The organism is Vineibacter terrae (genome assembly GCF_008039615.1).
Lineage (GTDB): Bacteria > Pseudomonadota > Alphaproteobacteria > Reyranellales > Reyranellaceae > Vineibacter > Vineibacter terrae.
Genome location: NZ_VDUZ01000010.1, coordinates 1 through 192,677 on the forward strand (window position 1 = coordinate 1; position 192,677 = coordinate 192,677).

At 67.7% G+C, this 192,677-nt stretch carries 172 protein-coding genes, 4 tRNA genes and 4 pseudogenes; 99 read left to right on the top strand and 81 right to left on the bottom strand.

From position 1 onward, the window contains the following. From FHP25_RS41350 to FHP25_RS10700, 8 genes and pseudogenes are all read right to left on the bottom strand, one after another. Positions 1-187 (bottom strand): annotated as a pseudogene (locus FHP25_RS41350) (IS5/IS1182 family transposase); the annotation flags it as partial. A 232-nt stretch (positions 188-419) separates the two neighbouring features. Then, a complete protein-coding gene (locus tag FHP25_RS10670) occupies positions 420-1,832 on the bottom strand; it encodes an amidase (RefSeq protein WP_147846922.1) in 1,413 nt (470 codons plus the stop codon). A gap of 9 nt (positions 1,833-1,841) precedes the next feature. Next, positions 1,842-3,140, bottom strand: a complete 1,299-nt coding sequence (locus FHP25_RS10675; protein ID WP_218578320.1) for a TRAP transporter large permease — start codon at positions 3,138-3,140, stop codon at positions 1,842-1,844. Continuing rightward, entirely contained in the window at positions 3,140-3,805 is a 666-nt protein-coding gene (locus tag FHP25_RS10680; RefSeq protein ID WP_218578321.1) for a TRAP transporter small permease subunit, read from the bottom strand. The genes FHP25_RS10675 and FHP25_RS10680 overlap by 1 nt, the downstream gene beginning before the upstream one ends. A gap of 31 nt (positions 3,806-3,836) precedes the next feature. After that, complete coding sequence (dctP, locus tag FHP25_RS10685; RefSeq protein WP_147846923.1) at positions 3,837-4,880, bottom strand: TRAP transporter substrate-binding protein DctP; 1,044 nt, start codon at positions 4,878-4,880, stop codon at positions 3,837-3,839. A 105-nt stretch (positions 4,881-4,985) separates the two neighbouring features. Next, positions 4,986-5,291: a putative quinol monooxygenase gene (locus tag FHP25_RS10690; protein WP_147846924.1), complete on the bottom strand. Its 306-nt coding sequence runs from the start codon at positions 5,289-5,291 to the stop codon at positions 4,986-4,988. A 63-nt stretch (positions 5,292-5,354) separates the two neighbouring features. Continuing rightward, a complete protein-coding gene (locus tag FHP25_RS10695) occupies positions 5,355-6,581 on the bottom strand; it encodes a dienelactone hydrolase family protein (protein ID WP_178133450.1) in 1,227 nt (408 codons plus the stop codon). A 76-nt stretch (positions 6,582-6,657) separates the two neighbouring features. Continuing rightward, a complete protein-coding gene (locus tag FHP25_RS10700) occupies positions 6,658-8,343 on the bottom strand; it encodes an N-acyl-D-amino-acid deacylase family protein (RefSeq protein ID WP_178133451.1) in 1,686 nt (561 codons plus the stop codon). Positions 8,344-8,498: 155 nt separating this feature from the next. On the opposite strand from FHP25_RS10700, the gene FHP25_RS10705 reads away from it, so the two are divergent. The 3 genes from FHP25_RS10705 (at position 8,499) to FHP25_RS10715 (ending at position 12,871) form a co-directional block, all read left to right on the top strand. Continuing rightward, positions 8,499-9,566, top strand: a complete 1,068-nt coding sequence (locus tag FHP25_RS10705) for a tartrate dehydrogenase (protein WP_147846927.1) — start codon at positions 8,499-8,501, stop codon at positions 9,564-9,566. A gap of 95 nt (positions 9,567-9,661) precedes the next feature. Continuing rightward, positions 9,662-10,642, top strand: coding sequence for a Bug family tripartite tricarboxylate transporter substrate binding protein (locus tag FHP25_RS10710; RefSeq protein ID WP_218578322.1), 981 nt, complete (start codon positions 9,662-9,664; stop codon positions 10,640-10,642). A gap of 423 nt (positions 10,643-11,065) precedes the next feature. Continuing rightward, positions 11,066-12,871, top strand: a complete 1,806-nt coding sequence (locus FHP25_RS10715; protein ID WP_147846928.1) for an ABC transporter ATP-binding protein — start codon at positions 11,066-11,068, stop codon at positions 12,869-12,871. 39 nt (positions 12,872-12,910) lie between these two features. Here the strand turns inward: FHP25_RS10715 and FHP25_RS10720 are convergent, their stop codons facing one another. Continuing rightward, on the bottom strand, positions 12,911-13,969 hold the full coding sequence (locus tag FHP25_RS10720; protein WP_147846929.1) for an alkaline phosphatase D family protein: 1,059 nt from the start codon (positions 13,967-13,969) through the stop codon (positions 12,911-12,913). A gap of 321 nt (positions 13,970-14,290) precedes the next feature. Between FHP25_RS10720 and FHP25_RS10725 the strand changes: the two genes are divergently transcribed. Continuing rightward, positions 14,291-16,429 (top strand): molybdopterin-containing oxidoreductase family protein, encoded by a 2,139-nt coding sequence (locus FHP25_RS10725; protein WP_147846930.1) that lies wholly within the window; start codon positions 14,291-14,293, stop codon positions 16,427-16,429. A gap of 33 nt (positions 16,430-16,462) precedes the next feature. Here the strand turns inward: FHP25_RS10725 and FHP25_RS42590 are convergent, their stop codons facing one another. The 6 genes from FHP25_RS42590 to FHP25_RS10750 all read right to left on the bottom strand — a co-directional run bounded on the left by FHP25_RS42590 (position 16,463) and on the right by FHP25_RS10750 (position 20,002). Beyond that, positions 16,463-16,657, bottom strand: coding sequence for a DUF5615 family PIN-like protein (locus tag FHP25_RS42590; RefSeq protein ID WP_408068522.1), 195 nt, complete (start codon positions 16,655-16,657; stop codon positions 16,463-16,465). Beyond that, positions 16,585-16,812 (bottom strand): DUF5615 family PIN-like protein, encoded by a 228-nt coding sequence (locus FHP25_RS42595; protein WP_147846931.1) that lies wholly within the window; start codon positions 16,810-16,812, stop codon positions 16,585-16,587. The genes FHP25_RS42590 and FHP25_RS42595 overlap by 73 nt, the downstream gene beginning before the upstream one ends. Beyond that, the gene (locus tag FHP25_RS10735) at positions 16,809-17,036 is read right to left on the bottom strand and encodes a DUF433 domain-containing protein (RefSeq protein ID WP_147846932.1); all 228 of its coding nucleotides are present in this window, start codon (positions 17,034-17,036) and stop codon (positions 16,809-16,811) included. Before FHP25_RS10735 ends, FHP25_RS42595 begins: the two co-directional genes overlap by 4 nt. A 131-nt stretch (positions 17,037-17,167) precedes the next feature. Next, on the bottom strand, positions 17,168-18,577 hold the full coding sequence (gene glnA, locus FHP25_RS10740; protein WP_147846933.1) for a type I glutamate--ammonia ligase: 1,410 nt from the start codon (positions 18,575-18,577) through the stop codon (positions 17,168-17,170). Between the two features lie 96 nt (positions 18,578-18,673). Beyond that, on the bottom strand, positions 18,674-19,012 hold the full coding sequence (locus FHP25_RS10745; protein ID WP_147846934.1) for a P-II family nitrogen regulator: 339 nt from the start codon (positions 19,010-19,012) through the stop codon (positions 18,674-18,676). Between the two features lie 222 nt (positions 19,013-19,234). Further along, complete coding sequence (locus tag FHP25_RS10750) at positions 19,235-20,002, bottom strand: TIGR02466 family protein (protein WP_147846935.1); 768 nt, start codon at positions 20,000-20,002, stop codon at positions 19,235-19,237. A gap of 109 nt (positions 20,003-20,111) precedes the next feature. Between FHP25_RS10750 and FHP25_RS10755 the strand changes: the two genes are divergently transcribed. Then, complete coding sequence (locus tag FHP25_RS10755) at positions 20,112-21,275, top strand: aminotransferase (protein ID WP_147846936.1); 1,164 nt, start codon at positions 20,112-20,114, stop codon at positions 21,273-21,275. Between the two features lie 376 nt (positions 21,276-21,651). Here FHP25_RS10755 and FHP25_RS10760 read toward each other — a convergent pair whose 3' ends face one another. Next, positions 21,652-24,012, bottom strand: a complete 2,361-nt coding sequence (locus tag FHP25_RS10760; RefSeq protein WP_147846937.1) for an Orn/Lys/Arg family decarboxylase — start codon at positions 24,010-24,012, stop codon at positions 21,652-21,654. A gap of 320 nt (positions 24,013-24,332) precedes the next feature. Continuing rightward, complete coding sequence (locus FHP25_RS10765; protein WP_178133452.1) at positions 24,333-25,907, bottom strand: flavin monoamine oxidase family protein; 1,575 nt, start codon at positions 25,905-25,907, stop codon at positions 24,333-24,335. 178 nt (positions 25,908-26,085) lie between these two features. On the opposite strand from FHP25_RS10765, the gene kynU reads away from it, so the two are divergent. Both kynU and kynA read left to right on the top strand, forming a co-directional pair. Continuing rightward, positions 26,086-27,318, top strand: coding sequence for a kynureninase (kynU, locus tag FHP25_RS10770; protein ID WP_147846939.1), 1,233 nt, complete (start codon positions 26,086-26,088; stop codon positions 27,316-27,318). A gap of 32 nt (positions 27,319-27,350) precedes the next feature. Beyond that, the gene (gene kynA, locus FHP25_RS10775; protein ID WP_147847079.1) at positions 27,351-28,130 is read left to right on the top strand and encodes a tryptophan 2,3-dioxygenase; all 780 of its coding nucleotides are present in this window, start codon (positions 27,351-27,353) and stop codon (positions 28,128-28,130) included. 34 nt (positions 28,131-28,164) lie between these two features. On the opposite strand, the gene FHP25_RS10780 is transcribed toward kynA, so the two are convergent. Further along, positions 28,165-28,241: transfer RNA gene (locus FHP25_RS10780), tRNA-His, on the bottom strand. A gap of 369 nt (positions 28,242-28,610) precedes the next feature. Here FHP25_RS10780 and FHP25_RS10785 point away from each other — a divergent pair. The 29 genes from FHP25_RS10785 to FHP25_RS10925 all read left to right on the top strand — a co-directional run bounded on the left by FHP25_RS10785 (position 28,611) and on the right by FHP25_RS10925 (position 57,043). After that, complete coding sequence (locus FHP25_RS10785) at positions 28,611-29,153, top strand: hypothetical protein (protein WP_178133453.1); 543 nt, start codon at positions 28,611-28,613, stop codon at positions 29,151-29,153. 3 nt (positions 29,154-29,156) lie between these two features. Then, the gene (locus FHP25_RS10790) at positions 29,157-30,698 is read left to right on the top strand and encodes an NAD(P)H-hydrate dehydratase (protein WP_147846940.1); all 1,542 of its coding nucleotides are present in this window, start codon (positions 29,157-29,159) and stop codon (positions 30,696-30,698) included. Between the two features lie 140 nt (positions 30,699-30,838). After that, positions 30,839-30,923, top strand: a tRNA-Leu gene (locus FHP25_RS10795). Between the two features lie 57 nt (positions 30,924-30,980). After that, positions 30,981-32,318 (top strand): trigger factor, encoded by a 1,338-nt coding sequence (tig, locus tag FHP25_RS10800; protein WP_147846941.1) that lies wholly within the window; start codon positions 30,981-30,983, stop codon positions 32,316-32,318. Between the two features lie 208 nt (positions 32,319-32,526). Next, positions 32,527-33,177 (top strand): ATP-dependent Clp endopeptidase proteolytic subunit ClpP, encoded by a 651-nt coding sequence (gene clpP, locus FHP25_RS10805; protein ID WP_178133454.1) that lies wholly within the window; start codon positions 32,527-32,529, stop codon positions 33,175-33,177. A 187-nt stretch (positions 33,178-33,364) separates the two neighbouring features. Then, on the top strand, positions 33,365-34,636 hold the full coding sequence (clpX, locus tag FHP25_RS10810) for an ATP-dependent Clp protease ATP-binding subunit ClpX (RefSeq protein WP_147846942.1): 1,272 nt from the start codon (positions 33,365-33,367) through the stop codon (positions 34,634-34,636). Positions 34,637-34,870: 234 nt separating this feature from the next. Next, positions 34,871-37,273 carry an endopeptidase La gene (gene lon / locus FHP25_RS10815; protein WP_147846943.1) on the top strand — a complete coding sequence of 801 codons (2,403 nt, stop codon included), beginning with the start codon at positions 34,871-34,873 and terminating at the stop codon, positions 37,271-37,273. Between the two features lie 193 nt (positions 37,274-37,466). After that, positions 37,467-37,739 carry an HU family DNA-binding protein gene (locus FHP25_RS10820; RefSeq protein ID WP_147846944.1) on the top strand — a complete coding sequence of 91 codons (273 nt, stop codon included), beginning with the start codon at positions 37,467-37,469 and terminating at the stop codon, positions 37,737-37,739. Between the two features lie 201 nt (positions 37,740-37,940). Then, positions 37,941-38,016: transfer RNA gene (locus tag FHP25_RS10825), tRNA-Val, on the top strand. Between the two features lie 186 nt (positions 38,017-38,202). Further along, positions 38,203-38,279 (top strand) — tRNA-Asp (locus tag FHP25_RS10830). A 189-nt stretch (positions 38,280-38,468) separates the two neighbouring features. Beyond that, positions 38,469-38,834: an NADH-quinone oxidoreductase subunit A gene (locus FHP25_RS10835; protein WP_147846945.1), complete on the top strand. Its 366-nt coding sequence runs from the start codon at positions 38,469-38,471 to the stop codon at positions 38,832-38,834. Beyond that, entirely contained in the window at positions 38,825-39,352 is a 528-nt protein-coding gene (locus FHP25_RS10840) for a NuoB/complex I 20 kDa subunit family protein (protein WP_231712280.1), read from the top strand. Before FHP25_RS10835 ends, FHP25_RS10840 begins: the two co-directional genes overlap by 10 nt. A 7-nt stretch (positions 39,353-39,359) precedes the next feature. Then, a complete protein-coding gene (locus FHP25_RS10845) occupies positions 39,360-39,965 on the top strand; it encodes an NADH-quinone oxidoreductase subunit C (RefSeq protein ID WP_147846947.1) in 606 nt (201 codons plus the stop codon). Between the two features lie 10 nt (positions 39,966-39,975). After that, positions 39,976-41,160: an NADH-quinone oxidoreductase subunit D gene (locus tag FHP25_RS10850; RefSeq protein ID WP_147846948.1), complete on the top strand. Its 1,185-nt coding sequence runs from the start codon at positions 39,976-39,978 to the stop codon at positions 41,158-41,160. Between the two features lie 13 nt (positions 41,161-41,173). Beyond that, positions 41,174-41,809, top strand: a complete 636-nt coding sequence (nuoE, locus tag FHP25_RS10855; RefSeq protein ID WP_147846949.1) for an NADH-quinone oxidoreductase subunit NuoE — start codon at positions 41,174-41,176, stop codon at positions 41,807-41,809. Positions 41,810-41,828: 19 nt separating this feature from the next. Further along, positions 41,829-43,115, top strand: coding sequence for an NADH-quinone oxidoreductase subunit NuoF (gene nuoF / locus FHP25_RS10860; RefSeq protein WP_147846950.1), 1,287 nt, complete (start codon positions 41,829-41,831; stop codon positions 43,113-43,115). Between the two features lie 7 nt (positions 43,116-43,122). Beyond that, on the top strand, positions 43,123-45,168 hold the full coding sequence (gene nuoG, locus FHP25_RS10865; protein ID WP_147846951.1) for an NADH-quinone oxidoreductase subunit NuoG: 2,046 nt from the start codon (positions 43,123-43,125) through the stop codon (positions 45,166-45,168). Positions 45,169-45,178: 10 nt separating this feature from the next. Then, on the top strand, positions 45,179-46,189 hold the full coding sequence (gene nuoH / locus FHP25_RS10870) for an NADH-quinone oxidoreductase subunit NuoH (protein ID WP_231712296.1): 1,011 nt from the start codon (positions 45,179-45,181) through the stop codon (positions 46,187-46,189). Between the two features lie 10 nt (positions 46,190-46,199). Then, positions 46,200-46,688, top strand: coding sequence for an NADH-quinone oxidoreductase subunit NuoI (gene nuoI / locus FHP25_RS10875; protein WP_147846952.1), 489 nt, complete (start codon positions 46,200-46,202; stop codon positions 46,686-46,688). A 154-nt stretch (positions 46,689-46,842) separates the two neighbouring features. Next, complete coding sequence (locus tag FHP25_RS10880) at positions 46,843-47,463, top strand: NADH-quinone oxidoreductase subunit J (protein ID WP_147847082.1); 621 nt, start codon at positions 46,843-46,845, stop codon at positions 47,461-47,463. Further along, the gene (nuoK, locus tag FHP25_RS10885) at positions 47,460-47,768 is read left to right on the top strand and encodes an NADH-quinone oxidoreductase subunit NuoK (protein WP_147846953.1); all 309 of its coding nucleotides are present in this window, start codon (positions 47,460-47,462) and stop codon (positions 47,766-47,768) included. Before FHP25_RS10880 ends, nuoK begins: the two co-directional genes overlap by 4 nt. 29 nt (positions 47,769-47,797) lie before the next feature. Continuing rightward, positions 47,798-49,765 (top strand): NADH-quinone oxidoreductase subunit L, encoded by a 1,968-nt coding sequence (gene nuoL / locus FHP25_RS10890; protein ID WP_147846954.1) that lies wholly within the window; start codon positions 47,798-47,800, stop codon positions 49,763-49,765. Positions 49,766-49,768: 3 nt separating this feature from the next. Next, complete coding sequence (locus tag FHP25_RS10895) at positions 49,769-51,286, top strand: NADH-quinone oxidoreductase subunit M (protein ID WP_147846955.1); 1,518 nt, start codon at positions 49,769-49,771, stop codon at positions 51,284-51,286. A 4-nt stretch (positions 51,287-51,290) separates the two neighbouring features. Next, positions 51,291-52,736: an NADH-quinone oxidoreductase subunit NuoN gene (nuoN, locus tag FHP25_RS10900; RefSeq protein WP_147846956.1), complete on the top strand. Its 1,446-nt coding sequence runs from the start codon at positions 51,291-51,293 to the stop codon at positions 52,734-52,736. Positions 52,737-52,854: 118 nt separating this feature from the next. Beyond that, positions 52,855-53,613, top strand: coding sequence for a biotin--[acetyl-CoA-carboxylase] ligase (locus FHP25_RS10905; protein WP_147846957.1), 759 nt, complete (start codon positions 52,855-52,857; stop codon positions 53,611-53,613). A gap of 20 nt (positions 53,614-53,633) precedes the next feature. Continuing rightward, positions 53,634-54,410 (top strand): type III pantothenate kinase, encoded by a 777-nt coding sequence (locus tag FHP25_RS10910; RefSeq protein ID WP_147846958.1) that lies wholly within the window; start codon positions 53,634-53,636, stop codon positions 54,408-54,410. Positions 54,411-54,540: 130 nt separating this feature from the next. Further along, positions 54,541-56,199, top strand: coding sequence for a ribonuclease J (locus FHP25_RS10915; protein WP_147846959.1), 1,659 nt, complete (start codon positions 54,541-54,543; stop codon positions 56,197-56,199). Between the two features lie 44 nt (positions 56,200-56,243). Continuing rightward, positions 56,244-56,648 (top strand): methylmalonyl-CoA epimerase, encoded by a 405-nt coding sequence (gene mce, locus FHP25_RS10920; protein ID WP_147846960.1) that lies wholly within the window; start codon positions 56,244-56,246, stop codon positions 56,646-56,648. A 155-nt stretch (positions 56,649-56,803) separates the two neighbouring features. Further along, a complete protein-coding gene (locus tag FHP25_RS10925) occupies positions 56,804-57,043 on the top strand; it encodes a DUF1467 family protein (RefSeq protein WP_147846961.1) in 240 nt (79 codons plus the stop codon). Between the two features lie 302 nt (positions 57,044-57,345). On the opposite strand, the gene FHP25_RS10930 is transcribed toward FHP25_RS10925, so the two are convergent. Further along, positions 57,346-58,638, bottom strand: a complete 1,293-nt coding sequence (locus tag FHP25_RS10930) for an NCS2 family permease (RefSeq protein ID WP_147846962.1) — start codon at positions 58,636-58,638, stop codon at positions 57,346-57,348. A gap of 443 nt (positions 58,639-59,081) precedes the next feature. Here FHP25_RS10930 and proS point away from each other — a divergent pair, with 443 nt between their 5' ends. The 7 genes from proS (at position 59,082) to FHP25_RS10965 (ending at position 66,693) form a co-directional block, all read left to right on the top strand. After that, entirely contained in the window at positions 59,082-60,401 is a 1,320-nt protein-coding gene (gene proS, locus FHP25_RS10935; RefSeq protein ID WP_147846963.1) for a proline--tRNA ligase, read from the top strand. A 139-nt stretch (positions 60,402-60,540) separates the two neighbouring features. Then, complete coding sequence (locus tag FHP25_RS10940) at positions 60,541-61,872, top strand: FtsX-like permease family protein (RefSeq protein WP_147846964.1); 1,332 nt, start codon at positions 60,541-60,543, stop codon at positions 61,870-61,872. A 183-nt stretch (positions 61,873-62,055) separates the two neighbouring features. After that, positions 62,056-63,315: a lipoprotein-releasing ABC transporter permease subunit gene (locus FHP25_RS10945; protein ID WP_147846965.1), complete on the top strand. Its 1,260-nt coding sequence runs from the start codon at positions 62,056-62,058 to the stop codon at positions 63,313-63,315. Further along, a complete protein-coding gene (locus FHP25_RS10950) occupies positions 63,308-63,994 on the top strand; it encodes an ABC transporter ATP-binding protein (protein WP_147846966.1) in 687 nt (228 codons plus the stop codon). Before FHP25_RS10945 ends, FHP25_RS10950 begins: the two co-directional genes overlap by 8 nt. Positions 63,995-64,261: 267 nt before the next feature. Next, positions 64,262-65,692, top strand: coding sequence for an aldehyde dehydrogenase family protein (locus FHP25_RS10955; protein ID WP_147846967.1), 1,431 nt, complete (start codon positions 64,262-64,264; stop codon positions 65,690-65,692). 354 nt (positions 65,693-66,046) lie between these two features. Further along, positions 66,047-66,298 carry a hypothetical protein gene (locus FHP25_RS10960; protein WP_147846968.1) on the top strand — a complete coding sequence of 84 codons (252 nt, stop codon included), beginning with the start codon at positions 66,047-66,049 and terminating at the stop codon, positions 66,296-66,298. Continuing rightward, positions 66,283-66,693, top strand: coding sequence for a hypothetical protein (locus tag FHP25_RS10965; RefSeq protein WP_178133455.1), 411 nt, complete (start codon positions 66,283-66,285; stop codon positions 66,691-66,693). Before FHP25_RS10960 ends, FHP25_RS10965 begins: the two co-directional genes overlap by 16 nt. Positions 66,694-66,760: 67 nt before the next feature. On the opposite strand, the gene FHP25_RS10970 is transcribed toward FHP25_RS10965, so the two are convergent. Next, on the bottom strand, positions 66,761-67,054 hold the full coding sequence (locus FHP25_RS10970; protein ID WP_147846970.1) for a tetratricopeptide repeat protein: 294 nt from the start codon (positions 67,052-67,054) through the stop codon (positions 66,761-66,763). A 77-nt stretch (positions 67,055-67,131) separates the two neighbouring features. On the opposite strand from FHP25_RS10970, the gene FHP25_RS10975 reads away from it, so the two are divergent. Both FHP25_RS10975 and FHP25_RS10980 read left to right on the top strand, forming a co-directional pair. Then, positions 67,132-67,395 (top strand): type II toxin-antitoxin system Phd/YefM family antitoxin, encoded by a 264-nt coding sequence (locus FHP25_RS10975; RefSeq protein WP_147846971.1) that lies wholly within the window; start codon positions 67,132-67,134, stop codon positions 67,393-67,395. 5 nt (positions 67,396-67,400) lie between these two features. Then, a complete protein-coding gene (locus FHP25_RS10980) occupies positions 67,401-67,778 on the top strand; it encodes a type II toxin-antitoxin system VapC family toxin (protein WP_147846972.1) in 378 nt (125 codons plus the stop codon). 48 nt (positions 67,779-67,826) lie between these two features. On the opposite strand, the gene FHP25_RS10985 is transcribed toward FHP25_RS10980, so the two are convergent. After that, a complete protein-coding gene (locus FHP25_RS10985) occupies positions 67,827-69,116 on the bottom strand; it encodes an acyl-CoA dehydrogenase family protein (protein ID WP_147846973.1) in 1,290 nt (429 codons plus the stop codon). Between the two features lie 203 nt (positions 69,117-69,319). On the opposite strand from FHP25_RS10985, the gene FHP25_RS10990 reads away from it, so the two are divergent. From FHP25_RS10990 to FHP25_RS11000, 3 genes are all read left to right on the top strand, one after another. Next, positions 69,320-70,252, top strand: coding sequence for a LysR family transcriptional regulator (locus FHP25_RS10990; protein WP_178133456.1), 933 nt, complete (start codon positions 69,320-69,322; stop codon positions 70,250-70,252). Positions 70,253-70,661: 409 nt separating this feature from the next. Next, a complete protein-coding gene (gene dnaE, locus FHP25_RS10995) occupies positions 70,662-74,102 on the top strand; it encodes a DNA polymerase III subunit alpha (protein ID WP_147846975.1) in 3,441 nt (1,146 codons plus the stop codon). A 97-nt stretch (positions 74,103-74,199) separates the two neighbouring features. Beyond that, positions 74,200-75,255: a DUF72 domain-containing protein gene (locus tag FHP25_RS11000; RefSeq protein WP_147846976.1), complete on the top strand. Its 1,056-nt coding sequence runs from the start codon at positions 74,200-74,202 to the stop codon at positions 75,253-75,255. On the opposite strand, the gene FHP25_RS11005 is transcribed toward FHP25_RS11000, so the two are convergent. Beyond that, positions 75,206-75,715 carry a hypothetical protein gene (locus FHP25_RS11005; protein WP_147846977.1) on the bottom strand — a complete coding sequence of 170 codons (510 nt, stop codon included), beginning with the start codon at positions 75,713-75,715 and terminating at the stop codon, positions 75,206-75,208. The two genes, FHP25_RS11000 and FHP25_RS11005, sit on opposite strands and share 50 nt — an antisense overlap. 237 nt (positions 75,716-75,952) lie before the next feature. Between FHP25_RS11005 and rpsB the strand changes: the two genes are divergently transcribed. From rpsB to fabZ, 10 genes are all read left to right on the top strand, one after another. Next, a complete protein-coding gene (gene rpsB / locus FHP25_RS11010; RefSeq protein ID WP_147846978.1) occupies positions 75,953-76,747 on the top strand; it encodes a 30S ribosomal protein S2 in 795 nt (264 codons plus the stop codon). Positions 76,748-76,827: 80 nt separating this feature from the next. Further along, positions 76,828-77,763: a translation elongation factor Ts gene (gene tsf, locus FHP25_RS11015; RefSeq protein WP_147846979.1), complete on the top strand. Its 936-nt coding sequence runs from the start codon at positions 76,828-76,830 to the stop codon at positions 77,761-77,763. Positions 77,764-77,898: 135 nt separating this feature from the next. Beyond that, positions 77,899-78,627 (top strand): UMP kinase, encoded by a 729-nt coding sequence (gene pyrH / locus FHP25_RS11020; RefSeq protein ID WP_147846980.1) that lies wholly within the window; start codon positions 77,899-77,901, stop codon positions 78,625-78,627. Next, on the top strand, positions 78,627-79,190 hold the full coding sequence (frr, locus tag FHP25_RS11025; RefSeq protein ID WP_231712283.1) for a ribosome recycling factor: 564 nt from the start codon (positions 78,627-78,629) through the stop codon (positions 79,188-79,190). The genes pyrH and frr overlap by 1 nt, the downstream gene beginning before the upstream one ends. Positions 79,191-79,217: 27 nt before the next feature. After that, positions 79,218-79,964, top strand: a complete 747-nt coding sequence (locus tag FHP25_RS11030; RefSeq protein WP_147846982.1) for an isoprenyl transferase — start codon at positions 79,218-79,220, stop codon at positions 79,962-79,964. Further along, on the top strand, positions 79,945-80,637 hold the full coding sequence (locus FHP25_RS11035) for a phosphatidate cytidylyltransferase (protein WP_147846983.1): 693 nt from the start codon (positions 79,945-79,947) through the stop codon (positions 80,635-80,637). The genes FHP25_RS11030 and FHP25_RS11035 overlap by 20 nt, the downstream gene beginning before the upstream one ends. Beyond that, positions 80,628-81,848 (top strand): 1-deoxy-D-xylulose-5-phosphate reductoisomerase, encoded by a 1,221-nt coding sequence (locus tag FHP25_RS11040; protein ID WP_231712284.1) that lies wholly within the window; start codon positions 80,628-80,630, stop codon positions 81,846-81,848. Before FHP25_RS11035 ends, FHP25_RS11040 begins: the two co-directional genes overlap by 10 nt. 20 nt (positions 81,849-81,868) lie before the next feature. Continuing rightward, complete coding sequence (gene rseP / locus FHP25_RS11045; protein ID WP_147846984.1) at positions 81,869-83,266, top strand: RIP metalloprotease RseP; 1,398 nt, start codon at positions 81,869-81,871, stop codon at positions 83,264-83,266. Positions 83,267-83,370: 104 nt separating this feature from the next. Then, a complete protein-coding gene (gene bamA / locus FHP25_RS11050) occupies positions 83,371-85,641 on the top strand; it encodes an outer membrane protein assembly factor BamA (protein WP_231712285.1) in 2,271 nt (756 codons plus the stop codon). Positions 85,642-85,672: 31 nt separating this feature from the next. Next, the gene (gene fabZ / locus FHP25_RS11055) at positions 85,673-86,152 is read left to right on the top strand and encodes a 3-hydroxyacyl-ACP dehydratase FabZ (RefSeq protein ID WP_147846985.1); all 480 of its coding nucleotides are present in this window, start codon (positions 85,673-85,675) and stop codon (positions 86,150-86,152) included. 9 nt (positions 86,153-86,161) lie between these two features. On the opposite strand, the gene FHP25_RS11060 is transcribed toward fabZ, so the two are convergent. From FHP25_RS11060 to gltX, 3 genes are all read right to left on the bottom strand, one after another. Next, the gene (locus tag FHP25_RS11060) at positions 86,162-86,362 is read right to left on the bottom strand and encodes a hypothetical protein (RefSeq protein ID WP_147846986.1); all 201 of its coding nucleotides are present in this window, start codon (positions 86,360-86,362) and stop codon (positions 86,162-86,164) included. A 29-nt stretch (positions 86,363-86,391) separates the two neighbouring features. Continuing rightward, on the bottom strand, positions 86,392-87,693 hold the full coding sequence (gltA, locus tag FHP25_RS11065; RefSeq protein ID WP_147846987.1) for a citrate synthase: 1,302 nt from the start codon (positions 87,691-87,693) through the stop codon (positions 86,392-86,394). A 167-nt stretch (positions 87,694-87,860) separates the two neighbouring features. Beyond that, positions 87,861-89,258, bottom strand: a complete 1,398-nt coding sequence (gltX, locus tag FHP25_RS11070) for a glutamate--tRNA ligase (protein ID WP_147846988.1) — start codon at positions 89,256-89,258, stop codon at positions 87,861-87,863. 148 nt (positions 89,259-89,406) lie between these two features. Here gltX and FHP25_RS11075 point away from each other — a divergent pair, with 148 nt between their 5' ends. Further along, on the top strand, positions 89,407-91,635 hold the full coding sequence (locus tag FHP25_RS11075) for a ComEC/Rec2 family competence protein (protein ID WP_178133457.1): 2,229 nt from the start codon (positions 89,407-89,409) through the stop codon (positions 91,633-91,635). Here FHP25_RS11075 and FHP25_RS11080 read toward each other — a convergent pair. The 5 genes from FHP25_RS11080 to trpD all read right to left on the bottom strand — a co-directional run bounded on the left by FHP25_RS11080 (position 91,620) and on the right by trpD (position 96,205). Further along, positions 91,620-92,381 carry a LexA family protein gene (locus FHP25_RS11080; RefSeq protein WP_147846990.1) on the bottom strand — a complete coding sequence of 254 codons (762 nt, stop codon included), beginning with the start codon at positions 92,379-92,381 and terminating at the stop codon, positions 91,620-91,622. The genes FHP25_RS11075 and FHP25_RS11080 overlap by 16 nt on opposite strands. A 116-nt stretch (positions 92,382-92,497) precedes the next feature. Beyond that, complete coding sequence (locus FHP25_RS11085; RefSeq protein WP_147846991.1) at positions 92,498-93,715, bottom strand: molybdopterin molybdotransferase MoeA; 1,218 nt, start codon at positions 93,713-93,715, stop codon at positions 92,498-92,500. A gap of 14 nt (positions 93,716-93,729) precedes the next feature. Continuing rightward, a complete protein-coding gene (gene moaC / locus FHP25_RS11090; protein WP_147846992.1) occupies positions 93,730-94,206 on the bottom strand; it encodes a cyclic pyranopterin monophosphate synthase MoaC in 477 nt (158 codons plus the stop codon). Between the two features lie 11 nt (positions 94,207-94,217). After that, positions 94,218-95,060, bottom strand: a complete 843-nt coding sequence (gene trpC / locus FHP25_RS11095; protein WP_147847085.1) for an indole-3-glycerol phosphate synthase TrpC — start codon at positions 95,058-95,060, stop codon at positions 94,218-94,220. A 104-nt stretch (positions 95,061-95,164) separates the two neighbouring features. Next, entirely contained in the window at positions 95,165-96,205 is a 1,041-nt protein-coding gene (gene trpD / locus FHP25_RS11100) for an anthranilate phosphoribosyltransferase (RefSeq protein ID WP_231712297.1), read from the bottom strand. A gap of 303 nt (positions 96,206-96,508) precedes the next feature. Between trpD and FHP25_RS11105 the strand changes: the two genes are divergently transcribed. Continuing rightward, a complete protein-coding gene (locus FHP25_RS11105) occupies positions 96,509-96,742 on the top strand; it encodes a hypothetical protein (RefSeq protein ID WP_147846994.1) in 234 nt (77 codons plus the stop codon). Between the two features lie 94 nt (positions 96,743-96,836). Here FHP25_RS11105 and FHP25_RS11110 read toward each other — a convergent pair whose 3' ends face one another. The 21 genes and pseudogenes from FHP25_RS11110 to FHP25_RS11220 all read right to left on the bottom strand — a co-directional run bounded on the left by FHP25_RS11110 (position 96,837) and on the right by FHP25_RS11220 (position 119,077). Further along, entirely contained in the window at positions 96,837-98,453 is a 1,617-nt protein-coding gene (locus tag FHP25_RS11110; RefSeq protein WP_147846995.1) for a DEAD/DEAH box helicase, read from the bottom strand. A gap of 291 nt (positions 98,454-98,744) precedes the next feature. After that, the gene (locus tag FHP25_RS11115) at positions 98,745-99,749 is read right to left on the bottom strand and encodes a carbohydrate kinase family protein (RefSeq protein WP_147846996.1); all 1,005 of its coding nucleotides are present in this window, start codon (positions 99,747-99,749) and stop codon (positions 98,745-98,747) included. A 12-nt stretch (positions 99,750-99,761) separates the two neighbouring features. After that, positions 99,762-101,429, bottom strand: a complete 1,668-nt coding sequence (locus FHP25_RS11120) for an FGGY-family carbohydrate kinase (protein ID WP_147846997.1) — start codon at positions 101,427-101,429, stop codon at positions 99,762-99,764. A 16-nt stretch (positions 101,430-101,445) separates the two neighbouring features. Then, positions 101,446-102,219 (bottom strand): SDR family NAD(P)-dependent oxidoreductase, encoded by a 774-nt coding sequence (locus tag FHP25_RS11125; protein WP_147846998.1) that lies wholly within the window; start codon positions 102,217-102,219, stop codon positions 101,446-101,448. Between the two features lie 46 nt (positions 102,220-102,265). Further along, a pseudogene (locus tag FHP25_RS41825) lies at positions 102,266-102,526 on the bottom strand (SDR family oxidoreductase); the annotation flags it as partial. A 70-nt stretch (positions 102,527-102,596) separates the two neighbouring features. Then, positions 102,597-103,598, bottom strand: a complete 1,002-nt coding sequence (locus tag FHP25_RS11140) for an ABC transporter ATP-binding protein (protein WP_147846999.1) — start codon at positions 103,596-103,598, stop codon at positions 102,597-102,599. A gap of 7 nt (positions 103,599-103,605) precedes the next feature. Next, complete coding sequence (locus tag FHP25_RS11145) at positions 103,606-104,436, bottom strand: carbohydrate ABC transporter permease (RefSeq protein ID WP_147847000.1); 831 nt, start codon at positions 104,434-104,436, stop codon at positions 103,606-103,608. A gap of 4 nt (positions 104,437-104,440) precedes the next feature. After that, the gene (locus tag FHP25_RS11150) at positions 104,441-105,313 is read right to left on the bottom strand and encodes a carbohydrate ABC transporter permease (protein WP_147847001.1); all 873 of its coding nucleotides are present in this window, start codon (positions 105,311-105,313) and stop codon (positions 104,441-104,443) included. A 107-nt stretch (positions 105,314-105,420) separates the two neighbouring features. Then, a pseudogene (locus FHP25_RS11155) lies at positions 105,421-106,736 on the bottom strand (ABC transporter substrate-binding protein). A 135-nt stretch (positions 106,737-106,871) separates the two neighbouring features. Next, positions 106,872-107,828 carry a sugar-binding transcriptional regulator gene (locus FHP25_RS11160; RefSeq protein ID WP_147847002.1) on the bottom strand — a complete coding sequence of 319 codons (957 nt, stop codon included), beginning with the start codon at positions 107,826-107,828 and terminating at the stop codon, positions 106,872-106,874. 139 nt (positions 107,829-107,967) lie between these two features. After that, complete coding sequence (locus FHP25_RS11165) at positions 107,968-108,756, bottom strand: alpha/beta fold hydrolase (protein ID WP_147847003.1); 789 nt, start codon at positions 108,754-108,756, stop codon at positions 107,968-107,970. A gap of 86 nt (positions 108,757-108,842) precedes the next feature. After that, the gene (locus tag FHP25_RS11170; RefSeq protein ID WP_147847004.1) at positions 108,843-110,075 is read right to left on the bottom strand and encodes an LLM class flavin-dependent oxidoreductase; all 1,233 of its coding nucleotides are present in this window, start codon (positions 110,073-110,075) and stop codon (positions 108,843-108,845) included. 121 nt (positions 110,076-110,196) lie between these two features. Beyond that, entirely contained in the window at positions 110,197-110,517 is a 321-nt protein-coding gene (gene sugE, locus FHP25_RS11175) for a quaternary ammonium compound efflux SMR transporter SugE (RefSeq protein ID WP_147847005.1), read from the bottom strand. A gap of 193 nt (positions 110,518-110,710) precedes the next feature. After that, positions 110,711-111,574, bottom strand: a complete 864-nt coding sequence (locus tag FHP25_RS11180) for an alpha/beta hydrolase (protein ID WP_147847006.1) — start codon at positions 111,572-111,574, stop codon at positions 110,711-110,713. 14 nt (positions 111,575-111,588) lie between these two features. After that, positions 111,589-112,449 (bottom strand): ABC transporter permease, encoded by an 861-nt coding sequence (locus tag FHP25_RS11185; RefSeq protein ID WP_231712287.1) that lies wholly within the window; start codon positions 112,447-112,449, stop codon positions 111,589-111,591. After that, positions 112,449-113,393, bottom strand: coding sequence for an ABC transporter permease (locus FHP25_RS11190; protein ID WP_147847008.1), 945 nt, complete (start codon positions 113,391-113,393; stop codon positions 112,449-112,451). Before FHP25_RS11190 ends, FHP25_RS11185 begins: the two co-directional genes overlap by 1 nt. A gap of 151 nt (positions 113,394-113,544) precedes the next feature. Further along, positions 113,545-115,122: an ABC transporter substrate-binding protein gene (locus tag FHP25_RS11195; protein WP_218578324.1), complete on the bottom strand. Its 1,578-nt coding sequence runs from the start codon at positions 115,120-115,122 to the stop codon at positions 113,545-113,547. 129 nt (positions 115,123-115,251) lie between these two features. Further along, a complete protein-coding gene (locus FHP25_RS11200) occupies positions 115,252-115,710 on the bottom strand; it encodes a RidA family protein (RefSeq protein ID WP_147847010.1) in 459 nt (152 codons plus the stop codon). A 466-nt stretch (positions 115,711-116,176) separates the two neighbouring features. Then, positions 116,177-117,139, bottom strand: coding sequence for an NAD-dependent epimerase/dehydratase family protein (locus tag FHP25_RS11210; RefSeq protein WP_147847012.1), 963 nt, complete (start codon positions 117,137-117,139; stop codon positions 116,177-116,179). Then, complete coding sequence (locus tag FHP25_RS11215) at positions 117,120-118,082, bottom strand: ABC transporter ATP-binding protein (RefSeq protein ID WP_178133458.1); 963 nt, start codon at positions 118,080-118,082, stop codon at positions 117,120-117,122. Before FHP25_RS11215 ends, FHP25_RS11210 begins: the two co-directional genes overlap by 20 nt. Then, positions 118,079-119,077 carry an ABC transporter ATP-binding protein gene (locus tag FHP25_RS11220; RefSeq protein ID WP_147847087.1) on the bottom strand — a complete coding sequence of 333 codons (999 nt, stop codon included), beginning with the start codon at positions 119,075-119,077 and terminating at the stop codon, positions 118,079-118,081. Before FHP25_RS11220 ends, FHP25_RS11215 begins: the two co-directional genes overlap by 4 nt. A gap of 119 nt (positions 119,078-119,196) precedes the next feature. Here FHP25_RS11220 and FHP25_RS11225 point away from each other — a divergent pair, with 119 nt between their 5' ends. Continuing rightward, a complete protein-coding gene (locus FHP25_RS11225) occupies positions 119,197-119,400 on the top strand; it encodes a hypothetical protein (RefSeq protein ID WP_147847013.1) in 204 nt (67 codons plus the stop codon). 119 nt (positions 119,401-119,519) lie between these two features. Here FHP25_RS11225 and FHP25_RS11230 read toward each other — a convergent pair whose 3' ends face one another. From FHP25_RS11230 to FHP25_RS11245, 4 genes are all read right to left on the bottom strand, one after another. Beyond that, a complete protein-coding gene (locus tag FHP25_RS11230; protein WP_178133459.1) occupies positions 119,520-121,613 on the bottom strand; it encodes a mechanosensitive ion channel family protein in 2,094 nt (697 codons plus the stop codon). Positions 121,614-121,740: 127 nt separating this feature from the next. Continuing rightward, positions 121,741-122,298 carry a hypothetical protein gene (locus FHP25_RS11235; RefSeq protein WP_147847015.1) on the bottom strand — a complete coding sequence of 186 codons (558 nt, stop codon included), beginning with the start codon at positions 122,296-122,298 and terminating at the stop codon, positions 121,741-121,743. Positions 122,299-122,322: 24 nt separating this feature from the next. Continuing rightward, on the bottom strand, positions 122,323-123,048 hold the full coding sequence (locus FHP25_RS11240; RefSeq protein ID WP_147847016.1) for a carboxymuconolactone decarboxylase family protein: 726 nt from the start codon (positions 123,046-123,048) through the stop codon (positions 122,323-122,325). Between the two features lie 89 nt (positions 123,049-123,137). Further along, the gene (locus FHP25_RS11245; RefSeq protein ID WP_218578325.1) at positions 123,138-124,292 is read right to left on the bottom strand and encodes a BKACE family enzyme; all 1,155 of its coding nucleotides are present in this window, start codon (positions 124,290-124,292) and stop codon (positions 123,138-123,140) included. Positions 124,293-124,619: 327 nt separating this feature from the next. On the opposite strand from FHP25_RS11245, the gene FHP25_RS11250 reads away from it, so the two are divergent. Next, positions 124,620-125,582 carry an AraC family transcriptional regulator gene (locus FHP25_RS11250; RefSeq protein WP_218578326.1) on the top strand — a complete coding sequence of 321 codons (963 nt, stop codon included), beginning with the start codon at positions 124,620-124,622 and terminating at the stop codon, positions 125,580-125,582. Positions 125,583-125,591: 9 nt separating this feature from the next. Here FHP25_RS11250 and FHP25_RS11255 read toward each other — a convergent pair whose 3' ends face one another. The 4 genes from FHP25_RS11255 to rfbF form a co-directional block, all read right to left on the bottom strand. Next, the gene (locus FHP25_RS11255; RefSeq protein ID WP_147847018.1) at positions 125,592-125,933 is read right to left on the bottom strand and encodes a PRC-barrel domain-containing protein; all 342 of its coding nucleotides are present in this window, start codon (positions 125,931-125,933) and stop codon (positions 125,592-125,594) included. 711 nt (positions 125,934-126,644) lie between these two features. Then, on the bottom strand, positions 126,645-127,184 hold the full coding sequence (gene rfbC / locus FHP25_RS11260; protein ID WP_147847019.1) for a dTDP-4-dehydrorhamnose 3,5-epimerase: 540 nt from the start codon (positions 127,182-127,184) through the stop codon (positions 126,645-126,647). Continuing rightward, a complete protein-coding gene (locus FHP25_RS11265; RefSeq protein WP_231712289.1) occupies positions 127,171-128,274 on the bottom strand; it encodes an NAD-dependent epimerase/dehydratase family protein in 1,104 nt (367 codons plus the stop codon). The genes rfbC and FHP25_RS11265 overlap by 14 nt, the downstream gene beginning before the upstream one ends. After that, entirely contained in the window at positions 128,259-129,032 is a 774-nt protein-coding gene (gene rfbF / locus FHP25_RS11270; protein ID WP_147847020.1) for a glucose-1-phosphate cytidylyltransferase, read from the bottom strand. The genes FHP25_RS11265 and rfbF overlap by 16 nt, the downstream gene beginning before the upstream one ends. A 165-nt stretch (positions 129,033-129,197) precedes the next feature. On the opposite strand from rfbF, the gene FHP25_RS11275 reads away from it, so the two are divergent. Continuing rightward, the gene (locus FHP25_RS11275; protein WP_178133461.1) at positions 129,198-130,700 is read left to right on the top strand and encodes a flippase; all 1,503 of its coding nucleotides are present in this window, start codon (positions 129,198-129,200) and stop codon (positions 130,698-130,700) included. 12 nt (positions 130,701-130,712) lie between these two features. On the opposite strand, the gene FHP25_RS11280 is transcribed toward FHP25_RS11275, so the two are convergent. From FHP25_RS11280 to FHP25_RS11300, 5 genes are all read right to left on the bottom strand, one after another. Then, positions 130,713-131,774 carry a glycosyltransferase gene (locus tag FHP25_RS11280; RefSeq protein ID WP_147847022.1) on the bottom strand — a complete coding sequence of 354 codons (1,062 nt, stop codon included), beginning with the start codon at positions 131,772-131,774 and terminating at the stop codon, positions 130,713-130,715. Positions 131,775-132,047: 273 nt separating this feature from the next. Continuing rightward, a complete protein-coding gene (locus FHP25_RS11285; RefSeq protein WP_147847023.1) occupies positions 132,048-133,361 on the bottom strand; it encodes an NAD(P)H-dependent oxidoreductase in 1,314 nt (437 codons plus the stop codon). Between the two features lie 179 nt (positions 133,362-133,540). Continuing rightward, positions 133,541-134,383 (bottom strand): SDR family NAD(P)-dependent oxidoreductase, encoded by an 843-nt coding sequence (locus FHP25_RS11290; protein ID WP_147847024.1) that lies wholly within the window; start codon positions 134,381-134,383, stop codon positions 133,541-133,543. A gap of 179 nt (positions 134,384-134,562) precedes the next feature. Then, the gene (locus tag FHP25_RS11295) at positions 134,563-135,750 is read right to left on the bottom strand and encodes a trans-sulfuration enzyme family protein (protein WP_147847025.1); all 1,188 of its coding nucleotides are present in this window, start codon (positions 135,748-135,750) and stop codon (positions 134,563-134,565) included. 181 nt (positions 135,751-135,931) lie between these two features. Continuing rightward, positions 135,932-136,534, bottom strand: coding sequence for an anthranilate synthase component II (locus FHP25_RS11300; RefSeq protein WP_147847026.1), 603 nt, complete (start codon positions 136,532-136,534; stop codon positions 135,932-135,934). A 208-nt stretch (positions 136,535-136,742) separates the two neighbouring features. On the opposite strand from FHP25_RS11300, the gene FHP25_RS11305 reads away from it, so the two are divergent. The 5 genes from FHP25_RS11305 (at position 136,743) to FHP25_RS11325 (ending at position 143,192) form a co-directional block, all read left to right on the top strand. Continuing rightward, positions 136,743-137,717 carry an EamA family transporter gene (locus FHP25_RS11305; RefSeq protein WP_231712298.1) on the top strand — a complete coding sequence of 325 codons (975 nt, stop codon included), beginning with the start codon at positions 136,743-136,745 and terminating at the stop codon, positions 137,715-137,717. A gap of 55 nt (positions 137,718-137,772) precedes the next feature. Beyond that, positions 137,773-138,960 carry a divergent polysaccharide deacetylase family protein gene (locus FHP25_RS11310; RefSeq protein WP_147847028.1) on the top strand — a complete coding sequence of 396 codons (1,188 nt, stop codon included), beginning with the start codon at positions 137,773-137,775 and terminating at the stop codon, positions 138,958-138,960. 275 nt (positions 138,961-139,235) lie between these two features. Further along, positions 139,236-139,889, top strand: a complete 654-nt coding sequence (gene trhA, locus FHP25_RS11315) for a PAQR family membrane homeostasis protein TrhA (protein WP_147847029.1) — start codon at positions 139,236-139,238, stop codon at positions 139,887-139,889. Between the two features lie 27 nt (positions 139,890-139,916). Beyond that, entirely contained in the window at positions 139,917-141,371 is a 1,455-nt protein-coding gene (locus FHP25_RS11320; RefSeq protein WP_147847030.1) for an amidase, read from the top strand. A 210-nt stretch (positions 141,372-141,581) separates the two neighbouring features. Continuing rightward, positions 141,582-143,192, top strand: a complete 1,611-nt coding sequence (locus FHP25_RS11325) for an AMP-binding protein (RefSeq protein ID WP_147847031.1) — start codon at positions 141,582-141,584, stop codon at positions 143,190-143,192. A gap of 197 nt (positions 143,193-143,389) precedes the next feature. Here the strand turns inward: FHP25_RS11325 and FHP25_RS11330 are convergent, their stop codons facing one another. Together FHP25_RS11330 and FHP25_RS11340 are read right to left on the bottom strand one after the other, a co-directional pair. Continuing rightward, entirely contained in the window at positions 143,390-144,331 is a 942-nt protein-coding gene (locus tag FHP25_RS11330; protein WP_147847032.1) for an aldolase/citrate lyase family protein, read from the bottom strand. A gap of 348 nt (positions 144,332-144,679) precedes the next feature. Further along, positions 144,680-145,117, bottom strand: a complete 438-nt coding sequence (locus FHP25_RS11340) for a tetratricopeptide repeat protein (protein ID WP_147847033.1) — start codon at positions 145,115-145,117, stop codon at positions 144,680-144,682. 92 nt (positions 145,118-145,209) lie between these two features. On the opposite strand from FHP25_RS11340, the gene FHP25_RS11345 reads away from it, so the two are divergent. The 3 genes from FHP25_RS11345 to FHP25_RS11355 all read left to right on the top strand — a co-directional run bounded on the left by FHP25_RS11345 (position 145,210) and on the right by FHP25_RS11355 (position 148,035). After that, on the top strand, positions 145,210-145,944 hold the full coding sequence (locus FHP25_RS11345; protein ID WP_147847034.1) for an MBL fold metallo-hydrolase: 735 nt from the start codon (positions 145,210-145,212) through the stop codon (positions 145,942-145,944). Positions 145,945-146,084: 140 nt separating this feature from the next. Beyond that, on the top strand, positions 146,085-147,296 hold the full coding sequence (locus tag FHP25_RS11350; protein WP_147847035.1) for an acyl-CoA dehydrogenase family protein: 1,212 nt from the start codon (positions 146,085-146,087) through the stop codon (positions 147,294-147,296). A 49-nt stretch (positions 147,297-147,345) separates the two neighbouring features. Then, complete coding sequence (locus tag FHP25_RS11355) at positions 147,346-148,035, top strand: glutathione S-transferase N-terminal domain-containing protein (RefSeq protein WP_147847036.1); 690 nt, start codon at positions 147,346-147,348, stop codon at positions 148,033-148,035. A 140-nt stretch (positions 148,036-148,175) separates the two neighbouring features. On the opposite strand, the gene FHP25_RS11360 is transcribed toward FHP25_RS11355, so the two are convergent. Beyond that, the gene (locus tag FHP25_RS11360; RefSeq protein ID WP_147847037.1) at positions 148,176-149,045 is read right to left on the bottom strand and encodes a LysR family transcriptional regulator; all 870 of its coding nucleotides are present in this window, start codon (positions 149,043-149,045) and stop codon (positions 148,176-148,178) included. 104 nt (positions 149,046-149,149) lie between these two features. Here FHP25_RS11360 and FHP25_RS11365 point away from each other — a divergent pair, with 104 nt between their 5' ends. Further along, the gene (locus tag FHP25_RS11365; RefSeq protein WP_178133463.1) at positions 149,150-149,830 is read left to right on the top strand and encodes a flavodoxin domain-containing protein; all 681 of its coding nucleotides are present in this window, start codon (positions 149,150-149,152) and stop codon (positions 149,828-149,830) included. A 240-nt stretch (positions 149,831-150,070) separates the two neighbouring features. Here FHP25_RS11365 and FHP25_RS11370 read toward each other — a convergent pair whose 3' ends face one another. The 5 genes from FHP25_RS11370 to FHP25_RS11390 all read right to left on the bottom strand — a co-directional run bounded on the left by FHP25_RS11370 (position 150,071) and on the right by FHP25_RS11390 (position 154,178). Continuing rightward, on the bottom strand, positions 150,071-150,349 hold the full coding sequence (locus FHP25_RS11370) for a DUF1971 domain-containing protein (protein WP_147847039.1): 279 nt from the start codon (positions 150,347-150,349) through the stop codon (positions 150,071-150,073). Further along, positions 150,349-151,965: a cytochrome c oxidase subunit I gene (gene ctaD / locus FHP25_RS11375; protein ID WP_147847040.1), complete on the bottom strand. Its 1,617-nt coding sequence runs from the start codon at positions 151,963-151,965 to the stop codon at positions 150,349-150,351. Before ctaD ends, FHP25_RS11370 begins: the two co-directional genes overlap by 1 nt. Before the next feature lie 12 nt (positions 151,966-151,977). Further along, positions 151,978-152,460, bottom strand: a complete 483-nt coding sequence (locus tag FHP25_RS11380) for a group III truncated hemoglobin (protein ID WP_147847041.1) — start codon at positions 152,458-152,460, stop codon at positions 151,978-151,980. A 118-nt stretch (positions 152,461-152,578) separates the two neighbouring features. Further along, the gene (locus FHP25_RS11385; protein WP_331461678.1) at positions 152,579-153,019 is read right to left on the bottom strand and encodes an RrF2 family transcriptional regulator; all 441 of its coding nucleotides are present in this window, start codon (positions 153,017-153,019) and stop codon (positions 152,579-152,581) included. Between the two features lie 106 nt (positions 153,020-153,125). Then, the gene (locus tag FHP25_RS11390; protein ID WP_178133464.1) at positions 153,126-154,178 is read right to left on the bottom strand and encodes an alcohol dehydrogenase; all 1,053 of its coding nucleotides are present in this window, start codon (positions 154,176-154,178) and stop codon (positions 153,126-153,128) included. A gap of 59 nt (positions 154,179-154,237) precedes the next feature. Here FHP25_RS11390 and FHP25_RS11395 point away from each other — a divergent pair, with 59 nt between their 5' ends. The 6 genes from FHP25_RS11395 (at position 154,238) to FHP25_RS11420 (ending at position 158,722) form a co-directional block, all read left to right on the top strand. Next, the gene (locus tag FHP25_RS11395) at positions 154,238-154,741 is read left to right on the top strand and encodes a MaoC family dehydratase (RefSeq protein ID WP_147847044.1); all 504 of its coding nucleotides are present in this window, start codon (positions 154,238-154,240) and stop codon (positions 154,739-154,741) included. 51 nt (positions 154,742-154,792) lie between these two features. Beyond that, the gene (locus tag FHP25_RS11400) at positions 154,793-155,569 is read left to right on the top strand and encodes an SDR family oxidoreductase (RefSeq protein WP_147847045.1); all 777 of its coding nucleotides are present in this window, start codon (positions 154,793-154,795) and stop codon (positions 155,567-155,569) included. A gap of 22 nt (positions 155,570-155,591) precedes the next feature. Beyond that, positions 155,592-155,876, top strand: coding sequence for a putative quinol monooxygenase (locus FHP25_RS11405; RefSeq protein ID WP_218578327.1), 285 nt, complete (start codon positions 155,592-155,594; stop codon positions 155,874-155,876). Positions 155,877-155,913: 37 nt separating this feature from the next. Then, a complete protein-coding gene (corA, locus tag FHP25_RS11410) occupies positions 155,914-156,981 on the top strand; it encodes a magnesium/cobalt transporter CorA (RefSeq protein ID WP_147847047.1) in 1,068 nt (355 codons plus the stop codon). Positions 156,982-157,175: 194 nt separating this feature from the next. After that, positions 157,176-158,180: a glutathione S-transferase family protein gene (locus FHP25_RS11415; RefSeq protein WP_147847048.1), complete on the top strand. Its 1,005-nt coding sequence runs from the start codon at positions 157,176-157,178 to the stop codon at positions 158,178-158,180. Positions 158,181-158,359: 179 nt separating this feature from the next. Beyond that, entirely contained in the window at positions 158,360-158,722 is a 363-nt protein-coding gene (locus FHP25_RS11420; protein ID WP_147847049.1) for a GIY-YIG nuclease family protein, read from the top strand. A gap of 44 nt (positions 158,723-158,766) precedes the next feature. Here FHP25_RS11420 and FHP25_RS11425 read toward each other — a convergent pair whose 3' ends face one another. Continuing rightward, entirely contained in the window at positions 158,767-159,999 is a 1,233-nt protein-coding gene (locus tag FHP25_RS11425) for a hypothetical protein (RefSeq protein ID WP_147847050.1), read from the bottom strand. A 159-nt stretch (positions 160,000-160,158) separates the two neighbouring features. Next, positions 160,159-161,130, bottom strand: a complete 972-nt coding sequence (locus tag FHP25_RS11430; RefSeq protein WP_147847051.1) for a hypothetical protein — start codon at positions 161,128-161,130, stop codon at positions 160,159-160,161. Positions 161,131-161,293: 163 nt separating this feature from the next. Between FHP25_RS11430 and FHP25_RS11435 the strand changes: the two genes are divergently transcribed. Further along, positions 161,294-162,289 (top strand): AraC family transcriptional regulator, encoded by a 996-nt coding sequence (locus FHP25_RS11435; protein ID WP_147847052.1) that lies wholly within the window; start codon positions 161,294-161,296, stop codon positions 162,287-162,289. A 312-nt stretch (positions 162,290-162,601) separates the two neighbouring features. On the opposite strand, the gene FHP25_RS11440 is transcribed toward FHP25_RS11435, so the two are convergent. Beyond that, positions 162,602-163,840, bottom strand: a complete 1,239-nt coding sequence (locus FHP25_RS11440) for an acyl-CoA dehydrogenase (protein WP_147847053.1) — start codon at positions 163,838-163,840, stop codon at positions 162,602-162,604. 205 nt (positions 163,841-164,045) lie between these two features. Between FHP25_RS11440 and FHP25_RS11445 the strand changes: the two genes are divergently transcribed. The 12 genes and pseudogenes from FHP25_RS11445 (at position 164,046) to FHP25_RS11500 (ending at position 177,058) form a co-directional block, all read left to right on the top strand. Continuing rightward, positions 164,046-164,960, top strand: coding sequence for an ABC transporter permease subunit (locus tag FHP25_RS11445; protein ID WP_147847054.1), 915 nt, complete (start codon positions 164,046-164,048; stop codon positions 164,958-164,960). Between the two features lie 2 nt (positions 164,961-164,962). Then, complete coding sequence (gene livM, locus FHP25_RS11450) at positions 164,963-166,432, top strand: high-affinity branched-chain amino acid ABC transporter permease LivM (RefSeq protein ID WP_231712290.1); 1,470 nt, start codon at positions 164,963-164,965, stop codon at positions 166,430-166,432. A 72-nt stretch (positions 166,433-166,504) separates the two neighbouring features. Continuing rightward, on the top strand, positions 166,505-167,323 hold the full coding sequence (locus FHP25_RS11455; protein WP_147847055.1) for an ABC transporter ATP-binding protein: 819 nt from the start codon (positions 166,505-166,507) through the stop codon (positions 167,321-167,323). Continuing rightward, positions 167,316-168,071, top strand: coding sequence for an ABC transporter ATP-binding protein (locus FHP25_RS11460; RefSeq protein WP_231712291.1), 756 nt, complete (start codon positions 167,316-167,318; stop codon positions 168,069-168,071). Before FHP25_RS11455 ends, FHP25_RS11460 begins: the two co-directional genes overlap by 8 nt. 56 nt (positions 168,072-168,127) lie before the next feature. After that, positions 168,128-168,481 carry a DUF6867 family protein gene (locus FHP25_RS11465; protein ID WP_147847056.1) on the top strand — a complete coding sequence of 118 codons (354 nt, stop codon included), beginning with the start codon at positions 168,128-168,130 and terminating at the stop codon, positions 168,479-168,481. Positions 168,482-168,594: 113 nt separating this feature from the next. Then, positions 168,595-169,716 carry a branched-chain amino acid ABC transporter substrate-binding protein gene (locus FHP25_RS11470; RefSeq protein ID WP_147847057.1) on the top strand — a complete coding sequence of 374 codons (1,122 nt, stop codon included), beginning with the start codon at positions 168,595-168,597 and terminating at the stop codon, positions 169,714-169,716. Positions 169,717-169,989: 273 nt separating this feature from the next. Then, on the top strand, positions 169,990-170,409 hold the full coding sequence (gene rpiB / locus FHP25_RS11475; RefSeq protein WP_231712293.1) for a ribose 5-phosphate isomerase B: 420 nt from the start codon (positions 169,990-169,992) through the stop codon (positions 170,407-170,409). 24 nt (positions 170,410-170,433) lie between these two features. Beyond that, the gene (gene glyA / locus FHP25_RS11480; protein WP_147847059.1) at positions 170,434-171,738 is read left to right on the top strand and encodes a serine hydroxymethyltransferase; all 1,305 of its coding nucleotides are present in this window, start codon (positions 170,434-170,436) and stop codon (positions 171,736-171,738) included. Between the two features lie 54 nt (positions 171,739-171,792). Beyond that, a pseudogene (gene nrdR / locus FHP25_RS11485) lies at positions 171,793-172,349 on the top strand (transcriptional regulator NrdR); the annotation flags it as partial. Positions 172,350-172,834: 485 nt separating this feature from the next. Next, complete coding sequence (locus FHP25_RS11490) at positions 172,835-174,655, top strand: assimilatory sulfite reductase (NADPH) flavoprotein subunit (protein WP_218578328.1); 1,821 nt, start codon at positions 172,835-172,837, stop codon at positions 174,653-174,655. Continuing rightward, a complete protein-coding gene (locus tag FHP25_RS11495; protein ID WP_147847062.1) occupies positions 174,645-176,363 on the top strand; it encodes an NADPH-dependent assimilatory sulfite reductase hemoprotein subunit in 1,719 nt (572 codons plus the stop codon). Before FHP25_RS11490 ends, FHP25_RS11495 begins: the two co-directional genes overlap by 11 nt. Positions 176,364-176,419: 56 nt before the next feature. Then, positions 176,420-177,058: a peroxiredoxin gene (locus FHP25_RS11500; RefSeq protein WP_147847063.1), complete on the top strand. Its 639-nt coding sequence runs from the start codon at positions 176,420-176,422 to the stop codon at positions 177,056-177,058. A gap of 176 nt (positions 177,059-177,234) precedes the next feature. Here the strand turns inward: FHP25_RS11500 and FHP25_RS11505 are convergent, their stop codons facing one another. Next, entirely contained in the window at positions 177,235-178,185 is a 951-nt protein-coding gene (locus tag FHP25_RS11505; RefSeq protein WP_218578329.1) for a class I SAM-dependent methyltransferase, read from the bottom strand. 52 nt (positions 178,186-178,237) lie between these two features. Between FHP25_RS11505 and FHP25_RS11510 the strand changes: the two genes are divergently transcribed. Further along, complete coding sequence (locus FHP25_RS11510) at positions 178,238-179,122, top strand: LysR family transcriptional regulator (protein ID WP_147847064.1); 885 nt, start codon at positions 178,238-178,240, stop codon at positions 179,120-179,122. On the opposite strand, the gene FHP25_RS11515 is transcribed toward FHP25_RS11510, so the two are convergent. After that, positions 179,119-180,918 (bottom strand): flavin-containing monooxygenase, encoded by a 1,800-nt coding sequence (locus FHP25_RS11515; protein WP_147847093.1) that lies wholly within the window; start codon positions 180,916-180,918, stop codon positions 179,119-179,121. The two genes, FHP25_RS11510 and FHP25_RS11515, sit on opposite strands and share 4 nt — an antisense overlap. 287 nt (positions 180,919-181,205) lie before the next feature. On the opposite strand from FHP25_RS11515, the gene FHP25_RS11520 reads away from it, so the two are divergent. The 4 genes from FHP25_RS11520 (at position 181,206) to mhpA (ending at position 184,934) form a co-directional block, all read left to right on the top strand. Next, positions 181,206-182,213: a helix-turn-helix transcriptional regulator gene (locus FHP25_RS11520; protein WP_147847065.1), complete on the top strand. Its 1,008-nt coding sequence runs from the start codon at positions 181,206-181,208 to the stop codon at positions 182,211-182,213. A gap of 116 nt (positions 182,214-182,329) precedes the next feature. Continuing rightward, complete coding sequence (locus tag FHP25_RS11525; protein ID WP_147847066.1) at positions 182,330-183,058, top strand: sulfite exporter TauE/SafE family protein; 729 nt, start codon at positions 182,330-182,332, stop codon at positions 183,056-183,058. A gap of 82 nt (positions 183,059-183,140) precedes the next feature. Beyond that, positions 183,141-183,434 carry a putative quinol monooxygenase gene (locus FHP25_RS11530; RefSeq protein WP_147847067.1) on the top strand — a complete coding sequence of 98 codons (294 nt, stop codon included), beginning with the start codon at positions 183,141-183,143 and terminating at the stop codon, positions 183,432-183,434. Between the two features lie 12 nt (positions 183,435-183,446). Continuing rightward, entirely contained in the window at positions 183,447-184,934 is a 1,488-nt protein-coding gene (gene mhpA / locus FHP25_RS11535) for a bifunctional 3-(3-hydroxy-phenyl)propionate/3-hydroxycinnamic acid hydroxylase MhpA (RefSeq protein WP_147847068.1), read from the top strand. A 216-nt stretch (positions 184,935-185,150) separates the two neighbouring features. Here mhpA and FHP25_RS11540 read toward each other — a convergent pair whose 3' ends face one another. The 4 genes from FHP25_RS11540 to FHP25_RS11555 all read right to left on the bottom strand — a co-directional run bounded on the left by FHP25_RS11540 (position 185,151) and on the right by FHP25_RS11555 (position 190,224). Further along, a complete protein-coding gene (locus tag FHP25_RS11540; protein WP_147847069.1) occupies positions 185,151-185,414 on the bottom strand; it encodes a hypothetical protein in 264 nt (87 codons plus the stop codon). Positions 185,415-185,497: 83 nt separating this feature from the next. Further along, positions 185,498-187,543, bottom strand: coding sequence for a S8 family serine peptidase (locus FHP25_RS11545; RefSeq protein WP_147847070.1), 2,046 nt, complete (start codon positions 187,541-187,543; stop codon positions 185,498-185,500). A 23-nt stretch (positions 187,544-187,566) separates the two neighbouring features. Next, entirely contained in the window at positions 187,567-188,658 is a 1,092-nt protein-coding gene (locus FHP25_RS11550) for a hypothetical protein (protein ID WP_218578331.1), read from the bottom strand. A gap of 12 nt (positions 188,659-188,670) precedes the next feature. Further along, a complete protein-coding gene (locus FHP25_RS11555; RefSeq protein ID WP_218578332.1) occupies positions 188,671-190,224 on the bottom strand; it encodes a hypothetical protein in 1,554 nt (517 codons plus the stop codon). 495 nt (positions 190,225-190,719) lie between these two features. Here FHP25_RS11555 and FHP25_RS11560 point away from each other — a divergent pair, with 495 nt between their 5' ends. Genes FHP25_RS11560 through FHP25_RS11570 form a run of 3 tightly spaced genes read left to right on the top strand, consistent with a single transcriptional unit; the run spans position 190,720 to position 192,518 of the window. Continuing rightward, positions 190,720-191,751, top strand: a complete 1,032-nt coding sequence (locus tag FHP25_RS11560; protein ID WP_147847073.1) for a P1 family peptidase — start codon at positions 190,720-190,722, stop codon at positions 191,749-191,751. 26 nt (positions 191,752-191,777) lie between these two features. Then, positions 191,778-192,065 (top strand): hypothetical protein, encoded by a 288-nt coding sequence (locus FHP25_RS11565; RefSeq protein WP_147847074.1) that lies wholly within the window; start codon positions 191,778-191,780, stop codon positions 192,063-192,065. A 3-nt stretch (positions 192,066-192,068) separates the two neighbouring features. Continuing rightward, on the top strand, positions 192,069-192,518 hold the full coding sequence (locus FHP25_RS11570; RefSeq protein WP_147847075.1) for a PIN domain-containing protein: 450 nt from the start codon (positions 192,069-192,071) through the stop codon (positions 192,516-192,518). Positions 192,519-192,677 lie beyond the last annotated feature (159 nt).

A 192,677-nucleotide genomic window follows, 5' to 3' on the forward strand; every position in this document is an offset into this window, starting at 1 on the left:
CCAGCAGCACGCTCGGATGATACGATGCCGACCCCGAGCCGCGATACGACTTCACCATGCAAGACAGGTCCAGCCGATCAATCACCTCGACCACGAACCGCGCCAGGTGACGCTCCGGAAGCCACTCGTCCACCGACGGCGGCAGCAAAAAATCGGTCTGACGATCAACTTGGCGGAAATTACTCATCACAACCACGCTGGCTCGAGCCAATATCAACCCTCGATAATGAATCTCATTCCAGCTCTCGGCTCAAGTCCGACAGGCTGCTAGGGTGATCGCAGGCGCTGCCGTTCACCCTCGCCCCGCGGCAGCGGGGAGAGGAGACAGCACGGCGGCAGCGCGCGCCGGGCTGGCGGCGGCGCGGCTCGCCCTGGCGATCTGGGTGTCGTGCGACAGCGGACATCCGGGCGCGTAGCGCCTAGAGGCCGATGGCGGCGAGGTCCGGCTTGGCGCTGTGGAAGCTGGTCGCATCCTGGAAGGCCTTGCCCAGCTTGAGCACGGTGGCCTCCTGATACGGCCTGCCGAGGATCTGCACCGACAAGGGCAGGCCGCTCGAGTGGCCGGCGGGCATGGCCAGCCCGCAGAGCCCGAGATAATTGCCGATCCGGGTATAGAGGGGTGGCAGCGGCGCCATCTCGTCGAACTCGGCCAGCACGGCGGCCGGGATCGGCACCGTCGGCATCAGCAGGGCGTCGAGATGCCGGAACTGCTCCTGGTACTGGCGCCGACGCTCGGCCATCAGCCTCAGCTCGGCGGCATAGGCTCCGGGCGCGATGGTGCGGCCATGCTGGACGCGGGCCCGCACGTCTGGCCCGATCGGCAGCTTCATGTCGTCGACGTAGTCCTTGTGCAGGCTGTAGGCCTCCGAGCCGCTGATCGCTGTCGTGCTGGCGATGATGCTGAAGAACCAGTCGGGCAGGCGCACGGTCTCGACCCGAGCGCCCAAGCTCTCGAACGTGCGCGCCGCCGCGCGCCACGCCGCCTTCACGTCGGCATGGGTGGCGGACGGCAGCACGGCCTCGTCGGGCAGCGCGATGCGCATGCCGCGCACGTCGGCCGGGCCACGCACGGCCGCGGTGAAATCCTCCAGCGGCTGGTTCAGGGTCGCCGGATCACGTGGGTCGGGACCGGCGAGGGCATTGAGCAGCAGGGCGCAGTCCTCGACGCAACGCGCCATCGGCCCGATCGAATCGAGCGTCCAGCTCAGCAGCAGCGTGCCGTGCAGGCTGATGCGGCCGTACGTGACCTTCAGCCCCACGATGCCGTTGAAGGCGCTGGGGATGCGCACCGAGCCGCCGGTGTCGCTGCCGATGCCGGCGGGCACCAGGCGTGCCGCCACGGCAACACCGGTGCCGCTCGACGAGCCACCCGGCAGGCGCTGCGTCTTGAGGTCCCAGGGGTTCCAGGGCGTGCCCATCAGCGGGTTGCGGCCGGAGCCGCCATAGGCCCACTCGACCATGTGCAGCTTGCCCATCGGGATCATGCCGGCCGCCAGCAGCCGCTCGGCGGTCGCCGAGGTCTCGGTGGCGACGCGCGCCGCCCAGGCCTTCGAGCCGCCGGTGCCGACACGGCCGGCGATGTCGCACAGATCCTTCAGCGCGATCGGCAGTCCATGCAGGGGGCCCAGCGGCAGGCCGGTGCCACGCGCGGCGTCGGCGGCATCGGCCAGAGTCCGCGCCTCGTCGCGATAGACCTCGACGAAGCTGTGCAGCTTGCCGTCGGCCTTGTCGATCCGTGCCAGGAAGGCATCGACAACCTGGCGGCTGGACAGCTGCCTGCGGCTCAGGCCGGCAGACAGCTCGGCCAGGGTCAGCTCGGCGATCTCGGACATGGTGGCTCCTCAGTCGGCGACGATGAAGGTGACCAGCTGAGGGTAGGCCGTGAGCAGGGCGACGGTCAAAATATCGGCGAGCACGAAAGGCCAGATGCCGCGGAACACATCGCCCAGGGGGATCTCGGGCCGCACGCCGTTCACGACATAGCAGGCCAGGCCCACCGGCGGCGTCAGCAGGCCGATGCCGCACATCTTCACCACCATGATGCCGAACCAGATCGGATCGTAGCCCAGCGCCACCACCACCGGATAGAATACCGGCAGCGTGAGCAGCATCATGCCGATGGCGTCCATGAACATGCCGAGGATGAAGTAGACGAGATAGATCGCGACGATCACCATCACCGGCGGCAGGGCGAGGTCGACGACCCAGCTCGCGAAGGCATCAGGCAGGCGGGCGAACCCCAGGAAGCGCACGAAGATCAGCACGCCCCAGATGATGGTGAAGATCATCACCGTGAGCTTGGCCGCTTCGAGCAGCGCGCCCTTCAGGTCATGCCACTTCATGCCGTACCACAGCGCGAAGCAGAACACCGCGAAGGCGCCCAGCGCGCCGGCTTCGGTGGGCGTCGCCCAGCCCCACAGCATGCTGGTGAAGATCAGGCCGATCACGATCCAGATCGGCGCCGTGCCGGGCAGCGATTCGAAGCGCTGTGCCCAGCTGTAGCCGGTGATGCGCGGGCCGATCGCCGGATTGCGCGTGCAGCGCACCAGCACGATGGCGGAATAGACCAGGGCCGAAATGAAGCCGGGCACGAAGCCGGCGACCAGCAGCTTGCCGATCGAGACCTCCACCAGGATGCCGTAGATCACCAGCAGCGCCGAGGGCGGGATCAGCGAGTCCAGGGTCGATCCCGCCGCCACGACGCCGGCCGCCAGGCGGCGGTCGTACTTCGCCTTCAGCATCTCCGGGATGGCGACGCGTGAAAAGACGGCAGCTGCCGCGGTGCTGGCGCCCGATACGGCGGAGAAGGCGGCCACGGCGAAGATCGTGCCGATCGCCAAGCCGCCCGGCAGCCAGCCGAACCAGCGCCGTGCCGCCTCGAAGCTGGTCTCGGTCATGCGCGCGTAGTAGGCAAGATAGCCGATGAGGATGAACATCGGCAGCACGGAGAGCGTGTACTTGACGGACTTGTCGTAGGGTATCGTGCCGGCGGTCATCAGCCCGGCCAGAGGCGACGGCAGCATGACCATGAGCCCGACCGTGCCGACCAGCGCCGCGGCGAAAGCGATGCGCACGCCCAGCACGGCCAGCGCCACCAGGCAGGCGGCCCCGATGACGCCGATCGTCAGCGGTTCCATCATCAACCCCGGCCCGTCTTCTGGCGTTGCTCGATCTCCAGGGCGCGCATCGCCTCGTCGATCTCCTTGCGCGCCGTCTCGGCCGTGGTCTGCACGATCGGAACCGCGACGGGCGGCAACGTCGGATCACGCAACAGGCGCAGGTAGCCGGCCAGCTGCAGCAGCAGCCGCAGCCACAGCACGGCAAGCGCCACCGGCACGACGAGCTTCGACGGCCAGAGCGGCAGCCTGATGTCCATGCTCGAATCGCCGATGCTCCAGGCGCGCTCGAAATTCTGCCAGGTGCTGTAGACCAGCAAGCCGATGATCACGAGGCCGATCAGCACGGCCAGCGCCTCGAAGAACCACAGCAGCCGGCCGCGCATCTCGCCCAGCAGGATCTCCATGCGAATATGGCCACCCTTGCTCTGGCAATAGGAGATGCCGGCCACCGCGTAGAGGATGGCGAAGAACTCTATCCAGTCGATATAGCCTTCGATCGGGAGATCGAAGACGGTCCGGCCCACAATCTGGAGCATGCCGACGATCATGAGCACGAAGATCGACAACGCTGCCGCCAGGTTGAGGCCTTCCTCCAACCGCCCGTACCAGTGGTCGAGCCGCGCGATCAGCGGCGCATCGGCGGAAGGCCGACCGGCGGCGGGTGGGGGGCCATGAGCGGCAGCCACGGTGCTTTCCGGAGACAGGTGTGTCAGCGACTCAGGTCTTCTTGCCGGCGTCCGTTGCCGTCTTCAGGATCAGGTCGAGCAGCTCCTGGGCCGGGATGCCCTTGGCCGCCATCTCCTTCACCCATTTGTCCCACACCGGCCGTCCGCCCACCTGGCGGAAGGTCTCGAGGTCCTTCTCCGAATAGGTGATGAACTCAAGTCCTTTCTGCTTGAACAGCGGCACGTACTTGGCATCCGATTCGCCGTAGGCCTTGATCAGATTGTCCTTGATCTGCGGCCGCACCTCATCGAACAGAGGTTTGTAGGCATCCGGCAGCTTGGCCCAGGCGTCCTTGTTGATCAGCACCGGGCAGGCCTGCGTGCCGGGCGCCATGTTTACCGTGAACCACTTGCTGATCTCGTAGGTCTTGTAGGATCCGTGCGCGTAGGTGCTGGGGAACGACACGGCATCGACCGCGCCGCGCTCCAGCGAGGTGTAGACCTCGGTCGCGTCGACCGAGGTGGGCACGGCGCCGAGATTGCGCATCGCTTCGCCGATGCCGCCGATGGCGCGCACGCGCATGCCCTTGAAGTCGGCCAGGGTCTTGGGCGGCTTGCCGCGGCCCACGAACTCGTATTGCGGCAGCAGGCTGGACACGTAGAACATCGCGTTCCACTTGCCCATCTCCTGCTGGATGTAGGGGTGCTTGTGATAGGCGTCGTGCACCTTCCATTGGGTCTCGAAGTCGGGCAGCGGCAGGAAGGGCAGGTCGAGTCCGGTGTAGGCCGGCTGCTTGTCGGGATGGTACGACGAGCAGATCATCGTCATGTCCAGGCCGCCGACCGAGAGGATGTCCAGCAGCTCCTTGGGGCCGCCGAAGCTCTCGTAGCCGATGGCGATGGTGAACTTGCCGCCGGTGCGTTCCTTGACGTGGCGGGCCAGGGTCTCGATGCCGGCCGTGACGGCGCGCGGCTTGCCCCAGGTCGCCAGCTTCCAGTTGACCTTGGGACCTTCGACCGTCTGCGCCGCGGCGCTTGAAAGGCTTGCGAAAAGCAGCGCAGCACCGACGGCCGCGACCCGCAACGGATGCGTCATGACGTCCTCCCTCGAACCACGGGCGGCGTTGGCCGCCGCTCCGTGCCGGGCGGATGTTAGACGGTTCGTTTCGCGAGCGCCACTGCCGTCGCGGTGCGGCGACGGCTAGGCCGGCGACAGCACGTGGATGGTGCGGCTGGCGATCATGTCGCGCGTCTTGGCGGCATAGGCGGCCATGTGCGGCGCCGCGGCGTGCGCCTTGAGCGCCTCCATGCTCTCCCACTTCTCGATCACCACGAACGTGTCGGTCCCGAGCTTGGCGCCGGCCGAGAAGCCGTCGGCATCGGTCGCCGGCCCGTACTCGACGCAGCCCTTCTCGGCATGCACGTTGGGCACATTGGCACGGAATTCCTTGAGGACCGCGTCACGCATCCCCGGCTTGGTGGTGATGATGGCGAGCACGTGGATCATGGTTCCTTCCTCCACTGGGCTGAATGGGATGACTATATACGGCGGCGCGTGCGGCGGGTGCCTTCACTTGGCGTCCGTGATCCGCGTGATCATGTCGAGCATGGTGCTCTCCCAGAAATCGGGATGGAACACCAGGTCGTGGCCATTGCGTGGCACGCCGCTGACGATCCGCAGTGTGCCGTCGCCGCCGGCGGCGCGGTAGGCGTCGAACCACGACTGGATGAATGGCGCGCTGTAGTAGCGATCATTGTCGCCGTACAGCCACAAGGTCGGCTTGCGGATCACGGCGCCGGCGCGTGCGAAGCGGTCGCGCGTGTAGCGGCCCTGCAGAAATGTCCGCTCGTCGGCCTCGCTCCAGGCGCCACCGGAGAAGTTGATGGCGCCCAGCGCCGACTCCGGACGCGCCGCGAGATACTCGATCGCGATCAGGCCGCCGCGCGACTGGCCGCCAAGCAGGATGCGATGGGCATCGATCTGCGGCCAGGCACGCACCGCGGCAAGCGCGGCATCGACATCGGCGATGTCAGACGCCATGCGCCGGTCGCCATACTCGGCCGTGAGCGGCCCGTCGCGCCGGATTTCCGGCAGCAGCGTGCCGCCGGAGCCGCCGGCGCCGCGACGCATCAGCTCGAGCACGGCCCAGCCGCGGCTGACGAACAGCCGCGCGAGCTCGCCGTGCCGTTGCACCAGAGACTCGACGCCCGGCGTGACATCGCCGTGGTTCATCAGCAGCAACGGCACCGGGCCGGGCACGACCGGCGGGTAGAATGTCGCCTTGAGCGTGATAGGCCGTCCCGTGCCGGGGTCGGTCATCGGGATATCGACCATGCGCCATGGCCGCGCCTCGGTGTCGGCAGGCGCTGCGGCGCGTGCCTGCGGTTCAGTCGGCAGCCGCTCGAAGATCGCGTAGCGCACCTCGTGCCACGTTCCGCGCCGCTCGAGGCGGGCGAACAGGCGGCCGTCGGGCAGCAGGCGATAGCGCCCGGTGACCACCGGCGACAATGCCGTCACCAGCTCGCCGTTCTCGATGCGGCCGGCGCTGCGAAGGAAGCCGGAGGGGAAGGGGCGCCAATGGTCGCGGTCGAAGCCATTGGTCACGGTCAGTCCGCCTGTGCTGCTGTCGACCTCGACTTCCACCGCCGCCGGCCGCGACTCGCTCCAGGCGTCGCGGCCCCATACGCCGAGGTACCGCTCGCGGCCGTCATGCACCCGCGGCTCGGCGGTCGTGCCGACGTCGCGGGGCAACGGGATCTGGCCGCGCGCGACAGTTGCCGTGGTCGCCGCAAGCATGAGCCACATGACGAGGCAGACGTGCCGGATCGACCGCATGGGCCGACCATAGCACCGTCTGCCGCCCGGCGCGCGCTCAGGCGGCCCGGCCGTGGCGCAGCACCCGTCCGGGCAGCGCAGCGTCTGCCGCGATGGCGTCGCGGCCGCCACGCCGGATCACGCGGCCGTTCACCACCACGGCATCGATGCCGTGCGCGTCGGCGATCAGGCGGTCGGCCCCGGCGGGCAGGTCATAGACCCGCCGCAGCTTGCTGGGCCCGACGGTGGCCGGATCGAAGACCACGATATCGGCCGGCCGCTTGTCGGCCAGCAGGCCACGGTCCGTGATCCCGAACATCTCGGCCGGTCGCTGCGTCAGGTGGTGCACGGCCTGCTCCAGCGTCAGGGTCTTCCTCTCGCGCACCCAGTGGCCCAGCAGATAGGTCGAGTAGCAGGCATCGCACAGCTGGCTGGCATGCGCGCCGGCGTCCGACAGCGCGATCACGGTATGCGGGTCGGTGATCAGGTCGGCGACCTCATCCTCGTCGAAGTTCAGCACCGCCATGCGGAAGCGGGCGCCGAGCTGGTTGTCGAGGCTGAGGTCGAGCGCCAGGTCGACCGGGTCCATGCCGCGCTGACGGGCGGCATGCGCCAACGGCATTTCCTCCAGCTCGCGCGCCGACGGCGCCCAGGCGATGATCGTGCGATCCCACCAGTTGCGCATGACCGGCGTGAGCTCGGCCGTGAAGCGTTGGCGCCAAGCCTTGTCGCGATAGGCGCGGGCACGGGCGCCGGGCGAGCGGGCCTCCTCGGCGGACAGCTCGTTCATCATCTTCATCACCTCGAAGATGAACGGGTCGGCGAAGGTGAACTCGAAGTTCAGCGGCCGGCAGCTCACCTGCGGGATCACGATGGCGCCGCTCTGGCGCTGCTCGGCGGCCAGATCCAGCTGCCGGCGATGGCCGCCGGGGCCGTACATGTAGGACAGCAGCGCCGTCCACGTGACCGGCACGCCGTGCTTGCGGCTGACCTGGGCCATCTCCTTGGTCGAGAACGACTTGCCGATGGTGATCTGCATCAGGCCGCGCTTCAGCTCGCCCATCGCCGACACCAGCGCGTCCATCTCCTCCACGGTCGCCTGCCGGCTGGGCACCGGCTTGCCGCCGAAGCCGTTGTGGGTGATCGACGCCGAGGTGCCGAAGCCGATGGCGCCGGCCTCCATGGCCTCGCGCACCAGCGCCTTCATCCGGTTGACCTCGTCGGGCGTGGCGGCGCGCTCGGTGGCTTCCTCGCCCATCACGTAGAGGCGCAGCGGGGTGTGGCCGAACAAGGCTGCGATGTTGATCGCGCTCCCGCGCGACTCGAGCGCGTCGAGGTACTGCGGGAAGGTCTCGAACGGCCAGTCGTCGCCCAGGCCCGCCTGCAGCGCGTCGAGGCTCATGCCCTCGACCTTCTCCAGGGTCTGCAGGATCAGCTTGCGGTGCGCCGCGCGCGTGGGCGCGACGCCGAAGCCGCAATTGCCGATCACGGTGGTGGTGACGCCATGCCAGGGCGAGATCGAGAGCATGCGATCCCACAGCACCTGCGCGTCGTAGTGCGTATGCACGTCGACGAAGCCCGGCGCCACGACCCGGCCGGTGGCATCGATGGTGGTGCCGGCATCGCCCTCGGCCTTGCCCAGCGCCACGATCCTGCCGTCCTTGACGCCCACATCGCCGGCGAAGCCTGGCTTGCCGCTGCCGTCGATGATGGTGCCGCCGGTGATCTTGAGATCGAATGTCATCGCGCCCTCCTTAGGGCCCGCGCCCGATGTGAACGATTGTTTACCAGCCGGCATTGTGCCGGTGCCGGGCCGGATCGGCAAATGCCTCTGGTGCATGGCTGAGCCGTCGTTAGATGTAGTAGGGTCGCCTGCCGCACTCACAGGGGATCCAGACCATGGCTACGCACAAGATCGCGGTCATTGCCGGTGACGGCATCGGCAAGGAGGTGGTGCCGGCGGGCATCGAGGTGATCGAGGCGGCCGGTCGGCGCTTCGGCATCGACTTCCAGTGGACGGCGTTCGACTGGAGCTGCGAGCGTTTCGCCAAGACCGGCGAGATGATGCCCAAGGACGGGCTGGATCAGCTGCGGCCGTTCGACTCGATCTTCCTGGGCGCCGTGGGCTGGCCCGGTGTTCCCGATCATGTCTCGCTGTGGGGCCTGCTCATTCCCATCCGCCGCGGCTTTGATCAGTACGCCAATGTGCGCCCGGTGCGTCTGTTCGAGGGCGTCCAGTGTCCGCTGGCCGGACGCAAGCCGGGCGAGATCGACTTCTATGTCGTGCGCGAGAACACCGAAGGCGAATATTCCGCCGCCGGCGGCCGCATGTTCGAGGGCACCGACCGCGAGTTCGTGGTGCAGGAGGCGGTCTTCACGCGCCAGGGCGTCGACCGCATCCTCAAATATGCCTTCGACATGGCGCGCACGCGGCAGCGCAAGCACGTCACGTCGGCGACCAAGTCGAACGGCATCATCCACACCATGCCGTTCTGGGACGAGCGCTTCGCGGCGATGAAGGAGCGTTATTCCGACGTCACGACCGACCAGTTCCACATCGACATCCTGACAGCCCATTTCGTGCGCAACCCGCATTGGTTCGACGTGGTCGTGGGCAGCAACCTGTTCGGCGATATCCTGTCCGACCTGGGGCCGGCCGTGGTCGGCTCGATCGGCATCGCCCCCAGCGGCAACATCAACCCCGAACGCGCCCATCCCTCGATGTTCGAGCCGGTGCACGGCTCGGCGCCGGACATCGCCGGCAAGGGCATCGCCAATCCCATCGGCCAGGTGTGGTCGGGCGCCATGATGCTGGAGCATCTCGGCCACAAGGAGGCGGCCGACGCCGTGGTGCGTGCCATCGCGGTCGTGCTCGCCGGCGGGGGCCCCAAGACGCCGGACCTCGGCGGCAATGGCGGCACGCGCGACCTGACTCGCGCCATCGTCGAGGCGGTCAAGGCGGCCTGAGGCTCCGTGCCGGTTCCGTAACCCTGTGGCAAGATGGCGGCTGACTTTCGCGGCCGGGATGCTATGCACCACCGCGAAAGCACAGGGGGTGAATGATGCTCAGACGCTCAATGTCGGCGCTGCTCGGCGCCACCCTCATCAGCCTTGCCGGCACGGCGCAGGCGCAGAACTATCCCAGCAAGCCCATCACCATGATCGTGCCGTTCGCGGCCGGCGGGCCGACCGACGCGCTGGCCCGGGTGATCGCCCAGAAGATGAGCGAGAAGCTCGGCCAGCAGATCGTGGTCGACAATGCCGCCGGCGCCGGCGGCACCATCGGCGTGGCCAAGGCGGCGCGCGCGGCGCCCGACGGCCATACCGTGCTGTTCACCCACATGGGAACGCTGGCGGTCAACATCGCGCTCTACAAGTCGCTGCCCTACGACAGCCAGAAGGATCTCGTGCCGGTCGGCATCGGCGGCACCAATCCCATGGTGCTGGTGACCAAGAAGACCTTGCCGGTGAAGGACTTCAAGGAGTTTGCCGCGTACGTGAAGGCCAACCAGAAGAAGGTGCAGTACGGCATGGCCGGCATCGGCGCCGCGTCGCACCTGGGCGGCCTGATGCTCAACAGCATGATGAAGGTCGAGGTGCTGGAGATCCCCTACAAGGGCACCGGTCCGGCGCTCAACGACCTCGTCGCCGGCCAGTTCGACTACATGGTCGACCAAGCGGTGAACGTGCTGGCGCAGATCCAGAGCGGCAACATCAAGGCCATCGGCGTCAGCACCAAGAAGCGCCTGCCGCAGCTGCCCGACGTGCCCACCATCGATGAGGCCGGCCTGCCGGGCTACGAGGTCACGATCTGGAACGGCCTCTTCGCCCCCAAGGGCACGCCCGAAGCGATCGTCACGAAACTGAACGCGGTGCTGGGCGAGGCCCTGGCCGATGAGGCGGTGCGCAAGCGGCTGATCGACCTGGCCGTCGACCTGCCCACCAAGGAAGAGTCGTCGCCCCAGGCGCTGGGCGCCTTGCTGAAGGCCTCGATCGAGAAGTGGGTGCCCGCCGTCAAGGCCGCCGGCGTGCAACCGGAATAAGACCTCATTCCTGTCATCCCGAGCTTGGGCGAGGGATCTCCCGCGGGTGGCGCACCTCACGCGCCATTCGCGGGGATCCCGCGCGGGCGTTTGGGGAGAAAGCGGACGTCGCTGCAGACAAGCGGCGCGTCGCGACGGTTGCATCGCGGCGCGGTTTGCGATATGAACGCCGCCCTTGGCGATACTCTTTGCGCGGGAGGCGTGCATGTTGATCAACATCAGCTCGTTCGTCTTTCCCGACCTGCCCGGTCTTCGCACCGGCCACTAGGTCGCCCTCGGGTGGATCGGCCAGCGCAGCGGCCATACCCGTCTAGCCTCGTCTTCTAAACGACAGCGACTCGTGCCGGCGCCGTGCTGCGGCGCGCGGGCAGCCTTGTCGCCTGCAAGGACCGGATGGTGCCCGCGCGCCGTCCGTATGCGGTCATGACTCTGCGTTCCTCCGATAGTGCCGGCGATCCGTTCCGGCGCACCCTGCGTTTCGTCTTCTCGCAATGGCGGCGCCAGCCGGCCCTGGCGCTGGCGATCATCGCCTGCGTCGTCGTGCTGACGCTGGTCGAGCTGCTGATCCCGCTGCTCGCGGGCCGGCTGATCGACGTTGTCGCCGACCGGCTTGCCGACCGCCGCACGTCGCTGGACGCGGCGATCGAGATCTTCATCGGGCTCGCCGGCATGGGCGCCGCCATGGTGGCGCTGCGCTTCGGCCTGTTCCGCGGCATCGTGCGCTTCACGCTGCATATGATGAAGCAGGTGGCCGAGGAGGCGTTCTGGCGCGTGCAGCGGTTCTCGACCGACTGGCACGCCAACAACTTCGCCGGCTCGACGGTGCGCAAGGTCAGCCGCGGCATGTGGGCGTTCGACCAGCTCAACGACACGCTGATGCTGGCGCTGCTGCCGGCCGTCTCGGTGCTGGTGCTGGCCACGATCTCGTTCGGCCTGCGCTGGCCTGTCATGGGGCTGGTGATCGGCGTCGGCAGCTCGGCCTATATCGTGTTCGCCTCGCTGATGGCGCTGCGCTACGTGGCGCCGATCGCCCAGCTCTCCAACCGCTGGGACACGCGCCTGGGCGGCACGCTGGCCGACGCCATCACCTGCAATCCGGTGGTGAAGGCGTTCGGCGCCGAGGTCCGCGAGGACCTGCGGCTGGGGCGCGTGCTGAAGCGCTGGCAGTCGCGTACGCGGCTGACCTGGAACCGCGCCGTGCTGAACGGCTCGGTGCAGCAGGCCTTGCTGCTGACGATCCGCCTGTCGGTGACGGGTGGCGTGATCATGTTGTGGTGGCAGGGGCAAGCGACGGCCGGCGACGTGGCCTACGTGCTGACGACATACGGCGTGATCAACGGCTACCTGCACAACATCGGCGATCACGTCACCAACGTGCAGCGCGCGGTGAACGAGCTGGAGGAGCTGGTCGGCTTCCACGACGAGCCGCTGGGCGTGGAGGACCGCGCCGGCGCCGTGCCGCTGCGGGTGACGGAGGGGCGCATCGCCTTCGAGAAGGTGGGCTTCCGCTACCCCGGCCAGGTGCGGCCGGCCTACACCGACTTCTCGCTCGGGATCGCGGCCGGCGAGCGGGTCGGCTTGGTCGGCCACTCCGGCTCGGGCAAGACCACGTTCGTCAAGCTGGTGCAGCGCCTGTACGACCTCGACGCTGGCCGCGTGCTGATCGACGGCCAGGACATCGCCGGCGTGACCCAGACCAGCCTGCGCCGGCAGATCGCGATCGTGCAGCAGGAGCCGGTGCTGTTCCACCGCTCGCTGGCCGAGAACATCGCCTATGCGCGGCCGGATGCCAGCCTGGCGGCGATCCAGGAAGCGGCGAAGCTGGCGCACGCGCATGACTTCATCTCGCGCCTGCCCAAGGGCTACGACACTCTGGTCGGCGAGCGCGGCGTGAAGCTGTCGGGCGGCGAGCGCCAGCGGGTGGCGCTGGCGCGCGCCTTCCTGGCCGACGCGCCGATCCTGATCCTCGACGAGGCGACGTCGAGCCTGGACAGCGAATCGGAGGCGCTGATCCAGCAGGCGATGGAACGGCTGATGCGCGGCCGCACCACCCTGGTCATCGCGCATCGCCTGTCGACGGTGCGCCAGCTCGACCGCATCCTGGTGTTCGACGACGGCCGCATCGTCGAGCAGGGCGACCACGACACCCTGATCGCGCGGCCCGGCGGCCTCTACCGCCGCCTGGTCGAGCGCCAGATGGGCGGATCGTCATCGCTGATGGTGGCGTAGGCATCATCACCTCGCCCCGGAGCGGGGCGAGGCGTCGGCCTACGTCGCCCGCAACAGCTCCATCCGCACCTCGGCGCGGCGCATCACCTGGCCGGCGTCGTCGCGGATCGCGAGCGCGACCTTGCCTTCCCACCAGTCGATGTCGATGGTGCCGAAATTGGGCAGCCCGTAGACGCCGCCCAGGCGGTTGGGGCCGGCCTCGCGCGGGTTGGGGAAGAACTTGTTCAGCCCGCTCGACGTGGCTTCCAGCAGCGGGTAGGGGGTGCCCGTGGCCTCGCGGTAGAGCGCGCCCAGGTGCCGGTCGCCGGAGATCAGCACCACGCCGCTGGCGCCCGCGTCGCGGATCGTGTCGTAGAGCTTCTGGCGTTCGCGCGGGAAGTTGCCCCAGCGCTCCCAGCCATGTCCGTCGGCCACGATCTGGATGCCCGAGCCGATCACCCGCAGGTCGGCGGGCTGCCGCAGCTGCTCGGCCAGCCAGGCCCATTGCGCCTCGCCCAGGATCGTCTTGGCAGCATCGTCATCGGGCAGGTAGCGCTCCTTGCCCGGCGCGTTGCGCTCGTCCGTCGGCCGCCATGGCGACTTGAACCAGCGCACGTCGAGCAGGATGACCTGCACGCGCTGGCCGGCCTGGCCGAAGATGCGCGCATCGTAGAGGCCCTCCCGCCGGCGCCGCGGATCGTTGTCCGGCGCCCGCCAGAAATCGAGGAAGATCTCCTTGGACTGCCCCTTCAGCTTATAGCTGGCGCCGCCGTCGTTCTCGCCGTAGTCGTGGTCGTCCCACACCGCGAGATGCTGCACCTCGCGCCGCAGGCGGGCATAGCCCTCGATCTTCTGGGCCCGGTCGTAGGCCGCGAACAGGCTGGCCGTGTCGGCGGCGGACGTCGCGTAGTCGGCATAGACGTTGTCGCCCAGGAACAGGAACAGGTCTGGCCGGTAGCCGAGCACGGCGTCCCACACCGGCTGCGGCCTGGCCTGGTCGGCGCAGGACCCGAAGGCGACGCGGGTGAGGGGGCGGGGCTGCGCCTGCGCTGGCAACGGCAACGCAAGTCCGGCAACCGAAGCGGCGATCGCCTGGCGACGAAGGAGGGGACGCGGCATGAGCAGCTCGGCCTGACCTGACGGTGGACGGGATGGTGGAGAATACGCCGGGCCGGCAAAAACATGTGACAAAATCGCCCGCGGCCTCAGCTGAGGCGAAAGATGCCGTGCCCGATCGGCGCGACATGCCCCATGCGTTCACGCCGGAGGAAGCGTATGCTCCCCGACGCAGAGCCCGCACCGCGGCGCCACAAGATGTTCACGGTGCCGTCCGGCCGACCAGTCCGCGTCCGCAGACAGCAAGCCTTTGAGAGCCGGGCCGCAAGCCTGCGAAGGCCGCACGATCACTTGAGGCCCGATCACCCACAGGGGAGGCACGAGATGAGCGAGCACAAGATCTTCAGCGCCTGTCCGCATGATTGTCCGGATACCTGCGCCATGATCACCACGGTCCGCGATGGCAAGGCGATCGAGGTGCGCGGCAACCCGGACCATCCGTTCACGCGCGGCGGCCTGTGCGTCAAGGTCAACGACTATCAGAACCGGGTCTACAGCACCGATCGCGTGCTCCATCCCCTGAAGCGCATCGGCCGCAAGGGTGCCGGCCAGTTCCAGCGCATCACCTGGGACGAGGCGCTGGGCGAGATCAAGTCACGGTGGTCGGCGATCATCGACCGTCACGGCCCGGCGGCCATCCTGCCCTACAGCTATCTCGGCACCGAGGGCATCCTCAACGGCCTCAATGCCGGCGATGCCTTCTTCAACAAGCTCGGCGCCACGATCTCGGAGCGGACGTTCTGCGATTCGGGCGCGATCACCGCGTTCTTCATGTCCTGCGGCCCGACCGCGGCGGTCGACCCGGAGAGCTTCGTCCATTCGAAGTACATCGTGCTGTGGGCCATCAACACCATCAGCAACAACCTGCACCACTGGCCGTTCATCGCCGAGGCGCAGGCACGCGGCGCCAAGGTGGTGGTGGTCGACCCGGTCGCGACCCGCACGGCGAAGAAGGCCGATTGGCACATCCGGATCCGGCCCGGCACCGATGCGGCGCTGGCGCTGGGCATGATGAACGTGATCATCGCCGAGGGCCTCGTCGACCGCGACTATGTCGAGAAGCACACCGTCGGCTTCGACGAGCTGGAGGAGCGCGCCGCCCAGTTTCCGCCCGACAAGGTCGCCGCCATCACCGGCGTCGCGGCCGACGACGTGCGCAGGCTCGCGCGCGAATTCGCCACGACGCAGCCGTCGGTGATCCGCATGGGGGTCGCCATCGAGCGCAGCGCCGGCGGCGGCAACACCGTGCGGGCGCTGTCCTGCCTGCCGGCGCTGGTTGGCTCCTGGCGCCACTGCGGCGGCGGCATCCTGCACATGCCGATCTGGGCCTTTCCGGTCAACTGGGACGCCGTCAGCCGGCCCGACTGGATCAGGCCCGGCACGCCCGTCGTCAACCAGTGGCGCCTGGGGCAGGCGCTGATGGGCGAGCTGCCGCTGACGACACCGATCCAGTCGCTGTTCGTCTTCAACTCCAACCCGATGGTCGTCATTGCCGAACAGGAGAAGCTGGAGCGTGGCCTGGCGCGGGAGGACCTGTTCACCGTCGTGAGCGAGCAGTTCCTGACCGACACCGCGCTCTATGCCGACATCGTGCTGCCGGCCACGACCCAGCTCGAGCAGTTCGATCTCATGTTCTCCTGGGGCCATCTCTATCTGACGCTCAACGAGCCGGCCATCGCGCCGCTGGGCGAGGCGGTGTCGAACACCGAGCTGTTCCGGCGGCTCGCCCGCACCATGGGCTTCAACGACACGTACTGGCAGCGCAGCGACGAGGAGATGGTGACCGCGGCGCTCGACTGGAACAATCCGGTCCTGGCGGGAATCGACCTGCCGGCGCTGCGCCGGACCGGCTACGCACGGCTGAACGTGGGCACGCCGGACACGTTCGTGCCCCACCGCGAGGGCAACTTCCCGACACCGTCCGGCAAATGCGAGTTCAAGTCGTCGATCGCGGCCGGCGGCAACATGGTCCTGCCGCTGTTCCGCCAGGGCTATGCCGGCGACCAGAGCGGCGAGGCGGTCGATCCGCTGCCGAACTACATTCCGCCCAACGAATCGCCGGCGACCAGTCCGGCGCTGGCAGCGCGCTACAGGTTGAACATGCTGTCGCCCAAGAGCCATGCCTTCCTCAACTCGTCGTACGGCAACATGCCCCTGCAACAGCATCACGCCGGCACGCAGAAGGTCGTCATCAATCCGCAGGATGCTGCTGCCCGTGGCATCGCCGGTGGCGACATGGTGCGGGTCTTCAACGACCGCGGCGCCTTCGAGGCCGTGGCCGAGATCTCCGGCGATGCGATGGCCGGCGTCGTGGTGGCGCCGATGGGCTACTGGCCGCGTGACAGCCGCACCCGGCGCACGGTCAACGCCATCAACCCGCCGGCCTTCGCCGACTACGGCAATGCGCCGACCTTCTCCGACACCCTGGTGGAGGTAGCGAAGTCAGCACCAGCGCCGGCGTGATAGGTCGCTCCGCAGGCCGGAGGCCGCTTGATTTCAAGCGGCAGGGCCGATCTTCAGGAGGCGATGCTCGTCGGCCGCCTGAATGAAGTCGGCTATCAGGTGGCGATGGCGGTCGAGGAATTCGCGTAGCGTCGTCACGGTAGTATTGCCGATCTTCAGCAAGACGACTTTCGGCGGAGCTCCGAATTGCTGCGACAGGAATTCAAAATCGTCGTCTTTCGTGACGATACGATCGTAAAGCCATTGCTGCCGGCGAACCGATAAATAGCCTCGTCCGGTGTTTGCCCGAAGCCGAGTTGCAGAACATGTGTCGAATCGGGAAACTTGCCAGCCACTGTTCGGACGAGGCTGGGTGGCAGGTTTTCGTCCAGCAGCAGCTTCACTCTGCGGCCAGCAGCTTCGTATGCCGCTCGCTGTCGGCCGCGTAGGCTAGCGCGGCGCGAATATCTTCGCGCGAAAGCTGGGGGAACTCCGCCAGCAGAGAATCTTCTGTCTCGCCGCCAGCCAGGTACGACAAAATGTCTGCGACCGTGATTCGGGTGCCGCGAACACACAGTTTACCACTGCGCTTGCCCGGTTCAATTGTGATGCGTTCGCGCCAGTCCATGACAGCCTCAGGCTCACGTCAGCCAACAATATAGCGTCTTTCCCTCAATCCGACGACCACCAAAGTCTATTCCTGAAAGCAAAAAGGGGCCGCTTGCGCGGCCCCTTCGCATGTCGTCCGATCTGGCGGGATCAGATCGAGTAGTACATCTTGTACTCGACCGGGGCTGGCTGGTGCTCCCAGTTGTAGACCTCTTCCCACTTCAGCTCCATGTAGCCGTCGATCTGGTCGTCGGTGAAGACGCCGCCCTTGGTCAGGAAGCTGCGATCGGCGTTGAGGCTGTTGAGGGCCTCGCGCAGCGAGCCGCACACGGTCGGGACCTTGACCAGCTCCTCCGGCGGCAGCTCGTAGAGGTTCTTGTCCATCGCGTCGCCGGGATGGATCTTGTTCTGGATGCCGTCGATGCCGGCCAGCAGCATGGCGGCGAAGGCGAGGTAGGGGTTGGCGCTGGGGTCGGGGAAGCGCACCTCGACGCGCTTGCCCTTGGGCGAGGCGACGTAGGGGATGCGGCACGAGGCCGAGCGGTTGCGCGAGGAGTAGGCCAGCAGTACCGGCGCCTCGAAGCCCGGGATCACGCGCTTGTAGCTGTTGGTCGAGGCGTTGCAGAAGGCATTCAGCGCCTTGGCGTGCTTGATGATGCCGCCGATGTAGTACAGCGCCGTCTCCGACAGGTCGGCATAGCCGTTGCCGGCGAACAGCGGCTTGCCGCCGCTCCAGATCGACTGGTGGACGTGCATGCCCGAGCCGTTGTCGCCGTAGAGCGGCTTGGGCATGAAGGTCGCCGTCTTGCCCCACTGGGCGGCGACGTTGTGCACGCCGTACTTGTACTTCTGGACGTTGTCGGCGGTCGACACCAGGGTCGAGAAGCCGAAGCCCAGCTCGTTCTGGCCCGGCGCCACCTCATGGTGATGGATCATCATGTCGAGGCCCATCTCGCCCAGCACCGAGCACATCTCCGAGCGCAGATCCATCAGCGCGTCGACCGGCGGCACGGGGAAGTAGCCGCCCTTGACGCCCGGCCGATGGGCGAGGTTGCCGCCCTCGATATCGGCGCCGGTGTTGTGCGGCGCCTCGGCGTAGTCGAGCTTGTAGAACGAGCCGCGCATCTGGACGTCGTACTTGACGTCATCGAACACGAAGAACTCCAGCTCCGGGCCGAAGTAGCAGGTGTCGCCGATGCCCGACTGCTTCAGGTAGGCCTCGGCGCGCTTGGCCGTGGCGCGCGGGCAGCGGGCGTAGCCCTGCATCGTCGAGGGCTCGATGACGTCGCAGAACAGGACCAGCGTGTTCTGGGCCGTAAACGGATCGAGCACGGCGGTCGAGGCGTCGGGCATCAGGATCATGTCGGACTCGTTGATCGCCTTCCAGCCGGCGATCGAGGAGCCGTCGAACATCACGCCGTCGCTGAACGTGCCCTCGTCCACCGAGTGGGCGGTGTAGGCCGTGTGCTGCCACTTGCCGCGCGGGTCGGTGAAGCGGAAGGACACGAACTTGACGTCCTTCTCCTTGATCATCTGCAGAACGGATTTGGCGTCGGCCATGGTCCCTGCGTCCTTTCTGATTGCCCGTGGTTGCACTCGTTGCCTTGGTCTTCGCCACGCAGACCCGCCTGCGCGGCGCTCTGTCAAACGGCTCCGTCAGACCGCCTCGTTGCCGCGTTCGCCGGTGCGGATCCGCACCGCTTCCTCGATGGGGGAGACGAAGATCTTGCCGTCGCCGATCCGGCCGGTCTGCGCCGCGGTGCGGATCGCCTCCACGGCCTTCTCGACCATCTCGTCCTCGATCACCAGCTCGAGCTTCACCTTGGGCAGGAAGTCGACGACGTACTCGGCGCCGCGGTAGAGCTCGGTGTGGCCCTTCTGCCGGCCGAAGCCCTTGGCCTCCAGCACCGTGATGCCCTTGAGGCCGATATCGTTCAGCGCCTCCTTCACCTCGTCGAGCTTGAAGGGCTTGATGATCGCTTCGACCTTTTTCATCGTCCTGCCCGTCCGAAATTGCCGCACCACCACCATACGGCCGCCGGACGGCGCCGATGCGCCTGACACCAACAGCACGTTCTGTGCCAGCCTGCAGAGTGCTGTGCAATCTGCGGTCAATTGCCGGCGGACGGTGCTATAGCCCAGTTTGCAAAGGCCGGCATGATCAAAATATATGCAATATGGTGATTAAATAGACATCTTGAGGTTAACTTCGCGGCACTATTCCAGGGTGCAGTTGAAGGCGATGGAAATGCGCTCACCCGGCCCCTGGTAAGGGCTCACCCAGTGATCGAGCCAGCTGGGGAACAGCAGCAGCATGCCCGAGGCTGGCACGATGCTGATGCCACGGTCGAACTTGAAGCCGGGGACCGGCATGGCCCGCGCGGTGGGTCGGGGATCGAGGAACTCGATCACCCCGTTGTTGGCGATGGCCGGGTCGGGCTGGCCGGCATCGACATAGTAGACGCCCGACCAGTGCTCGCCGGGATGCAGGTGCAGGCGGTTGTAGTGGCCGTCGCGGTTGATGTTGGCCCACGCATAGGCACGGAACCGCGTCGTGCCTGGCGCGCGGCCGCGGAACATCGGCGAGTGCTGCGCCATCTGCCGCACGGCGGCGGCGATCCAGGTCTTGAGCTGGGCGGCCTCAGGAATGTCCCAGTCCAAGAGGTCGTTGCGCGACTGCCAGCCGCCGACATTGCTGATCGCCTTGCCGGCATCGTCCTGGGCACGGCGCAGGATCGTGGCGCGCAGTCCTGGATTGACGCGCGCGGCATCGGGCATCAGCAGGCGCAGCATCGGCGTGGCGAACAGCAGCGACACGCCATCGCCCAGGTCGGCGGTCAGGTCGTCGTCGACCGCAGGCCCCGGGCGCGCCGGAGCCGGCGCCGGCGCCGCGGCGTGTGTCGTGCCGGCATGCGCGACCCCGGCATGCGCAATCCACGTGCCGGCGGGCGCTGCGAAGCCTGGGACCTTCGTTGCCTCTGACATGACCGTCTCTCCGTCCGTCGCTGGCCATGATGCCACAAACCCTGCTACCGCCGACCGAACTGCGCTACAACCCGCGGCGAGCCATTGGGCAGGGCGTGGATACTCATCGATGAAGCAGGGCAACAGCGTTCTGGGCGGCTATGCCGACACGATCTTCGAGCAGATGTCGGCGCTGGCGCGCCAGCACCAGTCGGTGAACCTGGGGCAGGGGTTTCCTGACGATCCCGGGCCCGAGGACGTGCGCCGGCAGGCGGCCGAGTACCTCATGACCGGCCACAACCAGTATCCGCCGATGCTGGGCATACCCGAGCTGCGCCAGGCGGTGGCCGCGCACAACAAGCGCTTCTACGGCCTGGACGTGGACTGGCAGAGCGAGGTGATGGTGACGTCAGGCGCTACCGAGGCGCTGGGCGACTGCCTGTTCGGCCTGATCGAGCCGGGCGACGAGGTGGTGGTCCTGGAGCCGCTCTACGACAGCTACGTGCCGATCGTGCGCCGCGCCGGCGGCATCCCGAAGTTCGTGCGGCTGCAGCCGCCGGCCTGGGAGCTGCCGCGCGAGCAGCTCGCGGCGGCGTTCGGGCCGCGCACCAAGCTGCTGCTGCTCAACACGCCGATGAATCCCGCCGCCAAGGTCTTCACGGCAGACGAGCTCGCCTTCATCGCCGATCTGTGCGTGCGTCATGACGTCTTCGCCGTGTGCGACGAGGTCTACGAGCACATCACGTTCGACGGCCGGCCGCACATCCCGCTGATGACGTTCCCCGGCATGCGCGAGCGCACCGCCCGCATCGGCTCGTCCGGCAAGACGTTCAGCGTCACGGGCTGGAAGGTGGGCTACATCACGGCGGCGCCGGCTGTGCTGAAGCCGATCCTGAAATCGCATCAGTTCGTCACCTTCACCACGCCGCCCAACCTGCAATGGGGCACGGCGCACGGGCTGCGCAAGGACGATGCCTATTTCGCCGGCCTGGCAGGCGATCTGCAGGCCAAGCGCGACTACCTGGCCAAGGGGCTGCGCGCCATCGGCTTCGACGTGATGGACGCGCAGGGGACCTACTTCATCACGGCTGATTTCCGGCCGCTGGGCTTCAACGGCACCGACGAGGACTTCTGCCGCCATATCACGGTCGAGGCCGGCGTGACGGCGGTGCCGCTCAGCGCCTTCTACCAGGGCCAGGGCGCCCCGCAGCATTTCGCGCGCTTCTGCTTCTGCAAGCACGACGCCACGCTCGACGCAGCGATCGATCGCCTGGCCCGGCATTTCAGGCGATGATCTTGAAGAGATCACCACAGAGGCACAGCGCAGCCGTTGGCCGCAACCAAAGACGGGGCCCGCCACGCGCTCGCTGTCATCCTGAGCGCAGCGAAGGATCTTTTGAGCGGTTCTATCGCACGGGAACGATGATGGCGTACGGCGTCTCGACGGGGCGGGCCCGTGCGAAACGACGGTCTAAAAGATCCTTCGCTGCGCTCAGGATGACAGCGAGCAGACTCAAATCGCCGCGGCTCGCCAGGATTCTTGAGGTCAGTAGTACAGAGAAAAAGAGGAAAACCGAAGCGCGCCGGAGGCGCGCAACATTTTCATTCTCTGTGAACCTCTGTGCCCTCTGTGCCTCTGTGGTTAATCTTCTTCTTCTCTTCCTCTCGCGCTACTCGCTGACGACGTATGTATGCAGCCGCACGCGGCCGCGCTCGTCGACCTCGCGGTAGACGCCCTGGATCTCGACCTCGAAGCCGGGGAAGGTGTTGAAGCAGGCCTCGAACATCTTGAGGTAGTCGATCATCGGCTTGGCTCGTTCTGTCAGCCGCTCGCCCGGGACGATCGTGGCGATGCCGGGCGGATAGACCACGAAAGGCGTCGTGGCGATGCGTCCGGCGATGGCGTCGATGGGCAGGTAGTCGACGTCGTTGCGCACCAGGCAGCGTGCCGCGTCATGAGGGGACAGGGCGATCTCCGGCAGGTGCTCGGGCGCGAACTGCCTGGCCTGCAGGGCGCTGACATCGGCGGCGCGGAAGAAGCGGTGCATCTCGCCGCAGAGGTCGCGCAGGCGCACGCCGGCGTAGCGCGCCGGCCGGCGCCGGAAGAACTCGGGGATCGCCTCCTCCAGCGGCGCGTTGTCGTCGTGCAGCCTCTTGAAGGCGACCAGCCCGCTGATCAGCGTGCCCGCCTTGCTGGCCTCGACCCCCGGGGTCAGCAGGAAGAGCAGCGAGTTGAGGTCGTTCTTCTCCGGCACGATGCGGTTCTCGCGCAGGTACTGGGCGACGACCGGCGCCGGGATGCCGTGCTCGGCATATCCGCCGGTGGCACGGTCGAAGCCCGGCGTCAGCAGGGTGAGCTTGTTGGGGTCGGTCATGGCGAAGCCCGCCGCCATGCCGTCGAAGCCGTGCCAGCCGGCTTCCGGCGCGAGCTGCCAGAAGGCGGGGGTGGTCGCCAGCTGATCGGTGCCCACCGATTCCCAGGGAACGACATCAGGCATCGTGTCCGGGCGGTTGGCATGTGGAAGCGTGACGCGCTCGGGCACGAAGGGCTCGAAGAACCAGCGGCGCTCGGGGCGCGTCTCCTTGTCCTCGAACTCGCGGCGCATGGCACGGATCTTCTTGCGCAGCTCGATGCCCAGCCGGATGGTGTCGTCCCACAGCACCTCGCCGGAGCGGCCCTTCATCATCTGCGCCCCCACGTCCAGCGAGGCGAACAGCGGGTAGAACGGCGATGTCGAGGCATGCTGCATGAAGCTCTCGTTGAAGCGCCGATGCTCGACGCGGCGCTTCTGGCCCCTGATGTGGCGGTCCTTCATATGGATCTGCGAGGCCTGCGAGAAGCTCGCCAGCTGCTTGTGCGTCGACTGCGTGGCGATGATGCCCGGCGATTCCGGGCCGAGATCGGCCAGGCCCATCGCGAAGCGCCCGGCGTAGAGCGGGTGGAACTTCATGAACCCGGCCCAGGCCTCGTCGAACAGGATGTAGTCGCAGAGATGGCCGATGCGCTTGAGGATCATCTCGGCGCTGTGGATCGTGCCGTCATAGGTGCACTGCTCGATCACGGCGACGCGGAACGGGCGTGGCCGGCGCCAGGCTTCGGGGTCCTTGATCAACGGATGGCGGCGGATCTGCTCGCGCAGGGCGGTTTCGTCCAGCGCCTCCCAGCTCATCGGGCCGATCAGCCCCCAGGCGTTGCGGACCGTCGGGACATAGACCGGAATGCCGCCGCTGATCAGCAGGGCGCCGTGATGGGCAGCCTTGTGGTTGTTGCGGTCGAACAGCACCAGGTCGCCGTCGGTGACCAGCGCCGCCAGCGCCACCTTGTTGGAGGTCGACGTGCCGTTGAGCACGAAATAGGTCTTCTCGGCGCCGAAGATCTGCGCCGCTTCCTTCTGCGCCTGCAGGGCTGGGCCCTCGTGGGTGAGCAGGTCGCCGAGGTCGAGCACCGAGTTGTCCAGATCGTCGCGGAACACGGCTTCGCCCAGATGCTCCATGAACACCCGGCCGATGGGGCTGCGGTTGTAGAAGACGCCGCCGTTGTGTCCGGGGCAGGTCCAGAGCTGGTTGCCTTCCTCGGCATAGTCGACGAGGGCGCCGAAGAACGGCGTCTTGAGAGTCTCGGCGTACTGCTTCAGGCGGCTGATCAGGTTCTTGGCGATGAAGGCGGGCGTCTCCTCGGACAGGAAGACGTAGCCGTCGATAAAGTCGAGCACCTCGACCGGCAGGTCCTCGAAACGCTTGCGCCGGATCAGCAAGATGATCGGAAAGTCCAGGCCGCGTCGGCGCATCAGGTTGATGAGCGCGGCGGTCCTGCCCTCCAGGCCCTTCTTGCCCCAGTCGACGATCATGCACCCGATGGCGGCGTCGGTGCGCACCGCGACCTCGGCATCCTCGAGCCGCCGGGCCTTCACGACCTCGAAGCCGGAACGCTCGATCTCGTCGATGATCTGGTTGAAGCGGATGCCCTCGAGGTCGTCGGCGTCAAAGCTCGGCGCGGCGAACAGAAAGGTGAAACGTCTGAAGTAGTCCATGTATGCCCCGATCGTGTCGGACCTGAGATGTCGGCGCGTTCCATGACACCGCTGTGACGGCGCGTGAAAGACCTTCTATCCGCCTGCGCGGGATGGGGTGGACACCTCTCGCAGGTCAACTTCGCTGTCATCCTGAGCGAAGCGAAGGATCTGTTGAGCCGTGGGATCGCACGGGTATCATCCTAGATATCCGTGCGCCGACAAGTTTCGTCCGTGCGGAACGACGGTCCAAAAGATCCTTCGCTGCGCTCAGGATGACAGAAGCGTGCTTCGCGTAAGATGTGTCCACTCCATAGCGCCTGCGCGGAGAGAGGTAGATCCTATGCCACCCGACCCAGGGCCTGCCGGGCGGCGCGCAGGCCGCTTTCTACCGCCCCGTTCATGAAGCCGCTATAGGCGACGCTGGTGTGCTCGCCCGCGAACAACAGGCGGCCGCCCAGCTCGGGCCTGGCCTCGACGCCGAAGAAAGCCGTGTACTGGCCGGGGCGGGGCGAGGAGTAGGAGCCCAGCGCGAAACGGTATCGACTCCAGTTCATGAACTGCTGCACGCCGCTGAAGGCTGGCCCCAGGCGGGGATCGAGCGTCGCCAGGAAGCGGATGGGTGCCCGCTGCGCGGTGGCCGAGAAGTCGGCGCCCGCCTTGCCGCCGAGGAAGTTGGTGAGCACGCCGTGGCCACCCTTCTGGTCGCGGCTGGTCTCCCAGAAATTCTGATGGCCTGCATCGGTGGTGAGGAAGCCGTCATAAGCCGGGATGCGGTTGCTGGCGGTACGCCAGACCCGGCTCGAGAAGTCTGACATCAGCTTGGTGTTGGTGCCATAGCCGTACTCGGCGATGCTGCGCTTCTTGACCGGGTCGAGGCCGAGCGTGGCGATGCCGTCGACCCGGCGCAGCACCGAGAACGGCAGGGCCAGCACCACGCGGCTCGCCGGCACGGTGACGGCTTGCCCGCCGTGATCGAAGCTCAGGACCAGCTGGCGTCCGTCGTCGCGGATCGCGGTCAGCTCGTGGCGCAAGCGCAGCACGCTGTCGGCGCTGCCGCCGGCGCGGCGGACCACGGCATCGCGCAGCGCCTCGATCATCGAGGAGCTGCCACCGGCGATACGCCAGGCCTCGTCGCTGTCGCCGTAGAGGCCGGGCCGGGGCGGGTTCATCAGCAGGATCAGGTTGAGCGCCGACTGGATGTCGGCCTCGCTGCCCATCTCGCCGACATAGGCGATCCGCACCATCTCGCGGACCCAGGGCTCGACATCCGTCTGGCGGTCGAGGAACTCGGCCAGCGTCATGCGATCATAGGCGGCGGCGTTCATGGGTGTCGCATAGGTCACTGACAAGTCGCTGGCGCCGCCGCCGATCTCGCGCCGGGCGCGCGCGACCGCCTGCACGAAGGGCCTCAGGCCCTGCTCGAACTGCCGGCCGGTGTAGATCTGGCCGCGATAGTGGAAGATCTCGCCGGTGATGTCGGTCGGCGGCTCGGAGAATTTCTGCACGCCGACGCCGAGCTCGGCGCAGATCCGTCGCAGGTCGGCATGGTCGGTATCGACCAGCTCGGCCCCGAGCTCGATGAATTGTCCGTCGGCGTTGAAGCCGTTCAGGGTCCAGATGCGCCCGCCGACCCGCCCGGCCGCCTCGTAGACCACGGCGGGGACGCCTGCCTTGCCCAGCGCATAGGCGGCGGTGAGGCCTGCCGCGCCGGCGCCCACGATCACCACCGGTTCCCCCGTCAGCGGGCCGCTCGCCACCACGTCGGCGCAGGCCGCGACGGGACCCGCCACAAGGCCGGCGGTCGCGAGCCGGGCCGAGCCGGCGAGAAAGCGCCGGCGCGTGAGGCCGTCAGCCGGCGTTGCGGCAGCTTGCCAGTGGCGGCGCAGGGCGCGGAAAAGAGGCGTTCGGGCCATCGTGCATATCCCCCAAGACATGGTTGCTTGCCTTGACCGTAGCAGTCCCGCTTTGCGGTTTCACTGTCATCGCGACCATCTGCGGTGAATGAAGCCTTCATCCTTGCCGGATCCCTCGCTACGTTCACGACGACGGTCGGCAGGACTCGCCGAACGACACGGGCATGGGAGGGACGGCATGGCGCTGACCCGCGAAGATTGCGCGAGGCTCGACGAAGCTGACCCTCTGACACACGCGCGGCGGCGCTTCATCCTGCCCGACGGCGTCAACTACCTCGACGGCAACTCGCTGGGCGCGCTGCCGGGCGGCGTTGCCGAGCGCGTCGAGGCGATGGTGCGGCAGGAGTGGGGGATCGGACTCGTGCGATCCTGGAACACGGCCGGCTGGTACGAATCGCCGGGCCGGATCGGCCGCAAGCTGGCGCCGCTGCTGGGGGCGGCGCCGCACCAGGTGACGGTCACGGACACGATCTCGGTCAACCTGTTCAAGCTGCTGGTCGCGGCGATACGCCTGCGGCCCGGCCGCAGGACGATCGTCGCCGAGCAGGGCAATTTCCCGTCCGACAATCACGTCGTCGACAGCGTCGCGCGCATGCACGGCATGACCGTGCGCTACGTCCCGGCCGGCGCCGTCGCGGCTGCGGTCGACGACGACACCGCGGTGGCCGAGCTGTCGCATGTGAGCTACCGGACGGCCGAGATCCAGGACATGGCGCAGGTGACCGCCGCCGTCCACGCGCGCGGCGGCCTGGCGATCTGGGACCTGGCCCATTCGACGGGCGCCGTCGCATTGGCGCTGGATGATTCAGGCGCCGATTTCGCGGTTGGCTGCGGCTACAAGTTCCTCAACGGCGGGCCGGGGGCGCCATCGCATGTCTACGTCGCGCAGCGGCACCATGCGGCGCTCGACCAGCCGCTGACCGGCTGGTTCGGTCATGCCGCGCCGTTCAAGTTCGAGCCCGGGTTCGCCCGCGCGGATGGTATCCGCGCGATGCTGTGCTCCACGCCGCAGATGCTGGCCAACACGGCGCTGGAAGCGGCGCTCGACGCCTTCGACGGCATCGCCATGCACGACGTGCAGGCCAAGGGACGGGCGCTCGGCGACCTGATGATCCGGCTTCATGACGAGCGCCTGGCGCCGCTGGGCTGCGACTTGGCCACGTTGCGTGACGGCGCGCGCCGGGGCAATCATGTCTCGATCACCCATGCCGCCGGCTACCAGGTCATGCAGGCGTTGATCGGGCGCGGCATCATCGGCGATTTCCGGGCGCCCGATGTCATGCGCTTCGGCTTCGGACCCTTGTACGTGCGCCATGTCGATGTGTGGGACGCCGTGCTGGCGGTGGAGGACGTCCTGCGGTCCGGCGCCTGGCAGGCCGTGCCGCTGCCGGGGCCCGATGCGGTAACGTGAGGGAGGCGGTCGTGAGCCAGCCTGGTGCCGACATGTCCTATGCAGATTACCTGCAGCTCGACAAGGTGCTGCAGGCCCAGCGGCCGCTCTCGCATGACCGCAACGAGATGCTGTTCATCATCCAGCACCAGACCACCGAGCTGTGGATGAAGCTCATCCTGCATGAGCTGGAAGGGGCCATCGCGGCGATCCGGGCGGATGCGTTGCCGCCGGCTTTCAAGATGCTGGCGCGGGTCTCCCGCGTCATGGAGCAGCTTGTGAAGGCCTGGGACGTGCTGTCGACCATGACGCCGCCGGAATACAGCGCCATCCGGCCGTCGCTGGGCACCTCGTCGGGTTTCCAGTCCTCACAGTACCGCGTGATCGAGTTCCTGCTCGGGAACAAGAATCCCGCCATGCTCGAGGCGCACCGGCACGATCCGGCACGTCTGGCGCTGGTCGATGCCGCGCTGCGGGCGCCGTCGATCTACGACGAGGCGATCGCGCTGCTGGCGCGCAGGGGATTCGCCATTCCGCAGGCGGTGGTCGACCGCGACAAGATGACCGCGACCCGCCATGACGCCGATGTCGAGGCCGCCTGGCTCGCCGTCTATCGCGACCCCGGCCACTATTGGGACCTCTACGAGCTGGCCGAGGAGTTGGTGGATCTGGAGGATGCCTTCCGGTTGTGGCGCTTCCGCCATGTCACGACCGTGGAACGGATCATCGGCTTCAAGCGCGGCACTGGCGGCACGGACGGAGTCGCCTACCTGCGCCGGATGCTGGACGTCGTGCTCTTTCCCGAGCTCTGGCACCTGCGCACCGCGATGTGACGGGGCGGCAGCAGCACTGTCCTGCTGGGGGAGATGGGGCGGCCGACCGGATTCGAACCGGCGACATCCAGAATCACAATCTGGCGCTCTAACCAACTGAGCTACGGCCGCCATCAGGGCCGGGCCGAAGCCCGGAAAACCGGGCGCGTAGGTACTCCGGCCTCCAGTTTGCGTCAAGGGTGAGCCGCACACATTCCCCGCCGTCATCCCTCGCCACGCTCGACGACCTGTTCTTCCCCCGGAGGGGGAAGGTGGCGCGAAGCGCCGGAAGGGGGATGTTGCGACGGATTCGATATGACTGAGGAGCAGCGAAGCGGTTCGAGCATCCCCCATCCGCCCCTTCGGGGCACCTTCCCCCTCCGGGGGGAAGGAAAAGGAATGCGTCACACTCTAAGCTCTCGGCGACGGGATGGCGATGGACAAGCGGCTGATGCAGGCCCACCCTGCGATGCTTATATGTGCCGCGTGAGGTCCGATCGCATGCGTCGCTTCCTGAAGCGCCTGGTCACGCCGCCGCTTGCGGTCATCGCGGCGCTGCTGGTGCTGCTCGAAGAGACCCTGATCGCCTGGCTGCAAGGGTTGATGGCGGCTTTCGCCAGGCTGCCTTGGGTCGCAGCGCTGGAAGCCCGGATCAGCCGCCTGCCGCCGTATCCGGCGATGATCCTGTTCCTGCTGCCGGCGATCGTGCTGTTCCCGATCAAGCTGGCCGCGGTGTGGATGATCGCCCAGGGCAAGTTTCTGCTCGGCGGCGGCATCATCATGGTCGGCAAGGTCGTCGGCACGGCTGTCGCGGCCCGCATCTACAAGCTGCTGCATCCGACGCTATCGACCCTGCAATGGTTCGTGCGGGCCGAGGCCTGGGTGTTCGCGTGGCGCGACTGGCTCTACGCCTTCGTGAAGGCGCTGCCGGCCTGGCAGATGGCCACCGCCTTCCTGCACCGCGTGCGCCGTCTCGTGGCGCACCCGGGATGGTTGTCGCGCCGGTTCGCCGCCATGCGCCGGCGGGCGCGCCGCTCGGCCTAGCGGATGACGGACCGACCCGACCCTTCCCCTGGCGCGCCGGCCCGCGACCTGGTGCCCGACGACGATCTCGTGCTGCTGACCTGCGCTGAGATGCAGGCTGCCGAGCGGTATGCCATGCGCGGAGCCGGCGGCGGTGGCGACGAGTCGGCCTCGGGCAGCACCCTGATGGAGGCGGCGGGGGCCGGGGTGGCCAATGCCGTCATCGAACGTTTCTTGCCGCAACCGGTCGCCGTGCTCTGCGGTCCCGGCAACAACGGCGGCGACGGGTTCGTGATTGCGCGTCACCTCGCCGCGGCCGGCTGGCCGGTGCGGGTCGGCCTGCTGGGCGAGCGTGCCAAGCTCACGGGCGACGCCATGTGGGCGGCGATCCTGTGGGAGGGGGCGGTCGAGCCGGTGTCGGCAGGACTGCTGGCCGGCCGGCCGCTGGTCGTGGACGCGCTGTTCGGCGCCGGATTGAAGCGGCCGATCGAGGGCAAGGCGGCCGAAGTCATCGAGATGATCAACAGCCGGGGCTTGGCGTGTATCGGCGTCGACATGCCCAGCGGCCTCGAAGGTGATACCGGCCGCATCCTCGGCCATGCGCCCCGGTGCGCAATGACGGTGACGTTCTTCCGGCCCAAGCCGGCGCATCTGTCGGTCAACGGCCGGTTGCTGTGCGGCGAGCTGCGGGTCGTCGATATCGGCATTCCGCGTGCGGCGCTGAAAATGGTCGACGCCCGCCAGTGGCGCAACGAGCCGCCGCTATGGCAGGCGGCGCTGCGCACGCCGTCGCTGGCCGACCATAAATACGTGCGCGGCCACGTCATGGTCGCCGGTGGCGAGACCATGACCGGCGCCGCCCGACTGGCAGCGTTGGCGGCACGGCGGATCGGCGCCGGCCTGGTGACCATCGCTGCGCCGTCGGCTGCGGTCTCGGTCTACCAGGCGGCTGAGCCGGGCAACATCGTTGCGCCGCTCGACGGTGCCGGCGCCTTTCGCCAGCTGGCGGCCGACCCGCGCCGCAATGTGCTCGTCGTCGGCCCGGGTGCTGGTGCCACGCCGGCAACCCGGCGGCTGGTGGCCGAGGCGCTGGCCACCGGCCGGGCCTGCGTGCTGGATGCCGACGCGCTGACGGCGTTCTCGGGTGATCCGGCGGCGCTGTTCGGCGATATCAAGGGGCCGGTCGTGCTGACGCCGCACGACGGCGAGTTCGCCCGCCTGTTTCCCGGCTTGCGGCCGGACCTGGGCAAGCTCGACCGTGCGCGCCAAGCCGCGCGCCTGGCGGGGGCGGTCGTGCTGCTGAAGGGAGCCGACACCATCGTCGCCGCGCCCGACGGGCGGGCTGTGATCAACGCCAATGCGCCACCCTGGCTGGCCACGGCCGGGGCAGGGGACGTGCTGTCCGGCATGATCGCGGGCCTTGCGGCCCAGGGCATGACCCTGTTCGCGGCTGCAGCCGCGGCGGTGTGGATGCACGGTGCCGCGGCTGCCCGGTTCGGTCCGGGCCTGATCGCCGAGGATCTGCCGGTCCAGCTGCCCCAGGTCCTGCAGTCGCTGGCCTCGTAGAGGGCGTTACCGGCCTTCGGGACACGCTGCCGGCCTCGGGCGTGCATCTTCCCATCATAACCCTTTGACCGCCTTCGGATCGCGGGCTAGAAGGCGCCCCTTGGCCACCGGACTGGTGCGCCGAGCGCGCGGGCGTGGCCGCGGGCGTGGTGGAATTGGCAGACACACTGGATTTAGGTTCCAGCGCCGCAAGGCATGGGGGTTCAAGTCCCTCCGCCCGCACCATTGTCCCGCTGCAAGGCGCGTAACAACGGATTTTGGACGTAGCGGATCTTCACGACCATGCAAGTCACTGAAATCGCCAACGAAGGCCTCAAGCGCGCCTACAAGATCGTGGTTCCGGCCGCGACGCTGACCGGCGAGGTCGACAGCCGCCTGACAGAGATGTCGAAGACGGCGGTGATGCCGGGCTTTCGCCGCGGCAAGGTGCCGGTGACCATCCTGCGCAAGCAGTATGGCCAGGCTCTGTTCGGCGAGGCCGTCCAGAAGGCGGTCCAGGACAGCGTCGGCAAGACCGTCGAGGACAACGGCCTGCGCCCGGCGCTGCAGCCGCGGGTCGACGTCAAGGCGATCGGCGAGGACAAGGACCTGGAGTTCGATGTCACCGTCGAGATCATGCCCGAGATCGGCGATGTCGACTTCAGCGGCATCGAGCTGGAGCGGCTCAAGGTCGCTGTCGAGGACAAGGCCATCGATGAGGCGCTCGAGCGCATCGCCGCCGCCAACAAGGAGCAGAAGGATCTGGAGGCGCCACGGCCGGCCGCCAAGGGAGACATGGTGAAGATCGACTTCACCGGCTATGTCGACGGCACGGCGTTCCCCAACGGCGCAGCCACCGACTACACGGTCGAGATCGGGTCGGCCAGCCTCATCCCCGGCTTCGAGGACCAGCTCGTCGGCGCCTCGGCGGGCGAGGACCGCGAGGTCAAGGTGACGTTCCCGTCCGACTACGGCAACAAGGAGCTCGCCGGCAAGGAAGCCACGTTCAAGGTCACCGTGAAGGAGATCCGCGAGCTGGTGGCTCGGCCGATCGACGACGAGCTGGCCAAGGCGTCCGGCTTCGACAACCTCGAGGCCATGCGCAAGGCCGTGCGCGAGCGCATCGAGCAGGACTACGCCCAGGTCTCGCGCACGCTGGTCAAGCGCAAGCTGCTGGACCAGCTCGCCGAGCGCCACAAGTTCTCCGTCCCCGCCGGCCTGGTCGACCTGGAGTTCGAGGGCATCTGGAAGCAGGTGGAGGATGCCAAGGCTGCCGGCCAGAAGGTCGAGGGCGACGAGGAGAAGCTGAAGGAGGAGTATCGCGGCATCGCCGACCGCCGGGTGCGGCTGGGGCTGCTGCTGGCCGAGGTCGGCCGCAAGAACAACATCGAGGTCAGCGCCGCCGAGATCAACCAGGCGGTCTTCCGCGAAGCCCAGCGCTTCCAGGGCCAGGAGCGCCAGGTGCTGGAGTTTTACCAGAAGAACCCGGAAATGCGCGATCGCCTGCGGGCGCCGATCTTCGAGGACAAGACGATCGACTTCGCGCTCGAGCTGGCCAAGGTCACCGACAAATCGGTTTCGCCCGACGACCTGCTGAAGGCCGCGCGCGAGGCAGAGGACGACAAGGCCGACGCGGCCTGAGCGAGACCCGGTCGTGGCAGCCTTCATGGTGAGCTTGTCGAACCATGAAGCAGGAGGGCACGCCCTGAAATGCTTGCGCTGCGGCTGGCAACACGCCATGTCTGAGACGAGGACATGCGCGCCGTCGACGATTGATTTCGGTGGCGCGGCTAACCCAGATAGCGACGAATGGCCGCAAAACCAGGCCGGGTGAGAAGGACTCCGTCACATGATTCGCGACCGCGATCCCGTCGAAGTTTACAACAACATCTACGTGCCGATGGTCGTCGAGCAGACGGCGCGCGGCGAGCGGGGCTACGACATCTGGTCGCGCCTGCTGAAGGAGCGGATCGTGTTTCTCAGCGGACCCGTCGAGGACCATGTCTCGACGCTGCTGTGCGCTCAGCTTTTGTATTTGGAATCAGAGAATCCGACCAAGGACATCGCGTTTTACATCAACTCACCGGGAGGCGTCGTCTCGTCCGGCCTCGCGATCTACGACACGATGCGCTACATCCGGCCCGGCATCTCCACGGTCTGCATCGGACAGGCGGCTTCGATGGGCTCGCTGCTGCTCACCGCGGGCGAGAAGGGCAAGCGTTTCGCGCTGCCTAATGCCCGGGTGATGATCCACCAGCCCTCGGGCGGTGCCCAGGGCCAGGCGGCCGATATCGAGATCCAGGCGCGCGAGATCCTGATGATGCGCGCCAAGCTCAATCGCATGTACATGGAGCATACCGGCCAGCCGATCGAGGTCATTGAACAGTCGATGGATCGCGACAAATTCTTCAGTCCGGAAGAGGCGAAGGAATTCGGATTGATCGACGATGTTCTTTTGAAGCGGCCGACGGCCGTGGAGTCGGTGAAGACTACTGTCTGAAGCGGCAGAAGTCGTGCTTGCAAAGGCGTCCACAGTGGTCACCATGCATGTGTCTGGAGGCTCTGTGGACGGTTCATGCGCCCTGCGAAGTCATACCCACAATATTTTGATGTTGTACCGAGGCGACTGCGGGGCGTAACATAGGGATAGCGTGCCGGCGGGTGCGCTCTGGAGGTAGTGTACGCCCATGGCGACGAACAAGACCGGCGGCGATTCGCGGAACACCCTCTACTGTTCGTTCTGCGGCAAGAGCCAGCACGAGGTCCGTAAGCTGATCGCGGGGCCTACCGTATTCATCTGTGATGAATGCGTCGAGCTGTGCATGGACATCATCCGGGAGGAGAACAAGACCACCCTGGTGAAGTCCAAGGATGGCGTGCCGACCCCGAAGGAAATCCGCCAGATCCTCGACGACTATGTGATCGGCCAGGACTACGCCAAGAAGGTGCTCTCGGTCGCGGTCCATAACCACTACAAGCGCCTGCATCACGGCGCGAAGAACAACGACGTCGAGCTCGCCAAGTCCAACATCCTGCTGATCGGGCCGACGGGCTCGGGCAAGACGCTGCTGGCCCAGACGCTGGCGCGCATGCTCGACGTGCCGTTCACCATGGCCGACGCCACGACCCTGACCGAGGCGGGCTATGTCGGCGAGGATGTCGAGAACATCATCCTCAAGCTGCTGCAGGCGTCGGACTACAATGTCGAGCGCGCCCAGCGCGGCATCGTCTACATCGACGAGGTCGACAAGATCAGCCGCAAGTCCGACAACCCGTCGATCACGCGCGACGTGTCGGGCGAGGGCGTGCAGCAGGCCCTGCTGAAGATCATGGAGGGCACGATCGCCAGCGTGCCGCCGCAGGGTGGCCGCAAGCACCCGCAGCAGGAGTTCCTGCAGGTCGATACGACCAACATCCTGTTCGTTTGCGGCGGCGCCTTCGCCGGCCTCGAGCGCATCATCTCCCATCGCCGCCAGGGCACGTCGATCGGCTTCGGCGCCGAGGTGCGCGGTCCCGACGACCGGCGCACGGGCGAGATCCTGCGCGACCTGGAGCCTGAGGATCTGCTGAAATACGGGCTGATCCCCGAGTTCGTCGGCCGCCTGCCGGTGGTGGCGACGCTGGACGATCTGGACGAGGTGGCCCTGGTCGAGATCCTGACCAAGCCCAAGAACGCCCTGGTTCGCCAGTACCAGCGCCTGTTCGACATGGAGAGCGTGCGGCTGAAGTTCACCGACGAGGCCCTGCGCTGCGTCGCCCAGAAGGCGATCGCCCGCAAGACGGGCGCCCGCGGGCTTCGGTCGATCATGGAAGCCATCCTGCTGAACACCATGTACGAGCTTCCTGGCCTGCAAGGGGTCGACGAGGTTGTGGTCAATCGGGAAGTCGCCGAGGGCCGCGCTCAGCCGCTTTATACGTATAGCGAGCGCAAGGAGCTCGAGGCGCCGGCTGGGGCCTGATCTGGTTTTTATTCCGCTGCGCGATAGCTGCTTGATGCCACCGGCCCATCAATGGTCCGGTGGCAGCGTATTGGCCAGTACGAGCACAATTGGTCCAGTTTCCCCCGGTATCCTTGAACCGGAGGCACGAATCGCTATCTGTCCACTACAGAAGGTCCTGTCGCGCGATATGTGCGCACTGGTGCGGCAAGCGCGTTGGCGCCATAAAGGGCTGAAGGGCCAAAGAGAGGCGTGATGAGTTCCAACCCCCGTGGACCGCTCTTTCCGGTGTTGCCGCTGCGTGACATCGTGGTCTTCCCGCACATGATCGTGCCGCTCTTCGTGGGGCGCGAGAAGTCGGTGCGGGCGCTCGAAGAGGTGATGGGTGACGACAAGCAGATCCTGCTGGTCGCCCAGAAGAATGCCGCCCAGGACGACCCTGGCCCGGATGATATCCATCGGGTCGGCACCGTGGGCACGGTGCTTCAGCTGCTGAAGCTGCCGGACGACACCGTCAAGGTGCTGGTCGAAGGCGGCCGCCGGGCCCGCATTTCCGAGTTCACCGACCGCGCGGAGTTCTTCGAGGCGCACGCCACGGTGCTGGACGAGCAGCCCGTGGACAGCGCCGAGGTCGAGGCGCTGGCGCGCACCGTGGCCAGCGAGTTCGAGCAGTACGTCAAGCTCAACAAGAAGGTGCCGGCCGAGGTCGTGGTCTCGATCAACAAGATCGACGATCCGTCCAAGCTCGCCGACCAGATCGCTTCGCACCTGGCGCTGAAGATCGCCGACAAGCAGGCTCTGCTGGAGATCGAATCGGTCTCGGAGCGGCTGGAGAAGATCTACGCCATGATGGAAGGCGAGATCAGCGTCCTGCAGGTCGAGAAGAAGATCCGCAACCGCGTGAAGCGTCAGATGGAGAAGACGCAGCGCGAGTACTACCTGAACGAACAGCTCAAGGCGATCCAGAAGGAGCTGGGCGAAGGCGAGGACGGCAAGGACGAGGTGTCTGAGCTCGAGTCGCGCATCAAGAAGACCAAGCTGACCAAGGAAGCGCGCGAGAAGGCGCTGACCGAGGTCAAGAAGCTGCGCACCATGAGCCCGATGTCGGCCGAGGCGACGGTCGTGCGCAACTATCTCGACTGGATGCTGTCGGTGCCGTGGAAGAAGCGCACCAAGATCAAGAAGGATCTCAGGGGCGCGCAGCAGATCCTCGACACCGATCACCATGGGCTTGAGAAGGTCAAGGAGCGCATCCTCGAGTATCTCGCCGTGCAGCAGCGCACCGAGAAGATGAAGGGCCCGATCCTCTGCCTGGTCGGCCCGCCGGGCGTCGGCAAGACGTCGCTGGGCAAGTCGGTGGCCAAGGCCACCGGGCGCAACTTCGTGCGCATGTCGCTGGGCGGCGTGCGTGACGAGGCCGAGATCCGCGGCCACCGCCGCACCTATATCGGCTCGATGCCTGGCAAGATCATCCAGTCGATGAAGAAGGCGAAGTCCTCCAATCCGCTGGTGCTGCTCGACGAGATCGACAAGCTGGGCGCCGACTGGCGCGGCGATCCCTCGGCGGCGCTGCTGGAGGTGCTGGATCCGGAGCAGAACAACACGTTCAACGACCACTACCTGGAGGTCGACTACGACCTGTCGGACGTGATGTTCATCACCACGGCCAACAGCCTGCGCATGCCGCAGCCGCTGCTGGACCGCATGGAGATCATCCGGCTGGCCGGCTACACCGAGGACGAGAAGATCGAGATCGCCAAGAAGCATCTGGCGCCCAAGCAGATCTCGGCCGCCGGCCTGAAGGAAGAGGAGATCGTCGTCAAGGACGAGGCGATCCGTGACCTGATCCGCTACTACACCCGCGAGGCGGGCGTGCGGAACCTGGAGCGCGAGATCGCCAACCTGGCGCGCAAGGCCGTCAAGGAAATCCTGATGGACGGCGTCGACAAGGTGAAGGTGACGGCGAAGAACCTCGAGAAGTACGCCGGCGTGCGCAAGTTCCGCTTCGGCGAGGCCGAGGCTGAGGACATGGTCGGCGTCACCACCGGCCTGGCCTGGACCGAGGTCGGCGGCGAGCTGCTGCAGATCGAGGCCGTGCTGGTGCCCGGCAAGGGCCGCATGACCATCACCGGCAAGCTCGGCGACGTGATGCAGGAGTCGATCCAGGCGGCCAAGTCCTATGTCCGCTCGCGCGCCGTGTCGTTCGGCATCAAGCCGACGGTGTTCGAGCGTCGCGACATCCACGTTCACGTGCCGGAAGGGGCCACCCCCAAGGACGGTCCGTCGGCGGGCGTGGCGATGTGCACCTCCATCGTGTCCGTGCTGACCGGCATTCCGGTGCGCAAGGATGTGGCCATGACCGGCGAGATCAGCCTGCGCGGCCGTGTCCTGCCGATCGGGGGCCTGAAGGAGAAGCTGCTGGCGGCCCTGCGTGGCGGGCTCAAGACGGTGCTGATCCCGAAGGAGAACGAGAAGGACCTGGCCGAGATTCCGGACAATGTGAAGAAGGCGCTGGAGATCGTGCCGGTCACCATGGTCGACGAGGTCCTGGCGCGGGCGCTCACCCGGCCGCTGGTGCCGATCGAGTGGAAGGAGGCCGAGTCGGATGTCGCGGCCCCCGGCTCCGAGGATGCTGTCGAAGGCGTCATGACGCACTGATCCGCCTTCGGGCTGGACAAGACGGGCGGTCTCCGCGAGGAGGCCGCCCGTTTTTATTGGGCACGCTAGATGCAGCTATTATGACGTGCCTGAGCCGCCAAATGTTGTTTCAAGTCGTTGACGCGAGCGGAGGCCGCCTCATAGACTGCGTCCCGCTGCCAGCGTACTCGGTTTAATGAGGGGACCGTCAATCATGAACAAGAATGATCTCGTCGCGGCCGTGGCTACCCAGACGAACCTGTCCAAGGCAGGGGCCGCCGATGCCGTTGACGCGGTCTTCAGTTCGATCATCAAAGCCTTGAAGAAAAAGGACAAAGTGCTGATCGTCGGCTTTGGCACGTTCTACGCCACCAAGCGCAAGGGCGGCGTCGGCCGCAATCCGCGCACCGGCGAGCCGATCAAGATCGCACCGGCGGTGCAGCCCAAGTTCAAGGCCGGCCGCGGCCTGAAGGATGCGCTGAACTGACGCTGACCCGGAGTGCCTCTCCCTTCACCGTCATCTCGAGCGCAGCGAGGGATCTCCTGCGGCTGGTCGCATGGTGCGCTATTCGCAGGAGATCCCTCGCTGCGCTCGGGATGACGGGCCTCGATGACCTGACTTGAAGCGCCGTGCGGGATGACAGGTGGTGCCGTCGCAGCGCAATATGATATGCACCAGCCGCGTCGCGGGCGATTAGCTCAGTTGGTAGAGCATCTCGTTTACACCGAGGGGGTCGGCGGTTCGAGCCCGTCATCGCCCACCATGCGACACGGCGGGGCCCTCCGGGGCCCGCCGCCTGGGGATGATTGGGCCGCAGCCGGGGCACCATCTCGCCGGCAGTCCCCAGAACGCTGAAACTCCAGGCAAAAATCACCTCATACCGATATCACTATTGATTGACACGCAGGGGCGCAAACGTCTAAACGTGCGCCCGCCAACGAGGCCAAACGCGGGCGTAGTTCAGTTGGTTAGAACGCCGGCCTGTCACGCCGGAGGTCGCGGGTTCGAGTCCCGTCGCTCGCGCCATTTCCCGGGAAGGGGAATGGAAGGTCATCGGCCCCGTCCGGCAGGGGGGTGAGGCAATCTGTCTTCCGCCATACCCCTCACGCGTATGCCAGGACGCATCAATAGTGTGGCAGTGCGCGGTCGGAGTGCCGAACGGCAAACGGCGCGACCGGCCCGGGCTGTCTGCGGGATGCGGGACGAGGGGAAGCGATGAACGCGCTGCTGATCGAGTACCTGCCCATCCTCGTCTTTATCGGTATCGCGGTCGGTCTGGTGATCGCCATGCTGGGCGGCTCCTACATCATCGCCCGCCAGAATCCCGACTCGGAGAAGCTGTCGCCGTTCGAGTGTGGCTTCGCGCCGTTCAGCGACGCGCGCGGCCAGTTCGACGTGCGCTTCTACCTGGTCGCCATCCTGTTCATCATCTTCGACCTTGAGGTCGCTTTCCTGTTTCCGTGGGCGGTGTCGCTGCGGGACATCGGGGCCGTCGGCTTCTGGTCGATGATGCTGTTCCTCGGCATCCTCACGGTCGGCTTCATCTATGAATGGAAGAAAGGGGCCCTCGAATGGGAATGACGGCCGCTAGCTCCGCCGCCGGCACCGCCGCGCTGGGCCAGGCCCTGGACAGCGAGCTCGCCGACAAGGGCTTCGTCGTCTCGCAGCTCGACAAGCTGGTGTCGTGGGCGCGCTCCGGATCGCTCTGGGGCCTGACCTTCGGTCTGGCCTGCTGCGGGGTGGAGATGATCCACACGTGGATGAGCCGCTACGATCTCGACCGCTTCGGCGTCGCGCCGATGCCCAGCCCGCGCTCGGCCGACATCATGATCGTGGCCGGCACGCTCACCAACAAGATGGCGCCGGCGCTGCGCAAGGTCTACGACCAGATGGCCGAGCCGCGTTACGTGATCTCGATGGGCTCCTGCGCCAATGGCGGCGGCTACTATCACTACAGCTACTCGGTGGTGCGCGGCTGCGACCGCATCGTGCCGGTCGATATCTACGTGCCGGGCTGCCCGCCGACGGCGGAGGCGCTGCTGTACGGCATCCTGCAGCTGCAGAAGAAGATCCGCCGCACCGGCACCCTGATCCGGTGATCCGATCATGGATGACAAGCTCAACGACCTTGCCGCCCACGTCACGGCCGCGACCGGTGATGCCGTCACGGCCTCGACCGTCCGCCTGGGCGAGCTGACGCTGCAGACCACCGCCGGCAAGCTGCTGTCGCTGCTGACCTTCCTGCGCGACGACCCGAAATGCCTGTTCCGGCAGCTGGTCGATATCTGCGGCGCCGACTATCCCGAGCGTGCCCAGCGCTTCGACGTGGTCTACCATCTGCTGAGCCATCGCCTGAACCAGCGCGTGCGGGTGAAGGTCGCCACCGACGAGGATACGCCCGTGCCGTCGGCGGCGCCGGTGCACCCGGCCGCGCCCTGGTTCGAGCGCGAGACCTGGGACCTGTACGGCATCTGGTTCGCCGATCATCCCGACCTGCGGCGCATCCTCACCGACTATGGCTTCGAGGGCCATCCCTTGCGCAAGGACTTCCCGCTGACCGGCTTCGTCGAGCTGCGCTACGACGAGAAGCAGAAGCGCGTGGTCTATGAGCCCGTGAAGCTGACGCAGGAGTTCCGCCGCTTCGACTTCTTGAGCCCGTGGGAAGGCGCGCGCTACGTGCTGCCGGGCGACGAGAAGGCGACCAAGACCTGAGGCCCGCCCGATGTCCGACGTCGCCATCAAGAACCTGACCTTCAACTTCGGACCGCAGCATCCGGCGGCGCACGGCGTGCTGCGCCTGGTCGTCGAGATGGACGGCGAGGTCGTCGAGCGCTGCGACCCGCATATCGGCCTGCTGCACCGTGGCACCGAGAAGCTGATCGAGTACAAGACCTACCTGCAGGCGGTGCCGTACTTCGACCGCCTCGACTACGTCTCGCCGATGTGCCAGGAGCATGCCTTCGCCCTGACCGTCGAGAAGCTGCTGGAGATCAAGGTTCCGGAGCGCGGGCAGTGGATCCGGGTGCTGTTCTCCGAGATCACCCGCATCCTCAACCACCTGCTGAACGTCACCACCTTCGCCATGGACGTCGGTGCGTTGACGCCGACGCTATGGGGCTTCGAGCAGCGCGAGCTGCTGATGGAGTTCTATGAAGGCGTGTCGGGCTCGCGCATGCATGCGGCCTATTTCCGGCCCGGCGGCGTGCACCAGGACCTGCCGGCCGGCATGCTCGACAAGATGAAGGCCTGGTGCGACCAGTTCCCGGAGTTCCTCGTGGATCTGGAGCGGCTGATCACGGAGCACCGCATCTTCAAGCAGCGCACGGTCGACATCGGCGCCGTCAGCGCCGAGGACGCCATCGCCTGGGGTTTCTCCGGCCCCATGCTGCGCGCCTCGAACGTCGCCTGGGACCTGCGCCGCGCCCAGCCCTACGACGTCTACGACAAGGTCGACTTCGAGATCCCGGTGGGCAAGACCGGCGACTGCTTCGCGCGCTACCTGGTGCGCATGGAGGAGATGACCCAGAGCCTCCGCATCATGCTCCAGTGCATCGAGGCGCTGCGCAAGGTGAGCGGGCCGGTGCGCGTCGACGACCGCAAGATCGCGCCGCCGCGGCGCGGCGAGATGAAGACCTCGATGGAAGCCCTGATCCACCACTTCAAGCTCTACACCGAGGGCTACAAGGTCCCGGCCGGCGAGGCCTATGCCGCGGTCGAGGCGCCCAAGGGCGAGTTCGGGGTCTATGTCGTCTCCGACGGCACCAACAAGCCGTACCGGTGCAAGATCCGCGCGCCGGGATTTCCGCACCTGCAGGCGTTGGACATGATGAGCAAGGGCCACATGCTGGCCGACCTGTCGGCCAACATCGGCTCGCTGGACATCGTGTTCGGCGAAGTGGACCGCTAGGAGAGTCGGCACCATGAGCATGATCACTGCCGACCCCAAGGACGTGCCGCACGTCGAGTCGTTTTCGTTCACGCCCGAGTACCTCGAGAAGGCCAAGGAGCAGATCGCGCACTACCCGCCCGGACGGCAGGCCAGCGCCGTGATCGCCTGCCTCGACCTGGCGCAGCGCCAGGCCGGCGGCTGGCTGCCGCGCGCGGCCATGGACCACGTCGCCGAGCTGCTGCAGATGGCGCCGATCCGGGTCTACGAGATCGCGACCTTCTACACGATGTTCCAGCTCAAGCCACGCGGCAGATACCTGCTGCAGGTGTGCACCACCACGCCGTGCTGGCTGCGCGGCTCGGATGGCGTGATGAAGGCATGCCGCGAGGTCAGCGGCGTCGGCCCGGGCGAGATCAGCGCCGATGGCCTCTTCAGCACCGTCGAGGTCGAGTGCCTGGGCGCCTGCGTCAACGCGCCGATGATGCAGATCAACGACGACTTCTATGAGGATCTCGACGAGGCCTCGACCCGCCGCCTGCTGGAAGCCTTCAAGCGCGGCGAGACGCCCAGGCCTGGCCCGCAGGTGGATCGCCAGACCTCGGCCCCGGTCGGCGGTCCAACGACCCTGACGGGCATTCCCGGCGGCGCTGCGCCGCGCGACCGATAAACGCCTGGAGTGACGGGCGATGCTGAGCGACGACGATCGGATCTTCAAGAACCTCTACGGCTTCGACGACTGGGGCCTCGATGGCGCGCGTCGGCGTGGCCTGTGGGACAACACCGCCGCGATCCTGGCCAAGGGCGCGGCCGCGATCATCGACGAGATGAAGAAGTCGGGCCTGCGCGGCCGTGGCGGCGCCGGCTTCCCGACCGGTCTCAAGTGGTCCTTCATGCCCAAGGAGGTCGGCGACAGGCCGCACTACCTGGTCGTCAATGCCGACGAGTCCGAGCCCGGCACGTGCAAGGACCGCGACATCATGCGCCACGATCCGCACATGCTGATCGAGGGCTGCCTGGTGGCGGGCTTCTCCATGCAGGCGCATGCGGCCTACATCTACATCCGCGGCGAGTTCTACGACGAGGCCGTGAAGCTGAACGCCGCCGTGCGCCAGGCCTATGATGCCGGCCTGATCGGCAAGAACGCCTGCGGCTCGGGCTGGGACTTCGACGTCTATGTCCATCGCGGCGCCGGTGCCTATATCTGCGGCGAGGAGACGGCGCTGCTCGAGAGCCTCGAGGGCAAGAAGGGCATGCCGCGGCTGAAGCCGCCGTTCCCGGCCGGCGCCGGCCTCTATGGCTGCCCGTCGACGGTGAACAACGTCGAGTCGATCGCGGTGGCGCCCACCATCCTGCGCCGGGGCGCCGCCTGGTTCGCCGGCATCGGCCGGCCCAACAACACCGGCACCAAGCTGTTCTGCATCTCCGGCCACGTGAACAAGCCGTGCAATGTCGAGGAGGCCATGGGCATCCCCCTGCGCGAGCTCATCGACAGGCATGCCGGCGGTGTGCGCGGCGGCTGGGACAACCTGCTGGCGGTGATCCCCGGCGGCGCCTCGGTGCCGCTGCTGCCGAAGTCGATCTGCGATGATGTGCTGATGGATTTCGACAGCCTGCGCAACGTGCAGTCGGGCCTGGGCACCGCCGCCGTCATCGTGATGGACAAGTCGACCGACGTCGTGAAGGCGATCGCGCGGCTGTCCTATTTCTACAAGCACGAGAGCTGCGGCCAGTGCACGCCGTGCCGCGAGGGCACCGGCTGGATGTGGCGCGTCATGGAGCGCATGGTCACCGGCAATGCGCGCCTGGAGGAGATCGACGTGCTGCACGACGTCACCAAGCAGGTGGAAGGCCACACGATCTGCGCGCTGGGCGATGCGGCGGCGTGGCCGATCCAGGGCCTGATCCGCCATTTCCGGCCGGAGATGGAGCGGCGGATCAACGAGTTCCAGTCGCGCCGGATCGCAGCGGAGTAGGGCGGCCATGCCGAAGATGAAGATCGACGGGATCGACATCGAGGTGCCGGCCGGCATCTCGGTCCTGCAGGCCTGCGAGCTGGCCGGCGTCGAGATCCCGCGTTTCTGCTACCACGAGCGCCTGTCGATCGCCGGCAACTGCCGCATGTGCCTGGTCGAGCAGGAGAAGGCGCCCAAGCCGATCGCGTCCTGCGCCATGCCGGTGATGGACGGCATGGTGATCAAGACCAACACGCCCATGGTCAAGAAGGCCCGCAACGGCGTGATGGAGTTCCTGCTGGTGAACCACCCGCTGGACTGCCCGATCTGCGACCAGGGCGGCGAGTGCGACCTGCAGGACCAGGCCATGGCCTATGGCTACGACCGCAGCCGCTTCCATGAGAACAAGCGCGCGGTGCCCGACAAGGATCTCGGGCCGCTGGTCAAGACCTCGATGAACCGCTGCATCCAGTGCACCCGCTGCGTGCGCTTCGCCACCGAGGTGGCCGGCATCGAGGAGCTGGGCGCCACCGGCCGCGGCGAGCAGATGGAGATCACCACCTACGTGCAGAAGACGCTGTCGTCGGAGCTGTCCGGCAACATCGTCGACCTCTGCCCGGTGGGCGCGCTGACCTCCAAGCCCTACGCCTTCAACGCCCGTCCGTGGGAGCTGCGCAAGACCGAGTCGGTCGACGTCATGGACGCGCTGGGCTCGAACATCCGCATCGACACCCGCGGCGCCGAGGTGATGCGCGTGCTGCCGCGCGTCAACGAGGACATCAACGAGGAGTGGATCGCGGACAAGACGCGCCACGCCATCGACGGCCTGAAGCGCCAGCGGCTCGACCAGCCATATGTGCGCCGCGACGGCAAGCTCAAGCCGGCGAGCTGGGGCGAGGCGTTCGAGGCGATCGCGGCCCGGCTGAAGGGCCTGGACGGCGCCCGGATCGCCGCCGTCGCGGGCGATCAGTGCGATGCCGAGTCGATGGTCGCGCTCAAGGATCTGATGGCGGCGCTGGGATCCTCTTCCGTCGAGTGCCGGCAGGACGGGGCTGCGCTCGACGCCTCGGTGCGCGGCGCCTACCTGTTCAATGCCGGCATCGCCGGCATCGACAAGGCCGATGCGATCCTGCTGGTGGGCACGAACCCGCGCTGGGAAGCGCCGGTCCTCAACGCCCGCATCCGCCGCCGCTACCTTGCCGGCAAGACCCGGATCGCCCTGATCGGCGACGTGCCGATGGACCTGACCTATCCGGCCGAACGCCTGGGCCATGGGCCGGCGACGCTGCGCGAGCTGGCCGAAGGCCGCCTGGGCTTCGCCGACGTGCTGAAGGGCGCCAAGAACCCGCTGATCATCGTTGGCCAGGGTGCGCTGCAGCGGCCGGACGGCGCCGCCGTGCTGGCGCAGGCGCGGGCGCTGGCCGAAGCGGCCGATGCCGTGCGCGCCGACTGGAACGGCTTCTGCGTGCTGCACACCGCGGCGGCGCGGGTGGCCGGCCTCGACCTCGGCCTGGTCACGCCGGGCGGCATCGAGGCCATCTACGCCGGCTGCGAGAAGGGCGATATCGAGGTGGTCTACCTGCTGGCCGCCGACGAGATCGAGACCAGGCGCCTGGGCAAGGCGTTCGTGATCTACCAGGGCCATCACGGCGATGCCGGCGCGCACCGCGCCGACGTGATCCTGCCGGGCGCAGCCTACACCGAGAAGCCTGGGATCTACGTCAACACCGAGGGCCGCGTGCAGCTGGCCAAGCGCGCCGGCTTCCCGCCGGGCGATGCGCGCGAGGACTGGGCGGTCCTGCGCGCGCTGTCGGCGGCGCTCGGCCAGGCGCTGCCGTATGACACGCTGGACCAAGTGCGCCAGCGCCTGGTCAAGGCCAACCCCAGCTTCGCCGCCGTCGATCACCAGGCGCCGGGCGCCTGGGGCGCCTTCGGCACGCCGGGCGAGCTGAAGGATGCGCCGTTCGTCTCGCCGATCGCGAACTATTTCATGACCTGCCCCATCAGTCGCGCGTCGCAGACCATGGCGGCTTGCACGGCCAATCGGCAGTCCACGGCCGTGGCGGCGGAGTAGGGCGATGACGCTGATGGAGTTCTTCACCACCCACTGGCTGGGCCAGCTCATCGTGATCGTGGCCCAGTGCCTGGCGATCACGGTGCCGCTGCTGGTGGCCGTGGCCTACATGACCTATGTCGATCGCAAGGTGTGGGCCGCGATCCAGCTGCGCCGCGGCCCCAACGTGGTCGGCCCGTTCGGCCTGCTGCAGCCCTTCGCCGACGGCCTGAAGCTGGTGCTGAAGGAAACCATCGTGCCCAGCGGCGCCAACAAGGTGCTGTTCGTCCTGGCGCCGATGATCACGTTCGCGACCGCGCTGATCGCCTGGGCCGTGGTGCCGTTCGACGACGGCTGGGTCCTGGCCGACGTCAATGTCGGCATCCTCTACCTGTTCGCGATCTCCTCGCTGGGCGTCTACGGCATCATCATCGCCGGCTGGGCCTCGAACTCCAAGTACGCCTTCCTCGGGGCGCTGCGCTCGGCCGCCCAGATGGTGTCCTACGAGGTCTCGATCGGCTTCGTGCTGGTCACGGTGCTGCTGTGCGCCGGCTCGCTCAATCTGTCGGACATCGTGAAGGCGCAGGCCGGCGGCTTCTGGAACTGGTACTGGCTGCCGCTGCTGCCGATGTTCGTGGTGTTCTTCATCTCGGCCCTGGCCGAGACCAACCGCACGCCGTTCGACCTGCCGATGTCGGAAGCCGAGCTGGTGGCCGGCTTCCACACCGAATACTCGGCCATGGCCTTCGGGCTCTTCTTCCTCGGCGAATACGCCAACATGATCCTGCTCTCGGGCATGGGCGCGGTGCTGTTCCTGGGCGGCTGGTATTCGCCGCTGCCGTTCGCGCCCTTCACCTGGGTGCCCGGCCTGGTGTGGTTCGCGCTCAAGATCGCGGTGCTGCTGTTCGTGTTCTCGTGGACCAAGGGCACCGTGCCGCGCTATCGCTACGACCAGCTCATGCGGCTGGGCTGGAAGATCTTCCTGCCGTTCTCGCTGCTGTGGCTCGTGCTGACGGCCGCGGCGATCCAGTTCCTCGGTTAGGGATCCGGACATGGCTTTCCTCGACCGTACCGCGCGCGCCTTCCTGCTGACCGAGGTGATCTCGGGCTTCGTGCTGACGCTGAAATACATGTTCAAGCCCAAGGTGACGGTGAACTACCCCTTCGAGAAGGGGCCGCTGTCGCCGCGCTTCCGGGGCGAGCATGCCTTGCGGCGCTACCCCAACGGCGAAGAACGCTGCATCGCCTGCAAGCTGTGCGAGGCCATATGCCCGGCGCTGGCCATCACCATCGAGGCCGAGCCGCGGGCCGACGGCAGCCGCCGCACCACGCGCTACGACATCGACATGACGAAGTGCATCTATTGCGGCTACTGCCAGGAATCCTGCCCGGTGGATGCGATCGTCGAGGGCCCGAACTTCGAGTTCTCGACCGAGACCCGCGAGGAGTTGATGTACGACAAGCAGAAGCTGCTCGCCAACGGTGACCGCTGGGAGGCCGAGATCGCGGCCAACCTCGCGGCCGAGGCGCCGTACCGATGACTGGACCCACGATGGGGGTGAATCCTCCCCACGCGTCAGCGTGGGGAGGTGCCCCGAAGGGGCGGAGGGGAGCCGACGTGGTGTGTCCTGGCGAGGCACCACGTCGGGTCCCCCTCCGGCCTTCGGCCACCTCCCCCACTGCGTGGGGGAGGAAATCATGATCCAGACCCTGGCGTTTTATGTGTTCGCCGCCGTCACGGTGGTGTCCGCCTTCATGGTGATCGCGGCGCGCAATCCCGTGCATTCGGTGCTTTACCTGATCCTGGCGTTCTTCAACTCGGCTGCCCTGTTCCTGCTGATGGGCGCCGAGTTCATCGCCATGATCCTGGTGATCGTCTATGTCGGCGCCGTGGCAGTGCTGTTCCTGTTCGTCGTCATGATGCTCGACATCAACATCGCCGAGCTGCGCCAGGGCTTCCTGAAGTACCTGCCGATCGGCGCCGCCGTCGGCACGGCGTTGTTCGCCGAGCTGCTGCTGGTGCTGGGCGTGTGGACCACGTCGCCGATCGCCAACGAAATGCTGCGCGCCAAGGCGCCGGACCTGGCCAGGATGTCCAACACCCAGGCGCTGGGCCAGCTGATCTATACCGACTACCTGTTCCTGTTCCAGGCCGCGGGCATGGTGCTGCTGGTGGCCATGATCGGCGCCATCGTGCTGACCCTGCGCACCCGGCCGGGCGTGCGCCGCCAGCGCATCGCCGACCAGATCGGACGGCGCCGCGAGGAGGCCGTGGTGCTGGTCAAGGCCGGCGTGGGCGAGGGGGTGTCGTCATGACCATCGGGCTGGCGCATTACCTGACCGTCGGTGCCATCCTCTTCACGCTCGGCATCTTCGGCATCTTCCTGAACCGCAAGAACGTCATCGTCATCCTGATGTCGGTCGAGCTCATGCTGCTGGCCGTCAACATCAACCTGGTGGCGTTCTCGGCCCATCTGGGCGACCTGGTCGGCCAGGTGTTCGCGATGTTCGTGCTGACCGTGGCCGCCGCCGAGGCGGCGATCGGGCTCGCAATCCTGGTCGTGTACTTCCGGAACCGCGGCACCATCGCCGTCGAAGAAATCAACCTGATGAAAGGCTGAGGCCGGCTCGCCGGCGCTCCGACGGACCCATGGAATTCCTCGTCAAAGCCATCGTTTTCCTGCCGCTGTTCGCGGCCCTGATCGCCGGCTTCGCCGGTCGGGCGATCGGCGACAAGGGCGCCCAGTGGGTCACCACCCTGGCGCTGATCGCCAGCGCCGTGCTGTCCTGGATCGTGTTCTTCAAGGTCGGCTTCGATGGCGCCGGCGGCACCTACCGCATCGCCACCTGGATCGTGTCGGGCACCTTCGATGGCGCCTGGTCGGTGCGGGTCGACACCCTGACCGCCGTGATGCTGATCGTGGTCACCACGGTCTCGGCGATGGTCCACCTCTATTCCATCGGCTACATGGCCGAGGATCCCAGCATCCCGCGGTTCATGGCCTATCTGAGCCTGTTCACCTTCGCGATGCTGATGCTGGTGACGGCCGACAACCTGGTGCAGCTCTTCTTCGGCTGGGAAGGCGTGGGCCTGGCGTCCTACCTGCTGATCGGCTTCTGGTACGACCGCCCGTCGGCCAACGCCGCCGCCATCAAGGCGTTCCTGGTCAACCGCGTCGGCGATTTCGGCTTCGCGCTGGGCATCTTCGCCGTCTACATGATGACCGGCTCGGTGCAGTTCGACGCCATCTTCAAGCTCGGGCCGGAGCTGGCGAAGCAGAGCTTCATGTTCCTCGGCTACGAGGTCCCGGCGCTGACCACCATCTGCATCCTGCTGTTCATCGGCGCCTGCGGGAAGTCGGCGCAGCTGGGCCTGCACACCTGGCTGCCGGACGCCATGGAAGGCCCGACCCCGGTGTCGGCCCTGATCCATGCCGCCACGATGGTGACCGCGGGCGTGTTCATGGTCGCGCGCCTGTCGCCGCTGTTCGAGCTCTCGCCCACGGCCCTGGCCGTGGTCACGGTGGTGGGCGCCTCGACCGCGTTCTTCGCCGCCACCATCGGGCTGACCCAGTGGGACATCAAGCGGGTGGTGGCGTATTCCACCTGCAGCCAGCTGGGCTACATGTTCTTCGCCTGCGGCGTCGGCGCCTACGGCGCCGGCATCTTCCACCTCATGACGCACGCCTTCTTCAAGGCGCTGCTGTTCCTTGGCTCGGGCTCGGTGATCCACGCCATGCACCACGAGCAGGACATGCGGCACATGGGCGGCCTGAAGGACAAGATCCGCCAGACCCATGCGCTGATGTGGATCGGCACCCTGTCGCTGGCCGGGATCGGCATCCCGTTCATCCTGGGCACCGGCATCGGCTTCGCCGGCTTCCACTCCAAGGACATCATCCTGGAGGCGGCGTGGGGGGCGCATTCCGGCGTCGGCTTCTACGCCTTCTGGCTGGGCATCGCCGGCGCCTTCATGACGGCGTTCTATTCCTGCCGCCTGATGTTCCTCACCTTCTACGGCCAGCCGCACGACCGTCACCACTACGAGCACGCCCATGAATCGCCGGCGGTGATGCTGGTGCCGCTCTACGTCCTGGCGGCGGGTGCCGTGGTGGCGGGCATCGCCGGCTACAGCATCTTCGTGGGCCACGGCTGGGAAGGCTTCTGGCGCGGCGCCATCGCCATGGAGTCGAGCAAGGAGGCGCTGCACCACGCGCACGAGGCGCCGTGGCTGGTCAAGCTGCTGCCGCTGGTCATGGCAGTGGCCGGCATCCTGCTGTCATGGTGGTTCTATGTCGGCTCCAAGGCCAACCTGCCGCAGCTGGTGAGCGCCACCTTCGCGCCGATCTATCGCTTGTTCTACAACAAGTGGTACTTCGACGAGCTGTACGACTTCCTGTTCGTGCGGCCGGCCTGGTGGATCGGCCGCCAGTTCTGGAAGAAGGGCGACATCGGCATCATCGACGGCGTCGGTCCCGACGGGCTGGCCGCCGGCGCCAACCGCATGTCGGGCATCCTGAGCCGGGTGCAGAGCGGCTATCTCTATCACTACGCATTCGCCATGCTGATCGGCGTCGCCGTGCTGGTCAGCTGGTACATGCTCTCGCACGGGCGCTAGTTCATGTCTTCCTGGCCGATCCTGTCGCTCGTCACCTTCCTGCCGCTCGTGGGCGCGGCGTGGATCCTGGTCGTCTGCCGCGAGGACGAGACGGGCGCCAACAATGCCCGTCACGCCGCGCTGTGGACGTCGCTGATCACCTTCATCGTGTCCCTGGCGCTGTGGGCCAAGTTCGACCCGCGCGCTGCAGGCTTCCAGTTCGAGGAGCGGCTGGAGTGGGTGCCGGCCTACGGCATCAGCTACCACATGGGCATCGACGGCATCTCGATGTTCTTCGTGCTGCTGTCGACCTTCCTGACGCCGCTCTGCGTGCTGGCCAGCTGGACCGCGATCGAGAAGCGCGTGCGCGAGTACATGGTCGCCTTCCTGGTCCTCGAGACCTTGATGGTGGGCATGTTCTGCGCGCTCGACTTCGTGGTCTTCTACCTGTTCTTCGAAGGCGTGCTGATCCCGATGTTCTTGATCATCGGGGTGTGGGGCGGCAAGGACCGCGTCTACGCCGCCTTCAAGTTCTTCCTCTACACGCTGGCCGGCTCGGTGCTGATGCTGCTGGCGATCATCGCCATCTACTATCAGGTCGGCAACACCGACATCGTCGAGGCGATGAACTTCAAGAAGCTCACCTTCGAGTGGCAGTTCTGGCTGTGGCTGGCCTTCTTCGCCTCGTTCGCCGTCAAGGTGCCGATGTGGCCGGTCCACACCTGGCTGCCCGACGCGCACGTGCAGGCGCCGACGGCGGGCTCGGTGATCCTGGCCGGCGTGCTGCTGAAGATGGGCGCCTACGGCTTCCTGCGCTTCTCCCTGCCCATCATGCCGCTGGCGTCGGAGTATTTCGCGCCGCTGGTGTTCGGCATGTCCTGCATCGCCGTGATCTACACCTCGCTGGTGGCGCTGGTGCAGCAGGACATGAAGAAGCTGATCGCGTACTCGTCGGTGGCGCATATGGGCTTCGTCACCATCGGCATCTTCGTGGTCAACGTGCAGGGCGTGCAGGGCGCCATCTTCCAGATGCTGAGCCACGGCGTGGTGTCGGCGGCGTTGTTCCTCTGCGTCGGCGTCGTCTACGACCGCCTGCACACGCGCGAGATCGCCGACTACGGCGGGCTGGCCGACAACATGCCGCGCTACGCCCTGGTGTTCATGGTCTTCACCATGGCCAGCGTCGGCCTGCCGGGGCTGTCGGGCTTCGTCGGCGAGTTCCTGGTGCTGACGGGCGCCTTCAAGGCCAACACCTGGGTGGGCGTGCTGGCCGCGACCGGCATGATCCTGGGCGCCGCCTACGCGCTGTGGCTCTACCGCAAGGTGGTGTTCGGCACCATCACGCGCGACGCGGTGCGCGCCATGACCGACATGAACATGCGCGAGGTGGCGGTGTTCGCGCCCTTGGTGCTGGTCACTCTGTGGATGGGCATCTACCCATCCTCATTCCTCGACATGATGGACGCTTCCGTGGGCAAGCTGATCGCCGATTACGACGCTGCCCTCAAGGCGGCCAAGGCGACCGCGATGCTGGGCCGGTGATGGCATGACGACTGGATTGGACAACTGGACCCTGGCGGCGCCGGAGATTTTCCTGGCCGTCGCCGCGATGGCTCTGCTCCTGATCGGGGCCTTCCGCGGCACCAAGGGCGCTGACCTGGTATCGTGGCTGAGCGTCGCCAGCCTCGCCGTTGCCATCTTTCTGGTGCTGCGGCTGGAGCACGGCACGGCTTTCCACGACCTGTTCCTGGTCGACGCCTTCACCAAGGCGATGAAGGTGCTGTCGCTGCTGGGGTCGGGGATAGCCGTGGTGATGTCGCGCGGCTACTTCCTGCGCGCCGGCGCCTGGCGCTTCGAGTTCCCGGTGCTCGCCGTGCTGGCGACGCTGGGCATGCTGATCATGATCTCGGCCAACGACCTCATGACGCTCTATCTCGGCCTCGAGATGCAGTCGCTGGCGCTCTACGTCATGGCGGCGTTCCAGCGCGACAGCGAGCGCTCGACCGAGGCCGGCCTGAAGTATTTCGTGCTGAGCTCGGTGGCGTCCGGCATGCTGCTGTACGGCATCTCGCTCGTGTACGGATTTGCCGGCACGACCAGCTTTCCCAGCCTGGCGCGCGGCTTCCTGGCCGGCGAGGTGTCGACCGGCGTCGTGGTCGGCCTGGTGTTCGTGCTGGCCGGGCTGGTGTTCAAGGTGTCCGCGGTGCCGTTCCATATGTGGACGCCGGACGTCTATGAGGGCGCGCCGACACCGGTGACGGCGCTGTTCTCCGTGGCGCCCAAGATCGCGGCGCTGTCGCTGATCGTCTCGGTCGTGATGGGGCCGTTCCGGCCGCTGCTGCTGCAGTGGCAGCAGATCATGATCGCGGTCGCCGTCCTGTCGACGGTCTGGGGCGCCATCGCCGCCCTGCGCCAGGAGAACATCAAGCGCCTGATGGCCTACTCGTCGATCGGCCACATGGGCTACGTGCTGCTGGGCCTGGCTGCCGGCACGGAGGAGGGCGTGCGCTCGGTGGTGATCTACATGATCATCTACCTGGCCACCAATGTCGGCACCTTCGCCGTCATCCTCTCCATGCGCCGCAAGGGGGAGATGGTCGAGCGCATCTCCGATCTGGCCGGCCTGTCCCAGCGGCAACCGATGATGGCCGCGGCCCTGCTGCTGTTCATGTTCTCCATGGCCGGCATTCCGCCGATGGCCGGCTTCTTCGCCAAGCTCAACGTCTTCATCGCCGCCATAAATGCCAGCCTCTACATCCCGGCGGCGATCGCCGTGCTGGCCTCCGTGGTGGGTGCCTACTACTATCTGCGCATCGTGAAGGTGATGTACTTCGATGCTCCGGCGCCGGTCTTCGACCGGCCGGTGGAGCGGGACATGGCCGTCGTGATGCTGGCCGCGGCGCTGTTCGTCTTCCCGGTCTTCCCGGTCTTCCAGACGCCGTTCCTGAACGGCGCCCAGACCGCCGCCAAGACGTTCTTCTCCGGGAAGTGAGTGCTTCATGGTGAGCTTGTCGAACCATGAAGCAGGTCGCACCACGGTTCGTGCGCCGCCTTCATGGTTCGACAAGCTCACCATGAAGGCTTCTTAGTCGGTTGCCGGGGATGCCGGTATGAACTTTCTCGTTCTGCCGCCCGGCTGGACGGCCGTCGTCTTCGAGACGATCGGCAGCACCAATGACGAGGCGTTGCGGCGTGCCGAGGCCGGCGCGCCCGAAGGCACGGTCATCGTGTCGCGCCAGCAGGAGGGCGGCCGCGGCCGGCGGGGCCGCACCTGGACGTCGCCACCCGGCAATGCCTACAGCTCGACCATCATCCGTCCGCGCTGCGTGCCCGAGCGCGCGGCACAGCTGGGGTTCGTGACCGCGCTGGCGGTGTGCGACGCAGCCGCCGCCGGCCTGCCGGGCGAACGTGCGATCCGCTTGAAATGGCCCAACGACGTGCTGGTCGACGGCGCCAAGATCTCCGGCATCCTGCTGGAGTCGGCGATGGCGACCGACGGCAGCGTCGGGCATGTGGTGATCGGCACCGGCATTAATGTCGCCGTGCCGCCGCCGGCCGGCGTCGCGACCTACGCCGCCGCCTGCCTGCGCGACCTCGGCGACCGGCGCGATGCGCCTGAGGTTCTGCACGCCTATCTGGCGGCGCTGGCGGCGCGGCTGGCGCAGTGGCGGCAGGGCTTCGGCGGCACCCGCGCCGACTGGCTGGCGCGCGCCGCCTGGCTGGGCGAGCGTGTGGCGGTTTCGCAGGGAGACACCCGCGTCGAAGGGCGTTTCGCCGGCCTTGACGCCGATGGGGCGCTGCTGCTGGAACCATCCGATGGCCCGCCGCGCCGGATCGTCTCGGGCGAAGTTTTCCGGCCGGTGGGGTAGGCTCTTGCCAGGAGCGTTCAATGCTGCTCGCGCTTGATATCGGCAACACCAACAGCAAGTTCGCCTTGTTCGACGGCGAGACGCTGGTGGCGCAATGGCGGCTGCGCACCGAGGGCAAGCGCACGGCCGACGAGTATGCCGTGTGGCTCAGCCAGCTGATGACGCTCAAGGGCTTCGAGATGAGCCAGGTGCGCGGCGTCATCATCGCCTCGGTGGTGCCGGCCGTGCTCTTCAATCTGCGGCGGCTGTGCGAGACCTATTTCAACGTCGAGCCGCTGGTCGTGGGCGATCCCGACGTCAAGCTCGGCATCAAGGTGCTGATCGACCGGCCGCAGGACGCCGGCGCCGATCGGCTGGTCGATGCCATCGCCGGCTACAAGAAGTACGGCGGGCCGCTGATCGTGATCGATTTCGGCAGCGGCACCACCTTCGAGGTCGTCGATCGCGACGGCAATTTCTGCGGCGGCGCGATCGCGCCGGGCATCGAGCTGTCGATCGAGGCCTTCTACCTGATGACGGCGCGCCTGCCGCGCATCCGTGTCGAGCGGCCCGGCGGCGTGATCGGCAAGTCGACGGTCGGCGCCATGCAGTCCGGCATCTTCTGGGGCTATGTCGGCCTGATCGAAAACCTCGTCACACGTATCCAGGCCGAGTTCGGCGAGCCGATGAAGGTCATCGCCACCGGCGGGTTGGCCCAGGTGTTCGAAGCCGAGACCAAGGTCATCCAGGCCATCGAGCCGGACCTGACCCTGTACGGCCTGCTCGAGATCTGGCGCCGCAACCGGCCGATCGCATGAAGCCGGGAGCGCGCCACTCCAGTGGCGCACCGGCCCGAAGGGCCGGCTCATCCAACGCTGCTCATGATCCGACGCTGCGCGCCGGTGCGCCACTGGAGTGGCGCGCTCCCGGCGTCGAGAGGTGATCTGAATGACCACGCCCGGCGACGAGCTGCTCTTCCTGCCGCTGGGCGGCGCCGGCGAGATTGGGATGAACCTCAATCTCTACGGCTGCCGCGGCAAGTGGCTGATGCTCGACCTGGGCGTGACCTTCGCCGACGAATCGACGCCCGGGCTCGACGTGCTGATGCCGGATCCGGCCTTCATCGTCGAGCGCAAGGACGACCTTGTCGGCATCGTGCTCACACACGCCCACGAGGATCATCTCGGCGCCGTGCCCGACCTGTGGCCGCTGCTGCGCTGCCCGGTCTACGCCACGCCGTTCGCCGCCTCGGTGCTGGCCCGCAAGCTGCACGAAGCGGGGCTGCAGGACGAGGTGCCGGTCACCGTCATACCCCTGGGCGGCTCCCTGTCGCTGCCGCCTTTCGAGCTGGAGTTCGTCACCATGACGCACTCCATTCCCGAGCCCAATGCCGTCGCCATCCGCACGCCGCACGGCGTCGTGCTGCATACCGGCGACTGGAAGATCGATCCCGAGCCGTTGATCGGCGACGTGACCGACGAGGCCGCCCTGCGCCGGCTGGGCACCGATGGCGTGCTGGCCATGGTCTGCGACTCGACCAACGTCTTCGTGCCGGGCGAGGCCGGTTCCGAAGCCGAGGTGCGCGACAAGCTGGTCGAGGTGATCCGGCATCGTGCCGGGCTGGTGGCGGTCACGTGCTTCGCCTCCAACCTGGCGCGCGTCGAGAGCGTGGCCAAGGCCGCCGTCGCGGCCGATCGCCAGCCCGTGCTTGTGGGGCGGGCGCTGCATCGCATGGTCGAGGCGGCGCAGGAGAACGGCTACCTGACCGATTTTCCCGCGACGGTGGCCGAGCGCGACGCCGGCTGGCTGCCGCGCGACAAGGTGTGCCTGATCTGCACCGGCAGCCAGGGCGAGCCGCGGGCGGCGCTGGCGCGGCTGGCATCGGGCGACAATCGCGATATCGGCCTGCAGGCCGGCGATACGGTGGTGTTCTCCTCGCGCGTCATTCCGGGCAACGAGAAGTCGATCGGCCGCCTGCAGAACCAGCTTGCGGTCCTGGGCGTCGAGATCGTCACCGACCGCGACGCCGACATCCATGTCTCGGGCCATCCGGCGCGCGACGAGCTGACCCGGCTCTACCAGTGGGTGCGCCCGCGCATCGCCGTGCCGGTGCATGGCGAGCGCCGCCACATGGTCGAGCATGCGGCGCTGGCGCAGGCCTGCCAGGTGCCGACCGCGATCGTGGCGCCCAATGGCAGCCTTGTGCGTCTGGCGCCGGGCACGGCCGAGGTCATCGACCACGTCCCGACCGGCCGGCTGGCGCGTGACGGCACGCGGCTGGTGGCCGTCGACGACATGGGCCTGCGCGACCGGCGCAAGATGCTGTGGAACGGCGCCGCCGTGGCCATGCTGGTCCTGGACCGCACTGGCCGGCTGCTGGCTGCGCCCAAGCTGACGGTGCAGGGCCTGGCGGGTGACGCCGCCACGGTCGACGAGGCGCTGGCGGCCGGTGTCGACGCCCTGCGGGCCTCGGTGGCCGACCTTTCCGATAGCGAGGCGCGCGACGACTCCACGGTGGCCGAGGCGGCGCGGCGGGCGGTGCGCCGTGTCTTCAAGTCGCGGTTCGACAAGAAGCCGTTGACGGACGTGCAGGTGGTCCGCATCTAGTGGCCAGACCCGCCAGCCCACGGCAATGCGAAGGAGTGGAAGTGATGATCGGCCGGCTCAACCACATCGCCATTGCCGTCCCCGACCTGGCGAAGGCCTCGGCGCTCTATCGCGACACCATGGGCGCCAAGGTCAGCGCGCCGGTGCCGCAGCCCGCCCATGGCGTCACCGTGGTGTTCGTGGAGCTGCCCAACACCAAGATCGAGCTGCTGCATCCGCTGGGCGAGAAATCCCCGATCGCCAACTTCCTGACCCGCAACGCCGATGGCGGCATCCATCACGTTTGTTATGAGGTCGAGGATATCTACCAGGCCCGTGACCATTTGAAGGCGCAGGGTGCGCGGGTCCTGGGCGATGGCGAGCCCAAGATCGGCGCCCATGACAAGCCGGTGCTGTTCCTGCACCCCAAGGACTTCAACGGCACCCTGATCGAGATCGAGCAGGCGTAATCTTCCTTGCCGGGAGCGCGCCACTGCGGACGGGCAAGCCCGCCCTGAAGTGGCGCACCGGCGCGCAGCGCCGGCTCATGCCTTCCGCTGGCCATGACCCGGCTCTTCGGGCCGGTGCGCCACCGAGTGGCGCGCTCCCGGCCGAAAGGTCGTGCATGAGCTGGTACACCGCTTTTCTGGTCTTCGCCGTCATCTGGTGGACGGTGATCTTCGCTATCCTGCCGCTAGGCGTGCGGCGGGCCGAGGATGCCGTGCGCGGCGCCGACCGCGGGGCGCCGCAGCGGCCGGACCTCAAGCCCAAGGCGCTGATCACGACTGCGATCACGGCCGTGTTCTGGGTGCTCTGGTACGTTGTATGGGTGCTCGACGTCTTCGCCTTGCGCGCTGGTGGGTAGCCCAAAAAACAAACGGTAAACCCCGGAGGATTTACCGTTCGTGCACACAACGGCGCTGTTTCCCTGAGCACGGTCTTTGTGCCGCGCTTGCCCGTTCCCGGGCGTTTTTCCTCCCTTAAACTCGGGCCCTGGGCCTGAGCCCCAACCTACCCGACGCGCGTTTCTAGCCGAACCGCGCTTGCCTGCCTAGGAATTTTTCTTGCGAGTGGATACTTATTTTTGAAATCCCAGCAGCGCGTCAAGATCGTTCGACGTCATACCATTTCGCTGATCTGCAACGAAATCGCCGTGCGGAAGCGAGTCTAGCCGATGACGGCGAACTTGATCACGAACAGCACAGCAAGGATGCCGACGGCGGGATGCACATCGCCGATGCAGCCTGCTGCGATTTTGATCGCCGTGTAGGTGATGAATCCGAATGCAATGCCTTCGGCGATCGAGAAGGTGAAGGGCATTGCAAGCGCCGTCACCATCGCAGGCGCTGCTTCCGTCACATCGTTCCATTCGATCTCAACCAATCCGTGCGCCATCAGGCACGCGACGTAGAGCAGCGCCGGCGCTGTCGCCCATGGCGGCACCGACGCCGCCAGCGGCGAGAAGAACAGCGCCAGCAGGAACAGGATCGCCACGACCACCGCGGTGAGGCCGGTGCGGCCGCCGGCGTTGATGCCCGATGCGCTCTCGATGTAGCTGGTGGTGGTCGAGGTGCCGACGGCGGCGCCGATCATGGCGGCCGATGAATCGGCGATCAGCGCCCGGCCCAGGCGCGGCACGGTGCCGTCCTTCTGCAGGAAGCCGGCGCGATGCGCGAGCGCGATCAGCGTGCCCGAATTGTCGAACAGATCGACGAACAGGAACGCGAAGATCACGGTCACGAGGCCGACATTGAGCGCGCCCGCGAGATCCATCTGCAGGAACACCGGCGCGATGCTGGGCGGCGTCGAGACCACGCCTGTGAACGCGCTGGCGCCCAGCAGGGCCGACGCGACGGTGACCGCCAGCACGCCGATGATCACACCGCCCGGCACCTTCCTGTATTCGAGCGCCGCGATCAGGACGAAGCCCAGGGCGGCGAGGATCGCAGGCCAGCTCTTGAGATCGCCGGCCGTGATCAGGGTCGCGGGGTGCGCGACGACGATCTTGGCGCCTTGCAGCGCGATCAGCGCCAGGAACAGCCCGATGCCGGCTGCGATCGCCATCTTCAGCGACTTGGGAATGGCGTTCACGATCCACTCGCGCACCGGCAGCACGCTCAGGATCAGGAAGATGATGCCGGATATGAACACGCACCCAAGCGCCACCTGCCACGTGTAGTTCATGCCCAGCACGACGCCGAAGGCGAAGTAGGCGTTGAGCCCCATGCCCGGCGCCAGCGCGATCGGGTAGTTGGCCAGGAAGGCCATGAGCAGGGTGCCGATCGCCGCCGCGACGCAGGTGGCGACGAACACCGCGTCGCGCGGCATGCCTGCCTTGGACAGGATGTCGGGATTGACAAAGATGATGTAGGCCATGGTCAGGAACGTGGTGATCCCGGCCAGCACCTCGGTGCGCACTGTCGTGCCGTTCTCCTGCAGCTTGAAGAGCGTTTCGAGCATGTTGTTTTCCCCGCCACTGCGATCGAGCCGCAGGGATTGTGCGAAAAGCCCCCAAGCCCAACCAGCCGCCGCCGCACGATTCCTGGGGAAAACGCCACGTCTCCTCTCCCGCAAGCGGGAGCATCGCGAAGCGATGGGAAGGTGAGGGGCCAAGGACCGGGTGCTTCGCCTTGAGCCCTCACCCGCCGGGCGCTGCGCGCCCGTCAACCTCTCCCACCGTCATCCTGAGCGCCAGCGAGGGATCTCCCGCGAAAGACGCACGGTGCGCCATTCGCGGGAGATCCCTCGCTGGCGCTCGGGATGACGGTGAAGATGTGTTGGATACCGCAGCCCGCCAGCGGGAGAGGTGAAGCCCCCCGTTTGCCTTCCGCGCGGCCGTTGCCTAAATTCGCGCGTCTTTTGCAGCCAGCCTGGCTGCTCTCGAGCCACAGGTCCCGAACACGATGCGCCTCAGCCAGTATTTCCTGCCCACGCTCCGCGAGAATCCGGCCGAGGCCCAGATCGTGTCGCATCGCCTGATGCTGCGCGCCGGACTGATCCGCCAGCAGGCGGCCGGGATCTACGCCTGGCTGCCGCTGGGCTACCGCGTGCTGCGCAACATCGAGCGCATCGTGCGCGAGGAGCAGGATGCCTCGGGCGCGCAGGAAGTGTTGATGCCGACCATCCAGTCGGCCGACCTCTGGCGTGAGAGCGGCCGCTACGACGCCTATGGCCCGGAAATGCTGCGCATCAAGGACCGCCACGACCGCGAGATGCTCTACGGACCGACCAACGAGGAGATGATCACCACCATCTTCCGTGACGGCGTGAAGAGCTACCGCGACCTGCCGCTGAACCTCTATCACATCCAGTGGAAATTCCGCGACGAGGTGCGGCCGCGTTTCGGCGTGATGCGCGGGCGCGAGTTCCTGATGAAGGACAACTACTCGTTCGACATCGACAAGGCCGGCGCGACGCGCTCCTACAACAGGATGTTCGTCGCCTACCTGCGCACCTTCGCGCGCATGGGCCTGAAGGCGATCCCGATGCGGGCCGACACCGGTCCGATCGGCGGTGACCTCAGCCACGAGTTCATCATCCTGGCCGAGACGGGCGAAAGCGCGGTGTTCTGCGACAGGGACCTGGTCGACAAGGACATCCTGGGCCGCGCCATCGACTACGCCGGCGACCTGCAGCCGCTGGTCAACGAATGGACGGCGCAGTACGCCGCCACCGACGAGATGCACGACGCGGCCAGGTTCGAGACCGAGGTGCCGGCCGGGCGGCGTCTTGCGGCGCGCGGCATTGAGGTCGGCCACATCTTCTATTTCGGCACCAAGTATTCGGCGCCGATGAACGCGGTGGTGTCGGGCCCCAAGGGCGAGCCGATCACGGTCGAGATGGGCTCCTACGGCATCGGCGTGTCGCGGCTGGCCGGCGCCATCATCGAGGCCAGCCATGACGACGCCGGCATCATCTGGCCGGAGTCGGTGGCCCCGTTCAGGATCGGGCTGCTGAACCTGAAGCCGGATGACGGCGCCGTGTCCAAGGCGTGCAACGACCTCTATGCGACGCTGCGGGCCAAGGGCGTCGAGGTGCTCCACGACGACCGCGACCTGCGGCCCGGCGCGAAGTTCGCCGACATGGACCTGATCGGCCTGCCGTGGCAGGTGATCATCGGGCCCAAGGGGCTGGCCGCGGGCAAGGTCGAGGTGAAGAACCGCGCGACAGGCGCCCGCTCGGAGCTGGCGCTGGATCAGGTCGCCGCCACGTTCGCCGCATGAGGGTTGTTTCGGACCGCGCGCAGCCTGCCCTGAGCCCGCCGAAGGGTCCACGCGCGCATCGGCGCGGCAGCGCCGCTAATTCGCTCTCCGCTTCGCTGCGAGCGATTGCGCGCGTGGACGCGTGCGGTCCGAAATAGCCATGGCTTTCAGCGCTGTCGAACGCCTGATCTCGCTGCGCTACCTGAGGGCGCGGCGGGAAGAGGGCTTCATTTCGATCATCGCCTGGTTCTCGCTGATCGGCATCGCCCTGGGCGTCGGCACGCTGATCGTCGTGATGGCGGTGATGAACGGCTTTCGTGTCGAGCTGCTCAATCAGATCACGGCGGTCAACGGCCACCTCGGCGTGACATCGGGCCGGGGGCCGATCACCGACTACGAGCCGTTGCTGGACAAGATCCGGGCCGTGCCGGGCGTGGCCAACGCCAATGCTGTGGTCGAAGGCCAGGCCGTGGTGGTGTCGCCCGATGGCGTGCGCGGCGTCATGGTGCGCGGCATGCCTCTGCCGGCCCTGGAGGCGCGGGGCCCGATCGCGCGGTCGCTCGAGCCGGCGGTGGTGGCCACGCGCTCGGGCCGGCCGCGCGCCGACGTCTGCGCCCCGCGCGACGGCGCGCCTGCGGCGATCGGCGCGCGCGGCCGGCTGGCCGATCTCGCCGACGACGGCAGCGTGGCGATGGGCGTGCGGCTGGCAGAGACATTGGGCGTGCAGGTCGGCAATGACATCGAGCTCGTCTCGCCGCGCACCATCGACACGCCGGTCGGCCGGGTGCCGCGCAAGATCAGGCTGCGTGTCGCCGCGATCTTCGAGGTCGGCATGTTCGACTACGACTCGAACTTCATCTACATGCCGATCCAGAAGGCGCAGGACTTCTTCGACATGCCCGGCCAGATCTCGCTGATCGAGGTCTTCGCCGCCGATTCGGCCAGCTACCGCCGGCTGGCGGGGCCGATATCGCAGGCCCTGGACTGGAAGGCCTATGCCTTCGACTGGATCGAGGCCAACGCCGGCTTCTTCAACACCGTGCAGATCCAGACCAACGTGATGTTTCTGGTCCTGACCATGATCATCGTTGTCGCCGCCTTCAACATCGTGTCCAGCCTGATGATGCTGGTGCGCACCAAGGGACCCGACATCGCCATCCTGCGCACGATGGGCGCCTCGCGCGGGCAGATCCTGCGCATCTTCCTGATCGACGGCATGGGCATCGGCCTGGTCGGGGTCGGCATCGGCGTGGTGCTGGGGCTGCTGTTCGTGCGCAACATCGAGGCCATCAGGCAGGGCCTGCAGTCGACGTTCAGCGTCTGCCTGTTCGACCCCCAGCTCTACCTGCTGTCCGAGCTGCCGGCGCGCATCTCCGCCGGCGAGGTGACGTCGATCGCGGTGATGGCGCTGGTCTTCGCCTTCTTCGCCACGCTCTATCCGGCCTGGGCCGCGACCCGCCTCGATCCCCTGGAGGGCCTGCGCCGTGGGTAGACATGTCGGAAAAGTATCCTCCCCAGCGAAGCTGGGGAGGTGCCCCGATACGACGTTTCGACGCGAAGCGTCGAAACGTCGGTGGGCGGAGGGGAGCCGACGTGGTCTTCGCAAGCCGGCACCACGTGGGTTCCCCCTCCGGCCTTCGGCCACCTCCCCCACGTTGTGGGGGAGGGGATCCCCATGACCCTCTTCCCGACTCGTCCCGAGCGCATGATCGCGCTGCGCTACCTGCGCACCCGCGAGCAGGACGGCTTCATCTCCTTCATCGCCATCTTTTCCCTGATCGGCGTGGCGCTGGGTGTGGCCACGCTGATCGTGGTGCTGGCCGTCATGAACGGCTTCCGCGGCGAGCTCTACAACCGCATCCTGGGCGTGAACGGCCACATCCAGGTGGCGCCTGAGAAAGGCGTGATCAGTGATTGGGAGCCGCTGGTGACACGGCTGGCCGCCATTCCCGGGGTGACCGCGGTGACGCCGGTGGCCGAGCGGCAGACGATGGTCACGGTCGAGGGGCTGACGCGGGCCATCACGCTTCGCGGCATCCGTCCGGAGGATCTGGAGAGCCGCGAGATCATCGCCAGGAACCTCACCGGCAACTCGTTGGCCGGGTTCACCGACAAGCCCAATCCCATCGTGCTGGGCGATCGCCTGCGCCAGGCGCTGGGGGTGCGCTTCGGCGACCAGATCCGTGTCACGGCTTATGTGCGCGACGACAAGGGAGCGGTGCAGACGCGCCCGGTGACCTACGAGGTGATCGCAAGCTTCCTGACCCGGCGCATGGAGTTCGACCTGAACCTGGCGTTCATCCCGCTCGACCTGTTCCAGGAGGATTTCGGCCTGGCCGAGGATGCCGTGACCGCGATCGACATCATGATCGCCGATCCCGCCCGCGCCGCCGACATGGTGCCCCTGGTGCGCCAGCGGCTGGAGCGCGACGGGCTGCGGGTCAGCGACTGGCGCACGCGCAATGCACGGCTGGTGGGCGCCCTGGAGCTGGAACGCGTCATGATGTTCCTGATCCTGGGGCTGATCGTGCTGGTGGCCTCGATGAACGTGATCGCGAGCTTCACCATGCTGGTGCGCACCAAGGGTAGGGGCATCGCCATCCTGCGCACCATGGGCGCCACCCGCGGCGGTGTCGTGCGCATCTTCTTCCTGGCCAGCGCCAGCGTTGGCGTCGTGGGCACGCTGGTAGGCGCTGCGCTTGGCCTGCTGATCTGCGCCAACATGAAGCCGCTGGGGACGTTCCTCACTGCCGTCACCGGTGGACCGATGCGCAGCGGCGAGGTCGATTTCCTGGCCTCGCTGCCGGTGCGCGTCGACATGCGCGAGGTCGCCGCGATCCTGATCCTGGCGCTGGCGCTGTCGCTGGCCGCCGCCATCTATCCGGCCCGCCGCGCGGCGCGGCTCGATCCGGTCGAGGCCTTGCGTTATGAGTGAACCCGTGGCCGCCCTGGCGCTGCGCGACATCCGCCGCACCTTCCACCAGGGCGACAGGACCCTGGAGGTCCTGCGCGGCGCCGAGCTGGAGCTGCAGCCGGGCGAGATCGTGGCCCTGGTCGGCCCGTCCGGGGCCGGCAAGTCGACGCTGCTGCATATCGCCGGCTTGCTCGAGAAGCCCGATGGCGGCGACGTGCTGCTCGACGGCCGCCCGGCGGCCGGCCTGTCCGATGCCGAGCGCACGGCGCTGCGCGGGCGCTATCTCGGCTTCGTCTACCAGTACCACCACCTGCTGCCGGAGTTCTCGGCCCTGGAGAACGTGATGCTGCCGCAGATGCTGGTCGGCACCGGCCGCGCGGTGGCCCGCAGCCGGGCGCACGAGCTGCTCACCATGGTCGGCCTGGCCGAGCGCGAGAGCCATCGCCCGGCGCGGCTTTCGGGCGGCGAGCAGCAGCGCGTCGCCATCGCGCGCGCCGTGGCCAACGCGCCGCGCGTGCTGCTGGCCGATGAGCCGACCGGCAATCTCGATCATGCCACGTCGGATACGGTCTTCCGTCAGCTCCTGGCCCTGACCCGGGGCGCCGGCCTTGCCGCCCTGATCGCCACCCATAACCCCGAGCTGGCCGGCCGGATGGACCGCATCGTGCGGCTGGAGGACGGCGTGATCGTGCCCGGGTGATTTTCTCAAGACTGTCATCCCTAAATCAGGAGATCCCTCGCTGGCGCTCGGGATGACGGTGAAGATGTGTGAATACCGCAGCCCCTCCGGGGGAAGGTTGAAGTCACGGACGCTCGGGGTGACACGAGGCTGCCGGACGATATACTACGCCGGATATATCGCCCGGCGGCACCAAGACCTCTGGCCATCCGAGGCCAGTTCGGTGCAGGGTAGGGGCCGGGAACGACATCACCGTTTCACCAGCCTGCCCAGAGCGGAGGGAAAGTCATGTCCAACAACCTCAACTTCTATATCGATGGCGCCTGGGTGGCGCCGGCCGTGCCCAAATCGATCGATGTGATCAACCCGGCCACCGAGGAGCCGTGCGCGCAGATCAGCCTGGGCTCGGCCAAGGATGTCGACCGTGCGGTGGCGGCGGCCAAGGCGGCGTTCGCGACTTATTCGCGCACCACGCGCGAGGAGCGGGTGGCGCTGCTGGAAGCCATCCTGGCGGCCTACAAGAAGCGCTACGACGACATCGCCAAGGCGATCTCGATGGAGATGGGCGCGCCGGTCACGCTGGCCACCAAGGCGCAGGCGGCGACGGGCATCGGGCATCTCAACCAGATGATCAAGGTGCTGAAGTCGTTCGAGTTCGAGGAGATGCGCGGCACCACCCTGCTGGCCAAGGAGCCGATCGGTGTCTGCGGCTTCATCACGCCGTGGAACTGGCCGATCAACCAGATCACGGCCAAGGTGGCGCCGGCGCTGGCGGCGGGCTGCACCATGGTGCTGAAGCCCAGCGAGATCGCGCCGCTCAATGCCATCCTGTTCGCCGAGGTGATGCACGACGCCGGCGTGCCCAAGGGCGTGTTCAACCTGGTGAACGGCGACGGGCCGACGGTGGGGCAGGCGATCGCCTCGCACCCCGACGTCGACATGGTGTCGTTCACCGGCTCGACGCGCGCCGGCGTTCTGGTGGCCAAGGCGGCGGCGGACACGGTCAAGCGGGTGCACCAGGAGCTCGGCGGCAAGTCGGCGAACATCGTGCTGCCGGATGCCGACCTCGACAAGGCGGTGGGCCGCAGCGTGGTCAGCATGATGGGCAACAGCGGCCAGTCGTGCAACGCGCCGACGCGGATGTTCGTGCAGGCCGCGCAGCATGACCGGGCGGTGGCGATCGCCAAGGCGGCGGCGGAGAAGCTGAAGGTGGGCGACCCGACCTCGCCGGAGACCGGGCTGGGCCCGGTGGTGAGCGAGACGCAGTACAACAAGATCCAGCGCCTGATCGAGGCGGGGATCGCGGAAGGCGCGACGCTGGTGACGGGCGGGCCGGGCCGGCCGGACGGGCTGAACCGCGGCTACTACGTGCGGCCGACGGTGTTCGCCAACGTGCGCAACGACATGACGATCGCGCGCGAGGAGATCTTCGGGCCGGTGCTGTCGATCCTGCCGTATGAGACGGAGGCGCAGGCGATCGCGATGGCCAACGACACGCCATATGGCCTGTCGGCCTACGTGCAGTCGGGCAGCATCGAGAACGCCCGCCGCGTGGCCGCCCAGATGCGGGCCGGCAACGTGCACCTCAACGGCGCGCCGATGGACACGTCGGCGCCGTTCGGCGGCTACAAGCAGTCGGGCAATGGCCGCGAGTTCGGTGAGTTCGGCCTGGACGAGTTCCTCGAGCTCAAGGCCGTCCTGGGCGTCCAGGCGGCGTAAGCGATCGGCCCGGGAGCGTCGGTTTTCGACTACCTTCCCCCGCTTGCGGGGGAAGGTGGCGCGAAGCGCCGGATGGGGGACGCTTCAACGCAAATGGTGTATCCCATCGAGCATCCGCGTCGTTGCAACGCCCCCCATCCGCCCTTCGGGCACCTTCCCCCGCAAGCGGGGGAAGGTAGAGGGCATCGCTGAAATTCACCAGCTCAACGCCTTATGAGATAGCCCTGCGGGTAGCCGGGTGCTTCAGAAGCTGCACGATGCAGCGTCTTGCGGGCACGGATTTCGCCTCAGTCCAAGACCGGACCGCGGTTTTCGTGCACATTCGTCGAGTGCAACGTCACCGACGAGGATGCCATGCATCTGGTCCGTATCGCTTTTGCCGCGCTGGTGATCCTCCTGCCCGGCACGGCCCTCGCCACGACCTACATCTACTGCCGCAACGACAAGATCGTGGTCGATACGCGTCCCTTGTCGCAGATGAAAAGTGGCCGCGACGATTCGACGATCTGCATCATTGGCCCCAACTTCGACTTCGGCCCCGACGCCGTGCGCTGGGTGGAGACCAACCTGCGCAAGAAGGTCGGTGATTCATGTTCCTGCCGGTGACTCGAGCGGGGCGGGCGGCGCTGTGCGCTGCGATCGCCCTGGGCTTCGTCTTTGACGCCTCGGCGCAGGAGGCTGCGCCCAAGGTCATCGGAACCGAGCCGGCAGCCGGCGCCGCGATCGCGGCCGGAACGATCGTCCTGCGCGTGACGTTCGATCAGCCGATGGCGCCTGGCGCGCACTCCTACGTGACGAGCGAGAATGGTGCCTTTCCCGAATGCGCCTTTCCGCCGCGACTGCTGCCTGATGGCAGGGCATTTGAAGTTTCGTGCCGCACGGCGCCGGGCACGCGCTATGCCCTGTGGTTCAACCGACCGCCGTACCTCAACTTCCGCAGCGCATCGCAGGTACGGGCAGCGCCGTTCGAGCTTCGCTTCTCCACAGCGGCGAGCCGCTGATGCACTTGCTTGGGCCGGGCGGCCTGCTCGGCGCTGCAGCGCGGGGCGCGGCCCCTCGTCAGCCCGCTCAGGCGTCGGCCAGCAGGGCCTCGGCGATCGCCGTCCATTCGACGTCCAGCGGCTCCGTCGCCGCCGGCCGCTGCGCGCGGCGATACCAGTAGCCGGCGTTGGACAGATCGCCCTCGACGCGATGCAGATGGGCATGCACCCAGGCGCTGGGCGAATCATCCTGCGACTGCGCAACCTCGTGCGCCTTGTTCCAGTCGCCCTTGCCCATCCACCACAGCGCCACGAGCGGGGGCGGCAGGCTGGTGCCCGGCGTGTCGCCGGCAAGCGATGCCCTGAAATCGGCGACATCCATGGCCTGTCTCCGGCAGGCTCTGTCGCCTGCTATTGTAGATCCTGACAGCGAAGCGTACCGTATCAGGTCAGGATACCATGCCAGACACCTACACATATAGAGCGGAGGGTGAGCTCGCGAGGCTTGTCGAGCGCGCTCGCGCTGGCGATGAGGTGATTGTCACGACGGACGACAACCACCAGGCCAAGCTTGTGCCTGTTGAAACCGCGCCCCAAAGTCGTGCGGCAAGGGAGCCCCGTAAGTTCGGACTTCTACGCGGGCAGATCCGCCCAGCGCCCGATTGGGACTCAGACGAGGTGAATGAAGAAATCGCTCGTCGATTCAACGATGACGAGATCTGACTGCAGTGAGGCTGCTGCTCGATACACATAGCCTCATTTGGCTGCTGGACAGTCCCGAGGTGCTGCGCCCGCAGGCACGGGAGGCGATAGCCGAGCCTCAGAACGATGTTCTCGTCAGCATCGCTTCCGTGTGGGAGGCCGCTATCAAGGCACGGACTGGCAAGCTAACTTTGCCGGCGAACTTCGTGCTGGCAATACGCGAGTCGGGAATCCAGATTCTTGGCATTACTGAAGAGCACGCGCTCGCGGCGGCCGGCCTGCCGATGCATCACAAGGACCCATTCGATCGCATGCTGATCGCGCAGGCGGCCATAGAGGAGCTGACGCTGATCACGCGCGACGCCAACATGCCACTGTACGGCGTGCCGATACTGCTCCCTTGACGACGCGGCTTTCCGCTCCTGTCGAGCCTCTGCAGGAGCGGGAGATCGCTATGCCGCCGAGACCTCGCGCTCGATCAGGTCGCCCAGCTTGGCGATGGCCGCGTCGCGCAGATGCGGGATGTACTGCGTCGGGAAGAGCTGGTTGGTGCCGTGATAGTCACGCAGCACCTGGCGCGCCACGGTCACCTTGTGCACCTCGGTAGGCCCGTCGGCGAGGCCCATGTGGAAGCTCTCGATCACCTGCTCGGCGAAAGGCATGTCGGGCGTCACGCCCAGCGAGCCGTGCAGGTGCAGCGCCCGCGCCGCGACGTCGTGGAAGATCTTGGGCATCAGCGCCTTCACGGCCGAGATGTCCTTGCGGACCTTCATGTAGTCCTTGTGCTTGTCGATCTTCCAGGCGGTCTGCAGCACCAGGAGGCGGAACTGCTCGATCTCCATCCAGCTGTCGGCGATCTTCTCCTGCACCATCTGCTTGTCGGCCAGCAGCGAGCCCTGCGTCTCGCGTGACAGCACCCGCTCGCACATCATGTCGAACGACTTCTTCACCTGGCCGATCGTGCGCATCGCATGGTGGATGCGGCCGCCGCCCAGCCGGGTCTGCGCCACGACGAAGCCGTCGCCGCGGTTGCCCAGCATGTGGTCCTTCGGGATGCGCACGTTGTTGTAGCGCAGGTAGGCGTGGCCGGGCTTGGAATGGTAGCCGACCGGCATGTTGCGGATCATCTCGATACCGGGGGTCTCGGCCGGCACGATGAATTGCGACAGGCGGCGATAGGGCGGGGCCTGCGGATCGGTCACCGCCATGACGATCAGGAAGCTGGCGAGATGGGCGTGCGAGGAGAACCATTTCTCGCCGTTGATCACCCATTCGTCGCCGTCGAGCTCGGCGCGGCAGGTGAAGACCTTCGGGTCGGCGCCGCCCTGCGGCTCGGTCATCGAGAAGCAGGAGACGATCTCGTTATCGAGCAGCGGCTGCAGATACTTCTTCTTCTGCGCCGGCGTGCCGTAATGGGCGAGGATCTCGGCGTTGCCGCTGTCGGGCGCCTGGCAGCCGAAGACGATCGGCCCGAAATGCGAGCGGCCCAGAATCTCGTTGAGCAGCCCCAGCTTGACCTGGCCGTATCCCTGGCCGCCGAGGTCAGGTCCCAGGTGGCAGGCCCACAAGCCCTGCCGCCGCACTTCGGCCTGCAGCGGCTTGACCGCCTTGTTGCGCTTCTCGTTCTTCACGTCGTAGGACTGGACGCCGAGGTAGTCGAGCGGCTCGACCTCGTCCTTCACGAAGCGCATCACCCAATCCAGCTTCTTCTGGTAGTCGGGATCGGTCTCGAAGCTCCACATGGCGTCCTCCAGGGGGCAGGGGGTCGGGCCGCGTCGCTCCAGCGACGCTCATGGATCGCCCGACGGAAGCGCGCTGCAGCGGCGCGGCCCGGCCGGCCTTCACATCCGGGCGCACACTGGCGCCATCGCTGCGTGCCGCTCCAATACTTTTTCCTTTGCGGATTGATCCAAAAACCTTATGGATCGCATCTGCCGGTCACGCCATGGACCTCGACGCCAAGCCCTACCGCGCTTTCGTCGCCGTCGCCGAGGAACGCTCCTTCGGCCGGGCTGCGGCGCGGCTCAACGTCTCGCAGCCGGCGCTGTCGGCGCAGATACGCGAATTCGAACGCCGTCTCGGCTTCGCGCTTTTCCAGCGCACCAGCCGCAGCGTCGAGCTGACGGCGCAGGGTCGCCTGTTCCTCGGCAACGCGCGGCGCATGGTGGCGGAGACCGAAGGGGCTGCGCTGGCCGCGCGGGCGATCCGCACCAACCAGCTCACCATCGGCGCCGCGATCGAGACGGTGCTGGTGCCCGAGCGCGTGGCGCTGCTGGAGCGCTTCCTGATGCGGCGGCCGGATATCCCGCTGCGCATCACCAATGACACCAACGGCCGGCACCTCGCGGCGGTCGCGCGGCGCGAGATCGACCTTGCGCTGCTGATCGAGCCCATGCTGGGGCCGGCGCCGACCTATTCGCCGCTCGATGCCGGTGGTGCCGTGGCGGCGGATCTCGAGCGGCAGATCCTGGGCCAGCGGCGGGTCGAGATCCTGGTGCCGCGCGAGCATCCGGCCAGCCGGCTGGCGGTGCTGCCGCGGTCGGTGCTGGACGGCTTGCCGGTCGTGACCTTCGATCGCACCCACGGCATTGCGCTGACCGATGCGATCGGCCGGTTCTTGCACGATACCGGCGCCAACATCGTGCGGGCGCCCGAGCGCAACGCCCTGGCGGTCGAGCGCTACGGCGCCGTGACGCGCACGCCGGCGATGAGCCTGGGCTGGTTCGGCCGCTCGCACCTGAAGGGATTGGCGCCGGTGGTGAGCCGGCCCGTCGAGGGACTGGAGGCGGCCACCGGCCTGACTTTATTGCGCGCCAAGGGCGAGGAGCGTCCGGCAGCGACGGCCTTCTGGGCGATGGCGGTGGAGTCGGCGGTGTAGGGCATCGAACATCGGTGTAATCTTCTTGTTCTTCCGCTGAGAATTTAGTAGGATGTCTGATGCGCGCTTTCCGGTCCATCGTCCCGGCCGGCACGCCGCCAGTGGCCGCGACCGGGCCGTCACCTTTCCATCGAGGGGCACCAAAATGCGAAGCCTCGTTGGCCGTTCGCTCGGCTGGACTGGAAATAGCGCCATCTGCGCAATCGCCGCAGTGGGCTTCGCGGCGAATGCAAGCGCTTGCAGCTCCAAACGAATTCGGAACGGCGCTATCAGCGCAATTGGCGCAGACGGTTCGCGCGGATGTCCCCTGTTTCCGGCCGGCCGGAAACCCGATGCGGGACGAATCCTGGTTTTCCACACCCGACCTGGCCGAAGATAGCGTCCAACAACCATTTCACCCCTCGGTCCGATGTCCTTCGCTCCTTTCGTCCATCTGCGCGTGCGTTCGGCCTATTCCCTGGCCGAGGGCGCGATCAAGCTCGACAAGCTGGCGTCATTGACCAAGTCGATGATGATGCCGGCGGTGGCCGTCACCGACCGCGACAACCTGTTCGGGGCGCTCGAGTTCGGGCAGTACGCCGCCGGCGCCGGCGTGCAGCCGATCATCGGCTGCGACCTGGCGATCAGGCGCGAGGAGGAGGGCGGCATCGCCGGCGCGATCAAGGCGCCGCAGGCCGACTGGCTGGCGCTGCTGGCCCAGAATGAGCAGGGCTACCTCAACCTGCTGCACCTCGTGAGCGCCGCCCATCTGCGCTTCAAGACCGGCACGCTGTCGGCCATCCCGCTCGGCGAGCTGGAGGGCCATACCGACGGGCTGATCGCCTTGACCGGCGGCGCTGCCGGCGCGCTCGGCCGCCTGCTCGCCGACCGCCAGGAGGTGGCCGCCGGCCACCTGCTGGACCGGCTCAAGGACTTGTTTCCCGATCGTCTCTACATCGAGCTGCAGCGTCACGGCGAGGCTGTCGAGCGGCGCGTCGAGCCGATGCTGATCGATCTCGCCTACAGCCACAGCCTGCCGCTGGTGGCGACCAACGATGCGCATTTCGCGGCCGCCGACATGTTCGAGGCGCACGACGTGCTGATGTGCATCGCGCAGGGCACGCTGCATGATGATCCCAACCGCCGCCGGCTGACGCCGGAGCACTGGCTGAAGCCGGCCGATGCGATGCGCACCCTGTTCGCCGATCTGCCGGAGGCCTGCGACAACACGCTGGTGGTGGCGCGGCGCTGCGCCTACATGCCCGAGCCGCGCAAGCCGATCCTGCCGCGCTATCCCAAGCTGGGCGAGCGTTCCGAAGGCGAGGCGTTGCGCGAGATGGCCGAGACAGGCCTCGTGGCCCTGCGCGATGCCGGCCGGCTGGCCGAGGGCATCGCCTTCTCCGAATACGAGAAGCGGCTGGCCTACGAGGTCGCGATGATCGACCGCATGGGCTTCTCCGGCTACTTCCTGATCGTCGCCGACTTCATCGCCTGGGGGAAGGATCACGACGTGCCGATCGGCCCGGGCCGCGGCTCGGGCGCCGGCTCGCTGGTCGCCTGGGCGCTGAAGATCACCGACCTCGACCCGCTGCGCTGGGGCCTGCTGTTCGAGCGCTTCCTCAATCCCGAGCGCGTGTCGATGCCGGACTTCGATATCGACTTCTGCCAGGACAAGCGCGGCCGGGTCATCAAGTACGTGCGCGACGAGTACGGCGCCGACCGCGTCGCCTCGATCATCACCTTCGGCAAGCTGCAGGCGCGCGCCGTGCTGCGCGACGTCGGCCGCGTGCTGGGCATGCCCTACGGCCAGGTCGATCGCATCTGCAAGCTGGTGCCCAACAACCCGGCCAAGCCGGTGACCCTGGCGCAGGCGCTGGAGAGCGAGCCGCTGCTGAAGGAGCAGTACCAGGATCCCGAGATCAAGCGGCTGATCGATCTGGCGCTGCGCCTGGAGGGCCTCTACCGCAACGCCTCGACCCACGCCGCCGGCGTGGTGATCGGCGACAGGCCGCTCGATCAGCTGGTGCCGCTGTTCCGCGACAGCGACGACCAGAGCCAGCTGCCCGCCACCATGTTCAACATGAAGTGGGTCGAGACGGCGGGGCTGGTGAAGTTCGACTTCCTGGGGCTGAAGACGCTGACGGTGCTGGAGAAGGCCGTCGAGCTGATCGGGCGCGACAGGATCAATCTGGCATCGCTGCCGCTGGAGGATACGCCGACCTACCGCATGCTGGCGCGCGGCGACGTGTCGGGCGTGTTCCAGCTCGAAGGCAGCGGCATGCGTGACGTGCTGCGCAAGCTGCGGCCCGACCGCTTCGAGGACATCATCGCCGTCGTGGCGCTCTATCGCCCGGGTCCGATGGAGAACATTCCCAGCTACATCAAGCGCAAGCAGAAGGAGGAGCCGATCGACCATCTGCATCCGATGCTGGAGGGCATCCTCAAGGAGACCTACGGCATCATCATCTACCAGGAGCAGGTGATGCAGATCGCGCAGGTGCTGGCCGGCTACTCGCTGGGCGGCGCCGACCTCCTGCGCCGCGCGATGGGCAAGAAGATCAAGGCGGAGATGGACGCCCAGCGCGCCATCTTCATCGAAGGCGCGCAGAAGAACGGCGTGGCTGCGGCCCAGGCTTCCTCGATCTTCGACCAGGTCGACAAGTTCGCAGGCTACGGCTTCAACAAATCGCACGCGGCCGCCTACGCGCTGGTCTCGTATCACACGGCCTATCTGAAGGCGAACTACGCCGTCGAGTTCATCGCCGCCTCGATGACGCTCGATATGGGCAACACCGACAAGCTGTCGCTGTTCCGCCGCGAGCTCGACCGCCAGAAGGTCGCCATGCTGGCGCCCGACGTGAACGCCTCGGGCGCCGAGTTCTCGGTCGAGACGACGGATGACGGCAAGAAGGCCGTGCGCTATGCGCTGGGCGCCATCAAGGGCATCGGCCGCGAGGCGATGGAGACACTGGTGCAGGAGCGGCGCGCCAGAGGGCCGTTCAAGACCCTGTGGGATTTCGCCGAGCGCCTGGACAACCGCGTGCTCAACAAGCGGCAGCTCGAGAACCTGGTGCGCGCCGGCGCCTTCGATTCGCTGAACAACAACCGCGCCCAGACCTTCCAGGCGATCGAAAGCCTGATCAAGCACTCCAACGCCACGCATGAAAGCCGCCGCAGCGACCAGGTGGCGCTGTTCGGCGACGATACCGCCGCGCGGCGCCCGCCGCTGCCCAAGGTCAGCGACTGGTCGGCCATGGAGCGCCTGGATCACGAGATGGCCGCGATCGGCTTCTACTTCTCGTCGCACCCGCTGGCCGCCTATGCCCGCAGCCTGGAGCGCCTGGGCGTGGTGCGCGCCGCCGACCTGCCGGCCCGGCTGCAGCATGGCGGCGGGCGCGTGAAGCTGGCGGGCACGGTGATCGACAAGGCCGAGCGCACCTCGGCCAAGGGCAACCGCTTCGCCTTCGTCTCGGTGTCCGACGCATCGGGCAATTTCGAGCTCACCGTCTTCAGCGAGGTGCTGGGCGCCAAGCGCGATCTGCTGCAGCCGGGCATGGCGATCCTGGTGTCGGCCGACGGCCGGCTGGACGGCGAGCAGGTCAAGCTCACGACCCAGACCGTCGAGAAGCTCGACGATGCCGTGCAGCATGCCGCGGCCGGCCTGCGCATCACGCTCAACGACCCGACGGCGCTGAGCCGCCTGAAGGAGATCATCGGCCAGTCCAAGGGGCGCGGCCGCATCAGCCTGCTGATGCCGGTCGATGGCGACGACGAGGCCGAGGTGGCGCTGCCGGGCGGCTATGCCGTCGCGCCCGGCATGCGCGAAAGCCTGGCCCGCATCGAAGGCGTCACCCAGGTCGAGGAGGTGTGATGGCTTTTTTCGGACCGCGCGCGTCCACGCGCGCTCATGATCCGGCGCTGCCGCGCCGGTGCGCGCGCGGACGCGCGCGGTCCGAAAAACCAGCCCCGTGACCGACCAGCTCTTCATGTTCGAGCCGCCGGCGCCGGCGCGGCGGGCGGGGGCGTTGCCGGCGCCGGCGCCCGATTCGCCGCTGCGCCTGCAGCCGCCCGCCGGGCTCTATCTCGGCACGTCGTCGTGGTCGTTCCCGGGCTGGAAGGACCTGGTGTGGGACGGCGCGTACGCGACCGAGACCCTGGCGCGCAGCGGGCTCGCCGCCTATGCCGGGGTCGGCCTGTTGCGCAGCGTCGGCATCGACCGCACCTACTACGAGCCGATCGATGCCGCCGCCTTCGCGGCCTATGCCGCGCAGGTCCGCGACGGCTTCCGCTTCCTGGTCAAGGCGCCGCAGCTGGTGACCGACGCCGTCATTCGCACCGAGACGGGGCAGGGGCGGGCGCCCAACGCCTGCTATCTCGACAGCGCCATCGCCACCGACCGCTTCGTGGTGCCGGCGATGGAAGGGCTGCGCGACAAGGCGGGTCCCCTGGTGTTCCAGCTGCCGCCGGCGCCGCGCGACATCCTGCGCGATGCCGCCGCCTGGGTGGAGCGCCTGGGCCTCTTCCTCGAGGCGCTGCCGCGCGATGTCGGCGGCCGCCGGCCGATCTATGCCGTGGAGCTGCGCAATCCCGAGCTGCTGACGCCGCGGCTGATGCGCACGCTGCGCGATGTCGGGGCCCGCTACGTCGTCGGGCTGCACGACCGCATGCCGCCGGCGGCGCGGCAGGTGAACGCCCTGCGCGTGCTCGATGGCTGCCCCGACGGTCCCTATGCGCCGGCCGGTCCGGTGATCGTGCGCTGGAACCTGAGGCCCGGCTTCCGCTACGAGCAGGCCAGGAGCCGCTACGCTCCCTTCGACCGCCTGGTCGACGAGGATCCCGACACGCGCCACGCGCTCGCGCTGCTGGCCGACGACGTCCTGGCGCCGGGCCAGGCGATCTGGATCATCGCCAACAACAAGGCCGAAGGCAGCGCGCCGCTGACCCTGCTGCGGCTTTTCCAGGCGCTTCTGGCGATCAGAGAAAGTCGCCCAGATAGGGCTGACCCGGCCCCAGCGCCGCCTTGACCTTGAACGGCAGCGGGTTGAGGCCCTTCCACTGCGGGATGCCCGAGCCCGGCGGGTACGTCTCGATGGCGGAGTGGTCGATGACCGGAATCACCTTGGCCAGGCGCTGGTGGCCGCTGATCGAGAACTGGGTGGCGATCTGGCGCTCTTTGAAGCGTCGCACGTCGGCGGCGCTCCAGCCTTGGTCCTTGATCAGCAGCTGCTCCTGCACCGGCGGCGGGGTGGTGTGCTTGAGGTGACCCTGCACCATGCCACCCGAGAAATGGGTGTAGCCATGCATCGCGTAGTCGTCGGGCCTGGGCAGGCGGGTCATGAAGAAGAGGTACCAGCCCTGCGACAATCGGCCGGGCCGGAAGCCGATCCGCCGCTCCAGCTCGGCCGGCGACTGCCCGCGGATGAAATGCAGCTGCAGGAAATAGCCCCTCATGTCGATGATGTCGCCAACCCTGAACGCGGCCATGACAGTTCCCAACCTCAAAGAAAAATTTATAACTGAATAGTCACTTTTTATGAGTGCCGTCAAGGAATGGCGAGATCATTCAGCGCCCGCTGTCGCGACCTCTTGCAAAGCTGGCGGCGGCCCTGTATCACGCGCGCCATCTCGCACGCGGGGCTGCGGTCGGCGGGGAGAAATCCCGCCGTTCGCTCCGGTGTCCGCAAGGACGACCCCCGCGGAGGCTCAACCGGAGAAGGTTAGATGACGATTCCATCGTTCACGATGCGTCAGCTGCTGGAAGCTGGCGTGCATTTCGGCCACCACACCCGCCGCTGGAACCCCAAGATGAAGCCGTACCTGTTCGGGGTGCGCAACGGGGTGCACATCATCGATCTGACGCAGACCGTGCCCCTGCTGGAGCAGGCGATGCGGGTCGTGCGCGACACGGTGGCCGCGGGCGGGCGCGTGCTCTTCGTCGGCACCAAGCCGGCAGCGGCCGAGCGCGTCGCCGAGGGGGCGCGGCGCTGCGGCCAGTACTTCGTCAACCACCGCTGGCTCGGCGGCATGATGACCAACTGGCAGACCATCTCGGCCTCGATCAAGCGGCTGCGCGAGCTCGACGACAAGCTGGCCGGTGACGTGGTCGGCCTGACCAAGAAGGAGACGCTGGACCTGTCGCGCGAGCGCGACAAGCTCGAGCGCTCGCTGGGCGGCATCAAGGAGATGGGCGGCCTGCCTGACATCCTGATCGTGATCGACACCAACAAGGAGGCGATCGCGGTGCAGGAGGCGCGCAAGCGCGGCATCCCGATCGTGGCCATCCTGGACAGCAACTCCGATCCGGACGGCATCACCTATCCGGTGCCGGGCAACGACGACGCCATCCGCGCCATCTCGCTGTATTGCGAGCTGCTGTCGGGCGCCGTGCTCGACGGCATCCGCGAGGAGATCAAGGCGTCGGGCGGTGATATCGGCGAGGTCGCCGAGCCGCTGCCGGAGGAGCTGCCGGACGTGACCGAGTTGGCGCCCGAGGAAAGCCCGGCCCCGGCTGCCTGAGCCGCCCCTGCACATGACGTATTCGGGGCGGCCGGTCGCATGACCGGCCGTCTCGCATTGCAAGACATGGAGACCCGACAATGGCCGAGATTACCGCCGCCCTGGTGAAGGAGCTTCGCGAGAAGACCGGCGCCGGCATGATGGACTGCAAGAAGGCGTTGAACGAGACCGGGGGCGACCTCGAGGCGGCGATCGACTGGCTGCGCAAGAAGGGCTTGTCGGCGGCGGCCAAGAAGGCCGGCCGCGTCGCGGCCGAGGGCCTGGTCGGCGTGGTCGCCGACGGCACGGCGGGCGCCCTGGTCGAGGTCAATTCCGAGACCGACTTCGTGGCCCGCAACGACCTGTTCCAGGCGTTCGTGCAGACGGCCGCGCAGCAGGCGCTGGCCAACGACGGCGACATCGCCAAGGTCGCCACGGCTGCCTATCCCGGCACCGGCCGTGACGTGCATGGCGAGCTCACCCACCTGATCGCCACCATCGGCGAGAACATGTCGCTGCGTCGCGCTCGCCGCCTGGCGGTGTCGCGGGGCGTGGTGGCCAGCTACGTGCACTCGGCCGTGAGCCCGTCGCTGGGCAAGATCGGCGTGCTGGTGGCGCTCGAATCGGCCGGCGACAAGGCCAAGCTGGCGGCGTTCGGCAAGCAGCTCGCCATGCACATCGCCGCGGCCAACCCGCAGTCGATCTCGACCGCCGACCTCGACCCGGCGGCCGTCGAGCGCGAGCGCAAGGTGCAGCTGGATGTGGCCGGCCAGACCGCCAAGACGCCGGAGATCGCCGCCAAGATGGTCGAGGGCCGGCTGCGCAAGTTCTACCAGGACGTCGTCCTGCTGGAGCAGACCTATGTGATCGACGGCGAAAGCAAGGTCGCCAAGGCGATCGAGGCGGCAGGCAAGGATGCCGGGGCGCCGGTCAAGCTCGTCGGCTTCGCCCGCTTCGCGTTGGGCGAGGGCATCGAGAAGAAGCAGGATGATTTCGCCGCCGAGGTCGCGGCCCAGGCCGGCCTGCCCAAGGCCTAGGCGGTCACAACAAGGTCTCCACCGCATCTGGCAAGGTTGATGCGGTGGAGCACAAAATACCGTGCGTGGGGGGACGGCTGGTGTAATATCCGCCGTTGCCCCTGGTCCGTCGGCAACAAGACAAAGAGTTCAGGCATGTCCGCTGCACCTACCTATCGCCGTGTGCTGATCAAGCTGTCCGGCGAAGGGCTAATGGGCGAGCGCGAGTATGGCCTGGATCCCAAGATGCTGGGCGCGATCGCGCGCGAGATCAGCACCGTGCACGCCATGGGCGTCGAGGTGTGCATCGTGATCGGCGGCGGCAACATCTTCCGGGGCGTGGCCGGAGCAGCCAGCGGCATGGAGCGGGCCAGCGCCGACTACATGGGCATGCTGGCCACGGTGATCAATTCGCTCGCCCTGCAGAGCGCGCTGGAGAAGACCGGCCTGCACACCCGCGTCCTCTCGGCCATCCCGATGACCACCGTCTGCGAGCCCTATATCCGCCGCCGCGCGGTGCGTCATATGGAGAAGGGCCGCATCGTGATCTTCGCCGCCGGCACCGGCAACCCGTTCTTCACCACCGACACCGCCGCCGCCCTGCGCGCGGCCGAGATGGGCGTGGGGGCCATGATGAAGGCCACCCAGGTCGATGGCGTCTATTCCGCCGACCCCCTCAAGCATCCGGACGCCGAGCGCTACGACCGGCTGACCTACATGGATGTCCTTTCCCGTGACCTGCAGGTGATGGACGCGTCGGCCATCTCGCTGGCGCGTGAGAACCGTATCCCGATCGTCGTGTTCGACCTGCATCGCGCCGGTAGCCTGGCCGAGGTCATGCGTGGCGAAGGTACATTCACCATCATCAGTGATGACAAGGAGTGATGGTCATGGCCGCTGCCGACCTCAAGGAATTTGAGAAGCGCATGCAGGGCGCGATCGATGCGCTCAAGAAGGAATTTGCCGGCTTGCGCACGGGGCGCGCCTCGGTGAGCCTGCTCGATCCGGTGGTGGTCGAGGCCTACGGCCAGCGTCTGCCGCTCAACCAGTGCGGCACCGCCAGCGCGCCCGAGCCGCGGCTGCTGTCGGTCCAGGTCTGGGACAAGGGGCTGGTCGTCGCGGTGCAGAAGGCGATCCGCGAAGCCGGCCTGGGCCTCAACCCCTCGGCCGACGGCACGCTGGTGCGGGTGCCGATCCCCGAGCTGAACGAGGAGCGGCGCAAGGAGCTGACCAAAGTCGCCCACAAATACGCCGAGCAGGCGCGGGTGGCGGTGCGCAACGTCCGCCGCGACGGCATGGAAGACCTGAAGAAGGCGGAGAAGGACAAGTCCATCTCCCAGGACGAGCATCGCCGTCTGCACGAGGAGGTCCAGAAGATGACCGACCGGTTCGTCAAGATCGCGGACGAGACGCTGGCCTCCAAGGAAAAGGAGATCATGACGGTCTGAGGCGCCTCTTCCGTCCGCCTGCCGGCAATGTCGACGCTCGCCGCGCCCATTCCCATGCCCGCCGGGATGCCGGAGGGGCCGCGCCATGTCGCCATCATCATGGACGGCAACGGGCGCTGGGCCAAGGCGCGGGGCATGCCGCGTACGGCGGGCCATCGGCGCGGCGTCGAGACCGTGCGCGCCACCGTGCGCGCCGCCGGCGAGCTTGGCATCGAGTACCTTACGCTGTTCGGCTTCTCGACCGAGAACTGGAAGCGGCCGCTCGATGAGGTCAACTTCCTGATGGGGTTGCTGCGGCAGTACCTGCGCGCCGAGCTCGAGACCCTGGCCAAGGAGGGGGCGCGGCTGCGCGTCGTCGGCGACCGTGACGGGCTGGCGGCGGACATCGTCGACATGATCAAGACCGCCGAGGAGCGCACGCGGGCCAACGCCCGCATCCATGTCTCGATCGCGCTGAACTACGGCGGGCGCGCCGACATCGTGCAGGCGGCGCAGCGCCTGGCCACGGCGGTGGCGCAGGGCAAGCTGGCGCCCGCGGCGATCGACGAGGACATGCTCGAGGGCTGTCTGCTGACGCGCGACCTGCCGGAGCTGGATATGTTGATCCGCACCGGCGGCGAGCAGCGCATCAGCAATTTCCTGCTCTGGCAGTCGGCCTACACCGAGCTCGTCTTCACCAACGCCCTTTGGCCCGACTTCAGCAAGGCCGACCTCGAGCACGCCATTGCCGAATTCCGGCGGCGGGAACGTCGCTATGGCGCCGTCGCCGGCTGAGGCGCCGCGCGCCGGCCGCTTCCGTGATCTGGCGGTACGGGTGGGCTCGGCGGCGGTCATGGCGCCGCTGGCCATCGCTGCCGTCTGGTACGATTTTCCCTGGTTCGATCTGCTGGTGGCGCTGGCGACTGTGCTGATGGTGGCCGAGTGGCGGCGGATGGCAGGCGGCAGGCGGCGCCCCGGCTGGCTCCTGTTCGGCTATGCCTACATCGCGCTGGCGGTCCTCGCCGCACTGTGGCTGCGCCATGACGCCCAGTTCGGCCTGATGACGTTCCTGTGGCTGCTGGCGGCCGTCTGGGCGACCGATGTCTTCGCCTTCTTCACAGGCCGCAGCCTGGGCGGGCCCAGGCTGGCGCCGACCGTCAGCCCGAGCAAGACTTGGTCCGGGCTGGCCGGCGGCGTGCTTGCGGCCGCCCTGGTCAGCGTCGCCTTCATGGCCTGGAGCGCCGCCTCCGGGTTGTGGCTGGCGCTCTGGGGGGCGTTGATCGCGATCGTCGCCCAGCTGGGCGATCTCGCCGAATCGGCGGCAAAGAGGCATTTCGGCCTCAAGGACAGTGGCCGACTCATACCGGGCCATGGTGGTATTCTGGATCGGGTGGATGGCCTGCTCGCTGGGCTGCTGTTTCTCGCGGCAGTCCGCTTGCTGGGCGGCGGAGCGACACCATGGAATTGACGATGGAGCTGACACGACCGGCGACCGCCCAGGGGGCCCGCTGTGTGACGATCCTGGGATCGACGGGGTCGGTCGGTCGCAACACGGTCGACCTGATCATGCGCGCGCCCGGCCGCTTCGACGTCGAGGCTCTGACGGCGAACCGCAATGTCGCCCTTCTCGCGCAGCAGGCGCGGCAATTGCAGGCGCGCCTTGCGGTCGTGGCGGATGAGTCCTGCTACGGCGCCCTCAAGCAGGCGCTGGCCGGCAGCGGCATCGAGGCGGCCGCGGGCGCGTCGGGCCTGAGCGAAGCCGGCGAGCGGCCGGCCGACTGGGTGATGGCGGCGATCGTCGGCTTCGCCGGCCTGCCGCCGACCCTGGCGGCGGCAAGGCGCGGCGCCGCCGTGGCGCTGGCCAACAAGGAAGCGCTGGTCTGCGCCGGCGCCGTGCTGCTGGATGCCGTGCGCGGCAGCGGTGCCCGGCTCCTGCCGGTCGACAGCGAGCACAACGCCATCTTCCAGTGCCTGGACGAAGCCAACCGCAGCGCCGTGGAGCGGCTGATCCTGACCGCCTCGGGCGGCCCGTTCCGCACCTGGACCCTGGAGCAGATGGAGACGGCGACCCCGGCCCAGGCGGTGGCTCACCCCAACTGGGACATGGGCGCCAAGATCTCGGTCGACTCAGCCACCATGATGAACAAGGGCCTGGAGCTGATCGAGGCCCACCACCTGTTCGACCTGCCGGCCGAGCGCATCAACATCGTGGTGCACCCGCAGTCGGTCATCCACTCGATGGTCGAGTACACCGATGGCTCCGTGCTGGCGCAGCTCGGCGACAAGGACATGCGCGTGCCTATCGCCCATGCGCTGGCGTGGCCGCGGCGCATGAAGACGCCGGTCGCGCGCCTCGACTTCGCCAAATTGTCGGCGCTCACATTCGAGGCGCCGGATCCTGCGCGCTTCCCGGCGTTGCGACTCGCGCGAGAGGCTCTCCAAGTGGGCGGAAGTCAGGCCATTATTCTTAATTCGGCCAATGAGATAGCGGTAGAATCTTACCTTAAATCTCAAATTTCGTTCCTGGACATCATGCGGATCGTGACCGACGTGGTCGAACGGGTGGGCGGCCGCTTCGGCGCCGCGGCGCCGTCCAGCGTCGATGAGATCTGCGCTGTCGACGAGCAGGCCCGGGCTGAGGCCCGGCGGCTGTGCGCGCAGCGCGCCACGGCAGGCTGAAGAACGGAGAACACCGTCCCATGGACTTCATCGGGTTCTTCACCAACAACATCATCCTGACCCTGCTGGTCATCACCGTCCTGGTGTTCGTCCATGAGTGGGGACACTACTGGATCGGCGTGCGCAACGGCGTGCATGCCGAGGTGTTCTCGATCGGGTTCGGGCCGGAGCTGTGGGGCTGGACCAGCCGCAAGACCGGCACGCGCTGGCGGATCTCGGCGCTGCCGCTGGGCGGCTACGTCAAGTTCCTGGGCGACAGCAACCCGGCCAGCGTCGGCGGCGACGATGGCCTGACCGGTGAGCAGCGCAAGCGCGCCTTCCACACCCAGAGCCTCGGCGTGCGCGCCGCTGTCGTTGTCGCCGGTCCGGCCGCGAACCTGATCTTCGCGATCGTGCTGATGGCCGGCCTGCTGATGACCTATGGCCAGCCCTACACGCCGCCGACCGTGGTCGTGACCGAGCCGCAGGGCGCGGCGGCCAAGGCCGGCCTGCGCAGCGGCGACACCGTGGTTTCGATCGGCGGCCGCTCGGTCGAGAGCTTCGAGGACATTCTGTCGATCGTGCAGCTGAACCCGGGGATCACCATCCCGGTCACGCTGACGCGCGATGGCCAGACCCAGACAACGATGGTGACGCCGGCGCCCATCGACTTCAAGGACCGCTTCGGCAACATCCATCGCCTGGGTGACCTGGGCGTGTCGAACGTCAATGCCCTGCCGGTGATCGGCCGGGTGGTGCCGGGCAGCGCCGCCGAGCGCGCCGGCCTCAAGGCCGGCGATCGGATCCTTGAGATCGAAAGCGCGCCGATCGACAATTTTGGTCAGATCCAAAGATTCATCCGCGAGCGGCCCAATCAGCCCACCGCCATCAAGGTCGAGCGCGGGGGCGCCGTGATCGACGTCACGGCGACGCCGGCGCCGGAGGAGGTGCGTGGCGCCGACGGCAAGCCGCGCTTCGAGGGTCGCCTCGGGTTTGCCAGCGGCTCGGTCTCAGTCGTGCGCAAGATGGGCCCGCTGGACGCCACGGTCGAGGCGACAGCGCAGGTCTGGCACATGTCGGGCACCATCTACACGGTGATCCGGCAGATCGTGCTCGGGCTGCGGCCGGCCAATGAGATCGGCGGCCCGATCCGCATCGCCAAGACGGCCGGCGAAGTCTCGCAGATCGGCTGGAGCGCGGTGCTCTACTTCGTGATCGGCCTGTCGGTGACGCTGGGCATATTCAATCTCCTGCCGATCCCCATGCTCGATGGCGGCCATCTGCTGTTCTATGCCATCGAGTGGATCCGGGGCCGGCCGCTGTCGGCGCGGGCCCAGGATATCGGCTTCCGGATCGGGCTCGCGGCCATGGGCGGCCTGATGGTGTTCGCGACCTTCAACGATATCTCGTTGCTGATTGGGCGCATCCTACCGCTATGAGTAGTAGTATGAGTTCGAATAGAGGGTGGAATGAGCGTCCGCTGTCGGCTAAACAGGAAGCCTGTCAGATCGAAAACGACCCCGACGGGGCAGGGGGAGCTTTGTTGCGTCTGAAACGCTTTATGGGCGTCATCGCCCTTTGTGCCGCCTGCGCCGTCGCTGCCGCCCCACCGGCAGTGGCCCAGCGTGGCGGAGTCATCACGAGCATCGTGGTCCAGGGTAACAGCCGCGTCGAGCTGGAGACCATCCGCTCGTACATCGCGTTGCGCGAAGGCCAGCCGTACGACCCGGAAGCCGCCGACCGGTCGCTCAAGGCCCTGTTCGGCACAGGTCTGTTCAGCGATGTCGTGCTGCAGCAGGATGGCTCCAGGCTGGTCGTCAAGGTGGTCGAGAACCCGATCATCAACCGCGTCGCTTTCGAAGGTAACAAGAAGCTCGACGACGAACAGCTCAAGCAGGAGATCCAGACCAAGCCGCGCACGGTCTTCACGCAGGCCAAGGTGCAGTCGGACGTCAGCCGCTTGGTCGAGGTCTATCGCCGCGCCGGCAAGTTCAACGCCCGCATCGAGCCCAAGGTCATCAAGCTCGACCAGAACCGCGTCGACCTCGTCTTCGAGATCGACGAAGGCGCCACGACCGGCATCCGCCGCATCACGTTCGTCGGCAACGAGCATTTCAGCGACGGCACGCTGCGCGAGAAGATCCGCACCACCGAGTCGGCGTGGTATCGCCTCTTCACGTCCGACGACCGCTACGATCCCGACCGCCTGAACTACGACAAGGAGCTGCTGCGCAAGTTCTACCTCTCGGAGGGCTATGCCGACTTCCGTGTCGTGTCGGCCGTCGCCGAGCTGGCACCGGACCGCGACGGCTTCTACGTCACCTTCACGATCGCGGAAGGCGATCGCTACAAGTTCGGCAAGATCGACGTCACGACGCGCTTCGAAGGGCTGGATGTCGAGGCGGCGAAGGCGCTGGTCACGACCCGGGAAGGCGACTGGTATGACGCCGACCAGGTGGAGAAGACGATCACCGCCATCGCCGAGGCCGTCGGCACCCTGGGCTACGCCTTCGTCGACGTGCGGCCCAACATCCGGCGCAACAAGGACACCCTGACGATCGATGTCGACTACGACATCCAGGAGGGGCCGCGGGTCTACGTCGAGCGCATCAACATCACCGGCAACACGCGCACCCTGGACAAGGTCATCCGCCGCGAGTTCCGCCTGGGCGAGGGCGACGCGTTCAACACCGCCAAGCTGCGCCGCTCGCAGCAGCGCCTGCAGAACCTGGGCTTCTTCGAGAAGGTCGACGTCTCCAACCAGCCGGGATCGGCGGCGGACAAGACCATCATCGAGGTCAATGTCGTCGAGCAGAGCACGGGCGAGATCTCGATTGGCGCCGGCTACTCGACATCCTCGGGCATCCTGGGCGACATCTCGGTACGTGAGCGCAACCTGCTCGGCCGCGGCCAGGACCTGCGCCTCGGCCTGTCGCTGGGCACCAAGAGCACGCAGATCGACCTTGGCTTCACCGAGCCTTATTTCCTCGACCGCAACGTCTCGGCGGGCTTCGATATCTTTCGCATCACCCGCGACAACCAGAAGACCAGCTCCTACGACGAGAGCACGCTGGGCTTCGCGCTGCGCGCCGGATGGAGCATCTCCGAGAATACACGCCAGAGCGTGAAGTACACGTTGCGGCGCGACGTCATCAAGAACGTCGGCGACAACGCCTCGCCCCTGATCAAGGCGCAGGAAGGCAAGACCTGGACGTCCGAGATCGGCACGGTGGTGGCCTGGGATACGCGCGACAACCGCTTGAATCCCACCAAAGGCTGGGTCCTGCGCTATGCGCTGGACATTGGCGGCCTGGGCGGCACCGAGCACTACGTACGCAACCGGATCGAGGGCCAGTGGTACTATGAAGTCTTCAGCGAGGTCGTGCTCTCGCTGCAGGCCCAGGGCGGCGTCGTGCAGCCGATCAATGACGATCTGAAGATCGCCAACCGCTACTTCCTCGGCGGCGACAACTTCCGCGGGTTCCGCACGGGCGGCGTCGGCCCGCATAGCGGTGGCGACGCGCTGGGCGGCAAGTACTATTATGTCGGGACCGCCGAGCTCAGCTTCCCCATCGGGTTGCCGCGCGAGCTCGGGATCCTGGGTAAGGCCTTCGTCGATGCCGGCAGCCTGTGGGGCGCGGAGGAGAAGGATCCTTCCGTGCAGGACTCCAGCGCGCTGCGCGTGTCGGCGGGCATCGGGCTGCAGTGGGTCTCGCCGTTCGGGCCGATCCGCATCGACTACGGTATTCCGATCCAGAAAGAGAAGTTCGACAAGACGGAGAGGTTCCGGTTTAGCTTCGGCACCCGACTGTAGCGGTCCCGGGTCAAAGCTCCTGGATGCAGACATGAGCGCAACAGAAACAAAGGCAGCTGAAGGCATGACCATCGACACGCTCGAGGTCCGCCGCATCATGGAGATGATTCCGCATCGCTACCCGATGCTCCTGGTCGATCGGGTCATCAACCTGCGGCTGGGCGAGGGCGCGATCGGGATCAAGAACGTCTCGATCAACGAGCCGTTCTTCCAAGGCCATTTCCCGACCGAGCCGGTCATGCCGGGCGTCCTGATCGTCGAGTCCATGGCCCAGACCGCCGGCGTCGTGGTGGTCGCGACGATGGGCGCCGATGCCGAAGGCAAGCTCGTCTACTTCATGTCGATCGATGGCGCGCGCTTCCGCCGCCCCGTGGTGCCGGGCGATCGTGTCGAAGTGCATGTCCAGAAGCTGCAGAGCCGACAGAACGTCTGGAAGTTCTCCGGCAAGGCGATCGTCGATGGCAACATCGCCGCCGAGGCGACCTTTGCCGCGATGATCCGCGGGCGCTGAACCGCGCTTCTATCTGATCAGGGCCACCAGGACCGCGACGCCTGCCAGCACCAGCAGCAGGCGGACGAGAAGGCGTGCGCTACGCGCATAGGCCGGCCCGTTGTCGTTGGCCGGCGCCGGGACCCGCACCACGGTCGACCGGCGGAAACCATCCTGCCGGCGGCCGTCGCCGCCGGCAGGACCCTTGGAACGAGGCTTGTTGGCGCTCATCGCCCGCCCGCCCGTGGCCCGGGCCCGGGTCATTTACGGGCGTGAATGGGCACGTAGGGGCGTTCCGTGAGGCCGGTGTAGAGCTGCCGCGGGCGGCCGATCTTGGATTGCGGATCCTCGATCATCTCGCGCCACTGGGCGATCCAGCCGGTGGTGCGGGCGACCGCGAACAGCACGGTGAACATGGTGACGGGGATGCCGATCGCCCGGAAGATGATGCCCGAGTAGAAGTCGACGTTGGGGTAGAGCTTCTTGGAGACGAAGTAGTCGTCCTTGAGCGCGATCTGCTCCATCTCCATGGCCAGGTCGAGCAGCGGGTCGCCCTTGATGCCCAGCGAGGCCAGCACCTCGTGGCAGGTCTTGCGCATCACCGTGGCGCGCGGGTCGTAGTTCTTGTAGACGCGATGGCCAAAGCCCATCAGCCGGGTGTGGTCGTTCTTGTCCTTCACCCGCGACAGGAACGCCGGGATGTTCTTCTTGTCACCGATGTGCTGCAGCATGTTGAGCACGGCCTCGTTGGCGCCGCCGTGGCTGGGCCCCCACAGCGAGGCGATGCCGGCGGCGATGCAGGCGAACGGATTGGCGCCCGACGAGCCGGCCAGGCGCACCGTCGAGGTCGAGGCGTTCTGCTCGTGGTCGGCATGCAGCATCAGGATCCGGTCCATCGCCTTCTCGATGACCGGGTTCATCACGTATTCCTCGGCCGGTACGCCGAACATCATGCGCAGGAAGTTGCCGGCGTAGCTGAGGTTGTTCTGCGGATACATGAAGGGCTGGCCGACCGAGTACTTGTAGGCCATCGCGGCGATGGTCGGCATCTTGGCGATCAGCCGATGCGAGGCGATCATCCGCTGCTGCGGGTCATTGATATCCAGCGAGTCGTGATAGAAGGCCGACAGCGCGCCCACGACGCCGCAGCAGACGGCCATGGGATGCGCGTCGCGGCGGAAGCCGCGATAGAAGGTCGTGATCTGCTCGTGCACCATCGTGTGCCGGCTGATCGTGTGGATGAACTCGGCCTTCTCGTCGGCCGTCGGCAGCTCGCCGTTGAGCAGCAGGTAGGCCACCTCCATGAAGTCGCTGCGCTCGGCCAGATCGGCGATGTTGTAGCCGCGATGCAGCAGGATGCCCTGGTCGCCGTCGATATACGTGATCTTCGATTCGCACGAGCCGGTCGACGTGAAACCCGGGTCGTAGGTGAACATGCCGGTGTCACCGTAGAGCTTCCGTACGTCGATGACATCCGGGCCCGTCGAGCCGGCGAGAACCGGGAACTTCCAGTTCTTGCCGCTCGTATCATCGGTAAGCGTAACGGACCTGTTGCTGCTCATGGCGTCACCTGCTGTGCAATACCGGCCTTGGCGCGGCACAGGGATTGGCTCCCCCGACCATCGTCGGAACGCATCCGTTTCCCCGCATCGCCCCGGAAATCGTCAGCACCCTAACAAGCCCGTTCGGCGGGCGCAATTCTGTCAGGCGTGCTGACACGCTCGACGCGTCAGGCCGCCGCCTGACGCAGCCGCGACAGCGATTCCTCGCGTCCCAGGATCGCCAGCACCTCGAAGATCCCTGGCGAAACCGTTGAGCCGGTCAGGGCCACGCGCAGCGGCTGCGCGACCTGGCCGAGCTTGACGCCGTTGCGCTCGGCGTAGGATTTGATCGCCGCTTCCAGATCGGGCTCGGCCCACGAGGCCGGCTCCAGCGCCCCGGCGGCACCCGCCAGCAGCGCCTTGGCATCCTTCGTCAGGATCGCGGCAGCCTTCTCGTCGGGCGCTGGCGCGCCGGTGCGCGCATAGAACGCGAGCCCGGCCACGAGCTCGACAAGGGTCCGCGAGCGCTGCTTGACACCGCTCATGCCGCGCGTGACCCGATCGCGGGCCGTGTCGCTGAGCGCGCCGCCGACAGCCGCCTCGATGGCCGGCAGCACCAGCGGCAGCAGCTCGGCATCCGGCGTCTCGCGCAGATAATGCGCATTGAGGTTCGTCAGCTTGGCGAAATCGAAGCGCGCGGGCGAGGGGCCGACATGCTCGAGGTCGAACCAGGCGACGGCCTGCTCGGTCGAGATGATCTCGTCGTCGCCGTGGCTCCAGCCCAGGCGCAGCAGATAGTTGCGCAGCGCCGCCGGCAGGAAGCCCATGTCGCGGTAGGCGTCGACGCCCAGGGCGCCGTGCCGCTTGGACAGCTTGGCGCCGTCCGGCCCGTGGATCAGCGGCAGGTGCGCGAATTCCGGCACCGGCCAACCCAGCGCCTCGTAGAGCTGCACCTGGCGGAAGGTGTTGGTGTGGTGATCGGCGCCGCGGATCACATGTGTGATGCCCATGTCGTGGTCGTCGACCACCACCGACAGCATGTAGACCGGCGTGCCGTCCGAGCGCAGCAGGACCATGTCGTCGAGCTGGTTGTTCTGCAGCGTGACCGATCCCAGGACGCGATCCACGATCGTGCGCTCGCCGCTCTGCGGCGCCTTGAGCCGGACCACCGGCTTCACGCCCGGCGGCGCCTCCTTGGGGTCGCGGTCGCGCCAGCGGCCGTCGTAGCGCATAGGCCGGCTCTCGCGCCGTGCCTGCTCACGCATCTGCTCGAGCTCCTCGGGCGAGGCGTAGCAACGATAGGCTTTGCCCTCCGCCAGAAGCTGGTGGGCGATCTCGGCGTGACGCGCGGCGCGGTCGAACTGGTGGACGACGTCGCCGTCCCAATCGAGGCCAAGCCAGGAGAGCCCGTCCACGATCGCGTCGATCGCCGCCTTGGTCGATCGCTGCCGGTCAGTATCTTCGATCCGCAGCAGGTACGTGCCGCCGTGGTGGCGGGCGTAGAGCCAGTTGAACAGCGCCGTGCGGGCGCCGCCGATATGCAGGAAGCCCGTGGGCGAAGGAGCGAAGCGGGTAACGACAGTCATGGGTCCAGGCGGTTGTCGGGGCACGCAAAACATCGTGGCTTGCGCCATGTCGGCCCCGCTTTGGTCACAAAGGGCGGGGTAGCATAAGAATCGCGCCCTGTCAGTCAAACCGCCGGCATGGCGCCAGGGGGGCTGCTTCAGCACGGTCGTGGGGATCGTCGATATCGCGGCATCGCCGTCGCCCGGGCCCGTGGCCGGACTCCCGGCGCGCGCGCTTGCCGTCATGCGGCGGCGCCTGGAAGCCGAGCGAGAGCGCTGGGTCTTGTGGTTGCCGGTGCTGCTGGGCAGCGGCATCGCCCTGTACTTCGAGCTGCCGGTCGAGCCCCCGCAATGGGTAGGCGTCGCCATCGTCGGCCTCGGCGTCCTGCTGGCATGGTCGGCCATGGCCGGCATGCCGGTCAGGCCGTTGGCGCTTGCCGTCATCGCCTTCGGCGCCGGCTTCGGCGTGGCGACATGGCGCACCGCGCAGATGGCGGCGCCGGTGCTGGCCCGCGCCTATGGACCGGCGGCGGTGGAAGGCCGGGTGGTGGAGGTCACGCTGCTGCCGGGCGGCCGGCGCCTGGTGCTCGACGATGTCGTGCTGCGCGGCCTGCGGCGCGAGGAGACGCCGGCGCGGGTGCGCGTGTCGCTGACCCGGGGCGGTGGCGAGCGCCTGGCCACGGGCGATCGCATCACCCTGGTCGCGGCCCTGTCGCCGCCGCCCGGCCCGGCGGCGCCCGGCGCCTTCGACTTCCAGCGTTTCGCCTGGTTCGCGCGCATCGGGGCGGTCGGCTACGCCGTGGGCAGGCCCACAATCATCCAGGCGGGGCAGCCGTCGGGCATCATCATGTGGATCGACGAGCTGCGCCGCCGGCTATCGGCGCGGCTCGTGGCGGTGCTGCCGGGCGATGCCGGTGCCCTGGCAGCGGCGCTGGTCGCGGGCGATCAGAGCGGCATTTCCAAGGACACGATGCAGGCCATGCGCGACTCGGGCCTGGCGCACCTGCTGTCGATCTCGGGCCTGCATATCAGCTTCGCGGCGCTGCTGGTGATGGGGCTGGTGCGCTACGGCCTGGCCGCCGTGCCACGCCTGGCGCTGCGCTATCCGATCAAGAAGTGGGCGGCGCTGGCCGGCGTGCTCGGCGCGTTGTTCTACACGATGCTGGCCGGCGCGCCGGTGCCCGCCCAGCGGTCGTTCCTGATGCTGGCCATCGTGCTGCTGGCGGTCCTGACAGACCGCACGGCGCTGACGATGCGCCTGGTCTGCTGGGCCGCGGTGGTGATCCTGCTGCTGCTGCCGGAGAGCCTGGTCGGCGCCAGCTTCCAGTTGTCGTTCGCGGCCGTCGTCGGCCTGGTCGCGGCCTGGGAAGCCTGGCGGCCATGGCAGGTCCGCCGCGAGGCAGGGCAGGCGCCGACTTTCCCGGGGCGCGTCGGTGGCTATGTGGCGGCCTCGCTGTTCACCACCCTGGTCGCCAGCATCGCCACGGCGGGGTTCTCGGCCTACCACTTCAACCGGCTCAGCCTGGTCGGGATCCTGGCCAACCTCCTCGCCGTGCCGCTGACCGGGATTTGGGTCATGCCCTGGGGGCTGGCGGCGCTCCTGCTGCTGCCGTTCGGTGGCGAGGCCCTGGCGCTGGTGCCGATGGGCTGGGGCATCGACGCCATCATGTGGGTGGCGCGCGAGGCCGCGTCGTGGCCGGCGGCCGCGACGATGACACCGGCGATGCCGGGCGCATCGCTGTGGCTGCTGACACTGGGCGGCCTGTGGCTGTGCCTGTGGCGCACGTCGTGGCGCTGGTGGGGGCTGGCGCCCGTGGCCCTGGCGATGGCGCTGGGGCCGCTGCACCGGCCGCCGGACATCCTGGTGAGCGGCGATGCCCGGCTGGTCGGCGTGCGCACGGCCGATGGCGGCATGCTGCTGTCGTCGGGCCGCATCGAGCGTTTCACGGGGGAGAGCTGGGTCCGCCGCGCCGGTGTCGAGCAGGCCGGCCTGTGGCCGGTCGGCACCGAAAGCGCCGACGGCCGGCTGCGCTGCGACGCGCTGGGCTGCATCTACCGCCGTGACGGCCGGCGCATCGCCATCGTCAGCAAGGTCGATGCCCTGGTCGACGATTGCGATGCCGTCGATATGATCCTGTCGCTGGTGCCGGTGCGCCGGCGCTGTCCGGCCGTGCGTCAGGTCGTCGACCGGTTCGACATCTGGCGCAACGGCGCTCACGCAGTCTGGCTGCAGGACGATGGCGACCTGCGGATTGAAAGCACCCGGCAAGCCCGCGGCGAGCGTCCCTGGGTGCCCAAGCCGGAAACGCGGCCGCGGCCGGCCGAAACCGGGAATGATCGGAGAGGATCGCCGGGACGCCGCGAGGAACGTCCGCGCCGCAATCAGAACTTGCGGTAGAGGCCGACCATGCGGCCCTGCACCTTGACCCGGTCCGGTCCGAAGATCCGGGTCTCGTAGCGGGCATTGGCCGGCTCGAGCGCGATCGAGGCACCCTTGCGCCGCAAGCGCTTCAGGGTCGCTTCGGCGTCGTCGATCAGAGCCACCACGATGCTGCCGTTGTCGGCCGTGTCGCCGCTCTTGATGATGGCGATGTCGCCGTCGTTGATCCCGGCCTCGATCATCGAGTCGCCCTCGACCTGGAGGCAGTAGTGCGCGCCCTGGCCCAGCAGCGACACCGGCACGTCGATCGTCGTGGTGTTGTCGCGCAGCGCCTCGATCGGCGTGCCGGCGGCGATCTTGCCGTAAAGCGGCAGCGACAGTGCCGCAGCCTCGTTTGCCGGCACCAGCACGCCCGGCAGGTTGGGGCGGAAATCGCCCTTGATCACCTGCGGCACGAAAGTCGAGCCTGGTTCGCGCATCCCGATATTGGCGGCGGCACGGCCGGCGGCGGGGACGAAGGCTGGATCCGGCATGTGCGGCACGGCCGCCGCTTCCGGCAGCTTCACCACCTGCAAGGCGCGGGCCCGGTGCGGCAGGCGGCGCAGGAAACCGCGCTCCTCCAGGCCGGTGATCAGGCGATGAATGCCCGACTTGGAACGCAACCGCAGCGCTTCTTTCATCTCATCGAATGAAGGCGATACGCCATCTTCGTTGAGCCGCTTGTTGATGAAAACGAGCAACTCATACTGTTTGCGGGTCAGCACGTTGGCCCTCGCTCCTGATGCACCGCCTCATCTGGAATAAAACCAGAACAGGCGCCATGTTCTAGTTTAGTTCATGACAAATAGCAAGGGCTTACAAACTGGAGGGGCTTATTCGCTCAGAAAGTGCCGCCGAGATCGGCAAAATCGATGATTTCGACCGCGCTGCCGGCGATGCGCGCCGCATCATGCGCCGGCCGCACCAGCAGGCCGTCGGCATGGGCGAGGAAGGACAGCATCGAGCTGTCCTGCACGCTGAACGGGGTCACGACCGGCAGGCCGCTGCCGTCGCGGCCGAGCCGGCAGCGCACATAGTCCTGGCGCGTGTCGTTGGCCGCGACATCGCTGCCGAGCACGGCGCGCCGCGTCGCAACGGGGCTGCCGGGCAGGCCCGACAGGCGCTCGATGGCCGGCTTGAGGAACAGTAGGGCGCAGACCATGGTCGATACCGGATTGCCCGGCAATCCCAGCGCCGTCTGCGCCGCACGCTCGGCGAACATCAGCGGCTTGCCCGGGCGCATCGCGATGCGCCAGAAATCGAGGTCGAAACCCTGCGCCTTGAGCGCGTCCTGGACGAGGTCATGCTCGCCGACGGAGGCACCGCCCAGCGTCACCAGCAGGTCGCACGACAAGCCGGCGCTGATGCGCGTCCCGATGTCCTCGTGCGTGTCGCGCGCGATGCCCAGCAGGATCGCCTCGCCGCCCCAGCCGCGCACGAGAGCGGCCACCGCCAGCGCGGATGACGAGAGGATCTGGTTCGGCCCCACCGGCTCGCCCGGCATGACGAGCTCGTCGCCCGTCGCGAGGATGCCGATGCGCGGCCGCCGGTGCACCGACAGCCACGGCGTGTTCATCGCCGCCGCCAAGGCGACGTCGCGCGGCGCAAGGCGGCGGCCGGTCTCGATCCCGACAGTGCCGGCTGCGAAATCAAGCCCGCGTCGGCGGATATGCCGCCCCGGCTGAGCCCCCTCGAGGATCGTGACGGTGCCGGCCGTCTCGACCTTGGTGTTCTCCTGAATCACGATCGTGTCGGCGCCGGCCGGCACGGGCCCGCCGGTGAAGATGCGGACCGCTTCGCCGGCGCCCAGCGTCCCCGCATAGGCGCCGCCAGCGGGCGCCTGTCCCACCACGTGCAGCGTGGCCGGCAGCCTGCCGCAATCGACGGCGCGCACGGCGTAGCCGTCCATCGCCGACAGGTCGGCGAACGGCTGGTCGAGCCGGGCCACGACGGGTGCCGCCAGCACACGTCCGGCGGCGTCCGCGATGGACACCGTTTCTGCCGGCAGCGGCGCGTGCCGCGCCACGATCCGGGCCAGCGCCTCGTCTACCGTGAGCATGCGCGAACCTCGTCCTACTGCGCTTCGTAAGTGCCGGATTTGCCGCCCGACTTGCGGACCAGCCGCAGGTCGGTGATGGTCATGCCGCGGTCGACTGATTTGCACATGTCGTACACGGTCAGCGCCGCGACCGAGGCCGCCGTCAGCGCCTCCATCTCGACTCCCGTCCGGCCCGTCAGCTTGCAGGTGGCCTCGATGTCGACGGCAGCGCGCGCTGCGTCGCAGCGCAAGGTCACCTGCACCGACGTCAGCGCCAGCGGATGGCAGAGCGGGATCAGGTCGGGCGTGCGCTTGGCGGCCATGATGCCGGCGAGCTGCGCCACGGCGAGCACGTCGCCTTTCTTGACCACCTTGTCCTGGATCAGCTTCAGGGTGTCGGGACGCATGGTCACGGTGGCGCGTGCCGTGGCCAGCCGCTCGGTCTCGGCCTTGTCGCCGACATCGACCATGCGCGCATTGCCTTCGACGTCGAAATGGGTCAGCTCGGCCATGGCAGCCTCCGTCATCCCGCGGCGTCCGCCAGCGGCAGCGGGTCGGCGAGCATGGCGCGCACGGCGGCCGCGACGTCCTGCTTGCGCATGAAGCTTTCGCCGATGAGGAAGCAGCGGGCGCCGACCCGCGCCATGCGGGCGAGATCCGCGGCGCTGTCCAGGCCGCTCTCGCAGATCAGCAGGCGGTCGCGCGGGATTGCGCGCGCCAGCGCCTCGGTCGTGCCGAGGTCGACCTGCAGCGTCTTGAGATTGCGGTTGTTGATGCCGATCAGCTTGGTGTCGAGGGCGAGCGCACGCTCCAGCTCGGCCGCGTCATGCACCTCCGCCAGCACGTCCATGTCCCAGCGCCGCGCCAGGCAGCACAGCTCGCGCGCCAGCGCCTCGTCGAGGCAGGCCATAATCAGCAGGATGCAATCGGCGCCCAATGCACGGCTTTCGACGACCTGGTAGGGGTCGAGCATGAAGTCCTTGCGCAACGCCGGCAGCGTCGGCGCGGCGGCGCGGGCGGCTACGAGATAGGCGTCATTGCCCTGGAAGTAGGGCGTGTCGGTCAGCACCGACAGGCAGGTGGCGCCGCCCGATGCGTAGGCAGCCGCCAGCGCCGGGGGATCGAAGTCGGCCCGGATCAGGCCCTTGGATGGCGAGGCCTTCTTGATCTCGGCGATCAGCCCGTAGCGCCCGCCATCCGCCGCCGCCTGCAACGCGGCGCCGAAGCCGCGGGGCGCTTCGGCACGGCGCGCATCAGCCTCCACCGCCGCCAGCGGCCGCTCCGCCTTGCGCCGCTGAACCAGCGCCGCCTTGTCGGCGTTGATGCGGTCAAGCGCGGTGCCGGTGGCGGCGAAGCCGGCGATCATCTGCAGGGTGGTGGCGTCTGCGGGCATTGCCTGGGGTCCTTGCCGATCTGGCCGCTGTCAGGGGCGCTGCCCATGGTCTACGCGATGCGCCGCCGGTCCGCTATCTATCCCTTGGCCGCACCGCAGATCGCGATCAGCTTGTCGAGCGCGGCTTTGGCCTTGCCCGAGGCGATGGCCTGGGCGGCCATGGCGGCGCCGTCCTTGATGGTCGAGGCCTTGCCGGCCACGGTCAGGGCGGCGCCGGCATTGAGCAGCACGATGTCGCGGAAGGCGCTCTTCTCGCCGCTCAGCACGCCGCGGATCGCCGCCGCGTTGTAGGCCGGGTCTCGGCCCTTGAGCTGCTCCAGGGTCGCGCGCGGCAGGCCGGCTTCCTCGGGTGTGATCTCGAGCTCGCGGATCGTGACGCGGCCGCCGTCGTGCGACATCATCTCGGCGGCGAACGTGGTGGTCGTGGTCGTGATCTCGTCCATCCCGTCGGCGCCGTGCACGACCAGCGCGCGCTCGAGCCCGAGCTGGCCCAGGGCTTCGGCGACCGGCCGCACCCATTTGCGGTCATAGACGCCGACCAGCTGGCGGCGCACCAGGGCCGGGTTCGACAGCGGGCCCAGCATGTTGAAGATGGTGCGGGTTGGCGCCAGCTCGACCCGAGGGCCGGCGACGTTGCGCATGGCGCTGTGGTGGCGTGGCGCCATCAGGAAGCAGATCCCAGCCTCCCGCAACGATTGCTCGAGGGTCTCCACCGGCAGCTCGAGGCCGACGCCCAGGGCGCCCAGCACGTCGCCGGCTCCCGACTTGGAGGTGAAGGCGCGATTGCCATGCTTGGCCACCGGCACGCCGCAGCCGGCGACCACCAGCGCCGAGGCGCTCGACACGTTGTAGGTGCCGTGATGGTCGCCGCCGGTGCCCACGATGTCGATGGCGCCCGGCGGGGCGTTGACCCGCAGCACCTTGGCGCGCAGCACGGCGGCGCCGCCGGCCAGCTCGTCGGCCGTCTCGCCGCGCACGCGCAGCGCCATCAGGAAGGCGCCCATCTGGGCCGGCGTGGCGTTGCCTGCGGTCATGATGTCGAAGGCGCGCTCGGCCTCGGGCCGCGTCAGACCGGCGCCGGTGCCGACCTTGGCCAGAAGCTGCCGGAATTCGTCGATGTCTCCGCTCACCACACCGCCCTCGGGAAATCACGTCCGAGGCAGCTATAGCCACTGTGCCGGGGCAAGTCGACCAGCGCATCCGAACAGGGCAGGGAGCCTAAAATACAACTATAGATTAGTTCTATGTATCATAGAATCTACTAATAGGAATTTAAGGCGAATTGAAAGGTCGCAGTGATCCGATGACCGAAAAAGCGGGCCCTGCGCGAGTAGCGTTGTCGTGTTGAGCAGCCAGTGATCATCTGACTGCGTGGAGCGGCGAGACGTGACCACCTTCCATCAACCCACTATAATCGGAGAATGACCGCCGTGCCCGAACCCTCGCTCGAACTCCTCCAGGTGATGGTCCAGAAAGCGCTGGACGGCATCGCCCGAATGGAGGTGGGGCAGCGCGAGATCATCCAGCGGCTTGGCCGGCTGGAGCGGCTCACCGCCGACCTGCACCAGGATTGGGCAACGCAGTCGCTGCGCATGGACAATATCGGCGACCGGCTCACCCGGATCGAGACCCGCATTGGCTTGGTGGAGGGGTGAGTCCAGCCGACCAGATCAGCACGCCAATGCGCATCACCTGGGGTCGCCGGGCGGGCTGAGCCCGGCTGTGCCCCAGGATCTTCCGTGCGAAGGCCTAGCGGCCGTCGCCACCGTGGCTGCTCAGGGACCGCATCCAGGAGTCGCCACGCGGCCGCGACGGCCCGCGCGCAGGTCCGGACGCCCGCGACGCGCCGTCAGCGCCCGGATGCCCTTTGCCATGGCTGTGGCGTCGCTCGCCGCGCGGCCCATGCGCGCGCGCGCCGTCGTCGTTGTGGCGGGCACCGTCGCGCCGGCTGTCGGCATGGGCCGGGCGTTCCCGCTTGGGCGTAGGATGATTGCGGCTGGCCGGGTCGGCGCCGCCACGCGTGCCATCACCACCGCGATGAAGATGGCGCGTCGACCGGTCCTCGTGTCGCGGCGACTCGTTGCGCCCACCGGCGCCATGGCCCCGCTGCCCGCGGCCGGGATGCTCGCTGCGTCGCCCGCCATGGCCGCCGCCACCGCCACCGCCATGGGTGCGGCGACCCTGCAGGCTGGCCGGCGGCGGCGCCGTGACACTGCCGTTGGCGATGCCGGCGTGGTGGAACGGATGGTCGGTCGACACCGGTATCTTCTGGCGCGTGGTGCGCTCGATGTCGCGCAGATAGCCGGCTTCGCCGGCATCGCAGAACGCGATCGCCGCGCCGTCGGCGCCGGCGCGCGCCGTGCGGCCGATGCGGTGCACGTAGCTCTCGGGCTCGTTGGGCAGGTCGAAGTTGAAGACGTGCGTGACGTCGTCGATATCGATGCCGCGGGCCGCGATGTCGGTGGCCACCAGCACGCGCAGCCGGCCTTCCTTGAACTGCGCCAGCGCCTTCTGGCGGGCGCCCTGGGACTTGTTGCCGTGGATGGCGGCGGACGGCACCGCAGCCTTGTCCAGGGCCTCGGAGACCTTGTTGGCGCTGTGCTTGGTGCGGGTGAAGACCAGCGCGCGGCGGATTGACGAGTCCTGCAGCAGGTGGACCAGCAGCTCGCGCTTCTTGGCGGTGTCAACGAACATCACCTGCTGGGCGATGCGCTCGACGGTGGTGGCCGGCGGAGTCACCTCGATCCTCACCGGCTCGCGCAGCAGGTCGCGTGCCAGGGTGGCGATGTCGGCCGGCATGGTGGCCGACAGCAGGGCCGTCTGGCGCGCCGCCGGCAGTGTGCGCACGATGCGGCGCACGTCGTGGATGAAGCCCATGTCCAGCATGCGGTCGGCTTCATCGAGGACGAACACCTCGAGCTCGCCCAGGGACACGGCGCGCTGGCCGATCAGGTCGAGCAGGCGGCCCGGTGTCGCCACCAGGATGTCGACGCCGGGCTGCAGCGCCTGGATCTGCGGCCGTTCGCTGACGCCGCCGAAGACGCATGCCACACGCAGCGGCAGGAAGCGGCCGTAACGGTTGAAGCTCTCGGCGATCTGCAGCGCCAGCTCGCGCGTCGGCGCCAGGATCAGCGCGCGGCAGGTGCGGCCGGCCGGCCGCCGGCGCGCCGCCGCCAGGCGGTGCAGGATCGGCAGCGCGAAGGCCGCGGTCTTGCCGGTGCCGGTCTGGGCGATGCCCAGCAGGTCGCTGCCGGCGAGCAGCGGCGGGATCGCCTTCTGCTGAATCGGGGTAGGGGTCTCGTAGCCATCGGCGGCCAGCGCGCGCGAGAGGGGCTCGGCAAGCTGGAGGTCGGTGAACGAAGTCATTGTTGTGATGTTTCTTTCCAAACAGACATGCCCGGCCCGCAAACGGGGGCGTGAGGGCATCGCGGGCGCGCAATCGCGACGCACGTCTGGGCGCGCGCGGACGGTCCGCATTCAAACCCTTGGCTCGCGACGGCGGGTTCTGGGAGGTCTCAGCAGCGCGCTGATATGCCGGCTCGAAGCGGGCGAGGCGCGTTACCGCGAGAAGAGGTCAAACGCGTAAACGTTTGATGGCGAACGATATGCGGGTTTTGATATCGGATGTCAACCACGCATCGACGCATGGCATACCGGCTATACGCCACGGTGCGGAGGCATCCGTGGCTCGCTAGACGGTGAAGGGCTATCGCCGAGCAGGGCCTCGAACAGGCCCACATCGAGCTCGTGGCGGTGTGGCGGGTTGGCGCCACTGCGGCTGCAGGTGACGGCGGCACACGCGGCCGCGAATGTCAGTGCCCGGTGCAGCTCATTCGTGCTTATCGTGGCGAGCGCATCGGGGGCGATCCGGTTGATTTCACGCAACGCCATCAGCAGCGAACCCTGGAAGCTGTCACCGGCGCCGACCGTGTCGACGACGCGGGCGGGTGGCGTCGCCACGTCGACTCGTCCGGCGCTGCGATGCCAGGCCGAAGTCCCGCGCTCGCCGCGCGTGATCACGACCAGGCTGGCGCCATCCTCCATGAGCGCCGCGGCCTTGGACTCATGGTCGTCGCCGCCATAGAGAAAATCGAAGTCGACATCCGACATGCGCACGATGTGCGCACGCTTAGCGAATGAGTCCATGCGGGCGGCGTAGAGCGCCTTGTCGCGCACGAGGTTGGGTCGGCAATTGGGGTCGAACGAGACCGTGGTCGAGCCGCGTGCGTCATCGACCATCGTCAGCGTTTCCGTCGATGCCGGTTCGTTGACAAGCGTCGTCGATCCGACATGCAGCGCGTCGATCGTCGTGAAGTCGATCGCGCCGGATCGGTAGGTCCAGCGTTGTGCCGCCGTGCCGTCATCGTAGAAGACGTAGTGCGGCTCGCCGGCGATGAAATGCACGAAAGCGAGCGTGGTTTCATGCGGACTGCGGGTCGCGTAGCGCAGGTCGACGCCCGATCGCTGTGCATGATCGGCGATCATCTGCCCGAACAGGTCGGTCGAGATGCCTCCCATCAGCCCGGTGGGAGCGCCGAGGCGAGCCATGGTCACCGCGACGTTGAGGCAGGAGCCGCCGACAACCGGGATGTATGCATCACGCCCGTCACCGGTGCTCGCGGGCATGAAATCGATCAACGCATCACCGCAGCTCAGGAGCACGGCACGCTCCCGTCAGCCGCCGAGGTTGTCGGCGGCGAAGCCTGCCATGACCGCGCGGCCCTGCCGGTCGAGCTGCCGCAGCAGCTGATAGGCCTGTCGCTTCGCGGCGTGATAGCGCGCCAGGCCTGGTGCCGTGGGAGACGTCGATGGCCCGAGACGGGACATGGCACGCATGGCGTGCGGGATCGACGGGTGGGCCGCACCGGCAACAGCGCCCAGCATCGAGGCACCGAGCAGGACCGGCTCCGCCGTCGCCGGCAGGGCGACGGTCAAGCCGGTCGTGTCGGCTATGATCTGTCTGACCAGGGGGCTGCGGCTTGCGCCGCCGCTGATCACCATCATGCCGCAACGAACCCCTTGCGCGCCCATGGCGTCGACCACTTCCGCCAGCCCATAGGCAAGACCGCACAGCCCGGCCACGAACAGGCGCTCGAGGCTCTCGATGTCGTTGTCGAGATCGAGGCCGGCGATGATGGCGCGCACATCGGGGTCGGCATGCGGTGAGCGATTGCCCAGGAACTCGGGCAGCACGTGGATGTCGCGCGCCAGCAAGGCGGCGTCACCCGGCGAGCCGCAGCGTGCTGCCAGGCGCCGTTCCAGGAAGTCGAGAATGTCCAGGTTGGCAGCGCGCGCGGCGGCAGCGGCCTCGGGGTAGGCGGGGTGTGATCGCACGAGATGGTCGATGCCGGCGCCGGCCGCGGATTGGCCGCCCTCGATGAGCCACAGACCGGGAACCATGGCCGAGAAGTATGGTCCCCAGACCCCCGGCACGAACTGAGCCTGGGCGGTCGTCGCCATGATGCAGGCGGACGTGCCCATGATGTACGCCAGCCGATCAATCGCGGTGGCCGGCTCACCGGACGGATCGGCGCTGCCCACGGTGCCTATGCCGCCGGCATGCGCATCGATCAGCGATGCGCCCACAGGCGTGCCGGTCATCAGGCCGAAATCCGCGGCGGCGCTGCTGGTCAGGCCGCGTCCCAGCGCCGTGCCGGGCTCGACGATCTCGCGGCCGATTTTCCGATAGCCGTCGGCGGTCAGCGCGCCGAGGCCGATCCGCTCGAAATAGGCGTCGCTCCAGCGCCGTTCATGCGCGAGATAGGTCCATTTGCATGTCACCGTGCACATCGAGCGCGCCGTGCTGCCGGTGGCACGAAACGACAGATAGTCGGCAAGATCGAAGAAATGCCCGGCCGCCTCATAGGTCGCCGGGAGGTGCCGCTTCAGCCACAGCAGCTTGGGCGACTGCATCTCGGGTGAGATGATGCCGCCGACATAGCGCAGCACGTCGTCGCCGGTTTCGGTGATGTGCCGTGCCTCGGCCGTCGCGCGATGGTCCATCCAGACGATGACGTTGTGCGACGGATCGCCGGATCGGCTGATGGTCAGCGGCTGGCCGGCAGGATCGAGCGCGACCAGGGAGCAGGTGGCGTCGAAGCCGATGCCATTGACGGCGGATGGCGGCAGCGCCGCGGTTTTCATGGCCGTCCGGACAGCCAGCGCACAGGCGTTCCAGATATCCGAGGACGACTGCTCGAAAATGCCGCCGGCCTCGTGCCACGTGGTGATCGGATGACGCGCGGTCGCCAGCAAGGTACCGTGGGCGTCGAAGATGCCGGCGCGGGCGTACGTGGTGCCGACGTCGACGCCGATGAAGGCACGCCGCGCCGCGCCGCTCATATCATCGGGCTCGGGGCTACCAGCACGTGTAGCCGCCGTCGGCGAGGACGACGCTGCCGGTCATCAGGCTGGCGGCATCGGAGGCAAGGAACAGCACCACGGACGCGATCTCCCGCACGTCGCCGAGGCGGCCCATGGGTGTGCCGCCGATCCAGGCATCGTACATGGCCGGCTTGGATTTGACGAATTCATTGAGCGGCGTGGCGATATAGGTGGGGGCCACGGCGTTGACGCGCACGCCGCGGCTTGCCCATTCGGCGGCGAGCGACTTGGTGAGGTGATGAACGGCGGCCTTGGATGCGTTGTAGTAGCTCTGCTCCTGCGGCTTGTTGACGATGAAGCCGGACATCGAGCCGACATTGACGATGACGCCGGACTTCGCGGCCAACATGTGCCGGCCGAATGCGCGGCAGCACCAGAACGTGCCGTTGAGATTGACGTCGAGAACATTGAGCCAGTGCTCGTCGGTCACGGTCTCGGCCGGCGTTTCGCTGCGGGCGATGCCGGCGTTGTTGACCAGGATGTCGATCCTGCCGTGATGCGCCACGACATCGGCGGCGACCTCGGCGACCTGCGACGGCAGCGTCACATCCATGGCGACGACCTCGGGGTCATGTCCCTTGGCCTGGAGGACGGCGCGGCCTTGCTCCGCCAGCGCCCGGTCGCGATCAGCGATGATCACCTTGGCCCCGGCGTCGGCGAGCGCCTCCACGCAGGCCAGCCCTATGGCGCCGCCGCCGCCGGTGACAAGCGCGACGCGGCCATCGAGCTTGAACAGGTCCAGGTACATGGCACGTCCCTCGCATGCGGATTGAGGATTCTCGGCGGAGCCCCGGTCAGCTCATCCAGTTGCCGCCATCGACGTTGATGGTCTGGGCGACGACGTAATCGGCCTCGGCCGAGGCCAGGAAGACGGCCGCACCGGCATGGTCCTCGGGATATCCCATGCGGCCGTACGGCACCGCGGCGCCGACCAGCCGCTTCTTCTCACCCGGCGGACGCCCCTCGTATCGGGCGAAGAGCGCATCGACCTCGGTCCACATGGGCGTGTCGACGACGCGGGGCGCGATGCTGTTGACGTTGATCCGGCGGCGTAGCGCTGCGCGATGGCGGCGCCGATGCCGCGGGCGCCGCCGGTCACGACGGCGACCTTGCCGGCGAGCTTGCTCATCGGATGGCCGTCCCGCTCTTGTCGAAGCGGTGGATGCGCGTCGGATCGGGCCGCAGCCGCACGCTGTCACCCTCGCCAAGGCCGAGCTCGCCGACACAGCGCACCGTGATGCTGCCGATTTCGGGCGTGTCGACGTAGAGGAACGTGTCGCTGCCCAGATGCTCGGCGGCGCGGACGGTTCCGCTCCAGCCGTCGCCGTCGCGGCTGACCGTCATGTGCTCGGGCCGGACGCCGATGGTGGCCGCGCCCCGGTGCTGTTCCGTCTCGCGCTCGATCATGTTCATGCGCGGCGAGCCGATGAAGCCGGCGACAAACAGGTTGGCCGGCCGCTCGTAGAGCTCCAGCGGCGTTCCGTATTGCTCGATGCTGCCGGCGTTGAGCACCACGATTCGATCCGCCATCGTCATGGCTTCGACCTGATCGTGGGTGACGTAGATGGCGGTGGTCTTGAGCTGCCGCTGCAGGCGGGTCACTTCCTGCCGCATCTGCACGCGCAGGGCGGCGTCGAGGTTGGATAGCGGCTCGTCGAACAGGAACGCCTTCGGCTCACGCACGATCGCCCGTCCGATCGCCACCCGCTGGCGCTGGCCGCCGGAGAGCTCGCGCGGCTTGCGGTCGAGGTAGCTCGTGAGATTGAGGATGGCAGCAGCGGCGTCGACCTTGCGGTCGATTTCCGGCCGCGGCAGGCCGGCCATCTTGAGCCCGAACGCGATGTTGCCCCGCACGCTCATGTGCGGGTAGAGGGCGTAGGACTGGAACACCATGGACAGGCCGCGCCTGGCCGGCGGCACGTCCACGACATTGGCGCCGTCGATCATGATGCGGCCGCTGGTGACGTCCTCGAGGCCGGCGATCATCCGCAGCAGCGTGGTCTTGCCGCAGCCCGAGGCGCCGACGAACACGACGAAGGATCCGTCCTCGATCTGGAGATTGGCTCCGGGAATGACGACGTGGGGGCCGAAGGCCTTGCGCACGTCCTGCAGGGTGATGCTTCCCATGGCGAACCTATTTGACGGCGCCGAAGGTCAGTCCACGGACAAGCTGCCGCTGGGTGAACCAGCCGAGGACCAGGATGGGCGCGATGGCGAGCGTGGAGGCGGCGGACAGCTTGGCCCAGAACAGCCCTTCGGGGCTGGAGTACGAGGCGATGAACACCGTGAGCGGCGCGGCTTCCGAGGTCGACAGGTTGAGCGTCCAGAACGCCTCGTTCCACGCCAGGATGACGTTGAGCAGGATCGTCGAGGCGATGCCCGGCACCGCCATCGGCGTCAGCACGTAGACGAGCTCGCGGCCGATCGTGGCGCCGTCCATGCGCGATGCCTCCAGGATGTCCTTGGGGATTTCCTTGAAGTAGGTGAACAGCATCCACACGACGATCGGCAGGTTGCTGAGGCAGAGGATGCAGAGCAGCCCGATGCGGCTATCGAGCAGCGCCAGGTCGCGGAAGATGAGATAGATCGGGACCAGGACGCCGACCGCCGGCATCATCTTGGTCGACAGGATCCACAGCAGAATATCGCGCGTGCGCCGCGACGGCACGAAGGCCATCGACCAGGCTGCGGGGATCGCGATCACCATGGCAACCAAGGTCGAGCCGCCGGCGATGATGATCGAGTTCGGCGCATGGTGCAGGTAGTTGCTGCGCTCCTGGACGGTGGCGTAGTTCTCGGTCGTCCACTGGAAGAGCAGGAACGAGGGCGGCGTGTTGAACGCTTCCAGCTCGGTCTTGAAGCTGGTGATCGCCATCCACAGGATCGGGAAGAAGATCACGAAGCCCACGATCCAGGCGGCGACCGTGGCCGTGACCGTGTGCGCTACCGCGACGCGTCGGGCCATGGCGTCAGGCCTCCAGGTTGCGGCCGACGATGCGGACGAGGAAGAAGGCCAGGATGTTGGCGACGACCACGGCGACCAGGCCGCCGGCCGATGCCGTGCCGACGTCATAGTGCATCAGCGCCTGCGAGTAGATCAGGAACGCGATGTTCGTCGTCTGCAGGCCGGGGCCGCCGCCTGTGGTCACGAAGATGTCGGCAAACACCGACAGCAGGAAGATGGTCTCGATCAGGATCACCACCGTGATCGGCCGCGCCAGATGCGGCAGCGTGATGTAGAGGAACGTCGAGAGCGAGCGGGCGCCGTCCATTTCGGCCGCTTCGCGCTGCTCGGCGTCAAGCGACTGCAGCGCCGTCAGCAGGATCAAGGTCGCGAACGGCAGCCACTGCCAGGAGACGATCAGGATGATGGCGAACATCGGCGCCTCGGCGAACCAGTCGATCGGCTCCAGGCCGAGGGAGGTCGCGATCCAGGCGAAGAGGCCGGAGACCGGGTGCATCAGGAGGTTCTTCCAGACCAGCGCGCTGACCGTCGGCATGATGAAGAACGGGCCGATCACCATCAGGCGCACGACGTTGCGACCCAGGATGGGCTGGTCGAGAAGCAGGGCGATGAGGATGCCGAAGACGACCGTGATGGCCAGCACCGATCCGACCAGCACCAGCGTGTTCCTGAAGGCGGCGAGGAAGGCGGGATCGGTGAGGAAGTAGTAGTAGTTGTCGAGGCCGGCGAAATTCTCCATGCCGGGGTTGAGCAGGTTGTAGTTCAGGGCCGAGAAATAGATCGTCATCGCCAGCGGGACGATCATCCAGACGAACAGCAGGATGATCGTCGGCGACAGCATGAGCCGGCCAAGCGTGCGCGCTTGCTGAGTGGCCATGGATCTGTGGCTCCCTTGCCTGGATCGGGAGGCTATTCGACGCAGCCGCGTCTACCGTGCGGCGGTGCCGAAGCGCGACAGGCTCCGGCACCGCTCGAGGCGCGCGGCTATTTGAGGTAGCCGGCGCGCTTCATCTCGCGTTCGGTCGCCGACTGGGCCGCCGACAGGGCGGCATCGACCGTTGTCGACCCCGACAGCGCCGCGGAGAACTGCTGCCCTACCGCGTGCCGATGCCCTGGAACTCGGGGATCGCGGCATACTGGATGCCCACATACGGCACCGGCTTCACCGCCGGATTGTTGGGATCGGCCGAGTCGATCGACGCCAGGGTCAGCTTCGCGAACGGCGCCGCCTTGAGGTAGTCGGCGTTGCGGTACAGCGACGTGCGCGTGCCCGGCGGCACGTTGGCCCAGCCTTCCTTGGCGGCGACGAGCTCGGTGTAGCTCTTGCTCGTGGCCCAGCCGATGAACTTCTCGGCGGCCTCGACCTTCTTCGAGCCGGCGGGAATGGCGAGGCTCCAGGCCCAGAGCCAGTTGGCGTTCTTGCCCAGGCCGGTGTTGGGCGCCAGGGCGAAGCCCACCTTGTCGGCGACCTTCGATTCCTTCGGGTTGGTCACGAAGGACGCCGCGACCGTGGCATCGATCCACATGGCGCACTTGCCGGCGTTGAACAGCGCCAGGTTCTCGTTGAAGCCGTTGGAGCTGGCGCCCGGCGGGCCGGCCGCCTTCATGAGATCGACATAGGTGACGAGCGTCTTCTTCCACTCCGGACCGCTGAACTGCGGCTGCCACTTCTCGTCGAACAGGCGTGCGCCGAACGAGTTGGCCATAGCGGTCAGGAACGCCATGTTCTCACCCCAGCCGGCCTTGCCGCGCAGGCAGATGCCGTAGACCTCGGCCGTCTTGTCGGTCAGCTTCTTCGCGGCGTCGATCACGAAGTCCCAGGTCGGCTTCTCGGGCATGTTGAGCCCGGCCTTGGCGAACAGGTCGGTGCGGTACATGATCATCGAGCTCTCGCCGTAGAACGGTGCGGCGTAGAGCTTCCCGTTGGCGGAGACCGCGGCGCGGATCTTCGGCAGCAGATCGTCCACGTCATAGTCGGCGCCGAGCTTGTCGAGCGGGACGAGCCATTTCTGCTTGGCCCAGATCGGCACCTCGTAGGTGCCGATGGTCAGGACGTCGAACTGGCCGCCCTTGGTCGCGATGTCCGTGGTCACGCGCTGGCGCAGCACGTTCTCCTCGAGCGTGACCCATTTCACCGTGATGCCCGGATTCTTGGCAGTGAAGTCGCTCGTGAGACCCTGCATGCGGATCATGTCGCCATTGTTGACGGTGGCGATCGTCAATGCGGTCTGCGCCGACGCCGTGGTCGTGGCGGCCAACAGGGCAACGGAGCCCAGAAGGACTCCAACGGTGGTTCTCATGTTTCCTCCCGGCCTCGAGTTGAGACATTGCTCATTAGAGAGCATATGCTCAAGGCGCGATCATATCGCTCACACCCTGGACGCGGCCTGTCAACCGCATTCAGGCGTGCGGAAGCTGCGTGCCGGGGCAGATGATCAACTCGCCGCCAGCAGGGCCCGGGCGGTCGCTTCGTCGGTGATGAGGCCGTTCAGCATGCGGCCTTTCAATGCCGCGCGCATGGCGACGACCTTGGAGGGTCCCAGGGCTGCGCCGACCGTGAGCATGGTGTCCGATACGCAATGGGGCACGCTCGTGACCCGCAGGTTGGTGCCGCCGTCGATGATCTGGCCCTGCGCGTCGAAAGCCCAGCCGGTCAGCTCGCCGACGGCGCCCAGGCGCATGAGCTCCAGCAGCTCCTCGCGCGAGATGAAGCCGTCGACATGCAGCTGCGCGCCCTGATCGAGCTGCCCGACCCCGACGAGCCGCAGGTCGGCCTGCTCCGCCATCGCGTGCACCCGCATGACGGAGTTGATCTTCAGCAGCTGGGCGCGCTCCGCCTTGGACGAGACGAAGACCGGCAGCGGCATGGGATAGTGGCGCGCCTTGGTCAGGTCGGCGAACCGGCCGATCGTATCGAACAGGCTGGCGGAGCCGTCGGGGGAAATGTTGCCCACCAGCGACACCAGCTGATGGTTCGGGCAATCCATGGATGGCAGCTGCTCGACCGAGGCGCGCATGGCGCGCCCGGTGCCGATGCCGATGATGGCCGGCTTCTTGCGGCGCAGGATCGATTCCAGGACGGCGGCGGCCCGCTCGGCGATGCCGGCCGTGGAGGCCGGTGAGGCCGGATCGCTCGGGACGACCTCGCAAAGGCGCAGCTCGAACGTATTGGTCAGCCGTGTGGCCAGCTCCATGCAGGCGGCGATCGGATGCTCCAGGCGGAAGGTGATGAGGCGCTCCGCCAGGCACAGCGACACCAGGCGCTGGGCGGTGGGGCGCGACACATTCAGCACCCGGGCGATCTCGTCCTGGGTCTTGCCGGCGATGAAATAGAGCCAGCCGGCGCGGGCGGCATTGTCGAGGCGCAACTTTTCGCTATCGGACAGTTCCATGGCCACCGCCTGTCGCGTGCCCGTCCTGCTGAAGCGATAGGGCGATCAATTGCTCATTGTATGAACATTCGCTCGAAATTGGTAGCGTCCTGTCATCCCGAGCGCGGCGCGGGATGACAGGTGGCCGGCCGGCGCGGCCTCAGTTCAGCGTCGCAAGCGCGCGCAGCACCTCGTCGGGCTTCTCGTGGCCGACCAGGTGCCCGGCCTGTGGGATCGTCACGACTCTTGCGTCGGCGAGGGCGCTGCGGAATGCTTCGGCATAGGGCAGCGGGATCAGCCTGTCGTTCTCGCCCCACACGATCAGCGTGCGCGCCTTGATGCGGTAGAGCCGGTCCGACAGGCCGCGGTCGGGGATCGGGAACAGCATCTTGCCGGCCATGCCCAGGCGGCGGGCGTTCATCACCATGAAGTCGGCCAGGAACTTGATGTCGTTGAGGTCACCGCCCGGCGCCATCAGCTTGCTGCCGCGCTCGACGTCATGGAAGAGATAGCCCGGCAGCTCCTGCGGCAGCATCGCGAACAGGTCGGGCAGCGGGTGCTGCGCCAGCCACAGGCCGGCCGAGGCGACGAGGCACAGCCGCTCGATCTCGTTGGGCGCCAGCGCCGCCATCTCGGCCGCGATCATGCCGCCCATCGACAGGCCGCAGACCAGCGGCTTGGCGAGCCCCAGCGCGTCGGACACGTCGTAGGCGTGCAGCGCGATGTCGAGCATCGTGCGCAGCCGCTCCTCGCCGGTGGAGTCCTCGTAGCCTGGCAGCAGGGGCGCATGCACGCGATAGCGCGTCGCCAGCGCGGCCAGGAACGGATCGTCGCGCATCAGGCCGCCGGCGCCGTGCAGGAACAGCAGGGGCGGGCCGTCGCCGCCTTCATACACGCGAACCTTGGCGCGGCCGCCGGCGACGTCGATCAGACGGGAGGAGAGAGGCATGGTGTGCTCGGGAAGCTGTGACTGTTGAGTGGGCAGCCTGTGTCATCCCGCGCCGTGCCCGGGATGACACCAAGCCACGACATGTCCTATTCCGCGGCCAGCCGGCGCTCGGAATCCTGCATCGGCTTGATCCAGAAGCGGTCCTCGTTGCGCCACTCCGGGAACATCTCGGCCTTCAGGCGCGGCATCACCTTCTCGGCGAAGAGCTGCGTGGAGTGCCGCACCTTGTCGCCCGGCATGTCGCCGACCTGGAACAGGGCGAAGATGTTGCCCACGCGCAGCGTCTTGGCGAGGTCGACCATGCGGTCGTAGACCGTCTGCGGCGAGCCGGCGATGACGTAGCCCTGGTCGACGAGATCCTTCCAGGTGAGCGTCGGATAGTTGCGCAGCTGCGCCTGGGTGAGCTGCGTGATCATGTTGGCCTGCAGCGTCTTGATCGTGCGGTAGCCGGGCGCGTCGGCGAAGCCCGGATAGACATGCAGGCAGCGATTGTAGAAATAGTGGACGTGCGGCGCGTACAGCCGCTCGGCTTCGGCATCGGTGTCGGCGACGCAGATCACCTGCGCGAAGCCGCCGCGATAGGGGCTGTCGTCCTTGCCGCTCTTGGCGACGCGCTCCCAGTAGCCGTCCATCAGCTGCTTGGCGCGCAGATAGCCCGAGTAGCTGAGGTAGCAGTAGGTGTAGTCGAACTCGAGGCAGAAATCGTAGGTCTCCAGCGATCCGCCACCGGGGATGAAGATCGGCGGCCGCGGCCGCTGGATCGGCTTGGGCCAGCAATTGACGTAGCGCAGCTGCGTGTAGCGGCCGTTGAACGCGAACGGCTCGTCCTCGCGCCACGCCTTCATGATCAGCTCGTGCGCCTCGGCGTACTTCTCGCGCGTCAGCGCCGGGATCTGGCCGTAGGCGTAGTTGGTGTCCATCGACGTGCCGACCGGGAAGCCGGCCACCAGCCGACCGCCGGTGATCACGTCGAGCATGGCGAACTCCTCGGCCACGCGGATCGGCGGGTTGTAAAGCGCGATCGAGTCGCCCAGCACCATCACCGCTGCCTTCGACGTGCGCCGTGCCAGCGCCGCCGCCATGATGTTGGGCGACGGCATCAGGCCGTAGGCGTTGGCGTGGTGCTCGTTCACGCCCAGCGCGTCGAAGCCCATCTTCTCGGCGAACTCGAGCTGATCGAGGTAGTCGTGATAGATCTGGTGGCCGCGCTTGGCGTCGTAGAGCGTCGTCGGGATGTCGACCCACACCGAACGATATTTCTCGCGGAAATCGTCCGGCAGATGCGGCCACGGCATCAGGTGGAACCAGGTGAACTTCATCCCGTCCTCCGGCGGTGCATTGTTTTTCGCCGGCAGCCTAGCGACTGCCGGCGATCATGAACAACTGTTCATCCCGTGCTATCCGCGCTGCGGAACACCGCAGCGATGTGCCGGAACCGGCTCAGGCGGGCGTCAGCAGCTTCAACCCGACGATGCCGCAGACGATCAGGCCGATGCAGGCCAGGCGCAGCACCGCCGTCGATTCGCCCAGCACGAGCATGCCGACAATCACGGTGCCGACGGTGCCGATGCCGGTCCAGATGGCGTAGGCGGTGCCCAGCGGCAGGGTGCGCAGGGCGAGGCCCAGCAGGCCCAGGCTCGCCGCCATGCTGACGATCGTCGCGATGGTGGGCAGCGGACGCGTGAAGCCGTCGGTGTATTTCAGGCCGACGGCCCAGCCGATCTCGAGAAGGCCGGCGAAGAAAAGATAGACCCAAGCCATGGCAACCCTCCGGTCCATGACAGGGTCGTCCCCGTCGATCGATCATAGAAAAACGCCAGGTCGTCCTGGCGTTCATCATTATATGGGGATGGCCAAGGCCCGTTTCAAGGTCGGGCCGCGGCGCTCCAGCGCCGCATCCGGCGCGTAGCGCCGGACCTATGAGCGGCGCTGGAGCGCCGCGGCCCGACCGAAATCAAGGACCGTCCAGAGCCTGCGCGCGGATGGCGCGCACGATGGCGGAGTCGGGCTGCAGATACTGGTTCATGATATCGAAGTGGTTGTAGCCGGGCAGCACCTCGACGGCCGGATCGAGGCCATGCCGGCGCAGGTGGTGCGAGTAGGCGAACGACTGCTCGATCCAGCGCCATGGCTCGCGCCCGCCGGCCAGGATGGCGACCGGGCAGGCCAGCATCGGCGCACGCTGCGCCACGTTGTGGCGGGCGGCGAGCTCGGGCGTGAGGTTGAGCTCGGCGTTGACGGTGGTTCGTATCGCCGGCGCCGGATCGAAGATGCCGCTGATCAGCACCGCGCCCCTGATGAAGCCGGGGTCGATGCCCTGGGCGCGCCAGTCGGCGGCCAGCACCTCGGCGCCGAGATGCGCGCCGGCGGAGTGTCCCGATATCGTGATGCGGGCCGGATCGCCGCCGAAGCGGGCGATCTCGCGGCGCGTCCAGGCGACGGCGGCGATCGCCGAGGCGGCGACGCCGTCCAGCGTCGCGGCCGGACAGAGCTCGTAGTTGGCGATCACCGTGGTGATGCCCAGCGCCGCCAGCGTGCCGGCGACGAAGGCGAAGTTCTCCTTGTCCTGCGCCCGCCAATAGCCGCCATGGAGGAAGACATGCACCGGCGCCGCGCCGGCCGACGCCGCGGCGGGAAAGATGTCGAGCTTGTGCAGGGCGTGCGCGCCATAGGCGACGTCCAGCGTCGCCGTCTTCTGCGCCCGCGCGGCGCCGTTGCTGGCGGCGCGCTCGGCCTGGTAGTCCTTGAAGTGCGGCACGGCGCGCTGCGGATTGTAGTGCAGCTCGTGCTCGTCGTCGGTGAGGGGCTCGTTGGTCATCGCGTGCGGCTCTCCTAGCGGCGGTCGACGGTGCGTTGCAGGGCGCGGCCGGTCAGCATCAGCGCAAAGGCGGTGATCAGCACGGCAAGCCCGGGGAAGAGCGAGATCCACGGCGCCAGCAGGATCGCGTCCTTGCCCTGCTGCAGGATGGCGCCCCAGTCCGGCGTCGGCGGCTGCACCCCCAGGCCGAGGAAGCCGAGCGCCGCCTGGATCTGCAGCACCAGGGGGAACTGCACGATGTACTGTATCAGCACCAGCGGCAGCACATTGCGCAGCACGTGGCGGCGCAGGATCATGGTCTCCGGCAGCCCCAGGCCGCGCGCCGCCTCGACATAGGTCTTGCCCACCTCGCTCACGGCGCCGGCGCGCGCGATGCGGAAGAAGACCGGCAGATAGATCACGCTCAACGCGAAGATGAGGTTCGCGGTCTGCGGCCCCAGCACGCCGGTGACGATCACGCCGAGGATGATCGGCGGGAAGCTCAGGATGACGTCGACGAACCGCCCCAGGCCGAGGTCGATCCAGCCGCCGAAGAAGCCGGAGACCGTGCCCGCGACGCCGCCGACCGCGGCCGCGATCAGCAGGGCGCCGGCGCAGATCGCCAGCGTGATGCGGGTGCCGTGGATGACGCGCGCGAAGATGTCCCTGCCGGTGTCGTCGGTGCCGAACAGGTGCGCGGCCGTCGGTGGCTGCAGCGCGTTGGCGACGTCGATGTCATAGGGCGACTGGCCGCTGAACAGGCCCGGCGCGATGGCCACCAGGCCGAGCAGCGCCAGCACGAGGCAACCCAGCGCGAGCCCCGGTTCGCGGCGCAAGGTGCGCGACCAGCGCGGCAGCAGGGGCAGGGGAGCGGTGTCGGTATCGGCCATCGTCATCAGGCCAGCCGCACGCGCGGGTCGATGACGCGGTACAGCAGGTCGACACCCAGGTTGACCAGCATGGCTGCGACGACGACAACGAGCAGCGCGCCTTGCAGGACAGGATAGTCGCGGGTCTGGATCGCGGTCAGCAGCAGCCGGCCCAGCCCGGGAATGGCGAATAGCGACTCCACGATCACCACCCCGCCCAGGATCTGGGTCAGCATCAGGCCCATGAAGGTGACCAGCGGGATCGCGATGTTGCGCAGGATATGCTTGAAGAACACCAGGCGTGCCGGCACGCCCTTGGCGATGGCGGTGCGCACATAGTCCTGGTGCAGGGCCGACACCACGTTCTGGCGCACGAACTGGCTGTAGGCCGCAGCCTGCAGCAGGCCGAGCGCCAGGATCGGCAGCACCAGGATGGAGAGATTGTCCGCCAGCGACTCGCCCGGCGCGGCATAGACCAGCGGCGGCGACCAGCCCAGCATGGACGAGGCCAGCACCAGCAGCATCAGGCCGGTCCAGAACACGGGTGCGGCCAGGCCCAGCAGGTTGAAGGTCTGGATCAGCGTGTCGGGCCAGCAGTCTTCATAGACGCCCGACAGCAGGCCCAGCGGCACGCCGACCACGGACGCCAGCGCCAGCGTCAGCAGCGCAATCTCCAGCGTGACCATGAAGGCGTCCGTCACCATCATGGCGACCGGGCGGCCGCTGGCCCAGCTGGTGCCGAAATCACCCTGCAGCGCGGCGCCGATCCAGCTGCCGTATTGCACCCACACCGGCTGGTCCAGGCCGAAGAAGGCGCGCAGCGAGCGGCTGGCCGCCGGATCGCTGGTCTGGCCCAGCATCTGCGCCACCACGTCGCCCGGCACCGCGCGCACGATCAGGAACACGACGATCGAGGCCAGCACGGCCGTGACGACCGAGGCTGCGAAGCGGCGGGCGAGATAGCGGGTCATGGGGGCTATTTCCTCCCCCAACTTTGTTGGGGGAGGTGGCCGAAGGCCGGAGGGGGAGCCGACGCGGTCCATGTAGCAGAGACCACGTCGGCTCCCCTCCGCCCCTTCGGGGCACCTCCCCAGCAAAGCTGGGGAGGAAGAAGGCAAATCGTCACTTCTTCAGGTACGCCCGCGCCAGGCCGTAGAACCAGCCGGTCGGATGCTGCTGGTAGTTCTGCACCGCCTCGCTGCGCACGCTGACATGGTCGGCGCTGAACAGCATCACGGTCGGCACCGTCTCGGCCAGCACCTTCTGGAACTGCACGTAGTCCTCCTTGCGCTTGGCGGCGTCGGTCTCGCTCAGGCCGCGGTCGAGCAGGGCGCTGGCCTCGGCATTGGCCCAGTTGCGGAAATCGGCACCCTCGGGCGTCTTGTGGAAGTGGCGGTAGAACAGCAGGTGCGGATCGGGCTGCGTCGCCCAGTCGTTGAACGTGAGGCCCATCTGCTTGGACTGGAAGTTCTTGATCCAGACCCCCAGATCGATGCGGCGGATGGCGAGGTCGATGCCGGCCCGCGCCAGCTGCTGCTTCATCGTGACGGCCGCCGGATCCATCCAGTCGTAGCCGTTGATGGTGGTGAGCGTGAGGCTGAGCCCGTTGCCGTGGCCGGCAGCGGCCAGCAGCGCCTTGGCCTTCTCGATATCGGGCTTCTGGTTGGGCAGGCTGTCGAGCGGCGCGCCCCAGCGCTCCTGCATCGCTGGCACCATGGTGCCCAGCACCTTGCCGTAGCCGCCGACGGCGGCGCGCATGATCTCCTCGCGGTCGAGCGACAGCGCCACCGCCTGGCGCACGCGCACATCGCCCAGCGGCGCCAGCTCCGAGCCCAGGTCCAGCGCCTTCTGGTTCAGCGACGGCCAGCGCTCCAGCGCCAGCCCCGGCGCCTTCTCGACCTGCTGGATGTCCTGCGGGCGGGTGAGCAGGGCAAGGTCGACGCGCTTGTTGCGCAGCGCCACGATCAGGCTGGCGCTGTTGGGCACGAACAGGATGTTGATGCGGTCGAGATAGGGCGCGTCTTGCTCCCAGTAGTGCTCGTTGCGCACCAGGGCGAGGTGGCTGTTGGGCTTGAACTCGGCCAGCTTGAACGGGCCCGTGCCGACGCTCTTCTGGTTTAGCGCCTGCTTGGCGTCGGGAGCATCGAAGTACCCGGCCGGCACCACGCCGCCATACTTGTTGCCCAGGGTCATGGGCAGGGCCGCGTTGGGCTTGGACAGCGTGAAGCGCACCGTCGTGTCGTCGACGGCGTCGATGGCCGTGACCAGCGTCAGGTCGCCGGCGCCGGGCGAGCCGTTCTTGGGGTCGCGCAGGTAGTTGTAGCTGTAGGCCACGTCCTTGGCGGTCATCGCCTGGCCGGTGTGGAACTTCACGCCCGACCGCAAGGTCACGGTGTAGACCAGGCCGTCGGGCGATACCGTGTAGCCCTGCGCCAGCAGCGGCATCGCCTCGCCCGACGCGGCCTCATAGAAGAGGCCCTGGTAGATCAGCACCGTGAAGCGGATGCGCGCGTCGGCGCCCTGGTGGTAGGGATCCAGCGCCGGCGGCTCGACCAGCGAGCCGAAGGTGAGCGTGCCGCCCTTGGAGGCCCCGGCCGCCTTCGGACCGTAAAGCTCCTGGGCCGCGGCCGGCCTCGCCGGCAGGCCGGTCAGCGCGGCCAGGCCGGCGGCCGTCAGCACCCAGCGGCGCGTTGCGTTCATTGCGGGCCTCATTCTTTTCGCTCCCTTCTGGTGGCCTTCATGGTGAGCTTGTCGAACCATGAAGGCCTCGCACAGCGGTCCGTGCGTGGCGCTTCATGGTTCGACAAGCTCACCATGAAGCTTTTCCTTTTACTCGGTGTACGCCACGACGAGCTCGATCTCGACGGCGGCGTTGCGCGGCAGCTCGGCGACGCCGACGGCGGAGCGCGCATGCCGGCCCTTGTCCTCGAACAGGGCGACCAGCAGGTCGGAGGCGGCGTCGATCACCTTGGGCTGGTCGTTGAAGCCGGGGGCCGAGGCGACGAAGCCCGTGACCTTCAGGATCCGCTCGACGCGGGCCAGGTCGCCCAGGGCATCGGCCAGGCAGGCGATACCCTGCAGCACGCAGATGCGGGCCTCCTCGCGCGCGGCATCAAGCGACACCTCGCGCCCGACCTTGCCGAAGACGCGCACCTCGCCGTCGACCTTGGGCAGCTGGCCGCTGACATAGGCCACGCCCTGATGCAGGCTCACCGGCGTGTAGTTGAAGGTCGGCTGCGCCGCCGGCGGCAGGACCAGGCCCAGGCGCTTCAGTCGTTCAGCGATCATGTCGTCACCCCTCTGTCGTCCCGAGCGAAGCGAAGGATCTTGCGGTGCGTCGATCGCACGAGCGGTGCGATGGGAGGGAAAAAGACTTCATCACAGAGACACGGAGGGCACAGAGGAACACAGAGAAAACCAACTGCGCGCCGTCGGCGCGCAACATTCTTCTTTCTCCGTGCTCCTCTGTATCCTCTGACCTCAAGAATCTTCGCAAGCCGCGGCGATTTTTTATAGCCTTCATGGTGAGCCTGTCGAACCATGAAGGCGTCGCACGGACAGTGGTGCGGCGCTTCATGGTTCGACAAGCTCACCATGAAGCGTTTTTCCGCCGTTTGGGTTGCGGCCAACGGCTGCGCTGTGTCGCTGTGGTTTGACTTTCCGCGGTAGTTGGTTCGCGCCATTGCAAGTGATCGGCGCGCCGCAAGGTCCTTCGCTTCGCTCAGGACGACAGGATGTGGCTTTATCGTCGTCTTCATGCCGTCACCGACGCCATGTCGTCGATCAGGCCGGCGAGGTCGATGGCCGGCGTGAAGCCGGTGTCGCGACAGAAGCGGGCGTCGCTCACCAGCGGGAAGAGCGCGCCCGGCGGCGCGATGTCGTGCGTGACGAGGAGGTCGGGACGGCGGACTCGGAGCCGGGCGATGATCTCTGGCACCGAGGCAGTGAAGCCGTTGATGTTGTAGGCGCCCGACAGCGGCGGCGTGCACGCCAGCGCCACCAGGCAGGCGGCGGCGGCGTCGCGCACATGCATGAGGTCGATCGGCTGGTCGTGGAAGGCGATGCGGTGCGTGCCGCCGGCCGGCGTCGCGCGCAGCAGGCCCATGAGCCCGGCGGCGGCGCCGTCATACCAGAGGCCCGGCCCCAGCACGAGCGGCAGGCGCAGGCCGGCAATCGGCATGCCGTGCCGCCGGGCGGCGAACGCCGCAGCTTCCTCCGCCAGGTGCTTGGTGAGGCCGTAGACGGTGCGCGGCCGCTTGGCTGCGTCCTCATCGACCCGCGCCGCGCCGTAGTCGCCGGCGGGGCCATAGACCACCGTCGAGCTGGTCCACACGACGCGCTCGACCCCGGCCGCGGCGGCGGCGTCGAGCAGGTGGCGCAAGCCGTCGACGTTCACGGCGAAGGCGCGGTCGGCGTCGCGCTCGCCCGAGCGCATCAGGCCCTCGCGTCCGGCCCCGAAGGCGGCGCAGCAGACCACGGACGCCGGCCGCACCCGCGCCAGCACGGTGCGCACCAGGGCCTGGTCCTCGAGGCTGCCGACGGTCTCGTCGATGCGGCCGGCAAGGTCGGCCAGCAGGTCGCAATCCATCGCCGGTCCGAGCACATGCGGACGATGGCCGGCAGCCAGCAGGGCGCGCACGATGTGCGATCCGACGAAGCCGCGTCCGCCGACGACAACGACGGAAGCGCATGGTGCGTCAGAGGGTGAGGTCGTCACGGATGCAGGCCTTCAGGTGGCCGGGTCGAACGGCGGTGAGGCGGGGAATGTCGCGCGCGCAGTCGGCAAGCGCAAACGGGCAGCGCGTGCGGAACACGCAGCCGGAGGGCGGCGCCGACGGGCTCGGGATCTCGCCCTTCAGGATCAGCCGGTCGCCGCCGCGCTTGCCGCCGCCCGGCGCCGCCTGCAGCAGCGCCAGCGTGTAGGGATGCGCCGGACGGCTGTAGAGGTCGTCGATCGGCGCGATCTCCATCACGCGGCCGAGATACAGCACCATGGCGCGGTCGGAGATCGCCTCGACGACGCTGAGGTCGTGGCTGATGAACATCAGTGCCAGGCCGAACGTCTCCTGCAGGCTCTTCAGCAGGTTGACGACCTCGGCCTGGATCGACACGTCGAGCGCCGACACGGCCTCGTCGGCGACCAGGAAGCGCGGCGCCGTGGCCAGCGCCCGGGCAATCGCGATGCGCTGGCGCTGGCCGCCGGAGAAGGCGCGCGGATAGCGGTCCAGATGCTCGGCGCCGAGGCCGACCTGGGCGAGCAGGGCGGCGGCGCGGTCGCGCGCGGCGGCCCGGCCGAGGCCGTCATGGAAGCGCACGGGCTCGGCCAGCGCCTCGCCCACCGTCATGCGCGGGTTGAGGCTGGCGAACGGGTCCTGGAAGATCATCTGCATGTGGCGCCGGAAGCGCCGCAGCTCGGCCGCCGCCAGCGCCATCAGCTCGGTGCCGTCGAAGGCCACCGTGCCCGTGGTCGGCTCGACCAGGCGCAGCACCAGCCGGCCGAGGGTCGACTTGCCGCAGCCCGATTCGCCCACCACCCCCAGCACCTCGCCGCGGCCGATCTCGAACGAGACGTCCTGGACCGCACGCACCGGCGGGCCCTTGGCCGCGAAATGCTTGGTGATGCCGCGCACGGCCAGCAGCGGCTCTGCCGCCGCGGTCACGGCCCGATCTCCCGCCAACGCACGCAGCGCGCCCGGCGGTCCGGCGCGATCGCCTCGAGCGCCGGGACGGCCTCGATGCAACGCGCCGCGGCATGCGCGCAGCGGGGATGGAAGCGGCAGCCCGACGGCACGGCGAGCGCGCTGGGCATCGTGCCGGGGATCGGCGTCATGCGCCGCCGCTTCTCGCCGCGCTGCTGGCGCGGCACGCAGGCCAGCAGCGCGCGGGTATAGGGATGCGCCGGCGTCGCCAGCACGTCGGCGACCGGCCCTTCCTCGACCACCTGGCTCGCATACATCACCGCGACGCGGTCGGCGACGTCGCCGACCAGGTGCAGGTCGTGCGTCACGAAGATCATGGCCATGCGGCGGCGTGCTTGCAGCGCGCGCAGCAGCGCGATGATCTGGGCCTGGACGGTGACGTCGAGCGCCGTCGTGGGCTCGTCGGCGATCAGCAGGCGCGGCTCGCAGGCCAGCGCGATCGCGATCATGATGCGCTGGCGCATGCCGCCGGAGAGCTGGTGCGGGAAGGCGTCGACCTGGCGCGCCGGGTCGGACAGGCCGACCAGCGCCAGCAGCTCGACCGCCGCCGCCCGCGCCGCGCGGCGCGACAGGCCCTTGTGCAGGCGCAGCGGCTCGGCGATCTGCTCGCCGACCGGGAACACCGGATTGAGGCTCGACATCGGGTCCTGGAAGATCATCGCGATCTCGCTGCCGCGCAGCCGCTCCATGTCCGCGTCCGCCAGCCGTGCCAGGTCGACCCGGTTCCCGTCGCCGCGCGTCAGCCAGATCTCGCCACCGGCGATCTGTGCGCCAGCGCGGCCCAGCAGGCGCATGATCGTGAGGCCGGTCACCGACTTGCCCGAGCCCGACTCGCCGACGATGGCCAGCGTCTCGCCCTCGCGCACGGCGAAGCTGACGCCGTTGACGGCCCGCACCGTGCCGGCATCGGTGGGGAAGAAGGTCTTGAGGTCCTGCACGTCGAGCACCGGCGGCAGGGCGCCGCCGTCATCGGCACGCCCGGCGGGCGGGATGGAAGGGACGTCTTGGACGCGCGGCACCACCACTCTCCCCGGACGCTCGCACCATCCGAGCCGATCGAGGATCCTTTCCGGACGTGCCGCTGCGCACCGTCGCGGCTTTCGTGGTCGGCGTCAAGGCGGCGCGCGCGGTCCTCGTCGGTACATGGGTTGCGCAATTGCGCCAATTCGATTGTGCAGGGAAATCAAGGACGTGGCAGCACCCGTGCGACGCGTGCGGCGATGCCCGAAAACAAGATCGCCGTCGCGAAACGCGTGACAACAACGACAACAATGACTGAAAGTCGCCTGTGCCACGGTTGCCTCCGGGTAGTGCCCGCCGATGGAGGTGCCGTATATGGTGGGGCTGCAGGCGTGCACAACGGAACGAAATCAGGCGTAGCTGCTTTTTCCGTCGTGCCTACTTCGCGAACTCGATTCCGAGTTCCGGAAAAGCCTGCAGCATTCGGGTCATGGCTTCGTTCTGAATCAGGTCCGCTTTGCCCGGGCGGGCCGTGAATCTGAAGCTGACGGTCATTGCACTGTCGGTGACATCGGCAACACCCTGCATCCTGAATGGCTCCATCAGGGCGGCCTTCAGCTCAGGGATATCCATCATGGCCGTGCCGATTCCATCGGCCGCCTGGCGCAGCTTCTCGAGGTCCGTGGCGCGCGAGAATCGCAGCTTGAGCTCGGCTGAGGCCCAGTCCCGGCTGAAATTCGTGATCTGGCCAAGCGTGCCGAACGGGATCGTGTAGACTTGGCCATTCGGGTGACGCAGCCGGATCGAACGAAGCGTGAAGCCCTCCACCGTTCCTTTGGAGCCACCGCACTCGATGTGCTCGCCGACCCGAAAGGCATCCTCGGCCAGGTAGAAGATGCCCGAGACGATGTCGCGTACCAGGGTCTGGCTTCCGAAGGAAAGGGCGAGGCCGAGCACCGACATTCCGGCGAGCAGGGGTGTGGTGTTGACGCCGATGGCTTCCAGCGCGATCAGGCCGGCAACGACGAACAGGATGGCCGCCACGGTGGCGCGCAGCATTGGCATCACCGTGACCAGGCGCGAGCCGATCGACGCGCCGCGCGTCTCGACTCCCCGGGCTCCCGGCTCGCGTTCCGGAAGCCGGTCCAGATAGGAGTCCAGGGCATACTTGAACAGCTCCCAGATCACGAAAGCGGTGAAGAGCGCGATCCCTGCGGTCCTGCAGGCGCGCGTCAGCTGATCCCACGCGCTGGCATCGACCAGCTCGAGCACCTCGACAACCCAGCTCTCCGCGATGATCACGACAACGCCGATCAGGACCGCGATCCGCACGCAGCGGGCGATGACATCAGGCAGCCTGGGCGTCGTGCCGGCGGGCGTGAAGCCGGCCAGTTGCGAGTCGAGCCGTCGCACCAATGCCTGCAGCAAGGTCTCGAACAGGATCAGGCCGACAAGAAGGTTCATCGTCAGAATGACGGCAATCGGCACGTCCATGCGGCCGGAAATGGCCCCGTATGTCTGTGTCGCGGCCAGCGCCAGGACCAGAATCGTCGCGAGCGCCACCCAGTTTCGGCCGATGAACCCGAACAGCGGTGCCGCCTCTCCCAGGCCGGTCAGCCACTGGCGTGCCGCGTCCCGCGATCGCACGAGCATCCACACGAATATCAGGAAAACGATGGGAGACCCGATGACCCGGCAGGCCTGGATGGCTTCCACCGGGGTCTGAAGACCGGCAAGGATGAAATTGCCAAGCCGCAAGACGATCGCCAGCAGGATGATGATCGTAAGCAGGCCGTACATCCGCCGGGCGTCGTCATCGTGCATCTCGCAGAGTCGCGCGGGCGGCAGGCCGGGCCGCAGGACAATGCGGAAGACAAGAATGTACAGTCGCCAATAGACGATGGCGGTCATGACGCCGGCGGCCACTTTGTCCTGGACGGCCGACCCGGAAAACCACAGGCCGACTTCCGCGCGGCCGACCAGCCACAGGGCGACAACGCCGAGACCGTCCAGAAACGCGAGGGCGCCGAGATTGGCCAGCGACCGCAGCCCCCGTTCGGGCACGGCGCCGGCGGCGATCCGGGTCCGCAGGCCACCGCAGATCGTCCGCAGAATTGCCTCGGTGGCCAGCGCCCCGGCGACGGCCAGCACGAGGACCAGAAGGAACTCGCCCGTTCCGCGCCCACCTCTTGCGCGTTCGTCGAGCGCCGCGGGTACAGCGGCAATATGGTGGCCAAGCACGGGCACGGCCTTCACGACCGTTGTCACCTGCTGCACGAAGACAGCAAGCTCGTCCGGGGCTTCCGGCCCGGCATGGCTGAAGGGCCTCGATTTTGGCGTTGTGTCCGGAACGGGCTTGGCAGCAACGCCCTCGGTCTTCAGTTTTTCGACGACGGATTTGCTGATGGCGCTGACGAGCGCATCGAACTGCTCCTGCGTCATGCCGGGAGGCGGTGGCGTCTGTGCCGATGCCACGCCGGCTGTCGTCAGAAGCAACAGGATCGACGCTGCGATTGAACGTAATGCGGTCACGGGCCACCTGTTCCCACATCTTCACGCGCTCGATGCAGACCCTGATCCCGCGATCCGCTCTGTCCGCAGGTTCGGCATCCCGGGTTTCTTCATGTCGTTTCTCCTGCCCCCATGACCTCCGCGGGCGTCAGCGGTCAGGCTGCGCTCCGGCGCCGGTGCCGAACAGCAGCGCGCCCAGCCTGCCCGGACCCAGAGCCCGGTTGATATTTCTGAGCGCGAAGTAAGGCATCAGCGCGAAGAAGAATATCACCGCGACGCAAAGAACGCCCGCCCATCCTCCGCCGCCAATGTACGGAACGCTTGCCTTCAACGCTTCACCTTTGAAGAGCCCGATGATCACATGCTCCACGACGTGGAAGCCGATGAACAGGAGCGCGAAGAGCAGCGAATCTTGAAGGATAGGGTAGATCAGCGGCCGGCGATCCAGCCAGTGCCCCAGATTCAGATCCTCCGCGACCAGCATCACCTTCGCGAGGACGAGCGCATTGATGACCGCAAAGCCGTGCGCTGCGAAGTCGATCTGGCGCTGCTGCAGGACGATTCGCTCGTTGAGGACGAACAGCCCGAACAGGATCCACAGATAGATGAACAGGATGACGAAGCGCCTGACCTCATCGATCGCGCGCGCCTTCAGAGTTCGCCCGTGACCTTCCGGCTGGGTGGATGCCGTATCGTGCCCGTCCATGGAACGCCGCCTCCGGACCGGTGCCTATGCTTGTGCGAGCGCGCGTGCCGCCAGCTCCTCCTCGAGGATCGGCACGCCCATGTTGCAGGTCTGCACGCCCTGAACCACGCAGAGCTTGAGCACTTCCATGATCTCCTCGACGGTGGCCCCTAGCTCGAGTGCCGCCTTGATGTGGCGCCGCGTCCCGGGCGCGTACATGTGGGTATAGGATGCGTCGAAAGCGATGCTCAGAAGCTCGATTTCCTTGGGCGTGAGCACTGAGCTCGCGTATATGCCGACACCCGTCGCCATGAACGCGTCGGTCCAGACGGGGTCGAGCACGACGAACGGATCCCAGGCCGTGTTCCATTGGCCTACCGCCCGCATCCTGTCGCATGCCGGCGTCGGCGCCGCAGGCTTCGTTGCCGCCCTCACGCCTGTCGCAGCCGCCTCTTCGAGCAGGACCGGCGCGCCGAGGCTGCACGAGTGGATGGCCATCACCGATCCCATCTTCAGGACCATGACGATCTCTTCGCGCGTCGCGCCGGCTTCGAGCGCGGCGCGGATATGGCGTCGCGTCCCGTCCGGGTTGAGGTTGGTGCAGGCCGCGTTCAGGGCGATGCCGATCAGCTCGATGAACTTGCGGGGCAGGACCCCGCTGGTCCACGGATTGGTCGTCATGCCGACGCAGATGGCGCTCCATGCCGGATCCCAGCTGCGCAGCTGATCGAGCGCTGCATCCCACGGCCCGGTTTCCGAACCCGTCGGCATGCTGTTCCTCCCCCGTCGCCAGTGCGCTCATGACGTTCGGATCGCCGGCTGCGGCGCCGCCGATACGAGCGTCGCCGGTGCCACGAAGGCTACAGGATGCTGGTGGGACTGGTCCGTGCGTCCGCCGCCTTGGGCAAACGCCCGTCGGTAGCATAGGTGAGGAACCCCTTGTAACCTTCCGGCCGGTTCGGCGGCAGCGCAAGGTTGTAGAGCGTTTCCTCGACAGTGTCGTACCATTCGCCGATTTTCATCATCTTGCGCGCCTCGTCGGCCGTCGCGACCTTGCGGCCGAACTGCTCGGCCATTTTCACGGCCCACTCGACCTGCCTGACCGACTCCCAGCGCTGCTTGCGCGCGTCCCAGAGATTGTCCTCGTTGCCGACACGCACATGAGCGCCAAGAATGAGCGCCAGGTTCTGGATCGCGATGTTGCCGCGCATGCTGCTCCAGAAGGTCACGGTGCTCGACCCGTGCGGCGTGCGGCGCAGCATCTCCATCCAGTCGAACGGATTGCGGCCCATCGAGCCACCGCCGTAGCCACAGAGGGCCACGTTCAGCGGTCCCATGTACACACCCCTGCGGATCAGCCGCTCGATGATCTCAAGCTGATGGACATGGCCGGGAACGAAGTAGGGCTGGATCCGGTTCGCGCGCAGCCGCTTCAGGTGCTCCACATAGAACTTGGATGTCGAGTCGACGACCATGTCGGCCCAGGCGGCCTGCACCTTGGGGTCGTCCAGGTGCGTTCCCTTGGCATCGTCCGGCACGAAGGCTTGCGTGACGTCCCAGAGCGTCGTGCCTGTTGTCACCGTGACGCAGTCGGGCTTGGGATCGAGCTCCGTGAGCATGTGCCGGGTGTCGTAGTCGAGCCATTTGGCTTTGGCATCTTCCGTATGCGGGGCAAACGAGATGGAGCCTCCCACCTGCAGGATCATCTCCGGCACCGCCTGCCGCAGGCGGCCGATGAAATAGTTGTATTCCTCGAAATTGCTCGAGCCCTGGCCGGTCTTGGGATCGCGCACATGGACGTGCAGCATCGTGGCGCCCGCGTTGTAGCAATCGACCGCACGCTGCACCTGCTCGTCCCAGCTGACCGGAATATCCGCATCTCCCGGAAGCCATTCCGGCCCGAACGGTGCCGCCGTGATCATCAGCGGTTGCATGTTTTCAGGAAAGAGCGAGTCGTCGGTGAAGTACATAAGTAGCCTCCAGTTGCTGGTCGACCAAGTCTGATCACGGCCCAATACGGACGAGGCGTCGCGTTCTGAGGCGGCACCGCGAATGCGAGCCGGTGCAGGAAAGTCGCTGTCAGGCTGCCTTCATTGCCGCGACGGCAGCGGCACCTACCAAGCTTCTGACTCGGGCAGATTCGCAGGTCATCGTGGCCCTGCTTGTCGCGTTCCTGGATAATTCCGCCAGGGCCAGGCCGCTTGTTTATTTGCGACAAAGTGACGATGATGGGTGCATGAGCGGCTCGCTCTTGGCGTGGTGCGATGCTGCGTGAGCGGGCTCATACGCGGGGGGAGCGCGTGGAAGGGCGACAGCGGGTCGGGGCACTGGCCGGGATCCCCGTGATTCTTGACGAGATGGGCAAGGAGGCGGCGGCAGTGATCGCCCGCGCCGGGATTAATCCTGATGTCTTGCGGAATCCCGAGAACTTCCTGTCATTCACCGAGGTCGGAAGACTTTTGCAGGCCTGCGTGACGGCGACGGATTGTCAGCATTTCGGATTTCTTGTCGGTCGGCGATCGACGACTGCCAGCCTTGGACTCGTGGGCCGGCTGATGCGGAATGCGCCGACGCTTGGACAGGCGATCCGGGATATATGCGTTAATCAGAAGTATTATGTGCAGGGTGCCGTCACGTATCTCGCGCTACAAGGCGAGACCGCCTTCTGGGGATACGCTGTCTACTTTCAGGGCATGCAGGCCAGGGAGCAGCTCGTTGACGGCGCGACCGCCGTGGGCGTCAGCATGTTCAGGGAGCTGTCGGGCGTGTCACCCGATGCGGTGCTGAGCTTGCGTCAACCGCCCAGAGATGTTGAACCATATCGGCAGTTCTACGGGTACGTGCCGCAGTTCGGCGCGGAGCAGAACGCGATCGTGTTCCCGGCTCGGTTGCTTGCCGCGCCCGTTCAGGGGGCGGATCGCCAGCTGAGACGGATCCTGGAAGCGTCGGTGGCGAAATACTGGGCAGCCAAGAAGCCAAGCGTCTCAGAGCAGGCCATCCGGCTTCTTCGCGCCGCGATCATATTCGACCGCGCCTCGCTGGAAGAGGTCGCGGGTGATCTCGGCATGCAGGCCCGGACGGTGAACCGTCGTCTGAAGGAAGAGGGCACGACCTTCCGTGACCTGCTGAACAAGGCACGCTTCGACGTTGCCCGCGAGATGCTCATGGGCACGAGAATGCCGGTCACGGATGTTGCGCTCGCCATGGGGTACGCGGACGCAAGCACCTTCAACCACGCATTCCAGCGATGGGCCGGCATGGCGCCGAGCGAGTGGCGAGGGCACCCTGAGGTGAAGCAGTTGTAGCGCGCGTTTCTAGCGTTTCCGATAATGACGAACAATGATCTCGTCGGACCGGTCGCCCCAGTCAAACTCCGCCTCTCCTCCAGGAGCGTATGAAGGCGCGGCACGGAGCTGGTCCTCCGTGACGTCCAGCTCATAGGCACCTGATTGCAGATTATACTTGAGAGACGCCCATGGAATGGGAATGTGCTTTTGGGCGAAGCCGAGGAAGCCGCCGAAGCTCAGGACTGCGTAGGCAACGTTGCCTGACACCTTGTCGATCATGAGCCGCTGGATCTCGCCGATCTTCTCGCCAGTTGGTCGGCAAACCGGGGTTCCCTCCACACGATCGCTAGCGATCAAGCTATGGGCCATGGCGCACCTCTATCATGCTGCCTGACGATACCATGGCTCATCATCCGTGGTAAGAAACCCTCGACAAACGGCCGGCACCCTGAACGGACGGCTCTGGTGCCTGGAATCACCGGGCGCTGATACATCCGTCATCCCGAGAGTGTGTGATTTGATCTTCCCCCGGAGGGGGAAGGTGGCGCGAAGCGCCGGAAGGGGGATGTTGCAACGGATTCGATGTAGCTGATGGACACTGAATCCGTTCGAACATCCCCCATCCGCCTCTGACGTTTCGACGCGACAGCGTCGAAACGTCATTTCGGGGCACCTTCCCCCTCCGGGCAGGGCATTCGCATATGGATGGAAGCCGTCGGTTTTCGACTACCTTCCCCCGCTCGCGGGGGAAGGTGGCGCGAAGCGCCGGATGGGGGATGCTTCAACGCAAATGGTGTATCCCATCGAGCATCCGCGTCGTTGCAACGCCCCCCATCCGCCCTTCGGGCACCTTCCCCCGCAAGCGGGGGAAGGTAGAGGGCATCGTTGAGATTCGGCGGCCCGACGCCATATGCGAATGCCCTGCCCCTCCGGGGGAAGGATTAAATCACAAGCTCCGAGCGCAGCGAGGGATCTCCTGCAAGCGACGCATGGTGCGCCATTCGCGGGAGATCCCTCTCCTGAGCCTGTCGAAGGGGCGCTCGGGATGACAGTGGGGATGCCCTTCGATCGGAATATGCTTTAGCAGTCGGCCGCTTGCATCAGCGGCCAGGACGCGTCCTGCCTGGAGATGCGCGTGACCGGCAGCGGCCACGTGATCGCCAGCCGGGGATCGTCGTGGCGCAGGCCGCGGGCGGCTGCCGGCGTGTAGGGCGCCGACACCAGGTAGTTGACCTCGGTGTCGTCCAGCAGCGTCTGGAAGCCGTGCGCGAAGCCGGCGGGCGCGTAGAGCATGCGGAACGAGGCCGGCGTCAGCTCGACGCCGATCCACCTGCCGAATGTCGGCGAGCCTTGCCGCACGTCCACGATCACGTCCCAGATCGCGCCGCGCACGCAGCGCAGCAGCTTGATCTCCTCGTGTGGCGCGACCTGGTAGTGCATGCCGCGCAGCGTGCCGCGCGTCGGATTGACCGAGACGTTGCCCTGCACGAGGTCGCCGGGCAGCCCCTGGCGCGCGAGCTCCTCGCGGCAGAACGAGCGGGCGAAATGGCCGCGCTCGTCGCTGTAGCGCTCGAGCTCGACGACATAGGCGCCGGACAGCGCCGTCTCATGAAAAATCATGGGGCCGCCAGTAGAAGTCGGAATCGATCTGTCGCGTGTCGAGCAGCCGCTGCAGCTCGCGCAGCCGCGTGAAGGGCGCCGCGTTGAACGTCTGCTCCGGCATGGCGATGTGCTCGAACAGGGACCGCATCTGGCGCGCCCCGCGCGGCGCCGTCCACCGGCAGCGGAAGCCCGGCAGCACGCTGTGGATCTTGTCGAACGAGACGCGATAGCTGCGGTTGTCGCCGGCGTTGCTGCCGAGCTCGATCCTGCAGTCGGGGAACGCCTCGCCGATGGCGGCCGCGATCTCGCGGACGCGATAGTTGTTGGCGTTGTCGCCGACATTGAAGATCTGGCCGGCGACAATGGCGCGCGGCGCCTCCAGGGTGGCGGCGATGGCGCCGCAGATATCCTGCACGTGGACCAGCGGGCGCCACGGCGTGCCGTCGCTGGTCATCGCGATCCGGCCGGTCGTCCAGGCCAGCCCGGCGAGGTTGTTCAGCACGATGTCGAAGCGGATGCGCGGCGAGGCGCCGAACGCCGTCGCGTTGCGCAGGAATGTTGGGCTGAAATCGTCGTCGGCCAGGGCCTGCACGTCGCGCTCGACCAGCACCTTGCAATGCGCGTACGCGGTCTGGGGATCGGGCTCGGCGGCCTCGGTCTTGGTGCTGTCGCCGGCGGCGCCATAGACGCTGCAGGAGGAGGCGTACACGAAGCGCGACACGCCGGCTTGCTTGGCGGCCCGTGCCAGCGCCACCGAGCCGAGATGGTTGATGGCGTAGGTCTTCTGCGGATCGTGCTGGCAGAGCGGGTCGTTGGACAGCTCGGCCAGGTGCACGACGGCGTCGAAGTCCTCGAGGTCGCGCGCCGCCAGGCTGCGCACGTCGCGGGTCAGGGTCGCGGGCCGGTCCTTGCCGTCATGGTACAGCAGGCCGGCGCGGTAGTAGCCGGTGTCGAGGCCGACCACGTCGAAGCCGCGGTCGAGCAGCACCGGCGTCAGCACCGAGCCGATGAAGCCGTCGGCGCCGGTCACCAGCACGCGCAGCGGCGCCCGCATCGCCGCGGCGGCCGGCGCGCGGGCGGCCGCCTGCGGGATCACCAGATTTTCCATTGTGCGTTTCCGTTCTCCCAGTGGTCCTGCAGCAGGTGCTTGTCGCGCAGCGTGTCCATGTTCTGCCAGAAGCCGCGATGGCGGTAGGCGGCCAGGCGGCCCTCGCCGGCCAGCGCCTCCAGGGGCTCGCGCTCCCACGACGTGTCGTCGCCGGCGATGTAGTCGAGCGCTTCCGGCTCGACCACGAAGTAGCCGCCGTTGATGAAGCCGCCGTCATCGTTGGATTTTTCGCGGAAGCCGGCGACGCGGTCGGCGCCTTGCTCCAGGCTCAGCGCCCCGAAGCGGCCGGGCTGGCGCACCGCCGACACCGTCACCAGGGCGCTGGAGCTGCGGTGGAAGTCGATCAGCTCGCCGATGTTGATGTCGGAAACGCCGTCGCCGTAGGTGAGGCAGAACGTCTCGTCGCCGAGATACTGCCGCACGCGCTTGATGCGGCCGCCCGTCATCGTCTTCTCGCCGGTGTCCACCAGCGTCACCCGCCAGGGCTCGACGCCGTTGCGGTGGGTGTGCATGGCGTTGTCATGCAGGTCGAACGTCACATCGGCGCGCGCCAGGATGTAGTCGCGGAAGTACTGCTTGATCAGGTTGCCCTTGTAGCCGCAGCAGATCACGAAGTCGTTGAGGCCATGGGCCGAGTAGATCTTCATGATGTGCCACAGGATCGGATGGCCGCCGATCTCGACCAGCGGCTTGGGCCTGATGGCGCTTTCCTCGCTGATGCGGGTGCCGTAGCCGCCCGCCAAGATGACCACCTTCATGTCGCGGCTTCCGCACCGTCGATGTCGCAGTAAGATTACGGTCAGGTATGCCCTCCGCCGAGTGACCAAGTTGTGGCGCTTGCATGCACTATTGCGTGCACGCCCGCCGGCTGGCACTGCTGGAAGGCGGCACTGACGCTCGAGACACATCGCGAGGGCATCTGCTTGGCGGACGCAGCCGGCGTGGAAACGATCGAGGCGCGCTCCGCTGCACCTGCATCGGCGGAAAGCGCCGCTGCCGACCGGCGCCGGATCGCCGTGAACTTTCTCGCCGTGAGCCTCAGCAGCGGGCTTGCGGTGCTGATCGGCATCCTCACGACGGCCTATAGCCGCCGCATGCTCGGGCCGGTCGTCATCGGCCAGGTCAACTGGAATGCCGCCGTGCTGGCCCATGTCGGGCTGATCGCCAATCCCGGGCTGCAGATCGTCGGTCAGCGCGACATCGCGGCCGACCGCACGCGCACGGCGACGCTGGCATCGCTGATCCTCAGCCTGCAGGCGGTGCTGGCGGTGGTCGCCTACGGCGTCGTGGTGCTGATCGCGGTCGTCAATCCCCGCGGCGCGCAGGTGAGCCTGCTGCTCCTGCTTCAGGGCGTCACGCTGCTGGCCGGCGCCGGCAGCGTGGCCTGGGTGCTGCAGGCGCACGAGCGCATGGTGGCGCCCTCGATCGCGTCGCTGGTGATCAGCCTGCTGCAGATCCCGGTGCTGATCGCGATCATTCACGGCCCCGAGGACGTCTTCGCCTTCGTGCTCTACACGGTGCCGTTCGTCGTGGCGCTCACGGCCTACAATTTCTGGTACATTAACCGCCATGGCGTGCTGCGGCTGGGCGCGCTGCGCTGGCGGCTCGCCGGCGCCAGGCGGCTGCTGGCGGAGGCCTGGCCGCTGGCGCTGTCGCAAGGCGCGGTGCTGCTCATCTACAATTGCGGCGCCATCATCCTGGGCTTCACCCATGACGACGCCGAGGTCGGCCTGTACACGACGGCCTACAAGCTGATGATGGTCTCGACCGTGATCAGCGGCGCGATGCTGACCGCCTACTTCCCCGTGCTGGCGCGGGCGCGCGGCGGCCCGCCCGGCGAAGCCGCGCGTGTCGCGCGCGAGTTCATGACGCTGCTGGCGTGGATGGGCCTGCCGGTCGCGGCCCTGGGCTGGGCCTGCGGCCGGCATGTCAACGACCTGATGTTCGGCAGCGACTTCGTCCGCGGCGGGCCTTACTTCGAATGGCTGTGCCTCAATATCGGCCTGGTGTTCGTCAATATCGGCATCGGCACGCCGCTGCTGGCATGGGGCTACCAGAAGCTGCACTTCAAGATCACGGCCATCGCCGGCATCGCCAACCTGGCGCTCAACCTGATCCTCATACCCTCACACGGCGGCTGGGGCGCGATCGCCGCGACGCTGGCGGCGGAGCTCATGGCTCTGGTGATGATCCTGGTCATGCGCCAGCGGCTCGATATCGGCCGGCATCCGATCGTCTCGGTCGTCGCGCCGCCGCTGCTGTGCGCGGCGGCGGTGGCATTGGCGATCGTCATGCTGCCGCCGGCGCTGGACCGCTACTGGTGGGCCGAGCTTGCGCTGGGCACGGTGGTGCTTGGCGGCTGCGTCCTCGTCTTCGAGCGCCGCATCGCCACGGCGGCGCTGTCGCTGCTGAAGCGTGCCGCGTAGGCTGTCCGACAGCTATCGCAGGACGACGCGGACGAAGAAATAGGCGGTGCGTGCCAGCACCGCCGGCGCGAGGCTGCAGCGGAACGCCTCGGTGAGCTGCCGCCATGCCGTGGCGTGATCGCCTTTCTGCCACAGCCGGCGCGCGCGGCGCACGGCGCGGACCGCGGCCGCCTTGCGCGCCGCGCGCCGCACCGCGCGGGCCCGCTCCGGCGGCATGTCGGCGCAGGAGATCTCGATCGACCGCCGCTCGTCGGCGACGTTCTCGCCGGTGCGCATGAGGCGGCTGCTGTCGGCAGCCTCGTGCAGGCGATAGCAGGCAAGCAGCTCGGGGTCGTAGAAGATGGGCTTGCGGATCGCGATGCGCTTCCACATGTCCCAGTCCAGGCAGTGGGTGAGGGACGATCGGAACCCGCCCAGCTCCTCGTAGGTGGCGCGCCGCACGACGATGGACACGAACTGGATGAGCTGATCCACGAGCTGGCGGTCGACGAAGCCGGGGCCCAGGACGGCGGGCTGCCGCGATTCCACGTCGGTCAGGCCCAGCCATTGGCCGTCCTCGTCGGTGTAGACGGTGCGGCACAACGCGGCGCCGACATCCGGGTTCGCCGTGATGCCCTGCCGGGCGCGGGCGTAGAATCCCGGTCGCACCGTGTCGTCGCCGTGCAGGATATGGACCCAGTGCCCGCGGGCGCGCCGGATGCAGGTGTTGAAGTTCTCGACGATGCCGAGATTGCTCGGCTGGCGGTGGAACTGGATGCGGCCGCGCCCGATCTCCTGGACCAGGGCTTCGGGATCGCCCACTGTCGAGCAGTTGTCGACCACCTCGATCTGCATCTCGCCGGTGCCGGGGTCCTGGCACAGGACGCTTTCCAGGGTTTCCCGCAGGTAATTGGCGGGGCAGTTGTAGATCGGGATCATCACCGACCAGAACGGGCGGGGACCGTCGTCCCGCAGCGTCTCGATCGTAGGCGGGGACAGGCTGGTCGCCGGCAGCGGCGGGACGAGGGTGATGGTGGTCGTCGGTGGTGTGAGGACGCCACTTCCGGGATCACGCAGGCGGTGGGCTTCGCCCATGGTTTCCACCTCGATGCCTTTTGTCAGGCAATGTTCCGTACGCTGGGCACTGGCACCGCGACACTACCAGAATGTTGCATGCATCTGCTTGCGGGCGGCGGTGACCAAGCTGTGGCTCGTCCGGCTAATGCTGGGAATCGCAGGTCGCTGATACCTCCGTCATCCCGAGCGCAACGAGGGATCTCCCGCGAATGGCGCACCGTGCGTCCCACGCGGGAGATCCCTCGCTGCGCTCGGGATGACAGGAGTGATGCCATTCGATCGGAGCATGCTCTAGGCAACCGCGGCGATGCTGCCGGCGAACACGGCGTCCTGCTCCTGGCGCAGTCGGTCGATCAGCCGGCCGGCCGGCACCTCGACATCGGCGTAGCGCAGCACCTGGTCCTTGGCGATGCCGCGCCGCAGCCGGCAGCCCGGCGCGACGGCCATCGGCAGCAGGCGCTCGCGGCGCACGACATCGGCATTTTCGCACTGGCCGTATGTCATGTAGTGGCCGAGGTCATCCAGCATGTCGCCGGCCTTCAGGTCGGTCTTGGCGGTGGCGATCACCTCGACGCTGGGCGCGCCGGCCGGCGCGATGGCGGCGTCGCCGAACAGCACCGCGCGGGCGATCGTGTTGGGAACCTCGAAATGGCACAGGTGACAGGGCGTGTGGAAACAGTAGAGCGGCCCTTCGCCCAGCTTGTAGAGGTTGAGGTAGTGGCGCTGCGCCGGGTGCTCGATCGTGCCCAGCACGAACACGCCGGGGCCGGGCGCGGCGCCCACGACATAGTCGACGATGCCCGGGCCGTTGACGAAGGCCTCGGCGGGCAGCGATTTCACCGCTTCGTCGATCGGCGTGCCGGCGGCCACGGTCGGCCCGAACATGCCGCGCCGGCCGACCCGCATGCCCGTGGCGTTGGCGATGACGGCCTGCTCGAACGAGACCTTCGTGCCGTCGGCGAACGACGTCACCATGTGGGCCTTCTGCCCCCACCGCCGGGCAAAGCCCTCCTGGGTCGTGGGGTTGCGGTAGGGGTCGTGCAGTCCCTTGATGTTGCCGCACAGCACGGGCCGCACGCCGATGCCGCAGACGAACCGGTAGAGGTTCATCGTGACGCCGGGCTGGTCGCCGTCGACATTGGTGTAGACCACGCCGGCGGCGTCGGCGCGCTGCTTCAGCAGCGGCCCGACCGTGCCGTCGAGCTCGGCATTCATCAGGATGGCATGCTTGCCGTTCTCGATCGCGGCGCTCACGACGGCGGCGGCGTAGTCGATCGACCCGGTGACCTCAAGAATGGCGTCGATGCCGTCGGCGGCGCAGAGCAGCCGCCAGTCCTCGGTGATGGCCGGCTGGCCGGCTGCCATGGCGGCCTGCAGCGCGCCGGCGGTCTCGACATGGCGTATGTCGCTCTGCCCGGCTTCGACAAAAGCCTGCCGCGCCGGCTCGAGCCGGCGGTGCGCGATCGCGGCCAGCCGCATGCCGGGGACGGCAGTGGCGATCTGCAGCGCCACCCCGCGGCCCATGAAGCCGGCGCCGACCATGCCGACGCGCAGCGGCCGCCCGGCCTGGGCCCGCGCGCGCAATGCCTTGTCCACGATGATCATGCCGGCATCATGCCAGAGCGGTTATCGCAACACCGTGACATATCAGTGGTCGGCCGGGCCGCGGCGCTCCAGCGCCGCTCATGCGGTCCGGCGCTGTGCGCCGGATGCGGCGCTGGAGCGCCGCGGCCCGACCGGTCCCGAACTGAAAGAAGCGCGCCGCCGGTGCCGGCGGCCGGTCGTCAGCGCCGCCCGGTGGAGCCGTAGTTCACGCCCGGCGCGCGCAGCAGCGGGTTCTCGGCGCCGGCGCCCCAGATCGCGATGCCCTGGGCCAGCAGGCCGCCATCGACCTTGACCGTCTCGCCGGTGACGAAGCGCGCGTCGTCCGAGCACAGGAACGCCGCGACCGTCGCGATGTGCCTGCCTTCGCCGCGCTCCGGCCATGGCTGGCGCCTGAACTGCGCCTCGAACTTCTCGGGCTTGCCGCGATGGAGCAGGGGCGTCGAGATGACGCCCGGCGCGATGGCGTTGACGCGGATGCGGTGTGGCGCCAGCTCGGTGGCCACGTTCTGGGTCAGGCTGATGACGGCGGCCTTGGCGGCGGAATAGGCGTGCGAGCCGGCGCCGCCGACGATGCCGGCGACCGACGCCGTGCTCAGGATCGCGCCGCCGCGGTCATGGCGCCGCATGGCCTGCGACGCGTGCTTCATTCCCAGGAACACGCTGCGCACCAGCACCGCGAAGGTGTAGTCCCAGCCCTCGACCGTGGTCTCGCCGATCGGGCCGAAGGCGCCGCCGACGCCGGCGTTCAGGTAGGTGATGTCGAGCGTGCCGAAGGTCCGCTCCGCCGCCGCGACCATGGCGGCCACCTCGGCTTCCTCGGCGACGTCGCAGCGCACGAACGCGGCACGGTCGGCATGGCCCTGCGCCTTGGCCAGCGCCACCGTCTGGCGGCCATTGTCCTCGTTGATGTCGGCGACCATGACGCGCGCGCCCTCGTCGAGGAAATGCAGCACCGTGTCACGGCCCATGCCGCTGCCGCCGCCGGTGATGATCGCAACCTTGTCCTGCAGGCGCCCCGCCATGTCCTTCTCCGTATGAACAGCCATTCACATGGAGCGTCGCGCAGGGCGGAGAGGCACGCAAGTGTTTTGCTGTTTCGGACCGCGGGCGTCCACGCCCGCATCGGCGCGTTAGCGCCGACCATCTTCGCTCTGCGCTTCGCTTCGAGCGAATGCGGGCGTGGACGCCCGCGGTCCAAAAATCAGATCGTGTTGCGGCGGTGCGCGATTGCCAGCGCCTGCTCCAGGTCGGCGAGCAGGTCTTCCTTGGCCTCGATGCCGACGCTCAGGCGCAGCAGGTCGGGCGGTGCCGGCGTCCCGGCGCCTTCGACGCTGGCGCGGTGCTCGATCAGGCTCTCGACACCGCCCAGCGACGTGGCGCGCTTCCACAGCGTGGTGTTGGCGGCGACGGCGACGGCGGCCTGCTCGCCGTTCACGCCGATATCGGCGTTGGGCTTGATGCGGACCGAGAGCATGGCGCCGAAGCCGCCGCGCATCTGCTTGGCCGCCACGGCGCGGCCGGCAAAATCCGGCAGGCCGGGATAAAGCACGGCCTCGACTCCCGGATGGGCGGCGAGCCGTTCGGCCAGCCACTGCGCGTTGGCGCTGGCCGTGCGCACGCGCGGGAACAGCGTGCGCATGCCGCGCAGCAGCAGATAGGACTCGAGCGCGCCCAGCACCGTGCCGAGCTGGCCGCGGATGGTCCGGATGCGCTGCCAGTAGTCGTCGTCGCGCGCCGCCACCAGCGCCCCGGCAATGACGTCGCTATGGCCGTTGAGGTACTTGGTGGCCGCGTGCATCACGATGTCGGCGCCCAGCTCGATCGGGCGGGTGAAGACCGGCGTGGCACAGGTCGAATCCACGGCCAGCCGGGCACCGGCGCGGTAGGCCAGGTCGGACAGCGCGGCGATGTCGCTGATGATCCAGAGCGGGTTGGCCGGCGTCTCGATCCAGATCAGCTTGGTGTAGCCCGGCCTGATCGCGGCTTTGACGGCATCGATGCGGTCGGTGTCGACGAGCTCGACCTTCAGCCCCCAGTGCGTCGCGAAGGTCAGCAGCCAGTTGCGCAGCGACCAGTACATCACCCGCGAGACGATGACATGATCGCCCGGCGTCAGCGCCAGGAAGCAGGCGCTGGCCGCGCTCATGCCGGAGGAGAACACCAGGGCGCCGGCGCCCTTCTCGAGCCGGGCCAGCAGCGCCTCGGGCTGGTTGTAGTTGGGCGAGTCGGCACGGCTGTAGACCCGGCCGGAGCGGTACTGGTTGTCGGGATCGCGCAAATACGTTGTCGACACGTGGATCGGCGGCACGACGGCGCGGGTGGTCTCGTCGACCCAGCCCAGCGCCTGCGCTGCCAGTGACTCGGGGGACAAATGCCTGGTCGTGGTCATGGGTGTTGTCCTGCACCTTCCCCCGGAGGGGGAAGGTGGCGCGAAGCGCCGGAAGGGGGATGTTGTGGCAAAATCGATGTTGGCTGAAGAGAAACCGAATCCGCTCGAACATCCCCTTCCGCCCCTTCGGGGCACCTTCCCCCTCCGGGGGAAGGATCATGTCTCGGTGCCGGCGTTCCCGCTACGCCGCACGCCGCTGCTGGCTGGGGTGGTCGCCGGAAATCTTCAGGAAGTTCTCCAGGATCTTGTGGCCATGCTGCGAGGCGATGCTCTCGGGGTGGAACTGCACGCCATGGATCGGCAGCGTCTTGTGCTGCATGCCCATGATCATGCCGTCCGTCAGGCTGGCGGTGACCTCCAGACAGCCGGGCAGGCTGTCGCGCGCGACGATCAGCGAATGGTAGCGCGTGGCCGAGAAGGGCGAGGGCACGTCCTCGAACACGCCCTTGCCCGTGTTGGCGACGGTCGAGAGCTTGCCATGCATCGGCACGGGCGCGCGCACCACGTTGCCGCCGAACGCCTGGCCGATCGCCTGATGGCCCAGGCAGACGCCGAGCAGCGGCATGTGGGCCTTGGCCGCGGCCGCGATCAGGTCGAGGCAGATGCCGGCCTCGTTGGGCGTGCACGGGCCGGGCGACAGCACGATCCCCGCCGGCTTCAGGGCCAGGGCCTCATCGACCGTGATCTGGTCGTTGCGCCGCACGACGCAGCGCCCACCGACATCGCCGATGAAATGGACGAGGTTGTAGGTGAAGCTGTCGTAGTTATCGATGACGAGAAGCATGGGGGTCTCCGTTGGCGCGCACCGTAGCTTGCAAGGTACGGGCCGTCCACCGCTGATGGCCGCCTTGCGGGGGCGCGCACGGCGTTTCAACCGGACCGCGCGCCTCCCGGCGCGCTCATCGCAGACTGATGAAACGAAGAGCGTGGCAGGCGCCGCGCGGTCCAGTCCAGCCCATCGCGCGCCTCCACAAGCCGTGCACCTGTTGTTCATGACGTTGCGCGGCGCATGGCGTAGGTTGCTGCACAACGCAGAAGCAACCGCCCGTCCGTTCCCCTCGATGTCCACAGTCCTTGATCCGCTGGTGATCGGCCTGCTGCTGGCCGCAGGCCTGATGCATGCCTCGTGGAACGCGATACTCAAATCGGACGCCACCGATCGCGTGACCACCTTCGGTGTCATCATGCTGAGCGGCGCGGTGATTGGCGGCCTGATGGCACCGTTCCTGCCCTGGGTCGCGGCGCCGGCCTGGAAATGGATGGCGGCCTCGACCGCCATTCACATCTTCTACTATTTCTTCCTGCTGCAGGCTTATGCCCATGGCGATCTCAGCCACACATACCCGATCGCGCGCGGCATGGGCCCGTTGCTGGTGGCGCTGTTCTCGGGACGGCTGCTGGGCGAGACGCTGCGGGCGCAGGATGTCGCCGGCGTGGTTCTGCTCAGCATCGGCCTGATCGCGCTCGCGATGCCGTCGCGCCGCATGCCGCACGTGCCGGCGACGCCGGACGCCGTCCGGCGCCATCGGCTGGCGACGCTGTTCGCGCTGCTGACGGGCCTGACCATCGCCGGCTACATCGTCGTGGACGGGCTGGGCGTGCGGGCCGCGGGGCCGACGCTGGAGCACAAGGTCGCCTACATCGCGTGGTTGAACGTGATCGAGGGTCCGTGGCTGTTCCTGTTCGCGCTGGCGCGACGGCGCGCATCCCTGGTGGCCTATTTGCAGCGCGGCTGGTGGCGCGGCGCGGCCGGCGGCGCCATCGCGGCCCTGGGCTACGGCATCGCGATCTGGGCGCTTTCGCAGGGGCCGATGGCGCATGTCGCCGCGCTGCGCGAGACATCCGTGCTGTTCGGCGCGCTGATGGGCACCTTCCTGCTGCGCGAGCCGTTCGGTGCGCGGCGCGTCGTTGCGGCGGCGGTGATCGTGTGTGGACTGATTTTGATGAACGGTCCGCCGCTCTTCTGAAGCCGCGAAGCGCCATGCTATAGTCGGGGCAACGACAACGGAATATCCCCCTCTGATGGCGCAAGGCACGAAGCGGTCCCCCAGGACGGGCCGCAAGACGACACGTTCAGGCAAAGGCGGGCGCGGCCGCGGCAAGGCGGCGCCGGCGACCGTCGGCGCGCGCCTGGATGCCGTGCTGGCATGGTGCGATGCGCTGTGGCGGCGGGCGGGCGCGGCATTGGCGTCGCGCCGGGCCTTCTTCAGCGCCGCCGGCCTGATCGTGCTGCTGGTCGTGGGCGTCGGTGGCGGCTATTGGCTGGCGCAGGCCCTGGTCGGCAGCCCGGGCACCCGTGCGGCGTCGGTGTCGCGGCCGCCGGCCGCTGCCACGGCCCCGAAAGCGCCGCCGCCGGTCCCGAAATACGGCAGCATCGACGAGCTGCCCGACCTGCCGCGCTACAGCGAGGCGGAGGGCCAGCCGCGGCCGGTCTACGAGGAGCGGCCGCCGGCCGTCACGCCGGTCGCGCGCCGCGCCAGCGCCGATGCGACCTGGATGCGCAACGCGATTGCGTTCCAGGATGACCGTTCGCGGCCGCTGATCGTGATCGTCATCGACGACATGGGCCTGGACCGCCCACGGTCGCGCCGCGTGCTGGACCTGCCGGCGCCGCTGACGGTGTCCTTCCTGCCCTATGCGCGCGAGCTGCAGGATCAGGCCCGGGCGGCGCGCGGGCGTGGCCACGAGCTGATGCTGCATCTGCCGATGGAGCCGATGTCCAGCGTCATGGACCCTGGTCCCAACGCCTTGCTGACGACCCTGGCGGACGACGCGATCCGCCGCCGCACGGCGGCGGCGCTCGACAGCTTCGGCGGCTATGTCGCGGTGAACAACCACATGGGCAGCCGCTTCACGACATGGCGGCCGGGGGTCGAGACCGCGCTGAAGCTGATGCAGGCGCGCGGCTTGGCGTGGCTCGATTCACGCACCCACGCCCAGAGCGTGGGCGGCCTGGTGGCCGACGAGCTGGGCATGCCGCATGTCGACCGCCACGTGTTCCTGGACGATGTCGACAGCACCGACAATGTGCGCCAGCAGCTGGCCGAGACCGAGCGCGTGGCACGGCGCCAGGGCGTGGCCATCGCCATCGGCCACCCGCACGATGCCACCATCAGCGCCCTGGCGGAGTGGCTGCCCGGACTGCGCGGCAAGGGCTTCGTCCAGGGCCCGATCAGCGCCGCCATCAAGCGCCGGCTGCGCCTGGAGTAGGGGCTCTTGCTCCTCTTCCGCTGCGTGGGAGAGGTCCAGATCTTAGGCTCCTCTCCCGCGAGCGGGAGAGGAAGGGGCCCATCGCGAAGCGATGGGAAGGTGAGGGCCCAAGGACGCGGCGCCGTGCGTGAAGCCCTCACCCGACGGTCGCTTACGCGCCCGTCGACCTCTCCCGCTTGCGGGAGAGGCTCAGATCTTGGGCTCCTCTCCCGCTTGCGGGAGAGGTTCAGACCCCAGGTTCGACAAGGGCGGCGCGGCGTGCTCATACTGGCGCCATGAGCACCATCCTGCATCGCGAGTATCGACAGTCCGAGCGGCTCGCCGACAGCATCATCCACGTCATCGGCGTCGCGTCGGGGCTGATCGGCTGCGTCGTGCTGGCGGTCCTGGCGTTGCCGTCGACGGGCTACCGGCTGGCGGTCAGCATCGGCCTCTACGGCAGCGGCCTGATGAGCATGCTGTCGTGCTCGGCGCTCTACAACATGGCGCGCGACGGCAGCTTCAAGCGCGTGCTGCGCCGGCTGGACCATTCGGCGATCTTCGTGATGATCGCCGGGACCTACACGCCGTTTGCGCTGCACGTCATCGGCGGCCCCTGGGGCATCGGCCTGCTGGCGTTCGTGTGGACGGTGGCGCTCGCCGGCGTGATGATGAAGCTGTGCTGGCCGCACCGCTTCGAGCGCCTCTCGGTGGTCGTCTATCTCGTGCTGGGCTGGAGCGTCGTGGTGGCGATCGAGCCGCTGCTGGCGGGGATCTCGACCGCCGGCTTCGTGCTGCTGATCGTCGGCGGCGGTCTCTACAGCCTGGGCATGGTGTTCCATCTCTGGAGCCGGCTGCCGTTCCAGAACGCGATCTGGCATGGTTTCGTGCTGGCCGCGGCGAGCTGCCACTACGCCGCCATCCTGCACGAGGTCGTGCTCAGCTCGTAGGTCGCAGGCTTTTGGGGAGAAGACGTCATGGATCTGGGTTACCGCACGGCGACGGCGCTGCTGTCGGACCTCGGCGCCGGTCGCGTCGGGTCTGTCGAGCTGCTCGACCATCTGCTGGCCCGGGCCGAGAAGCTCAATCCGGCCATCAACGCCATCGTGGTGCGTGACACCGAGGAGGCCCGCGCCCGGGCGGCGCAGGCGGACGCGGCGCGGCGGCGCGGCGAGTCGTGGGGGCCGCTGCATGGGCTGCCAATGACGGTGAAGGAATGCTTCGACGTCGCCGGCCTGCCGACCACGGCCGGCGCGCCGGCGCTCAAGGCCAATGCCGCGCAGCGTCACGCCGATGCCGTGCAGCGCCTGGTCGATGCCGGCGCGGTGATCTTCGGCAAGACCAACGTGCCGCTCTTCGCAGGCGACCTGCAGAGCTACAACGACGTCTACGGCACCACCAACAACCCGTGGGATACGTCCCGCGGCCCCGGCGGCTCTTCGGGCGGTTCGGCGGCGGCCCTGGCCGCCGGCCTGACGCCGCTGGAGCTGGGCAGCGATATCGGCGGCTCGATCCGCAACCCGGCGCATTTCTGCGGCGTCTACGGCCACAAGCCCAGCTACGGCCTGATCTCGGTGCGCGGCCATGTGCCCGGTCCGCCCAACTCGCTGCTGCAGGTCGATATCGGTGTTGCCGGTCCCCTGGCGCGCTCGGCCGAGGACCTCGACCTGGCGCTGGCCGTGCTGGCCGGACCCGATGAGTTCGATGCGCCGGCCTGGCGGGTCGAGCTGCCGGCGCCGCGCCAGGCGCAGCTGCGGGACTATCGCATCGCCATCTGCGCCGACGACCCGTTCTGCCCTGTCGATGCCGAGATCGCCGGCCTGATCCGGGCTACGGCGGCGGCGCTGGCGAAAGCCGGCGCCAAGGTCGCCGATGCCAGGCCGGATCTCGATTTCGGACAGAGCTTCCGCCACTTCTATCAGATGCTGGCGGCGACCTTGGCGGCCGGCTTTCCCGAGCCGGTGCTGCAGGGGCTGGAGGCGCGGGCCAAAGCCGCGGCCGACGATTCGATCGCCTACGCCGACCTCTTCGCGCGCGGCGCGTCGATGCGCCATGCCGCCTACAATCAGGCGGCCGCGCTTCGCCAGCAGCAGCGCGCCGCCTGGGGCCGTTTCTTCGGCGACTGGGATGTGTTCCTGTGCCCGGTGGTGCCGATGGCGGCGTTTCCGCACGATCATTCGCCCGACATGCTGTCGCGGCGCCTGACGGTGAACGGCACGGCGCGGCCCTACGGCGATGCCCTGTGCTGGGCCGGGCTGATCGGCAATGTGCGACTGCCGGCCACCGTGGTGCCGATCGGCCGCACCAAGGCCGGGCTGCCGGTCGGCATGCAGATCGTCGGCCCTTACCTGGAGGATCGCACGCCGATCGACGTCGCCCGGCGCCTGGCCGACCTGATCGGCGGCTTCGCCCCGCCACCAGGATACGCTTGAGCCGTCGTATCCACACGCCTCCACCGTCATCCCGAGCGCAGCGAGGGATCTCCTGAGGATTGAGCCTCCCTTCGCGGGAGATCCCTCGCTGCGCTCGGGATGACGAGAACTGTTCCGCCTATCGACGCGCGGCGCTTTCGGCTGTGGCGGGGGCAGGGTGGTCGCCTATGATGCGATGCATTGAGGAAACCCCGGAAGCGGAACCCATCCATGTCTTCGTTCACGCCGGCCGACGCGCGCGGCCGCATCGTCAATCCCTTCGCCGGCCGCGATCTCAACTGGCTGCTCGACTTCCGCGCCGAAACGCGGCGTGACCATCCCTTCCTGGTCTGGGAGCCGTTCGACGGCGAGCGCCAGGTCTGGACCTACGGCCAGTTCCGCGACCGCGTGCTGCGCATCGCCGCCGGGCTGCGCAAGCGCGGCATCAAGGCCGGCGAGACCGTGCTGGTGCATCTCGACAATTCGCCCGAGATGGAATTCCTGTGGTTCGCCTGCGCCCGGCTGGGCGCGGTGGTGGTGACCACCAACACGCGCTCGGCCGGCGCCGAGCTGGAATACTTCGCCGAGCATTGCGGCGCCGCCGCCGCCATCACCCAGCCCGAGCTGGCCGAGATGGTGGCGAAGAACGCCAGGAACATCCGCTGGCTTGCCGTCACCGAGCATCTGGTCGAGGGCGGCCCGCCGCCGGCCAGCCTCGCGCCCGACCGGGCCAGCGCCTTCTCCTCGATCGACGGCGATCCCGCCGACCTGCCGGCGCTGGAGGCGGACCCGTGGCGGCCCGGCTCGGTGCAGTACACGTCGGGCACGACGTCGCGGCCCAAGGGCGTGCTGTGGACGCAGGGCAATGCCCTGTGGGGCGCGCGCACGACGGCGGCGCACCAGATGCTGACCCAGGACGACGTGCACCATGTCGTGATGCCGTCGTTCCATACCAACGCCCGCACCTACTCGATCCTGCCCACCATGTGGGCCGGCGGCACGGTGGTGATGCAGCCGAAATTCTCGGCCCGGCGCTGGTGGGACGTGGCGCTCCGCAACAAGTGCACCTGGGCCTCGACCCTGCCGTTCTTCCTCAAGGCGCTGATGCAGAGCGAGATCCCCAGGCATCACTTCCGCATGTTCGGCAACGCCGTCAACGAGCCGCCGTTCGACGAGGTGTTCGGCGTGCGCACCATCGGCTGGTGGGGCATGACCGAGACGGTGAGCCAGGGCATCATCGGCGACGCGCTGCTGCGCAACCGGCCGATGTCGACGGGCCGGCCGGCTTCGGGCTACGGCATCCGCATCCTGCGCGATGACCTGCAGACCGCGGTGGCGCCGGGCGAGACCGGGCATCTGCAATGCCACGGCGTGCGCGGCATCCAGATCTTCCTGGAGTATCTCAACAACCCGCAGGCGACCAGGGACAGCTTCACCGACGACGGCTGGTTCATCACCGGCGACCGCGTGACGCTCGATGCCGACGGCATGATCACCTTCGCCGACCGCGACAAGGACATGCTGAAGGTCGGCGGCGAGAATGTCGCGGCCTCGGAGATCGAGCGGGTGATCGCGCTGGTGCCGGGCGTCGGCGAGTGCGCCGTCGTGGCCCAGAAGCATCGCATGCTCGACGAGGTGCCGGTGGCGTTCGTGATCCCGGCGCCGGGCGTGCCGGTGGACGGCAACAACGAGCTGCCGGACCGCATCATGGCCGAATGCGCCGCCAAGCTCGCCGACTTCAAGCGGCCGCGCCAGGTGTTCGTGGTCGAGGACATGCCGCGCAGCACGCTCGAGAAGGTGCACAAGCTCGAGCTGCGCAAGCGCCTGCCGGTGGCAGGGTAATCTGAAGCTCCTCTCCCGCTGCGCGGGAGAGGTGAAGCCTCTTGCTCCTCTCCCGCTGTGCGGGAGAGGAAGGGGCCCATCGTGCGCAGCACGATGGGAAGGTGAGGGCCCAAGGACTCGGTGCTGTGCGTGAAGCCCTCACCCGTCGGGCGCTGCGCGCCCGCCGACCTCTCCCGCCAGCGGGAGAGGTTCCAAAGCTACACCGGCATCGTGCGCTTCTGGTGCGCGCGGCCGATGCGGGCGGTGTCCTCGCGGTGGCCGGCCACGACGCGCACGCCTTCGTCGATGCGGGCGGCGATGTTCTGCGCCGTGCAGCCCTCCAGGAACGCCAGCCCGTGCTTGCGGCAGGCGGCGAGGATGCGGTTGCGCGCGTCCCGCATCTCGGCCGGGTAGGGATCGCGCGGCATGGTCGTGTAGCCCAGCGACAGGCTGAGATCGCCCGGCCCCATCTCGGCGAAGCCCAGCCCCGGCACGTCGAGGATCGCCTCGCAATTGGCGACGCCCTCGGGGCTCTCCAGCTTCACGCCCAGCAGCAGCTCGCCCTGCGGGTTGAGCGGCCAGGGATCGCAGCGCTGCATGTAGTCGTCCGGCGCCAGGCCCCAGACCGGCGCCGCCGTCGGCTCCGAGCCTCGGCCGCGCGTGCCCGTGCCCAGCGGCAGCACGGTGCCGGGACGCTGCGCGCCCCGCAGGCGATCATGCGGCGTGGGCAGCGCGGGATCGACGCCGGCCAGCTGGAACGGATAGCGGCAGGACTCGACGAAGGCGCGCACGGCATCGGCCGATTCGGCCTGGCACAGCAGGATGCCATGCACGCCGCGGCCCAGGATCTGGCGGAACTGCCAGGCGTTGAAGCGCACATTGGCCGCGTCGGTGCCGTTCACCGGCGCCTCGACGATCACGGCCGGGGTGCGATGGCCGGAGCGCGTCGGGCCGCCGTCGACCAGGCCGCGCATGTACTCGGCCAGGCCCGTCATGTCGAAGGCGCCATGCTCCATGCCGACATTGATGTAGTCGGCCCAGGTCCGGGCATCGGCCGCGCCCTGGGCATGGGTCAGCACATGGCCGCTGTGCGGCCCGTCGTAGTAGATCGCCTGGTCCTGCGCCAGAAGCTCGATCGCGCGGTTGATGCGGCTGGGCATGGCATCTCCTGGGATCCGATTTCAGCACGCGCAGCCTACACCAAGGCGCGCCGTCCGGCGCCGGCCCTCCAGCCGGGCGCGCGTATGGACCGCGCTGCCGTACCTGCCGTCATCCCGAGCGCAGCGAGGATCTCCCGCGGATGGCGCACGGTGCGTCTTGCTGCAGGAGATCCCTCGCTGCGCTAGGGATGACGGCGAGGTCGAGCGGCATTCGTGACGGCGCGGCAGCACGTCCCACGTTGATCCGCCGCCTGCGGGAAGCGTCGGGGGCTGCGATGATCGCGCTCGGCCTCGGCCTCGCCCTGGCGAAGCGCCCTGCCAGCTGATGGCCGGGCTTCGCGGCGTCCGCTAGGCCTCGTCCTCCTCATGGTCGGTCAGGGTTCCCGTCAGGCTGCGCCACACAAGAACCAAGACGTCCACGCTGGCGGCGAACCACTGACCGTTGTCCCAGTAGGCCGCCACGCGCATCATGCGGGCGCCGGCATGGGAGGGCACCAGCCGGATCGTGGCCGTCAGATCGGTGACGGCGGCGGCGTTCTCGTCGCGGAAATACCGTCCCGAGCCGCGATAGTAGTGCACCTGCGCCAGGTCGGGCGGCGCGATGCCGCCCTTCTCGATCAGGCGGGTGCAGGCGGGCTCGGCATCGTCATTGGTCAGGAAGTCGGCGCAGGTCTTCCAGTCGGGGGTGTCGCGCGGCGCGGCCTGGATCGGGGGCACCACCAATCCGAGCGCTGCCGCGAGCAGCGACGCCCGAAAGATCGCGCGGTTGGACAACAAGCCCCTCACGTCATGGCCGCCTTCCTGTTGCAGGCTTGACGTTAGGCGACTGGGCGCGCAGGTCAATGCGCCAGAGGTCGATTGTACGAGGGCACCGCATCATGCAGCTGCGTTTCATCGGGTGTGGCGATGCGTTCGGCAGCGGCGGGCGCTTCAATACCTGCTTCCAGGTGATGTCGCCGTCGGCCACGGTGCTGATCGACTGCGGCGCGTCGTCGATGGTGGCGCTGCGCAAGTGGGGCGTCGATCCCAACACCATCGATGCCGTCTTCATCACGCACCTGCACGGCGATCATTTCGGCGGCCTGCCGTTCCTGATCCTCGACGCCCAGCTCGTCAGCCGGCGCACCCGGCCGCTCACCATCGCCGGTCCGCCGGGCCTGCGCGCGCGGCTGGCGCAGGCGATGGAGGTGTTCTTTCCCGGCTCGTCGGGCATCGCGCAGAAATTCACCCTCGACGTGGTCGAACTGGCGCCTGACGCGGCCGCGACGGTCGGGGTGGTGTCGGTGCTGCCGATGCAGGTCAAGCATCCCTGCGATGCGCCGCCCCTGGCGCTGCGGCTCACGATCGACGGCCGCAGCGTCGCCTATACCGGTGACACCGAATGGACCGAGGCGCTGGTCCCGGTGGCGCAGGACGTCGACCTGTTCATCGCCGAGGCCTACTTCCATGACCGCAAGGTCCGCTTCCACCTCGACCTTGACACGGTGCTGGCGCACATGGACGTGCTGCGGCCCCGGCGGATGATCCTCACCCATATGAGCCCCGACATGCTGGGCCGCGATCTCGCCGGCCGCTTCGAGGTCGCCGAGGACGGGATGGTCGTCGAGGTGTGACCAATGCGGGCAGGGGTGCCTATGGGTCCAGAGAGGTGGCTTCCGCGCCTCGGAATGGCGGCTCGCCGTCATTGATGGCGCCGGCAGCGCGCGATACCGTGGCGGCCAGGCAAGGCATGCCAGCCTGACGAGGACCGCTCATGCATATGAACTTCACCGAGGCCGATATCGCGTTCCAGACCGAGGTGCGCGACTGGCTGAAGGAGAACCTGACACCCGAGATCGTCGCCGAGGCCAAGGTGGCGCGCAACGCCTTCATGAGCCGCGAGCGGCTGCTGGACTGGCAGAAGCGGCTGGCCAGGAAGGGCTGGCTGTGCACCAACTGGCCGAAGGAATATGGCGGCCCCGGCTGGACGCCGACGCAGAAATACATCTTCGAGATGGAGATGGCGCGGGTGGGCGCGCCGGGCACGTCGCCGTTCGGGCCGCGCATGTGCGCGCCGGTGATCATGAAGTACGGCAACCAGGCGCAGAAGGACAAGCACCTGCCGCCGATGCTCAATTCAGACCTGATCTGGTGCCAGGGCTACTCCGAGCCGGGCTCGGGCTCGGACCTCGCCTCGCTCAAGACCCGGGCCGTGCGCGAGGGCGATTTCTACATCGTCAACGGCACCAAGATCTGGACCACGACGGCGCATATCGCTGACTGGATCTTCTGCCTGGTGCGCACATCCAGCGGCGGCAAGCCGCAGGACGGCATCTCGTTCTTGCTGATCGACATGACGACGCCGGGCATCAAGGTCGAGCCGATCATCACGTCGGACGGCAACCGCGCCGGCACGCACGAGGTCAACCAGGTGTTCTTCACCGACGTGAAGGTGCCGGTCGAGAACCGGGTCGGCGAGGAGAACGTGGCCTGGACCTACGCCAAGTACCTGCTGGAGTTCGAGCGCGGCGGCAGCGCCTACAGCCCGCGCCTGCGCAGCTCCTTCGAGCGGCTCAAGCGCCTGGTCGACGCCACCGCCGACGGCGACAAGACCCTGATGCGCGACAACGCCTGGAAGGAGAAGCTGGCGCGCACCGACATCGAGATCGCCAGCCTGGAGATGTTCGAGCTGGAGTTCTACTCGCGGCTGGCCAGCGGCCAGAATCCCGGGCCGTGGTCGTCGATGATCAAGCTGCGCGGCACCGAGATGATGCAGCAGGTCCAGGAGTACGCGGTCGAGGCGGCGGCCCATTATGCCATGCCGTTCCCCGTGCAGCGCGTGCCCGGCGCCAATGACGAGCCGATCGGCCCGGAGGGCTCGGACGTGCTGGCGCCGCGCTACTTCAACGGCCGCAAGATGACGATCTATGGCGGCTCCTCGGAAGTGCAGCGCGGCATCATGGCCAAGGCGATCCTGGGGCTGTGACGAAAATCCTCCCCACGCCTTGGCGTGGGGAGGGAAGAGGGAGGCCCGGATGATCACGCTCTACGATCTGGAGTTCGCCGACGGCGCGCGGCCAAGCCCGTTCTGCTGGCGTACGAAGTTCGCGCTGGCGCACAAGGGCCTGGCCTGGCAGGAGGTGCCGATCGGCTTCGGCGAGAAGGACAAGATCGCCTTCTCCGGCCAGAAGCTGGTGCCGGTGATCGTCGACCATGCCCACGACGACAAGCCGGTGCACGACAGCGGCCGGATCGCGGCCTACCTGGAGCAGACCTATCCCGACAAGCCGCTGCTCGGCGCCGACCCGGCCTTTGCGCGCTTCGTCAGCAACTGGACCAATTCAGTGCTGCATGCCGGCCTGTTCTCGCTGATCGTCGGCGACATGCATGCGCGGGTGCGGCCGCAGGATAGCGACTATTTCCGCCAGAGCCGGGCCAAGTGGCTGGGCACCGAGGATCTCGCCGGCTTCCAGGCGGCGGCGCGCGCGAGCCGGCTGGCGGCGTTCCGCCAGAGCCTGGAGCCGCTGCGCCTGCAGCTCCGGGCAGGGCCGTACCTGAGCGGCGAAGCCCCGGCCTATCCCGACTACATCGTCGCCAGCGCCTTCCTGTGGGCCCGCACGGCCTCGGTGTTCGCGCTGCTCGACGACGCCGATCCCATCGTCGCCTGGCGCGAGCGCATGCTCGACCTCTACGGCTTCCGGGACCGGCAGAAAGCGGCGGCGTAAGCCCCGATCCGGACCATACGAGCGCGGTCGAGCCGTCATCCCGAGCGCAGCGAGGGATCTCCCGCGGAAGACGCACGGTGCGCCATTCGCGGGAGATCCCTCGCTGCGCTCGGGATGACGGGCGCGCGCAATGACCCGGATCAGGCCGTGCCACGTCGTCGCCGTGGTCCGGCGGGGCGCGCGCAGACGCGCAGTCCGTCGCGGACCCGGCCCAGCACCTCGGCGTCGCCGCGAGTCGAATAGACGGCATAGACCGAGTGCGAGAACTCGGGCGCGCGCCGCACGCGCTGCAGGCGGCCGTCGGCCAGGTGCTGGCGCACGGCGCTGGCCCGGAAGTAGCCGGCGCCGCCGACCGTCAGCAGGTAGGCCAGCGCCAGCGGTCCCAGCGTGATCGAGACCGGCGGATTGGCGAGCTCCGGATAGGCCGCGCGATGGCTGGCCATGAAGGCCGAGCCCCAGTCGACCAGCACGTAGTCGTCCGTCCGCCAGGTGCCGTCGGCCGCCGTGGTGACCATGACCAGCGTCTCCTCGACGAGCAGCTCGACCACGAGGTCCGAGCGTGTCGGCGGACTGTGCAGCACGGCGAGGTCGAGGGACCCTTCCTGGACGCGGTCGAGCAGCCGGCCCGGCGCGTCGACCTCGGTGCGCAGCGCGATGTCGGCGCAGTGGCGGCGCATCCACACCAGCCAGTCGGCCAGCAGGGGATCCCACAGGCTGAGCTCGCCGCCGACGCTCACGACCTCGGCGCGTCCGGCGGGCAGCGCCACCTGCTGGCGCGCCCGCTCCCAGACCTGCACCAGCGCGGTGGCGTGCCGCACGAAGCGGTCGCCGGCTGCCGTCAGCCGAGCGCCGGCCCGGTTGCGCACGAAAAGGCGCCGGCCGAGCTGCTGCTCGAGCACGCGGACGCGGGCGCTGACCGCCGTCTGCGTCAGATGCAGGCGGTCGGCGGCGGTGACGAAGCTGCCGCTGGCGACGACCTCGAGGAAGGTGCGCGCAAGGCCGATATCCATGATTCTCTTATAGCAAAACCATTGCTGTCAAACAGCAATAGCATTCGCTTGTCTGCAGTGTCGTCGAGCACCAGCTTCAGTACATGACGACAGGCAGGACGACCATGACGGAGCTTCCGGGACCGGGACTGAGCGCAGAGCAGTGGCAGCAGATCAAGGCGCTGGTGCAGGCGCTGAGCCCGTCGCAGACCTTCTGGGTCAGCGGCCATTTCACGGGCGTCGACAAGGCGGCGCAGTGGATCGCGGCCCAGATGGCCCTGGCGGTGGCGCCGGCATCCGCATCGGCGCCACGACGTCCGCTCACGATCCTGGTCGGCTGCGAGGCGGGCGCCAGCGCCGGTATCGTCGCTGCCCTGGCCAGGGCGGCGGCCGCGGCCGGGCTTGCCGCCGAGGTGATCGACATGGCCGACTACGCGCTGCCGCGGCTGCGCGATGAGCAGGACATCCTGGTTGTCACCAGCACCAGCGACGCCGATCCGCCGACGCCGGCGGCGCCGTTCTTCGCCTTCGCGGCGGCTCGCCGGGCACCCCGGCTGCCGGGGGTGCGCTATGCCGTCTTCGCGCTCGGCGCGGCCGGGGACGAGCGCTACCGCGAAGCGGGACCATGGCTTGACCGGCGCCTCGAGGAGCTGGGCGCGACGCGCCTGCTGCCATGCGTCGATTGCGACCTCGGCGAGGTGGCCGCGTCCGGTGCGGCGAGCCGCCGCGAGCCGGGGCCGCGGCGCTGCACGCCCTGGTCACCGCCGCGCCGCTGCCGGACCGGCAATGGTCACCGCCGGACCTGAGGCGGCCGGCCATCGCATGTCGTCATCCGTCATTCCGAGCCTTTGTGATCTTCCCCCTCCGGGGCAGGGCGATCGCATATGGCGCGACGCCGCGCTGGTGCCCTTTCCGTCATCCCGAGCGCAGCGAGGGATCTCCCGCGGATAGCGCACCGTGCGTCTTGCCGCAGGAGATCCCTCGCTGCGCTCGGGATGACACGTCACTCGCATGTGATGGTCCTGCCTATGACGGCCTTTACGCCGTCACGGCATGGCGTGGAACTCGACGAACATCCGCATCGGCCCGAGCGGCTCGACGTCGTGCGGCTGCTCGGGCTGCACCACGCCGGGCTTGCCGGGCTCCAGGATCTCCTCGTGCGCCGGATCGTGGATGCGGCAGCGCAGCCTTCCTTCGATGACGTGGATCAATGCCCAGACGCCGGGCTTGGTGCGGTGCTCGCGCCGCAAGCCGGCCGGCAGGCTGTCCTGGTCGAAGACCGGCGTGCGCTTGTAGGCGACGAGGCCGTGGGGAAGCTGTGCCATCAGTGGCCTCGCGTGACCGTGGGCAGCTCCTCGAAGGTGTGGAACGGCGGCGGCGAGGACACCGTCCACTCCAGCGTCGTTGCGCCGTCGCCCCAGTAGTTGGCGCCGACGCGGCGGCCGGCGGTGATGGTGTAGAGCGCGACGCCCACGAACCACAGGGTCGAGGCGAAGGTGATGAAGGCGCCGATCGACGACATCTCGTTCCAGAGGTGGAAGGCGTCGGGGTAGTCGGGGTAGTGGCGCGGCATGCCGGCCAGGCCCGAGAAGTGCATCGGGAAGAAGGTGATGTTGACGCCCAGGAACGTCGTCCAGAAATGCACCTTGCCCGCCCATTCCGGGTACTGGCGGCCGCTCATCTTGCCGATCCAGTAGTAGAAGCCGGCGAAGATGCCGAACACCGCGCCCAGCGACAGCACGTAATGGAAGTGGGCGATGACGTAGTAGGTGTTGTGCAGCGCGATATCGACGCCGGCATTGGCCAGCACCACGCCGGTGACGCCGCCGATGGTGAACATGAAGATCAGCCCCAGCACGAACAGCATCGGCGTCGGGAACCGGATCGAGCCGCCCCACATGGTGGCGATCCAGCTGAAGATCTTCACGCCCGTGGGCACCGCGATGACCATGCTCGCGGCCATGAAATAGGCGCGCGTGTCGACGTCCATGCCGACGGTGAACATGTGGTGCGCCCACACGACGAAGCCGATGATGCCGATCGCGACCACCGCATAGGCCATGCCGAGATAGCCGAAGATCGGCTTGCGCGAGAAGGTCGACACGACATGACTCACGATCCCGAACGCGGGCAGGATCATGATGTAGACCTCGGGGTGGCCGAAGAACCAGAACAGGTGCAGGTACAGCGTCGGGTCGCCGCCGCCGGCCGGATTGAAGAAGGTGGTGCCGAAGTTGCGGTCGGTCAGCAGCATGGTGATGGCGCCGGCCAGCACCGGCAGCGACATCAGCAGCATGAAGGCGGTCACCAGCATCGCCCAGGCCATCAGCGGCATGCGGTGCAGGGTCATGCCCGGCGCCCGCATGTTGAAGATGGTGGCGATGAAGTTTGCCGCGCCCAGGATCGAGCCGGCGCCCGCCAGATGCAGCGAGAAGATCACGAAATCCACCGACGGACCGGGATGACCCGAGGCGCTCAGCGGCGGATAGATGGTCCAGCCGGTGCCGGAGCCCTCGCCGAAGAGCAGCGAGCAGCACAGCATCACGAAGCCCGCCACCAGCAGCCAGAACGAGATGTTGTTCATGCGCGGGAAGGCCATGTCGGGCGCCCCGATCATGATCGGCACGAACCAGTTGCCGAAGCCGCCGATCAGCGCCGGCATCAGCACGAAGAACACCATGACCAGGCCGTGCGCGGTCACGATGGTGTTCCACAGGTGGCCGTTGGGCTGGCCGTCGGCGCCGAGCATGTACTGCACGCCCGGCTCGAGCAGCTCCAGGCGCATGTAGACCGAGAGCGCGGCGCCGAACAGGCCGGCGCAGGCCGAGAAGACCAGGTAGAGCGTGCCGATGTCCTTGTGGTTGGTGGACAGGAACCAGCGGCGGAAGAAGGTCGGCTGGTGGTCGTGGACGCTGTCGGCAACCGACGTTGCAGCGGTCATGGCAAGCCCTCCCTAGCTGTTGGCGGCGCGCGCAGGATCATCGCGCCGGTAGCGTTGTCCCTTGGCGAGCAGCACGCCGCGGCCGCAGGCGATGCCCAGCTCCAGGCTCTCCGCGATCCGCCGTGCCCGCTCGATGAAGTGCGCCGCCGCCTGCGGCGGGCAGATCTCGTTCGCCGTGGCCTCGAACAGCGCCAGCCAGCGGTCGAAATGCTGTGCGTCGACAGGCAGCGGCAGGTGCGCCTGCATCGGCTGGCCGTGGTAGCGGCCGCTCATCAGCGCCACCGACGACCAGAACGCGCACATCTTCTGCAGGTGCGGCTCCCAGTCTGCGATGCGGGCCGCGAAGACGGGGCCGAGCAGGGCGTCCTGCCGCACGCGGTCGTAGAAGCGCCGCACCAGCTGGTCGATCATCGCCTCGTCGATGCCGGTTTCGGCCCGGATGCGGTCGGTGATCTCGGCGCGGCGTTGCATGCCAGGGGCTATGGGCAGCGTCATGGCTGGCCTTTAATAGGTATCTGATATGACTATTTTAACGCATAAAGGGGTAAATCAAATACCCATTTAAGCCTGTGCTGTTCCGTCGCTGGCAGCAGCAGGGGCCGGTCGCTCTGGACTAGGCCGCCGGCGTCTCGGCCAGCAGGCGGCGCATGCGCTGGAGCGCGCGGGGATGGCTGATCAGGTCGGCCAGGGAATAGCGGTCGAGCACCGCCAGGAAAGCGCGCAGCGCCTCGTCCAGGGGACCGCGCAGGCCGCAGGCGGACGTGATGACGCACATATTGCGCGCCGCGTCGAAGCACTCGACCAGATCGAAGCTGTCCTCGGTCGCGCGCACGACGGCGCCAAGGTTGATCGCTTCGGCCTGGCGCGCCAGCCGCAGCCCGCCGCCGCGACCGCGCTGGCTCTCGACGAAGCCCGCCTGCACCAGGGTCTGCGTCACCTTCGTGAGGTGGTTGCGCGAGATGTCGTAGCGGCGCGCAACCTCCTCGACCGTGTGGAGGTCGTCCGGCTCCATCGCCAGCATCATCAGCAGGCGCAGGGCGTAATCGGTGTGCAAGGTCAGGCGCATCGTCGGCGGGCGCGGGGTAGGAACGTTAAGGCGTGCTGGCCATACCTATTTTACAATGGATATCACGTCCGCGCATGACCGGAAAGAGGCGCGGCTACGGCCGCAGCACGACGCGGCCCACCACCTTGCCGCCGCGCAGCTCCTCCAGCACGTCGTTGGCGGCCTCGAGCGGCCGCGTGGCGTAGGGCATCGGGCCGATCTTGCCGGCGCGCACCAGCGCCATCAGCTCGTGGAACTCGGGCAGATCGCCGACATAGGAGCCCTCGATCGCCGCCATCTTGAACGGCATGGCGATCGGCGCGAACGGCGCGTCGCCGCCGAACAGGCCGACGATCACGATCTTGCCGCCGCGGCGCAGGGCGTCGAAGCCGAAGCGGAAGGAGGCGGCCGCGCCCACGAAATCCACGGCGCTGCAGACGCCGCCGCCGGTCTGCTGCTGCAGCCTGGCCAGCGCGCCCTCGGCCCGGGTGTTGACCACGTCGTGGGCGCCGTGCTCCTTGGCCGTCTGCAGCTTCTTGTCGTCGATATCCGCGACGATGATCTCGCCGTCGAAGATCGCCTTGGCGACCTCCAGCCCGGCCATCCCGACGCCGCCGGCGCCGACCAGCAGCAGCCGCTTGCGGTTCTTCACCGTCTCGGTCTTGCGGATGGCGGAATACGCGGTCAGCCCCGAGCAGGCATAGGTGCAGGCGAGCTCGATCGGCGTGTTGCCATGGTCGACCAGGTATTTCGGATGCGGCACCACGACATGCGTGGCATAGCCGCCGTCGCGGCGCGTGCCCAGCGTGCGCGGCGCGGCGCACAGCAGCTCGTCGCCGGCCTGGCAGGCGGCGCACTGGCCGCAGCCGATCCACGGGAACACCACGAAGCGCTGGCCGACGCGCACGTCCTTGGCGTCCGGCCCGACCGCCACGACCTCGCCCGCGATCTCGTGGCCCAGCGTGTGCGGCAGCGTCATGCCGCGGTTGGTGACCTCCAGCTTCTGGCCGCCGCCGAGATCGAAGAAGCCTTCCCACAGATGCAGGTCGGAATGGCAGACGCCGCTCGACAGGATGCGCACGATGACCTCGCTGCCCGAAGGCGCCGGGTCGGCATAGGTGTTCAGCTGCAGCGGCTTGCCGAACTCGACGATTTGCATGGCGCGCATGGTGTTTCCTCCGTAGCATTGCGGGCGATTGTGAAAGTGCATCCTAGTCGGAGGTGGGCGTGTCGGGAAAGGTCGGCGACGAGGCAGCGAAGTTCGATCCGCGAAACCATAGCTTCGGCCCCTCGCACTATTTCGAGGACCTCAAGGTTGGTCAGCGCTTCTACGTCAATTCGCGCACCCAGACGGACGCGCTGTTCGCCGCCTTCCAGCTGGCCAGTGGCGACAACCACCCGATCCACTACGATCGCGTCTACTGCCAGGCGCGCGGCCATCGCGACATGCTGGCGCACGGCCTGCAGGTCACCATCCAGGCCGCGGCCGGTGCCGGCATCTTCCCGCATGTCGTGGGCGATTCGCTGATCGGCTTCATCGAGCAGTCGTCGCGCCTCCTCAGGCCGGTCTATGTCGGCGACACGCTCTTTCCCATGCTCGAGATCAGCGAGCTGCGCCCCGGCCGCACCACCGGGGTCGTGGTCGTCAAGATCACGATCCACAACCAGGACGGCACGCTGGTGATGGACGGCGAGCACAAATATCTCGTCAAGAAGCGGCCGCAGGCGTGAAGGCGCTCCCGGCCAGCTTCGGCCCGGTCGTATAACGGAGGACGCGACGCCATGGGTTTGCTGGACGGCAAGGTTGCCTGGATCACGGGCGCCGGCACCGGAATCGGCCGGGCCGGCGCCATCGCCCTGGCGCGCGAAGGCGCCCACGTGATGCTGTCGGGCCGCACGCGCCAGACGCTGGACGAGACGGCGCGCCTGGCGGGCGACGCCGGCGGAAGCGGCACGGCGGCGCTGCTCGACGTCGCCGACAAGCACGCCGTCAGGCGCGTGGCCGACGCGATCCTGGCGGCGCATGGGCGCATCGACATCCTGGTCAACAGCGCCGGCATCAACCTGCGCGAGCGCACCTGGGGGCAGGTGACGCCCGAAGGCTGGGACGACATCGTGCGCATCAACCTCGACGGCACGTTCTACTGCTGCCATGCCGTGCTGCCGTCGATGCGCGCGCGCAAGGACGGCGTCGTGATCAACGTCTCGAGCTGGTTCGGCAAGTACATCACCGGCCTGGCCGGGCCCGGCTACACGGCGTCCAAGTTCGGAGTCGCGGCGCTCACCGAGACGATCAACGTCGAGGACGGCATCAACGGCATCCGCGCCTGCGTCATCTGCCCCGGCGAGGCGGCGACGCCGATCATGGAGCGCCGCCCGGTCAAGCCGCCGCCGCACGAGCTGGCGCGCATGATGCAGGAGGAGGATCTCGGGCGCGCCATCCTGTTCGTCGCCACCCTGCCGGCGCGCGTCTGCGTCAACGAGATCATCATCAGCCCGACGCATAACCGGTTCTATGTCGGCGGCCTTGAAGCGGCCGCGCCGACCCCGTCATCCTGAGACCGATCCTGAAGGAGGGACCATGCTAGGTATCATCGCGACCTTGACCATCAAGCCGGGCACCAACGCGGCGTTCGAGGAGACCATGGGCAAGCTCGCCGCCGCCGTGCGCGCCGGCGAGCCGGGCAACAAGCTCTACGCGCTGCACAAGACCGACGATGCCAACGTCTATGTCATGCTGGAGCGCTATGACGACCAGGCGGCGCTCGACGCGCATCGTGCCTCGCCGCACTTCAAGGACCTGGGCCGCAAGCTGGGCGACTACCTGGCGGCGCGGCCGCAGGTGCAGGTGATGCAGGAAGTCTGACCGGCCGGCTGGCCGACCGGCCAGCAAGGAGGCGGGCATGGATGGCATCGTCCGTCGCAGCATCGAGCCGGGCGCGCCGCCCGGCACGCTGGCCGGCCGGGCGCCGGTGGGCGAGGAGGCGCTGCACTTCACCCTGGTCGAGTACGCCGCCGACGCCGTCGAGGTCGAGGAGGCGGCCACCGTCGAGCGGTGCAAGTTCCACCTGGCGACGCCGGAGAAGACCTGGATCGATGTCGCCGGCCGCGCCAGCGCCCAGATGCTGAACGCGCTGGGCGATGCCTTCCACCTGCACCCGCTGGCGCTGGAGGACGTGTTCCACTCGCACCAGCGGCCCAAGCTCGACATCTATGAGCAGCAGGGCTTCATCGTCCTGAACGACCCGGTCTATGTCGACGGCGAGATCAAGCCGCGCCAGGTGTCGATCTTCTTCGGCGAGAACTACGTGATCAGCTTCCACGACGCCGACGAGGACATCTTCCGGCCGGTGCGCGAGCGCGTGCTGCGCACCGGCTCGCGCCTGCGGCGCAAGGGCATCGACTATCTCGTCTATGCCCTGGTCGACCTGGTCGTCGACCGCAAGTTCCCGGTGATCGAGAAGGTCAGCGCGCAGCTGGAGTCGCTGGAGGACGAGGCTCTCGACCGCCCGACCTCGGCGACGCTCAAGCGCATCCACGAGGCGCGCCGCGCGCTCATGGCGTTCCATCGCATCCAGTGGGCCGAGCGCGAGACGGTGCTGTCGCTGATGCGGCCGGAGGTGCCGTTCGTCATCAAGGAGACGCGCACCTACATGCGCGACTGCTTCGACCATACCGTCGCGGTGATGGAGCTGATCGAGAGCTACCGCGACATGGCCAACGGCCTGATGGAAGTCTATCTGATGGACACGTCCAACCGCATGAACGAGGTGATGAAGACGCTGGCGATCATCACCGCCTTCTTCATGCCGTTGTCGTTCCTGACCGGCATCTACGGCATGAACTTCGAGACCGAGACCGGCAACATGCCGGAGCTGAAATGGCCGTTCGGCTACGTCTACTTCTGGTGCATGGTGGCGGTCATCGTCATCGGCCTGTTCCTGTGGATGAAGCGCAAGCGGTGGTTTTGAATTTCCTTCCCCACGCGAAGCGTGGGGAAGGTGGCCGATTCGGCACTTCGACGCTTTGCGTCGAAGTGCCTGAGCCGGATGGGGAGCCGACGTGGTGCTGATTGCCGAGACCACGTCGGCTCCCCTCCGCCCCTTCGGGGCACCTCCCCAACTTCGTTGGGGAGGAAGACAACGACATACAGGAGAAACCTGAGATGGATGCGCCGACCTACCGCCTGTTCGGCTCGGAGCTGTCACCGTATTCGGTGAAGGTGCGCTCGTATCTGCGCTTCAAGGGCATCGAGCATCAATGGCTGCCGCGCGGGCCGGCCACCGCGGCCGAGTTCCAGAAGCATGCCAAGCTGCCACTGATCCCGCTGCTGGTGACGCCCGACGGCCAGGGGCTGCAGGATTCGACGCCGATCATCGAGCGGCTGGAAGCGGCGCAGCCCGAGCCGTCGATCCATCCCGACGACCCGGCGCTGCGCTTCCTGTCGGAGCTGCTGGAAGAATACGCCGACGAGTGGGCCAACAAGCCGATGTTCCACTATCGCTGGTCCTACGAAGCGGACTGCAAGTCGGCGGCCGGGCGCATCGCGGCCCAGGTCGCGGGCGAGGGCGCCGCGCCGGAGCAGGTGGCCAAGGCCGCCGAGGCGGTGGCGCAGCGCATGGTGCCGCGCCTGTCGTTCGTGGGCTCGCATGCCGGCACGCGCGAGACCATCGAGGGCTCGCTGCGCCGCGTGCTGGACACGCTGGAGATCCAGCTCGGCACCCGCAAGTACCTGTTCGGCGACCGCCCGTCGCTGGCTGATTTCGGCCTCTGGGGCCAGCTCTACGAATGCTGGACCGACCCGACGCCGGGCAAGCTGATCAACGAGCTCTACCCCACCACCTGGCGCTGGATCGAGCGCATGCTGGACCCCAAGGTCGAAGGCGGCTGGGATCCCTGGAAGTCCGTGCACTGGGGCATCGAGCGGCTGCTGGAGGCCGAGGTCGCCGGCCTGTTCCTGCCCTGGTCGGCCGCCAACGCAGCCGCCGTGGCCAAGGGCGACGCCGAGTTCACGGTCGCGCTCGAAGGCAAGCCGTTCACCCAGCAGGCGCAGAAATACCATGCCCGCTCGCTGGCCGAGATCCGCCGCAAATACGTCGCCGCCAAGGATGCGCCCGGCCTCGACACGATCCTGTCGGCCACCGGCTGCAAGAAGTGGCTGGCGGGGTAGGGACCGCGCGCCAGCTCCACCCGTCATCCCGACACGCCCGTCCCCAACCCACCCGTCATCCCGAGCGCCAGCGAGGGATCTCCCGCGAATAGCGCAGTGTGCGTCTTCCCGCACGAGATCCTCGCTGCGCTCGGGATGACGGTGGCCATGCCGATAGCCGACACACGAACCAAGCCGCCATGCCGCGTGCCACCTATGTCTACATTCTGACCAACAAGAACCGCAACGTGATGTATGTCGGCGTCACGAGCGAGCTTGAGCGGCGGATCATGCAGCATCGTTCCAAGGCGCTCGATGGCTTCACGGCGAGATACAACGTCGATCGTTTGGTCTATGTCGAGGAGCACCCATCGCCGAGCGACGCCATTGCACGCGAGAAGCAGCTCAAGGGCTGGAGCCGCAGCAAGAAAAACGTCCTCGTAGGCGCGGCAAATCCCGAATGGAAAGACCTGAGCGCGAACTGGTGGGCCGAAGGAGACTGCCGAGACGAGGGGGGCTCCTCTCACGGGAGATCCCTCGCTGGCGCTCGGGATGACGGGTAAACGATAACCGTCATTCCGAGCGCAGATCTCCGCAGCCGCCGTCGTCACGGCGGCATCAGGGCGGCGATCTCGGCCAGGGTGGGCGAGCGGCGCGCCGGGTGCTGGATCTTGTCGGCGCTCTGAAGGGCTTCGGCGAAGGCGCGCGTCTGGGCCTGCTTCAGCGCGATCTCGGCCGACAGGTTGTCGAACGTGATCTCGTCGGCCAGGAACGAGACCTGGCGCGCCTCGTCGAAGCGTTCCGCCGCGATCAGCCGGCGCGCCAGCACGGCGCGCGCCTCGCCGATGGTCCACGAGCCGGCCAGGAGCTGGTCGATCAGCTTCTCGGCCGCGACCTTGCCGCCGCCCAGCCAGTGCGCCGCGGCCAGCTCGCCCACCGCCGCCGCCAGGGCGCGCGAGGGCGTCTGTCCGATATGCGCCTCCAGGGTCAGGCGCGCGCCCGGCAGGACGCCCAGCACCACCTCGGCGCGGGCCAGCGCCGCCCAGACCTCATCCTCGTTGCCGCGGCCGTCGAAGCCGGTGGCGAAGCTGCGCGCCTCGACCAGCAGCGCGGCGTCGCGCGTCGCCGCCGCGATCGCGGCCAGCGCCTGGGCGCGGTGGTAGCTGACGGCGGTGGTGCGCGCCACCCGCACGGCCTGCTCGACCTGTCCCAGCTCGGCATAGGCCAGCGCCAGCCCGGGGCGCAGCGCGCTCTGCTCGTAGCCGTCGTCGAGCCCGCGCACCAGGGCCAGCGCCCGGTCGAGATAGGCCGGATCGCGAGTCGCCTGGGCCAGCCGTGTGAGCGTCCGCAGCCGCGCCTCGGTCGACGTCAGGCGCTCCGCCGTCGCGACGGCGTCGTCGGGCCGGCCGGCGCGCGCCAGGGCGAGCGCGATCTCCTCGGCCGCGAAGCCGCCGGCATCGCCGTCGTCCAGGGTCCGGGCGGCGTCGTCGGCGAAGCCGGCCTTGGCCTGGGCGGCGGCCACCCAGCGCAGGGCGGAGCGTCGCGCATCGGCGATCTGGTTGGCCTCCGCCGACCGCTTCGCCTCGTCGAACAGCGCCCGGTCCTTCCTGGCGGCCGCGATCTCGCTCAGGCGCAGGTAGAGCAGGCTGTCCCATTCCGCGAACTGCGGATCGCGGCCCGGCGGCGCGTCGTCGCGCATGCGCCCGATCGCCTCGGCGAAGACGCAGTCCCGGGTCGGCGCCGCGCGGCAGGCCTGCCACCCCGTGTCCGGCGGCGCTGCCGCTGCCGGCGCCGCGATCGCCGCCGCCATCAGCCAGATCGACCATCGCCCCCGGATCATCACACCCCCTGCTGCTGGCGGGGCGATCGCAAATGCAGCCGTTTATCCCTCGCCCCGCAGCAGCGGGGAGAGGATATGCGATTGCCCTGCGGTCGCTTAGGGACGCAGCTTAGCGCGAACCGGCCGGGGCGTCGTGCCGAGTCTGCCGCCGCGCCGCCGCTACACCGGCGGCCCCATGCGGTGCAGTCGGTCGTATTCGTCGGTGGCCAGCGATGCGGTGTGCTCGTCGCTGTCGGGGCCATAGCCGACATCCCAGCAGCTGAAGCGGCCGGTCGTGGCGTCATAGCCGGTCAGCAGCACCCAGTGGTTGTCGTGGCCGGTCGTCTCCGGGTCGAGATGCGCGATCACGAGGTTCTTCTTGGCGATCCATTTGCACACCTTGTCGGGGCTGAAGTCGCGCAGATAGGCAGCCCCCGCGGCGTCTTCCTGGTAGCGGCCCCAGTACAGGAACCGGTTGCCGTAGATCTTGGACAGCAGGGCATGCACACGGCCCGGATCGAGGTCGAGCGAGCCCGGCGAGAAGCCCTGGCCGTCATTGGCCGTCAGCCAGGCGTTGAGCAGGCCGGGGTTCATCTCGCCGTCGAGGCTGATGAGCTTCAGCGTCGGGTTGGCTGGAATACCGTTCGGTACGTCGCCGTTGATCTGGTAATCGAGGACGGCCTTCACCGCGGCGCGGGTCGCGGCGTCGCTCGGCAGATGGACGTTATGCCACTTCAGGCCCGAGGCGACGCACGACAGCAGGCAGCCGGCGTTCTGCAGCGTCTTGCGGCTGTTGTTGAGCCGCATCTTTCCCCACGGCGCGACGGCCTGGTAGAAGCCGGCAGTGAAGTCGGTGACCACCGACGCAGCGGGTTGCGGCGCGGCGGTGCCGCCACCGGCGGCCAGCGCCGCCAGCCGCTTGTGCGTCGTGCCCTCGACCCAGATCTGGCCGTCGAAGGTCGACCAGCCCGGGAACTGCCGGCGCTGGAAGCGCTCGACGGCGCTGCCGGACGAAACCTCGGCCGCCGTCGTGGTGCCGCCGCCCTGCGGCGCCGGCACCTTGCCCAGCCACAGCGCCACCTTGTCCACGTCGCCGCCGAAGTTGCGGCAGCCGCGCCCGACGCGGCCGGTCAGCTGGAACTCCTTCTGCATCTGCACTCTCCCGTCACCAAGGCGGTCCACGCCATGCGACGCAGGGTAGGCAGGGTGCGGGACTCGCGAAATCCGACGGCCGCAGCCGGACTATCCGAAAATCGCAATCCGGCGGCAGGCGCGTCTGGTATCCTGCGCATCAACGGGGTGGGGGCGATCGGCCATGGCGTCCGCTGACACATCGGTTCTGCAGCACCGGCGCGTCCTGGAAAGCCGGGACCCCGACATGACCGGCAGCTTCATGGCGGCCAAGGAATTCCATCTCGACCTGCCGGCCGGCGCGGCGCGCACGTTCGATTTCGCGACCAGCGCGGTCTACCTGCCCAACAGCTATCTCGGCTACATCCAGTACGGCTCGGCCGCCACCGTGCGGGTGCCCGACGGCCGCGCCCGCGACGACTATTTCATCCACCTGCCGCTGCGCGGCCGCGCCGAGGTGCTGAACCATGCCGGCCGCGTCGTCTGCCGCCGGGACCACGCCGTCATCTCGGCGCCCAGCGGCCATGTGATGCATGCCGAGGCCGGCAGCACGCGCATCACGCTGTCGATCACGGCGGCGGCGATCGCCGGGCAGGCGGCGGCGCTGCTGGGCGAAGCGCCGCGCCAGATGCCGGCCTTCGCGGCCGGGATCGACCTCGCGTCGCCGGCCGGCCGCAGCATCAGCCGCCAGATCAGGCTGGCGATCGCGGATCTCGACGACGGCCCAGGGCCGCCCAGCCCGATCATGGCCGGCGCCTACGAGCAGCTGATCATCACCGGCCTGCTGCTGCACCAGCCCAACAGCTGCAGCGAGGCGCTCGATCGGCGGGCGGCGCAGGCGCCGTCACGCGACGTGCAGCGGGCGGTCGACTACATGCAGGGCCGGCTGAGCCAGCCGATCACGCTGGCCGACATCGTGGCGGCGTCCGGCATCCCCGGCCGTACGCTGCTGCAGCACTTCAAGGACCATCGCGGCACGTCGCCGATGCGCTATCTGCGCCAGGCACGCCTGGCGCGGGTGCGTGAGGCCCTGATGCGCGCCCGCGATGGCGACAGCGTGACCGACATCGCGCTGACCTGGGGCTTCAACCATTTGGGCCGCTTCTCGGTCGAATACCGCGCCCAGTTCGGCGAAAGCCCGTCGCAGACCTTCAAGCGCAGCCGCGCGATGCGGCGCTAATTCCTCCCCAGCTCTGCCCTACGGGATTCACACATCCAGTTTCAGAGAGCTTGGGGCCCGAAAAATAGAACTGTCATCCCGAGCGCCAGCGAGGGATCTCCTGCGAATGGCGCACCGTGCGTCTTCCGCGGGAGATCCCTCGCTGGCGCTCGGGATGACAGTGAAGATGTGTGAATGCCGTAGCAGCTCTGCTGGGGAGGTGCCCCGAAGGGACGGAGGGGAGCCTTGGTGATCGTGGTAGTGGAGACCACGTTGGCTCCCCCTCCGGCCTTCGGCCACCTCTCCCCAGCTCTGCTGGGGAGAGGGAATATCTTACGCGCCGGTGAACGCCTGCATGCCGGTGATGGCGCGGCCCAGGATCAGGGCATGCACGTCGTGGGTGCCTTCGTAGGTGTTGACCGCCTCGAGGTTCATGACGTGGCGGATCACGTGGTACTCGTCGGAGACGCCGTTGCCGCCATGCATGTCGCGCGCGACGCGGGCGATGTCGAGCGCCTTGCCGCAATTGTTGCGCTTGATCAGGGAGATCATCTCGGGCTGCGCCTTGCCCTCGTCCTTGAGGCGGCCGACCCGCAGGCAGGCCTGCAGGCCGAGCGCAATCTCGGTCTGCATGTCGGCCAGCTTCTTCTGGATCAGCTGGTTGGCGGCCAGCGGCCGGCCGAACTGCTTGCGCTCCACGGTGTAGTCGCGCGCCCGCTGCCAGCAGAACTCGGCCGCGCCCATGGCGCCCCAGGCGATGCCGTAGCGTGCGTTGTTGAGGCAGCCGAAGGGGCCGCCCAGCCCGGAGACGCCGGGCAGCAGGTTCTCCTCGGGCACGAAAACGTCGCCCATCATGATGGCGCCGGTGACGGAGGCGCGCAGGCTGAACTTGCCCTCGATCTTGGGCGTCTCGAAGCCCTTCATGCCGCGTTCCAGGATGAAGCCGCGGATGGCGCCGTCATCGTTCTTGGCCCACACCACGGCCACGTCGGCGATCGGCGAGTTGGTGATCCACATCTTCGAGCCGTTGAGCCTGAAGCCGCCGGCCACCTTGGTGGCGCGCGTCTTCATGCCGCCGGGATCGGAGCCGTGGTCGGGCTCGGTCAGACCGAAGCAGCCGACCCATTCGCCCGAGGCCAGCCTGGGCAGGTATTTCTGGCGCTGCTCCTCGGTGCCGTAGGCGTAGATCGGGTGCATCACCAGCGAGGACTGCACGCTCATGGCCGAGCGATAGCCGCTGTCGACCGCCTCGACCTCGCGCGCCACCAGGCCGTAGGTGACGTAGTTGGTGCCGGCGCAGCCGTACTTCTCGGGCAGGGTGCTGCCCAGCATGCCCAGCGCGCCCATCTCGTTCATGATCTCGCGGTGGAACTTCTCGTGCCGGTTGGCCTCGATCACCCGCGTCATCAGCTTGTCCTGGCAGTAGTCGCGCACCGCGTCGCGGATCGAGCGCTCCTCCTCGCTGAGCTGGGCGTCGAGGTAGAAGGGGTCCTGCCAGTCGAACGGCGGGGCGCCTTCCCGGGTGCCTCGGGCGTTGGCGAGCTTGCTGGCGGCGGCGATGGCGGACGACATGGCGTGACCCTTGCTAGGATAAGGCGTCGCGGCCGGCCGTCCCGTGACGATCGCGCCCGCGATGCAGATTCCGCCGGGAGGGTGGCAGTAACGCTTGCCCGCCTTCCGGTGAATCGGCTTATATCCATGGATACCCGGCCCGCCAAGGACCGGCAACGAAAGAACAGGGACGCTGCGCCGGCTCGCCGGTGGCCGGCATCAGGGTATGGAATATTTCCTTCAGCAGCTGATCAACGCGCTTACGCTGGGGGCCATCTACGGCCTCATCGCCATAGGCTACACGATGGTCTACGGCATCATCGGCATGATCAACTTCGCCCACGGCGACATCTTCATGGTGGGCGGCTTCATCGCCCTGATCGGCTTCATGATCTGCTCCCTGCTGGGCATCGGCTGGGCGCCTCTGGCCATCGTGCTGGTGCTGCTGCTGGCGATGGCCTTCACCTCGGTCTATGGCTGGGCCGTCGAGCGGCTGGCCTACCGGCCGCTGCGCGGCTCGTTCCGCCTGGCGCCGCTGATCTCGGCCATCGGCGTGTCGATCGTGCTGCAGAACTTCGTGCAGCTGGCCCAGGGCGCCCGTCCCAAGCCACATGCCTCCGTGATCACCGGCAGCATCAAGCTGCACGAGGCTGACGGCTTCGCGGTCAACCTCAGCTACATCCAGATCGTGATCATGGTCGTGACGGTGGCCCTGATGGCCGGCTTCACGCTGCTGATCAACCGCACGGCGCTGGGCCGCCAGCAGCGCGCCTGCGAGCAGGACATGAAGATGGCGGCGCTGCTGGGCGTCGACGTCAACCGCACCATCTCGTTCACCTTCGTGATGGGGGCGGCGATGGCGGCCGTCGCCGGCATGATGTTCATGATGTACTACGGCGTGGTCGATTTCTTCGTCGGCTTCCTGGCCGGCATCAAGGCGTTCACCGCCGCGGTGCTGGGCGGCATCGGCTCGCTGCCGGGGGCCATGCTGGGCGGCCTGCTGATCGGCCTGATCGAGGTCTTCTGGGCCGGCTACTTCTCCACCGAATACAAGGACGTCGCCGCTTTCTCGGTGCTGGTGCTGGTGCTGATCTTCCGGCCCACCGGCCTGCTTGGAAAGCCCGAGATCGAGAAGGTCTGACCATGGCCGTCGCCACCGCCCGACCTGCCGCCCCGGCCGGCGCCCCCACTGGCGCCACATTCGACTGGCCGGCGGCGGCCTGGGACGCGCTGGTCACGGGGCTGCTGGCCGGCGCGCTGGGCCTGTTCATGGTCGGCTTCCGCACCACCGACTACGGCTCGGCGGGATTGCAGTTCGAGTACCACCTGGTCGACCTGCTGGTCGCCTGCGTGGCCATCTTCCTGGGCCGGCTGGCGCTCACCGCGGCCGCCAATGGCTGGCCGCTGGTGACGTTCGTGATCGGCGCCGCGCTGCTGGCGGCGGCACAGGGGCTGAAGCTGCCGTCGTCGTTCCTGACGGTGGTGATCAGCATGATCGGCGTGGCGCTGATGCTGCGCGCGCTGTGGGTCTGGCTGCGCCGCTCCAGCGGCGGCAGCGCCGCGATCGCCGGCCTGTCGAGCAGCATGGGGCAGGGCACCCAGCGGCTCTATCCCTGGTTCGGCGCCGCGCTGCTGGCGTTCGCGGTGGTCATGCCGTTCCTGCCGTTCGCCGACCAGAAGGTCATGGACCTGGGCATCCTGATCCTGACCTACGTGATGCTGGGCTGGGGGCTGAACATCGTGGTCGGCCTCGCCGGCCTGCTCGACCTGGGCTACGTCGCCTTCTATGCCGTCGGCGCCTACGCCTATGCGCTGCTGTCGACGCAGCACGGCTGGAGCTTCTGGATCTGCCTGCCCGTGGCCGGCATCCTGGCGGCGATGTTCGGCGTGCTGCTGGGCTTCCCGGTGCTGCGCCTGCGCGGCGACTATCTTGCGATCGTGACCCTGGGCTTCGGCGAGATCGTGAAGATCGTGCTGCAGAACTGGGTGGATTTCACCGAAGGACCGGCCGGCATCGGCGGCATTCCCGGCCCCACGGTGCTGGGCCACGTGTTCGCCGAGCAGGCGCCCGAGGGCAAGACGACCTTCCACGAATGGGTGGGCATCGAGTTCTCCGGCAACCACCGCCTGATCTTCCTCTATTTCGTGATCCTGGTCCTGGCGCTGATCACCAACTTCGTGACCATGCGCCTGCGGCGCCTGCCCGTGGGCCGCGCCTGGGAGGCGCTGCGCGAGGACGAGATCGCCTGCCAGGCGCTGGGCATCAACCCCACCAACACCAAGCTGACGGCATTTGCCATCGGCGCGATGTTCGCCGGCTTCGCCGGCTCGTTCTTCGCCGCCAAGCAGCGCTTCATCAGCCCCGAGAGCTTCGTCTTCATCGAGTCGGCGATCATCCTGTCGATCGTGGTGCTGGGCGGCATGGGCAGCCAGTTCGGCGTGGTGCTGGCCGCGATCCTGCTGATCGGCCTGCCGGAATGGTTCCGCGACCTGGGCCAGTACCGCATGCTGGCCTTCGGCCTGGCGATGGTGCTGATCATGGTGTTCAAGCCCAAGGGCCTGGTGTCGCACCGCGACCCGACGGTGCGCCTGCACCCCGCTGGCGCGGGGTGACGCAATGAGAACCGATGACTCCCTCCCCCACGCTGAAGCGTCGGGAGGATTTTTCTGCCAGAGCATGCCCGCATGAACGGGCTGTTGATCCAGGTCGACCACCTGACCATGCGGTTCGGCGGCCTTGTCGCGATCGACGATGTCTCCTTCACGGCGGCGAGCCGGCAGATCACCGCCATCATCGGCCCCAACGGGGCCGGCAAGACGACGGTGTTCAACTGTATCACCGGCTTCTACCGGCCGACCGTCGGGCGCCTGGCGGTGCGCCACGACGGGCGCGAGTACCTGCTGGAGCGCATGGCCGGCTTCGAGATCGCCGCCAAGGCGCGTGTTGCCCGCACCTTCCAGAACATCCGCCTGTTCCCCGGCATGAGCGTGCTGGAGAACCTGCTGGTGGCCCAGCACAACAAGCTGATGCTGGCCTCGGGCTACACGTTCCTGGGCGTGCTGGGCTTGGCGAGCTACCGTACCGCCGAGGCGCAGGCCATCGACAAGGCACGGGGGTGGCTCGATCGCATCGGACTGCTGGCGCATGCCGACCGCCAGGCCGGCGAGCTGCCCTACGGCTACCAGCGGCGGCTGGAGATCGCGCGCGCCATGTGCACGGACCCGCTGCTGCTGTGCCTGGACGAGCCCGCCGCCGGCCTCAACCCGCGCGAATCGGCCGAGCTCAACGACCTGCTGATCTCCATCCGCGATCGCGACGGCATCGGCGTCCTGCTGATCGAGCACGACATGAGCGTCGTGATGACCATATCGGACCACATCGTCGTGCTGGACTACGGCCGCAAGATCGCCGACGGCACGCCGGCTGAGGTGCGCGCCAATCCGGCCGTGATCCGCGCCTATCTCGGCGAGGCGGAAGACAGCACGGAGGCGGGCCATGGCTGAGCCCGCGCTGGTCGAGGTCCGCGGCGTCGCGACCATGCTCGAGGTCCGCGGCATCGAGACCTTCTACGGCGCCATCCAGGCGCTGCACGGCGTCGACCTGGCGGTGCGCCGCGGCGAGATCGTGACCCTGATCGGCGCCAACGGCGCCGGCAAGTCGACCCTGCTGATGACCATCTGCGGCGCGCCCCAGGCGCGCCGCGGCGCCGTGCTGTTCGAAGGCAACGACATCACGCGCCTGCCGACGCACGAGATCATGCGCCGCGGCATCGCCCAGGTTCCGGAAGGGCGGCGCATCTTCGCCCGCATGTCGGTGTTCGAGAACCTGCAGATGGGCGCTGCGTTCGCCGATCCGGCGCATTTCGCCGCCGACCTCGAGCGCGTCTACACCCTGTTCCCGCGCCTGAAGGAGCGGCATCAGCAGCGCGGCGGCACGCTCTCGGGCGGCGAGCAGCAGATGCTGGCGATCGGGCGCGCCTTGATGAGCCGGCCGCGGTTGCTGCTGCTGGACGAGCCGTCGCTGGGGCTGGCGCCGCTGATCGTCAGGCAGATCTTCGAGACCATCCGCGCGATCGCGCGCGACGAGGGGGTCACCATCTTCCTGGTCGAGCAGAACGCCTTCCATGCCTTGCGGCTGGCCGACCGCGGCTACGTGCTGGTCAACGGCCGCGTGAAGATGGCCGGCAGCGGCGCCGAGCTGCTGGCCAACCCCGAGGTGCGCGCCGCCTACCTCGAAGGCGGCGCGCATTAGAAGTAGCCCTCTCCCCGCTCTCGCGGGGCGAGGGGTGGTAACGCAGGAGCAGGGCCATGGAACCGGCACCCATCCTCGGCAATACGCTCGGCACGTTCCTGCTGCTGACGCTCGTGGTGTTTGGCTGGGCGGCGTTCGCCACCGGCAACGGCATCGCCGCGCGCTGGCAGTCGCCATGGTGGGTCGTGATCTATTGCACCCTGCTGGCGGCGGCCGAGCGCTTCATCGACTACGCCCTGGCCGAGGGTGAGCTGCTGTCGCCGGGCGGCTTTCTCGTATCGGCGCTGATCCTGATCGGGCTCGGCCTGGTGGCGTGGCGGCTCACCCAGGCGCGCATGATGATCAGGCAATATCCCTGGCTCTATGAGCCGGCCGGCCCGTTCGGTTGGCGCGAAAAAGCCGGCAGCTGAGCACGCGGCGTCTTGGCGCCGTATCGGGGCCGCGATAGGCTTTCGTCAGTCGCTCCAGTCGGGGCGGGGCGCGGGGCAAGGCCCCCGCATACAGGGCAAGAGGGAGACAATTCATGAAAAGGCTTGCTGTATCGCTCGGCACCGCGACGGCGATCGCGCTGGCGCTGGGAGCGGGCTCGGCATGGGCGCAGATCAAGATCGGTTCGGCCGGTCCGATGACCGGCCAGCTCGCGGCCTTCGGCGAGCAGCTGCGTCGCGGCGCCGAGATGGCCGTGGCCGACATCAATGCCGCCGGCGGCGTCAACGGCCAGCAGCTGCAGCTGCTCGTCGGCGATGACGCCTGCGATCCCAAGCAGGCCACGGCGGTGGCCAACAAGATGGTGTCGGACAAGGTCGTGTTCGTGGCCGGCCATTTCTGCTCGGGCTCGTCGATTCCGGCCTCGAAGATCTACAAGGAAGGCAAGATCCTGCAGATCACGCCGGCATCCACCAACCCCAAGCTGACCGACGACGCGGCGGCCGAGGGCAACACGACGATCTTCCGCACCTGCGGCCGTGACGACGTGCAGGGCGTCACCGTCGGCACCTATCTGCTGAAGCATCACAAGGGCAAGAAGGTCGCGATCCTGCACGACAAGTCGCCCTACGGCAAAGGCGTCGCCGACGAGACCAAGAAGACCATCAACAAGGGTGGCATGAAGGAGGCGATGTACGAGGCCTACACCGACAGCGACAAGGACTTCACCGCCCTCATCAACAAGATGAAGCTGGCCAAGATCGACATCATCGTGCTCGGCGGCTACCACCCCGCCGGCGGCCTGATCATCAAGCAGGCGCGCGAGCAGGGGCTGGGCGCGCAGATGATGGGCTTCGATTCGCTGCAGACGGCGGAGTTCGCGCAGATCGGCGGCGCCGCCACCAACGGCGTGCTGTATTCCTTCCCGCCGGCGGCCGAGAACGATCCCAAGAACGCGGCCCTGGTCCAGAAGTTCAAGGACCAGAAGTACAACCCCGAGGGCTACACGCTGCTGAGCTACGCCGCCATCAAGGTCTGGGCCGAGGCCGCCAACAAGGCCAAGTCGACCGACGCGGCGGCCGTCGCCAAGACGCTGCGCGCCGGCAAGTACGACTCCGTGATCGGCCCCCTGGAGTTCGACGCCAAGGGCGACATCAAGAATCCGGTCTACGACATCTATGTCGTGAAGGACGGCAAGTCGTCCACGGCCCCGAAGTGACCGCCGCCTGACGCTCTGAACCGAACGGCCCGACGATGTCGGGCCGTTCTCATCTCCTCTCCCTGCTGCCGCGGGGCGAGGGTGGGCGGTGGGCCTGGCCTTTTCGCTTTTTTGCTTTGAGATGAGCGGCTTAGGGTACGTATTCTGCGATCGCACCTGCAGTCACGCCAAGTCCTGGTGCGAGATTGGCTTCGGCCGGCGAGATATGGTATCGGTGCGCCGCCTGCCAACAAATGTTGGGTCTTTCAGCCGATGTCGGCGCAAACCATAGCCTTGGCGTCCGACCACGCCGGTTTTGACCTGAAGGAGCACCTGAAGCGCGAGCTGCAGGCTGCCGGTCATGTCATTCTCGATCTGGGAACGTCCTCGACGGATTCGGTCGACTACCCCGATTTCGGCACGGCGCTGGCTGGCGCCATCCGCGACGGCCGGGCGGGGCGGGGTGTTCTCGTCTGCGGCACGGGCATCGGCATCTCGATCGCCGCCAACCGCGAGCCCGCCGTGCGCGCTGCGGTCGTGCATGACGTGACGTCGGCGCGCCTGGCGCGGCAGCACAACGATGCCAACGTGATCGCGCTCGGCGCCCGGCTGGTCGGTCCCGAGGTCGCCAAGGACTGCCTGCGCGCCTTCCTGGAAACGCCTTTCGAGGGCGGCCGCCATGCTGCGCGCGTGGCCAAGCTCTCGTCCCGCTAGCCTGCCGCCCCTCGGAGCGCCCCCATGACTGCCACTGCCGTGCAACCTCCCGTCGTGCCGTCCGGCTTCTTCAGCGCCGCCCTGGCTGATGCCGATCCCGAGCTCAAGCACATCGTGGACGACGAGCTGCAGCGCCAGAAGGACTGGATTGAGCTGATCGCTTCCGAGAACATCGTCTCGCGCGCCGTCCTGGAGGCGCAGGGCTCGGTGCTCACCAACAAATACGCCGAGGGCTATCCCGGCCGGCGCTACTACGGCGGCTGCGAGGAGGTCGACAAGGCCGAGGCGCTGGCCATCGCGCGCGCCTGCAAGCTGTTCGACTGCAGCTTCGCCAATGTGCAGCCGCACTCCGGCGCCCAGGCCAACCAGGCAGTGTTCTTCGCCCTGATGAAGCCGGGCGACACCTTCCTGGGCATGTCCCTGAACGAGGGCGGGCACCTCACGCACGGCTCGCCGGCCAACCAGTCGGGCAAGTGGTTCAAGGTCGTGTCCTACGGCGTGCGGCCCGACACGCATCTGATCGACTATGAGCAGATGGAGCGGCAGGCGCGCGAGCACAAGCCGAAGGTCATCGTCGCCGGCGCCTCGGCCTATTCGCGCCACATCGATTTCGCGCGCTTCCGCAAGATCGCCGACGAGGTCGGTGCCTTCTTCATGGTCGACATGGCGCACTATGCCGGCCTGGTCGCGGCCGGGGCCTATCCCAGCCCGCTGCCGCATGCCCATGTCGTGACCACGACCACGCACAAGACGCTGCGCGGGCCGCGCGGCGGCATGATCCTGTCCAACGACGCCGACCTCGGCAAGAAGATCAACTCGGCGGTGTTCCCCGGGCTGCAGGGCGGGCCGCTGATGCACGTGATCGCGGCCAAGGCCGTGGCCTTCGGCGAGGCCCTGCAGCCGGAGTTCAAGGCCTATGCCCGCCAGGTGGTCGAGAACGCCAAGGTGCTGTCGGCAACCCTGGTCGAGCGCGGCCTCGCCATCGTGTCCGGCGGCACCGACAGCCATCTGATGCTGGTCGACCTGCGGCCCAAGCGCACCACCGGCACGATTGCCGAGAAGGCGCTCGACCGCGCCGGGCTCACGGTCAACAAGAACGGCATTCCCAACGATCCGGAGAAGCCGACCGTCACCTCGGGCGTGCGCATCGGCACGCCGGCCGGCACGACGCGCGGCTTCGGGCCGAGCGAGTTCCGGCAGGTGGGCCATCTGATCGCCGACGTGCTCGATGGCCTGTCCGCCAACAGCGTCGAGGGCAACCGGCTGGTCGAGGACCAGGTCCGCGCCAAGGCCCAGGAGCTGTGCCGGCGGTTTCCGATCTATCGATAAGGGCAGGGACGCGGCCGCACGGCAGGCCGCTGCGGCAGAGACAGGGGGTGGCTGATGCGGTGTCCGTTTTGCGGTCACGACGATACGCAGGTGAAGGATTCGCGTCCGACTGAGGACAATTCCGCCATTCGCCGGCGGCGCTATTGCCCGTCGTGCGGCTCGCGCTTCACCACGTTCGAGCGGGTGCAGCTGCGCGAGCTGACGGTGGTGAAGAAGAACGGCCAGCGCGTGCAGTTCGACCGCGACAAGCTGGCCCGCTCGATCACCACCGCCTGCCGCAAGCGGCCGGTCGATCCCGAGCGCATCGAGCGCGTGGTGAACGGCATCGTGCGCCGCCTGGAAAGCTCGGGCGAAAGCGAGATTCCGTCGACCCAGGTCGGCGAGCTGGTGATGGACGCGCTGCGCGCGCTCGACCCGGTCGCCTATGTGCGTTTCGCCTCGGTCTACAAGAACTTCCGCGAGGCCAAGGACTTCGAGGATTTCGTCAGCGACCTCGGCGACGCCCAGCACGACTGAGCCCTGCGCGCAGCGAAGACCCGGAGCGCGGGCCTCCCGGCCCGCATCGGCGCGAAGCGCCGACCATCCGGTTTCGTCCTCCGTTTTCCACCGCGGGCGAATGTGGGCGAGTCGCCCACGCTTCTCCTCCAGGCCATCATGACCCGGGACTTCGTCGCCGCAACGATGGCGACGCAGTGAGGGAGGTGGCCATGCCCGCCTTCTTGGACCGCGGGCGTCCACGCCCGCATTCGCTCGCAGCGAAGCGAAGAGCGAAAGACGATCGGCGCTGACACGCCCGTGGTCCGGCGTATCCAGGCCAGCCAGTCTACAAACTGTTCAACAGGCTCGGCTCGCCGCCGCCGCTGAGCGGATGCTTTCGGCCGCGGCAGGGCGACCTGGCGCCGGTCGACGACCATTCATTTTCAACAAAATTATTGTTCTTAATTGGCAATAACATTCATTTGTCGCTCGGCACCAGAAATTGCATCATGAAAATGTTATTTATCTATAAACTACGGTTTGTGCGTGTAATATGTTGAACCTTCAACGTCGGGACCGAGGACCAAGCGCTGGCTTTGGAGAGTCGGCGTATGCGCCTTTGGTTCCCAGGCAGGCCGAGGCAGCGGATGACGCGGCGCGCGCGAACCTCACACACGCTCAACTTGCCCAGCTGGAGACGTTCGCCAGAGGGCTCACGCGCGAACAGGCGCTGTGGGTCAGCGGATACTTTGCCGGGGTCGGCGGCCCGGTCGGCCAAGGCGAAGCCCAGGCAGCGGCTGCGATCGCAACCGCACCCGTCACGGTGCTCTACGGCAGCGAGACAGGCAACAGCGCCCGGTTGGCCGAGAGATTTGCTGCCCGTCTGCGTGTCGATGGCCTCACGGTCCGCGTCAGCGACATGAACGACTACAAGCTGCGCCAGCTCAAGGACGAGCATTTCCTGTTCATCATCACCAGCACGCACGGGGAGGGCGATCCGCCGCAATCGGCGCTCAACTTCTTCGAGTTTGTCGAAGGACGCAAAGCGCCCAGGCTTCCCGGGCTCCAATACGGTGTCCTTGCCCTGGGCGACTCGACCTACGAGAAATACTGCGAGGCCGGCAGACGCATCGACCGTCGTCTCGAGGAGCTGGGTGCCACGCGCGTCGGAGCGCGCATCGACTGCGATGTCGATTTCGAGGAGCCATCCGAAGCGTGGATGGATACCGTGCAACCCTTCCTCGCCACGCAGCAGCAGCACAAGGCATCGCACAGTCCGGTATTGTCGGTCGTATCATCTCCTTCTGCCGCATCGGCCCCGATAGTCGACAGGCGCAACCCGTTCAACGCGCCGGTCATCGACAACCTCGTCCTGACCGGGCGCGGCTCCAGCAAGGAGACCCGCCATGTCGAGTTCTCGCTTGCGGGCTCGAACCTCGTCTATGAGCCAGGCGATGCGCTGGGGCTGCTGCCGGCAAACGGCATCGACGTGGTGGATGCGATCCTGGCGCAGACCGGACTTGACGGCGAAGCGGCGGTGTCTCTCAAGAGAGGTGAGGTAAGCCTCGCCCAGGCCCTTGCGTTCGACTTCGAGATCATGGCGGCCGCGCCACGCTTTCTCGAAGCCTGGGCCCGGCTGAGCGGCGCCGCTGAGCTGCGGCGGCTGACGTCGCCGGAGAACAGCGCGGAGCGCAACGCCTTTCTCCGCCGTCACCATGTGATCGACATCGTGCGGGCTTTTCCGGTGCCCGGCGTGAGCGCGATGGATTTCCTGGCCGGGCTGCGCCCCATGCAGCCGCGGCTCTACTCGATCGCGTCGAGCCTGGCCGCCGCCCCTGACGAAGCGCACCTGACGGTCGCCACCGTGCGATACGCGCTGAACGGGGAGATGCGTTGCGGCGTCGCTTCCGGCCACACGATCGCGGGCGCGGGACCGGACGCCGTCCTGCCGGTCTATGTCCAATCCAATCCACATTTCCGGCTTCCGGCCGACGATGTGCCGATCGTGATGATCGGTGCCGGAACCGGTGTCGCCCCGTTCCGGGCCTTCCTGCAGGAGCGTGAGGCGCGCGGTGCGACAGGGCAGAGCTGGTTGTTCTTCGGCGAGCGGAATTTCCGCAGTGACTTTCTCTACCAGCTCGAATGGCAGGAGCATCTGCGCAGCGGCCTGCTGGCCCGGATGGACGTGGCGTTCTCTCGCGACCAGGCCGGGAAGGTCTATGTCCAGGACAAGCTCACGGAAAAGGCGGCCGATCTCTTCGCATGGCTGGAGGCCGGCGCCCATCTCTATGTCTGTGGCGATGCGGCCCACATGGCGCCGGACGTTCATGCGGCTCTCTTGAGCATCATACAGACGCAAGGCCGTCTCGGACCGGACGCGGCGGAGGATTATCTCCGGACCCTGCAACGCGATCACAGGTATCAACGCGATGTCTATTGAGACGATGAAGCCGCGCCACGGGGCGGTCGAGCGAAGCCGTGATCGTTCGCAGCCATTGTCGAACTTGGGACCGGACGAGACGCTCAAGGCCGAAAGCAATCACCTGCGCGGCGGAATTGCCGACGGGCTGCTGGACGAGATCAGCGGCGGTGTCGCGTTCAGGGATCAGAAGCTGCTGAAGTTTCACGGCATCTACCAGCAGGACGACCGCGACCTGCGCGATGAGCGCCGCCGGCAGAAGCTGGAGCCGGCACATTGCTTCATGGTGCGCGTGCGGTTGCCGGGCGGCGTCTGCACGCCGGCGCAATGGGTCAAGCTCGACAAGCTGGCGCGCGCCCATGGCGGGGAGACGCTGCGGCTGACGACACGGCAGACGTTTCAGTTCCATTGGATATTGAAGCGTGATCTCAAGGCGACGATCCAGGGCCTGCGCGAAGCCTTGCTTGATACCGTGGCTGCCTGCGGCGATGACACGCGGGGCGTGATGTGCGCGGTCAATCCGGCGCTCTCCAGCCTGCATGCCGAAGTCTACGATGCGGCGCGCGACGCCAGCAACCATGCGACCTGGAAGTCCGGCGCCTATCACGAGATATGGTACGGCGAGCGGAAGGTGGCCTCGTCGGAGACGGAGGAGCCTTTCTACGGCAACACCTACCTGCCGAGAAAATTCAAGATCGGCTTCGTCATTCCGCCCAGCAACGACATCGACGTCTACGCGCAGGACCTCGGCTTCATCGCCATCGCGAAGGGCCGCACGCTCGAAGGCTACAACGTGGCGATCGGCGGCAGCATGGGCCGGACGGATGGCAAGCCCGAAACCTATCCGCGCCTTGCGAGCGTCATAGGCTTCATTCCGGCCGACAAGGTGATCGAGACGATTGACGCTGTCATGAGCGTGCAGCGCGACTACGGCGATCGCAAGGACCGCAGCCACGCCCGCTTCAAGTACACGATCGACGATAAAGGGTTGGACTGGATAAAGGCCGAGATCGAGACCCGCTTGGGCTTTTCCCTGGCGCCGCAGCGAACGTTCACGTTCACCTCCAATGGTGACGTGCTGGGCTGGTCGGAATCGGAAGATGGCCGATCGCAGTACACCCTGTTCATCGAGAACGGGCGCATCGCCAACCACCCCGGCATGGCCTTGATGGATGCCATCCTGACCATTGCCAAGATCCATGACGGCACCTTCCGGCTGACGCCGAACCAGAACCTGGCGATTGCCGATGTGTCCCGCGAGCGCCGGCCGGTCATTCAATCCCTGCTGGAGGAGTTCGGCCTGGACGGGCAGGCGGGAGCGAGCGCGCTGCGTCGCAATTCGATGGCGTGTGTGGCGCTGCCGACCTGCGGTCTGGCCATGGCCGAGAGCGAACGCTATCTGCCGGGCCTGATATCCAGGATCGAAACCATCCTGGCGAGATACGACCTGATGGAAGAGCCGATCACGCTGCGCATGACCGGCTGCCCGAACGGCTGTGCCAGACCGTATATCGCGGAGATCGGTCTCACGGGCAGGGCGCCCGGCAAATACAACCTCTATATCGGCGGCGGCTTCCACGGCGAGCGTCTCAACCGGCTGCACCGGGAGAATATCGGCGAGACCGCGATATTGAACGAGCTGGACACGCTCTTCGCGCAGTTCGCTGCCGGGCGCCAGCCGGGCGAGCACTTCGGCGACTATGTCATGCGCGCCGGGATCGTCGCCTGAGGCCACGGGACGACATCGCTTCGACGACTATTCTCGTTTTGACAAGGAGACAGGCAATGGCTTTGCAGCTCGGCCAGGTAGCGCCGGATTTCACGCAGGAGAGCACGGAGGGGCAGCTCCATTTCCACGAGTGGCTCGGCAATTCATGGGGCATCCTGTTCAGTCATCCGAAGAACTTCACTCCGGTCTGCACGACCGAGCTTGGCGAGGTCGCGCGCCTGAAGCCCGAGTGGGACAAGCGTGGCGTGAAGCCGCTCGGCCTCTCGGTCGACCCGCTCGAAGCGCATCTGCGGTGGGAGAAGGACATCGCCGAGACGCAGGGCCATAAGCTCAACTTTCCGCTGTTGGCAGATGCCGACGCCAGGGTCGCCAACCTCTACGGCATGATCCACCCGCAAAGCGATCCGACCGTCACGGTGCGCGCGGTCTACGTGATCGACCCCGGCAAGAAGATCCGGCTGATCCTGACCTATCCGCCCAGCGCCGGACGCAATTTCACCGAGATCCTTCGCACCATCGACAGCCTGCAGCTGACGGACGGCGAGAAGGTGGCGACGCCGGTCAACTGGGAGCCGGGCCAGCCCGTGATCATCTCCCCAAGCCTCTCGGACGAGCAGGCGAAGGAGCGCTTCCCGCAGGGCTGGAAGGCGCTGCGGCCTTATCTGCGCGTCGTCGAGCTTTCCCCGAAGGGGTGAAGTCCACGGCAGGCGATGTCGTGACCAAGCGCTGGCGGCAGACGACGTGAATCGTGACCGTCATCCCGAGCGCAGCGAGGGATCTCCTGCGAATGGCGCACTGTGCGGCCTGCGCGGGAGATCCCTCGCTGCGCTCGGGATGACAGTCGCGACTCACCTTCCACCGATAGCCGGTGCTACAGCGTCGGGCGTTGTCCTGCTGTCAGCAGCAGCTCGTTGGGGCCCTCCCAGCCGTCGGGCGTGTTGAAAGCGCTGAGCCGGTCGGCGATCTCGGCCCAGGCGGCTTCTCGCTTCGCATCATCCAGGTGTCCGACGATCTGCAGGATGGGGCTGGCCGACACGCGGACGAAGTCGAGATAGTCGTGCACCGATGGCAGCCGGAAGGGCGCCGCGATCTTCGTCGTCGCCACGTGGGAAAATCCGGCGTGGCGGAACAGGGCATCCAACAGCCCCGGCTTGCCGAGGCTTAGCAGGCCCCCCGGCCGGTAGGGATCGGGCAGCGGCAGGCCGGCGTGCTTGAAGGCGGTCGATACGAGGATGCCTATGCATGGATTCTGCTGCGGGCTGGAGAAAGCCATGACGCAGGCCCGCCCGCCCGGCTTCAGCGCGCCGCACATGCGTTCGAGCCCTTTGCCGGGATCCGGAAAGAACATGAGGCCGAGGCGGCAGATGGCAGCGTCGAAGCTGCCTTCGCCGACCTCGATAGCTTCTCCATCCGCGACCCGCGTCTCGACGTTGGCGTGCCCGGCGCGGCGGGTGTTGTCCTTCGCAAGCGCCAGGATGGCGGGCGAGATGTCGGTCGCGAGCACGTAGCCCGTCGGGCCCACCCTTTGCGCAATGTCACACGTCTGATCGCCGGCGCCGGCCGCGACGTCGAGCACGCGCGCGCCCGGCCTGATGTCGGCCATTGCCAGCATGGCGTCGGTGGAATCGCGAAGCCAGCTTCGAATCAACGCGCTCTTGTCATGCCAGCCCTTGGCGCACGCATCCCACTGGCGGCGCGCCGCAAGCTTGAATGCCTCGGCGTCCGTCGGGGGCGTCGATGTGGGTATCGTGCACATCTCGTGGCTCCAGGTTGATCTCGCTGCTCCGTTCGAGCTCCTCCAGCCGTACCGGCCCGCGAGCATGAGCGGGAGCCGCGAGATTGCCGGCGGGGGCCGCACAATCGCATAATGCGGCATGTTCGATTGGAACGACCTGAAGCACTTCCTTGCGGTTGCGCGGCACGGCAGCACCATCGCAGCAGGCAAGGCGCTTGGCGTCAGCCAGTCGACCGTCCACCGCCGGCTGAGCGAGCTCGAGGAACGCCTCGGACGCGAGCTGGTGACGCGCCACACGGCGGGCTATCGCCTCACGGCGTTCGGCCGCGAGCTCGTGGCGTATGCCGAGCGTGTCGAAGCGGCAGCCAACGAGCTGGACCAGCACGTGGCGGACGCCGCGCGCGACCGCCGCGGCATCATCCGCTTGACCTGTCCCGAGCCGATCGTTCCAAGGCTGATGCCGCTCATCGAGCGCTTTCATGCCCGCTATCCCCGGTTCCAGGTCGAGTTCGTGACCAGCGATCGCTACCTCGACCTTCTCAAGGGTGAAGCCGACATCGCCTTCCGTTCAGGCGATACGGATGATGACCTGGTCGGCCGCAAGATCGCGGACTCGATCTGGGCCGTCTATGCCAGCCCTGCCTATATCGAGCGGCATGGCAAGCCGGAGCGCGTCGAGGACCTCGCGCGTCACCTCCTGGTCAGCCTCGACGAGTCGCTGGCCAACCACCGCGCCGTGACCTGGCTCAAGGCCGTTGCGCCCGAGGCGAAGATTGTGGCGCGCAACAACAGCGTTCTGGGTCTCGTCTACGCCGTGAAATCGGGCATCGGCCTGGGGCCGCTGCCGACCGCCATCGCCGACGAGCAGGAGGATCTCGTGCGCGTGCTCGGGCCCATTGCGCAGCTGGCGAGAAGCTGGCGTCTGCTCACGCATCCGGACCTCAGGCGCACGCCGCGTGTATCGGCCTTCTTCGACTTCGTCACCGAGGAGCGGGCGGCGCTGAAAGGGATCTTTACGGGCTAGGCAACCTCGGCGGCGGCGCGCTGGAACTCGAGCCCGTGGCAGTCGCCGGCTGCGCGCCAGGCGTCGAGGATGGCGATGAACGCCGGCGCGCCGCGGCCGTAGACGCCGTTCTGGATGTTGCGCTCGGAGAGCTGGCCCTCGGCGTTGTAGTAGCCCGGCGTGCAGTCCTCCTGGTAGGCCTTGCGGAACACACCCGCCTTCATGATCGTGGCCGTCCATTCCGCTTCGCCGGCCGCCGTGGGCTCCACCGCGTCGCAGCCGGAAGCCAGGCAGCGCCGCACGATATAGGCGATGTGGTCGGCCTGCTCGATCAGCATATGCGGGAAGTTGGGGGCGAGCGCCGACTGGATGGTGCTGACGATGAAGCAATTGGGGAAATCGCGGGTCAGCAGGCCGTGCAGGGTGCGGGCGCCGTCGGCCCATTTCCGGGTCAGCGTCAGGCCGCCGCGGCCATGGATCTCCAGCCCCGAGCGGCGCTCATAGGCTGTGCCGACCTCGAAGCCGGTGGCGAAGATCAGGCAGTCGAGCGGCCAGGTGCGGCCGGCCACGACGACGCCCTCGGGCGTGATGCGCTCGACGCCGCGGCCGTCGGTGTCGACCAGCGTCACGTTGGGCCGGTTGAACATCTGCAGGTATTCGTCGTGGAAGCAGGGCCGCTTGCAGAACTGCTTGTACCAGGGCTTCAGCGCCGCGGCGGCGGCCGGATCCTGCACCACCAGGTCGACCCGCGCGCGCACCTGCTCCATCTTGGCGAAGTCGGCGAGCTGCAGCGCCTGCAGCGGATTGCCCGCGAGATGGTCGCGCCGGATCAGCTGCATGATCTCGGTCCAGCCGTCGCTGACCAGATCCTCGTCCTGCGCGATGCCCGACACCAGGTTGTTGAAGTTCTCCATGCGCCGGCGCTGCCAGCCGGGCGTCAGCTGCGCCGCCCAGTCGGGGTCGGTCGGCCGGTTGTTGCGCACGTCGATCGAGGAGGGCGTGCGCTGGAAGACGAACAGGTGCTGCGCGCTCTGGGCGACATGCGGAGCGCACTGCACCGCCGTGGCGCCGGTGCCGATGATGCCGACGCGCTTGTCGGCGAGGTTGTCGAGCCCGCCCAGGGAGGTGCCGCCGGTATAGGCGTAGTCCCAACGGCTGGTATGGAAGCTGTGGCCGGCGAAGCTCTCGACGCCGGGGATGCCGGGCAGCTTCGGGCGGTTGAGCGGTCCCGTGGTCAGCACGACGAAGCGCGCCGTCATGCGATCGCCGCGGTCGGTGGTGACCGTCCAGCGCGCCGCGCGGTCGTCCCAGGCGAGCCCGCTGACCGTGGTCTGGAACAGGGCGTCACGGTACAGGTCGAAATGGCGGCCGATCGCCTGGGTGTGCGCCAGGATCTCCGGCGCCTTGGCGTACTTCTCGGTCGGCATGGCGCCGAGCTCTTCGAGCAGCGGCATGTAGATGTAGGATTCGATGTCGCAGGCGGCGCCGGGATAGCGGTTCCAGTACCAGGTACCGCCGAAATCGCCGCCCTTCTCGATGATGCGGATGCGGCCGATCCCGGCCGCGCGCAGCCGCGCCGCCACGATCAGGCCGCCGAAGCCGCCGCCGACAACCACCGCGTCTACGCTGTCGGCGACCGGCGCGCGGCTGAAGCCGGGCGCGACATAGGGATCGTCGGCGTAGTGGGCCAGCGCGCCGGCGATCTGGACATACTGCGTATCGCCGTCGGGGCGCAGGCGCCGGTCGCGCTCGGCGCGGTATTTCGCGCGCAGCTGATCCGGATCGAAGGCGAGGGGCGTCCTGGCGTGCGTCGGCATCTTGCGTCTCTCTGTCACCGTCTTCTTCCCTGCATGGGGTTCTAGGGCAGGCGGGCGCCAATGTCCGTGACACCGACCGCCAAATAGATGACATTATGCGCCATCGGATGGCGCCATTTTTGGCGGGTGATGTCATCTCGAGTGATCCCCAGAGGACCCAGGGCATTCGCATATGACCTCGCTGTCATCCCGAGCGCCAGCGAGGGATCTCCTGCGGCAAGGCGCACGGTGCGCAATTCGCAGGAGATCCCTCGCTGCGCTCGGGATGACAGGTGATGTGAGAAGCCATGAGCGATAGCCCCCGATCCCTGACCGTCGCTTCGGCCTGGATGAACGCCGTGCTCGACCGCATGGAGCAGGAGGGCCTCGACCGCGCCGCGCTGACCGCCGACATCCGCGGCCTGGAGGGTGGCCGTGTCCCCGGCACGGCGCGCATGGAGGTCGCCCTGTCGCGGTTGATCTGGCGGCGGGCGCAGCAGATGACGACCGACCCGCTGCTGGGGCTCGAGGTCGGCAGCCAGCTGCCGGCGCAGGCAGGCCATGTGATGGCCATCATCCGGGCGCATAGCGCGAGCTTCGGCGCCTTCCTGCGGGCGATGATCCGATACCAGACGCTGCTGAGCGAGACAGGCCGCTTTCATATGCGGCCGGCCGGGCGCGGGGTGCGGCTGACCTACAGGCCGGCGGCCGCCGTGATCGCGATGGAGCCGATCCAGATCGATTCCGGCGTCGCCTCGCTGGTCGCCTATGGTCCGCGGCCGCTGGCGATCCGCCTGGTCGGACGCCGCGGCCAGGATCCGGCGGCCTTCACGCGCCGGCTTGGCTGTCCCGTGCAGCTCGGCGCAGCCCAGGCGGTCGTGGACTATGGGAATGCGGCGCTGGCCCAGCAGACACCGGGCGCCGATCCGGCGTTGCTCAACCTGAACGTGGCCTATGCCGAATCGCTGCTGGCGACGCATCGGACCATGGACTCGCTGTGCGGATCGGTGCGCGCGGCGGTCGGCCGTCTGGGCCCGCGGCAGGCCACGATCACGACGGTGGCGCATGACATCGGCTGCTCGCCGCGCACCCTGCAGCGGCGCCTGGCGGCGGCGGGGTCGAGCTTCAAGGCGATCTTCGACCGCCACCGGATGGAGGAGGCGCACATTCTGTTGTCGCGGTCGCGCGCCAGCGTCGCCGAGATCGGCGCCCGCCTCGGCTACTCGGAGGCCAGCGCCTTCTCGCGGGCGGTCAGCGAGTGGTGGGGCGTCTCGCCCCGCCAGCTGCGCCGAGCGCAGCAGGACGGGCAGGGATGAGGTGATGATGGTGTGACGACGCACGGCGCGGTGTGCCGATGCACGTCCAAGGAACGGCCGGGGCGCGCGAGGCTCATTTTCTGCTGCTGCGGCCTTGCTGCCGGGGGAGGGACGGCGTGGATCTGGTTCTTGTCCTTGGCCTCGGCCTCCTGGCGGGCACGATCGCCGGCGTTGTCGGCACCGGCTCCTCGATCATCCTGATCCCGGCGCTGGTCCTGCAATACGGTCCGCAGCAGGCCATCCCCATCATGGCCGTCGCCGCCTTGATGGCCAACATCTCGCGCGTGCTGGTGTGGTGGCGCGAGATCGACTGGGCGGCCTGCGCGGCGTACGCGCTGACGGGCGCGCCGGCCGCGGTGCTGGGCGCGCGCACGCTGCTGGTGCTGCCGGCGGACATCGTGGATGGCGTGCTGGGCGCGTTCTTCCTGGTGATGATACCGGTTCGGCGGTGGGCCGACCGCAAGGCGCTGCGGCTCAACCGCTGGCATCTCGCCGTGGCCGGCGCGGTGATCGGCTACCTGACGGGCATCGTCGCCTCGACCGGCCCGCTGAGTGTTCCTGTCTTTCTCGGCTACGGCCTGGTGAAAGGTGCGTTCCTGGCCACGGAGGCCGCCGGCTCGCTTGCCATCTTCGCCAGCAAGACGGTGGCGTTCCAGCAGTTCGGCGCCTTGCCGCTCGACGCCGTGCTGAAGGGCCTCGTCATCGGCACGAGCCTGATGATCGGCGCGCTCATCGCCAAGCAGATTGTCACCCGGCTGGACGCGCGGCACTTCCGCATCCTGATGGACGCCGTGATGCTGTTCTCCGGCCTGTCCCTGATCTGGATGGCCGTGACCCGACACTGACAAGCGAAGCGCCGCGGCGCGGGTGATGACGCACGGCGCGTGATGTGCCAATGCTGTGTCCTGAAACCGGAGGGGGAAACACATGGCGTGCTACGTTCTGCTCGAGCTGACCGCGAAGCCGGGCACGGGGGCAGCGGTTCTTGAGGATCTCCGCGAGGCGTTGCCGGAAACCCGCAACAAGGAGGGCTGCCTCAACGTCGACGTGACCGCCAACGATGACAATCCCGACAACATCCTGCTCGTGATGCGCTGGGCCTCGCGCCGGCACTACGAGACCTATCGCGCCTGGCGCGATGCCAGCGGCGTCGTCGCCAGCTTCGCCGAGAAGACGGTGGGCGGCCTGTCGACCCGCTTCTTCAATCCGACGGACGTGTAGCCTCCGTCGTCCGTGAGCGAGCAACGCGCACGACCGGACGTGTTCGACGTCGCGATCATCGGGTTCGGGCCGGTCGGGGCGACGCTGGCCAACCTGCTGGCCGATTGCGGGCTCTCCATCCTGGTGCTGGAACGGGAAGCCGGCATCTACCCGCTGCCCCGGGCGGTGCACTTCGACGACGAGGTGATGCGGGTCTTCCAGACCCTCGGGCTGGCCGACCCGATGCTGCCGCACACCCATGTCTCGCCGGGGATGCGCTTCGTCGACGCGCAGGGGAGGCTGGTGCTCGACTGGTCGCGCTCCCCTGATGTCGGTCCGCTGGGCTGGAACGTCAGCTATCGCTTCCATCAGCCTAATCTCGAGCGTGTCCTGCGTGACGCCGCCGGCGGAAGGGCCAATATCGACGTGCGGCTGCGGGCCGAAGCGGTCGCGCTCGATCAGGATGGCGAGGGCGTCACGGTCGGCTTCGAGGATCTGCGGTGCGGCGCGCCGCGCTCGGCACGCGCGCGCTACGTCGTCGGCTGTGATGGCGCGCGGTCGCTGGTGCGGCGCCTGATCGGATCGGCCCAGGATGATCTCGGCTTCCACGAGCCCTGGCTGGTGGTCGACGCGATCCTGGAGCGCGACCTGCCGTCGCTGGGCGATCACAGCGTGCAGTATTGCGATCCGGTGCGGCCGGCGACCTATGTGCGTGGCGTCGGCCGTCGGCGCCGCTGGGAGATCGCGCTGCTGCCGACCGAGGATCCGCTCGAGATGACGGCGCCGGACAAGGTGTGGAGGCTGCTCGAGCGCTTCATCGCGCGCGCCGACGCCAGGCTCGAGCGCGCCGCCTGCTATACATTCCATTCGGTGATCGCGGCGCGATGGCGCGATCGTCGCCTGCTTGTCGCCGGTGACGCGGCGCACCAGACGCCGCCCTTCCTGGGGCAGGGGATGTGCGCCGGGATCAGGGACGTGGCCAACCTCGCCTGGAAGCTTGCGCGGGTCGTCCGCCGTGAGGCGGCCGACAGCCTCCTCGATTCCTATCAGGGCGAACGCGCGCCGCATGTGCGCGCCTATATCGAGCTTGCTGTCAGGCTGGGCGGACTCATCAACACCCGCGCGGCGGAAGCCGCTGTGCCGGGCGGGCTGTCACGCCGCGAGCCGGCGCGCATGGAGACGATCAAGCCGCTGCTCGGCGCCGGCCTCGGGGCAGGTATACAGGACCTCGTCGGCCAAGTGGCGCCGCAGCCGATCCTCGCCGACGGCACGCGGCTGGACGATCATGTCGGCTACCGCTTCGCGGCCTTGCTCGATCCGTCGTTCCACGCGTCGCTGCCCGATGCGCTGCTGGCACGATTGCAGGAGAAGGATGTCGCCGTCGTCACTGACCCAGCGCCTGCATTGCAGGCCTGGCTCGCCACTCACGCTGTCCATGCGGTGGTGGTGCGGCCGGACCGCTATGTGCTGGGCGCGGCACGCTCCGTCGCCGACATGGCCGCGCTCGTCGCAGCCGTTTGACCCTGGTCCAACGGCGGGTGGCGGCAGTTATTGATCTCTAATGGAGAATTTCAAACAGCGCCGACCAACTTCGCTCCAGGATCCGGCAACCACCGCTGGTCAGTCCGGCCCGGGCTTGCAGCGCGTACCTGCCGCACCGCCACGCGCGGCCAGCTCCGGTCGCCGCCCATATATATGGACGGCGAGACCCCAGATGCAGGAGTCTCTTGCCCTTGGTTACTTAACCAAGGGTATGCGCCGTGAGATCGAGACTGACTCGACAGCGGGATCCGCCTCTAGAGCCTTCAACTCGGCAGCTTCGATTTCCGCGGAAAACATTTGCGATCCAATCTCGGACCGCGGCGTGACGTAGTCCGGGCGCTTGCCGCTGTCCCGCAACTTGACCAACACGAGAAAACGCTGGTTGTCGTCAATCCGGCCCGCTTGCGCAGAGGCCGGCAGAGACTCCAATTTCTTGAGCGATTTGAAGTCGATAGCCATCGGGCATCTTTCAAGCTTCTCGCTAAACATATGGTCTCATGCCAACGCGTTCAAGAACCGAGCGTTCCCACGTCCTTGCATCGTCAGGGGATTGAAGACCCATTCGCCCGGCCGGACCCGTAGCGACTATTCCAGTCGCCCGCTGCCATCGCTGGCGGATTGATCGCAGCGTGCGCCAACAGCTTCTGTCGCAGCGCGCCACTCGACAACGATTGTCCCTTGCGACTCGCTTCAGCGAGCACAAGGGCGATCAAGCCTGTCACCGCCGGAGCCGCCATGCTCGTGCCGGACTTGCGTACAACGCCATCGAGGGTGCCGGACTTGGCCGCGACCACCGCATGCCCTGGCGCGGATACTTCCGGCTTGTTGCGGCCGTCTCGGGTAGGCCCGGAGCTCGAAAAATTGGACAGCGGCAAAGCGCTTTTGTGCGCGTCGTAGGATCCGACGACCACCGTCTCGTACCCTGTCGATATCGACCCGAGTGTGTGCGTCGGCACGGGATTGGCGAAGCTGGCCTGCGCGCGATCGTTGCGCTCGATCCAGGCGTGATAGTCGACCGCCTCGTCGTCGAGGGAGCGCACCCTCACCGTGAAATCATCGCCGGACAGGCCTTCGGCAAGCCAAATGCCAATGACGTTGTCATGATTGTTGGAATCATCGAGCCGGCTGCTGATGAAGAGAGCGATCTGGTCGTTCGCCCCGATGGGCAGATTGTCTCCCGGCTGCACAGGTCCGAAGGTGGTGCCGTCGGGCGTCACGAGGGAGACCTCCAGCCGACGATTCCCAGGATACCACATCTCAAACTCGCTGCCGCCTCCCTGGCTCTGCCTGATGACGATGTCGTGCGTGCCGCTCCTGGGTACCTTGCCACTGGTGTGGATATCGTCGAGCTGCGAATTGCTGGCAGCGATGACAACGGCGCGATTGTCCTTCTCTCTTGCCAGAGCATCGAGGCCTTGTTCGACGAGCGACGTGCCGTCATGCGGTCCGCCGTTCGTGCCCAGGCTCAGGTTGCAGACGCACGGCCGGTCGCCTGCCTCGTTGAAAATGAAGCGCACGGCCTCCAGCAGCTGCACCGAATCGCCGAATGCCTGGTTGAGCGTTTTGGGACCAGTCCACGCAATGTCGCTGGTGGCCGCCTCTACGAAGATGATATCTGCCTCGTGCGCTACGCCCGGCTGGCCAGACCCGTTTCCGTTGCCCGCGGCGATGTCGGTCACGTGCGTGCCATGCGTCCCGGAAGGATCATGCGGCGGCCCATATCCCAACCCCTGGTAGGGGTTGGACGTTTTCAACGCCGCGTCGATGTCGGGCTTGTCGTAGCGACGGCCGTAGCCGAACGGGCTGGACGGCAAGGCGGGCGCACCCTGGTTCCAAATCGTCAGGATGCGCGAGCTGCCGTCGACCTTGCGGAAATTCCGGTGCATGAAGTCGCAGCCGAAGTCAACGATTCCAACCACGACGCCACGGGCTCCGTCGGGCCTGACCTGAGGTGGCAGCGGCGCGACCTGCATGGCCTGCACCGTCGCGGCGAGCGCCTGATGAACAGGCTGTGAAGCCTTGAGGCTCAGCACGACGGGATCGGTCCGGACCGCTTCGGCGCGGCGCACCGGCAGGCGCCCGGTGACGATCCAGCTTCCGTCAGGCGTCTTGCCGAGCGTGCTGCCCGGGACGACGTCCGGCAATGCTTCCCACTCACTCACCGACTTCACCCGTGCAATCACCGCGATCTCGTCGCCAGAAGTAGAGGCGAGCGCCAGACCCGGCTTGCCGCTCTTGGCATTGGCTACTGCAAGTTGCAGGCGCGGGTCCATGGCAGTCGACACCTTCCATGGCATCGGCTTCAGGCTTTCGCCCGTCGTCAAGGTCTCGATCGCCGACAGGCGGGTACCAAGCCTGTCCGATGACGGCGGCGAAACAAGCGCAAATGCCGCGGCTGGCATCGTCGGGGTGTTCGCCAACTTCGCCGCGAGGGCCAGCCACGTGCTTGCGGTGGGGCTTGAGAGGACATCCGACCAGAACGAAGTGATGGACGCTCCGGCCGGTGCCTCCGGGGTGCCTTCCCGTGAGCCGGGCGTTCGTGTGCGCCGCGCCGCGCTTTTCACTGTCGACTTCTTCTTCGCGGCCAATTCGTCCTCCTGTCGCGCGGTGCCTAGCGTCTCGGGGGCCTCGGCTCGATCACCGACGCCACGTCGATTGCTGCTGCATGGGCGTGGGCTGCCCGCCGCTTGCAGCCCGAGAGTGGGGGATAGTTTGCCGCGCCGAGTCGCGTCGCAACGCCCGTCAGCTTCATGGTGATGAAATCCGCGATCTGGGCGCCGTACTGGATCGGCTTGCCGTTGATCTTGATGTCGCTCACGGCGAAACCGTGCTCGGCCGGCACCTCGTAGACGGCGCGCACGGGCTTTTGCGCAGTGCCGCGCGTGATTTTCCAGTAAGATGCCGGGTCGGAGTTGTCCGGGGTGACCCAGCCGGTCGTGCTGAGGCCGGCGAAATAGATTCCGACCGGATTGGCCAGCGTGATATCCGCGTTGGCCCTGGCCAGAGCGTTCACCTCAGCGCCGATCGCGGGATCACTGTGGCGCTCCGGCTGTCCGTAGGCGCCGCAGAGAATAAGCTGGTGCGCGTCGGTCAGAAGCACCCCGTTGCGCATGCGCGCGTTGCTGGCACCGCCGGCCAGCTCGATCTCAGCGCCCAGTGTGTTGTTGCGCTGGACTAGATGCATCGCGCCGCGCTTGGTGGTGCTGTTCCACTTGTTCTTCGGGTCGTAGCTACCGTCGGCGCCGAACAGATCGTTGTTGGCAGCCGTCGGGCTCACGTGCTGGCGGTAGAGTGCGAGCACCGTTGCAGGCTTCACGGCGGCGAGGAACTGCCAATATTCCGGCCCTTCGCAGGTAAAGGTCACGCGCTTGATCTGGTTGCCGACGCGGTCGATGCTCCACTCGCAGTATTCGTCCTGGACGTCGCGCGAAGAGTCGGCGGTCTGCCACCGCTCCTCGTCGGTAGCCGAATCGAGCGCCACCAGCCGCGGGAAAGCGCCCCAGGTGATGTCCTTCTCGACGGTGTCCTGGCCGACAGGCGTGGTCAGCTGGTTGAAGAAACGTGGACGCGGCGCGTCGAAATCGTACAGATCGGGCCGCCCGGCCCGGGCCTCGTCGATCTGCTCCGAAATCCAGTCGCTCCAAGCCTGGAGCTCGGCATCATCGAGGTCCGTCAGCATTCCCGGTGGGTCGAAGCGTTCCATGATCATGGATCCTTACAAGGGGCGGACCTGGGCCTGCTCGGTCAGGCTGAGGAAGGCGGGTAGGTCCAGCTTGGTGGCAACGGGAAGGGTGAGGCCGAATTCCGCCAACGGCCGGTTCCGGAACTGGCGTCTGCGTGACTCGGCAAGCTGAAAGAAGGCGTCGAAGCCTTCGGCTGTAAGCAGGCGAGCCAGCACCAGCGCCCAATAGCGGTCGACCCGTGCGGCAAATTCCATCTCCCAGTCGCCAGCGGTTTCCCAGAGCATGGTGAACTCCGCCTCTGCGCTGTCCGCCCCCTTGCTCGCGATCACACTTTTCACGGCAGCGGGGAAGCGACCATCGAGGTCTGCACCGCCATCCAGGACGAGGGCTTCCGGGATATGCTCGAGGAGGGTAGCGCGCCTGTCAGAAAACACCGGATTTGGGAAATCGACCATCAGCAAGCACAGGGCGAGGCGGCGCGAGATCGCCCCGCGTGCGAGGAGCTCACGCAGGACCATCTGGTCTTCCAACGAGGGCTCCGGCACTGGAAACGCGAAGTGGGTGTCACGCTTGAAGATGTTCCCGCCATCGCGCAGGCAGACCTCGTATTTCTCGAGGCCTGCTCGATAGAACGACGCTGGCGTCTTGGCCCGCGAGAGTGTTGCCGGCAGGGCGAGCTCGCCGACAAGGCAATCCGAGTTGAGGAAGAAGGTCGTCGGCAAGCGAAGCATGTCGTCGTCCGACAACGAAGCACTTGGCTGTGGCGAACAGGCAAGATTGACTGTCGTGGTCGTGAGGATCTGCCGCAGAAACTCGCGGGCATTGGAGAGGCGGCCGTTGGCCGTCCGACGATCGAAGCGTGACCGCGTCCAACGGGCCGTGCCCGAGCGCACGATCAGCTCCAGATCCTCCGCGCCCTTCAAGTTGCTGCTGTTCCATAACGGATCCTTCGGGAAGGGATCGTCGGGAGCGAAAATGTCGTCGCGAATTTGCGACGACTGCGAATGCCAATGCATCCAGGGAAGCTTCAGCTCCTTCATTACGGGGCCGCCGTTGACGTGACTGTCGAACGGTCCGCGGCCGCGCGTGGGCTCCATCAATGCCTGCCATGAGCTCCCGGCCCATGACCAAACGCCGCGCCGGCGTTCGTAGAAATTGTAGGCCCCACTCTTCGGATCCCAGGCAAAGATCTGAAGAAAGATTGTCTCAGACGAGAATGGCGGCGCGGTCGAAATGAAGAGTTCGGCTTCTTCGCCGCGATGCCTCGTGATCGCAATGCGCAGGTGGCGGTCGAGCGTGGCCGTTTCATCATTCCACGGGATTTGTCCGCCATCCGCAATCCGGTAAATCCGCTGCCCGGGAACGGCATCCGCGCCCGTAGCCAGGTCGATGATTTTCAAGACTTCGACAAGGTTCTTGGGCCGATGACCCGGCGTTAGCACGAGCCGTGCGAACGGGTCGTTGAGCTCCCTCTGAATGTCGGATGGCGCGAGGACAACAGCGATGTCGTCCTGCCCTAGAAAAAACCTGACGACTTCTCCGGGTGCGATATCCGCAAGCGGTTCGGGAGCGTGGTCAAGCACCATCCCTGAACTTGATCGATAAGGATAGTGTCGCCCTGGATAGCGGCCCTCCCGAGCGCTGATCGAGGCACCCGCCATTAAATCGCCTCCCCAAGACGCGATTTTGCACCGAGATGTTAGCATATGCTGTGAAAATTACAATTAATAATTGATGTCCCGGTCGTTATCTGTCGCAATGTTCATTGATCTTCAAAAGAGAACTACCTATAGTACGACAGAGGCGATAAGCGCTCAGCTTGGTCGGGCGAGCTGCCGCCAGCACTTCCGTCAACCACGATCTGCGCGAGGAAGCCGATGCGCGATCCCAGCCTGGTTCCAGGCGGCGCTGCCGTTGCAGTGACCAAGCTTTTGATATCCGGGCCCAAAAGCGCTCTGGTATGTCCGGTCATGGCGGGCAGGGAGTTTTCGTATTTTGCGACGTTTGCGTCACGCCCCTGAGCAGGTCGAAATTCGCATGTCATTGATTGGGCTGCATTATTTTATGGCGAGGTGCCGGCCGTGAAGAACCTCATCACCGACGTGCCCGGTGTGCGGGTGGGCAATGCCCAGGATGCGCGGGCCGCGACCGGCGCCACCGTGGCGGTCTTCGAGGGCGGCGCCGTCGCCGGGGTGGCGACGCTGGGCGGCGCGCCCGGCTCGCGCGCCGTCTCCTTGCTCGAGCCCGAGATGATGCGCGGGCGGATCGACGCCGTGGTGCTGTCGGGCGGCTCGCTGTTCGGCCTCGATGCGGCCGGCGGCGCGACCTCGGTCCTGGTGGCCGGCGGCCACGGCGGCACGTTCGGCGGCATCACCCTGCCGGTGGCGGTCCAGGCCATCCTGTTCGATCTCACCAATGGCGGCGAGAAGGACTGGCTGCGGGCGCCCATGGAGTGTCGGCCGCCCTACTGGGAGCTGGGCCGCGATGCGGCGCTGGCGGCGTCGGATGCGTTCGCGCTGGGCACGGCAGGCGCCGGCTACGGCGCCACGACCGTCAACCTGAAGGGCGGGCTGGGCTCGGCCAGCGCCCGCACATCGCAGGGCTTCACGGTGGGGGGGCTGGTCGCCGTCAATGCCGTGGGCGCCGCCACCATCGGCGACGGACCGCATTTCTGGGCCGGCGCCTATGAGCAGGGGCAGGAGTTCGGCGGCCTGGGCTGGCCGGCCAGGTTGCCGGCATCGGCGCTCGGCCTGCGCTTCAAGGGGCTGCCGGCGCCGGCCACCGCCACCACCATCGCGCTGGTCGCCACCGACGCCACGCTGTCGAAGCCGGCATGCAAGCGGCTGGCGATCATGGCCAATGACGGGCTGGCCCGGGCCCTGCGTCCGGTGCACGCGCCCAACGACGGCGACACGGTGTTCGCGGCCGCCACCTGCCGCGGCGCCGCGGCCGAGGAGCCGCCGGCGCTGACCGAGCTGGGCGCCGTCGCCGCCGACTGCCTGGCGCGCGCCATCGCGCGCGGCGTGCATGCCGCCACGGCGCTGCCGTTCGCCAACGCCGTGCCCGACTGGCAGCAGCGCTTCGGCGCCGGACGCCCGAGCGGTTTGCCATAATTTACATATAGGCGTATGTAAGTCCGATGACGCACCTCAGCATTCGTGATCTGCAGAAGATCTCGAGCGAAACGATAGGCGCGCTGGCAGGGCCGACGGCCGTGAAGTCGGGCGAGCGGACGGTCGGGCTGCTGATCCCCTTGAAGGCCGCCGACCCGGAGCGGCTGGCCGCGGTGCTGGCGCGGGCCGAGGCCTTGGCCAGGGGGCGCGATGACGCCGCGGACGATGCTGCGCTTGCGCGCTTCGGAGAGGTCGATCCCGTGGACTGGTCGATCGAGGCGGTGCGCGCGCTGATGAAGAAGGAAGGCGGCTGACGCATGCGGCCGCCGTCCTCGACACTGGTCATCGACGCCGCCATCCTGGTGGCGGCGGCGCGCGGCAGGAGCTCGGGCGCCATTCTGCAGGCGGCGCGCGCATCGACGCTCGTGACGACCGACCGTGTCGTGCAGGAGGCACGCCGTCGGATCGGGCTGGGCCTGCAGCGTCCTGAGCTGGCGCGGGTTCTCGATGATCTGGTGGCGGAAATGACGATCGTGCCGGTCGCCGCCCTGGCGGCGGCGTTGGACGGCAGCGCGGCGGCGCTCAGGGATGCTGTTGCGAGCCGCAACAGTTCGACGCGCGACGACCACGTCCTGGCGCTGGCGTGGAGCGTCGAGGCGGACATATGGACGACGGATCGCGACTTTGCGGGCACGGGTGTCGCGACCTGGTCGACGCCCAATCTCATGCGCGGCTTCGCCGCCAGGGACCGACATGCGCCACGCTGATGCCGACTGGATGGCCAGCGCGCTCGCCCTGGCGCGGCGCGGGCTGGGCCAGACGTGGCCCAACCCGACGGTGGGCTGCGTGCTGGTGAAGGACGGCGTGGCGCTGGCGCGCGGCCGCACGGCGCGCGGCGGCCGGCCGCACGCCGAGGCGGCGGCGCT

Bases quoted from the DNA above. Each gene is read 5' to 3' on its own strand.
- FHP25_RS10670 (WP_147846922.1), bottom strand. From the start codon at position 1,832: ATGTCCGAGATCGCCGAGCTGACCCTGGCCGAGCTGTCTGCCGGCCTG.
- FHP25_RS10675 (WP_218578320.1), bottom strand. From the start codon at position 3,140: ATGATGGAACCGCTGACGATCGGCGTCATCGGGGCCGCCTGCCTGGTG.
- dctP (WP_147846923.1), bottom strand. From the start codon at position 4,880: ATGACGCATCCGTTGCGGGTCGCGGCCGTCGGTGCTGCGCTGCTTTTC.
- FHP25_RS10690 (WP_147846924.1), bottom strand. From the start codon at position 5,291: ATGATCCACGTGCTCGCCATCATCACCACCAAGCCGGGGATGCGTGAC.
- FHP25_RS10695 (WP_178133450.1), bottom strand. From the start codon at position 6,581: ATGCTTGCGGCGACCACGGCAACTGTCGCGCGCGGCCAGATCCCGTTG.
- FHP25_RS10700 (WP_178133451.1), bottom strand. From the start codon at position 8,343: ATGACATTCGATCTCAAGATCACCGGCGGCACCATCATCGACGGCAGC.
- FHP25_RS10705 (WP_147846927.1), top strand. From the start codon at position 8,499: ATGGCTACGCACAAGATCGCGGTCATTGCCGGTGACGGCATCGGCAAG.
- FHP25_RS10710 (WP_218578322.1), top strand. From the start codon at position 9,662: ATGCTCAGACGCTCAATGTCGGCGCTGCTCGGCGCCACCCTCATCAGC.
- FHP25_RS10715 (WP_147846928.1), top strand. From the start codon at position 11,066: ATGACTCTGCGTTCCTCCGATAGTGCCGGCGATCCGTTCCGGCGCACC.
- FHP25_RS10720 (WP_147846929.1), bottom strand. From the start codon at position 13,969: ATGCCGCGTCCCCTCCTTCGTCGCCAGGCGATCGCCGCTTCGGTTGCC.
- FHP25_RS10725 (WP_147846930.1), top strand. From the start codon at position 14,291: ATGAGCGAGCACAAGATCTTCAGCGCCTGTCCGCATGATTGTCCGGAT.
- FHP25_RS10735 (WP_147846932.1), bottom strand. From the start codon at position 17,036: ATGGACTGGCGCGAACGCATCACAATTGAACCGGGCAAGCGCAGTGGT.
- glnA (WP_147846933.1), bottom strand. From the start codon at position 18,577: ATGGCCGACGCCAAATCCGTTCTGCAGATGATCAAGGAGAAGGACGTC.
- FHP25_RS10745 (WP_147846934.1), bottom strand. From the start codon at position 19,012: ATGAAAAAGGTCGAAGCGATCATCAAGCCCTTCAAGCTCGACGAGGTG.
- FHP25_RS10750 (WP_147846935.1), bottom strand. From the start codon at position 20,002: ATGTCAGAGGCAACGAAGGTCCCAGGCTTCGCAGCGCCCGCCGGCACG.
- FHP25_RS10755 (WP_147846936.1), top strand. From the start codon at position 20,112: ATGAAGCAGGGCAACAGCGTTCTGGGCGGCTATGCCGACACGATCTTC.
- FHP25_RS10760 (WP_147846937.1), bottom strand. From the start codon at position 24,012: ATGGACTACTTCAGACGTTTCACCTTTCTGTTCGCCGCGCCGAGCTTT.
- FHP25_RS10765 (WP_178133452.1), bottom strand. From the start codon at position 25,907: ATGGCCCGAACGCCTCTTTTCCGCGCCCTGCGCCGCCACTGGCAAGCT.
- kynU (WP_147846939.1), top strand. From the start codon at position 26,086: ATGGCGCTGACCCGCGAAGATTGCGCGAGGCTCGACGAAGCTGACCCT.
- kynA (WP_147847079.1), top strand. From the start codon at position 27,351: ATGTCCTATGCAGATTACCTGCAGCTCGACAAGGTGCTGCAGGCCCAG.
- FHP25_RS10785 (WP_178133453.1), top strand. From the start codon at position 28,611: ATGCGTCGCTTCCTGAAGCGCCTGGTCACGCCGCCGCTTGCGGTCATC.
- FHP25_RS10790 (WP_147846940.1), top strand. From the start codon at position 29,157: ATGACGGACCGACCCGACCCTTCCCCTGGCGCGCCGGCCCGCGACCTG.
- tig (WP_147846941.1), top strand. From the start codon at position 30,981: ATGCAAGTCACTGAAATCGCCAACGAAGGCCTCAAGCGCGCCTACAAG.
- clpP (WP_178133454.1), top strand. From the start codon at position 32,527: ATGATTCGCGACCGCGATCCCGTCGAAGTTTACAACAACATCTACGTG.
- clpX (WP_147846942.1), top strand. From the start codon at position 33,365: ATGGCGACGAACAAGACCGGCGGCGATTCGCGGAACACCCTCTACTGT.
- lon (WP_147846943.1), top strand. From the start codon at position 34,871: ATGAGTTCCAACCCCCGTGGACCGCTCTTTCCGGTGTTGCCGCTGCGT.
- FHP25_RS10820 (WP_147846944.1), top strand. From the start codon at position 37,467: ATGAACAAGAATGATCTCGTCGCGGCCGTGGCTACCCAGACGAACCTG.
- FHP25_RS10835 (WP_147846945.1), top strand. From the start codon at position 38,469: ATGAACGCGCTGCTGATCGAGTACCTGCCCATCCTCGTCTTTATCGGT.
- FHP25_RS10840 (WP_231712280.1), top strand. From the start codon at position 38,825: ATGGGAATGACGGCCGCTAGCTCCGCCGCCGGCACCGCCGCGCTGGGC.
- FHP25_RS10845 (WP_147846947.1), top strand. From the start codon at position 39,360: ATGGATGACAAGCTCAACGACCTTGCCGCCCACGTCACGGCCGCGACC.
- FHP25_RS10850 (WP_147846948.1), top strand. From the start codon at position 39,976: ATGTCCGACGTCGCCATCAAGAACCTGACCTTCAACTTCGGACCGCAG.
- nuoE (WP_147846949.1), top strand. From the start codon at position 41,174: ATGAGCATGATCACTGCCGACCCCAAGGACGTGCCGCACGTCGAGTCG.
- nuoF (WP_147846950.1), top strand. From the start codon at position 41,829: ATGCTGAGCGACGACGATCGGATCTTCAAGAACCTCTACGGCTTCGAC.
- nuoG (WP_147846951.1), top strand. From the start codon at position 43,123: ATGCCGAAGATGAAGATCGACGGGATCGACATCGAGGTGCCGGCCGGC.
- nuoI (WP_147846952.1), top strand. From the start codon at position 46,200: ATGGCTTTCCTCGACCGTACCGCGCGCGCCTTCCTGCTGACCGAGGTG.
- nuoK (WP_147846953.1), top strand. From the start codon at position 47,460: ATGACCATCGGGCTGGCGCATTACCTGACCGTCGGTGCCATCCTCTTC.
- nuoL (WP_147846954.1), top strand. From the start codon at position 47,798: ATGGAATTCCTCGTCAAAGCCATCGTTTTCCTGCCGCTGTTCGCGGCC.
- FHP25_RS10895 (WP_147846955.1), top strand. From the start codon at position 49,769: ATGTCTTCCTGGCCGATCCTGTCGCTCGTCACCTTCCTGCCGCTCGTG.
- nuoN (WP_147846956.1), top strand. From the start codon at position 51,291: ATGACGACTGGATTGGACAACTGGACCCTGGCGGCGCCGGAGATTTTC.
- FHP25_RS10905 (WP_147846957.1), top strand. From the start codon at position 52,855: ATGAACTTTCTCGTTCTGCCGCCCGGCTGGACGGCCGTCGTCTTCGAG.
- FHP25_RS10910 (WP_147846958.1), top strand. From the start codon at position 53,634: ATGCTGCTCGCGCTTGATATCGGCAACACCAACAGCAAGTTCGCCTTG.
- FHP25_RS10915 (WP_147846959.1), top strand. From the start codon at position 54,541: ATGACCACGCCCGGCGACGAGCTGCTCTTCCTGCCGCTGGGCGGCGCC.
- mce (WP_147846960.1), top strand. From the start codon at position 56,244: ATGATCGGCCGGCTCAACCACATCGCCATTGCCGTCCCCGACCTGGCG.
- FHP25_RS10925 (WP_147846961.1), top strand. From the start codon at position 56,804: ATGAGCTGGTACACCGCTTTTCTGGTCTTCGCCGTCATCTGGTGGACG.
- FHP25_RS10930 (WP_147846962.1), bottom strand. From the start codon at position 58,638: ATGCTCGAAACGCTCTTCAAGCTGCAGGAGAACGGCACGACAGTGCGC.
- proS (WP_147846963.1), top strand. From the start codon at position 59,082: ATGCGCCTCAGCCAGTATTTCCTGCCCACGCTCCGCGAGAATCCGGCC.
- FHP25_RS10940 (WP_147846964.1), top strand. From the start codon at position 60,541: ATGGCTTTCAGCGCTGTCGAACGCCTGATCTCGCTGCGCTACCTGAGG.
- FHP25_RS10945 (WP_147846965.1), top strand. From the start codon at position 62,056: ATGACCCTCTTCCCGACTCGTCCCGAGCGCATGATCGCGCTGCGCTAC.
- FHP25_RS10950 (WP_147846966.1), top strand. From the start codon at position 63,308: ATGAGTGAACCCGTGGCCGCCCTGGCGCTGCGCGACATCCGCCGCACC.
- FHP25_RS10955 (WP_147846967.1), top strand. From the start codon at position 64,262: ATGTCCAACAACCTCAACTTCTATATCGATGGCGCCTGGGTGGCGCCG.
- FHP25_RS10960 (WP_147846968.1), top strand. From the start codon at position 66,047: ATGCATCTGGTCCGTATCGCTTTTGCCGCGCTGGTGATCCTCCTGCCC.
- FHP25_RS10965 (WP_178133455.1), top strand. From the start codon at position 66,283: ATGTTCCTGCCGGTGACTCGAGCGGGGCGGGCGGCGCTGTGCGCTGCG.
- FHP25_RS10970 (WP_147846970.1), bottom strand. From the start codon at position 67,054: ATGGATGTCGCCGATTTCAGGGCATCGCTTGCCGGCGACACGCCGGGC.
- FHP25_RS10975 (WP_147846971.1), top strand. From the start codon at position 67,132: ATGCCAGACACCTACACATATAGAGCGGAGGGTGAGCTCGCGAGGCTT.
- FHP25_RS10985 (WP_147846973.1), bottom strand. From the start codon at position 69,116: ATGTGGAGCTTCGAGACCGATCCCGACTACCAGAAGAAGCTGGATTGG.
- FHP25_RS10990 (WP_178133456.1), top strand. From the start codon at position 69,320: ATGGACCTCGACGCCAAGCCCTACCGCGCTTTCGTCGCCGTCGCCGAG.
- dnaE (WP_147846975.1), top strand. From the start codon at position 70,662: ATGTCCTTCGCTCCTTTCGTCCATCTGCGCGTGCGTTCGGCCTATTCC.
- FHP25_RS11005 (WP_147846977.1), bottom strand. From the start codon at position 75,715: ATGGCCGCGTTCAGGGTTGGCGACATCATCGACATGAGGGGCTATTTC.
- rpsB (WP_147846978.1), top strand. From the start codon at position 75,953: ATGACGATTCCATCGTTCACGATGCGTCAGCTGCTGGAAGCTGGCGTG.
- tsf (WP_147846979.1), top strand. From the start codon at position 76,828: ATGGCCGAGATTACCGCCGCCCTGGTGAAGGAGCTTCGCGAGAAGACC.
- pyrH (WP_147846980.1), top strand. From the start codon at position 77,899: ATGTCCGCTGCACCTACCTATCGCCGTGTGCTGATCAAGCTGTCCGGC.
- frr (WP_231712283.1), top strand. From the start codon at position 78,627: ATGGTCATGGCCGCTGCCGACCTCAAGGAATTTGAGAAGCGCATGCAG.
- FHP25_RS11030 (WP_147846982.1), top strand. From the start codon at position 79,218: ATGTCGACGCTCGCCGCGCCCATTCCCATGCCCGCCGGGATGCCGGAG.
- FHP25_RS11035 (WP_147846983.1), top strand. From the start codon at position 79,945: ATGGCGCCGTCGCCGGCTGAGGCGCCGCGCGCCGGCCGCTTCCGTGAT.
- FHP25_RS11040 (WP_231712284.1), top strand. From the start codon at position 80,628: ATGGAATTGACGATGGAGCTGACACGACCGGCGACCGCCCAGGGGGCC.
- rseP (WP_147846984.1), top strand. From the start codon at position 81,869: ATGGACTTCATCGGGTTCTTCACCAACAACATCATCCTGACCCTGCTG.
- fabZ (WP_147846985.1), top strand. From the start codon at position 85,673: ATGAGCGCAACAGAAACAAAGGCAGCTGAAGGCATGACCATCGACACG.
- FHP25_RS11060 (WP_147846986.1), bottom strand. From the start codon at position 86,362: ATGAGCGCCAACAAGCCTCGTTCCAAGGGTCCTGCCGGCGGCGACGGC.
- gltA (WP_147846987.1), bottom strand. From the start codon at position 87,693: ATGAGCAGCAACAGGTCCGTTACGCTTACCGATGATACGAGCGGCAAG.
- gltX (WP_147846988.1), bottom strand. From the start codon at position 89,258: ATGACTGTCGTTACCCGCTTCGCTCCTTCGCCCACGGGCTTCCTGCAT.
- FHP25_RS11085 (WP_147846991.1), bottom strand. From the start codon at position 93,715: ATGCTCACGGTAGACGAGGCGCTGGCCCGGATCGTGGCGCGGCACGCG.
- moaC (WP_147846992.1), bottom strand. From the start codon at position 94,206: ATGGCCGAGCTGACCCATTTCGACGTCGAAGGCAATGCGCGCATGGTC.
- trpC (WP_147847085.1), bottom strand. From the start codon at position 95,060: ATGATCGCCGGCTTCGCCGCCACCGGCACCGCGCTTGACCGCATCAAC.
- FHP25_RS11105 (WP_147846994.1), top strand. From the start codon at position 96,509: ATGACCGCCGTGCCCGAACCCTCGCTCGAACTCCTCCAGGTGATGGTC.
- FHP25_RS11110 (WP_147846995.1), bottom strand. From the start codon at position 98,453: ATGACTTCGTTCACCGACCTCCAGCTTGCCGAGCCCCTCTCGCGCGCG.
- FHP25_RS11120 (WP_147846997.1), bottom strand. From the start codon at position 101,429: ATGAGCGGCGCGGCGCGGCGTGCCTTCATCGGCGTCGACGTCGGCACC.
- FHP25_RS11125 (WP_147846998.1), bottom strand. From the start codon at position 102,219: ATGTACCTGGACCTGTTCAAGCTCGATGGCCGCGTCGCGCTTGTCACC.
- FHP25_RS11140 (WP_147846999.1), bottom strand. From the start codon at position 103,598: ATGGGAAGCATCACCCTGCAGGACGTGCGCAAGGCCTTCGGCCCCCAC.
- FHP25_RS11145 (WP_147847000.1), bottom strand. From the start codon at position 104,436: ATGGCCCGACGCGTCGCGGTAGCGCACACGGTCACGGCCACGGTCGCC.
- FHP25_RS11150 (WP_147847001.1), bottom strand. From the start codon at position 105,313: ATGGCCACTCAGCAAGCGCGCACGCTTGGCCGGCTCATGCTGTCGCCG.
- FHP25_RS11160 (WP_147847002.1), bottom strand. From the start codon at position 107,828: ATGGAACTGTCCGATAGCGAAAAGTTGCGCCTCGACAATGCCGCCCGC.
- FHP25_RS11165 (WP_147847003.1), bottom strand. From the start codon at position 108,756: ATGCCTCTCTCCTCCCGTCTGATCGACGTCGCCGGCGGCCGCGCCAAG.
- FHP25_RS11170 (WP_147847004.1), bottom strand. From the start codon at position 110,075: ATGAAGTTCACCTGGTTCCACCTGATGCCGTGGCCGCATCTGCCGGAC.
- sugE (WP_147847005.1), bottom strand. From the start codon at position 110,517: ATGGCTTGGGTCTATCTTTTCTTCGCCGGCCTTCTCGAGATCGGCTGG.
- FHP25_RS11180 (WP_147847006.1), bottom strand. From the start codon at position 111,574: ATGACCAACGAGCCCCTCACCGACGACGAGCACGAGCTGCACTACAAT.
- FHP25_RS11185 (WP_231712287.1), bottom strand. From the start codon at position 112,449: ATGACGATGGCCGATACCGACACCGCTCCCCTGCCCCTGCTGCCGCGC.
- FHP25_RS11190 (WP_147847008.1), bottom strand. From the start codon at position 113,393: ATGACCCGCTATCTCGCCCGCCGCTTCGCAGCCTCGGTCGTCACGGCC.
- FHP25_RS11195 (WP_218578324.1), bottom strand. From the start codon at position 115,122: ATGAACGCAACGCGCCGCTGGGTGCTGACGGCCGCCGGCCTGGCCGCG.
- FHP25_RS11200 (WP_147847010.1), bottom strand. From the start codon at position 115,710: ATGATCGCTGAACGACTGAAGCGCCTGGGCCTGGTCCTGCCGCCGGCG.
- FHP25_RS11235 (WP_147847015.1), bottom strand. From the start codon at position 122,298: ATGGACGGGCACGATACGGCATCCACCCAGCCGGAAGGTCACGGGCGA.
- FHP25_RS11240 (WP_147847016.1), bottom strand. From the start codon at position 123,048: ATGCCGACGGGTTCGGAAACCGGGCCGTGGGATGCAGCGCTCGATCAG.
- FHP25_RS11255 (WP_147847018.1), bottom strand. From the start codon at position 125,933: ATGGCCCATAGCTTGATCGCTAGCGATCGTGTGGAGGGAACCCCGGTT.
- rfbC (WP_147847019.1), bottom strand. From the start codon at position 127,184: ATGATTTTTCATGAGACGGCGCTGTCCGGCGCCTATGTCGTCGAGCTC.
- FHP25_RS11265 (WP_231712289.1), bottom strand. From the start codon at position 128,274: ATGGAAAATCTGGTGATCCCGCAGGCGGCCGCCCGCGCGCCGGCCGCC.
- rfbF (WP_147847020.1), bottom strand. From the start codon at position 129,032: ATGAAGGTGGTCATCTTGGCGGGCGGCTACGGCACCCGCATCAGCGAG.
- FHP25_RS11280 (WP_147847022.1), bottom strand. From the start codon at position 131,774: ATGGGCGAAGCCCACCGCCTGCGTGATCCCGGAAGTGGCGTCCTCACA.
- FHP25_RS11285 (WP_147847023.1), bottom strand. From the start codon at position 133,361: ATGATCATCGTGGACAAGGCATTGCGCGCGCGGGCCCAGGCCGGGCGG.
- FHP25_RS11290 (WP_147847024.1), bottom strand. From the start codon at position 134,383: ATGGCGGGGCGCCTGCAGGACAAGGTTGCGATCATCACCGGCGGCGGC.
- FHP25_RS11295 (WP_147847025.1), bottom strand. From the start codon at position 135,750: ATGACCACGACCAGGCATTTGTCCCCCGAGTCACTGGCAGCGCAGGCG.
- FHP25_RS11300 (WP_147847026.1), bottom strand. From the start codon at position 136,534: ATGCTTCTCGTCATCGATAACTACGACAGCTTCACCTACAACCTCGTC.
- FHP25_RS11305 (WP_231712298.1), top strand. From the start codon at position 136,743: ATGACGTTGCGCGGCGCATGGCGTAGGTTGCTGCACAACGCAGAAGCA.
- FHP25_RS11310 (WP_147847028.1), top strand. From the start codon at position 137,773: ATGGCGCAAGGCACGAAGCGGTCCCCCAGGACGGGCCGCAAGACGACA.
- trhA (WP_147847029.1), top strand. From the start codon at position 139,236: ATGAGCACCATCCTGCATCGCGAGTATCGACAGTCCGAGCGGCTCGCC.
- FHP25_RS11320 (WP_147847030.1), top strand. From the start codon at position 139,917: ATGGATCTGGGTTACCGCACGGCGACGGCGCTGCTGTCGGACCTCGGC.
- FHP25_RS11325 (WP_147847031.1), top strand. From the start codon at position 141,582: ATGTCTTCGTTCACGCCGGCCGACGCGCGCGGCCGCATCGTCAATCCC.
- FHP25_RS11330 (WP_147847032.1), bottom strand. From the start codon at position 144,331: ATGCCCAGCCGCATCAACCGCGCGATCGAGCTTCTGGCGCAGGACCAG.
- FHP25_RS11345 (WP_147847034.1), top strand. From the start codon at position 145,210: ATGCAGCTGCGTTTCATCGGGTGTGGCGATGCGTTCGGCAGCGGCGGG.
- FHP25_RS11350 (WP_147847035.1), top strand. From the start codon at position 146,085: ATGCATATGAACTTCACCGAGGCCGATATCGCGTTCCAGACCGAGGTG.
- FHP25_RS11355 (WP_147847036.1), top strand. From the start codon at position 147,346: ATGATCACGCTCTACGATCTGGAGTTCGCCGACGGCGCGCGGCCAAGC.
- FHP25_RS11360 (WP_147847037.1), bottom strand. From the start codon at position 149,045: ATGGATATCGGCCTTGCGCGCACCTTCCTCGAGGTCGTCGCCAGCGGC.
- FHP25_RS11365 (WP_178133463.1), top strand. From the start codon at position 149,150: ATGACGGAGCTTCCGGGACCGGGACTGAGCGCAGAGCAGTGGCAGCAG.
- FHP25_RS11370 (WP_147847039.1), bottom strand. From the start codon at position 150,349: ATGGCACAGCTTCCCCACGGCCTCGTCGCCTACAAGCGCACGCCGGTC.
- ctaD (WP_147847040.1), bottom strand. From the start codon at position 151,965: ATGACCGCTGCAACGTCGGTTGCCGACAGCGTCCACGACCACCAGCCG.
- FHP25_RS11380 (WP_147847041.1), bottom strand. From the start codon at position 152,460: ATGACGCTGCCCATAGCCCCTGGCATGCAACGCCGCGCCGAGATCACC.
- FHP25_RS11390 (WP_178133464.1), bottom strand. From the start codon at position 154,178: ATGCGCGCCATGCAAATCGTCGAGTTCGGCAAGCCGCTGCAGCTGAAC.
- FHP25_RS11400 (WP_147847045.1), top strand. From the start codon at position 154,793: ATGGGTTTGCTGGACGGCAAGGTTGCCTGGATCACGGGCGCCGGCACC.
- FHP25_RS11405 (WP_218578327.1), top strand. From the start codon at position 155,592: ATGCTAGGTATCATCGCGACCTTGACCATCAAGCCGGGCACCAACGCG.
- corA (WP_147847047.1), top strand. From the start codon at position 155,914: ATGGATGGCATCGTCCGTCGCAGCATCGAGCCGGGCGCGCCGCCCGGC.
- FHP25_RS11415 (WP_147847048.1), top strand. From the start codon at position 157,176: ATGGATGCGCCGACCTACCGCCTGTTCGGCTCGGAGCTGTCACCGTAT.
- FHP25_RS11420 (WP_147847049.1), top strand. From the start codon at position 158,360: ATGCCGCGTGCCACCTATGTCTACATTCTGACCAACAAGAACCGCAAC.
- FHP25_RS11425 (WP_147847050.1), bottom strand. From the start codon at position 159,999: ATGATCCGGGGGCGATGGTCGATCTGGCTGATGGCGGCGGCGATCGCG.
- FHP25_RS11430 (WP_147847051.1), bottom strand. From the start codon at position 161,130: ATGCAGAAGGAGTTCCAGCTGACCGGCCGCGTCGGGCGCGGCTGCCGC.
- FHP25_RS11435 (WP_147847052.1), top strand. From the start codon at position 161,294: ATGGCGTCCGCTGACACATCGGTTCTGCAGCACCGGCGCGTCCTGGAA.
- FHP25_RS11440 (WP_147847053.1), bottom strand. From the start codon at position 163,840: ATGTCGTCCGCCATCGCCGCCGCCAGCAAGCTCGCCAACGCCCGAGGC.
- FHP25_RS11445 (WP_147847054.1), top strand. From the start codon at position 164,046: ATGGAATATTTCCTTCAGCAGCTGATCAACGCGCTTACGCTGGGGGCC.
- livM (WP_231712290.1), top strand. From the start codon at position 164,963: ATGGCCGTCGCCACCGCCCGACCTGCCGCCCCGGCCGGCGCCCCCACT.
- FHP25_RS11455 (WP_147847055.1), top strand. From the start codon at position 166,505: ATGAACGGGCTGTTGATCCAGGTCGACCACCTGACCATGCGGTTCGGC.
- FHP25_RS11460 (WP_231712291.1), top strand. From the start codon at position 167,316: ATGGCTGAGCCCGCGCTGGTCGAGGTCCGCGGCGTCGCGACCATGCTC.
- FHP25_RS11465 (WP_147847056.1), top strand. From the start codon at position 168,128: ATGGAACCGGCACCCATCCTCGGCAATACGCTCGGCACGTTCCTGCTG.
- FHP25_RS11470 (WP_147847057.1), top strand. From the start codon at position 168,595: ATGAAAAGGCTTGCTGTATCGCTCGGCACCGCGACGGCGATCGCGCTG.
- glyA (WP_147847059.1), top strand. From the start codon at position 170,434: ATGACTGCCACTGCCGTGCAACCTCCCGTCGTGCCGTCCGGCTTCTTC.
- FHP25_RS11495 (WP_147847062.1), top strand. From the start codon at position 174,645: ATGTCTATTGAGACGATGAAGCCGCGCCACGGGGCGGTCGAGCGAAGC.
- FHP25_RS11500 (WP_147847063.1), top strand. From the start codon at position 176,420: ATGGCTTTGCAGCTCGGCCAGGTAGCGCCGGATTTCACGCAGGAGAGC.
- FHP25_RS11505 (WP_218578329.1), bottom strand. From the start codon at position 178,185: ATGCTCGCGGGCCGGTACGGCTGGAGGAGCTCGAACGGAGCAGCGAGA.
- FHP25_RS11510 (WP_147847064.1), top strand. From the start codon at position 178,238: ATGTTCGATTGGAACGACCTGAAGCACTTCCTTGCGGTTGCGCGGCAC.
- FHP25_RS11515 (WP_147847093.1), bottom strand. From the start codon at position 180,918: ATGCCGACGCACGCCAGGACGCCCCTCGCCTTCGATCCGGATCAGCTG.
- FHP25_RS11520 (WP_147847065.1), top strand. From the start codon at position 181,206: ATGAGCGATAGCCCCCGATCCCTGACCGTCGCTTCGGCCTGGATGAAC.
- FHP25_RS11530 (WP_147847067.1), top strand. From the start codon at position 183,141: ATGGCGTGCTACGTTCTGCTCGAGCTGACCGCGAAGCCGGGCACGGGG.
- FHP25_RS11540 (WP_147847069.1), bottom strand. From the start codon at position 185,414: ATGGCTATCGACTTCAAATCGCTCAAGAAATTGGAGTCTCTGCCGGCC.
- FHP25_RS11550 (WP_218578331.1), bottom strand. From the start codon at position 188,658: ATGGAACGCTTCGACCCACCGGGAATGCTGACGGACCTCGATGATGCC.
- FHP25_RS11555 (WP_218578332.1), bottom strand. From the start codon at position 190,224: ATGGTGCTTGACCACGCTCCCGAACCGCTTGCGGATATCGCACCCGGA.
- FHP25_RS11565 (WP_147847074.1), top strand. From the start codon at position 191,778: ATGACGCACCTCAGCATTCGTGATCTGCAGAAGATCTCGAGCGAAACG.
- FHP25_RS11570 (WP_147847075.1), top strand. From the start codon at position 192,069: ATGCGGCCGCCGTCCTCGACACTGGTCATCGACGCCGCCATCCTGGTG.